Source organism: Chryseobacterium sp. Marseille-Q8038, assembly GCF_965111995.1.
On record NZ_CBCOPN010000002.1, the window covers coordinates 1,785,082 to 2,015,767 of the forward strand.

Here is a 230,686-nt window from a genome sequence, read left to right on the forward strand (position 1 = left end):
GACTATAATTTCCCATTCTGTATAAAAAATTAATTAATAGATATTATCATAAATGGATTGCGCTTTATTACTAAGATGCAATCTATTTTTGCTTGACAGTTTTATAACGTCCCAGTGGATACGGAGGCAGTAGCAGTATATGGAAGAAAGTAAAGAACAGATTTTGGTAAAGCACCTTCTGAAGAAGGAGGAAGCTGCATGGAAAGAGCTTTTTGGAGCTTATTCCAGAAATCTGACCTATGTATGCTCCCGTTATCTGGCAGAAAAAGAAGATGTTCATGATGTACTCCAAAACAGCTTTATCAAAATGTTCCGTTCGATAGAATCTTTTGAGTACAGGGGAAATGGTTCTTTAAAAGCCTGGATGACCCGTATTACAGTCAATGAATCTTTGAAGCACATTAAACAGAAAGGAGATTTTAAATCAGCCATTGAAGTAGATGATCTTCCGGATATGCCTAATGAAGAAGAACCGGATTTTGAAGAGATTCCCCGTGATGATATTATGATGATGATCAGAGCTCTTCCTGAAGGATACAGAACTGTTTTTAACCTGTTTGTATTTGAGAAAAAAAGCCATAAAGAGATTGCCGGAGTATTGGGAATTGCAGAAAATTCTTCTGCATCACAGTTTCACCGTGCAAAAGGACTGCTTGTTCAGAAAATAAAAGAATTTAAAATGTCAAAAAAAGCACAATATGAATAATGAATGGTTAAATAACCTGCGAAGCAGAATGGACGACCATGAAGAGGAAGTGCCGGAAGGATTGTGGAATGACATCAAAGGTGAATTGTTTTCTGAAGAAGAAAATAACAGCATCCCTGGATTTATTCCTGAAGTTCATGAAGGTGGAGCTGACAAGAAAGAAAGAACCATAGGTAAAGGGCAGAAATCCTTATTCTATCGTATTGGAGGTATTGCTGCTGCTATTACATTATTGTTTTTACTGATGAAAATACTGCCTCAGAATGATACAGAAAAACTCTTGTCTCATAAATCTGAAGAGGTAAAAAAAGATGACAAAAATTCTTTACAACCTATAAAAACTGAACAGGTTTCAGGAAGTGAAGTACCATCACAGGCAGATGCTTTTTTAGCAGAAAATATATTGAAGACAGAAGATCCGAAGGAAGGATTGACACAAAGCTATTGGGCTCCCGGAAAGAAAAATGAAATAGGAAATATTCAGGATATTATTAAACTGCCAACGGCTTCAGAAGCTTTTCAGCAGGAAAGTAAAATTGCTCAGAAAGTATCTCCAGTACCAGTAGAAGATACTGTGAAAGAAACAGTTATTGAAAAGAATGCGGATGAGGTTCTTTTTGAACAGGAAAAAATAAAAGAAGTATATGCTGAAAATACAAAGCCTAGTACGACAAAATCCCGAGATAAAAAATCATGGATGCTGGGTCTGCTTACCGGTGATATTGCTTCCAATTCTGCAGAACAGCAGTTTCCCGGATATGCTTCAATTACTGGAAAAGTGATGAATGTGGAGCAGGTATGGACGACTTCTGTATATCATGATGATCCTCTGATGGCCATATTGCTTGCTAATCAAAGCCAGCCGGTAGAAGCGAGGATCAGACACAAAGTACCTGTTACATTCGGGCTTTCTGTTTACTATAATTTAGGAAAAAGATGGGGAATAGGAACAGGGCTGAATTATACCAAACTGTCTACTGAACTCCATTCCGGAAGTGACAACAACTATATTAAAGGAGACCAGTCAGTTCATTATTTAGGAATTCCTGTTCAGGTTAATTATAATGTCATTCAAAAAGGAAGATTTACAGGCTATATAACAGGTGGAGCCCTCGTGGAAAAACCTATAGCAGGAAATATCACCACAACGTACGTTGTTGATGATCAAATAAAGGAATCTTCAAAAGAACGCCTGGAACCAAAACCTTTACAGTTTTCTGTAAACACGGCGGTAGGCTTTCAGCTGAAGCTCATTGATAAAGTAGGAATTTATGCAGAACCGGGAGTAGGATATCATTTTAAAGAAGAAAATGCGCCCAATACCATTTACAAAGAAAAACCCCTTCATTTTAATATGAAATTTGGAATAAGAGTGCTGTTGGATTAATGTTGAGGATTATAAAATAACACCAAACTTAATAATCTTTATATATGAAAACAAAACTAATTTTTTTAGTGTTTTTGCTATTCAGTATTTTGAATATAAAAGCACAATGTACCCCAACAATTACCAGTGCGAGGCTTGGGCAAAAATATCCGGGAACGATCTTATTCTGTAATACGGAAGACGAAATCCTTTCCACAACACAGACGTACGCAAGCTATCAGTGGTATAAACAGGAATGGACCTGGCAGACTCCTAATAACAATCCATGGGTAGCCATTCCGGGAGCTACATCACAACAGTTAACGATTAATGGCAGCGAACAGTTGAATTATTTTAAAGTAGTCGTTTCCGAGGGCGATTGTACCGCAGAAAGTCCAACTGCATTTGCAGACGGCTTTGTATACGGTCTTCCGGCTATGATGAGCACTTATACGCCTGGAACATATCAGGAAAATGCAGGAACAGTGAATGTCTGCAGCGGAGCTTCTGTTCAGTTTGATAATATATTTCCTGTAGTATACGGAAAGCACACCTGGTTCAGATGTGTACCAAGCAGCAATCCTCCGGTGGTAGGAGATCCCTGTATCATTCCTGGTGTCGTAGGAGATACTTACGTGGCAACCAGTTCAGGAAAGTATGGATTTTATGCCTGTACGGAATATTGTCCTGATCAGTGTGAGATGTTAGACCCGTTTGCATTTGTAGAACTGAATTTCGGAGATTGGGAATTCTGTGGCAATTTGGGAACAGGAGAAACAAAAGTTAAAAATAATGATCTGAAAATCTATCCGAATCCTACGGCACAACACCTTTATATCGGGAAAGAGTCAGATAAAGTTTACAAGGAAGTTATCATCATAGATATGTCCGGAAAGCTTGTCCTGAAGAAAGCTGATCACCAGTACAATCAGCCCATTGATGTCAGCCAGCTGGTACCCGGAAATTATATTATTGTTTCTAAAGGAACAGATGGCAGCGAATACAAAAATAGATTTATAAAGAAATAGGATTACATAATCTGAAGATACTAAAATATTGATTGTGGGAAGGAAGAATGGATGTCAGAGGAGGGATGTTCCTTGTATTGAAGAAGAACTAAAGTAATTTATTTTAATACTTTACGCTCATAGATACATTTCATCCTTGTTAATCTAATGACGGTCATAATTACCCCCAAAAGGAGCTCACTCTCTCTGGCATCCGCCTTCCTGACTTACACTTAATTTTTTCAGTAATTCAGATGACATAATCATTTTCGTTAGTTTTTAATAATGGTTGGGGTCGGTACAAATCTCTTTGTACCGATTTTTTTATGCCCCCTTTTTTGGGTGAATGTTCTCTAGCCCTATGTTTTGCTTTTTATATGACTTTTTTCATACAGACAACAATAGAGTACAACCATGGTTTTGTATTTACATCTGAATGTAAGCCTGTTACAATTTTAAAAGGAATTTATACATAAACCAATATTAATTATAATTAGAACAATTAAAAATAAATACCTTTTTCCTTTGGGAGTTTACAGGTGAACCATTAATTTTGCTATTTATAATAATTATAAATAATGAAATTGTATCAGCGTATTTTTATCTTTCTCATTTTTACCCTTACAATTTCCCTCATTAAAGCACAGGATGCTGGTTTTACAGTTCAAGGAGCTGTACAGGATCACTCAATGCAGGGATTAAATGGAGTAACTATTTTTGTTGAAAACACAAAAATAAATACAAAAACCGATCAAAACGGAAATTTCAAGATTAGTTACAAGAAGGGAGAGGCTACCTTAGTATTCAGCCTGGATGGTTACAAAAAACTTAAAAAGAAAATAAACTTCGGCAGTGGAGTATCTCCCGTAAATATTCAGTTAGCTGAGGATCGTGCGGCTGTACAAGAAGTTGTAGTTCACGGCAAAGGTAAAGTAAAAGCACTGCAAGACGGTGCTTTTACTGTTAATGCTATAGATGTTGCTAAATTGGCTAATACCACGGCAGATCTTAATCAGGTTCTGAACAGAACCACAGGGATTAAAGTCCGTCAACAGGGAGGTATAGGTTCCGATTATAATTTCTCTATCAACGGAATGTCTGGTAAAGCTGTGAAATTCTTTATAGATGGCGTACCACTGGAAATGCTTGGAAAAGGAGTGGATCTGAGTACATTACCTGTAAATATGGCAGACCGTGTAGAGATCTATAAAGGGGTAGTTCCTATCCATTTAAGTACGGATGCAATGGGTGGAGCGGTTAATATTATTACGCCGTCAAGCAGCAGAAATTACCTGGATGCAAGTATAAGCCTGGGTTCTTTTAATACACAGCGTATCAATCTGAATGGGCAGTTTAAAGACGATAAAACAGGAATTATCCTGCGTATCAACAGTTTTTATAACCATTCAGATAACAACTACCTGATGAAGGATATGAAAATCTGGAATGCTGCTAAAAACGAATATGAGTTAAAAGACCTGAAACGTTTTAATGACAGATATCAATCTGTTTTTGGGATGGCAGAGGTAGGATTAGAAAACAAAAGCTGGGCAGATTCTTTCTTTGTAGGAATGTCACAATCAGTTTTTGATAAACAGATTCAGACCGGTTCCAATCAGGAAGTAGTATATGGTGGGGTAAAGCAAAACGGACAGGCTCATAATTACTTTATGAAGTATAAAAAAACAGGACTATTCAATGATCATCTGGATGTGAATGTGTATGCCGGTTTCTCAAAAAGCGTTCAGAAAGCGACAGATACCCTTATGCGTAAATACAGTTGGGATAACACTTTTGAACCTTCTGCTACAAGTGAAAAAGGAGGAAGGACTATTATCATGCAGCATGAAGACCGTCTTTACTCACAGCTAGGAGCTTCTTACAAAATAGTTGAACATCACAAGCTTATCTTTAATTATGTCCTTGATTACCTTAAGAATACCACATTCAATCAACTTGAAGAGGAAAAAAAGAATGTACCTCCGGCGAAGATGACCAAACAGATCTTATCTATGGCTTATCAACAGGAGTTTTTCAATAAGCATTGGACTAATATTTTCTTTGCTAAATACTATCAGGTAGGACTTCAGAAAATGGTTTTCGATCCGGTGACCAGAACAGATAATCCGGCAAAGGATAATTTTAGCAGTTGGGGCTACGGCTTTGCTACCACAGTAAAAATTACAAAAGGATTGGGTATAAAAGGATCCTTTGAACGTTCTTATCGTTTGGTAGAACCACAGGAAATTTTCGGAGATGGGGTTGCTGTAACCAGTAATATGAATCTGAAACCTGAAACCAGTAATAATGTAAACGTAGGTTTATACTATGGTCACCATTGGGGGCAGCATGCTTTCCGTATAGAAGGGGCAGGGTATATTCGTGATACAAAGGATTTTATTTATACCGTTCCCAATTTATATAATAGTACTTTCAAATATGAAAACCTGTCTAATATTTTTACCCGCGGACTGGAGGGAGAGATCAGTTACCAATACAAAAGACTCCTGAACGTGTTAATGAATGTGAGCTACAACAAAGCTTATGACAATACAAAATTTGCCAACAACAGTGAAGATGTTGTTTCGGCTACTTACAAAAAAGGTGTTCCCAACCAGCCTTGGTTATTTGGAAATGTAAATGTAAGCGTTGGTAAAGACGACTGGTTTCAGAAAGACAGCAGGATAGAGCTTTACTACGGGCTGCAGATGACAGAATGGTTCTACAAAAACTGGAAATCCTATGGAAATCCACGAAACATTCCGATCATTCCAAGACAAACCCTTCACAACATCGGGATAAGCTATTCCATGAAGAACGGGAGGTATAATCTGGCGTTCGATGTAAGTAACGTTGGGGATGCACTGGCCTATGACAACTTCAAACTTCAGAAGCAGGGACGTGCTTTCTATGTAAAATTCAGATACCTACTTAAGTAAAAAGATTATGACACAATATTTCAAAAACAGTATATTTTTAATACTTGCATGTTTAACCATTTTTAGTTGTGAACGCGAACCTGGTTCCGGCGAATCTGAAAGTGGCGAAAAAGACTATAAATATTTTTTACTTTCCGCTCTCGGAAGCTGGCCCAATACTGTACATTACATGACAGCTACCAATGACCTGACAAAAGGTGAAATGGATATTACCAAAGAAGGAGATGAAATTAACTCCAAAGGAACTTACTCCTATATTGTAAAAAATGGCTTTATCTACAACTATAAAACCGATCAGGGCATCTTCAAAAAATTTAAATATACGCACGATAGGCTGACGACTGTAAAAGAAGTGCCTTATACCTATATCAGTGATATTGCCAGTTATGTTTGGATAGATGATCATACTTTGGTTGTTGTAGGAGATACAGGAGATGGTCAGCATATACGCTATACTGTTTTCAATGCCACAGACCTTAGTATTATCCGCCAGGGTGAGATTGAAGGGTTTCAGCCTTTCCCAAACGCTTATAATTTCTATTCGCTGGGTGCTATGACGTATATGGACGGACAGATCTATCTGCAGTACAGCTTCCGCAATGGTAAATGGATCACTCCTGAATATTACAATTTTGCTGTAATAGATTATAATACCTTCAAAGTGAAAAATTCCATAACAGATAACCGAAGTTCTGGGGTAGCCAATGGTTCTCCTTACTTTAAAACTACTTTTACAAAAGATAAAGAAGCTTTTTATTATACATGTTTTCCAAGGGCAGGAGCAGGAACAAGTGATATTTTCCTTTTCAGGGCTCTCAAAGGGGCAACTTCGCCTGATGCAGGATATCAGATCAATCTTACCAATCTTGTCGGGGGCAAGCCTTTGGAAACAGTTATCGATTATATTGGTAATAATAAAATGGTAGTTCTGTATCGTGATCCCGCATTAGGAGACAGCTACAATGGCCGATATGCTATTATAGATATCGAAACCAAGCAGTTGGTAAGGGTTCTGGATGAATTGCCGGGAGATGAACCGTACGAACAAGGGATGTTTGTTCAGAATAATAAATTATACATTGCTGTAAATACCAGTAAAGGAGGGAATTTTGTCTGGATTTATGATCAGCAAACGGATAAGATAACTAAAGGAATGAAGCTTCCCAATAGTATTTCCGGATTTGCCCGTTTCGATAAATTATATGACTAATTATAGCATATTTATTTGATAAAAAACCGGTTCTCAAAATTTTTGAGAACCGGTTTTTTGTTAAACTATTGTCGATCCTTTGTTTAAAAAAAACCTTGACAAGGCTGTATTAAAATGCCCGGATATAATTGGGTTAAAGTTTATAGTTGAATGAAAGCGTTACCACACGGCTGTCCAGATTGTATTTTTGTCGGATGGTAGAGCTGAAATTATTTCCTGTTACCCGGTAATTATTGGTCTTTAATAAATCCGTTACTGCAAGTTTTACGGTTGCTTTATCCTTTAATAATGTTTTAGAAACCCCTAATGTCAGGTCAAAATAAGCATCACGGATAAACAAGCCAATATTAGATTTCGAAAAATACTGTCCATTAGCCTCTGCTTTCAATCCTTTTGCAATGCTAAAGCTATTTTGTGCATTTAACGTAAATGCCAGTTGAGAACTGTTGACCGAGTAATTCTGATAATTGCCCTTATATTCACTGTTGAATATATTCAGCATAGAAGTAAGTGACCACCATTTAAAAAGCTTTGTAGTGGCTGTAATATTGGCGCCATATACATAAGATTTATTTAGATTATCCTGAGTTTTTACGAGGATTCCTGTGTCTGGCTGATAGTTGTATACTTCTGTCATTACATCATTTGTAACACTAAAATAGGCTGATGCAATAATGTATTTTCCCCAGGTATATCCCAATTCTGTTGCGTGGGTAAATTCCGGATTCAGATTGGGGTTTCCTTGCCAGTAATTGAAAGGATCATCATAAAAGCGGAACGGATTCAAATCGAAGTGACTGGGTCTGTTGATTCTTTTACTGTATGAGGCATAAAATCCATGTTGATCATCCATCTGGTATTTGATTGATGCACTGGGAAAAAGATTTGTATAATCTCTTTTTCGTTGTTCCCCGGAAGTTTTTTGATTGATATCTGTATGGGTTATTTCTGTTCTTAACCCCAGTTGGAATGTCCATTTAGTCAGATTAAGCTTGTAGTTGGCATACAATGCATGTATCTGCTCCTTGTATGCATATTCATTACTTGCTTTATCGTCATTGATCCACTCATTATCCTGCTCTATAAAATACTCAGAAGGATTGTTATTAGACTTTACAGTAGATTTTAATCCTGTTTCCAGATTATGCATTTCGCTAAAAGGCAGGGTAAAATCTACCTTCGCATTGAAAACCTTCAGGCGGGAAGCAATGTTGCCTCTTCTGTTGTTGAATTTCTCTGGTCCCAGATTCACCAATGCATCTGAAATCTGATTCTGACGGGAAGAAAAGCGTGAAGTTTCGTATTCCAGATCCACATCTACCTTATAATCCTTATCATTGAAGATATGCGTACCTTTTAAATTATAGGTATAATCGTACCAGTTTTCTTTGCTTTTATTATCTGAAAGAACATGAGCAAACAGGTTATCTATCGGCTGGAATATTCTGTTTTCCCCTTTCGAAAAATCTTCATATCGTCCTATCTTAGCATCAAATAAAGCACCAATAGTTGTTTTGTCGCTAAAAGCATAATCAGCACCAAACTTAAAGTTATTAGAAGTTAAAGGCTCATTGGTCATTGAATTCTGATCTGTTCTCCGGGTTATTTGTTGAGGTTGCTTTTCATCGAAGAAAATCTGGCTAAAGTTTCGTCTTTCTTCTTCGCCACGAAAAGTATAGCTGTAGTCTCCATGTAGAGAGAGTTTATGATGCGTATAGTTCAGGCTCAATCCTGTATTTACTCTGCTTTTACGGGCTCTTCCTCCGTTCAGATAATAGTTGCCACTCAGTCCTTCTGATGAGCTTTTTTTCAGTACAATATTAATGATGCCGGCATTTCCCGCAGCATCATATTTAGAGGAAGGATTGGCAATTATTTCAATATTTTTTACCAGTGTGGAATTGGTAGAACGCAACAGGTTAGCAAGTTCCTTTGCAGAGAGCGAGCTCAGCTTACCGTTAATCATCACACTTACTCCTTTTTTGCCTCGTAATGAGAGTTCACCTTCTTGCGAAACTACCACACCAGGAGTTTTGCCAAGCAATTCCAAAACAGAAGTGCCATCAGACAACACACTATTCTCTACATTAAAAATCATTTTATCAGCTTTTTGCTGGAAAACGGCTTTACTCCCTTTTACTACGATGCCGCTGATCTCTGAGATTTTATCCGTTTGTATAGAATCGTTCTGGCTTTCAGTTTGTCCGTAGGCATTCAGACTCGCCATTAAAGGGAGCCATATATAGTGTTTCTTCATGATAATAGATTTAGGTTGTTGGTTTTTTTTTATTTTTTCTGCCCCACCAGATCATAAATCCGGTTATGGGCAATGAGGCACAGAATAAACTCATGATAAAGGCCAGAATTTTTCCGGGCATTCCAAAAAAAGCTCCCACGTGTAGATCATACGTAGCATCTGTAGCTCTTTCAGCCATAGGTTTGTCTTCGTGGGGATGGTTAAATAAAAGCTTCCCGGAATGCTCATCGAAAATCATCATCGAAGACTCGGCATAAGTGAATTCCTTATCCTTGATCCATATGCTTAAATTATCGTGTTTGTGATCTGCTTCAGCATGGTCTTCCAGATCAAGTCCAAAAGAATAAGCTTGTGGATAATGAGTTTTTACCTGTTCTATGATACGGTCTATGGTTGTTGCAGTCTCCACAGATTCCGGAGCGGTTGTTTTATATTGACTGTAATCTGGGGTAGCAGTGGAAAAGCCATTGAGTAAAGCATATACCCACACCTGGGTAATCCGAAACGAATACATAATACCAGTAATGGCTACAACAATCGCCAGAAAAGAGGCATAAAACCCAAGGATATTGTGTACGTCGTAATTTTTACGTCGCCAGCCTTTTACCTTCTCCCAACGGAACCATAGACGCTGTTGGCGCATTTTTTTATTCTTCGGCCACCATAGAATAATTCCGGTAATCAACATTATGACAAAGATGATGGTAGATATTCCCACGATAGTACCGCCAATTTTATTGCTTAACAGCAATGAGCGGTGCAGGGTCATACAGATAAAGAAAGGATTATTTTTTACATCATATATTGCGAGTACCTTTCCTGTGTATTGATTGACGTAAACGTTTTTAAAAACAATAAAGGTATTAAAGTGATTCCAACCTTCTTCATTAACTTTAATCAGTCCGAACTGATAAGAGCGGGCGGGATCTATAGGAATCGTTACTTCATCTGTTTTTACAATTTCATTTTTCAGCTGGGCATTCACAATATCTTTTAACTCGCGTATAGGAATTGGCTTCTTATGCTGAATATCTTTTTCTCCATGAAAGGACGTTTCCTTGCGTAATGCAGCGGTAATGTCCTCATTGAAAACAAAAAATGCACCTGATAAAGAAACTACCAATACAATGATACCTGATAACAATCCGAGCCATAAATGAGCTTTCAGAATATATTTTTTGAAGGTCCCTTTGGATTTTTTATGACCGATCTGCTGCATTTTATATCTATTTAGTCTTATTAAAAATAATAAATTGCAAATATAACGTTATTTATACTAATTCTAAACAGCAAGAAGGCTTTATTTCTCCTTTAAAACCTGATTTTTATTAGGATGTATGCTATCTGAGCCACATGAAAATCTTAATAGTTTTGAAGCATCTATCTCAATGCTTTTTTATTGATATCTTTTTAGATATGCTTATTTACATAGAAAATCATTAATGTAACTTGCAGATTTTCAAAATACTATATTGTTTATTTTTACTTCAAAAACACACCATGCTGATCAAAATTTATGGAAGTGCCATTCATGGAGTGGCCGCACAGACCATTACTATTGAAGTAAATGTAGATACCGGAGGAGTAGGATACCATCTTGTAGGTCTCCCGGATAATGCGATTAAAGAAAGCAGCTACAGAATCTCTGCAGCACTGAAAAATGTAGGATTTAAAATTCCCGGAAAGAAAATTACCATTAATATGGCTCCTGCCGATCTCAGAAAAGAAGGTTCAGCATATGATCTGAGTATAGCGATCGGGATTTTAGCTGCTTCAGATCAGATTTTGGCGGAGGAAATTGAGAATTATATTATTATGGGCGAGCTTTCTCTCGATGGAAGCCTGCAGCCTATCAAAGGCGTTTTACCTATTGCTATTCAGGCAAGAGAAGAGGGCTTTCAAGGAATTATTCTCCCTAAACAAAATGCCAGAGAAGCTGCTATTGTCAGTGACCTTGAAGTATATGGGCTAGAAAATATCAGAGAAGTTATTGATTTCTTTAATGAAGGAAAACCACTTGAAAAAATGACATTGGATACCAGAAAAGAGTTTCATGAGAAGATCAACAATTTTCCTTTTGATTTCTCCGAGGTTAAAGGTCAGGAAACCGCCAAAAGAGCAATGGAAGTTGCAGCAGCAGGCGGTCATAATATCATTTTGATCGGTCCGCCCGGAAGTGGAAAAACGATGCTGGCCAAAAGAGTTCCCAGTATTTTACCTCCTCTGACATTGAAAGAAGCGCTGGAAACAACGAAAATTCATTCTGTAGCCGGGAAAATAGGAACTGAAGCATCATTGATGACTGTTCGTCCCTTCAGATCTCCGCATCATACGATTTCAGATGTTGCCCTGGTAGGTGGTGGAAGTTATCCGCAGCCAGGGGAGATTTCCCTTGCTCATAACGGCGTATTATTTCTGGATGAAATGCCTGAATTTAAAAGAACCGTTCTGGAAGTAATGAGACAGCCTTTGGAAGATCGTGAAGTAACTATTTCAAGAGCCCGGTTTACGGTAAACTATCCGGCAAGTTTTATGCTGGTGGCCTCTATGAATCCCAGTCCAAGCGGTTTTTTCCCTGATGATCCTAATAATACGTCATCTGTTTATGAAATGCAGCGGTATATGAATAAACTTTCAGGGCCGCTTCTGGATAGGATTGATATCCATATTGAAGTTCAGAAGGTAGAATTTGAACAGCTTTCTGAAAAAAGAAAAGGGGAAAAGAGTAGTGATATCCGGGAACGTGTGCTGAAAGCAAGAGATATCCAGAATAATCGGTATCAGCATCTTACAATCAGCAGTAATGCCCAGATAGGGCCAAAGGAAATTGAGGCATTTTGTGAATTGGATGAAACCTCTTTCGGTCTTATCAAATTAGCAATGGAGAAACTCAATCTTTCGGCAAGAGCATATGACAGAATTCTGAAAGTAGCCAGAACAATCGCTGACCTTGAAGAATCTGAAAATATTCTGTCTCATCATATTTCTGAAGCCATACAATACAGAAGCCTGGATCGTGAATTCTGGAATGGTTGATTTTTCATTATTGGATTGATTTTTAAATAAATACAAATGGTATTTTCATAAGTTTAATTCTATTCTTTACGATAAACATAGTAATTATGTAACGCATAGGTTGAAATATTATGTTAAGTTTGATTACCAAATTATTAATAATATTATATTATGAAAATCAAATTTTTAAATTCGGAATAAAATATTCACCTGGATTTCTGAAGAATATCTGCCATATATTCTTTCTTCTTTTTGATTCCAATAAATAACGTTTGCGGTTCTTCTCAATGAGTGAACCGCTTAAGACTTTATGTCATTCCGTTTTTTAAACTCTTATGAAACACATTTAGTAAATAAACTGTGGTTATGCCTTATACCCTGTTGTTCCCTTGTTTCATAAAGTCTGAAATCAACTTTAAATAGATTCAAATCCAATAATTACAAATTTTTAAACCAAATCAAATTATTATTATGTCAAACACAATTCCCTCATTAGAAGCCTTATCAATAGGTTCAGCTGTATTACTGTCATCTGAAGACAGAGAAAAATTGTTAAATGGATTCAATAAAACCGGCTGGGATTATCAACACGAAGAAACATTGGAATCTCTTTTCCGGAAACAGGCAATTCTGCATCCCGATAAAACGGCAGCAGTTTATCAGGATCAGGAAATTACCTATAGAGATTTGGATCAGAGAAGTAATCAGGTTGCCGGATTTCTATTAGGGCAGGGTATCAAAGAAGGAAAATATGTTCCTGTCTGGCTCGATCGTTCTTTAGAATGGCTTGTTGCAGTTCTTGGGATTATTAAGACGGGAGCGGCATATGTTCCAATAGACCCTGCTTATCCTGTGAAGAGAGTAGAGTATATTCTTTCAGATACCGCTGCTGATATTATCATTACCAATCAAATTCTCGGAGACCTTTTATCAGAAACAGAAAAGACAAAAGTATTTGATCTGAGTAATATCGGGAATCTTGATGATTTATCTTCAGAATATCCTGGAATTACTATTCATCAGAACAGTTTAGCATACACAATTTATACTTCAGGTTCCACCGGAAAACCCAAAGGAGTGATGGTGAGCCATCAGGCTATACAACATCTGGTAACATGGCATAACCATCATTTTCATGTGGATCACCATTCAAGGCTGACTCTTGTTGCAGGATTGGCTTTTGATATCTCCGTATGGGAAACCTGGTCGGCACTTACTGCCGGAGGTTCTGTTTTTATTGCAGATAACGAAGACAGAACAGATGCTCATGCATTGGTAGATTATTACAGAAGAAATCAGATTACACACGGTTTTGTGCCCTCTGTTTTAGCACCTTCTGTAGTTAATTACTCCAGGAATTATAACGATTTGAAACTGAAATATCTCTTTACAGGAGGTGAAAAACTCAAACCCGTACTTACTTCTGAATTAAGCTACGAATTGGTGGACTATTATGGCCCCACGGAATGTACTGTATTTGCTACATTCAAAAAAGTGAAAGACACCAACGGAAAGTATGTTTCCTCTATAGGAAGGCCCATCGCCAATGCAAAAGCCTACATTTTAAGTGACAATATGGAATTGCTGCCGGTGGGAGCTGTAGGAGAATTATGCATTGGGGGAAGTCTTTTAGCCAATGGATATCTTAATAATAAAGAACTTACAAATACTAAATTCATTACCAATCCCTTCAATGAAAAAGAAAAGCTTTATCGTACCGGAGACTTAGCCAAATGGAACCCGGATGGTGATATAGAATTCTTGGGAAGAATTGATAATCAGGTGAAAATTCGTGGATTCAGGATTGAACTTGGAGAAATAGAACGTTCATTAATCCAGCAGGAAAATAATAAAGAAGCAGTGGTCATTGGTAAAGAGACGGAAGGAAGTACCCAATATCTGATTGCTTTTATTGTATTAAAATCTGATGCGATAAAGGATGTTTCTTTAATCCGAAATGCATTGAAAGAAGAGCTTCCGGGCTATATGATTCCTGCACAGATTATTTTTGTAGATTCAATTCCATTAACAGCAAACGGTAAAACAGATACCCAGGCATTAAAAGATCTGGCTGATAAAGAAGCCAAAGAATTGATTTCATTCGAACCTCCTACCAATGAAACAGAAAGAATTATTGTAGAGGTCTGGTCTTCTGCATTGGAACGCCCCGTTATTAATATTACAGATAATTTTTTTGATATTGGAGGAAACTCACTGCTGGTAGCAACTGTTGCTGTAGCGTTACAAAGAAAACTTGATATAAAGATGTATTTACGGGATATTTATCAGTATCCGGTATTGCAGCAGTTATCAGAAGTTCTCATTGCCAGATCCCGGGAAACACGGGAAGCAATTCCTGTGGAAGATGTAGAACCTTATGTTGAATTACAGAAAGATGTTTATCTGGCTCCCGGAACTGTTTTTGCAGGCGGATTTGATCCTAAGCAGGTGGAAAATCCAACGGCCCTATTTTTAACGGGTGTTACAGGATTTGTGGGAATTCATCTGTTGCAGGAACTTCTGGATACTACCCATGCAGATATTTATTGCCTCGTAAGAGCTCAGGACGAATTTTCTGCAATGGAAAAAATTGACAGATGTTTTAAACAATACCGCATTCCTCAAAAAATAGAACAGAAATCGAGAATTATTCCTGTAATCGGAGATCTGGCTTTGCCGTCTTTAGGATTATCAGAAGAAACATTCACAAAACTGGCAAAACAAACCGATGTGATTTATCACTCCGGAAGCTCAGTAAACTTCATTGAACCTTATTCCTACATGAAAGCTCCGAATGTTGAAGGATTAAGGGAAATCATAAAATTGGCAGGAGCTGAGAGAACAAAATGTCTTGCCTTGTTATCCACCATTTCTGTGTACAGCTGGGGACATGTATTTACCGGAAAAAAAGTAATGCTTGAATCCGATGATATTGAACAAAACCTGATGTCTGTAAGCAAAGATATTGGCTATGTAAGAAGTAAATGGGTCATGGAAGCTGTTGCCGATTTAGCTGCAAAAGAGGGGTTGCCATTGATTACTTATCGCCTGGGATACGCAATGTGCCACAGTGAAACAGGAGCAAGTGCTTCTTATCAGTGGTGGTCCGGATTGGTGAAAAACTGCATAGAATTCAAGTCTTATCCTGCATTGACTGAGCTTAGAGAAGGTCTTATCACAGTAGATTACATGACAAGAGCCATGACTCATATCACAAAAAATAAAGAGGCGATAGGCAAAAAATTCAATCTGATTGCCCGTCCGGAAACCAATCTTACGCTGGAGGATTTCTTTGGATTGATGAAGAAATATTATCCTTTCCCACTCAAAGATCTGCCTTATAAAGAATGGCGAAAACAGTGGGAAAATGACAGTAAAAACCGTTTGTATCCATTAACAAGTCTTTTCAGAGATAATATGCATGAAGGCTTATCTACTGTAGAACTTTACCAGAACACTTACGTATGGGACTGCACCAATGTTATTCAGTATCTGGAAGGTTCAGGCATTCAGGAACCGGTATTTGATAAAAAAATATTGGATTCCTATTTACAATATCTGGGAATTCCGGTTGAATAGTATTTTAATAATTGAAAAAGCCCAGGCAGAATATGTTTGGGCTTTTAGTTTTTAGCGAGCAAATACGTCAAGTTTTGTCGTAGTGGAGAATGACATTTGTATCAGGGCAATGAGAAAGTATTGCTCAGCTTTTAATTAACCGAAAACCAAAGAAAAATAAATGAATAACATTATTGTATTGTCTAAAGATTTTGCAGCCAATGAAAGTGCAGTGGTAGATCTTAGATCCGGGGGATTTACAAGCTCATTGAAAGCTCTTACATTTCACAATAAAACAGGACAGTCTGCAAAATTTCTTTGGCAGGGAGATACAATCTATAACAAAGAAAAAGCCGGATATTTTAAGGAAATAAACAATGATCTGGGGGTGAAGGTAAGCCAATATGAAGGTTTTATAACGGTTACCAATGGAGGAGGAGAACAATATTTAGAAGGGCAGCTAAAGCTATAATCAGGCATAGGTATCTATAAAGAAAAAAGATCAGACAATAAGGTCTGATCTTTTATTTATCTGAGGATTAATTGATTGTTACCTTAATCACATTCTGAACAGCAGGAACAGGATACTGGGTTCCCACTTTGGAAATGATCTTATTTTCACTTTGTGGAGTTCCGCCAAATAATGCCTGATGATTTCCAGCTCCGGGATATTGATCAATACCTGTTCCGGAATCATATAATGAGGTTTTTGAACTAATGTCTCCCTTACTATTGGCATCAATGCTTTGTTCATTAGCATAGAACCAGTCGTTGGAAAAACCAAACATCGTAACATAGGCAATTTTATCACCCGGTTCAGCATTAAAGTTTGTGGCTACCTTACTTCCCGGTGCTACAGGTGCATTTCCGGCAATATATACCCCTTTCACATTGGATAAAGATTTCAAACTGTTTTGAAGTTTGGCTACATTTCCAAACTGGGCAATATCTTTCAGTCCCATTCCGCTATCTGTTTTACCCAATTCATACAATGGATTTTTATCACCACGGTAAACAACTACCAAAGCAGGAGAAAGCCCTGTCATAATTCCGGTATTGGCATTCAGTTTGGTCATCATTTTACTGATGTTTCCCATTTGAGCAATATCTGTAATTTCAGGATTTGATAGCGCATTCGGTGTAAAGAATGGTGCACTGTTCAGCAGCTGAGAACCATTGTAGTTGGATACTGCCCATACTCCGGGAGAAAAAGGAGTTTCGTTGGCAGTTCCGCCAGAAGTATTGGTAATAGTGAGAGTAAATTCCGAAGTTACATCATTATAAGCCAGATTCAGTTTCATAAGCTGTGAAGCATTTACATTAGAAACCTGCATGATGGGCTTACTTTCAACCTGTCCCGTAGCATCATCTTTCGTTCCGTTGTCCCATAGTCGTACGCTTGAAGAAACATCTCCCGTAATCGCATTCCCATTGGTGTCAAACAGTTTGATTCCAGGTTGTTGAGAGGCAAAAAACCAGTCTTTTGAAAGTCCATACATCGTTGTGAACATCAAGGCCTGTGTTTTTCCTGCACTGAATGTAACGGAAACAGATTGTCCCGGCAAAATAATAGGAGTTCCTGTTCCCTGAAAACTTCCGCTTTCTACAAAATCTTTAGGGGTTACTACATTTTCAAAGGTAATTGTTCTTTGAAAAGACATGTCCATCATCATGTCATCATTTGAATCTTTGCATGAAGAAAGGGTAAATGCGGCTAGAGTTGCTGCCGCTAAAACAGATGTTCTGAAAATAAATTTGTTCATAAAAGTAAATTTTTATAGTTATCATTGATATCTGTAACTATAGTCGGCTACTTTTTGAGATCCTGACAAAAAATATTTTCTTAATTCATTTTTTTTCAAAAAGACGATTATACTCCCTTTTTCCCATCCAGAATCATCTGAATCATTTTTATTTTTCTGTTTTCTCTTGTTTCCGGTTTCTTGGCTTCTTCAATCCAGCGGATGTATTCCTTTTTGTGAGTGTAACTCATTTTGTCAAACAGACCTTTTGCATCCGGATTTTCATTAAAAACAGAGGCTATGTCATCGGCAATTTCAACCACTCTTTCTTCTTTATCCTCAATAAGAGAAACAGAAACCTCATCACCGAAAGTTTTATCAAGCTGTTTTCTGACTTCTTGGGTAAGTCCTAAAATATGACAATCCGATTTCATTTTAGCCAGGCTTCCACGGTATTCGATTTTATTATCAAATAAGGCTTTAATTTTTACCTGTCCTTTTTTATTAAACAATTCCTCCGTAGAAAATGGAAATTCTACAAATGCAGCATTCATTTCTCCGTTTTGCTGAATAATGGCTGTAAATTCAATTTTTTTAGGGATCATGATGACGTGTTTTAAGAGTCAAAAATAAAAAAACCGTGAAAGTAAATTCACGGTTTCAAAAAATATATCAAAAAATATTATTTTTTCTTGATTTTCTTAGGTGTTGCAGTAGTACCTGAGTTTTTAGTTTTTGTATCAGCTGGAGTATTTTCACCTCTTACAAGCTTTAATTCATCAACTAATCTTCTAGCACCTGCAAACTTATCGATTGTCCAAAGAACAAAACGAACGTCTACGTTAATTGTTTTCTGCCATTCCTGTTCGAATACAATATCACCGCTTAATGCTTCACTGTTACCGTCGAAAGCAATACCGATAAGGTTTCCGTCTCCATCAATTACCGGAGAACCAGAGTTACCTCCTGTAATATCGTTGTTAGAAAGGAAGTTTACAGGCATATATCCTGCAGCATCAGCATACTGCCCGAAATCTTTAAGGTTGTAAAGATCAATCACTCTTTGAGGAAGATCGAATTCTTCATCACCTTTCTTGTATTTTCCAACAAGACCTGTCATATCTGTATAGTAGTTATCAGTAATACCAAAATAGTTTCTGTCATTTCTGATAGGTAATTTATCTACTGTACCGTAAGTTAATCTCATGGTAGAGTTAGCATCCGGATAGAATTTTTTCTCAGGCATAGCCTTCATTAGACCTGCTAAGAACATACGGTTCTTTTTTGCAAAATTATCGTCTACATTAACATATCTTTCGTTGCTCATTTTTTGATCAGCAACAATTCCGTTAGCAGCTTTCCAAAGTGGATCAGCATCAAGCTTCAATGCATCCGGGTTCAATAAGAAGTTCGTTGCAGAAGTTTTGTTAGCGAAGATTGAAGAATAAGCAAGGTTAGAAATTGTTTTAGCATCTAATCCTAGAATAGTAGCAGAAGCAATTTCTTTATTCGTAACTCTCATCTGGTATAGGTTTACCATAGAAGAAAGCATTTCTCCTTCTAGAGAAGGGTTGAAGTTTTCATAAGCAGCCTTGATAGCAGCTTCAGTTTTAGCTTTCATTGCTAATCTTCCCTGCATATCCTGGGCAGCGTAAGCCTTAAGAACAGAACCTACCTGTAAGGCAAGAGAGATATATTTTGCATTTCTTGAGAATTGTGAAGCATAGTTTCTTTCAACATTTCTCTCAGAAACCTGCTTATAATACATTCCAATATCTTCTAGAATACCATCATAAGCCTCATTTCCAGACGTCATAGACCATTTTCTGAAGATGTCTTCAGTTTTTTGCTTGTCAGCAATTGTTCCGTTTTTCTCTACTGCATCAATAGTTCCCTGTCTGTTTTTCCAGTAGTTAGCTACTGAAGCATATTGAGAAGCATAGTTAAGCTGAGTTGCTTTATCCTTGTCCATGTACTTTTTCATTACATCCATAGCAAGTTTAGAAGCTTCAACCCAAGCCGGGTAATCTTTAGTTACCATTTGCTGAATTCCGTAAGAAGTCAGGTAACGGTTTGTTCTTCCAGGGTATCCTAAGATCATTGAGAAATCACCAGGCTTAATTCCTTTAAGAGAAACCGGAAGGAAGTGCTTAGGTTTTAAAGGAGTATTGCTTGGAGAATATTCAGCAGGGTTTCCTGCAGCATCAGCATACACTCTGAAAACAGTAAAGTCTGCAGTGTGTCTTGGCCATTCCCAGTTATCTGTATCTCCTCCGAATTTTCCTAATGATGAAGGTGGAGCACCTACTAATCTGATATCTTTATAATCCTGATATACGAAATAGTAGAATTCGTTTCCGTTGAAGAAATCTCTTACTACGACAGTATATTTCCCGTTTTCAGAGTTTTCTGTCTGGATTGCTTTAGTTTCAGCATCAATAACAGCTTTTCTCTCTGCTCCGGTCATATTGTTGTTTAGCTTAGAATTGATTCTCTGCGTAGCATCATCCATTCTCACTAAAAATCTTACATAAAGATCCTTTGCATTGAATTCGTCTTTCTGTTTCATTGCCCAGAATCCGTTCTTCAAATAATCTTTTTCTGGTGTAGAAGCAGCAGCAACAGCCCCGTAACCACAGTGGTGGTTGGTAAATATAAGTCCTTTATCAGAAACAATTTCACCTGTACAGAATCCACCGAAACTTACGATAGCATCTTTTAAACTTGAATTGTTTACTGAATAAATTTCTTCAGGCGTAAGATGTAGACCCTCTTTTTGCATATCAACACCGTTAAGTCTTTTGATGAGCATTAGCAGCCACATCCCCTCATCCGCCCTCATCTGAGCAAAGCCCAGTAAGAAAGTGAATAGTAGAAATAGTCTTTTCATTTTATAAAATAATTTTTGTGTCGCTAATTTACTAATTTTTACGAGATTCTGTCCCGGAATGGTATGAAAATGGGATGATAATCCGCATGAAAAAAATACTATTATCACTTTTTGCCGTTTTACTTTTAGGAGTTGTTTTGAATTGTTCCACAGTACCGGCTAAAAATCCTTCCCTTCAAAGGCAGTGGATGCTGATTTCACTGGATGGTTTTTCAAAAGACCAGCTGATAGCTCATCAAGCAGAAATGAATCTGACATCCAATATGGTGAAGGGTAAAATTCAGGGGAGTGCTTACATGGGATGTAACCGGATTTCTTTTGTATCAGAATTTAAAAAAGAAGGAAAAGTAAAGATTTCAAATGGAATCAGTACGATGAAAGCATGTCAGGATATGAATCTTGAAACCTCTTTTCAGAAGAAAATAGAAACCATGACTCATTATTCTATCGAGGGACATTTTCTTACGTTATCCGATGATCAGGGGAATTCAATGAAATTTGTAGCTGCTGACTGGGATTAATAATGGCCTATTACGATATAAAAAGTCCGCATTGCAGCGGACTTCTTTGTTTGAAAAATCTAGTTTGGTTATCAGCTTTTTTGCGGTTATTAGCTTTTGAGAGTCATTAGTTTTTTGGAATCGTTTTTTTTATTTCTTCCAGGGTTGCTGTGTTAGGCAGCCCGGTAACTGTCATTTTTGTGTTCCTAGAATTTATAGTATTGTGATATGCCTGTCTGTTGGGGATTGTTTTTTTAATGTATTCAAGACTTGCTGTATTGGGGAGAAGCTTTCCTGAATTGTCTGCAGCTGCTTTGGGTTTGGAATCCTGTTTTTTTACTTCAAGACCATGATCAGAGACCATACCGGAGTTTACCGTTTTATTTTCGTCTCTTTCTTTTGCTTCCTGCATGAGTTTTGTCTGTTGTTCTTTTGCCTGTTTTACAACCAATGTCTGGTCTTCCTCTACCGGAGCAACTTTTTTATTTTCCTGAGCATAAATAATAGTGCTTAAAAATAATAATGGGATAATATATGCTATTTTCATGACGGTTTATTTTATGTTGACTAATACTTGAATTTTTCCAATCTCTTTTTGGTCATAATCCTGAAGCGCTTTTCCGATTACCTGTCCAATTTTTACCATTTTGATATTGGCTTTCATTGCAACACCAGGTTTGGATGAAGTAACCAGCAGGTCACCTCTTTTTATTTTTCCATTCTCAAGGCATACTTTGGTAGGGATTACCCCAATGACTCCCATTGGAGCTTTATCGGAAATATCAGTGTCAATATGCTCTTCTGTAAGCAGTACGCCCGGTTTAGTGGCATATACACCTGCAACAAGAGTGGAATAGGGAGTTGAAGATTTTTCAACAGTTCTGTCTGCTTTCGTTGAGATGACAAGAATATCACCAGGCTCATATTCAGAAATATGTCCATTGACATCAAATGCCTCAGCAACGTCAGCACCGCTGCTTTGAGTTCCTCCATTAAAGAATCCACGTCCGGTATTGTCAATACGAGCCACATTTACAGCACTAGGATTTCCGGATCTGAATACAGCAATAGAACCGGCACTTCGGGTTTCTGCTGTAAGAGGAGGATTGGTATTGGAGGTGTTATAATTAACGAACCTTGCGGCGCGGCCTGTTCCAAAATTAGGAATCCATGCATAAATAGCACTTCCTGTGCCGTCTGCTGTGGTTTCTACACCATCTCCAGTGTTGGATGCATTAGCGGTTATACCGTTACCATTTCCATCTGCAATAGCAATCAATGCAGGGCCGTTTCCGGCAGGATTACTGGCATGAAATAGACCTGCATATCCTCCTGTACCGGAAGAAATTCCATAAATCCCAGCAGTACCGAAGTTGGCAAACTGTGAATTTACTTCTCCTCTCACTGCGGCTGAAGTTCCTGTGGTTCGGTCTACTTTAAAATTCCCTGCAATACCATTACCCACAGTGGTTACTGTTATAACATCACTGGTATTATTCTCATTGAAGATGTTAAACCTTCCGGCTCTTCCGGTAGCAAAAGTAGGAACCCATGCATAGAGAGCGTTTCCAGCGCCATCAATGTTGGTTTCAATTCCGTTTCCGTCTTTACCTGCATTGGCGGTGATTGCGTTTCCGTTACCATCAGTCAGGGCAATCAATGAAGCTCCGTTTCCTGAAGGGTTTGAGGCATAAAATAAACCTGCACGTCCTCCCGTTCCGGAAGAAATTCCAAAAATTGCGGCGGCACCAAAGTTTCCGAAAATGGTATTTACTTCTCCTCTTACTGCAGCACCAACGCTATTGGTATTGTCAACAAGAAAAGAGGCTGCATTTCCCTGGGTATTGTCCGGAATATTTCCATTTCCATTCGTTTCTACCTCAAAAGTATTCCCTGTAGTATTTGTTTGGTTAAAATTTTCAAATCTTCCGGCACGACCTGTACTGTTATTTAAGCCCACCTGTCCGTAAACACCGATACCGGTTCCGGATGTATTGGTAGCTACAAAACCTCTCACCCCATATCCACCTCCGTCATTACGGCCTACTACTGCTCCGGCAATATCACTGGTTGTTCTACCCACTACCGCTTCACCGCCGCCGTTGTTGTCACCTACAACACCCGCAGATGTCTGTGCAGAAGTTATTCCTTGTACCCCAAATCCTGCTCCGGTAGAACTTCTTACTCCAGCTCCGTTTCCTGAGGTTGTAACATTTACAACGGTACCATTTCCTACGCTGGATGCATTAAGAGCAACATTATTATTCGCATTATTGAAGATTGAAATACTCGCAGGGATTCCGTTATTACTGGTAGCAGTAAGACCGGTTCCTGTATTACTGTTGGCATAAACCCCGGTGCCGTTAGCACTGGCATTACCATATACACCTAACCCATTTGGAGTAACACCGTATACTCCCCATCCACTTCCGGCCTGGCTTCCGTATACACCTACTCCAAGTCCTCCGGTTCCGTTATTAATACCACGAACCGCTGAAGAAAATCCTCCGGGGGCTACATTGGTAACAACCCCTCTTACTGCTGCAATATTAGAGGTTGTTGTATTATTATTACCCTCTAAAGATGTTCCATCACCGTCATTGGTTAATGAAAACAAAGTAGAGGCATTATTGACTGTATTTGTATAGGGAATTGCAAAACTTCCGCCTCCGCCACCTGCTGATTTGGCATACATGGCATAAGGAACACTTAGCAGCTGGCTTGTGCCTACTATGGTATAGCTTGTTCCTCCTGCAGGGTCAGTTTCTGTTTTTAAATAATAGCTTCCTGCAGGCCAGTCGATGGTGGCAAATGTTCCGGTGAGTACAGTTCCTGTTCCTATTTCAAGGCTGATAAGTCCGTTGGCATTGGTGTTTCCGGTGAGTCTTTCAGAATAGACTGCGGCTCCCGCAGGAGATCCCTGTAATATGCTTACTCTCACAGCAATTCCCTGATTGACTAGGAGTTGTCCGGAACCGTTTCTCATGACAGCTTGGTAACTCATTTTTTCCGGAGCCTGAGAAAGTCCCATAAAGAAACCGGTCAGGATCCAAAACAGTGATAATATTTTTTTCATGGCATTTTATTTTTTGATGATTTTAAATGTTTTAATATTTTCTCCGTTTTGAGTGATCCTGATGATATACATCGCTGAAGGAAGTGAGGAGAAATTAAGCTCAGATTTTGATTGTGAGATCTTATCTTTTTTTACCAGCTTACCTTGGGCATCGAATAATTGATACTCTGATCCTTTGAAATTATTTGAAGTAAAATCTAAATACAAATAATCTCTGAAAGGATTAGGGTAGAGCAAAATACCATTGAGTTCAGAAGAAGTTTCAAGGGAAGTAAGGGTGATAATTTCGTAAGGCTGTTGAACGCCTTCGAGAACTTGTCCTGTTCCTTTTTCCAGATAGGTGGTCTGACCTATGCTGTAAGAAACAAAACCATTAGCTGCTGATGCATCCAGTCCGGTTGCCAGAACTGCGGATTGAGCGTGCAGTATGGGGACGGAAAAGACAGACAGAATAATACAATAAATAGATATTCTTTCCATGGATAACAGTTTTGGTGATTAATAGATGTGTTTTTCTGGGGGAATTTGGGAAGACTAAATTACCACCTATCTCAATCAAATGACAGGAAAATAGACCAACGGCAGAAATAATCGACCAATGGCATTTTATGAATTATTATTGGCTTTTTTAAGGATTGAAAAAAGAAAGATTATCCTTGTAGGTTCGGCCGATAGGAAGCTTGATGTGATGAGCGAGCTCTATTTCATGACAGCTTTTTCCTCGGATAAGATGGCGCGGAACCGCGTAGCTTCTGTGTATTCTGACAAAAGAATCAAAAAAGTTTTTTTGCAGGAGGTTTCCCAGAGAGTTTAAAATACAGTGGTTTTTTTCAAGAGTGATAATTCTGGTATAGTCTTTCAGGGCTTCCAGATACAGAATATCTTTCATCTTAATCTGGAAAATATGACCTCCTTCTTTTATCTTGATGCAGTTTTCTCCTATCATGGCATCATAGCATTCACATTTTTCCTTGATTTCAAAAAAATTGAAGAGTCTTTCCATAGAATGATGAAAACGTTCTGCGGTAAGTGGTTTGGTAATGAAATCTAATGTGTTGATTTCAAAAACCCCCGCAGCCAGTTCAGGATGTGAACTTACGAAAATACATGCGGGTATTTTATGAGCCATCTTCCGAAATTCAATACCGCTGATGCCTTTTAAATTGGTTTCAGTAATCAGAAGATCAACAGGAAGGTCAAGATAGGGAACTGCCTTTTCTGCAGAATCAAAAGTGGCAACAATTTCAATGTTTTGATATTGTCTGATATAATGCTGAAGAACCAGCCTGTCCAGTTCATCATCATCAATAATCATACATCTGATATGCGTAATCATGATATTCCGGAGATTAGTTTTTAATTTAAATGTTTAAAAATCAGAATTTTATTACATAAAGTTATTGATTTTTTGTATATCATTCACCAGTAAACTTAAATTTATATTAAAATATGTTATTAAATAAAAATTGATTTTGTTTTTTTTCTGAAAAATATTAACTTGTAAAAATCATAAACATAGACAGAACTTAATGTTAGAAAAGAAAGAACATAACTATGAGAAAGCAGTCTTGGTGGGTGTTATTACTCAAAATCAGGACGAAGAAAAACTGACGGAGTATTTAGATGAACTGGAGTTTTTAGCTTTCACAGCGGGCGCAACCGTACAAAAGCGTTTTACCCAAAAATTAACTCAGCCTGATTCCAAAACCTTTATCGGAAGCGGAAAAGCCATTGAGATAAAAGAATATGTAAAAGAAAATGAGATCGGAACTGTAATTTTCGATGATGAGCTCTCTCCTTCACAGCTTAAAAACCTGGAAAGAGAGATGGAAGTTAAGATTTTGGACCGTACCAATCTTATCCTTGATATTTTTGCCCAAAGAGCACAAACTTCGTATGCAAGAACGCAGGTGGAATTGGCACAATATCAATATCTTTTACCACGATTGACAAGAATGTGGACTCACCTTGAGCGTCAGAAAGGGGGAATTGGGATGAGAGGTCCCGGTGAAACGGAAATTGAAACTGACCGTCGTATTATCCGTGACAGAATTACTTTGCTGAAAGAGAAACTGAAGACCATTGACAAGCAGATGGCAACTCAGCGTAACAACCGTGGAAAAGTGGTTCGTGCAGCTTTGGTAGGATATACCAACGTGGGGAAATCTACTTTAATGAATTCCATTTCGAAATCTGAAGTTTTTGCCGAAAATAAATTATTTGCAACCCTTGATACTACTGTAAGAAAAGTGGTGATTGGAAATTTACCGTTTCTGCTTACAGATACCGTAGGATTTATCAGAAAATTGCCGACTCAGCTGGTAGAATCATTTAAATCTACTTTGGATGAGGTTCGTGAAGCTGATCTTTTGATCCATGTGGTGGATATTTCTCATGAAAGCTTTGAAGATCACATAGAATCTGTAAATCATATTCTGATGGAAATTAATGCTCATCAGAAACCTATGATTATGGTTTTCAATAAGATTGATGGCTTCAGTTATGAGAAGAAAGATGAAGATGATCTTACACCTTCTACCCGTAAAAACGTCTCTCTGGAAGAATGGAAAAAGACATGGATGGCAAAATCTAAGTATCCGACAGTTTTCATTTCTGCACTCACGAAGGAAAACTTCCCGGAAATGAAAAAAATGATCTATGATGAGGTCATGAAGATTCACATTTCCAGATTTCCATACAACGATTTTCTTTTCGAATATTTCGATAACGACGAAGAAGAAGAAAGCAACAATTAATGAAATATCACTTTTTCCTTTTATTCATCATGTTTTCGGTTTTTGGGTTCAGCCAGAAATCAAAAATTGATTTAAAAGCTATTGAGAAAAGTCTCAGAACTTCAGATTCTCCCTACAATTATGAAAAGCTTATTTTCAAATATAAAGGATATCCAAAGTCTCTGGACAGTATAGAATCTCAGTATCTGTACTACGGAAGAAATTTCAGGAACGATAAAGTAAGTACATCAGAAGAAAGTTTTAAAAGTCTTGCAGAGTCCTTTAAAGAAAACAATTTTGCAGAGTGTATCAAACAGGGAAAAGCTTTATATGGTAAAGACCCTACCAACCTGGATATTCTGCTGATTCTTCTTAGGGCTTACGACTCTGTAAAGGATGGAAATAACTTTATACACCATCTGAACCAATTCCGCACCCTTACTGAAGGTATAAGAAGTTCGGGAGACGGAAAATCTGAGAAAACAGCTTATATCGTGAATTCTGTAGGGGATGAATACATTTTGCTCAATATTCTGAATATAGGACAGGATTATAAAAGGAGCTCAAAACCTGCTAAAGAAGGCATGTTTGATATCTGGGAAAAAGACGGGAAGCAGATTTATATCAAAATACTCTATTTGGAACTAACCAATTAATCTTAAAATAAAAAACACTTAGTGGAATTATATTATTCATTTTCAGCATTAATCGTATTAGCATCAATATTTGCCTATCTTAACTATAGGTTTTTAAAACTTCCAAGTACCATCGGAATTATGGTGATCGCCATTGTGGTTTCTATTTTTCTGGTAATGTTTGGAGAAACAGTTCTTCCGAGAACTTTCGGACATCTTCACAACCTGATGAATGGGATCGACTTTACGGAGGTTTTGATGGGCGCTATGCTTAATTTTCTACTCTTTGCAGGAGGAATTCATATTAATATTAATGATCTGAAAGAACAGTTCAGGCCTGTTGTTATATTTTCCACAGTAGGTGTTGTAATTTCTACTTTTGTTGTAGGATTTGGAATGTTTTATCTGCTTCCTTATGTAGGCGTTAAACTTCCTTTTATCTACTGTCTTGTTTTTGGAGCCCTGATTTCGCCTACTGATCCGGTAGCCGTTCTGAGTGTACTGAAGCAAGCGAATGTGTCAAAATCTCTGGAAACAAAAGTAGCCGGAGAATCTCTTTTTAATGACGGTATGGCGGTAGTGGTCTTTACAGTGATCTTACAGCTGGCGGTCGGAAAAGAAGTGGATCTGAGTGTGGAAACCATCGGATTGCTTTTGCTTAAAGAAGCAGGAGGCGGTCTATTGCTGGGAGTTCTGCTGGGTTGGGTTACTTCAAGACTGATGCGTGAAGTGGATGATTATATTATTTCCGTATTAGTAACACTTTCTGTTGTTATGGGAGGATATCTTATTGCCCGTCAAATGCATATTTCAGGGCCGTTGACTATGGTGGCGGCAGGGTTATTTATGGGGAATTTCAACAGAAGTTTCAAAATGAAATCTGTTACACAGGATTATCTGATCAAATTCTGGGAATTGATTGATGAAATTCTGAATGCTGTATTATTCCTGTTCATTGGATTTGAACTTTTGATGATTAAAGATCTTAGACATTTCATGATTCCAGGTCTGGCTGCTATTGTGGTTGTATTGTTTGCAAGATTTATTTCCATCTGGGGACCTACAAAATTTACTTCTCTGAGAAAAAGTTTCAGTCCGCAGACCGTGAAGGTTCTGGTTTGGGGAGGAATCCGGGGTGGGGTTTCCATTGCCTTAGCGATGTCTATTCCTAAAAGTGAATACAGCGAGATTATATTAAGTATTACCTACTGCGTTGTGGTTTTCTCAATCATTGTTCAGGGGCTTACCATTGCCAAAGTGGCCAACCCTAATAAGATTGCCAAAGAAGAGGAAGAGCAGGAAAGTATTGCTGTAGAAGAGAAAGCTTAAATTGTAATATGAGTATTGTTAAAGAAATACAGGAAGCACTTGCTGTTTTATCTATTCCTGAAAAAGCAGAGTTCTTTCCAAGATTTTTCAAAACAGGAAAAGGAGAATATGGTGAAGGAGATTTATTTCTGGGCGTAAAAGTTCCGGATCAGCGTTCTGTTGCCAAAGAATATTATTCAAAAATCAATTTAAAAGAACTCAGTGTATTACTTTCCTCAAAATACCATGAACATAGGCTAACCGCTCTTTTTATACTGATTTCAAAATTTGAAAAAACAAAAGATAAAGCGATAAAAGAAGAAGTGGTTACTTTTTATCTGAACCACCTTCCGTATGTGAATAACTGGGATCTGGTAGATTCTTCCTGTTATAAAATTCTGGGAAGATATACTTTTGAGAATCAGAAAGAAAGCCTTCTGAGAGAACTTTCAGAGTCTGACGAAATGTGGCATAAGAGAATTGCTGTGGTAGGAACAATGCATTATATTAAAAAAGGATCATTTGCTCTTACCAAGGAATTTGTCACCAGAAATCTGAAACATTCTCATGATCTGATGCATAAGGCAAATGGCTGGTTATTAAGGGAAATGGGTAATAAGAATGAAGGAGAACTCATCAGCTATTTGAATCAGCATTACAAAGAAATGCCGAGAACCTGCTTACGATATGCCATTGAAAAACTGGATGAAGATCTTCGCCAGGATTATCTGAAAGGACATGTTTAAAAAATAATATGAAGAAATAGTACCGTATTTTTCCCAGAAAAAGTACCGGAAAACAGCTATTTATGTTCAAAAAATCAAACAGAATAAGGTTTTAAGGTCAAAATTGAGTAATTTCGTGGTTTTAAAACCAATCATGAAAAATTTTCTCAAATTATTTCTTCTTTTTCTTCCTTTGTTATTTCTGACAAGCTGTTTCGATATTCTTGATAAAGTGAATGTAAAAGCTGACGGAACGGGAGAATATACCATAATCCTTAATGCCAGCAAAAGCAAGACAAGGCTGGCATCCATCTCCAAAATGGAAACGATTAACGGGAAAAAAGTTCCGAAAAAGGGTGAAATTGAAAACAAAATCAATGAAGCTGCGAAAATTTTTAAAGCAACTCCCGGAATCAGTAATGTGAAAACATCCATGGATTTTGACAATTATATCATCAAACTGAGCTGTAATTTCAAAAAAATTGAAAATATCAATGCCGGTCTGGAAAAGCTGAAGGCTCAGAATATATTAGGCAAAATGGTTCCCACACAAGTCTACAGCCAGAATCTTGAAAAGAAGACGTTAACCAGAAATAAAGTAAATACTTTCAAGGCGGATTATGACAAGATGAGTAAGGCGGACAAGGAAGTTTTTAATGACGCCCGATATACTTCCATTATGCAGTTCGAAAGTACTGTAAAATCACAAACCAATAACACTTACATACTTTCTCCCAATAAAAAGGCTCTTAAACTGGAAGCTGATATTCTGGATCTGATCCTTCAGAAAAAACAAATACAAAACACAATACTTTTTCAATAAATTTCTAAACTATAGTCATGAAATCTATCTTATTAAAAACGCAAAAAATTTTTTTCGTACTCTTTGGCTTTACCCTGGTTTTCGCCCAAAACAGTATGAAAATCCCGTCTGACGCTGTATTTTATATGGAAGTCAACGGAAAACAGCTTAATAATAAAATCAACTGGAATAAACTGAATCCTTTGCTGCATGAGCTGAGTAAAAAGAGCAAAGAAAATCTTTCATGGACAGATTATTCCAAAACAGGAATCAAATACGATGCTGTTCAATACCACTACGCAAGTTTTAATGATTCTATTAAAGCATACAATACCCATTTTATCATCGATAATAAGGAAAAATTCCAGGAATTCATTAATTCTGTGAAGAAAAAAGGACAGGAGGTTTCCAACAGAAAAAATTATTCTTACGTAGATATCAATGATGATATTTTTGTTGCCTGGAACGGAAGCCGTGCAATGCTTAGCATGATAAGCTATACCAAACCTTATAAAGACCTTTGGGCAGAAGAAGCTGTTGCAGACAGTGCAGCCGTTGCTGTTGTGGACAGTGTTGCCGTAGATGCGATAGATGCTGGTGATAGTGCTTATACTGATGAGCCTGAAAAACCTTTTAATTATAAGGAAGAAATCAAAAATCTTAAAGATGATATTAAATATCTTAAAGAAAGTATTAAGGATAACAATCTTGAAATAGCGAGAATTCAGAAAGATATCAAATATCTGCAGAAACATCACAAATATCCTGAGGAAAAAGAGAATGCTGAGAGCCCTGAGAATGAAGAAGAGATGCCTAATGAATCTTATGAAGAGGAAGATAATGCCTATAAGAAAGAACAGGATTCTATCCGCAGAGAAAACTTCAAAATTGTAAAAAAGAATGCTGAAGACCGTTTTGATCAATACTTCAGTTCAAACCTGGAAATTGAAGTTCCTAAAGAAATGCTCGCGTTCAGAGATGGCAATTCTGATGTGTTTGTGTATACAGACTATGGAAGAATCGTAAATGACGGAATCTATGGGAAGATGACCAAGTTATACAGCTATGGGCAGTTCTTCAAAAACATGTACAACTCCAATTATTCGTACAATCTGTACTTTGATAAGGATAAAGTAAGACTGGTTAATAATTATCAGCACAAAAATCCTGAGATTCAAAAGAATATCTCTGCCATTTATAAAGGAAAGAAAAACAAAAAACTGCTGGAACTGATCAATGAGAAAAGTGTGGGTTACTATGCAATGAATGTAAATGGAGTAAAATGTTTCGACATGATGTACAGTCTTCTTCAAGACTCCGGAGAAAATGAATACAAAAAAGAAATGGAACTCATCATGGAAACCATGAAAATTGTTCTGGATGAAGAAGCCATTACCAAAATTGCACCCGGAAACGGAATATTTGTTTTGAATGAATTGAAATCCAAAACAGTAGAGTACACGGATTACGAATATGATGCTGATTTCAACGAAAAAGAAGTAAAGAAAACCAAAGAAATTGCTGTTCCTAACTTCACTTTCGCTTTTGCAACAGAAAATGAAGGCTACTGGAACCGTATTTTTGATATGCTGACAACTAATAAGAAGCTGTCTAAAAGATTCTCTAAAAAAGGAAATCTTTATACTTTTAAAGAAGAGAAAAGCGGAGGATATATTGATCAGCTGTTCTTTACCGTAAAAGACGGAGTGGTGTATCTGATGAGTTCTGCAGACAACAATGTATCTGTAGGCCAGTCTGATATTTCCAGAAAATGGGCAAAAGATTCAGCCAAATATCCGTTATCAGGAAGGCTGGATATTAAAAAATTCTTAATCGGTTTGGATAAAGAATTCAAAACTCCAAAAGAAAGAAAAGCTCTGGATGCCATCAGAAAAAATGTAGGTGAAATGTACTATAAGACGGAGGTAAAAGGAGAAAGTATCCAGACTGAAATGAATTATAATATTAAAGATTCTTCGGAAAACAGCTTAATGTATTTCTTTGATGTATTCGATCAGGTTTTTAAAACAAAAGAAACAGAAGAGAAACCACAAATTTTATAAATGAAGAAAAAGAAGATTATTGTCCCGTTACTTTTACTGTTTGCTGTGGCAGTCTATTTTGTAGTCTTTCATAAAAATAAGACCCTCAAATATATTCCCGAGAATGCAGATGCCGTAATTTTAATAGATATAAAGAAAGTAACGGGACAGTACCTCTTCAGTTGGGTAGCCCACCCCTCACAATGGTCCGGGAGCAAGACCAAGGGTAAAGGATCTGGTTCTCTGAAAGATTCAGGAATCCAAATTCCGGATTTTCTACAGATTTTCCATGTCAAAAACACTAAGTTTTCCGAGTGGTATAGTGTTGTAGAATTGAAAGATTCACAAAAATTCATTCATTTTCTAAAGGCGCAAAGGTTTGCAGATCAGGGAAATAACCGCTTTCAGAAAGGTCAGGTCTTTCTTATGATCAATGGCAGTCATTGTATTGCAGGAACTTCAGATTCGGCTTTTGAAACGATTCAGAAACAGCTTCTTCAGGCGTCTTCAAATACTGTCCTGGATGCAGATCAGTTTATTCATAACACTGCAGGGAGTATTTCTTTTATTTCAGGAAAAAGAATTCAAAACTTTTCTATTGAGCTAAAGGATGATGAAATTGAAATCAAAAACAATTCAGATTCTGAAATTTTTAATTCAATAATCTCTAAACTTCAGACCGGTAATCACTTTCTGGAGCTTGAATTAGACAAAGAAAATATCAGGCATTTCAGCAAGGGTTTTAACAAAAACATTGCTGACTCTTCGCAGGTCACTAATATTAGAGCTACAGCTGATCTTGAACAGGTTAATGATACGATCATCAGTTATGAATATGACGATAATTTTAATGAAGTTGAAAAGAAAACCTTTCAAAATATTACCCAACCCAACTATACCATTGATCTCAAAAGCAATGATCCCTTAAAAACCTGGGAATTCTTTCAGGCTAAAAAATGGATCAATAGTGAAAATCAATTCACAGAAATTCCTTTTCAACCCAATCAAGCCAGCCAAAATAATAACGGCGTTGTCATACAATCAACCCGAAAACCCATTTCACTGTCACCTCAGCTGAAAGAAAATTACATCTTCATCAGAAACAACAAGCTGCTGTATTCTTCTTTAAAAATGCTGAATGCCAGCGAAAAAAGAATTATCTCGGATATCGATTATATATTCTATGGGAATAAATCAAAGGATTATTGGGTGAAAATAAAAGCAAAAAGTGGAGAATTACCCCTAATTTTACGGTGGTAAAAATAGAAACCTAAAATGATCTATTAATGGCTCCATCAGATATCGCATTGCTCAAAACATGTACTCATTATTTTCTGCATCTTGTTTTTCCGGTCTTTATTGCATTGATTTTTTATCGTAAAAATTGGAAAAAGGCATATTTTATTCTTCTGGCTACGATGCTGGTAGATCTGGACCACCTTTTTGCTCATCCCATTTTTGATCCTTCAAGAGGAAGTATCGGATTTCACTTTTTACATTCATATTATGCCATTGCGGTGTATTTTTTGCTGCTGTTCTTTAAAGGAAATATAAGGATTATAGCAATTGGGCTTCTGTTTCATATGTTCACAGATTATCAGGACTTTAACTTTTGGCCTCATTAAAATATTATTAATATTTTCTTTTGATATTGAAATTTCTATAGATTTTTTGTATTTTGTAGTCACTTTATGAGACCTAAAGAATTTTTACAATACACCTATATTTTTCCTATTCTGGCAGTAGGATACTACTTTTCAGGTTTAATGGGAAGTGGTGTTCTTTATGATATCCTTGCCGGTATTTTATTGATCGGAAGTGTTCTATCAGCAGTACATCATGCTGAAGTAGTCGCTCATAAAGTAGGAGAACCTTTCGGAACAATTATTCTGGCTCTTTGTATCACCATTATTGAAGTTGCGTTGATCATCTCGCTGATGGTAGCCGGCGGAGATCAGGCGATCACGCTGGCCAGAGATACCGTTTTTGCCGCTGTAATGCTTATTCTTAACGGAATTCTGGGAATATGTATTTTAGTAGGCGGCGTTAAATACCATGAGCAGTTTTTCGCAAGAACCTCTGCAACTACTTATCTGGTAAGTATTGTTTCTATTCTGGTACTTACTCTTGTTCTGCCTAATTTTACTTCCAGTGTGAATGGGCCTTTCTATAACGAAGCACAGCTTATTTTTATATCAATAGCATGTCTTGTCATCTACGGTATTTTTCTTATGGTACAGACTGTAAGGCACAGAAGTTATTTTATCGTTCCTGACGAGCATCCGGAAGAACATTATATTCCTTCATTAACAAAGACCCTTGTAAGCTTTGGGTTTTTGGTTGTTTGCCTTGTCATTGTTGTACTGATGGCAAAAGGACTTTCTAATACGATAGAAGGAATGGTACAAAGCCTTGGAGCTCCAAAATCTCTGGTAGGGGTAATTATTGCCGCTGTGGTTCTTCTTCCTGAAGGGGTAGCCGCAATTCGTGCCGCAAGAGCCAACCAGATACAGTCCAGTTTAAATCTGGCATTAGGATCTGCATTAGCAAGTATTGGTCTTACCATTCCCGCAGTTTCAGCAGTGTGTATTATGTATGATATTCCACTGGTACTAGGGTTGGACAAAAAAGACATTATCCTGCTTTCTCTATCCGTTTTTATTGTAATGTTATCTTTAAGTCGCGGTAAAACAAATGTCCTCTATGGAACAGTTTTATTAGTGAATCTGGCGGCCTATATCTTTACGGTAATCGTTCCTTAAGAAGAAAAAGTACAAAATTACAAATCCGTCTATCGGTAAATAAATCCAGAAATCTACTCTCGTGATCTTATACCCCGAATCTCGTATCACTATAATCTTCTTGCCAGCTCCATTTTGAAAGCCATGAGTTTTGCTATATTCTCGGATTTATAAATAGCCATATCTGCGTTTTCTCCAACGAAGTTTTCCTCAATAGTGGTACGCCAAAGCAGCAGCCATTGGTCAAAGTGTTTCTGTTCCATAGCCTGTATCTCATTAATTGGGAAGTGTACACCCATCGGGTTTCCTTTATACGTCATCTGTCCAAAAAGGATAGATTCCCAGAAAGAATACATTTTAGGAAGATGCTGATCCCAGTCTACTTTAGCAATATCATTAAAAAAGAACCCTATAGTCTCATCCTTAACTACTTTGGCATAAAATGAGTTGACAAGATGTTCAATATCTTCTCGTGATTCAAGCTTTTTCATAGCCCAAATTTAGGGTAATTTGTGTAAAGGATTCCAATCGTCAAATTGATAAATTTCATATAAACAGTATTTTACCACTCATCCCGCCAAAACATACAACCGTAAAATGAAAAATTAGGAAACATTAAAATTTGATTAATTCACAAAAAAACGCCTTGAAAGAATATGATTTTTGTAAATTTAATTATTAAACACTAAAAAAATATTAAAATGAATAAAAAAATCAATTCTGTTTTGATTCTTTTATTAGCATTTTCAGTATCATGTTCAAGGGATGAAGTGAGTTCTATGAATGATGATCCGGAAAAAATAAATTATGCTGATACAAAGAGTGCACATTTGACACAGGCAGAGATGCTTCAGAAAGGCTGGAAAGTTGTAGATGAGTTTAAATTGCCAGGCAATAATAATCTGGGGGTAAACTATACTTCTACCCATGAAGAGCGTGAACTTCCTTTCAAACCGAATCACCTGAAAGATATGGGATATGATGTTAGTTTTTCCGGAGAAAGAACGAGATTGAAAAATGTTTTTGCCTACGCTGGTCAGGTTCCGGATGGAATTATATTTAATCCTGATCTTTCTGTAGATGGAGATGTCCGGAATACGGCTCCTAATCCTAATGTTTCCATTGTTTTAGGAACACCTGAGGTAAACATAAAAACAGACGGAGTAGATTTACCGGATAACTCCTATACCACGGAGGCTATTAATAATGGAGATAGAGAAAGTGAAATTACGGTAACCTATTCCTATAAAAAGGGATATTCTACTTCCTGGAAGCGCACTGTCTCAGGCTCATTTGAAGTGGCAGCATCCGTATCTGTTGATATTCCGTTAGTGGCAAAAGCTTCTGCCAGCACAAAAGTTGTTGTAGGAGGAGATACAACGGAAGGCACAGAAACCTCCGAAGAAATTACCGAGACCAGCAGCTATAAGACTATTGTGCCGGCTCACTCTAAAAAAAGTATTTCTATTCTGACGAAATTAAAAGGGTCTTCTGTTGAATACTTTGTACCTATGAAATTGACCGGAAGATTACAGGCCAACTTTCCTTCTCCGGTAGATGGACATTATTATTGGGCTTTTCCTATTGAAAACTTCCCTGATTTTCTTTCCAATGTACACGGAGAGTCGGGGATTGTAAAATCTGTAAGCAATGTAAGTGTTACTGTGATGGAATCACCTGCGCAGAAGATATAAAAACACCTTTAAAGCATATTGTAAAACAGCAGAAATTCTGAATTTCTGCTGTTTTTGTTTGAGTAAAAGTTCCTTAAAGACCCATGGGAAAGCAATCTGTGATGATTCCTGAAAAGCATAGGTATCTTAATAGATTCTATTCTTAACTTTGCTTTTTAAATATCTATATGTTGAAGGGTAGGGCTGAGCAGTAACTGGCTTATTGCTAGAGTAGAATCATAATATAAGATCGTTAAAATGATTAAAAAATGACAGGAGGATTCAGAAAAAAGATCCGTCAGAAAAATGCGGAAAACAGTGGTTTCGGAACTAATGCATCCGGGAGGTTCATCAACAAAGACGGTCTCCCGAATGTTAAGAGAACGGGGGTAAATGTTTTCAACAGATTGAGCTGGTATCATACCATGCTGAATTTGTCTTCATTTCGCTTTATTTCTTATTTGGTTATCGCTTATATCCTCATTAATCTTGTATTTGCCATGATCTATTACCTGATTGGAGTAGAGCATCTTACGGGAATAGACAAGAGTGATCCTTTAAATGAGTTTATCGATGTGTTTTTCTTCAGTTCTCAGACTTTTACCACTGTTGGATATGGGAGAATAGCACCGGTAGGTTTTTTGGCAAGTCTTGTGGCTACTTTTGAAGCTTTTCTGGGATTGCTTACCTTTGCCATTGCAACGGGTCTTTTTTACGGAAGATTTTCAAGACCGCGGGCATACCTTAGATTTTCTGATATTGCAGTAATTGCTCCTTTTCAGGAATCTTCAGCATTAATGTTCAGGCTTGCTCCTTACAAAAACAATGCATTGACGGATGCAGATGTTATTGTATCTGCAGCCATTGAAGTGATAGAAAACGGAATTGCCAAAAGTAATTTTTACAGGCTTAATACACAGATGAGTAAGATTAATACATTAGCACTCAACTGGACTGTGGTCCATAAAATTGATGAAAACTCTCCGTTTTATGGTTTTTCTGAAGAGGATTTTAAAAACACAGATATTGAACTTATTGTACAGGTTCGTGCATTTGATGAAGTATTTTCAAATACCGTGGTTCAGAGATCTTCATATACGACAGGAGAAATTATATATGGAGCGAAATTTGTCCCGATGTATTATCCTGACAAAGAAAATCTCTCAACAGTGCTGGATCTGGATAAAATCAATGAATATAAAAAAGAAAAACTTCCGGACTTAGTGGCAAATAAAGAATAAATGAATTTAGATTTTTATAAAAAACAGGCTATACAAAAGCAGAAAGAACACAAGAAATTTCTGGACGGATTAAAGAAAAAACCGCCCAAAAATCTTGATTATATAGTACAGGAAACCCATGATGAAGTTTTTGAGGAAATAGACTGCTTACAATGTGCCAATTGCTGCAAAACAACCGGCCCTCTTTACACCGAAAAAGATATTGAGAGAATTTCCAAACATCTCCGAATGAAGTCTGCAGATTTTGAAGCCAGGTTTTTAAGAGTAGACGAAGACAATGATAAAGTATTGCAAAATCTTCCCTGTTTTTTCCTGAATAATGATAATACCTGTTCTATCTATGAGGTAAGACCGAAAGCCTGTCGGGAATACCCTCATACAGATCGTAAGAAGATCTATCAGATTAATAATTTGATGCTGAAAAATACAGTGATATGCCCGGCTGCATTTGAATTCGTAGAAAAAATGATGAAGAATATAACGAAGTAGATTTCAAAGATAGAAGCTTTGTTAATAAACTGCCTCAGTTAATATTTTTACTGAAATAAACTTCCAGCCTCCAGCTTCAAGCTTCCCGCCAAATTAACCGGACTTATTTTGCAAATTCCTCTTAAATAATTATAAAGTACGTTAAATAAGATACATACGCATAATTTTATAAATGATGCCTCGTTTAAGTTAAACAATCATTTAAATATTACATTATGAAAAAGTTATTTTTAACGGCAGCGTTTACATTAGTCGGAGTAATCGCAGTATCAGCACAATCAACACCACAAAAGCCAGCCGATACTTCTACTAATAATCCAGCGACAACTCAAACCCAACCGAATACACAGACTACAAGTCCTTCGGATCCAAAGACTCAACAGGAAAAATCGCCTGCAACTACTATGGAGACTGCTCCGGCAACTGATCCATCAGTAAGTACAACCCCTACGGATGCTACTAAGCCAGCCGATGCCCCTAAAGAGGAAAAGAAAGACAAGAAAAAGAAAAAGTAAAAGCACTTTAGCAAACACTAGTCGGAATCCTGAAATTTTATATTTCAGGATTTTTTTTGTTCAATTTCTTCCACTTTGAATTGGACTATTTTACGAACAAGATCCAGCGGAAGGTTTTCATCAATAGGAAGTTGAACTGCTCCTTTAGAAAATTTATATTTTCTTTCCTCAAAATCTTTCTCAAAATTAGAAATACCTTCCGCTCCGGGATAGAACCCAATATGCTTTTTGTACCCTGCAAAATAAACTAAGGGTTTTCCTTTATACCTGAAAGCCGGCATCTGATATCCTATGTATTCTTCCAGATCCGGAACTTGTAAATGAATTGCTTTTCTGAGCTCAAGCAGTTTTTCCTGTACTTCTATCGGGAACAGAAGAATGTACTCATCAATATTCTTAAAGGTGTTTATCATTACATAAAAATATAAAAAAGCGCGGCATATAGCCGCGCTTTCTCCTTTCACTTTTTACTTTTTTCCCATTATCCCGGGAACAGGCTATATCAAAAAAGGTCGGGACTTTTCCCAACCTTTGTTTTTTTGTTACACAACTCCTTGAGCTAACATTGCTTCTGCTACTTTTACGAAGCCGGCAATATTGGCACCTTTTACGTAGTTTACATAACCGTCTTCGTCTTTTCCATAGTCTCTACAAGCTTTGTGAATACCAATCATGATTTCCTTTAATCTTGCATCAACTTCTTCAGAAGTCCAGTTAAGACGGATAGAGTTCTGAGTCATTTCTAATCCTGATGTAGCAACACCTCCAGCGTTGGAAGCCTTACCAGGAGAGAATAATACTTTATTGTCTAAGAAATAGTTGATGGCGTCTAGTGTAGAAGGCATGTTAGCCGCTTCAGTTACACAAACACATCCGTTTTCAACTAATTTTCTTGCGTCATCTAAATCTAATTCGTTTTGAGTTGCAGAAGGGAAGGCAACATCACACTTCACATCCCAAGGACGTTTTCCTGCATGGAACTCAGCAGATGGATATTTTTTAGCATAGTCTTCCGCTCTGTTGTTTCCTGAAGATCTAAGTTCTAATAAATAATCGATCTTTTCTCCGCTGATACCGTCTTTATCATAGATGTATCCGTCAGGACCAGAGATGGTTACTACTTTAGCCCCTAGCTCAGTTGCTTTTTTGATAACTCCCCAAGCTACGTTTCCGAAACCTGATACAGTTACTATTTTATCCTGGAAATTCTGTCCGATAGTTTTAAGCATTTGCTCTGCGAAGTACACTACACCATATCCTGTAGCTTCAGGACGGATTAATGAACCTCCGTAAGCAAGACCTTTTCCTGTAAGAACTCCTGTAAACTCGTTTCTGATTTTCTTGTACTGTCCGAATAAATATCCGATTTCTCTTGCTCCAACACCGATATCTCCTGCAGGTACGTCTGTTTCAGGACCGATGTGCTTGCATAATTCTGTCATGAAAGCCTGGCAGAAACGCATTACTTCCATATCAGATTTTCCTTGTGGATCGAAATCTGAACCTCCTTTACCACCTCCCATTGGAAGAGTTGTCAAAGAGTTTTTAAATACCTGTTCGAAAGCTAAGAACTTAAGAACAGATAAGTTTACTGTAGGATGGAAACGGATTCCTCCTTTGTATGGTCCAATAGCAGAGTTCATTTGGATTCTGAAACCTCTGTTAACCTGAATCTCTCCTTTATCATCAACCCATGGAACTCTGAAAATAATAATTCTTTCAGCTTCAGCCATTCTTTCAAGCAGCTTCATTCCGGTATATTCTTTTTTAGTAGCAATGAATGGAATTACGGTTACGGCAACTTCTTTTACAGCCTGTAAGAATTCCGGTTCGTTAGGATTTTTTGCTTCAATTTTTGCAATAAACTCTTGGATTTTCTGGTCAATATTATATTGTTCCATATATTAAGGTTGAATATTATTGTCAACAAATTTAATTTTTTTTTCAAGATTCACAACACTATATTTTAACATTGTTAAAAATTAAATAATAATGTTTCGTAATATTATTAAATTGATAATTTATGTTTAAAATTTATTAAAAATGAAATGTTATGTGTGAAATAATGCAGTATTAAGAAATCGTTAAATCTTAAATTGCGATAAATTACCTCCCGGAAAATGATTTTACTTTCCCTAAAAGTTCCAATTCCAAAATTATTGGTAAGATTTTGTGAGTAGAGAGATCAATCTTCTGTGAAAGATCATCTAAAGAAATCTGTGGATAGTCTTTAATCGACTGATATATTAAATGCTGATTGTCAGTTAATTGTATGGTAATCTCGTGATGAGGAAATAACTCTTCCATTTTTTCTTTTGGATCATTAAATCCGAGTATATTGATAAGATCTTTGATCGTTGAAATTGCAGTTGCTTTATTATGGAAAATCAGCTGGTTACAACCTTGGCTGCAAGGGTCTGTAATCTTTCCGGGCAGTGCAAAAACATCACGGTTGTAATCATTGGCAAATGCTGCTGTACTTACCGAGCCTCCTCCAAAACCGGTTTCTACTACAATCGTTGCCGGAGATAGTCCTGCTACAATTCGGTTTCTCTGGATGAAGTTTTCACGGTCAGGTTTTCTGCCGGAGCTGAACTCTGTGATTAATGCGCCTCCTTCCTGTAAAATTTTCTCAGATAGTTTTCTGTTTTTTGCGGGATATAAATGCTGGAAACCATGAGCAAGAACAGCTACGGTAGGTTTTTGGTGACGAATAGACTGCTCATGAACTTCTTTATCGATACCCAGAGCCAGACCGCTTACTGATGTATATCCTGAAGATTGTGTTGCTTCGAAGAAATCCTGAATGAACTGCTTTCCATAAGATGTCATATTTCGGGTTCCTACAATACTTACTCTTGGCTGTGTATCATCCATACTTCCTTTTTGGTAAAGAATAGCTGGGGCATCATTACATTCATTAAGTAGGAAAGGTGTTTCTTTAAGATGTTTTAGCCTGATCCGGATATTTTTTTTTTCGCAAAAATCTAATTCTTCTTCTGCGAATTTCAAATGAGATTTATTTCCAATGTCTGAAACTGTTCTTTGTCCTATTCCTTCCAGTTTTTTATACTCATTTCTGGCTCTTTTCCAGGCTTCCTGAGCACTGCCAAAAGTTCGGACCAATTTATGAAAATGAATGTCGCCAATATAGCTGCATTCGCGGAGGGCGATTGCATAGAGATGTTCTTCGGAAATCATGTGTGTTTTTTTCCAAATGTAATGAAATAAGTGTTACCTTTTCCTTAATTCCTCCAAATGATCCCAGATATCATCTTTTTTCTTATAGGGAAGTTCCATAAAATCTTCCGGGTGATTTTCTTTGTATTCCTGCCACAATTTATCATCTTTTTCGTTGTAATAATTGGGGAATTCCCAGATGAATTTTTTCTTCTTTTCTCCAACATTTTTGAAGGCAAAGGCAATGATACTGCCTACTACAGCTCCGGAAAGATGCGCCTGCCATGAGATTTTACTCGGTTCCTGCATATTATAGAACAGTTCTTCGGGAAGCATTCCCCACACCAAACTGCCATAATACAGAACAACAAGCATTGAAATTGTGAGAAGTTTTGTATTCCACTTGAAGACACCGCTAAAGAAGAGGAAGAATGCAAGCACGTACACTACACCACTGGCTCCAATGGTACAGGTATACATATAATCGCCAGTAAGAATGTCAATAGGAGGAAGCAACCATACCAAAAGCCCCGTTGCCAGCCATCCGATAATAAAAACCTTGTTGGCCACTAAAGGATAAAACTGATAAAGTAAAAACATCAGTGCTGCAATAGGGATAGAATTTCCTATGATATGATCTATATTTCCATGTAAAAGAGGAGAGGTTACCACCCCAAGCAAACCCTCAGGCAGCAATGGGATAATGGCTCCAAAACAGCTTTGGAAAAAGCCCTGCGTTTGTAAAAAGTACCCGAACCACATCGCAGATAGCATCAGCAACGGGTATATAATCGCTCTTTTGGAAATTACATTTTTGAACATGTGGATTTTACGTCAAATCAAAAGCCAATGATAAATTTCGGAAAATTTGGCGATGAATCAATTCTTACTCACCTGATTTTAAGACAAAAGGTATCAAATTTTATTTTCAAACTTATTATTTTGGCATTGATTTTATAGAAATATCTTATTGTGATTGATTCAGCTTTGAGGAAATTCGATTCTTTACGGCTGAATTTACCCTGAAAAAAAATTATATTAATACTTTTGTATGGAAAATTATTTAGAGTAATGAAGAAGTTTTTATTGATTCTTTCCTGTTTTATAGGAATATATGCAAGTGCACAAGAAGAATTGAAAAAAGATTCCGTAGTAGTAGACACCGTGAAATACTGGTCAGTATTAGGAAAAAATACTTTAATGATCAACCAGGCGGCCTTTTCAAACTGGGTAGGAGGTGGAGCCAACAACGTAGGATGGCTTGCCGGGATCAATTACAATGTGACCTATGAAAAAGACAAAGACCTTTGGGAGAATATTATTATACTGGGCTATGGACAGAATGATACGAAAGGATTAGGAATAAGAAAGACACAGGATGTGATCAATATTTCTACCAATTATGGGCGAAAATTTTCGAAAAGCTGGTATTTCTCTTTAGGAGCTGGTTTGCAGTCGCAGTTTGCGGCAGGTTACGAAGATGGGAATAATCCTGAAGCAAAGAAAATCTCAAATTTTATGGCACCAGGTTACCTGAACGTCGGGATGGGTATCACGTACAGACCTAATGATGATCTTACGGTAACTTTACGTCCTACCAACGCCAGATGGACTTTTGTATTGGATAAAGATCTCCAGACAGCAGGAAGTTATGGTCTGAAAAGTGACGGAGATACTTCTCTATTACAATTTGGTTTTCTGGGTACGGCAATTTATAAACTTAAAATAATGGAAGATATTTACTTAACCAATACAGCATCTGTCTTCTCGAATTACCTTGACCGCCCGGACAGATTGGTTCTGGCGTATGGAGCTTTACTGAACCTGAAAGTAAACAAATATATTTCATCCAATGTGACAGTAGATTTACTTTACGATCATAATCAGATAGAAAAAACACAGCTGAAGCAAACTCTTGGAATCGGGTTCGCCTATACTTTGGAGAATGGGGTAAAACGTTCCGACCGCAAAGACAGTCAGTGGTGGATTAAAAAATAATAAAGAATACGATATTTCAATAAAAAGCACTTCCGGAATGAAGTGTTTTTTTGTTTTTAAAATACTGTAATTTTAAGTTGACTTAAGTTTGCGGGTTGCTGGTGGGTTGTTTAATATAATGATTTTCATAGTATTACTGTGTTGTTTTTAATGGTGTTAAATTCATTTTAAAGTGAATTTTATGAAGGCCTAGATTATTATTTATACATTTGTAGTAAATCGTCATTATGAAAAAATTTTTATTGATCAGTTCTATCACTTTTGGGGCTGTAGCATTGGCTCAGGAGACTAAAACGGAAGCTCCGGCAGCAGATACTGTTAAAGCCTGGTCTATTCAGGGACAAAATACATTAATGCTTAATCAGGCTGCCTTTTCAAACTGGGTAGGTGGTGGAGCCAACAACGTAGGATGGCTTGCCGGAGTGAATTATAACCTGACTTATGAAAAAGGAAAAAATCTTTGGGAAAACATTGTTATTCTGGGTTATGGGCAAAACAATACTCAGGGAACAGGAGTAAGAAAAACGCAGGATGTTATTAACCTTTCTACAAACTATGGTAGAGAATTTGCCAAGCATTGGTATTTGTCTGCAGGTGCAGGTTTACAAACTCAGTTTGCTCCGGGATATGAAGACGGAAACAATCCCGATGCTAAGAAGATTTCCAATTTTATGGCTCCCGGGTATGTGAGTGTAGGAGCAGGGGTTACTTACCGTCCCAATGATAATTTTACGGTGACTTTACGTCCGGCAAATGCAAGATGGACTTTTGTATTAGATAAAGATCTTCAGAAAGCAGGAACTTATGGTCTTAAAAATGACGGTGATTCTTCTCTTTTCCAGTTCGGTTTCTTAGGAACAGCTATGTATAAGCTGAAAATTATGGAGAACATCAGCCTGTTAAATACAGCGTCTGTATTTTCCAACTATCTTGACCATCCAGACAGACTTGTTTTGGGATATAGCGGTGTTTTAAGCATGAAAATCAATAAATATATTTCTACGAATGTTACTCTTGATCTGCTGTATGATCATAATCAGATATGGAAAACACAGTTGAAACAGACATTAGGCGTAGGTTTGGCTTACAATTTTGATAATGGTAAGAAACGTTCGGAAAATAAGGATAACCAAAGCTGGCTGAAAAAATAAAACAGACATACCATCTGCAGTACAATAAAAAAGCACTTCAAAATGAAGTGCTTTTGTTTATCAATATATATAAGTCTTAGAATTCTATATCAACTCCTAATTTCTCAGCCAATAACTTTGAAATTTTCTCTTTTAGAGGTTCTATATCAATGTTTTGCATTGCATCATTAGCAAAAGCATATAAAAGTAATGCCTGTGCTTCTTTTTTAGAAATTCCTCTCGCTCTCAGGTAGAATAAAGCATCTTCGTTCAACTGGCCTACTGTACAGCCGTGAGAACATTTTACATCATCAGCAAAGATCTCTAACTGAGGTTTAGTATCGATACTTGCCCCTTCACTTAGCAATACGTTGTTGTTTTGCTGATAAGCGTTTGTTTTCTGAGCTATTTTGTCAACAAAAACTTTTCCGTTGAAAACTCCGTGGGCATTGCCATCAAAGATTCCTTTATAATTCTGGTAGCTTTCACAGTTCGGGAAGTTATGGTGAACCGCTGTATGGTGGTCTACCAACTGATCTTTTCCGATGATTGTGATTCCGTTCATGAATGAATTGATATTAGATCCATTATGAATAAAATCAAGGTTGTTTCTTACCAGTTTACCTCCGAAAGAGAATGTATTTACAGTGGTTAAGCTGTCTTTCTCCTGTCTTGCGAAAGTATTATCGATAAAATAGGTTGTATTATTATCATTTTGAAGTTTGTGCCAGTCTGCTTTTGCATTAGGATAGGTAAAGATCTCCGTTACAGAGTTGGTCAATACATACGTGCTGTCAAAATTATGGTGGCTTTCAATCACTTCTACTTTTGCTCCTTCTTCTACAATCAAAAGGTTTCTTGTATTGTAGAATGTGTTCTCCTCCTGATTCTGAGAAATATAAAAAACGTGGATTGGTTTTTCAATCACTACATTTTTAGGAACCTTAAGGAAGAAACCATATTTGCAGTAAGCAAGGTTTAAGTTGGTAAACGCTTGTTCCTTAGAAGCAATGGTATTGAAATATTTTTCAAAAACCTCTTTGTGCTTCTCATCATTCAATGCATAGTTGAATGAAAGAAACTCTACATTTTCAATAGAAACTTTTGAAAGCTCCTTATGAAGCTTACCGTTTACAAAAACAATCCAATCAAAATTTTCCTCTCCAAGGTGCAGTTCATCAAACTGCTCTTTAGTGATATTGTGGCTCTCTTTCGGGAAGAAGTTGTAGCTTTTTTCCGTGATCTCCTTTAGATTGGTATATTTATATTCTTCGTCTTTTTTTGTCGGAAAACCAAGATTTGCAAATCTCTGAAGAGCCTCTTTTCTTTCATCATCCAGAAATCTGTGACGAAGACTCTCCAAAAATTCATTATGGTTCTCTATAATCTGTTCTTTTAATGCCATTACTGGTATATCTGTGGTTTGCACCATTTTTTCTTTTTTTTTGAACTAAAATATTGCTATTCCGAGGAACAGGGAATCCAATTTTTAATAATAGAGATTCTTTATTTACTCCATTTCACGAATGATTGTGAAAATTTTAATCTCTGAAATAATACATTTTCTTCTTAGTTAAGAAGCCAGTCGTAACCCTTTTCTTCAAGTTCTAATGCTAAAGATTTATCACCTGTTTTGATGATTTTTCCATCTGCTAAAACGTGAACGAAGTCAGGCTGAATATAGTTAAGCAATCTCTGATAGTGCGTAATCAAAAGAACTGCATTTCCTTCATTTTTAAAGTGGTTTACTCCATCTGCCACAATTCTTAATGCATCAATATCCAATCCTGAATCTGTTTCATCAAGAATAGCCAATTTAGGATTAAGCATCATCATCTGGAAGATCTCATTTCTTTTCTTTTCACCCCCAGAGAATCCCTCGTTTAATGATCTTGAAAGGAAATCTTTTTTGATCCCTAGTTTTTCAGACTTCTCACGGATTAATGCAAGCATTTCTTTTGCCGGCATTTCTTCCAGTCCGTTTGCTTTTCTTGTTTCATTTAAAGCAGCTTTGATAAAGTTCGTTACAGAAACTCCCGGAATTTCCACTGGATACTGGAAAGAAAGGAAGATTCCTTTGTGAGCTCTATCTTCAGGAGCGTCTTCGCTGATGTCTTCTCCCTGGAAAAGGATCTCTCCACCAGTTACTTCGTAATCTTCTTTTCCTGCGATTACAGAAGAAAGGGTAGACTTACCAGCTCCGTTCGGGCCCATAATAGCGTGAACTTCGCCTGGCTTTATCTCAAGATTAATACCTTTTAATATTTCTGCGCCATCTTCAATTTTGGCGTGAAGGTCTTTAATTTGTAACATTCTTGCTAACTTTTTCTTTTTATAATTGTGTGAGCTTCTCTTCTGTGAATACACATTGTCTTTATATTGAATATTTCCTCAATAGACGGATAGAAGCTTTCTATATTTTATGTTTTGTAATAATCTTCACTGAAGATTACAACTTATATTCCCGAATAACGGTTTTTAATCTGATAAAAACACTGAAAACCTTGCCATTAATCAGTGGATTTTATCTGATAGATTCTTTTTGGAGGATTATCCCACAGAACCTTCTAATGAAATTTCCAGTAATTTCTGAGCTTCAATAGCAAATTCCATCGGAAGTTTATTTAAAACTTCTTTACTGAAACCATTCACGATCAAAGCAATTGCTCTTTCCGTATCAATACCTCTTTGGTTGCAATAGAAAATCTGGTCTTCCCCAATTTTTGAAGTTGTTGCCTCATGCTCTAACTGAGCCGTTGGATCCTTGATTTCGATATAAGGGAAAGTATGAGCTCCACATTCATTACCCATCAATAAAGAGTCACACTGAGAGAAGTTTCTTGCTCCTTTAGCAGAAGGCATTACTTTCACCTGTCCTCTATATGAGTTTTGAGATTTTCCGGCAGAAATACCTTTAGAAATAATCGTTGATTTGGTATTCTTTCCAATGTGGATCATTTTTGTTCCTGTATCTGCATACTGGTGGTTATTGGTTACCGCAATAGAGTAGAATTCTCCGATAGAGTTGTCTCCTTTAAGGATACAAGACGGATATTTCCATGTTACTGCAGAACCTGTTTCTACCTGAGTCCATGAGATTTTTGCATTTTTTTCGCAAAGTCCTCTTTTTGTTACAAAGTTGAATACACCTCCTTTTCCTTCTTCATTACCAGGATACCAGTTCTGTACCGTTGAATATTTAATCTCAGCATTGTCTAAAGCGATAAGCTCTACAACCGCTGCGTGAAGCTGGTTTTCATCTCTGGAGGGTGCTGTACAACCTTCAAGATAAGAAACATAACTTCCTTCATCCGCTACAAGAAGTGTTCTTTCAAACTGTCCTGTTCCTGCCTGATTGATACGGAAATAAGTGGAAAGCTCCATTGGGCATTTTACGCCTTTTGGAATATAACAGAAACTTCCGTCAGAGAATACTGCGGAGTTCAGAGCTGCATAAAAGTTATCTCCTCTTGGAACTACTTTTCCAAGATATTTTCTTACTAGATCAGGATGGTTTTTAATAGCCTCAGAGATGGAACAGAAAATAATTCCTTTTTCTGCCAATGTATCCTGGAAAGTGGTTTTCACAGAAACTGAGTCCATTACGATATCTACGGCAACTCCAGAAAGTCTTTTTTGTTCTTCGATATTGATTCCTAATTTGGCAAAAGTTGCTAATAATTCAGGATCTACCTCGTCAAGACTTGCCAGTTCAGGCTTTACTTTAGGAGCAGCATAGTAACGGATTGCCTGAAAATCTGGTTTTTCATACTTGATATTAGCCCAGTTAGGCTCTACCATTTTCTGCCAGATTTTGAAAGATTCCAAACGCCATTCAGTCATCCATTCCGGCTCTTCTTTTTTAGCAGAGATGGCACGAACGATGTCCTCATTTAAACCGATCGGGAAATCTTCATAATCAATTTTCGTTTCCCAACCGAATTCATATTTTTTATTTTCTAGATCGACTCTTAAATCGTCTTCTGTATATTTACTCATTATAATTTTTTAGATTTCAGATGTTAGATTTCAGAATTCAGAATGGCTCTGAGGTCTGAAATCTAGGATCTAATGTCTTTTCTCTAAAGACTAAATGATTCCCCGCACCCACATGTTCTGGATGCATTCGGGTTGTTGAAAACAAACCCTTTTCCGTTCAATCCTCCTGAATACTCAAGAGTTGTTCCCGCTAAATAAAGGATGGATTTTTTATCTATAATAATTTTGATGTTATTATCTTCAAAAATCTGATCTGTGTCTGTTTTTTGGTTATCAAACTTTAAAACATACTCTAAACCAGAGCATCCGCCGCTTTTCACCCCTACTCTTATATAATCTTCAGCAGGGTTAAAACCATCTTCCGTCATTAACTGGATGGCTTTCTCCTTTGCATAGTCTGATACTTTTATCATTGTATTTATTTAGAATGATTTAATGATGCAAAAATACGAACTAATTTCCGCAATCTCAAATCGAAGATATCTATTTTAATGATTCTGATATTAATAGCGATTTTCAAGGCAACTATTTATGTTAAAAACAGATAAATTTCTTCTCATCATGTGAAGATTTCATTCCGGATTTTAACCTTGAATCGTATTTTCGATCTATAAAGAAAATAGGTAATGAAACAAAAAGTAGCAGCTTTTTTTGTATTGTTTTTCACGATAGTATCTTATGGTCAGACTACAAGATTTGTTTATGAAACGCTTGTAAATCCGGATTCCATCAATCTGGTGAGCATGAAAAGTGAAAGAACTTTTCTGGATATTAAAGGAGATCATTCTTTATTTATCAGCGAAAATAAATTGAAAAGAGATTCTCTTTTTACTGCTGTCAGATCAGAAATGAAAGAATTTCATAAAAAAGAGGAAAAAGATTTTTCAAAAATAGAAGGAAAGAAAAATTTTGAACCTACTTTTTTTGAATATTTTATTACCAAGACTATTCCCGACCAAAAAGTGTATTATTATGAAAAGGCGGCCGGAAGACAAATTTACTATCAGGAAGACAGACCTGTAAAGTGGGACGTAACAAATATTGTTGAAAAACAAAATGGATATTCCGCTCAAAAAGCAGTTGCTGAGTTTGGAGGAAGAGTGTGGACGGCATGGTTTACCAAAGAAATTCCCTTCTCTGACGGGCCTTATAAATTCTCCGGATTACCCGGACTGATTGTAAAACTGGAAGATGATAAAGGAGATTATAAGTTTGATCTTGCTAAAAAGATGATCATTAAAAATGCTTTTGAAGAACAGGTAAGCTCCGATGCCAAACAAAGTACGAGAGCCAACTTCCATGGGGATAAAGCTGCTCTGGAACTGGAGTTTGGTAAAAACAGAAAAGCAATGGCAGGGAATAATGGAGATGGAAATATGAATTTCGGAGGTGGAAGACATGGTGGCGGAATGGGCGGCGGTGGTATGAATGGAGGAGGAATGAGAGGTGGTCATGGCGGTGGCGGAATGCACAGAGGCGGAATGGGAGGCGATAATCAAGGAGATCCAATATCCCAAAGTCCATCTGCAGGAACTTCTTCTACAACTACAGTCCAGAACCCCATTGAATTAAAATAAATAAAAATATAAATGAAAAAATTAGGTATCATCGCATTAACGCTGTTCATACAGAATGTTTCTGCACAGACAAACAGGTTTGTGTATCAGGTGACTATGAAGCCTGATGCCGAAAATAAAACAGATATCAAGACGGAAAATGCGTATCTGGATATTTCTCCGGAAAAATCAGTGTTTTATTCTGAAAACAGGATTAAAAGAGACTCTATCATGCAAAAAGCATTTCAAGGTGGAGGCGGAAGAGGAAGTATCAACAGAGATCAGATGGAAGGTTTGAGAACGAATATCAACTATTCTGTAGAAAAGGATAAGACGAACCAAAAGACGTATTTTAAAGACAGAATAGGACGTGATCTCTATTCTTATGAAGAAGACCGGCCACTGAACTGGAAAATTGAATCGGAAACAAGAAAAATAGGCGAATACAAGGTTCAGAAGGCAGAAACGGATTTTGGAGGGAGAAAATGGACGGCATGGTTTACAACGGATCTTCCTTATCAGGATGGGCCTTATAAATTCGGAGGACTTCCGGGATTGATTGTAAAAGTTGAAGATGATAAAGGCGATTATTCTTTTGATTTAATGAAGAATTATAAAATTGCTGAGTTTCCCACTTTGAACCAGTTTGGCAATACATTAAAAGTGAAAAGAGGAGATTATTTAAAACAGCAGCAAAAGTTTAAAACTGATCCCATGTCATTTATGAATCAAAGTGGCGGAGGAATTACTGCTCCAATGAGAATAGGCGGTGGAAGAGGTCCTGGAGGTGGTAGTGGAAACCAGAATCCCGCTGATATGAGAAAGAGAATGGAAGAAAGGGTGAAGGAAGAAGCGAAGAAAAATTCTAACCCTATCGAATTGCAATAAGTAAAAAATGCGGTCTTACTCTGAGACCGCATTTTTTTATATCATCTTTTGATAAAATTATTTTAATAGCTGGTTGAAAGTATCACCCTGTCTGATATCTCCGGTGTTGTAACCTTTCATAAACCATTCTTTACGCTGAGCAGAAGATCCGTGAGTGAAGCTTTCCTGGTTCACATATCCCTGTGCTCTTTTCTGGATATTATCATCTCCAACAGCTTCTGCAGCATCTATGGCAGATTCAATGTCTCCGGGCTCCAAAATATGTTTGCTGTCATTGGTTCTTTTGGCCCAGACTCCGGCATAAAAATCAGCCTGTAGCTCTGTAGCAACAGACACTCTGTTCATTTGTTCTTCAGAATATCTTCCGCTTCTTCTTAATTGATCTACTTTTTGGGTCGTTCCTAAAAGAGTCTGCACATGGTGTCCTACTTCGTGAGCAAGAACATAGGCTACTGTAAATTCTGTTACTTTAGCCCCAAACTTTTGCTGAAGTTCACCAAAAAAGCTCATATCCATATAGACTTTCTGATCAGCAGGGCAGTAGAAAGGTCCCATGGCAGATTGAGCAGTACCACATGCTGAAGAAGTTGTATTCTCAAAAAGAACCACCTGAGGAGCGCTATAAGTCATTCCGTTTTCCTTAAAAATCTGATCCCAGGTAAGAATATTCCATTTGGCCATCATATCCACCATTTCTCCGATTTGTTTTTCACTGGCTGTAAGCTCTCTTTGTTCTCCGGAATTTCCTGAAGATTGCATACTGCCGGAATTTAAAATACCGGACGGGTCGCCTCCCAAAAAGAACACGATGGCCGCTATAATTAATGTTCCGAGTCCTCCTCCTACAATCATTCCGCCGCCACCGCCTCCTGAACCACGGCGGTCATCAACGTTTCCGCCTCTGTCGTCTGTCCATTTCATACTAATAAATTTATGGGTTAATTTAAATATTTTACACCAGATTATAAGCGAAAATATCTAGATATTTATCTGTTCAGTTGTTTTGTTTTTAGCCAGTAAGAAGTAGACTGATAGGCTGATACAGCATCATCTACCAGTTTCTGCTCTGGATTTTTTAATAATTTTTCGTCGTAATACAGCTTAAATTCAGGTTTCAGATCACTTTTTTCCAGTTCCAAAGAATATTGTTTTACCTTTTTTACCGGAGAAATAATGGTCAAACGATCCCCTTTGATGAATCCAAGGTCTTGATATGTTGCCACATAAGCTTTAGGCTGGAATTCCTGTCTGAAGACATCCTGTCCTAAAAATTTAGACTGATAGCTGAAATTTAATAATCCAAAAAGAGTAGGCATCACATCTATCTGGGACATCAATGCATCGAATTTCTGAGGCTGAATAAATCCTTCTGAGAAAATCATTGCAGGAATTCTGTATTTATCCATCGGGAGTTCTGTTTTCCCTGCACTGGATGCACAGTGGTCTGCAATAATGACAAAAACAGTGTTTTTATACCAGTCTTGCTTTTTCGCCATATCAAAGAACAGCTTTAGAGAATAATCAGTGTATTTTACACCACCTTCGCGGGATTTTGCCGTTCCCGGGATATCAATTCTTCCGTCAGGATAAGTAAATGGTCTGTGATTGGAAACCGTCATCCAATGATTGAAAAAAGGTTTTCCCGACCTGGCTTCAGCATTCATCACCTGAATAGCTTTTCTTGCCATATCTTCATCAGCAACGCCCCAAACATTGGCAAAAGTAATTTCTTCAGGTTTAAAGTTGTTTCTGTCTACAATACCATAGCCGTTTCCACCGAAGAAGTCCTGCATATTATCAAAATAGCTGTATCCACCATATAAAAACTTTACATCATATCCCTTAGATTTGAAAACGCTTCCGGTTGTGAATTTCTTTTTATTATCATCTCTTTTGATGATACTTTCTCCCGCTGTTGGAGGAATACAAAGCGTCAGGGCTTCCAATCCTCGTACAGTTCTGTTTCCTGTAGCATAAAGATTGGTAAACATCAGGGATTTATCTGCAAGGCTGTCCAGGAAAGGAGTAATTTTTTGTGTATTACCATAGTGTTCCATGAAGTCCGCAGAAAGACTTTCGATAGAGATCAGCACTACATTTTTCTTTGCTTCCGGCTGCTCTGCAACAACGGCTCTTGATAATGTATGTTGTGGATACTGGCTTAAGAAATTCTTTTCGGCCTGCTGCTGATTAATCTGTGAATAAAACTGGAAATAATCCAGTTCATTATGGGTAAAAGCCCAGTAAAACTTAGGAATTCCGTTGGCTTCAATTTCATCGGCAAAAACATTATCAGATTTAATTTGCATCAACGAAGGGATTGCCAGTGCACTCAAAGCACAAAGTACCATAAAACTGCCCAGAAGAACCATTTTTTGTTTAAAATCCGGAAGTTCCAGCAGCTCATCTTTTGTTTTCTTATAAATAAACCAGGTGATGGAAAGGGTAACGATCATGATTCCGGAAAACAACGGAATAACAGGATAGCTTTCCATGATATTTCCAATCACCTCATTGGTGTAAATAAGATAATCTACAGCTATAAAATTATAACGAACTCCAAATTCATTATAAAAGAAGTATTCACTGACTCCGTTGAAGATAATGAGAAGAACATATAATAGTAATGTAATGAAATATAGTGTATTGCGGATCTTGGTTCTCTGTGTAGGAAGGAACAGCATCAATCCGAAGAAAAGAGTCTTTATTCCTACAAACACAAGAGCGATTTCCATGATAGAACCTCCATATTGCTTGAAAATGTTATTGGGAACAAGCCATATATAAAGGAAGAATAGAACCAAAGTCCCCAAAATAATATTGCCGTAAGGTTTTTTATATTTTGAATTGGAAAGAAAGAGGAAGTAAAGGGCAAGAATAGAGCTGGCCAGTATGAAAACAAACACATCATTCACAAGACCTATTAACAAAACTTTTACGACTTCGAAAAATCCGAAACTAGCGGTAGTAATGGGATGAAAAAAGAATACTGTTCTTATTATCAAAGAAATAATAAGATAGAAAATTCCTAAATAGAGGAAAGGTTTTATTTTTTTTAAAAACATGTATTGACTGTTTTTATGAGTTTTCACAAAGATAGTTTTTGTGGAGAACTTTTGATGGAAAAAAAGAAAAACATCCTTTTTATTAATAAGATTTATGAATTAATTTTATCCTAATAAAAAAGGACTATCCAAAAATAGTCCCATTATATAGTCAAAGTGAATAAGCGGTTAAGAGTGGCCGAAACCAATATTCCCTTTCTTATCAGATAAATTCTTTTTGAAATCAATCATTCTAAGAGCTGTTACGGCTGCTTCTACACCTTTATTCCCAAGGTCACCGCCGCTTCTTGCAATAGACTGTTCCTTTGTATCATCTGTTAATACACAGAAAATTGTAGGAGTATCCGTCATGATATTACAATCTTTAATTCCCTGTGCTACAGCAGAACATACATAATCAAAATGAGGCGTTTCCCCACGGATCACACATCCTATAGAGATTATTGCGTCATATTTTCTCTCTTTGCAAAGCTGCATACTTGCATAGCTTAATTCAAAAGCTCCGGGAACAGGGAAAAGTTTGATGTTTTCAGGTTTTACCCCTTCTTTTTCAAGAATTTCCAAAGCTGCATCACGAAGATTGTAGGTTACAAAATCATTCCACTCAGAAAAAACAATGCCGATAGAAAAATCTTCGGCATTAGTTATATGAAGTGGCTTGTAATCGGAAAGATTAACTGTTGCCATTTTTTAATAATATTTAGTCATTTCAATATAAGAATCAGACATTCCGTTGTCGTAGTCCTGATATTTCTCGTCAATTGCTGAGAAGTACTTTTTAGCTTCTGTATTTTTCTTTAATCCTAAAGCAACAATACCTGCTTTTCTTGTGAAATAATAGGTTGTATAAGGATCATCAGATGCTGTTGCAGCCTGGTCTAGCAAACCTAAAGCCTCATCATTTTTGTTAAGACCTGATTTAGCATCTGCCATAGCTCCGTACTTCATTGCCATCAAAGTTTTGTTTTTGGAAGAGAATTTATCTAAAAGATCATAAGCTTCCTGGAACTTTCCTTCTTTGAATTTTAATAAACCGGCATTGTAAGAAGAAAGTTTACCGATTTCAGTAGAAGAATATTCATTAGCTGTACCTATAAAACCAGGGTTAGCTGCAGATTTTCCACCTAGAGCATCTTTATCTTTGCCTTCTGCAAGGTTTTTTTGAGCAGCAAGGAAACTTTTTACAGCTTCAGTGTTCTTTGGAGCAACTACGAATTGCTTATAAGCAAAGAATCCTAAAACTCCTAAAATCAATACTCCAAATACCAAACCAAGAGGTTTTGAATATTTTTCAACGAATCTTTCAGTGTTTAAAGCTTCTCTGTCAAGGTCTTTAAAGAACTCAACTGTTTCTTTACCTTCTTGCTCGTTCTGAGCACTCTTTCCCAATTTTGCCATAAGTTTTTAAAAATTGAAATGCAAATTTAATTGTTTCTGAGAGATTTACAAAATACTTTGTGAGTATTATTGATGAAATTTTGTGAATTGTTAATCGTGAGTGACGAATTTATTAAAAAAAGATGCTTCGACTGAGCTTAGCGTGACCCTTCTAATACTACTTGTTCTCATCTCACAGTAAATTATTAGCGTTGTCATGCTGAGCCTGTCGAAGCATGTATATTATATCTTAATATCCTAAAATATGGTAGATTTCAGCACCGAATTTTTTCAGTTTTTCATCACCGTTTAAGCCTTCTAAGCCTATAAGGAAACTAAACTGTGAAACAATTGCTCCCTGCTTTTCTACTAATTTAGCTGCTGCTTCTGTAGTGCCTCCTGTTGCTAAAAGATCATCGTGAATTAAAACTCTTTGTCCAGGTTTTATCTGTCCTTCACGGGTTTCGATAATAGCACTTCCATATTCCAGATCATATTTTTCTGAAATGATGGGAGGAGGAAGTTTTCCGGCTTTTCTGATTAAGATGAATGGAACTTCCAATGCCACAGCGATAGCGATTCCGAAGAGGTAACCACGGCTTTCAATTCCGCATACTGCATCTATTTTTCCTTTACTGAAGGCTGCAAGATCAGCAATAACATCTTCATAAAGTTTTGGGTCTAAAAAGATGGGTGAAATATCCTTAAACTGTATTCCCGGAATAGGAAAATCGGGTATATTTTCAATTGTTTCTTCTAGTTTCTTGATCAGTTCTGCTGAAGCCATTTATTAATTGATTTTATAGCTGGAAATTTTCCAGTCTCCATTTACATTTTTAAGCCCGAAAGTTACTTTTAAAGAAGTCGTCTTACCGCTTTTATCCGTTACGTCATAAGTAGCGTTTACGCTGGCACTGTTTGCATTAGCACCGCTGGTAGTAATATTCTTTACACTTACGTTTTTTACCGATCCAAAACCTGAAGTAGGGTTTGAAAAGGATTCATAACTTCCCCAGCTTGGATTGCTTGCTGTTTCGTATGCTGCTTTTAAATTCTGAGAACTTACACTGTTCAAAAATTTGCTTACGGTATTTTTAGGGTCTGCTGTCGGTTGCTTTGGCGCTGCAGGAGCTGCAGGAGTGGCTGTTGCAGGATCAGTTGTTGCACCAGGAGTAGCTGTTGGATTGTTTGGATCAATTACAGCACTTGGTTGTTCAGGAACAGCGGTTGAATCAGTTTTAGGAACTGTAGGAACTTTTAACGCTGCTGCATTTACATCAAGACCGATTTTAGACATTTTGAAAGTCTTAGCCGTTGTTTTTACAGAAACCGTGATATCAATTTTATTGTCTATTACTTTTGCTGCCGGAATAGAGGAGAATTTTAAATTGAATCCTTTAAAGTTATTATCCTGCATCAGGTTTTTAGCAGTAGCCAGTCTTACCCCGTTACTGAACACTTCAAGAGTGGCTTCCAGACCAGCTCCTGTGAAAGATACAGGATTTCCGGCTGCATCTACAAGTCTTGGAACAATCTGAATTGCCGTAGGCGCTCCGGTTCCGTCATCTCCTGTAGGTCTTGTTACAAGGCTTAATGATCCTGCTTTTACATCATTAGGATCGCTTTCTTTGGCTTTATCATCTCCGAAGATATTCATTTCTCCAAGTGATGGTGGAGCAGTACTTGCCCATTCTATTCCGTTTTTCTGTGCAACTTCGTCAGCCAGAGACATGATTTCAGGAACTTTTTTCCCGTTAATCAGTTTCCCAAGAGCTTTTAATTCATTGATATCACCATCTGCCTCTACTCCAAATGTTTTAAGGATATAAAGAGCTTCATTAAACTTAATCTGCTTAATGGTAGGTAAACTGGAAGTCATATCATTGATACTTGACTGCAGTGTTTTAGTATTCGTAGCATCTACATGATCTTTCTTACATGCTGTAAAAAGCAACAGACTGAAAACAAGTAGAAAAGAAAACTTTTTCATTTTTATTTGGTTTGTTGCAAATTTAATAAAACCTTTATTAATACTGGATTTTATTTTTTACTTTATGTTTTTTGCTGAATTATTATTCTTTTCCGAAAATGTATGCTGTTCTTTTAATTTTAGAATTCAATCGGAATATTTACACCATGGAAAGTAGTGCTGAACAGCGTTTCTATTATTTTTTATTGGTTTGTTCTTTTAGATCACCTTTGAAAAAACTACTAAAAATAGTCTGCATATTGGGAAATGATGAATCCTGCCAGTAAGATGTTTTGTAATTGCTGTTGTCTTTATCAAATTTCACTTTCTCAATATCATTGTCATTGCTAAAATTAAGTTCTGTAGGATAAAAGTTGGTATAAAGTGTTATCTGATTGTAATTGGGTTCACTTTTATGTTTCAGTTTTACAAAAACAAGTTCATTATATTCCAGGAAATCTTTAAGGGTCTTTTCTGATCCTTTTTCAAAAGACATGTTTAAAATTGTTTTTATATCGTAAAACCGATATCCAAAGAATGAAAATTCTTTATCCTGAAGAGCAGCACCCGTCACCTCTATTTGGTCTTTGTATTCACCCTTCACCTCTTTAATGGTATTTCTTTTAGTTTTATATTCTTCCGGATTTCCAACATTTTTTAGTTTGGGCAGCTCCAGAGAATTGCTATAGTCCCATTTTGAAGTTTCTTTTTTCTCATTTTTAGAGTCTGCCAGTCTGAATACTCTGTACTGTTCTACGTTGGTACTTTTCAGTTTTTTTGTTTTATTATCAAAAATGTAGGTTACAATTCCGTCTGCATAGCTATTCAGTTTATTGTTTACCGTTACATAAGCATTAAAGTTTCCTTTGATAAAAATGTATTTGGCGGGCTTATTATTTTTGATCACTACGGTTTCAATTTCCTTTACCTGATCATTGATTTTTATCACAGATTGATCAAAGTCGGAATAGGATAGGGTGGCCACCGGAAAATTATTATAAACAAGCTGAAACTTTTCCTGGGAAGGCGACAGAGATTGTTTGTCGATCTTGCCTTCAATATCCGAATATGCGAGAATAGCTCCATCTTTTCCAAACACAGAAACTCTGGGAAGAGGATTATTACTTTTTTCAGAAACGAACGTGATTGTCTGAGCCTGAATAAAACTATAGAGAAACAGAAAGAAGGAGTAAATGAAAAGTTTTGTTTTCATAATAAGATTTTGTTTTTGGTTGTTGATCTCATTATAGAGACGCATAACGAACAGAATGGTTGCCTGTTGATGGATATGCATAAAAAAAAGACTGATCGTTTTACCAATCAGTCTTTTATATTTTTATTTTGTTACAAGTCCTTAGAAAGGATACTCATAAATTTCAGATTCGTGTAAGAATGGGTTTCCTGTAGGAATCAACTTCAGTTTAGATAAAGCTGAAAGAACAGTAAACATAAATAATCCTGCTACGAATAGAACTGCTCCTAGGATTAACAAGAATACTTCAGGAGTGTTCCAGTATGGTCCTACCGTTCCCGGCATTACCATGTTGAAGTAATCTAAAAGGTGTCCTAAGATCACTACTACTGCCATTGTGGTAACTACTTTGTAGTTTCTCTTGATGCTGCTGCTTACTAATACCAATAGCGGTAATAAGAAGTTAACAATCAGCATTGGTAAAAACGTAGTACCATAGTGCTGGAATCTACCGAAGAAGTAGTTAACCTCTTCCGGAACGTTTGCATACCAGTAAAGCATGAACTGAGCGAACCATGTATATGTCCAAAGCATACTTGTAGCGAAAAGGAAAACTCCTAAATCGTGTAAGTGGTTGTCATTGAACTGTGGTAAGAAACCATTTTTCTTAAGATAAACACTTAATAAGATGATGACAGCAATACCACTTGATAGGCAGCTAACCATTGAATACCAGATATACATTGTAGAGTACCAGTGAGGGTCAATAGACATCAACCAGTCCCAAGCCCAAGCTGCAGAAGCAAATCCGAAGAATGCGATATATCCTACTGCCCATCTGTAAAGAAATTGATATTCTACTTTTGATTTTGTCTCGTCTACTTTTTTAGACTGAGCTTTCAGTTTCCAAGCGAAGAAAGAAGCACCTAGTACATAGATGAACGTTCTGATTGCATAGAAAGGAATATTTAAGAATCTTTTCTTTTCAAATAGGATCACGTCAAAATGAGCAGACTCTGGATTTGTCAATTCAGGGTCCATCCAATGGAATAAATGACCATTATGAGTGATGTTTAAGATCATCAGGATAATCAGGATTGCACCACCGTAAGGAATATAAGAAGCAATAGCCTCCATTACTCTTGTGATGATAATAGGCCATCCTGCGTGAGCTGCGTGCTGAATACAGTAGAAGAACAGTACAGCGCAACTTACTCCAAAGAAAAAGACAGCTACAAAATGCAGCGATGCTAATGGCTGGTTGTGAACCTGAAGCTCAGCATGCTCTAAATGAGCTGCGTGATCCTGTGGTCCCACCATTTCACTTGAGTGTGTAGGAGCATTATGACCAGAAGCATGAACAGCTTCCATCATTTGTTCTATTTTCTCAGTAGAAATTCCTTTGTTCAAAAAGAAACCAATACCGAAAAGAACTAAACCTACAACAAGAAGTATTATAGAAGTTGATTTTAATTTTGGTGAAAAACTATACATTTCTTTTCTTATTTTTTAGTTTCGGTAGTCGTTTCAGTTGTTGCTGGTGCCGCCGCTGTAGCTGCTGCCGGTGCTGCTGCTCCTTTTTTGAAAGCACTCATCACATACAATGCCACTCTCCATCTGTCTCCTGCGTTCAGTTGTCCCGCATAAGATCCCATTGCATTTCTACCGTTTGTTAATACATAATGAACAGATCCTACAGTAATTTCTCTGTCTGCATAGTTGGGTACTCCGGAGAATGCCCCACTTTGTACGATAGGTCCTTGTCCATCACCTCCTGTTCCGTGACATGCCGCACAAGTGTGATCAAACAATATTTTTCCTCTTTCAATATCCTTAGCTGCATTAGCCGGGTTTAGAGGAGATACTGTAAGTTTTTTAGAAGCTTCATACCCAGCGTTGTACTCGTCAACATTTTTAGGTAATAAGCTTTCTTCAAAAACGCCATCTTTATTTTGAGCAACTGATCCTTCTACTGGAGAAAGACCTGTTGCACCACTATTTTTAACAAAAGCAGGAATTTCATTTTCATGATCTGAATAAGCATCCTGAGCTTTCATCAATGGATCATAAGCTACCGGAAAATACATGTCCGGGAAATATACCAGCGGAGTATTCTCCTTTGGTCCGCAAGAGTTAAGTAAAACTGTTGTTAAACCTAAAACTGCTGTAATTTTTAATACATTCTTTTTCATTTTAAGCGTCTTTAACAGTTATTTCTTCAACTCCAGTTTCAATAAGCAACTGTTTTACAGATTCTACATCTTCAGTTACAAATTCCATCATGAATTTATCATCAGTAGTTCTCGGGTCTGGGTTCTGAGCTGGAGCTCCCGGATACATTTTGTTTCTAACCAAGAAAGTTAAAGACATCATGTGAGCAGCACAGAATACCATTAATTCGAACATTGGAACTACGAATGCCGGCATGTTGTGTGCCCAGTCGAAAGCTGGTTTACCACCGATATTCTGCGGCCAGTCATGATTCATCACATACCAAGTTACAGTAGCACCGATAGTAACACCGTAAAGAGCATATAAGAATGCGGCATCAGAAATTCTTGTTTTCTTTAACCCTAAAGCCTTGTCTAGTCCGTGAACCGGAAACGGAGTATATACTTCGTTTATCGCGATTCCTTTATCGTTGAATGCTTTAACGCCGTTCATTAAATCGTCGTCGTCAGCATAAAGTCCGTATACAATTTTAGTGGTGCTCATCTCCTTCTTTTGCTTTATAAGTTTCACCTGAGATTTTCAAAATCGATTTTAATTCAGCCTGTGCAATTACAGGGAATGTTCTTGCGTACAATAAGAATAATACAGAGAAGAATCCGATAGTTCCTAAATATACACCCACATCAATGATCGTTGGCTTAAACATTGTCCATGATCCTGGTAAGTAGTCTCTTGAAAGGTTGATAACGATGATATCAAAACGCTCAAACCACATACCGATGTTGATGATTAATGCAACAATGAATGTCCAGATAATGTTCGTTCTAAGTCTTTTGAACCAGAAAGAAGCAGGAACCACAAGGTTACAGATGATCAATGACCAGAATGCCCACCAGTAAGGTCCTACAGCAGCACCTGGAGAAAGATATGTGAAATCTTCAAATCTAGATCCTGAGTACCATCCGATGAAATATTCAGTAGCATAAGCTACAGTTACCATACCCCCTGTAAGAACGATTACGATGTTCATAATTTCAATATGATACATTGTAATATATTCTTCTAAGTGACACACTTTTCTTGCAATTAACAATAGTGTCTGTACCATTGCAAATCCTGAGAAGATCGCCCCAGCAACGAAGTAAGGAGGATAGATTGTTGAGTGCCATCCTTTAATAACTGAAGTTGCGAAGTCAAAAGATACGGTAGTGTGTACTGAGAATACAAGTGGAGTAGCCAAACCTGCAAGAACCAAAGAAAGTTCTTCGAATCTTTGCCAGTGTTTTGCTTTACCACCCCAACCGAATGCAAGGAATGTATAAATTTTCTTAGTCCAAGGAGTTTTAGCTCTATCTCTGATCATTGCAAAGTCAGGGATTAGTCCCATGAACCAGAATACAGTTGATACTGAGAAATACGTCGAGATCGCAAATACGTCCCAAAGTAGAGGAGAGTTAAAGTTCCCCCAAAGAGAACCGAACTGGTTTGGTAAAGGGAATACCCAGTATCCAACCCAAACTCTACCCATGTGGATTACAGGGAAGATTGCTGCCTGTACAACCGCAAAGATCGTCATCGCCTCTGCAGATCTGTTTACAGACATTCTCCATCTCTGTCTAAATAATAATAATACTGCGGAGATTAGGGTCCCGGCGTGACCGATACCTACCCACCATACGAAGTTGGTAATATCCCAACCCCAGTTAATAGTTCTGTTAAGCCCCCATGCTCCAATACCTGTCCCGATAGTGTAAGCGATACAGCCGAATCCATAGAGGAATAGAACTAGTGCAGCATATAATGAGATCCACCATAATTTACCTGCTCTTTCTTCGATAGGTCGTGCGATATCTTCTGTAATATCGTGATAAGTTTTGTGACCAATAATTAGAGGTTCCCTTATCGGAGCTTCGTAATGTCCTGACATTTTTTACCTATTTATTATTTAAACTTTATTTTTCTACTCTGTTTCTTACTTTAGTGTGATAGAACACGTTTGGTTTTGTTCCGATCTCCTCTAGTAAATAATATCTTCTGTTAGAGGCATATACCTTTCTAATAGAAGAATCTTTATCATTCATGTCTCCAAATGTCATTGCTCCAGTAGAACAAGCTTTAGAACAAGCAGTCTGGAATTCTCCATCCTTCACTCTTCTTCCCTCTTTCTTAGCCTCAAGAATAGTATTCTGAGTCATTTGGATACACATTGAACATTTCTCCATTACCCCTCTAGTTCTTACAACTACGTCTGGGTTAAGTACCATTCTTCCTAAATCATTGTTCATGTTGAAATCGAACTTCTCATTTAGGTTATAAGTAAACCAGTTGAAACGTCTTACTTTGTACGGACAGTTGTTTGCACAATATCTTGTACCGATACATCTGTTGTAAGCCATATGGTTTTGACCTTGCTTACCGTGTGAAGTAGCCGCTACCGGACATACAGTTTCACATGGAGCGTGGTTACAGTGCTGACACATTACAGGTTGGAAGATTACATCCGGATTATCTGCAGGGTGGTTTAATGCACCTCCGTCTCCGAAAGCGGTACCGTACAATTCTGGTACAGCCATTCCTTCTTTCAATCCTTCGTATACTTCTACTTTTTGTCTTGAAGAATAGTAACGGTCAATTCTTAACCAATACATATCTCTAGACATTCTTACCTCTTCTTTACCTACTACAGGAACGTTGTTCTCAGCCTGACAAGCAATAATACATGCTCCACAACCTGTACAAGAGTTCAAGTCAATAGATAAGTTGAAGTGAGGACCATCAGTATCATCAAATGCATCCCAAAGGTCAATTTTTCTTGCTGGAAGAGCTCCACTGATTGTGTGGTATTCCAAAGGCTTGTTCCATCCTTTGTGCTCGTCATCAAATGGTACGTTGATGAATTCAGCTAAAGGAACTTCCTTCGCGATTTCGTAACGACCCATTAATGTATTTTGAAGCTGGATACCTGCGAATTCGTGATCTTCTCCTGTCTTCTCGATTTTAACTCCGGAAAGAACAAGGTTTGAACCATCGAATAAAGGATAAGCATTTACCCCTGTATCAGCAGTTGCTCCTGAGTTTTTCTTACCATAACCAAGCGCAAGACCTACTGATCCTTCTGCTTGACCTGGCTGTACGAATACAGGAACGTCTTTTATTGTAACTCCGTTTACCGTAAGGTTTACGATAGAACCATCTAACTGCATTCTCGCGTTAAGGTCGTTATCGATCGCAAACTTTTCTGCATCTTTTGGAGAAATTGTCAAGTAGTTATCCCAAGACATTCTAGTGATTGGATCAGGTAACTCTTGTAACCAAGGGTTGTTTGCCTGAGTTCCGTCTCCCATTGAAGTCGTAGTGTATAATACTAATTCTAATTCGGAAGCTTTGAAGTTTCCTAATTCAGCAACAGCCTGAGCCGCGTTTCCACCAGCGTAAGATAATGTTGTTGAATTGGTAGAAGCATTGATCCCGTTATATAATGCTTTGTTGAAAGAAGTACCACCTAAAAGTGAAGCAGAGCTTGCCTTTAAATAATCGTAGTAGTTGTTTGCCGCATTATTTTTACCATTTTTCCAAACCAATAGAGATTCTTCAATCTGTCTTGATTTGTAGATCTTCTGGATCGTTGGCTGCATTAATGAATATACTCCTGTCTGTGGTTCGATATCTCCCCAAGACTCTAACCAGTTAGCAACCGGAATTACAGCTTTCGCTGCTTTGTACATTTCATTTTTCTTATCAGCAACAGCAATTACATAAGGAACTTTTGATAAAGACTTTTTGAAGTCTTCTCCTTTTGGATGAGCATAGATAGGATCTACATTGTTGGTAACTAATACACCAACTTGTCCACCATTTACCCAACCTAGGAATTCCTGATATCTTGCACCGTTGAATTCTTTTAGGAAGTTTGCTTTACCAGTGAAAGCTACTGAACCTAATTTTTGGTTTATTAAGTGTGCTAAAACCTGTGCTCCTTTAGAACCGTCAGCAAAAACAACAGCTTTGCTTCCTTTTGCTTTCAATTCGTTTGCAATTTCAGTAGCAGTCTTATCAGAAGTACCACCACCTACGATTGCGTTATAAACTTCAACTAATGTTTTGTTTACTGCACTTGGCTTTAATCTGTATCTTGAGTCAGCGTTAGCACCCGTTAATGACATGTTAGATTCCACTTGAATGTGTCTCAACATGGTTGCACTTGGTTTTCTAGCTGCTGCATAAGAAGACTCTAAGCTGGATGCATTATAATCTCCTAAGAAATCAGCCTGGAAAGAAACTACCAACTCAGAACCGTTAAGGTCATAAACAGGTAATGCTCTTTGTCCGAATACTTCCTGAGCAGCATCTAGTCCTGCAGCATAAGGATATGCATCGAAGGTTACCAGTTCAGCTGTAGGATATTTAGCTTTGAATTCAGCGAATAGCTTTTTGAAAGTTGGCGAAGCAAAAGAGTGTGATAAAACCACAATCTTTTTGCCTGACGCTTTAGCTTCTTCCAAACCTTTGATTACAAAACTGTCTACTTTATCGAAAGTTTCGTCTTTACCGTCTAGTTTAGGCTGTTTTACTTTATCGTTATCATAAAGAGAAAGTACACTTGCCTGAGCTCTTGCATTAGTTTTACCTAAGTCACCACCAGCCGGGTTTGGTTCAATCTTAATGGGTCTACCTTCTCTAGTTTTTACTAAAACACTAGCGAAATCGAAACCATCAAAATATGTTGAAGCGTAATAGTTAGGGATTCCCGGAATAATATCATGCGGCTTTACCACATAAGGAATCGTTTTGATTACCGGAGCTTCGCAGGCAGCTAATGTTACTGCTGCTGTAGAGAATCCTAGTAATTTAAGGAAATCTCTTCTTGAAGTACTTGATCCGTTTGTCTCAGCATCTCCAAGGAAATCTTCTACCGGAATTTCTTCCTGAAACTCTTTCTGAGCCAGCTTATTATTCAAAGCTGGATCTTTAAGTTCATGAATACTTCTGAATTGTATTTTGTTTGAAGCCATTTATACTTCTAATTTTTTAGTTATTAATAATGACATTTACCACACTCAAGACCTCCAATTGCATCTACAGTGATCTTACCTCCATCTTGTGGATATTGTTTTTTCAACTTGTCATGTAGATTTTTGAAGTACTCTTTATTATAACCGTTGTTCATATCAACTTCAGTTGTTCTGTGGCACTCGATACACCATCCCATAGTAAAGTCGTTAGCCATCTGAACAACATTCATTGTGTCAATTTTACCGTGACAAGCTTTACATACAACATCAATTTTGTTGTTAGGATTCTTTTTGTTGAAAGAATTGATGATCGCTTGTTCTCCAGCAATTACGTGCTGAGAGTGGTTGAAGTAAACGAAATCTGGCATGTTGTGGATTCTTGTCCATTCAACCGGCTGTGTTTTTCCTGTGTACTGTTGTTTTGCAGGATCCCAACCTGTTGCAGCGTAGATCTTCTGGATTTCTCCGTCATAGAATGCCTTGTCTTTTCCTGGCTCCATGTAGTGATCTGCGTTGTATTCAGAAATTGTTCTGTGACAGTTCATACAAACGTTCATAGAAGGGATCTCAGATACTTTTCCGTATTTAGCACTAGAGTGACATAACTGACAGTCAATTTTCTGTTCTCCAGCGTGGATTTTGTGAGAGAAGTAGATAGGCTGCTCAGGTTTGTACCCTTTGTAAACCCCGATCCACATTAACCAGTTCCATACTCCGTAAGCGGCTAAAATAGCAAGAATTGCCAATAACCCTTTACCAATGAAGTGGAACTTCTCATACATTTCGCTGAAAGAACGAACTCTTGTTTCATTAAGTCCTGCTAATTCTTCGGATTGACCTAAAGTTACCAATTGTCTTAGTTTAACCAAGATCCAAACCAGTAAACCTGCAATCGCTAAAAGTGAAATGATGACAACGTTTGTTGTAGTTTTGTCTGCAGGTGCTGCCGCAGTAGCGTCAGTTGCAGGAGTTGCTTCCGGCTTTTTCTCCTCCGGAGCGGGAGGATTAGTTGTGAAAGCTAAAATGTCGTCAATATCCTTATCTGTAAGATTTGGAAAGACCTGCATTTCAGTCTTGTTAAACTTTTCAAAAATCTCATTGGCGTATTTATCCCCAGAAGCTCTTAGAGCTTTGTTGTCTTTGATCCACTTGTGAAGCCAATCTTTGTCTACACCACCTTCTGTCTTTACACGTTCTACAACCCCTTTTAATGGTGGTCCTACAACTTGTTTGTCCAGCGCGTGACATGCAGTACAATTCGCTTTGAAAAGTTTCTCTCCGTTTTTAGGATCGCCGTCTTGCCCGTAAAATGAAGCACTGGTTGATAGCAATAAGCCTATTGCGATCAACGTTTTTTTATAATGCTTTCTCCAACTAATCATTTAAATTATCTTATGTTAGTAAATTATTGAACATTCAATCAATTCCGCAAAAATAATATTTTTAACAGGAATTTAACGGTATATCGAAAAGGGAAAATATCATTTACGTTTAATTTGTATTGATTCTAAATAACCAGTTTGGTATAGTTTTTTAATTTGTATAAATTTGCGGAAACAAGTTTAAATGAGAAATCTAATCAAAATATTTTCGATATTATCATTATTTGGATTTTATAATATTGAAGCACAGCAGGTTGTTAAAAAAGATACCCTATCGGGAACGGAGCTTGTCATAACGATGGATTCTAAAATTAACGCTGCTTTGGAAGGAGTTGAAAGTAAATGTGCGAAAGTTGCCCCTACAAATTCCTCTAAAGATTTTAGCAACAATGATAGTGGAATTTCTACGGGAATCAACACAAAACCTCCTAAGATCTTTGTGCCGAGCAGAGAACTTACCAATGCGGAGATTTGTAGAAAAAATCCTAGAATTTTAGGGTTCAAAATTCAGATTACGACAGTGAAAAGCAATGAAGAGGCTAATGAGGTGAAGTCGTATTTCAGAAAAAGATTCCCTAATCTGAAAGTGGAAACGGATGCGTCTTTAAGACCTAATTACAAAATTTTAGCCGGAAGTTATTTCACAAAACAAAGCGCTGCCAGTGATCTTTCCAGAATCAGAGAATACTTTAAATCTGCTGTAGCAGTACAGTACAGAATTTTCTGTGCGGAGGCAAAATAGGAGTAATTTATTTCAAAATAAAAACAGAAAGCTGAGAAATTTTTCTCAGCTTTTTTTATCGGTAATAGTTTTCCATAAACCAGAAAAATTCAGTCATTCTGAATATATTATTAACCAGCAGATAGGTAAATAATATCACCAGCGTGAATGTTAAAAATGCCATGATTTTCGGAGAGGATCTGTAGGCAAAAAAGAGCCATCCTAAAAGAAGAGGGTAGACAAAAACAAAATGTCCTCCATAGATATAGGAAGTGTGAAGTCCAAACCTCATTACACAGTGGATCATGATGTCAACCAGAAACGAAATAGCGATTACCTGAACCCATTTATTCTTAAAATTTTTAATATAACTCCAACTTATCAGTATCAATAATAAGGCTATGAAAAGATACGGAAAAGCTGATGAATAGAGGTTCATATAAAGTCCTTTGAAGTTAAATCCTTTCATATTATGTTTGTCAGACATAATAAATCCCGGGAAAAGAATATTCCCTCCGAAAAAGAATGAAAGAATCATGTCCCATGTCGGCATGGATTCTACATTTGAGAACTTTTCATATTGTTGGTTTGTTTTTGAAAAGATATTTTGGTATTTAAAATCAATTCTGTTCAAATAAAGAAGCACAAAGCAGATCACTGAAACGATTACCCTGAATGCTGCATTTCCGAATTTTTTCCAGCTTCTGAAAAGATCTTTCTCAAAAAGAAGAGGAATGAAAACTTTTACAAAGTTGGTAATCGTAAGTCCTCCGATGGTTATCCCCGCCAGTGATAATGCTGCAGCAGGAGTTTTTTCTTCTTCCCTTAATTTTATAGCTGCATAGTGATTGTATAGTGAGAGTAAAAATAGGGTATAGGTGAAATTCTCTGGAGTAAATGACAAAATAATATTGGTTGAAAAAGCACCAAAGAACAGAATGATTACAATGCTTAGCCATAAAGGAAGGTTAATGATGTTCTTTAAATATTTGAAAACCTGAATAATATTCAATGTGATGATCAGGTTGCTGAGCCATGCCAGGGTGAGCCTGAAATTGGCATCCATTTTTCCTCCGGAAATAAATAATGAAAATTCTCTTACCCAATTAAAAAAATAGTAGGATAATGGGTGTCTTTCAAAGCTTCCTCCTGTCATCAGGATCGATTTATTATCAAAACTGAAATAAGCATCCCACGGAATTCTGCTGTCAAAAATAATCCGGTAATGAAGAGCAATATAAGATCCCAGAATTCCATAACAGATCATAAAAAACAGGAATACTGCCATTTCTGTATAAGTGGAAGGGAAAACTAATTTGAAAAAATTGATGATTTTTGTTTTGATATAAGACACGTGTCAAATTTTTTGCAAAAGTAAAATAAAAAAACCACCAAAATTGGTGGTTCTAAAAGTTTGTATAAAGGTTCTTATTGTTTGATTACTTTTTCTGTTTTGGAAGTTCCATCCGAGAAGTCTACTTTTAACAGATAGATTCCTTTTGGAAGTGAAGAAATATCCAATCTCTCAGAATTGTTGTTAAGCAGAGATTTTCCACTTGCATCAAATACTGTAGCAGATTTGATTTTTTTGTCTGTTTTTATATTGATTTCTCCTCTCGTTGGGTTTGGATAGATATCCGTAATACCTTTTACTTTAGCATTGTTTTCCTGAGTTGCTAATGTAGCACTTGCCAAAACCTGCACATCATCTATTGAAAGACTGTCTGCATCATTGGCTACATAATGAAATCTTACTTTAACATTTGCCTGCCCTGCATATGAAGACAAGCTCACAGTAATTGCCAGAGTTTCATAATCAACAAATAATCCATAGTTTTCTTCCACCCATACCTGAGTCCATGTAGTACCTCCATCTGTGGAAACTTCTACTTTTAGGTCTCCGTTAGGATTAGGATCAACCATGTATTCGTATCCTATTTTAGCGTTGAACTTAAGTACGGGACTTGTTGTTCCTACTAAACTGAAAGAAGGACTTGTTAAATGAGCATCTTGTGCCTGAGCAATCCATCCGATCCCTGCGGATTTTCCTCCTGTGATATTAAATGTTGCTTGTCCGGTTGCATTAAATATGGTTGTGGTAAATCCCCAAGGTCTTGAAGCCACATTTGTTCCGGTTGTCCATCCTGTTGGAGGAAATGTCGTGCCCTGAAAAGTCTCTGTGAGAATCTGTGCATTCCCAAGTATAGAAGAGACTAGAAAAATGAATAGTAATTTTGTTTTCATTTGGTTTACGTTTAAAGTTGTCAGTAAATGTAATAAAAAAATGAAAATAATTACACGTTTTTTGATTTTTTATAAAAAATTATTAATTACGAACTGCATGAAAGAGTGGAACATCCGGCTGTGTCATCATATCCGGCTGGTCTTTTGGCCGAGAACTCGGGGTATATTTCCTGATATGGATTTTCTAGGGCTCTGGTCAGTTTTTCAAGCATTTCTTTTTTGCCGTTACTGATTTCTTCAATACACTCATAAAGAAGATAGTTTCGGAGGATAAATTTGGGGTTAGCTTTTTTCATCATCTCTAAAGAGTCTTCTCCCGAAATTGAGTTTAAAGCGATTCTTGCTTCATAGCTTTTGATAAAACTATTGAGTTTTTCCCGTTTTTCTTCATTCAACATAATATAAGAGACTTCTTTAAAATGTTCTGATATATTGGTGTTCTGGGTTATTTTTTCCAGTTGATTGAAAAATAGGGTGTAATCCAGCTGAAGTTCCTGCATAAGACCTTGCCAGTTAGTGAAAAATTCTTCATCCTCTTTTTGAAGCTGATCAAAACCGAATTTTTTACAAAGCATTTGGTCATGAGCTTTCCAGAAGTAAGTGCCGAAATTATTTAAAGTGTCTTCTAAGAATTTTTCATCTTTGATTAACGGGTGAAGGGCATTCGCAAGCTGCCAAAGATTCCATTGTGCGATCTGTCCCTGTTTTCCGAATGCATATCTTCTTCCCGGAAGATCTGTCGTATTGGGGGTGAAATTCAAATCATATTCATCCATCATAGAATAAGGGCCATAATCAATCGTTAATCCGAGAACTGACATATTATCTGTGTTCATCACTCCATGTACAAAACCTACTCTGAACCATTCAACGATTAAGTTGGCAGTCCGGGTGCAGATATTTTCAAAAAAGTCTCTGTATTTCTTGCTGTCAGTTGCTGTAATTTCCGGGTAATAGTTTTCAATGGTAAAGTCGGCAAGCTCCTGAAGGCTGTTGTACTCTCTTTGAGCAGACATCAGTTCAAAATGTCCGAAACGTAAAAAACTTTCAGCAGTTCTGATAACAACGGCTCCTTTTTCTAACGCTGGATTTCCATTATACATGATATCGCGCATTACCTCTTCTCCGGTAAAAGCCAGACTCAATGCTCTTGTTGTGGGAACACCCAAGTGATACATTGCCTCACTCATAAGGTATTCACGTACAGAAGACCTTAATACGGCTCTTCCGTCGGCATGTCTTGAGTAAGGAGTGGCTCCGGCTCCTTTCCATTGGATTTCTGTCTTTTTTCCTGTCTCACTGATAATCTCACCAGCAAGGATGGCTCTTCCATCTCCCAGCTGCCCGGCCCAGTTTCCAAATTGGTGTCCTGCATAAGCTGTGGCATAGGTTTGAACGTTTTCCGGAAGATTATTTCCAACCAGAAAATCCAGATCTTTATCATTATATTTTCCTAAGCCTATTTCCTCTGATAAAACTTCATTAAAAGCAATCAGTTCTGGTTTGTCAAAGCCGGCAGGTTTAATGGTGGCAAATAAAACCTTAGGGGTATTTCTCTGCATGGAATTGTTGGAAAAATCACCAGGGAAATTTTCAATAAATGGCTGTCTGATACGTTCGATATTCATCCTTCAAAGGTATTAATTATAAAAGAAAAGACCTTTCAATAATTTGAAAGGTCTTATGTATTTCTAAAAGAGAATTTATTTATTGAAATCTACTTCATCATTGGAATGAAGGTTTTCATTGATGTTATCTTCTTTCTTTTCTGTTGTTTTTTTAGTGGTAGGATCTGCAGGCCTTGGGTTTTTAATTTCGTCAATGGTTTGAAGACTTCCGTCATCTCCATATCCTCCACTTAATCCTTTAAGGTTTGAACATCCGTCTTTCCAGTCTGAAGGTTTGACAAACTTATCATCAGGACTAACTTTCAGACTCTTATCTGCCCATACTTTCTTCATGAAAATTGCCCAGATCGGTAATGCCATTTTCGCACCCTGACCTTCACCCGTTCCAAAGAAGTGGGTTGCTCTGTCTTCCCATCCAACCCATGCTCCGGTGGCTAGTTTTGGAGTGATTCCCATAAACCATCCGTCAGAGTTATTCTGAGTGGTTCCTGTTTTAGCAGCAATTTCTACTGCTTTTGAGATTCCTCTTCTTCCTAATTCTCCGGAAGCTGTTCCGTATTGTGCAACACCTTTCATCAATTCAATCATGGTGTAAGCATACATCGGGTTCATGACTTCTTTCGGTTCTACATTTACTTCTTTGATTACTCTACCGTTGGCATCTTCAATTCTCCAGATCATTTCCGGTTTATTGTGGTTACCATAGTTGGCAAAAGTACTGTAGGCACCTAACATTTCATAAATTGTAATGTCTGATGATCCTAAAGCAATTGTATTGTTTCTTGGAATATCTTCTGTTACGCCCAGATCTCTTGCCGTCTGGATTACAGCGTCTACTCCTGTCATTTCAATAAGTCTTGCCGCAACAGGGTTTTGAGAGTGTGCCAATGCATCTTTTAAAGTAAGCATTCCTCCTCTTCCCGGTACATGCCATCCGTTATGATCATAAGTTCCGTTAGAAACGGTTGAACAAGGCGTCATTCCCAGTTTCATAATAGCCGTTGCATATACGAAAGGTTTGAATGTGGATCCTACCTGTCTTTTCCCCTGCTTAATGTGGTCATACTGGAAGTGCTGCCAGTCTATACCTCCAACCCAAGCTTTGATTTCTCCGGTTCCCGGAACCATAGACATCAAACCTGCCTGTGCAATCTGTTTGTGATATCTGATAGAGTCCCAAGGAGACATTTCTATCTCTTCTTCTCCGTTCCATGTGAATCGTGAAGTTTTGATAGGTTTTTTGAATTCCATCATAATAGAGTCGTCAGGCATGCCGTCAGCTTTCAACAGTTTGTATCGGCCGGTTCTTTTCATGGCCTGAACCATCACACTATTGATTTGTTTGTCATTCAGATAATAGAACGGTCTGTTCTTTCTTCCCCTCTGCTCTGCGTCAAATCTTTTCTGAAGATCCGTTAAGTGTTCCTTGATGGCTTCTTCTGCATATTTCTGCATTTTAGAATCAAGGGTAACATATATCTTTAAGCCGTCTTTGTAAAGGTTCAGCTTTTTGCCGGTTTCTTTTTCATGAGTTTCAAGATATTTATCAATTTCTTTTCTCAGATAAAACTTGTAATAAGCCGAATAGTCATCGTTAATACTTTTGATTGGATGATAATCTAATGTAATAGGTGTAGCAGCAGCTTTATCAAACGTAGCCTGATCTATATAGCCTGTTTTTAGCATTTGATCCAAAACAACATCTCTTCTTGCTTTTGCTCTTTCCGGATTTCTCATCGGGTTATTTTTTACCGGATTTTCAAGCATGGCAACAAACATTGTTGCTTCCGGCAGAGTAAGCTCGGATGTTTTCTTGTTAAAGTATATTTTGGAAGCCATTTCAATACCGTTTGCATTGTATAAAAAGTCAAACTTATTGAAATACAATGTTACAATTTCTTCTTTAGTATATCTTTTTTCAAGGCTTACAGCCACTACCCATTCTTTCAGCTTTTGAAAAACAGCTTTAATTTTATTATCTGCTCTTTTCCCTGTAAAAAGTAATTTTGCCAGCTGCTGGGTTATGGTAGATCCTCCACCTCGTCCACCCCCAAAAACTACAGCTCTGGCAACAGACTGAAGATCAATTCCGGAGTGTTCTTTAAAACGTTCATCTTCTTTAGCCTGAAGGGCATAAATAAGGAAAGGAGGAAGATCCTTATAAACGATAGGTTGTGTTTTCTCTTTTTCGAATTTACCTAAGGTTACTCCGTCTGAAGAAATGATTTCAGAAGCAACAAAGATATCCGGGTTTTCAAGTTCTTTCACATCGGGCATTTCCCCAAGGAATCCTTGAGAAACCGAAAAGAAAAGTCCTGAAATTCCAAGAACTACCGCAATGAGTCCGATCCAAATAAAGGAAACCCATTTTCTCCAGGAGGTATCTTTCTTTTTTTTAGGAGGCAGAGGAAATGTTTTCCCCTTATTTCCTGCATTTTTTTTGTTTTCTTCCATTTATGGTTACGGTTTAGCCGTTTCTATTTTTACCCCAATATCCTCAATTCCCGGAAGGTTGTCATTTCTCATGGCCTGAGTAAGACCGATTTCATATTTTCCTTTTCCCGGAAACTGATAATTTAATTTATACTGAAACAAAGTTTCCTTCGTATCACCAAACCCTGTACCAAGCCATTCTCCATTTGGTTTCGCCAATACATAATTTAAGGTATCGGTTTCCTTTTTTTTGTTCTGGAGATTGGTGAAATTCACAATGAACCTTATGTTGCTGTAAGGATAACTGTTGTTGTTTCTTACGACAAATATAATATTTTTAGGATTCTGCGGATCTGAAATTTCAAGATTAAATTTTTGTTCACTTTTCTTATTCCATTTGTTATCAACGGAATTCATGATGACATCTCCTCCTGAGGAAGAGTTACAGCTAAAGAAAAGGATAAGTGAAAGTAATCCTAAAATTTTATGCATTATTATCTTTTTTTGGAGGATATTTCTTTTTGAATTTCTTCTTGTTTGGGTTGTTGCTCTGCGGATTTTTATCAGCATCAGAATTACTCACCGTTTTTTCCACAGGTCCTTTTTGCTGTGGGTGCTGCTTTTGAGGTTTGGGCTGATTCCCGGACTGAGGAGCATTTGGGTTTTCGGTTTTTTCAGATCTTTCCGGTCTTTCTGGTTTCTCCGGTCTGTTTCTTTTTTGCCCTTGCCCTTGTCCTTGTCCTTGCTGTGCCTGTTGGCTGTTACTCTGCTTGTTTGGAGTATTCCTGTTTCTGTTTCCTCTGTTTTTCTTCTCGAAACGATCCACATTGTTTTCCTGGATCAAATCAATAGTATGGGTAGGGGTGTCCGGCTGTTTCAAATCTTCAAGAGGAAGTATTTTTTCTCCTCTTTTGTTTTTTGAAATCAGCTTTTTAACAAGGTCAATGTCGAAATCATACCATGCAATAGAACTGTCCACGTAAGCAAACCACATTTTCTTTTTGAAAACGTCGATTTTGATACAGAATGCTTTTCCTTTCTCCGTTTCCAACGTTGTTGAAGAAGAAGGGAAGTTGCTCAAGGCATCCAGGTAACTGTCAAGTTCGTAGTTAAGGCAGCATTTTAGTTTACCACACTGTCCTGCAAGCTTCTGAGGATTGATGCTCAGCTGCTGATATCTTGCAACGTTGGTGTTTACAGACCTGAAATCTGTAAGCCATGTAGAACAGCAAAGCTCACGTCCGCAAGATCCGATTCCACCTACTTTGGCTGCTTCCTGTCTGAAACCGATTTGTTTCATATCGATTTTAGTACGGAATGCTCCGGCATAGTCTTTAATTAACTGTCTGAAATCCACCCGGTTTTCGGCAGTGTAATAGAAGGTGATTTTTGAAGAGTCACCCTGGTATTCCACATCAGTAACTTTCATTTCAAGGCCTATTCTCTGGGCAATTTTTCTTGCTTCAAGCTTTACACCATCTTCTTTTTTTCTTGCTTCCTGCCATACCTCAAGATCTTTTTGGTTGGCCTGTCTGTATATTTTGAGTGCCGATTCTTCAGAAAACTTTTTCTTTTTCATCTGAATCTTTACTAATTCTCCCGTAAGGCTTACAACGCCTACATCGTGTCCCGGACTTGATTCTACTGTAACTACACTACCAATATGTAAAGGAATATTATTTACATTTTTATAAAACGATTTTCTGTCATTTTTAAATCTAACTTCTACAAAATCACACCTGTTTGGTGCCGGATTGTTGATGTTAGAAAGCCAGTCAAAAACACTTAATCTATAACTATTCCCGCAGGTATTTACATTTTCACAGCCATTTGCGGTTTTTTTAGGGCCGCAAGAATGTGCAGAATCGCCGGATGTTTTACATCCACAACTCATATTTACTATTATTTATAATCTGCAAATTTATGTATTTTTATCTTTATGCGATTCTAAAATACTTAAATAACCTGAATTCGGGAAAAAACATTTTCCCATTTCGGGTAAGAATGATCGTCGCAGGCTGTATAAAGGCTGCTATAAGGAAATAAATGAACATAGATTTTTTTTAATTTAACATTCATTATCATTTTGCTTTCCTATATTGTTTTTTTAGTATGCTGTGGCACAATGTTAAACGTTTGTTTAAAATTAAACAATAAATTAGGTGTTGTTTTTCAATATTCTTAAACCTTTAATAATGATTGTTTTGTCTTTTGTTTCTTTCAAGGTGTTATTTTAAACATAGTTTTCTTTTAGGATAATGTTTAAAATATTGGCAAATATTAACAGACGTATTCAAAATAATTTTATATTTGGCTTATATAATAATAGTCTATGAAAAAAATATTAGTATCAACTGCTTTATTGGCGGGAGTTCTATCTTACGCAGGAGGCTTCAGAGTTTCCCTGCAAGGGGTAAAACAATTGGCAATGGCGCATACTAGTGCTCATGCCGAAGACGCGAGTGTGACATTTTTTAACCCTGCGGGTATGTCATTTATCCCTTCCAAACTGAGTGTAGTGGCAGGAGGATTTGCAGCAAGTAACAAGGTTACTTTTCAAAACTTCAATACTTTACAAAGTACAGAGACAGATAACCCTGTAGGAACTCCTTTCTATGCCGCGATTACTTATAGACCGATAGAAAAGCTTACCGTAGGTCTTAGTGTAACAACTCCTTTTGGAAGTACAATTAAGTGGCCGAATGACTGGGAAGGTAAAGAAATGGTTCAGAAATTAGAACTGAAAAGTTTCTACTTCCAACCAATGGTTTCTGTAAAACTAGCTCCATGGGTATCTTTTGGTGCCAGCTATATTTATGCAAAAGGAGTTGTAGATTGGGATAAAGCAGTAACACAATTTGGAGGGCAGGTAAATATTAATGATAAAAAAGCAAGCGGACACGGATATGGTTTCGGTTTCTACTTCAGACCTGATCCGAAATTAGATGTAAGTATTGCTTACCGTTCAGCAATAGATATGAAAGCTAAGAATGGTACAGCTACTTTCCAGTTCCCTTCTCAATCTATCTATAATCAGTTGAAACTAAATGCTGCCGGACAGGATGGGTTCTCTGCAACACTTCCGTTGGTGGAAGAATATACCATTGGTTTAACTTATAAAGTGACACCGAAATGGCAGGTTTCTGCAGACTTTAACTATCATGGATGGGAGAGATACAGCAAACTTACTTTAGATTTCGAGAATGCTCCTATTGGAAACAATCCATCGGATCCTACTATTCTTACCAATCCTAAGAATTTCAAAAACTCCAAAACTTTCAGATTGGGAACTCAGTATGCATTCACCAATATGATCTATGGACGTTTGGGAGCTTATTATGATGAAGCACCTTATACAACAGATAACTTCATTCCAGAAACACCTTCATATGATACTTATGTGGTTACCGGAGGGATAGGTATCAAGCTGAAACAATTCGGAGTGGATATTGCCGGGGGGTATGCAATGCCTCAATACAGAAATGTAGATAATGCTAACTTAGGTTTCTACGGACAGTCAAAAGCAACAGCATTCTACCTAGGTCTAGGTTTATCTTATAATCCATTTTAATTTTAGAAGACTATGAAAAAAATTATAATATCGACAATTGCAGTTTCTGCACTTCTTTTTACAGTAAGCTGTAATACGGATTTCGATACGGATGTGAAAGATATCCAGGTAACAAAAGGAGATGCTGATTTTTCAAAATATATATCGTTAGGAAACTCTCTTACTTCAGGATATCGTGATGGTGCGCTGTACAGCAGTGGGCAGAATGAATCTTATCCAAGTATGATCGCTGCACAGATGAAACTTGCAGGAGGAGGAGACTTTAAACAACCATTGATGCCTAATGACGTAGGAGGGTTTAACAATCTTCCGGGATTTCCTGGAAAATTGACTCTTCAGGTTGTTAACGGATCTTTGGCTCCTGTACCAAGTGGGGCAGCAGCACCACTAGATGTGTTATCCGGAGGAGGTACTTATAACAATATGGGGGTTCCGGGTGCGAAGTCATTCCACTTAGTTGCTCCTGGATATGGAAGTCAGGCGGGTCTTCTAACCGGTACGGCTAATCCTTATTTTGTAAGGTTTGCTTCTTCTGCAACAACCAGTGTACTGGCGGATGCTATGGCTCAGAAAGCTACGTTTTTCTCTCTGTGGATAGGAAATAATGATGTGTTATCATATGCAACGAACGGAGGAACAAACTCCCAGACTGTAGGAGGGGTTACAACATATACTGCTGCTACGGTTCAGACCGGGAATACAAATCCTACAACTTATAAATCAAATGATATCTCTGATCCTGCGCTTTTGGCCGGATCTATTAAGGCGGTTTTAGATGGTCTTAAAAGTGTAGGAACAACAAAAGGGGTTATTGCTAATATTCCTTCTGTTACTTCAGTTCCTTTCTTTACTACGGTGCCTTATAATCCTTTGACACCAGCTCTTTTAGGTTCAAATCTGACAACGCTTAATACAAGCTTGTATGGTCCTTTAAAGCAGGCTCTTACTGCTTTTGGAGCTGGGGATAGAATTAATTTACTTTCCGCTACAGGTCCAAATCCTGTTTTAATTAAAGATGTTGCTCTGACAGATCTTTCAGCTCAGCTTACCGCTGCACTTACTCCTTCTTTAGGATTGCCTACAGCTACAGCTTTTGGTCAGATCTTTGGTCAGGCAAGACAAGCGACAGCAGATGATTATATCTTGCTTACGACAAGTTCTGTGATTGGAAGTACTGCAGCAGGAGTTCCTGCTCCGGTAAATATTTATGGAATTTCTTATCCATTACAAAACCAACATGTATTAACGAAAACAGAAGCTGGCTACGTAAAAACAGCAACTACTGCATATAATGCTTCCATCAAATCACTTGCTGACTCCTATGGGCTTGCATTTGTAGATGCCAATACTAAAATGGTTGAACTGAATGCACAGTCAGGAATCTTATTTGACGGAGTGAAATATACTGCAAAATTTGTAACGGGAGGAGCTTTCTCTTTAGATGGAGTTCACCTGACAGGACGCGGATACGGTATTGTTGCTAATGAATTTATCAAGTCCATCAATGCTAAATACAAGTCTACACTTCCACAGGTAGATCCGAACAAATATTCAGGAGTTAAATTCCCTTAATAATTGATAAAATAAAAACTTAGAAACCACAGGAGTAAATCTTGTGGTTTTTTTTTAAATTTGCAAAATCTTTTAAAAAGTAAAAATGGCCGATCAGTTAAGTTATCTATTTTGTACAAGAACCAGCAGGGACTTGGCAGAGAAAATTGCCCAGAATTATGGGAAAGAATTAGGAAAAATCAACTTTCAGGAGTTCAGCGACGGGGAATTTGAACCTGTTTTGGACGAATCTGTAAGAGGAGGAAGAGTTTTCCTGATTGGATCTACATTCCCTCCTGCAGACAATCTTTTAGAGCTTCTTCTAATGATTGATGCAGCGAAAAGAGCTTCTGCAAAGAGCATTACCGTAGTAATTCCTTACTTCGGACTTGCCAGACAGGACAGAAAAGACAAACCAAGAGCACCGATCGGTGCGAAGTTAGTTGCCAACCTTCTTACAGCAGCAGGAGCAACAAGAGTAATGACAATGGATCTTCACGCAGATCAGATTCAAGGGTTCTTCGAAATCCCGGTAGATCACCTGTATGCTTCTTCTATTTTCGTAGATTATATCAGATCTCTGAATCTTGATAATCTTACCATTGCTTCTCCGGATATGGGAGGTGCGAAAAGAGCTAAAAACTATGCAGGACACTTAGGTGCTGAAGTAGTAATTGCTTATAAGGAAAGAAAAAAGGCAAACGTTGTGGAAGAAATGTTCCTTATTGGTGATGTAACCGGTAAGAATGTAATTCTTATTGATGATATGATAGACACTGCAGGTACACTTTGTAAAGCAGCAGATATCCTAATTGAAAAAGGAGCGAAAACAGTAAGAGCTATGGCAACGCACGGAGTGCTTTCAGGTAAGGCTTACGATAATATTGAGAACTCAAAACTCTTGGAAGTTATTGTAACTGACTCAATTCCTGTTAAAAATAATTTGTCATCTAAAATAAAAGTGCTATCTTGCGCCCCATTATTTGCAGATGTTATGACCATGGTTCATGAGCATAAATCAATTAGCAGTAAGTTTGTTATTTAATTGATTTTTAGCAATTTGCAAATTAAATAAGAATAATTTTTTAAATTTATTATAAATGAAATCTATTACAATTCAAGGTACAAAAAGAGAAAACGTGGGCAAAAAGTCTACAAAAGCTTTACGTGATGCTGAATTAGTTCCTTGTGTTGTTTATGGAGGTGAAGCTCCTTTAAACTTCTCTGCTGAAGAGAAAGCTTTTAAAGGATTAGTATACACTCCTGAAGCACACACGGTATCTATTGAGGTTGACGGAAAAACAATTCCAGCTGTTCTTCAGGACATTCAGTTTCACCCAATCACTGACAAAATTCTTCACGTAGACTTCTATCAACTATCTGACGATAAGCCAGTAGTTATGGAGGTTCCTGTAAGAATTACTGGACGTTCAAAAGGTGTTGTAGCTGGTGGTGTTTTACGTCAGTCTTTCAGAAAACTAAAAGTAAAAGCTATCCCTGCTAACCTACCTGACGAAATCGTTGTAGATGTTACTCCATTAAGAATTGGTAACAAACTTTACATCGGTGGTATCAAAACAGAAGGATATTCTTTCATGCACCCGGACAATGCAGTAGTAGTTGCTGTTAAGATGTCTAGAAATGCAATGAAAGGAGGTGCAGCAGCAATGGATGATGAAGATGAAGAAGAAGTTGCAACTGAAGAAGGTGCAGCTCCAGCAGAAGAAACTGCAGCAGAATAAGAATTGCTTATTTAAACAATATAAAAACCTGTCAATGTATTGGCAGGTTTTTTTATTTCCATTATTTAAGGAACAAGCGCTCTTCTATAAAGTTTTTTGCTTTATTGACTTTCTTCACCTTTCGCTATCGAATATTTCTATCAGCTGACAAGTATCAGGCTTTAACCCTATGCTTCCTTTCAGAAAAAAAGCCGTAAATTTGAAGAGTTCTAAATAAGAACGTTTTAATTTAAAATATAAATAAATGTTTGACATTCAGGAAATAAGAAGCCAGTTTTCTATATTGGACAGAGAAGTGAACGGTAAGCCTTTGGTTTATCTGGATAATGCAGCTACATCTCAAAAACCAAATTCAGTTTTGGAAGTCTGTCACGCATATTATACAGAACTTAATGCCAATGTTCACAGAGGAATTCATACGCTAAGCCAGTTGGCAACAGAAGAAATGGAACTTTCAAGAAGAAAAATCCAGAAATTCATCAATGCTGAACATGATTTTGAAGTAATCTTTACAAAAGGAACAACAGAAGGGCTGAACCTTATCGCTTATATTTTAACACAGAAATTGCAGAAAGATGATGAAGTCATCATTTCATATCTGGAACACCATTCTAATATTGTTCCATGGCAGATGCTTTGTGAAAGAACCGGAGCTAAACTTCGCGTCATTCCTATTGATGAAAACGGAATTCTTCAGATGGATCATTTTGACCGGTTTTTAAGCGAAAAAACAAAGGTTGTTTCTGTGAATCAGGTTTCCAATGCATTGGGAATTGTGAATCCTGTAGAAGAGATTATTGCAAAAACAAGAAAGAATACAGAAGCTTACATCGTTATTGACGGGGCTCAGTCTGCTCCGCATTTCAATATTGATGTTCAGAAGTTGGATTGTGACTTCTTTGTATTCTCAGGCCATAAAATGTATGCTCCTATGGGAACAGGGATTTTATATGGTAAACGAGAAATATTAGAAGCATTGCCGCCGTTTAACGGAGGAGGAGAGATGATTGCAACATGTTCTTTCGAAGGAACTACGTATGCCGGTCTTCCTTTTAAATATGAAGCGGGAACGCCAAATGTTGGAGGAAATATTGCTTTAGGAGCTGCTGTTGATTTTATGAACAGAGTAGGGCATACTCATATTCAGAATCATGAAAATGCTTTATTGGAATATGCTCAAAGACAGCTTTTAGAAATAGAAGGAATTAAAATCTATGGAGAAAAAGCAAAGAGAACCGGGGTTGTTTCCTTTAATCTGGAAGGAGTGGGTATAGCCTCTGATGTAGGAATGATCCTTGATAAAATGGGAATTGCTGTAAGAACAGGCCACCACTGTACACAACCGATCATGAACTTCTTTAATATTGCCGGAACGGTAAGAGCAAGTTTTGCGGTGTATAATACTTTTGAAGAAATTGATATCCTGGTAGAAGGAGTTAAGAAAGCACAACGAATGTTGAGTTAATCAATACGATATTCTTTATGATATAAATTAAAAAGCAGCTTAATAGCTGCTTTTTTTATTAGTCTATTGGAACACAATAGCATCGGCCGTCAATAATAACCTGGTAATATCCGATGGCGCATTCAAGGCAGATTTCTCCTCCCGCTATAATGCTTTTCATTCTTTCTTTGTTTAGTTTTTTCATAGGATGTGATCTAGAGTTTAAACATAAAGGTATAAATTATAGATAAAATTCTCATTCTTTTTTAAATATATGTAATGTATTTATTTTGTGTATAATTATGTTTTATGAAATATAATTCATTAATTTTATATAAACATCAAATATTTTATTATGAAAAAACTATTTATTCTATTTTTATCCATTTGTGGTTTATGTAATGCGCAGATTTTTTCTGAAAACTTCAACGGGAATACTTTGCCGACCGGGTGGACGGTAGAGAATCCGGATAACTCTTTTAACTGGAACGTGGGTTCACAGAATGGTTTCGCAGGCTTTCCCGATGGGGCAGCTTTTTTTGATGATGATGATGCAGGGCCAACAGGAATTAATACGAATGCCAGACTGATTTCTCCTGTAATTAACCTTACCGGAGTAGTAAATCCAAAGCTGTCATTTAATTATGCCAATATGATTGATAATCTGGATTCTACTTTGAAAGTTGAAGTTTTCAATGGAACTTCCTGGGTTCAGGTTTTTACTTTTTCAGGGGATGCAGGAGTGTGGGATCTTGATTTTAACACCTTTACATTTGTAGTAACAAGTTATGATACTGCTGCAAATATAGATCTTACACCCTATGCTAACGCGGCTTTTAAACTCAGATTTGTTTATGATGATGCCGGAGACTATTCTTACGGTGTTGTCGTAGATAATGTGATAATTACAAGTGGAGTTTTGGCAACTTCAGAGGTTTCATATGCTGATCATATAGAGGTGTATCCAAATCCGGTTAAGGGAAATCTTTATATTAAACAAAACTCTCAAAATAAGGTTGAAAAGATTTCTGTGATTGATCAGTCAGGGAAGCTGGTGAAGACATTTAGTAAAGGATCAGATTCTTATGATGTGTCAGATCTGCCAAAAGGAGTCTATATTATAATGATCATTAATCATGACGGAAAAATTGTTAAGAAGAAAATAATGAAGGAATAATCATTGGAAAAAGGAACAAAAAAACCTTATAGAACATTCTATAAGGTTTTATGTATTTTCAAAAAGAAATAATTTTATAAATTCGGTTTCCAGTCAACCACTGCTCTGATAAATGCTTCTGCATTTTCAACAGGGACATTAGGTAAAATTCCGTGACCTAAGTTGGCAATATATCTGTCTTTTCCAAAACGGTTGATCATTTCGTTCACCATTTTCTTGATCGTTTCCGGTGTTGAGTGAAGTCTGGCAGGATCAAAGTTTCCTTGTAGCGTCATTGTGTGATTGGTCAGTGTTCTTGCGAATTCCGGCTTAATAGTCCAGTCTACCCCAAGAGCAGAAGCTTTAGACATTGTCATGTCTTCCAGTGCAAACCAACATCCTTTTCCAAAGACAACAACGTGAGTAAGCGGACTTAATGCTTCAACAATCTGATTAATATACTGCCATGAGAATTCCTGATAATCTGTAGGAGAAAGCATTCCTCCCCATGAATCGAAAACCTGTACTGCAGAAACTCCTTTTTCTACTTTTCTCTTTAAATAAGCAATGGTAGTATCTGTAATTTTTTGCAATAATAAATGAGCTGCTTCAGGTTGTTGGAAACAGAAAGATTTCGCAATATCAAAAGCTTTACTTCCTTTTCCTTCTACACAATAGCAAAGGATAGTCCATGGAGAACCGGCAAAACCGATCAATGGAATGTCATTGTCCAGTTTCTGTAGCGTCAGTTCAATAGCATCAAAAACGTAGCCTAAAGTATCATTCACGTCCGGAGTTTCAATATTCTGAACCTGTTCCATTGTTCTGATAGGAGTATCCAGCCAAGGACCAACGGATTCTTTCATCTTGAAATCAATTCCCATTGCCTGTGGCACTACCAGGATATCAGAAAACAGAATCGCAGCATCCAAAGGAAATCTGCGGATAGGCTGTAGAGTGATCTCAGCAGCAAGCTCAGGAGTCTGACATCTTGTAAAGAAATCATATTGGTCTCTTAAGGCAATGAATTCCGGCAGATATCTTCCAGCCTGCCTCATCATCCAGACAGGAGGTCTTTCAACGGTTTCTCCGCGAAGTGCTTTTAAATATAGGTCGTTCTTTATCATAATCAATTTTAACTAATATTACCGGCAATATTTCGGTAACAGATATTCTAAATTCTACTTCTGATTTCTTTTCTGATCAATGCAAAGATGGAGGTCAGTGTATTTTCTTCAGAAGTGAAAATTTCTTCCTGCGTATAATTTCTCAGCTCACCGGAAGTGGTTTCGCCAATGGAAAAAAGTTTCATTCCTTCCAGAGAATTTCGCCTTGCAAAACTACGAACTCCGCTCGGACTAAAAAATACTGCAGCATGATATTTTTCATTTATTAAAGGATGGATTTCCTCAGTATTGTATATCGTAACTTTTTTGTACTTAATGTTTTGTAAAGGAAGTTCCTGATCCAGGACATTGATGGCAAGATTGCCACAGAAGTGAAGAAACTGTTCGTGCTGGCATTTCCCGATAATAAATCTGGAAAGAGTCTCGGCATTTTTCAACACCTTAAAGGTTCCGAAGCCATGTTTTCTTAATTCCCTCTTCGTTTTTTCGCCCACACAATAGATCTTGTTGTAGTTTTTTGCCGTAAAATTCTCATTGGGCTTAAACCTGTTTTTGAAAAATGAGATCACTCCATTCACGCTGGTGAAAATCAGAGAATAATTTTTCAGATCAAAAGGACTGATCATAATAGGCTTCGTCTTAATTACCTCAACACAGTCGACCGAAATATCCTCTCCTAATTCTTTGGATATAATTGTTGGGTCTATATTTTTGGTAAATAAGATTTTCATGTCTGTAAAATTAAGAAGATGAAAAGAGCTGCGGAAGGAATTTATAATCTGAAATATCAGATCTGGCTTTTGATTTCTGCCATTAATTCTTTTCCTCCGTTTTCAAGAACCACTTTTGCGAACTTTTCTCCAAAATTTTCTTCCGGAGTATACACGAAGTTTTCATCCACAGCAATGCAGTTTTTCCCGTCTAAAGAGCAAAGTGCTGCTTTGAAACGAATCTGGTCACCGATGATTTCTGCAAATGCTCCGATAGGCGCAGTACAGCCTCCTTCTAAAGTGCTCAGGAAATTTCTTTCAATTTCTACACAGATCTGAGTCTGCTCGTGGTTGATCTGACTTACAATTTCGTTGATCTCCGGTTTGTCAGTATGTCCGGCTACGGAAATTACTCCTTGGGATGGAGCGCAAATCATTAATGGAAGCATTTCATAATCAATTTCCATTTTCATTCTTTTGATACCTGCCAAAGATAGAATGGTAGCATCAAAATCTCCGTCTTCCAGTTTTTGAAGTCTGGTTTGAATATTCCCACGGATATCCGAAAAATCAGTAGTCGGATAATTTCTCAGCCAGAAAGCTCTTCTTCTTAAACTGCTGGTGGCAAGCTTAAGCTCATGGAACTCTTTGTTTCTTGCTGATTCCTTTCTGATCAGAATATCCTGTGGATAATCTCTTTCCAGATAAGCGATCATCTCAATATTCTGAGGCAATTGAGTAGGAACGTCTTTTAAAGAATGTACGGCAATATCAATCTCGTCATTCAATAAGGCAACATCAAGGTCTCTTGTGAAAACCCCGGTAATTCCTAAAGAATAGAGTGGCTGATTAAGGTTCTTATCGCCAGAAGAAACGATAGGAACAATCTCCGTTAAATAATTGTTGTTCTGAAGGTGCCTCGCAACCTCTCTAGCCTGCCAAAGTGCAAGTGCGGAATTTCTCGTTCCGATTCTAATGCTTTTCATTGAATTCGTTGTTTGGTTGTTCAACTAATATTTCGTGCATTAATTTACTAATTTCTTCGGCTTTTAAAGGATTGTCGATGATATATTTTGCAAAACGGTTGGTGATTTTCTGGATCATTTTGTCAGAAAGTTCCATGTCCGTGATGTTTATGTATTTATTCTTTCTGTAAAAATTATGCATTTCGTTGCGTTCCATATTCTTTAGAACCGCTTTGAAGTGATGAATATTGGGTGCCAGTTTTCTCTTTTTCTCCCATTCAATAAAGTCTTTCATCAGTTCCTTAATGATTTTTTCAGCTTTGGGAATTTCTCTTTCCCGCTGTTGAATCGTTTCCTGGATCTGTTTTGAAAGTTCATCCACGTCAATCAGAGTTACATTTTCATTTTCGGTAACATTCTTTTCAACGTTATGAGGGATCGAAAGATCAATCACCAGTGTTTCTTTTCCGTTCGGGAAATGAGACTGGTTGATAATAGGATGTTTGGCTCCTGTTGCTACAATAAGGATATCGGTGTTTTTTAATTCCTTGTCAAAATCAGAATAATCAACGTGAGGAATATTATATTTCTGGGAAATCTTTTCAGCTTTCTCCTGAGTTCTGTTGGCAATTTTAATTTTCGGCTGAAAGACATGCTTTACCAGATTTTCAACGGTATTCTGCCCAATCTCACCTACCCCGAGAAGAAGGATGTTTTTTTCTGCAATCCTTTTCTGGCTGTTTAAAATATAATGAACCGCTGCATAAGAAACAGAAGCCGCTCCATTGGAAATGCCAGTTTCATTTTTTATTCTTTTCGAAATCTGAATGGCTGCATTGATTGCTCTTTCCAGATAAGGATTAGAATTTTGTCTCTCTTTTTTGAAACGGTTGTATGCTTTTTTGATCTGTCCGATGATTTCAAAATCTCCGATAATCTGACTTTCAAGACCCGCAGCTACTCTGAAAAGGTGAATAAGAGCTTCCTCTTTGGTAAGAATATTGGCAAACTGAAGAAAATCTGTAAGATGTACTCCGATGGTTTTACAATACTCTTCAGCCACTAAAAGGTAATTGGGGGAAGTGGTATAGATTTCGGTCCTGTTACAGGTGGAAACCACAAATGCATCACCAAGATCTTCCTGATGGACTCTGGAAACAAAGTTTTTGATGTTCTCATCAAAGAATGCAAACTTTCCTCTCGTTTCTACGTCGGCTTTCTCGTAGCTTATTGAAAGCACGGCAAAATTTGACGTTCGATGAATGTTGGAATACTGTAACATAAGCAGTCGCAAATTTACGATTTTTTTAATTAACCATTCTCTGAAAGTGTATATGATAATTATCGTAAAAAACTATAAAAGCAGAAGGAAAGGAGTTGATGGACGAAATGCTAAACGGTAAAATGGCAAAATTGCCTTGTAAGCAAAGCCCGAATTATTTTTCGTTTGAATTTTTTCGCTTTGATCCCATCAGAATCCTCTGCTTTCTTAGCCTTTTTGCCCTTTTGCGATTTCGCTTTTCAACCCTTTTAACACCCCTTGAATTTTAGTTGAAATCAAACTCTGTAAATGTCTAAATTGAAAGTTAATAAAGAATTATAAATTTTAATAAAATTTTAACCAAATTAAGTTGGTGGGAAATTTCTTTAGTAGTCTTAAATTTATATCTTTGTAAACTTAAAATCAGAAGAAAAATATGAGTTTATTTGATATGTTTACGCAAGAAATTGCGATAGACCTGGGAACGGCTAATACCCTAATTATCCATAATAATAAAATTGTTATAGATCAACCGTCAATTGTTGCAATTGAACGTTCTACGGGTAAACCCATTGCTGTAGGGGAACAGGCTAAGCATATGCAAGGTAAAACTCACGAGGATATCAAGACAATCCGTCCTTTGAAGGATGGAGTTATTGCTGATTTTCACGCTTCTGAACATATGATCAAGGAATTCATCAAGAAAATTCCTGGAATCAAAGGTAAATTCATTCAACCGGCATTACGAATCGTAATCTGTATCCCTTCTGGTATCACTGAAGTTGAAAAAAGAGCAGTAAGAGATTCTGCTCAGAAAGTAAACGCAAAAGAAGTACGATTAATCTATGAACCAATGGCAGCTGCAATAGGAGTTGGGATTGACGTACAAAAGCCTGAAGGAAATATGATCATCGATATAGGTGGTGGTACTACGGAAATTGCTGTAGTAGCTTTAGGAGGAATCGTATGTGATAAATCTGTGAAGATTGCCGGAGACGTATTTACCAACGATATTGCTTATTACTTAAGAACTCACCATAACCTTTATATCGGAGAAAGAACTGCTGAAAGAATCAAAATTGAAGTAGGTTCTGCAGTAGAAGATCTTGATGTAGATATCGAGGACATCCCGGTACAGGGTAGAGACCTTATCACCGGTAAGCCTAAAGAAATTATGGTTGGATACAAAGAGATTGCACGTGCATTAGACAAATCGATCATCAGAATCGAGGATGCCGTAATGGAAACTCTTTCTCTTACTCCACCGGAATTGGCAGCTGATATTTACAAAACAGGTATTTATCTTGCCGGAGGAGGAGCGCTATTAAGAGGTCTTGCGGACAGAATTCACAAAAAAACAGGCCTTCCTGTATTTGTTGCTGAAGATCCGTTGAGAGCTGTAGTTCGCGGAACAGGTATTGCCCTTAAGAATATGGATAAGTTCAATTTCTTAATTAAATAATTTTAACTTTTTACGACTTTATATCTGAATGGGATTTTTGCTGAGATTATTTTCGAAGAATACTCTTTTCGTCTTCTTTATATTCCTGCAAATTATTGCTCTGGTTTTGATATTCTCTAGAAATGCCATGCAGAGATCCTGGATTGCAGGCCAAACGGCTGCTTTCAATTCCTGGGTTTCCGGATATATTGATGAAGGAGTTTCCTATCTGAAGCTAAAACAGATCAATGAAGATCTTGTGGTTCAGAATAAAGCCCTTATGACTGAACTCTATGGAAAAGACGGAGAGAAAAATCCTGTTTTCAAAAGAGTTCATGATACCATTGGTGGAGGGCAGATCTATACTTTTGTTGATGGTGAAATTGTTTTCAACAGTATCAACAGAAGAAATAACTATTTTACCATTAACCGTGGCCGAAGAGACGGTGTCTTCCCTCAAATGGGGGTAATGGCGCCAAGAGGTATTGCGGGAATTGTAATCAATTCTACAGATAGTTATGCATTAGTTCAATCGGTGTTAAGTGTCAACAAGATCAGAATTAATGCAGCACTTAAAAACTCAGGATATTTTGGTACCTTAACGTGGAATGGAGATAACTCAAGAGTCATGCACCTTGCGGATATCCCTAAATATGTTGCCTTAAAAGTAGGGGATACTGTCGTTACAGATGGTAAATCTGCTATTTTTCCTAAAGGCGTAACCATTGGTACTATTGCAGGATATTCTGTAGATAATAAAACCGGCTTCTGGGATATTTCCGTAGAGCTGAGTGAGAAAATGGGAGCATTGAATAAAGTGTATGTAGTGAAGAATCTTAAGAAAGCAGAAGTGCAGAAGATTCAGGACACTATGCAGGCTGTAATAAAAAAAGAAAATGATTAGCAGAACTTTATTTACCGATATATTGATCATGATCTTTCTTGTTGCATTACAAATTTTTGTATTGAACAGGATTACGCTTTTCGGAAAATATACTCCGGTATTATATCCTGTGTTTGTCATGTTTTATCCATTTTTCAGAAATAAATTTCAGTTCCTGGCATTGAGCTTTTTAATAGGACTATCTATTGATGGTTTTCTTAATACATGGGGAATTAATGCGTTTGCAACAACGCTGATTGCCTATTTCAGAACGTTGATCTTTAGAACTTCTACGGATACTTCTACGGATTTTTTCTCTTTTCAGTCCCTTCAATGGGCGCAGTTTTTGCTGTTTTTATTTTCAAGTATTTTCCTGCATCAACTTTTATTACAGTATATTGAGTTCTTTAAGTTTAGCAGGTTTTTTGAAATATTATTTAATGTGTTGGTGACAAGTGTAATTTCATTTATCTTTATAGTCATTTACGCATTAATATTTAAAATCAAACAAAAAGTTTGAACACACGTTATTTAAAAATCTTTTCGATCCTCGTTATCATCGCACTTATTTTTGTGGTGAGGCTTGCGTATTTGCAATTGTTTACAGACCGTTATGCATTGAATGCTGCGAATACATCCATTAAAACAGAATATGTTATTCCACAGCGTGGAGTTATTTTTGATAGAAATGGTAAAATCATGGTAGGCAATCAGCCTGCTTATGAAATTTCATTTACTCAGGCTTTGATGAAACCTGATTTTGATACACTGGCTTTTTGTAGTTTGATGAAAATTACAAAACAGGATTTTATCAATAGAGTCAATATTATCAAAAAGGAGAAATATTATTCGAAGCTGACCCCAATGACTTTCATTAAAGACCTCAGCAGGGAAGATATTGCAAGAGTTCAGGAAATTATTTTTAAATACCCCGCATTCAATATAGTATCAAGACCTCAGCGTCAGTATGAAGTCTCCACATCCGGAAACCTTCTGGGATACACCAGTGAGGTGAACGAAAGAGATATTAAAAAAGATTCTGTCTATTATTTACCAGGAGATTTTATCGGGAAAACAGGAGTTGAAAAATCCTACGAAAAAGAACTTAGAGGAGTAAAAGGGATAAAATATATTCAAAAAGATATCAGGCTCAGAAATATCGGTTCCTATAAAAACGGATCTTTAGATAAAGATGTGATTACAGGTAAAGATATTACCTTAACCATTGATTATGATCTTCAGAGAACAGCTGAGGAAATGATGGTCAACAAACATGGTGCTATTGTAGCTTTAGATCCTAATAATGGGGAAGTACTAGTGGCGGCAACAGGACCGGACATTGATCCTAACCTTTTCACCGGACCTTATAAATCAAAAAATTTATACGCCCTTTCAAAAGATACTCTTTACGAGAATAAACCTACTTTTGACCGTTCTTTACAGGCAGGATATCCTCCGGGATCAACTTTCAAATTGCTGACAGCACTTGCGGCCATGCAAATGGGAGTAATGGATGAAAAAACAATCTTTCCTTGTGGAGGAGGATTCTTCTATAAAGGAAAAAGAATTAAAGGACATGGTGGAGCTGATCCGTTAATTCCTTCTATTCAGGTTTCCAGTAACTGTTTCTTTACCTATGCATTTATTGCCATCATCAAAAAATACCCGGGAAATCCTTCAAAAGGGGTTGATGAATGGAAAAAAATCATGAGTAGTTTTGGGGTGGGTGAGTTTTTAAATAATGATTTTGCTGTTGGAGCAAAAGGAAGAATCCCTTCCGGAGATTTTTACGAAAAAAGATTTAAAGCCATCATGAAGGCAAGTGGCTCCCAGAGAAAGGATTTTACCAACTGGGACGAGATGTCAACCGGTGCTATTTATAATGGAATGGGGCAGGGTGATGTTTTGGTAACGCCTATTCAGTTAGCAAACTACGTAGCTGCTATTGCTAATAAAGGATGGTATTATACCCCTCATATCGTAAAGGCTATTGATGGAAAACCCAATCCTGATCAAAGATTCAAGGTTAAACATAAAACGTTAGTAGATCCAAAGCATTTCGAACCTGTTTTAAAAGGGATGGAAGCTGTGGTTTTGAGAGGAACGGCAAGAGGACTGAAGTCCAATGATTTTACCCAATTGGCTAAAACAGGTACAGCACAGGTTCCGCAAGGAAAGGATAATTCTATCTTTGTATTGATTGCTCCTGCTGATAAACCAAAAATTGTAGTAGTAGCAGTAATGGAACACGCTGGATTTGGTGCTACGTGGGCTGGACCGGCTTGTACAGTGATTGCTGAAAAATATATTACAGGTGATCTGAAAAGAGAAAATCTTTATAAAAAAATGATTACCTCGAGTTTCATGCCTGAATATAAAAGGCAATGGATTGCTGATTTGAAACGTAAAGGATTGTATGTGGATCCTAAACCTGATTCCATTAAACAGAAAAGAATTAAGGATAGTCTGGAGTTGGTAAAGCAACAAAAAGCTAAACTGCAAAAGAAAATAGAAGAGGAAGCTAAAAAAAATAACACTGCTAAAAAACCTGTGAAGCAATGAAATGGACAGAAGGAATAGATAAACTGGGCCTTGGGCTGTATTTCCTGCTTTGCATTTTTGCGATTGCAAACATCTACAGTGTGGACCAGAAACTAGGAGAGAAGCAATTGGTTTTTTTCTGTATTTCTGTATTTGTGGGGCTTATTATATTCGTTGGAAGAAGCAAATTCTTTGAGAATATGGCCGGGATTATTTACATTGGAGGCGTTTTGTTATTGATAGGACTTTTCCCGTTTGGTAAAGAAATTCTGGGACAAAAGAACTGGTATAAGTTTGGAAGTTTCACCATGCAGCCCGTGGAGTTTGCAAAAATTGGAACTGCTTTGATGCTGGCTAATTTTGTTTCAAGCCCGGATTTTAATATTAAAAATAAAAAATCTATCTGGACTGCCCTTGCTATTATAGGTATTCCTGCAGCCGTCGTTCTGGCGATTCCTGATGTGGGTTCTATGCTTGTATTTATAGCGTTTTTTATTGCTTTGTACAGAGAAGGACTGAGTGGTCTTTTATTTGGTATTGGATTTATTTTCGCCGGAGTTTTTCTGATCGCATTAGCGGTTCCTCCAGTTTATGTTGCGATCGCTGTTTTAGTGATTGCTGGTGTTCTGATTGCTATGAATTACCATAGAATGTCATGGGACGTTATTTCTATTTCGGGAATTACCGGTTCCATTCTTTTATTGTGCGGTCTGGCTTTCGGATCTCCTTATATTTTAGAAAAACTTCCTAAACACCAAAGAGAAAGAATTGAGGTTCTTTACAAAGGTGAAAAGGCATTTAGAGATACTTCAGGATACAATCTGTTATATTCCAAAACGGCTATCGGATCCGGTGGTCTTTGGGGAAAAGGATACCGTGAAGGATCTGTTACCCAGGGGAAATTTGTACCTGAGCAGGAAACGGATTATATCTTTTGTACAGTAGGAGAAGAATGGGGCTTTTTAGGAAGTGCGATTCTTATTTTATGCTACATGGTCTATATTGGAAGGATATATTATCTGGCAGAGAAACAGAAATCTACTTTTAACCGTGTATTCGGGTATTGCTTTGCCTCGATTCTGCTGATGCACTTTTCGATCAATTTAGGGATGGTTATGGGGCTTTTCCCAACAGTTGGGATTCCTCTCCCGTATTTCAGTTATGGAGGAAGTTCTTTACTGGCCTTCTCCATGATGACATTTATTTTCTTTAAACTTAATTATTCGGATAAGAATAGCTTGGTGTAATATCTTTGAAGCGAAAATATAAAATCGCAAAAAGGTAATACTTCTTCTTTACACATCTGCAGATTGTGAAGTATATTGTCGTTCTATAAATCGTAAAAAAATGAAAGATGCTTATATCCTGGATCAGGATTTTGATAATATTGATCTTACCCAATTACAAAAAGGAGAATATGAAAACTGTACATTCAGAAACTGTAATTTTGAATATGGAAATCTATCCGGTTTCAGTTTTACAGACTGTGAATTTACAGCCTGTAATCTAAGCATGACAAAGCTTGTCAAAACAGCCTTCCATGAGGTAGTTTTTAAAGAATGTAAAATGTTTGGACTTCAGTTTAATGATTGTAATGCCTTTGGATTATCTTTCTCGTTTGACGGAAGTGCTTTAAATAACTCCGTTTTTTATCAGACCTCCATTAAGAAGACTGTCTTTAAAAATACCAAATTAATAGAAGTGGATTTTACTGAATGTGATTTGTCAAATGCCGTCTTTACTCATTGCGATTTGTCGGGCGCTGTTTTCGATGGTACAAACCTTGAAAAAGCAGATTTCCGCACATCGGTTAACTATTCAATAGATCCGGCTTTAAACAGGCTTAAAAAGGCTAAATTTTCGCTTTCTGAAATCTATGGACTGCTCTATAAACTGGATATTGAAATTGATAAGAATGGCTGATACCGGTAATTGTGGAATAACCAATCTAAAATAAATAGAAATTAATTCAGCAGGAGTGGGCTTTAGCCAAAACTTAATGTAAACAGCACATATAAAAAAGCCATCAGATTTCTGATGGCTTCATTATTTAAATCAATTATTTATAAAATTAAAAATTTGCTGGTGTAGCTGGAGTAGTCGCTGCTAAGTTGTTATAATTTTCTCCTTCTTCATTAATCACTCTCTTAGCAAATCTGAACTTAGGCCCCCAATAAGAATCATTCAGTGAAGAAATCATTACTCCTTTTGATGTTGCTGCGTGGATAAATTTAATCTCACCCTCTTCAGAAACACTTTCTACAATACCTACGTGAGAAATTCTTCTTCCATGAGAGAAGAAAATCAAATCTCCCTTCTGTAATTCTCCTTTTTCTACTCTTTCACCTTCCTGAGCCTGAGATGCTGCTACTCTTGGTAAGCTAAGCCCTGCTGCTGCTCCGAATACAGAAAGTACAAAAGCTGAACAATCGATACCGTTTCTGGTTGTCCCTCCATATCTGTAAGGAGTCCCAAGGTATGTTTCAGCTTCTTCAAGGATACCGTCAATGGTTTTATTATGTTTGATTGCTTTTGCAATCTCAGAATTCTTAACTGCTTTTTTAGCACTAGCGATAGATGCTGCCTTTTCAGCAAGGAAAGAGTCGATAAGTCTTTGCTTATCCTGCTCTATTTTTTTGTTATCTATAGAAGCTAGTTTGGCATCTGTTTTGTATTCTTTTGTGTAAGTTGCTGGTTTTGAAACCACATAATTTGTAGCACACGATTGCAATGATACTGTAGTAACTAAAGCAACTAAATAAAACAAAACTCTTTTCTTCATATATATTTGATTATCCGTGTTAAAAAGGAATATTTATTTTCAAAAGCAATACAAAAGTAGAGATTCCGAGCAAAAGACCCCTGATATGATAATTGTCAGGATCTTATTTTAACACATTTTAACATATTGTTTGCATATGTTAAAGAAAAATAAACCGCAACGGCCTATTTTTGGTAAGTGTGCGGTTTTTTTTATTAAGATTCTTTAACAAACTCTGTCGATTTTCTTCTATATATCAGGTTCTGTGATTTAAAACTCTGATTTTCAGGGCTGTTAATAAAACAAAAAAATTCCCCGGAAAACCGAGGAATTTAAACTAATATGGAACTTTACAGGACGTTATTTTGTAAACAACATTTCTCTGTATTTTGTCATCGGCCAAAGCTCGTCGTCTACCATCATTTCCAATGCATCAGAAGCTTCTCTGATTGGATCAAATAATGGCTTTACTTTATTACAATAGCTTTCTGCCTGTTTTTGGCTGTCTGATGTACTTTTTGCGGTTTCTCTGGCTTTCAGAAGATCTTCAACACCAAGCTTAATTTTAGAAACATTTTCAGAAATGCTTGTAATTAAACTCATTTGTTCTTTTGCTAAAGTTTTGAATTCTTTGTCGCCGAAGATTTCTTTAAGGCCTTTTACGTTTTCAATTAATCTGTTCTGATAGTTTAGTGCAGAAGGAATAATGTGGTTTCTTGCAATATCACCTAAAACTCTTGCCTCAATATCAATAACAGTAGAGTATTTCTCTAATTTGATTTCGTTTCTTGCTTCAACTTCTCTGTGGTTAAAGATTCCCATCTCTTCATATAGATCTAAGAATTTCTTGTCCATTTCCTGCTTTAAAGCTTCAGGAGTTGTTTTAAGGTTATTTAATCCTCTTTTCTTAGCTTCTTTTGCCCAGTCATCAGAATATCCGTCACCTTCAAACATGATGTTTTTACACTGCTTGATGTATTCTCTCAATACATTGAAGATGGCTTCATCTTTCTTAAGACCTGTTTCAATTAAAGCATCCACTTCTTTCTTGAAATCATTTAACTGTTTTGCCGCAATGGTGTTCATTACCGTCATAGACTCTGCACAGTTTGCAGAAGAACCTACTGCTCTGATTTCAAATTTATTTCCTGTAAATGCAAATGGAGAAGTTCTGTTTCTGTCTGTATTATCTAACAGGATTTCAGGAATTTTTCCAACTACATTTAATTTTAATTCTGTTTTCTCTTCCGGAGATAGTTTTCCGTTAGTTACTTTTTCAAGTTCTTCCAACACGCTGAACAACTGACTTCCGATGAATACGGAAATAATTGCCGGCGGAGCTTCATTAGCCCCAAGTCTGTGGTCATTGCTTGCAGAAGCGATACTTGCTCTTAAAAGGTCTGCATATTCATGAACTGCTTTGATTGTGTTAACAAAGAAGGTTAAGAACTGTAAGTTTTTCTTTGGATTTTTTCCTGGGCTTAACAGGTTTTCTCCCGTATCTGTTGCTAAAGACCAGTTGTTGTGTTTTCCACTTCCGTTTACTCCGGCGAATGGTTTTTCGTGGAAAAGGATGTGGAAGTGGTGTTTGTGGGCTACTCTTGCCATGATGTCCATCAACAAAGAGTTGTGGTCTACAGCAACGTTTACTTCTTCAAACATTGGCGCAAGCTCAAACTGGTTAGGGGCTACCTCGTTGTGTCTTGTTGTAGCAGGTATACCTAATTTCATACACTCGATTTCCAGCTCTTTCATGAAGTTCATTACTCTTGTAGGGATAGAACCGAAATAGTGGTCATCCAGCTGCTGTCCTTTTGCCGGAGAATGTCCTAACAATGTCTTACCTGTTAATACAAGATCCGGACGTGATTGGTATAATGCTGAATCAACAAGGAAATATTCCTGCTCCCAACCCAAAGTAGGCGTTACCTTCGTTACATTTTTATCAAAATACTGCATTACGTTCGTTGCAGCTTCATCTACAGCGTTCAAAGCTCTCAAAAGAGGTGCTTTATAATCTAATGTTTCTCCTGTATAAGAAATGAAGATTGAAGGGATACATAATGTAGTTCCCATAATGAATGCCGGAGATGTAGGATCCCAAGCTGTATAACCTCTTGCTTCAAAAGTATTTCTGATACCTCCGTTAGGGAAAGACGATGCGTCAGGCTCCTGTTGGATAAGCATGTTTCCGCTGAATCTTTCAATAGCTCTGCCTCCTTCAATTGGAGTGAAGAAAGAATCGTGCTTTTCTGCAGTAGTACCTGTTAAAGGCTGAAACCAGTGAGTATAGTGGGTTACCCCTTTGCTCATTGCCCAGTCTTTCATTGCTACAGCTACCTGGTCTGCAATATGTCTCTGGATCTTAGTTCCTTTTTTAATCGCATCCATGATAGAACCGAATGCTTCTTTCGTTAAATATTCTCTCATTGTTTCTTCTGAGAAAACATTTTTACAGAATAGCTCTGATAATTTCGCAGGGATCTCTACAGAGTTGTCTTTTCTGAAATCCTTAAATGGAAGGGTTTCTAATGCTTTGAATCTTAAGGTTGACATAATTGGGTTGATTTTTTACAGGGCAAATTTACAAAAAAAATGAATCAAAAGTATTTTAACCCTAAAAATTTTAGGGGTCTTTCGGAAATTTATATAATTTAAACGATTGTTTGGCGTTTTTTAACAGGGTGTTTTGTGTTTCCTGTTCAAAAACAATTGTAAATAAGAATGCCAGTTGCCCAGGCAGTGCAAAAAAGATTGTATTTGCTGCCTTCCTGAATATATATCGAATTAAATTTACGATTATTTACACTAATTCTTGAGATTTTTCCTGAAAATAAATAAAAAGATCGGCAGAAAAATAAAAAATGAATAGAGAAAAGGCTTAAAATAATCCATGTCATAAATATCAAATGCATAGAATAAGATGTGAGTTGCAAAAGTTATCAAGAGATAAGGGAGTATTTTTTTAGAAGAAATAACTGCATTTATAAAAAACATGACCAGCATCTGAAGGAGGATTACAAGAGGGAACTTATCAAATAATCCATATATTCCGGCAAAAGGAGAAATCAGAATTGATTTAACAATTTGAGTAAAATCAGGTGTTTCATCCAGCTGAAACAAAAAAAATAAAGCTCTGATAGGAAAGTATATAAAGATATGACAAATCCATATTTTCCAAAAAAGAGAAATTCTATTTAATTTACTTTTCATAAGGTTTAATAATTTTTACAATTTCATTATTTACAGTTCCATCTGAATGTAATTTGCCTTTAAATCCATACCACTTTGGTTTATGCTTTGATAAATATAGCATTAATAATGGTAAATCTATCCTGAATTGTGAATCTGTTACTTTAGCATTAGGCGTAAAATCATCAAATGCCGGAACAATGTCGTTAAACCAACTAATTGCCTGAGCTCCGGCTCCATGCCATCCGCCGAAAGGGTCTTTGTCTGCCATATTCTGGAATCTGGATATCGTTGATGAACCCGTTTTTCCATAAATGGGCGGGGCTACAACCCCTTGTTCATGTTGGATAAATTCTTTATCCCAGGTATAGGCCGCGTCTCCTTTTAAAGGATTTTTAGCATATTGTCCATACATCAGCTCATGAAATTTGGTTATGGCAAAATCACAAATGCCTAAATTTAATTCATTGAGAATCGTTTCAACATCATTGGCTAAAAAGCTATTCCCTCCTTCCAGTGAGTTCGATAATGCTTTTACCAGTCCTTTAGCTCCTTTGCACCACTTTACTTCATGCCCGAAACGGTTCTTAATATTCCAGTCTACACCCTCGTAAAAATCATAAATTTGTTTAAAAGGAGCAAGTCTTCCAGGTATTTTGTGCTCAATAATATAAGAATAAGCTCTTCTCCAGGTATCATTATTTTCTGCCCTGTCTTTTGTCAGCCATGAACCATCTTGTCCTTTCCAGTCTTGTATTTTTATCGCTTTGTTTCGTAAAGCAAGTTGATAAGTTTCGTAATCAGGAAATTCTCCTCCAATATATTTTTCTACAGAATTTTTGTTGGTTAGGAAATCATACATCAATTGAGGAAAGTTATTGCCAACATAATTTTTTGGAAGAAGTATTTTAATTTTACCTCCATCAATATTAATATATTTTGAATGATGAATAGCGGAATCAAAATATTTTACCTTAGAAGCTCCTTCTACAATTTCTATAAAAAGCGGATTGACATTTTGTTCCACATCTTTTACTCCTGCGTAGTTGAAAAGAATATTGATTACCGGAAATATTTTTCCTACAATAAAGACCCTTTCTTTAGGGAAAATATCTGTGGAATAATCAGATAACTGAATGGGCTTAATATGTTTTCTGTAATAATTTGCATTACGAATCTGAAAAAGAGTTTTTACCGTATTAAGTTCTGTTTTATTGAGAAAAAGAACATCATCTTCTTCCCTGTCTTTTACTGTTAATATTTCTTGTTGTGTAATATCTGAAATACTCATCGATGGATATTGCGTATGTAATCCTAATCTTTTTGGATAGCTCATCTGTATATGTTTAGTGTAATTATGGCAAACTTAGCCTTAGCAGACGCCAAATCTCGACGTATTAAAACAAATATTCATTAGCCTGAAGCATATGTTTTAAACGACTTGTTAAAAGACAGTTAAAATAAAATGGGCAAAGATTTTGTATATTTGTGTGAAATTTATTTTATGACAAATTCTAGAGCAAGAGAAACAACAGAGGCTATTGAAAGACTATACATCTCTATGAGACATTTATTTTATAGAGGATTTTTCAAGCCGGGTGGAGTTTCAGGAGAGAGTATCAGAAGTTTGTTAAAGACCATCAATCCGGAAATTTATGGAACCATGAATATTCCAAGCAAACTGGAGCTTGACGGCTTGATGTATGTACTAGACAGACTTCCGGAAGGAATTGAAGAATGTGCTTTTATTCATCTTACATCTGATGAAGGGTTTGATAAAGGAAGTTTCGAACCCATTGTTCCAAAGAAAAGAAGAAGAAACTGTTATAGAATAGACGAACACCAGATGAATATTGAGGTTCTTTTGGGCCGTTCCGAAATTTATGACATTCTTACCCATCTTACCTTCCTATTTATAGAAGCTGATAAAATCCGTAACCTGGCATTCATTCAGGATGAAAACTGGAAGCCTACACGTGCTTTCAAAATCATTGAAGAAGTAGTAAAAGGAGAAAAGAAATTCAGCAGAAAAGAAAAAGAAGTGGCGCTTATCCATCTTTCTTCTTTAATAGGAAGATCTTTTGATGAGACTTTAAGGGCTTACAATACTTTTGGTGACGATCAAAATCCTGACCGTTTGTTTAAAATCATTTACAACTTAGGAAAAGTAAGTCTTGATGATGCAAAAGGAAGCAGAGAAAGAGAAATTCATTTCAGTTCTATATTAAAAGAAAGAGTAGGGCACCATTATTTTGGAGAAAAATGGGCCAACAAAGTGAAAGAGGTTTTATTTGAAGAGAATCTTCACATGCGTCCGTTACATATTATTTCTGCCAATATGCATTCGGTGAAAAATATGCTGTATGCCAATAATGCCCTTAAAAAGAAGCAGCATCATGAAATTGATTATAAACTGTACGAAGAAATTTCAAACAAAAAAGAACTTCGTGACAAAGTATCAAAATATGCTTTGGATGAAGGGATGATTCATATTGCTGATAAAAGCGGAAGTAATATTGATGTTCAGATTATAGACCTCAGCAAAACAGACCTGAAGAATACACCATTTGCTGATTGCAAGTTCGGTGGAGACGATGTGGTGATGGTTTTTGATTACGCATTCGGTGAACAGGCATTCGAAGTAATGGATGAGTTGCTTAGACCTTTTGAGCATAAAGGTGAAGTGTATATGATGCATGTAAAGTCTGTTTCCATTATGGGGAAAGCAGGTATCCTTACCGGAGAAAAAGGAGATATTATGATTCCTACTTCTCATATTTTTGAAGGAACAGCAGATAACTATCCTTTTGAAAATGCTTTAAAGCTGGAAGATTTCAACGATGATGAACTGAAAGCTTTTGAAGGACCCATGATTACTGTTTTAGGAACTTCTCTTCAGAATAAAGATATCCTTTCTTACTTTATGAATACTTCATGGAAGGCTATTGGGCTTGAAATGGAAGGAGCACATTATCAGAAGGCTATTCAGGTAGCTTCCAAGATCAGACATCATATTTCACCAGATCTTTTTGTATGCTATGCTTACTATGCATCGGATAATCCGCTGGAAACAGGAAGTACGTTGTCTTCAGGAGGCTTAGGTCTTACAGGAGTAAAACCAACCTATCTGATCACTTTAAGAATCCTTGAAAAGATTTTAAGAAGTGGAAAGAAAGAAGCTTCCACTAAAAAATAATTATATTTCATTATAATATCAACCTCAGGTGCATTTGTATCTGAGGTTTTTTTTGTAATTAGTTAAACACGAATATCACAAATTTATTTGCACAAATTGCACTATTTTATTGTGTTTAAAATAGTGGTTTTCATTGGTGAAATTTGTGTTTAAATAAAAACCTATCTTTAGGAAATATAAATAAAATATCCATGAGCTCAACATTGCAACTCGCTAAGAGATTCAGAGAAGTTATTCTTGATGGTCTTTGGATCGCCAATACCAATTTTAAAGATCAGCTTTCAGAGGTAACTTGGGAACAGGCTGTGACAAAGATAGACTCTCTTAATACCATTGCAATGCTCACTTTCCATATAGATTATTATATTGCAGGAATTATGAATGTTTTTGAAGGTGGGAATCTTGAAATTAAAGATCAATTCAGTTTTGATCTTCCTCCCATAGAATCGCAGAAACAATGGGAGGGTTTGTTGGATAAATTTTGGAAAAATTCTGAAAAATTCGCAGCACTCCTGGAACAGATGCCTGATTCCAAACTTGATGAGGTTTTTGCAGATGAAAAGTACGGAACTTACCGTAGGAATATCGATGGAATGATTGAACACAGCTATTATCATCTGGGACAGATTACTTTAATCAAAAAACTATTAAAAAACCTCTGAAAATAAATGAACACCTTTGAAAAGCTGTGGATAGATAATCTTTGTCAGGGTTTTAAACCTTGACAAGGGTTGTTGGAAATAAAGCTCAAAAGATAATTTAACAATTCAGATTAAAATCTATCTAAAACCATATTAAACAGAATAAAATCTCAGAATAACTCCTATTTGAGGCTTTTATTTAAATTACCTACCTTTAGAAAAAAATAAAATTTTAAATGAGAAAATCGCCTGCAATCATTTTTGCGTTTATCATTTCACAATTTCAGGCTCAGCAAGGAGCTTATTATCAGCAGGCTGCGAAGTACAAGATGGATATTGATGTCAATGCTGAAAAATTTACCTATCAGGGAAAACAAACTTTAGAATACACCAACAATTCGCCGGATGAGCTGAATGTGGTTTATTTCCACTTATACTGGAATGCTTTCAAACCTAATTCTATGATGGATCAGAGAGTGGCTTCCCAAGGAAAAAATGGTGACGGAAGACTGCAGAAAGATGGTATTTCAAGACTGGCTTCTATTCCAAAAGATCAGGAAGGTGCTCAGAATATTCACTGGATTAAACAAAATGGAAAAGACCTGAAATTTGAAGTTCAGGAAACCATTATGAAAGTATACCTGGCAGAACCTATCAAACCCAACTCTACCACTACATTTACGATGGACTGGGATTCTGTAATCCCTCAGCAGATCAGAAGAAGCGGAAGAAACAACAGGGAAGGCGTAGACATGACGATGACCCAATGGTACCCGAAAATTGCGGAGTACGATTATGACGGCTGGGCAACTTTTGATTATCTGGGAAGAGAATTCCATGCGCCGTTCTCAGATTTTGATGTTACCATTAAAATCAATAAAGATTATGTAGTGGGAGCAGGAGGAATTCTGGAGAACCCTGCAGAAGTAAAAGGCTACGATGCCAATGCTAAAATAAAAACAGAAAAAGATAAAAAAGCAACCTGGAAATGGACTGCAAATAATATCCTTGACTTTGCATGGAGTGCAGACAGAGATTATTCTGTAGAAAGCTTCAATGTTCCTGAAGGACCAAAAGTATATCTGGTCTATCAGAAAAATGATAAAACAAAAGCATGGGGTGAATCACAACCTTATATCACGAAGTACTTCCAGATCATGAATGCTCACTTTGGAAAATATGTATACCCAACTTATGCATTTATCCAGGGAGGAGATGGCGGAATGGAGTACGGAATGTGTACTATGATTTTAGGGGAAGCTAAAAATGTTAAAGATTTAATGGGCTTAATGGCTCACGAAGGCTCTCATTCATGGTATCAGCAAATGCTCGCTACTAACGAGTCTGTTCGTCCATGGATGGATGAAGGGTTCACAAGCTATGCAGAAGGATATACCATGTATCAGCTGTTCCCTGAAGATCTGCCGAACCCGTTTGCAAAAACGCTTGATGCTTACAGAAAATTTATCAAAAAAGGAATTGAAGAACCTGCTGTTTGGTTGGGAGATCATCATGATAACGGTACGTCTTATACCTATGCATCTTATGTAAAAGGAGAATTATACCTGGTACAGCTTGGATACATTATGGGAGAGCAGAACCTTGCGGAAACATTAAAACAATATTATGATCAATGGAGTATGAAACATCCTTCAGACAGAGATTTCCTTCACATTGCCCAAAAGGTTTCCGGAATGGATCTGAAGTGGTTCCACAACTATTGGATTAATACAACAAAGACAATCGATTACGGAATCAAAGAGGTAAAATATGATGCCAAGTCTACCACGATTACATTGGTTAATAATGGTCAGGTTCCAATGCCTATTGATTTTGGAGTGATGACAGCGGATAAGAAAGTTATTACGTATCAGATTCCATTGAATATGACTCATACATGGAAAGAAAAAGATATCTATGGAGAGCTTAAAACAATGCCTTACTGGCCCTGGACCCAGAAAGAATACACGCTTACCATTCCTTATACCAAATCTCAGTTATCTGTTTTGGGAATTGATTTCAGTCAGAGAATTGCAGATGTGAATATGGAGAATAATTTTGTAGAAGTAAAATAAACTAAAAAAGAGCTATTTCATTTTGAGATAGCTCTTTTTTTATAGTGTACATAATAGATTCTGCTGAATTCTCTGCGGTTTTATCCTAATTTTGAAGTGCTATTTTCAAATTGATTTTCTCTACATTTTTTATTGAATTAGTGACCTTAAAGCCATTTTTATAATCTATAGTATAGCTTTCTATAATAAAATCATAATTCCCATTCAATTTTTCTTTTAAGCTTGAGAGAAGCATTTTGTCAATATCATCACCCAGGTCTGAATAATAGAATCGAATTAAATCTTTATCCCATGGTTTCAATTTGATCGTTAGCTTAATCTTCCTATTTATATTTTCAAAAATGCGGGAATATTGTATTAAATATTTATTTTCTCCGATTTTTTCAACGATAATATCATCAGTTATAAATGTATTTTGAGAGGTAAGTTTTTGAGAAGAAATGAAGTTATAAATATTCTTGTTAGGATCCGTTTTGTGATTGAGCATTATAACTTCATTATTTTCATAATCATATAACTTTGATATATCGTCATTATATTTATACATAATATACTTTGGATTTTCAGAGTTGATCAGGAATTGGGATTTATTTATAGGGCTATGACTGCTTTTTATCAGAAACTTATAATCGAAACTATAATTAGTTTGTGCATTTATACTACAACTCATAATTATAAATAAAAAATAGGCGATAGCTTTTAAATTTTTATCCATTTTTTGTTTTTTAATTCTTGTACAAGGATAATTTTTTTTAATCACTCAGCAATAGGTTTCTATAGTTTTTTTAGCTTTTATGAACCAAATGTATGTTGTAATAATAAAAATACGCCTCATTTTGTTTCCTGCAGCCTGGTTAAGACTTTCCGATATCTCGTAAAAAGAAAAACAACCTTGTTTGTAACCCTCAGAGGAATCGTGCAGGTTTCAAACGTACTTGTTTTGCATTGAAGCGCTTTTTACAGAAGTATTTTTAAGATAAACTTAATTTATAAGAGATTGGGGGCTGGTTTTTTATAAAAATGATTAAATTTAACCCCTCAAAATCGAGCAGGAATTTCAATTATATATAATGAATTTCTTCTGAAAAATATGTCAATGAATTCACAGAAAGAATATATCCTAACTATTCTTATACAAAATCTCAGTTATCTGTTCTGGGGATTGATTTCAGCCAGAGAAATAGCAGATGTAAACATGGAGAAAAATTTTGTTAAGGTGAAATAATCAACATAAACAATATTATAAATGGCACAGAAGTTTGACTTCCGTGCCGTTTAATTTTAGTAGCATATCCTTAATAAATGTTGATTAATTTAAAAAGAATTTTATTTTAAACTATCCTTAGGTATTGGAAATAAATCACAATTCATATAATTAGGATATTTTCTTTTCAGAATTTCGTAATAAATGTAATATGGTTTGGAAGGTTGTAGCTTTGTTTCAATAATACTTTTTGAGATAAGTCTTCCTTTTTTATCATATTTACAATATAAATTTCTTCCTGATTTATAACTAAGGATATTTATAATAATATAGTCTTTTTGTTCCTGTACATTTAAACTATAAAATGTTTCGTCTTTCTTGTACAAAAGCTCCTGCGTCTCCGAAAAAGTATAGTTTGGGGTGTTTTTAATGTCCAGGTTATTTTTCTCTCTATAAAATGTTATTTTTTTAGGGAGTTCACTTTAAATGCTTCAATAGTATTATTTAAAAGTATAGTTTTACTTGTTTTTTCTTTTTGGCACCCGGCTAATAAACTTAATACTAATAACAACATGCTTATAATTTTCATATGTGTACTTATTTTAATTGATTAGTATAATTGCTAGGATTAAGATGAGTGACTTTTGCGGATCAAAAGATTACTTTATTTTCTTGTAAATTTTATACACAAAATAACCTAATACAATTAAGAAAATTAAGGCTAAAATTTGTAGGCAAAATAAACCTAAACTAAACTCGTTTATTGTTTGTTCCATAATTATTATAAATCTATAAATTCAATACTAAAAATATTACCTGTATTAATATTAATTTTTATTCTTATCATAACTCTGTCCTTGTATACAGTTCCCAGTCCTTCTAAAAATATATTATAGTTTTCGAGACCAGTGACTTCTACTGTTAAGACATTTGAATTTGTATTTTGGGAGTAATCTAGTTGTGTAAAAGACCACACACCTAAAGTCATACCATATTCACTAGATGTTACACTGTCAAATGTCCAAATATTATTAACTTTTTTTAATTTAATTCTAACCTCTTCTCCGCTTCCCCAAACTCCAGTTCTTTTTATTCTGGCAGAAACTATTCTTTCAGTGCCATTATCTTGTAAAATAGAACTTTCAGTTGTCAAATTATTGTTTTTTGTCAATAAAGATGATTTAAAGCTTTGAAGATCATTGAAAATAATAGAGTTATTTACATTAATATTGTTATCAAATGATAAGCTGTTTGGATTTAAAAACCAATTTTGAAATTGGGTCCAAGAGGTATTAGGATTTTCTATAAAGAAATTAATAGCCCAATTACTAAATTGTAAATTATTGTTATTTGTGTAATGATCAAGTAAAGGTAAAGCAATATGAAAATTGTTCTTTAGCCAATCCTGTTGATTTAATGTAAAGTTTTTGATAAAATCACTAAGTCTATAATAAATAACATCAGGATTTTGTGTATTGGGATGTGTATAAAAGAAATCAATAATAGCGCTTACCAAATCGTTGGCCAAATAATCATTGTAAAAACAACTTATAACCCCTTGTTGAAGATTGTAAGGTATAGATAGGAATTTTTGATAAGTTTCTGCACTTACATTATTTTTAATGGCATTTTTAACATCTTCCATTGTAATAGGATTACCTGATCCGCCTCCATAATTAATGTCAAATTCTCCTGGTGCAGATTGGTCACAACTATTTACCCAATATGAAACAGCCATAGAATGATGGCATCCTGCACAGCATGCTCCGCCATTTCTTGAACAATCAGGACCATGCCCTGCAGAGCATTGAAACCAATCTATATTTCCAAATTGATATGAAGAATTGCACCCTTTTGATGCTTCATCATCCTGTAACTTATATAATGATGTTTTTTTCCAGCCATATAATTTGTTAGGATTTGGACTATGTTCTACCTTTATGATAAAATATTTCCATTCTCCTAATTTTGTTCTGTAATATAACATATTATAAACAATGTTTTTATTCGTCTCATTTTTTTTCTTCAAAAGCAGTGAAAATTTTGTAATATTGGCTTCTTCTGTTCTTTTTAAGATATAGGAGGTATCAATATCAAATTCATTCAATGAACTATTCTTCCCACTTTTTGAATTGAGTAGATCATCTTCATTGTTTTGTGTGATTTTGAGAAATTCTCTAAAAGTAATTTTGTTGTTTTGACTGTGAAAAGTAGATACTTCATCTGTTTTTTCTTCATTAGCAAGTTCTGTTCTACAGTTAAATAGCAGAAATACAGATGTTAAAAGCATTAGTAGATTAATTTTTTTCATTTTGGGTTGAATTAATATTTTTACAAGTATAGAATTTTTTCGTTGATCAGTAATGTACTTTTTCGGAAAAATTATTACTTTTACGAAAATTATTTTTACTATTATGGAAAAGATTATCAAAAAGATAGCGGAAATCCGCAGTAAAAAAGGTCTCTCTTATGAGAATATGGCTCACGATCTGGATCTCAGTACTTCTGCATATCGGAAAATAGAAACAGGTGAAACAAAATTAACCGTTGAAAGGTTGGTTGATATTTCCAAAATCTTAGAAACTCCATTGAATGAGTTATTAGAAAGTGATTCTCAAAAAAATTTTAATCAAGAAAATAAAGATAATTCTCATGGATTTCAAGGTTTTAATGATAATATTTTTAATGAATATTCAGAGGTTTCCAAAAAGCTTATTGCTAATTACGAACAACAAATCGAAGTTTTAAAAGCAGAAATCGAGCAACTGAAAAGCAAATAAATGAATTCAATCGTAATCAATGTAGGGAACAGCAATATCAGATTTGGTCTTTTCAATGGTGATAATTGTGATGTTTCGTGGGTAATCAATACAAAGCCTTACAGAACGGCAGATGAACTTTATGTACAGATGCTGATGCTTTACCAAACGTATAAAATTGAACCCAAAGAAATCGATAAGGTAATTATCGGATCCGTAGTACCTCAGCTTACCAAAGTAATGAGCTCAGGAATCAAAAAAATTCATGGAACTACTGCTGTTATTGTTGACAGGAATACTCCTTCAGCGGTGCAGGCAAAATCCAAGCAGATGGGTACAGATATCTATGCAAACCTTGTAGCAGCCCATAATCTATATCCTGGTAAGAAAAAGATTGTTATCGATTTCGGAACGGCTCTTACAGCAAGTTGTGTGGCTGAAACCGGAGAGACCTTAGGCGTAATTATTGCTCCGGGAATTGTTACTTCTCTGAATTCACTCATCAACCAGACGGCACAGCTTCCGGATATCGAACTGAAAAAGCCAAAATCTGTTTTGGGATTGGATACCGTAACCTGTATGCAGAGTGGAATGGTGTATGGCTTCTTAGGAATGGTAGAAGGTTTTGTCAACCGTATCAATGAAGAAGTTAATGATGATTGTTTTGTAGTGGCAACGGGAGGAGTTTCCCACGTCTATAAACCTTTGACAGACAAAATTCATGTGATGGACAGGCTTCACACCCTGAAAGGACTTTACTTCCTTGGAAAAGATTTATAAATTAAAAGATTAAGGTTCAGGTTGAATCCGGGTAATGCCTTAGTCTTCACCTCAACCTTAATTTTATTATCATGAAAAAATTTCCGATTATAGAAACTGAAAGGCTTATTCTTTCACAACTGGAGGAGAAGGATATTCCTTTTATTGTTGAATATCTTCAGCACAGAATTTATTCTGATCTTACCTCCAATATTCCTTATCCCTACGTGGAAAACGATGCCAGATCCTGGCTGGAAATGTCAAAAGAAGCTTTTGATAACAATACCGGATATACTTTTGGGATTCGTAACAAAGACGGACATATTATCGGAGCAATCGGCCTTCATGACAGAGATGATGATAAAGCAGAGCTTGGCTATTGGATCGGAATGTCTTATTGGAATAAAGGATATGTGACCGAAGCAGCAAAAGCTGTTGTAGATTTTGGTTTTCATACCTTGAAATTCAATAAAATTTTTGCCACTCATTTCCTTCATAACCCGGCATCCGGAAGAATTATGGAAAAAATAGGAATGGAACAGGAAGCCATTTTAAAACAGGAAATTAAGAAAGACGGAGAATATTTTGATATCGTGAGATATTCTATTTTTAATGAATGATTCGAGAGGAATACAGAATTCTATACGCTATAAAATAAAAGGGATGGATATTGGAAAATATCCGCCCCTTTTTTATGTGATGATTAAAAGACTATCTTTTGCTTTTAAAAAAATCTTTAACAATTGAAGAGCATTCGGCTTCCATGATCCCTGTGATAACTTCTGTTTTCGGATGCAGCGAAAGATGTTTATTGATAAACCCTCTCTGCTCGTCACGGGCTCCAATGACTACTTTAGAGATCTGAGACCAGGAAAGTGCGCCGGAACACATGACACATGGCTCCATGGTTACATAAAGTGTACAGTCTTTTAAGTATTTTCCACCAAGAAAGTTTGCTGCTGAGGTGATCGCCTGCATTTCAGCATGTGCGGTAACATCATTCAGTGTTTCAGTAAGGTTATGGGCTCTTGCAATAATCCTGTTATTGGAAACCACAATACATCCAATAGGAACCTCATCTTTTTCTAAAGCGGCTTCTGCTTCCTGCAGTGCCATTTTCATATAATATTCGTCTGTAAACATTAATCCGTTATGGTTAAGGTTAAAGGAAGTTTAAAATGGTAAATGGCAGGGTTTCCTTTTATCATTGCCGGAGAAAATTTTTCTGCCAGAGAATATAAGGCAATTTCTGCCTGCCTGTTGAAGGTGAAATTATCCCCTTGTGCATGAACATTGCTCACTGTTCCATCTTTCTCAACAATAAAAGCGACATCCGTTTTTATCATTTTTACTTCAGAATATACCCCGTCAACATACAGCAGATTGGCGACTTCCTGTCTCAGAGAATTGATCCCGCCCGGATAATCTGCACTCTTTTCAGCGTTCGAAAACTTTCCAGATGAGGCAAATCCTGGGTTTTTGATAGTCTGAAGATCTTCAAGATTCCTGACTTTTAATAAAGCTCCGATCAGTGCATTATTTTCAATGCTGTCCATTTTTTTCATGAAAAAAAGGAAATCACCCTTTATGGCCGTTTTTTTTACGGTGTTGGATTCTGCATCAAATTTCTTTTTGAACTCTTTATTCAGCATATTTCTGTGCTGGTTATAATAGCTCTTTACGAGTCTGAACTCTTCTTTCTGCTGTGCGAGAAAAAAGGAAGAGATAAAGCAGCTGAGGCCAATGAATAAAGTTTTCAATAAGGGTATATTTATGTAAATATAACAAAAAATATGAAATACATTCTTTGTGCTTAGCTTTCAAGATAGCGGTTCAAAGATTCCTGTAAATGATTGCGAATGTCATCAACTAAACCTTTAGGTTCCAGAACGGTGACCTCTTTTCCGAAAGAAAGAATTTCCTGCATAAAGTCATACGTCGGATGGAGGAAAAACTCGAAATAAATTTCTTCAGGCGTTTCTTTAGTCTCTTTCTGTGATTGGTGAAGAGGGAAGCTTCTGATATACTCTCCCTGATGGCGGCTGCATTTCAGTACAATATTCTGAGGTTTCTGTTCTGCCAGATTCATTACCCCGAATGCATTTTTGAAATGCTCCCTGAAATTGTATTTGTACTTCTCTCTAAACTGATTTTTAGCAACGTCCAGATAGTTGATTCTGTCTAGCCCGAATGATTTTAAAACTTTATCTTTTGTATCGATGGCAATGAGATACCATCGGTCTTTAGATTCTTTTAACGCCAAAGGGTGAACTTTTCTGGAGGTCATCAGTTTGTTTTTGTAATTGTAGTGTTCAAATGTCACCACCCTTTTATTTCGAATTGCAAAGAACAGATCATAAAAGTGTTCTACACCGGTAGGTTTACGGCTTTCAAAAAAGATAAAATCTGAAAAATCCGGGTGAAGATTCAGGGCATTACTTACCTGGAAAGATTCCAGCAGTTTTTGGTTGTATTCATCCACTTCCATAATGGGACGGCTCTCAATATAATATCGGTTGTCTCCCTTTTTTTTGTTGTGAATGGAGAGATTAAAAAGATTGGAAATCTCCCGGATATCTCTCTGCAGGGTACGGATAGAGTAGCTCTTGATTTCAGCGTCCTGGAATTCAAAAGAATTTAAAAGATAGCTCTCCAGCTGGGAATAAGTAGCCGGAGAACTCTCTAATCTTTTAATAATTAAGGCATATCTTGTCAGATAAAAATCTTTCTTCATTTCTCTATTTTTAGGGTGCAGCAGGGCTGCGTTTTCATGGTAAAGTTTTATAAGACAAATATATGCGGTTAATGCGACAAAACGTGTCGTGTTTTATTATTTGTGGAAACTTTATGAAGAATTATTATATTCTGCTGTTATAAAGATCAACAGCATATTTACCCATAGAATAGAATGTATTTACATAGGTTTCTATACTTCTTGTAATAACATTACTGTTAAAGGATGTAGGATCTGTTGGGTTGTAAAAGTCTCCCTGATCTGTTTCCATTATCATTGCTGCTACCTGCTGATTCCCCATCCAGGCCTGAGACATCGGAGAACTGCCGTCAATATCGGAAAATGCAAGGAGATCTTTATCAGCCAGATAACTATATCGTTTCCTTATTTCAGCATCTAATCTGTCACACAATGAATATATTGCATTTTGAACAGTGTTGAATGATGATGCAAACCACGCAGCCCGATAATCAATAGTAACCCCTGAACCAAAATTATGGCAATCAATATATAATACGGTGTCTGTTTTGATCGTATTAAAAGTATCTCTCACCAGTTGTGATTCTTTTTCGCTGAATGGTGCAGTGCCTTTATAAGATTGTGATCCAGCGCCTCCGTCTGCATATTCTGCCCAGCGATAATCAAAATTTCTATTAATATCCACACCATTATGATTCCATCTTACGGATTCCGTACCCCCTACATTTCCAACATTTAATGCATATGGGTTAACCAAAGGAATAAATGTCCAGTCATAATTAGATCGTAAGACGTTTATTATTTCATCTTTATCAGGATTTTCAAGCAAGAGTTTAAAAAATAAATAGGTAGTGTAAACACTTAACTTTTCACCTCCATGCGTACCTCCGCATACAAATATACGTGGCTTTCTACGCCTTTGTGTTGGCGCTGTTTTCCTGTTAAATGAAATATCAATTCGTAAAATATCATAAGGTGTTGGACCTTCTGTTTGACCGATAACTGTTTTTGTGACATTATTAGAGAAAGGGGCTATTACACGATCATACATTGGGTAAAGAACCTCCGAATTTAGAGTTAAAGGATTGAAGGCAGGATAAACCGGAGCATTCCAATATTTAATCCCGAAATTATCGACGGCAAATTTATTCATTTGCCTTGCATCCTTTTGATATATAGAAACTCCGTTTACAGAATAATTTTTGAGACCAGTAACGTAAAAACTAGTGAACGAACCACTATACCGATAGGTAAACAAAATCAAATGATTTAATAAGGGTGCAGCTGTTTGATTTTGAACAATGATTGTATTGTTTGCTTTATTATACAATACAACGCCGGCTGTTATAGCAGAAGGCATATCTATACCCACGGTAGTAGTGGGCAAACTAATTCTCCCTACGGTTGTGTTTCCTGTGTCAATGATTGCTCCCCCGGAAATTATGATCTTACGATTCGCTAAATCAAAATTGATGTCGGAATCATTAGTATTTAGGATGGCAACCTGTTCATTTATGGTATAAATTGTAGATGGAAGAGGCTTGCTTTTTTTACTTTCATTTAATAATTGATCATACTTACTGGCGCTAATATTCTTTAAAATATAGGTGAAATCAAAGCGATCCTGCTCAGTAATAATGTCCGTGGGAGTATTTTTTTCAAAAACTATTCTTACCTGATTAGAGGTTGCATTATCCACTGAAAAGTCATTGGTAGTAACGTTCTGGTTGGCAAATATTCCATCCTTATAGAAAACAACACGGGATATTTTATATCCTGATTTTGGACTTAGCCAATAGTTACCCGTAACTACAGGAATTAAAGCAGTTCGTATTCCTGTATCGGAGGTAGAGTTGAAGCCATTATTCACTGCTATCCTACCTATTTCTGTAGTGATACTTTCTCCTAAATTAATTTCAAAATTATTGTATTCTGATATAACCTTTGCAGATACTTTTGTATTTTCTACGATATCATTAAATGTAATTAACTCAGATGAGTAGCAATTAATTTTGATTGCATTTAATTCTGACTGAGTGACTGTTTGTGTCTTGTCCGTATGATGTAGGGAAACTTTCCATTTTTTTGCTGTTGCAGGAAGGGTTGGAGTAAAAGTTTTTGCATTGATATCCTGTTTTGCAATAAAAACATTTTTATCTGTGTAATAGAAAATAGTTTGCAATAGCATATCACCCAGAAGTTCAATTTGGTTGGCATAGATGATATCTAAAAAGGAATCCGTTCTACCTCTCATCGTTGATCCTGTGGGAAATCCAACAGACCCTGAAATTGCGAGTGCTCCAACTTCCAGAGTGGGATTCATATAATCCTTAAAGCTGCTGCTTTGCTGGATAATTTGATCACTATTTTGAATTTGGTTTAAGGGGATCAGATCATTTTTGTGCCAGTAAGAGTCTAGCCAGGACCAGAAATGCTCTTGTGTGGGTATGTCTCCGGTTTCGAAGTATCGTTTTAAGTCTTCTTTTGTTTTCATAATGAAATTCGGTGATTTTTGTATTAAATAGGTTAAGATTAGAATATCTCTTCAAAGGCTGGGCTTTATTTAAAAAGGTGGATAGTTATATTCCAGATTTCTGGTTTTTAGACATAGTTTTGGCTGTCCAGCATTTTGTGAATGGTGAATTCAAAATTTTTTTAGAATTTTAAGATTATTTTTTGTGTTTTTTATTTGTGTTTCAAAAGTAGGGAGGGAAAACGTCAAAACTTGACGTGTTTTATTTTTTTTATCGATTATATTCTTATTAGAAGGATACCATCAAATTTCCATATTCATCCCATTTTTTATAAGTTCCGTCGTATTCCACGTTATTATGGGCTTTATACTCTGTATAATTTTTAATATTGCCATATTTTTAATTGACTTTTAATATTTTATATGTGATGAATATAGCAAGAATGTGACAGGGCTAAAAAATATAAGCCACAGCATTGCTGTGGCTTATTGATTATTGATCAAAATATTCTTTCCCTTTTCGATCTACCCATCCCTTTTTGCCATCCGGAGTTTCAAACCTGGCAAAAGCTCCAATATAAGGTTCAAGTTTTTTATATCTTGGATCAGTACCTATATTAGGATAGAAGGTAGACAATCCGTCTTTTTCCAGGTATAAATAATTTTGATAAGGAATAATTTTTTTATAATGAAATGGGATAATTTCTTTTTGTTCTTTGAAATCCCAAACACCATATTTTCCATTTGATTTAAGTATAATATAAGTATGTTTTAGAGGTTTGTAAAGAGTTTCTTCAGTATAATCGGGAGATGATGTTTTTTCGAAGTAATCTGAAATATGAGAATTATAAAATGATAAAATCTCTAAGCTTTTCTCGTTGTTGACAAATCTGGCATCTTTTCCGTCTTTAATTATTTTATAATTGAATTCTCTCGGATAGTTTTCCTTTCCAAAATATTCTTTCCGCTCATATTTTACACCATTATTTGTTATTGTGTAGTTTTCCAGAGCTCTGTCACTTTTAACAAATAGATCTTTTTGTGATCCAATCTTCAATTTGGAAACATCAATTTGTTGCCCTTTGTTATTAAACGTTTTTATTTCATTCTTTTTAGTAATTATTTGAAATATATCCATTGGAATAAAATATTCATATGCTTTAATATTCTGATCTAAGAGCGTTAAATTATTATTATACAAATCAAATTCACTACCTTTTTTAGCTATTACTAAAAAATCAGTGGAGACTTCATCGTAAATAGCAGGAATTATATTTTTACCATTCAACCGAATACCATATTTACCATTTTCTTCAAATTTTTCCGGAAAATTTTGAGCATGAATGTTCATAATAGTAAATATAATAGCGAATACTGTTATTCTAATTTTATTTTTCATAATTATTATTCTATTAAACGAAGATAATTATTTTTAATTCCAGTATCAATCATTTTTTTCCATTGCCATTGATAAAAAGATTTATACTCAAATTTATTGTTTCTTGGCGCTGCTTCATTTCCGTCTGCATCACCATACTGAGAATAATCCAAAAAATTCTCTAAAGTTTCAGTTTGAGGAAGAACAATTCCTATTTGTTTTTCTTGACGGGATTTGTTGGCTTGTAAGGCTGTAATTTCGTTTCTGCGGGTTTGAATAATTGAATTAAATGTAAGAGGAGTTTCTCTTTCTATTCTTTCTTGTTTTTCTTGATCAGTTTCAGTTTGGTCATGTAATACAACAACTTTAGCATCAATATTCTCTTCCATATGCAAAATAATACTATTAAAAATATTTTTAACTTTCATATGTTCATAATACCAACATTTATCTTCTATATCTTTGATAAAATAGACTAAAAAGCTGCTTTCAAAGCTTTCAACTGAAAGTTCTTCCTTTTTTTGTGAAAGGATATCGTATAAACCACTATATATCCAATCCAGACGAATATATTTTTCATATTCAGAGCTTTTTTGCTTTAATGTTAAGAAGTTTTGTATTTCTTTTTCTTTAGCATCAATTTCTCCTTGTATTCTTTCTACACTACGTTTAGCAACATCATCCATAGTATGGTTCAGTCCAAAAGCGTGTCCTAATTCATGAATAATTAGGGCTTCTGTTTTATCGTCTTGTTTTCTTTCTTTCTCGGCTCTTTTATTGGCTTCTAAGGCGTGGTTGAAAATATGAACGGTACCAAATCCAGTTGCAGAGAATGCCCGGACATTATCTTTCTCTCCTTTTGGTTCTTGCTGATTCGAGATTATTACTATAAAACAAGTAAGTAATATTATTCTTATCTATAGTATTGTCTCCTTTGTATTTTTTTTTCAGTTCTTTATATTTTTGATAAGCTTTGTTCACCTTATCACTTTTCCATGCATTTGTTGCTCTTTTTTCTTCGTAAAATTTAGCTGCTTTTTTTAAATCTGAAGTTTTTCCAAAATTAAATTTGTCCTTAAACCCTTGAATCATTTCATAAGCAAGAGTCATTAGCTCTTCATTAATGGTTTGTTTTTCTTGTGCATCAGAATTATAGGCTGCAAATCTTGATTCTATTAAATTATTATAGGCAAGTTTCTGACTTCTATCAAGCCTTAGCTTGCCTTCATCTGTAAAAAAAAGCTTTTTGTTCATAAATTCATCTAAAGAAAAGGTAACCGTTTTCGTTGTGGGAGCTAATGTTGCTTGAATGTATGCCTGGTTAAAAGATTTATTATTAAAATATGGTAAAAGTTTGTTCTCAATAAAATCATCATGTTTGGGCAAAGATGTTAATTCTGTGCTTGCTGTTTTACCGAAATTGATTAATACAGGTTGAATAGTCGTTCGATACAATTTGGAGTTTGCTTTTACGATTAACCTTCCAACAATTTGGTTGTTGTATTTAGCAACAATACTTATGTCATTTTCAAAAGTATCTTTACATTCAATATTGATTTTGAAATACCTTATATTATTAAGTGTTTCAGGATCTTTTTTTGTTATATTCAGTTTAGAAGTGGTTTTTGAAAATGTTTGAGCATTTTTGTCCCATTCTTTACATTCATACTCTAGCATTTCTTCACCTCCAGAAGTGTCTTTTGCTTTTACATATAAAGAGATCTCAGTCTTAGGCCAAATACTTAAGTATGGACAAACATATTCGTTTATAGAAATTTCCTTTGCATCTTTTAGTGATTTACCATTTTTATCAAAATAGTAAATAAAGCTTTTTTGTGGTGAAGTAGCTAAACTATATCTGTCATAGCCAAATTTTCCTAAGTATTGTGAATCCTCATTACCTAATTTATTCTCAATACTTGTTTTTGAACGATAAAAAGTAACATCTCCTTCAAGCTTATATTTTGAGTATTTTCTTCTGTCCGTCTTATAAACATCCACATCAGCCACACCAATCTTTGCAAGATTTCTAATATCTATATTTTTCATTTTTTAAAGTTTTTTTGAAATTAAAAATTGTAAAAAAATAGCGGTGATATTTCACACCGCCATTAAGGTTAATACTATCCAACAATTGTTGTAGGTAATGTTGTCGCCCCATCACTATGTGACAACTGAGCATCAGTATCCAGAGAGAAACTTGTTTCAAACTCCAGTTCTGAAGGATTCTCACAATTCTTAGGATCATTTTCCGGGAAAATCGGTAGAGGCTGCTTTACTGGAAGTCCTGTAGACTTATCCTGAAGAATCGTCAGTGTAGTAGGGATTCTGGTAATCCAGTATTTACCCTGAGGTTCTCCTGTTGGCTGTCTCATTTCGTCTACAATACTCATGTACATTGGGTCTCCGATTACCGGTACAGATCCGCCATTCCAGATTAATCCGGTTTCAAGGAAGAACTGAACGGCTGCTTCGAAGCCTGGTTTTACGGTAACGATAATTCTTGCCATACCAGCCTGTAGGAAGCTTCTGAATAAAGGATCGATACTTTCACTGATGTAGAATTCCTGCCAGCTTTTACGGTTAGCCCAATAGTATGGATAGAAGGTATAATCCATGATTTCCCATTCAAATGCCTGTTCCATAAATTTGGCAAGTGCGGTATATCGGTCCAGATTTTCATTCAGGTAGACCTGGAAATTATCCATTTTTGTTTTCTCATCGGCACCATTGGTTGTTTCCTGGCCTAATGTATAAAGGTAATCCTGTAATAAGTAAGCGATACAGTTGTGCTTTAATACATCATGCTCCATATAACGGTAGAACGTATCCTGTCTTTCTTTAAGCTGTGCTTCTTTTTCTTTTTGCTCTGCATCCAGTCTTGCCTGATCTTCCTGGAATTTTGCATCAGCAGCTTCATAGGCTTTAATAATTTCATTGAAGCTTTCAGTTTTCCATTGATTGATAAATGCATCACTTAGTTCACAATTTACAACCACTTTGATGGTGTAGCTTCTAACATTGTGTCCTTTCACCTGGAAAGTTACATTACCTGTGATATTGAAACCAGATGATCCGTCATCAAAATTAAGGTCTCCACCACGTTCAGAACGTCCAATCATATCTCCTTTTAAGTTAGAGAACATTACTTCAGAATAACGTGATCCTGACCATCCGCCACCTCTGTTTCTTGTTGATCTGCAGGCGAAGCTTGCATTTTTTCCGGCATAGTTGTCCGGGATGGTAAATTGTGTATGATCAATTCCAAAATCGTCATTTGTCTGAGGAACACTGGATGCTGTATGAATAACCTGTTTGGTTGCTTCCGGGAAGGCTACTAAATTCACGCCATATTCCTGAGCCCAATGCTGGATCTGTACAATAGTTGCAGATTTTGGATCTGGCATTAACCATGGTTCCGGTGCTTTTCTAGGGTCTACAGGAGCTTTAAGTACCTGCGCTTTTGCAACAGTAAGAGCCAAACGGTGTAATCTTGAAGGTTCAGGAACCATAAATTCAAACATGGTACGCTTACCATAGTTGTAGATCTGGTTCTTCATTTTCTTGTCGATCCATCTGTAAACTCCTGTAATATGTTTAGGTTGTGCAGCATCAGGATTATCAGTATTGGTTACTTTTCCTCTGTTATCATATTCATGAACATTGGTTTCCGTATATTCTTTGATGATTTTCTGTACTCTTTCCTCTGAAATTTTAGTCAGAACTCTTTCCATCGCTCTTTCTGTAATTTCCTGAGATTTCATCACGGCTTGTCTCGTACTGTCGTGCTGTGCTGTGTTATTGGCATAGTCTGCACCGATTTCAAACTTCATGGCACTGTCATTTCCATAGCTGAATCTTGTGTAGGCAGAAATACTTTGTTGCTTCTCAATTTCTTTAGCAACTTCGGTCTGCATATCCGTTCTGGAAGTTTTTGAAGTGTCGGACATCTTCTCTGTTTCCTGAGATTTAGATGTTGTATCTGTAATTTCAGAATATTCTCTGGAAACGGATGATTTATGTCTTAATTCGCTTGCCATAACATTCTCAATATTGGAAACCTCTCCGGGAACGTAGGCATGAACACTTTGTACTACCTTTAAATAATCTGCTACACCCAGTCTTTTTATTCCGAAATTTTTACGTTTCTGAATGGTTACGGGATCCGGTGTCCCCGGGTTTTCAATGGCTGCACGTTTCAGGGTCAGCATTCCGGTAAGGTTCAGGTCTTCTTTTGGATATTGTGTAGCAATCTCTCCGTAGGCTACGCTTCCGTTATCAAAAATGATTTCTATTTTGAAACTAAAGCTGCTTCTGAATCTGTCTACTAAAGCTGCAGGTAAAGAAATTTTATTGTCTACAACAGAAATATTGCTGTAGTTTTCTTCGAAAGTTCCGGCTGCATCCGTTGTAGCAGTGATTCTGGCATTGGCAACGCTCCATGAAACATCTTCAACTTCAAAAGAAAAACTAACAAATCCTCTGCTACCGGAAACCCTGTAAGAACTGTGTGCGTATAAGCTATATGCCATCGGCGTTCTGGCAGTGTTTTGAATAAGGGGAACTGAAGCTCCACCGATATTGGCATACTGCTGTTCCGGAAGAGGACTGTTTTGCAGAGCGGTTTCCATGGAAGATGAAATGCTGTTTTTTACAACAAGTAAAGCATCGGCATAGCTTTCTATCTCATCATCAAGAACAATAGTCTGAGAGCCCATTCTCAAAGTGTCATGTGAAAGGATCTGAAGGCTGTCTGTCTCTTCTGCAAGAGAAACTAATCCCGTTGTGGTTTCACCGAAAAGCTCAACAAAAAGGTCGAAAGATTCTGGTGAAAGCTTTGCCTGCAAATCTTGTAAATTGATTTCATTATTGTACGTAAATACAAACGGAGCAACTTCATATTCCTTTAAGGTGCTGTAAAGGCGTTCTTTTTCTTCTTCAGCCATGTCTGGAGTGATTTTGCTGTCTACTTCAGCCAGTTTCTTGTCATAAAGCTCTAAACGCTCTTTGTTTTCTGCCATATATCTGGAATACTCATCCTCGTATGCCTGATGTCTGGATTTGTGGAATTTTTTCTGAAGTTTTTCAAGCTCAGAGTTCAGGGTGCTTAAAGATTCTTTTCTATGAATTGCTTTGGTGGCAGCCAATGAAGCTCTTGCTTCAGATTCCAGTCTTTGAATGGTTTTTGCACTCAGAGCAGGTTCAGAACCTTCAGCAGCTCTTGCAGAAACTGAAAGCGTTTCAACATCCTCTGAAAATAAGATGGCGGGTAGTATAATTTTTCCATCCATTGCTTTTTCCAATGGTTTTTCACCATTAACCTTGATGATTTCCTGATCGGTAAGATCCTGATTGCTGGCAAAACCAAGCTGAATAGCCATTAGAACGTGGCTGATTGCTTCTTTAATATAGAAATCTCCCTGGGTAACAATTTGATGAATATAATTATTCCAAAGCTGGGAAAATATAGCAATTCCCTCTGCGTTTAGCTGTCTGTTGGTGTTAATAAGACTTTTGTAATAGTCTGTTACCAGAGCCCAGTCAGCACTCTCTAATGTTTCTTTTTTAGAAAGCTTTCTTCCAATCACAAGAAGATCTTTAAATGCACCTTCCTCAATTTTCTTTTCGCTTTCGAATCCCGCATTGTTAAATTCACCTGCAACTCTTTTCATTGCTGCAAATTTTAATGTTTTGGCAGGTCTTCCTGCAACTGCTGTATCAAAAACACCGGTTACCCCTTTAGGTCTGTGGATAAATCCTAAGTTTTTGTCTTTAGTTTCTGTTAATTGCGGGTTCCTCAGACTTACAAATCTGAAAAGTGATTGTGATGCATTATTGGTTGTATTCATAGGGTTTGTTTCTTTATAATTAATAATTCCTTCTCCGACTAAGGATGTTCCGACGGTAAATGCGGACTTTGCTGTTGATGTATTGTTGGTTGACATTTTGTGCTTATTTTTTTGTGTATTCGAGAGTTAGAGTAAACGAGTTGATAAGAGAATAGTCATAATCTGGTACATTCAACAGTTCAATGATAGCCATTTCCCTTTCGATGGTGATGTAGGCTTTTGTTCTCCATTGGTTACCTGCAAATGCGGTTTTCAAGTCATACCACTCCGTAAACATTTCGTTGGAAATAATCGTTTCAAGATCTGGAAATTCAGCTTTCAATTCAATTTGACCTGTTCTTGGAATCTGATCCAGATACAAGGTTTTTTTGTAAACGGGCTTCCCGTTGATCCATTTTCCGCCTGTTAGCTCTTCTTTGGTGCTGTAAGAATGTTGCTTATCCGCATACTGCTTCTGGATGTAATCATTGTCCTGGGCATTGTCTCCAAAATAAGTTTTAGAACTTAATCCTCTGGCATTTGATACCTGATGCTCTACTAAGACAGGTTCGTCAGAATTATTACTTACTACCATTCCTTTTCCTTGGGAATGATTAATAAAATTCATTAAAGAAGCTCCTGCGTTACTTAAACTAAGCTTTGCTCCGTAGGCGGTTGCCAATACACCATAATCTTTGCTGACATCTACACTTGATTGTATAGAATGATCTAAACTGCCTGATGTAATCAGAACTCCGCTTGGGAAGAAACCTACCTGATTTTTAGTATCCTCAGAGATATTGGTTTTATACAGAAGGGATTCAATTTCCGGTGCTTCAGCATTCTCAAATTGGATATGACCAGAAACGGGATTGTTTACTTCTGTTCCTGTGAGAGGAATGTAGTTTTGGAAGTCTGAAAGATTTTTATATCCAAATACATTATTGGCATTTAGAACAGCTACTTTTGTATAGGTGTTATCAGCTAAAGGTGTCCTTTTTGCAGATACTACAGCATCAAAATCTAATGTTCTTGCAGCAAAGTCACCGCCAATTAAAGGGGTTACAAAATCATGACGTCTTGCTACCGGATTGGATTCAATAACCAGCTTGTTGAATGTTGAACCTCCTAATGGAGCATTACAGCCGATCACGACATTATTATCACCCCAAACACCCATAGCGTGAGTAGTGGAGGCTGCATTATATCCAACAAAAGTATTGAAACCCCATGCACCCGATCCTGTTGCTTTACCATGAATGTTTCCGGCAAAAGCACCTAAAAAAGTATTTTGGGTTCCATTCGTTAAGGAATAAGCCGCTCCAAGACCAAGAGCCGTATTATTCGTTCCGGTAATATTTTTGTTTCCTGCTTCATCTCCGATATACGTATTTCCGGTTCCCGTTGTTGTTTCTGTTCCTGATTGTGTTCCGAAAAAAGCATTGAAATTTCCGGTTGTTAGCTTAGTTCCGCTTGAAACTCCCGTTGCTGTATTCCATCTTCCTGTGGTGAGCTCATTTAAAGCATAAGAACCGAGTGCTACGTTATTTGCTCCTGTGGTTAATTTTGATAATGTATTATAGCCAATTCCTAATCCATAGGCTCCGGTATGATCTGTATTTAAATTTCCAAACCAAAAGGAATACGTTGTAGGACTGAAATTTATTTCACCTGCTCTGCCTTGGGCTGGCTGGAAAATAATAGGCTTGGTTGTTCCGTTCCCTCTGTCGATAACATTTTGTAAATTATCATTTCCACTAAAAGTCGGTTTATCAGAAAGGTCGTTATAGCTGCCTGTTACAGCCACTTTTTTCAGGGAGACTTTTTCCTGTCCTTCCTGTGACAAGGTTACGCTTCCGTCGGAATTGGTCGTCGGAATGATACTGAATTCCGAAAGATTGATGTGAAAGGCTGAGCCATCATTTTGGGTAATCGTAATAATATTTTGAGAAGCATCATAGGTGGCGGTCTCAATACTGATATCACGGGTTATCAAACTGCTTAAATCAACAGATTTACTTTGCTGGGTACCATTCTCTCCGGTGTAGAATACCGTTAAGATGTTGCCGTTCAATTGTGGAGTCTGAATGGAGGTTTGAGTTTCAATCTTATCTTTCCAAAGCTGAGCATTCTGCGGACTTAGATTGGAGGCATTGACATCTGCTTTTTGAGAGAGATCATAATCTAATTGATCTGCCGGAATTTTTTCATCTTTGTGCCAGTAAGAATCATGCCACTCCCAGAATTCTTCCTGTACTGGAATATCTCCGTTTTCGAAATATTTTTTTAATTCTTGTTTTGTTTTCATTTGTATAATGTTTAATTGGTAAGTTGTCCGCCGGTTATCTTAACATCAGTATCAAAAGAATACGTATGATACTTTGTGTTTTCACCTAATACAACCTCTGTAAGTTTGTTCCCTGAAAATGCTCCTGCTTCAATATTGAGAACACTATTGGGGATCGTTGCTGAGGTTAGTTGATTACCGTAGAAAGCATCAGATTTAATTTCTGTCACTCCATTTGGAATCTCAATAGACGTTAGTTTATTGGCTGAGAATGCCCCTTGTGAGATAACTGTTATTCCTTTTGGAAGGCTTACTTCAGTCAACTGATTTCCTGTAAATGCTTGAGTGCCAATATAGGTAACGCTTTCAGGGATATGTAAAGATGTTATTCGGTTGCTGAAAAAGGCCCAGCCTTGAATATCCGTTACGCGGGCAGGGATCTCAAGTACTGTTAAGCCGCTTCCTGCAAATGCGTGTTCCTGAATACTTGTTACACTGTCAGGAATTTGTACTTCAGTAACGATCAAACCTCCGGTAAAGCTTTTTGGAATAGTTAACGTTCCTGGTTTTATAACTATTTTTCTTTGTGCAAAGAACGCCAGTGAGGCATTCTTCTCAGCATCCATTTCAGCATAGAGCAGGTTGAATGTGCCATTTTCAAGGCCTGTTACCTTCTGTGTGTCAATTTTTTCGTCTTTATGCCAGTACGAGTCCTGCCATTCCCAAAATTCTTCCTGTTTTGGGATATCTCCATTTTCAAAATAGAGTTTTAATTCTTGTTTTGTTTTCATAAAACGTTGTGTGATCTGTGGGTTAATAAATTGATTGTTTTGTTCTGCCTTTTAGTGGAGCAGGTTCCTTTTGGTCTATATTTTCAGACATAGTTCTGGCTGTTCAGCATTTTGTGAATGGTGAATTCAAAGGTGTTGAGAATGTTTAATGAGACTGCTGTACGTGTATTATAGAGATTTCAAAGGTAATGTTGAACAGCGCCAGAACTTGTCGTGTATTAGTTTTTTATTTAAAAAGTATCTTCTTCAAGTGCTCCTTCTTTAAAATCTTCTCTAAAGAAGTTTTCAATGTCGTTGAGATAGTTTTCATAATCCATCTCAGCATTTTCAATATCGCTCCACTCAATGGTATAGAGATCTTCATCAAAGAGTATATTTGTATTGTGATCTGGTGTTTCCATGTTTTGTGTTATAAGGTGTTGTGAACATATTTCAGGCTGTTCAGCATAAGAGAATGTTGAATTCAATGGCTTTTAAAAGTTTTTATGGATTGTTGTTTTGTGTCTTTTTGATACTCCAAAGGTAGTAGAGGAGAACGACAAAACTTGACGTGTTTAAAAAAGATTTTTTTAATTTTAAATATAATCTTAATAGCTTATAGTAGTTGTTTATAAGGTAAAAAGCTTATATTTTATTTTTGATGAGTTTCTGAACAATTTGGTTCAAAATTTCTCTGTTATCATCAATATAGCTCAATCCGGCCTGGATCAGGTTTTCAATATTGGATCTTCTCACATTATCCATTGCTGGAGAAGCATTTTTTAATGATGGATTCAAACGGTAATAATTTTTTTGATTTCTGAGACCCAGCGTCTGAAACATTTGTTCCAGCTGATAATCTACTGTTTCTGCATTGGCAGACATTAAAATGTCAATAATTGGGCTTACCCAACCAATTTTACCGGCTTTTTCAAGTCTTTTAAAAGGGTAAGGTCTTGCCTCAATTCCTGTTCCGATAGAAATAATAATCATATCATTTACACTTGGATGGTTGGCTTTCTGATGATTTTTCAACACTTCTGCAAAAGGAATTTTTCTTGCCTCAGCATAAGCACAAAGAGCAGGATTATTGGCAAACATTCCGCCATCAATGAGACTGAAAATCTGTCCGTACATGGATTTAATCTGAACTGGACTAAAATAAGTAGGAGCAGCGGAAGTCGCTCTGCAGATATCTCTTACAAAAAAATTATCTGTACTGAGGTTGGCCTTCCATGAGTTGAAAAGCTTTGCTCTTCTGTTCTCTATATCATAACTTGTTATCAAACAGGGTTTTATTAATTCTTTTAATTCTAAATTTCCAAAAAAATCATTTAAGTTTTTTTCAAGCGCTTCCTGGGAAATTCTTTCATTCAATAATCCGAATGGATTGACCAGTTTTTCCCAAAAAGAAACCTGGAAGATGTCGCCGCCCTTTTCAGCATATAATTCCAATCCTTTTTGAATAGAATATTTTGCTTTTCGGGTTTCATCAGGAGAGAGAATAATAGAAGCAATCAGACCTCCGGTGCTGCTGCCTGCTACCAGATCAAAATAATCTCCCAGTTTGGCTGTGGGCTTATCATAATACTGGAGCTGTTCTTCTATGTAACGCAGAATAATACAGGTTATGATTCCCCTTATTCCACCTCCGTCCAAAGAAAGAATGGTTGTCTTTTTCATGTGATATTTTTAATGTTTTGTTAAAAGGACACATGCAATCTTAAATCTGCAGAATCTATTGATTGATCATAAAAACATTCAGATTCCATATTGAGATTTCATTGCTTTTTTCGTTGTTTTCTTATAAAGCAAAGGTAGTGTGGGGAAGCGACAGAACGTGTCGTATTATATTTATTTTCAAATAAATGACACTAAAAAATAACGTAATTCTGCTTGTCTTTTGGCATCTTAAGAAGTGTTCTCCAACTGGTTTTTACAGGGCCTTTTTTAGAAGGAATATTCTTTTTTTCAAAGTGGGGAAGATCTTTAAATGTTTTCCAGTTGCCACCCCAGTCCCAGCCATGGCGGGCAAAAATTTTCACACACTCATACCAGTCTGCAACTTGGTCATTATCCCAGTCTTTTGCAGTGTCCCAGCTTGCTGTTTTTCCGTCAATCATCAGGCAGATATCTACAGCAAATCCATAATTGTGAATGCTTTGTCCTGCCTTTGCATTGGTTACCTTTTTTCCTGACGTAATTCTTCCGATTGCATACAGCTTTTCCTGTTCTTCAAAAGATCTTAATCCCTGGGTGATCCGTATCTTGGCTCTTCCGGTAAGTGCTTCATCGCATTCCTGTACAATTTGCTTCACTTCATCTCTTACTAACGGATGAAGGTTCTGAATTCGTTCTAAGGTTACTTTGTCCATATTTTCTATTTTGTTACAGAACAAAAGTATAGCGCGGAGACGACGAAACTTGACGTGTTTTATTAGAAGTTTGATTAAAATTCTATATCATTCAATCAGAGATGAAAAACATAATCTACAAACAGATGAATTCATCTGTGAACACAAAAAATAAGAAAAATTGCTATTTAATTTTTAAAAATCAAATAGAAGTAGTAAATATGATGGATAAAACACAATATTAATGCATACCATCTTACCTTTTTTATTGGCCATGATTGCGGCCATTGTGCTGCTCAACATGTGGGCTGCAAAATTAAAAATTGCTTACCCGATTTTACTTGTTGTATTCGGATTGCTTGTCAGTTTTGTACCTGGCCTCCCGGTTGTAAAAATTAATCCGGATCTTATCTTTTTTATCTTTTTACCTCCTTTACTATTTGAAGCTGCGTGGTCTATTTCCTTTAAAGAAATGAAACGGTGGTGGCGTATTATTGGAAGCTTTGCATTTTTAGTAGTCTTTTTTACCGCACTGGCCGTAGCAGTGACGGCCAATTACTTTATACCCGGTTTTACGCTTGCCCTCGGATTTTTGCTGGGAGGAATCGTATCTCCTCCTGATGCTATAAGTACAGGAGCCATCATGAAATTTGTAAAAATACCATCCACTACATCTGCTGTTCTGGAAGGAGAAAGTTTGTTGAATGATGCTTCTTCACTTATTATATTCCGTTTTGCTTTAATTGCTGTAGGAACCGGACAGTTTGTATGGCAGGAAGCTTCGCTGGATTTTTTATGGATGCTAATCGGAGGAGTAGGAATGGGTTTATTGCTGGCATGGATTTTTGTGCAGGCTCACAAAAGACTTCCTACAGATGCCTCTTCAGATATTGCATTAACACTTATTGAGCCTTATCTGATGTATTGGATTGCAGAGCAGCTCCATTGTTCCGGAGTTTTAGCCGTAGTTTGCGGAGGTCTGTATATGTCTGCTAAAAGAATGATCTTTTTAAACAGTACCAGCCGTATAAGAGGTTACAGCGTATGGGAAAGCTTCGTCTTTATTCTGAACGGTATTGTATTTTTAATTATCGGACTGGAACTTCCTGAAATTGTTGGCGGACTGCGGTGGGAAGGAATTCCTTTGAGAATAGCTATTCAATATGGGATATTGGTGACCGGTGTTCTGATTGCTGCCAGAATCATAAGCTCTTATGCTGCAATGCTGGCTACACTTATTTTCCGGCCAAGTGTGGCGCCTCGTGCTTCTTCCTCAAGAAGACGTTTGCTGATGCCTTTGATGCTTGGGTGGACAGGGATGAGAGGTGTTGTATCATTAGCCGCTGCATTAGCCATTCCGATTACCCTTGAAAACGGACTTCCTTTTCCCAACAGAAACCTTATCCTGTTCATTACTTTCGTTGTGATTTTACTTACATTGCTTGTTCAGGGACTTACACTCCCATATCTGATAAAATATGGACATATATTTGATGATTTTACAGATGAGGAGAAAGACAAACAATCCAGAGAAGAAATAAAGCACAAACTGAAACAACACGTCTATCACTTTCTTAAAAACAAGCATGAAAATGAACTGAATGGTAACGCCGGATTAGAAAGAATGCTGAAACACTGGGAAGAAAAAATAGAGGCAAATGATGCAGAATGGATGAATGAAAAAACCAAAGATATCTTTTTTGAAATGCTGGAAAGTCAGAGACAGTTTCTCTCAGAGCTTAACAAAGATATTTCCGTGAATGAAGAGATTATCCGTCATCAGCTTTATCAGATTGATCTTGAGGAAGAACGGTTGAGGATGATTTAGTCTTGATCACAATGAATGTTTTTGAAACAAAATTAAACTACCTTGTTTTATTTTTCAGATTGAAAACCTTGTTTTCTAATTCCTTAATATTATTTTTTAGTTCAGAAAACATATCTTTCACATCATAATTTTCAAAGCTAACTGTTTCAAAATCCTCCGGAAATATACCGGAGGCATATTGCCATATTTCTACAATTTCCCCTAACGGAATATCATAAGGTTGATAAAATGAATTGTCAGCAGCAACAGTTATTGATTTCTTATTTTTGGAAGTAAATCTTTTATAAGAAATACCATCATTTAATGTTACAAAAACATAACTTTTATTCGGTTTCAAATCGTCAATATTTTCAACATATTTTCCGATAATATAGGAACCATCTTTAAAAGGAGGCATTGAATCTCCCTGGGCCGGAAAAGCACGGTACTTTCCATGTGTTAAAAACGGAAGTGTGATTCTTTGCAGACTTTCAATGTATCCCGGATCATTATAACCGGATAAATATCCCATTGATGCTTTCTGCGGAACGATCTCAATACTATTGTTTCCCAATTGATCTACAACAACGGGTAAGACAATTCGATTGTCAGGAAGTTTTAAAATATCTTCCAATGGGTACTTTCGGATATCAACAGACACGAGAAGATCAATACTGAGATTGAAAAATTTGGAAATTCTGATTAGTATTTCAATAGGAGGTTCGGATCTGCCATCCTCATAAGAAACGTATCTGGAACGGGTAAGTTTCAAAGTATTCGCTAACTCTTGTTGAGTTTTTTCTTTCTTGCCTCTTAAAAAGCGTATGTTATCTGAAAAAATTGACATTGTTACAAATTATAACAACAAAAATACGAATTTTGTTTAAAAACGTAACTAAATTTGTACCGTGAACCGGGCAATTGTACATATGGACCTTGATACATTCTTTGTATCCTGCGAGAGACGTAATAACTCTCAGCTTCAGGGTATTCCTCTCATCATAGGAGGTGGAGATCGTGGAGTGGTAGCCTCATGTTCCTATGAAGCCAGGAAATTTGGGGTTCGCTCTGCAATGCCAATTCGTATGGCGCTGAGACTTTGCCCTGATGCAAAGGTCATTAAAGGAGATCATGAATTGTATTCCAATTTATCACATACTGTAACCGAAATTATTCAGGAGAAAGTTCCGCTGATGGAGAAAGCAAGTATTGATGAATTTTATCTGGATTTATCAGGAATGGATAAGTTTTTTGGCTGCTACCAGTGGACTAAAGAAATTGCTGAGGTGATAACCAAAGAAACAGGACTTCCGATAAGTTTTGCGCTGTCAACCAATAAAACCGTTTCAAAAATTGGAACCGGGGAAGCCAAACCTGTTGGAAGACTGGAAATTAAAGGACTGGAAGTACAGCCATTTTTAAATCCTTTATCCATCAAAAAAATTCCAATGGTGGGTGACAAGACCTTTCAGTTATTATCAAGGATTGGAATCCGGACGATTCATACCTTATCTGCAATGCCAGTACTTGTTCTGCAGCAAATGATTGGAGTTAACGGAAAAGAACTTTGGAAAAAGGCCAATGGAATTGATGAAAATCCTGTTGTTCCTTATTCCGAAAGAAAGTCTATCTCCACCGAAAGAACTTTTACCAATGATACCATGGATATTATGGAGTTGAAACGCCTGATATCAGGAATGGCAGAGCAGTTGGCTTATCAATTGAGACAGGAAAAATGGCTGACATCAACAGTCGTTATCAAAATAAGGTATGCCAATTTCGATACCGAGACCAAGCAGTGTAAAGTGTCTTATACCTCTGCTGATCATACTTTATCCAGAGTGGCATTGGACCTTTTTAATAAAGCCTATACAAGGAGAATGAGACTCCGTTTGGTAGGGCTGAGATTTACAGGATTAGTGCACGGAAATCATCAGATGAATCTATTTGAAGATACCGAGGAACAAATGAGTTTATATCAAACAATGGATTATATCAAAAACCGTTTCGGGTCTGATGCGGTAGGGCGTGCGTCCGGTTTTGACTTCGGAAAATAATTTTAAATCTTTCAACATGTTTATTAATTGCCATTCCTTCCACAGTCTTCGTTATGGAACATTATCCATACAAGAATTAGTTACACAAGCCAAAGCTTTAGGGATTAAGGAGCTGGTGCTTACTGATATCAATACAGTGACCGGAATTTATGATTTTAAAAAAACATGTGAAGATTTGGGAATAAAACCTATTCCCGGTGTTGAGGTCAGAAAAGATGGAAAACTTCTTTATGTAGGTATAGCCAAAAAGTTCTCAGGAATCGGTGAGATCAACAAAATGATTACAGATCATAATTGTGACGGTAAAGAATTGGCTGAAGCTGCCCCTGAATTCAAAGAAGTATTTATTGTTTATCCCATGAGTAATATTCCTCCGGAATTGAAAGACAATGAATTTATAGGAGTAAGAACAGAAGAATTGAATTTTCTGATACGTCCCGAGTATGAAAAGCATATTGCTAAAATGGTTATTTTTCATCCTATTACCTTTAGTTCTGATGAAGAATACGAATTGCATAAAATTCTGCGGGCTATTGACAACAATACATTACTGTCTAAGCTGACCAAAAGAGAAGTTTGCCGCAGATCTGAATATTTTATTGCTGAACAACAAATTATAAAGGCGTTTGAGAGATATCCCCGGATTATTGAAAATACGAAAAGCATCCTCGGGCAAAGTAGCTTTGAGTTTGATTTTAAAGAAGTTAAGAACAAAAAATTTTATACAAAATCCAAAGAAGATGATTTGAAACTTCTCCGCAGATTAGCTTATTCAGGATTAAAAAAAAGATATGGATTAAACCATGAAATTGCTAAAAACAGAGTAGAGAAAGAACTGAAAGTTATTGATGAGCTTAACTTTTGCTCCTATTTCCTTATTACATGGGATATTGTATGTTATAGTAATGATATGGGGTTTATGCATGTTGGCCGGGGAAGCGGTGCCAATTCCATTGTCAGCTATTGTCTGGGAATTACAGACATTTGCCCTCTGGAGCTTGATCTTTATTTTGAACGGTTTCTCAATCTTAACCGTAAAACACCTCCTGATTTTGATATCGACTGGAGCTGGCAGAACAGAGATATTATATTGGAGTACATCTTCAACAGATATGGAAAAGATCATGTCGCTTTCTGCGGAACGAATGTTGAATTCAAATACAAATCAATTTTCAGGGAAGTAGGAAAGGTATTTGGTCTGCCCAAGGAAGAATTGGATGATCTGGCAGGTAAATCAATGGAAGTTCATGATCGGAATTCGGTAGTGAAACAAGTGCAGAAATATGGTAAGTTATTGGAAAAGTTTCCTAATCAAAGAAGTATGCACGCCTGTGGAATCCTGATTTCGGAAGAGCCTATTACCCATTATACAGCATTAGAAATGCCGCCTAAAGGTTTTCCAATTGTTCAGTTCGATATGAACGTAGCAGAAGATATAGGTTTGGAAAAGTTTGATATTCTTTCCCAAAGAGGGCTCGGAACAATTAATGATACTGTGAATCTCATTAAAAAAACAAGAGGAATTACAGTGGATATCCGGAACACAAAATTATCCAAGGATGAACATAAATCTAATGAATACTTAGCAATAGGAAAAACAATCGGATGTTTTTACATAGAATCTCCGGCTATGAGAGGACTTTTAAGAAGGTTAAAATGTGATAATTACAGAATATTGGTTGCCGCTTCTTCGATCATCAGACCTGGAGTAGCACAAAGCGGTATGATGCGTGAATATATATTCAGGCATAACCATCCTGATAAATTTGAATATTTTCATTCAGTATTTGAGGAACATCTCAAAGAGACTTATGGCATCATGGTCTATCAGGAAGATGTAATCAAGATTGCTCAGTATTTTGGAGGGCTGTCTCTTGCAGATGGCGATATTCTCCGCAGAGCAATGAGTGGAAAAGGAAGATCAATCCAAAAGCTTCAGGAAGTAAAAGCTAATTTTTTTGAAAAATGTGGAGAAAAGGGGCATTCGGAAATACTTACTGCTGAAGCCTACAGACAAATTGAATCTTTTGCCGGATATTCTTTCTGCAAAGCTCACTCCGCTTCTTATGCCGTGGAAAGTTACCAAAGTCTTTATCTGAAAGTATATTATCCGTTGGAGTTTATGGTTTCTGTGATTAACAATCAAGGCGGATTTTATCGTACCGAAGTATATATCCATGAAGCAAAAATGTCCGGAGGAAATGTTCAGACTCCTTGTGTGAATACCAGTGAATATCAGACAACGCTTCAAGGAACAGATATTTACCTGGGATTGATGCTTTTGGAAGGGCTCGAAACCAGAGTCGCACATGGTATTGTTGAAGAACGCGAAAGAAATGGAGCATACAAATCACTGGAAGATTTTATCAGACGGATTCCCATTGGTATTGAACAGGTACAGGTTCTGATCTTTATTGGAGCATTCAGATTTACGGGAAAACCTAAAAATGAGCTATTGGTTGAAGCCCGGATATTATTGGTAAATTTTAAACCTGAACAAAGAGGATTGATGTTGATTGAAGAACCTGTTCAGGAGTTTAAACTTCCGCAGTTAAAAAGAGAACAGTTTGAAGATGCTTTCGACGAAATCGAACTGATTGGTTTTCCGGTTTCATGTACCCCTTTTGATTTACTGCAAACTCAATACAGAGGATCTGTTTTCGTAAAAGATTTGTTACAGTATCATAAAAAACAGGTAAAGATGCTTGCCTATCTTATTTCAAGGAAGCATGTTCCAACCAAAAAAGGGACGATGTATTTCGGAACCTGGATCGATGCAAATGGAGATTATTTTGATACAGCCCATTTTCCGGATAGCCTGAAAAATTATGATTTTCAGGGTGGCGGCTGCTATTTATTATTGGGAACAGTAGAGGTAGATTTTCATTTTCCAACCATAACGATTCATAAGATGGCTAAAATGCCAATGATCCCAGACCCCAGATACGCTTATGATAAAGAAAAACAATATGATATTCACAGACAGATTAAGGAAGATGTGAGTATGACTTTTCGAAAACCTTATCCACAAGCACATGAGATTGGGCTGCCAAGACATAGAATTGTTAAATAGTATCTTTTATATTAACTTTAAATTTCATTGACGTTATTTTAATTCAAAAATTCTGTTTATTTTTCCCTTCATTATTTCTTATTGAATGGAAAATAAAATACCTGAGATCAATAATCTAATACACAAATTTGCACTGGAAGACTTTTCCGGATATGAATTTGTAGATTACTGGGATGCAGATACTACAGCTTTAGGACTGAAGAAGGGGAATATTCTCATTTATATTTCAGCATATGACTATTTTAAAACCAATGGCTATGATGTTATTATTGAGGAACTTGAGACAGGAGCAATATTGAGATCGGAAGATAATAGATCATATGATGAACTTATTAATGACATCCAATCTTTTTTGATATAATCTTTTTCTTCAAAAAATATAAATTCCTTAAAATTTTTCAACAAAATAACATGCCTGTTTTATTTTAAATAGTAAAATTCCGTATTTTGATACTGTGAAATAAAGTGTTATTTGGCTTGTTTTCAGTGGTTTGTGTGTTTTTGGTTTGAATGGTGCTATTGTGTGAAACGTGCTTTTACATTTATCTTTGGCCAAGAATTGTACACGTTTTAAAACCACAAATTAAATGAAAAATCCAAGTATTTTGATAAAGGGAATACTCATTTCCTTGTGCTTTACGATAAGCCAATCGAAAGCACAAGTAGGAATTAATACTTCAAGCCCTCAAACCATTTTCCATGTGGATGGGGCAAAAGATAATCCCTCATCCGGAGTTCCATCTTCTACTCAAATGGCCAATGATGTCACCATCACCTCTACCGGAGAAATAGGAATTGGAACCTTAACTCCTGCTACCAGAGTAGACACCCGATCCGCAACGAATTCAGACAACTCAATTGGAATAGGAGAAACCAGCCAGACCGCAGCCATTGCAGGCAGTGGCGCTGTAAGATATAACCCGCTGAATGGGGGAAAGATGCAGTATTCAGATGGTGTTGTATGGCAGGATCTTATTTCTTCCCCAACCAAAGCAGTAGTGGTAGCCAATCTTCAGGCAGGGAACTTTGCTGTGAAAATTCCCTATCAGGTTTCTACAGGGATTGCAGGATGGACGGAGGTTTCCGACCCAACAGGGAACTTTACTCCCGGAACAGGTGTTTTTACAGCGCCAAGAACCGGCGTATATCTTGTTTCTTTTACCTATGATTTTGTTAGAATTCCCATAGTTTCAGGGTATTTTTCAGAAGCAAGATATGTTGTGAATGGAAGCAGTACGGTGAGAAAATGCGTGAAATCTTACTCAAATATTTCAAAACAGGCACAGGTGGCAGGATCCTGTGTTGCCGGAGTTCAGTTGAATAAAGGTGATACTCTTCAGCCCTATATCTATCAGTCGGTTTATAATGGAAACCTGAGTCTGAGAACAGATACGTCTTCTGCAAGCAATGAATACGGCTTCGTAAATCTTTCTATTTTAGAACAATAACACACTTTGATATGAGAAAAAAATTAGGACTGGCTTTACTCATTTGCTGTGGCATAGGGATGAAAGCTCAGATAGGAATTAATATGTCTTCTCCGGAAGGAATACTACATATAGACGGACAGAAAAACACAAATGTTTCCATACCTTCCAGTTATTATGATGATGTGGTGATTACCTCTTCCGGAAATGTAGGAGCCGGAACAAAATCTCCGAAAGCAAGACTGGATATGAGATCAGGGGAGCGCTTAAATGCTATTGGGATTGGAGGAACTTCACAATCTGCTTCTGCAGCAAAAGCCGGAGCGATGAGGTATAACTCCGGAACTCAGGACCTAAGCTACTCTAACGGAACAGCCTGGGTAGCATTGGCTCATAAGGCTCCCAATGATTTTGTGGATGCCGAAAATGCTTCAGGACAAAGCTTCAGTGATGGAATACAGACAGCAGTTATCGGCTGGACTAAGAAAACAGATGTGAATGGCAGCTTTAATACTGGTACCGGAGCTTTTATAGCGTCCAAAACGGGTGTATACATTGTATCCTTTACCTTTTCACTGGCCTCAGGAAGCATTGCAAATGATTCAAGATATGAAACGCTGATTCAGACTAATTCAACGTCTTCCGCTACCGGTAAAGTGTTTAAATGTGTAGGAAGTTATCCGGGAAACAATACGATCGGAAATCGTGTTGCCGGAAACTGTTCCGGGATTTTTAACCTCAATCAGGGAGATAACATTACGGTAAGCCTGAATCAAAAACTGGGAAGTTCAAAAACACTGGATACTGATTCTACGCTTACTTCTTTAAGTATTTTCGGATTATAAAAAGATAAATGATGAAAAAGAATTGTTTACTGATTTTAATGACTTTAAGTTTCCAATATGCATTTTCACAGATTGGAATCAATAGCCCAAACCCGCAAGGTGTTTTACATATTGACGGGCAAAAAGATAACCCTGCTTCAGGATCCACATTCACTCCAGCTCAGCAGAGCAATGATGTTCTTGTTAACAGTGCCGGGAAAATAGGAGCAGGAACTCTCAGTCCCACGGTAAAAATAGATGCCAGAAATTCCGGCAACGGAGCTATTGGTTTTGGAACTTCCACACTGACCGCAGCTGCGGCAGATGAAGGAGCAATACGCTATAACAATGGAGTGGAATATTCCAATGGAAATGAGTGGCTTCCTTTGCTTACCGCACAGCCTGCCAGTAATAAAGTGATTGTTATTGCAGCCAAAACAACTAATAATGTAAAACTGGTAACTCCGGCTACCCCAACAATAACAGCTGGTTTACAAAACAGAGCCAGTAATTATCTTGTAGACTGGAGCAAAACTTTTGAAAGTAATTCCGGAACCAGTTTCAATGCTGCTACAGGCATCTTTACAGCGCCCAGAAACGGAATTTATGTAGCTACTTTCACAACAGATCTGGCTCCGTTAGCCATTAATTATACTACAGACCCTTTGAATCCTATTCAGATAGAAGCCATCTGGCAACTTTATGATAATACAGCAGGATTGGCCATCACCAATGTTGTAAATACTGTAAAATGTGCCAATACCATGTCCTCAAACAGCATCGTAAATATTGATGCAGGAAGCAATTGTACAGCCTCATTTTACATGACAGCAGGGCAGAGACTGATGCCTTATATCTGGTTTAATTTAAATAATTCAAACGTTGCGAATTTTTCGCTCAACAATACGGGAGGTTACAATAATCTCACTATAGCAGAACAGTAATCAGGAGATTTCATCAAGCGTTTTAATAAAAGCAGACGGATGCAGCCCGGTGATCTTTTTGAACTCAAGGGAAAAAGCACTGTGAGAGGAATATCCTGTGATTTCAGCAAGATGATTGATCTTATATTTTCTATATTGAGGTTCGTTTTTCAACTGGTTAACAATATAATTGATCCTCAGATGATTGATGTACTGATTGAAGTTGAATTTTTTATGTTTCTTGATTACCGTTGAAAGATATTTCGTATTGATATTCAATGTGTTTGCAAGATTATAACGTGAAATATTCTTACTGTTAAACTCAAGATTTTCTTCGAATATTTTTAGTCCGTGTAATATGTTTTCCTCTACTTCAGGCGAAATTTTTATTTCTGTGGGAGTAGAGGTATTTTTTGTTTGAATATCCTCAGATACTTCCTGTGGATCTTCTTCATAAATAACGGGTGAAATACCGTCTCTGTAAATTTTGGCAACAGCTTCTTTATGTTTTTTACGAAGACGGATGGTATTGAAAATAAAAGCTCCTAAGATAATCATCAACGCAAAACAGGCTATGATAAGTCCTTTTGAAGTAGAATGGCTTTCATTGAGCTGCTGATGAAAACTTTCTTCTTTTTTTGATAATGTTTTGTTGACAGCCATTGCTTTGTTGTAGGCGATGCTGTCTTTTAATTTAAGATTTTCAATTTTATATTTTTCCGTATTGGAATCATCGTGAAGCAAAGCATACGCTTCTTCAAGGTTTTTGGTAACCTCAATCTTTTTTTCATTGAAACCATACTGATCTACGATGGCCAGAGATTTCTTATAATAAAGCACCGCACTGTCCGGATTATTTTGTTTTGAAAACGAAAATCCTATATCATTAAGGATATTTGCCCGGAGATAATAATTGCTTTCTCCCACCAAAGAAAGGGCTTTTACAAAATAGGGTTTGGCTTCCTTAAATTTTTTCACCTCAGATAAATTGTATCCCATATTGGTATACGCTGAAATCAAAAGTTCATTCCGTCGGGTTACATTTTTAAGCTTTTGAAATTCCTGAATGGCACTTTTGGAATAGAATGCTTTTTCCTTGTACTGATTCTTATTGAGAAGGATCAAAAAAGAATTAAAGATCATTCCTTTCAGCTCATGTCCTTCCTCTGTATTATTATTTTTTACTTCAGCGATAGCATTTCGGAGGCTTGTGGAAGATTCCTTGAGCAGTCCAAGCTTTGCATATTGAGTTCCCTGCATTCTGTAGGCAAGAGCTTTCCCGATATTGTAGTTGCTCTCGATAGATATTTTAAGAGCTTTATCTGCAAAATCAAGACTTTTCTCAGCATCAGATTTTAAATAACTGTTGAACGATTTTAAATAATACGCCTTTGCCAGAAATTCCGGGAGATTTCTTCTCTGGGCAGAATCTATAATCTTATTCAGAACAATTTCCGAGCTGTCCGGATTTTTGGATGACAACATACGGGCATACTTGTACTGCCCCTCAAAATCAAATGTCTGAGCGAATGTAAAAAATGAAATAATAAGGAAGAAAAAGAGTATAATTTTTTTCTTCATTGTGTGTTTTTTTATTTTTTCTGGTATTTCCAGTTACGGGCTTTACCTTCCGCTATCCATTCCAAAGACTGTTCCAATCTTTTATTTCTGGTAGCTTCTGTTTTGGCTTCTGTAACCCATGCAATATACTCTTTTCTGAAAGATGGTGAAGCTTTTTCAAAAATTTCTTTTGTCTTTGGCCGGGCATCTAAAGCAGACTGAAAATAATCAGGGATTTCCATCTCTATTTTGGATGGAGGAGCTTTCTTCATGGTAACTCCCATATCTGTAAGCTCCATGGCTTCCTGAATTGCTCTTTTGAGCTGAGGTTTAGAAGGAAGGTCTTCAAGACGGGTTACCTTTCCTAAACTGAACATTGAACTTTTTTCAGCACTTGTTTCTATTTCCTGTAAAGTTTTCATTTCCTGATGAAGCCAGAATCCCAGACTGCAATAGTGTTTGAAAGCAGTAATTGAGCATAGGATCTTTCCTTTGTACATGAAAGTAGGGAATTGCCACTTGATGGCTTCTTCCGCATCAGGACAGGCTTCGTGAATGGTTTCACGGAGATATTGTAATATAGGTTTTGCAAAATCCGGAGACTTTTCAATGTATTCATCAACTTTTGCGCTGTGTTTTTCCATAGTGTTTATTGGAATAATTGTACCATTTCATTGACAAGGAATTTTACCTGATCAGGTCTTCCCCTGTCATTTTTAGGGTTGTTGGAATAGCTTCCGGTTTTTACAATAACCATATTGTGCTCCGGAATCATAATGATATATTGCCCCTGTAATCCAAGGAAATAATAATGTTTGATTGGATTGTCATGATTGATCCAAAGCCCCATTCCATAGATCTTTTCGGACTTTTCTGTAGGAGTTCTCATCTTTTCAACGAAGTCTGCGTTGAGGATTTGCTGATCTCCGACTTTTCCATGATCAAGAAATAGCTGCCCCAATTTGGCAAAATCTCTGGCATTGGAATGAATACAGCAATACGTTTTTTCCATACCATGATCGTCTGTACTCCATTTCGCATTCTGCTCCATTCCCAGAGGAATCCAGAATTTTTCTGATAAATAGCTTGCCAATGGCTGATTCAGAGCTTTTCGAAGGGCAAAACCAAGAAGCTGAGTGGAACCGCTTTGATATTCGAATCTTACGCCCGGCTCTTCTTTAAATTTTCTGAGGAATACAGCTTTTACCAGGCTTTTCCCATAATAGGCTTTGGCATTGGGAAGAAACGGGTTGTTGTAATTTTCATCCCAGTCTAGCCCGGCTTCCATTTGGGCTAAGTTTTTAAGGGTAACCTGATTTCCAAATGTTTTATTTTTAAATTCAGGGTAAAAGTCAGAAAGTTTTTCATCAATGGATGGGATAATCCCTTCTTCCAGTGCTTTCCCTAAAAGCATAACAGTCACTGCTTTTGCCATTGAAAAAGAATTGGTCTGTGAAAGCTGATTGTAACCATCCCAATATTGTTCGTGAAGAATTTTACCATGCCTTATCACAACAAAAGCGGCTGTTTTGGAAAGTTTTAAATTTTCGACTAAATTTTTAGGTAACTCCTTTTTGTTATAGTCAGAATCTTCTTCCCAAAGCCTGGGTTCTTCTGTGGCAATAAGATTGCTGGGGAAAAGATCTCCATCATCAATGTATGCACTTGACTTTCCTTTTAGATAGGTTTTGGAAATACCACTAAATAAATAATCGTATCCCAGGAAATAAGCTGCTGCAGCACCTGCTACAGCTCCGCCTATCATATACTTCAGTATTCTCATTGTTTCATGAATGGGTCTCTAACAAATTTAGAATAATTTGGTTATAAAATTTAAAATGAATCAGCAAATAAGTTATTTTTGTTCTTATTGATGAAAACTATGACCAGAAAACTAATTGTATTAGGCTGCTTCCTGCTTTCGATGATGGGGATAGCCCAGATGTATAAACCGATAGATACTGCAGATTATATACAGAGAAAAGCATTTTTAAAGAATTTTGAAGGCAATAATGAAGCAACTGTCAAGAGATTAAAATCCCAATATTCTGGGAAAACAGGCTCTGAACTATCTAAGATTTATAAAGAATTCGGAACTGATTTTGAAAAGCAGGTAAAGAATAAGGATTTTATCTTTAAATCCGAATTTGAGACCAGTATACAATCCATGATTTATCGTCTTAAAAAGAGTAATCCTGCAATTCCTGAGGATCTGAAAATTCTGATTGCAAAAGACAATACACCCAACGCTTATTGCCTTGCTGACGGAACTTTTGTAATCAATATGGGGCTTTACAGCTGGCTGAACAATGAGGAGCAGATTGCTGCGGTGATTTCTCATGAGTTGGGGCACAAAATAGAAGAACATTCTCTGAAAACTTTTTTAAAAATTATCGAACAGGATAAGCTGGATAAAGTGGTGGTGGAGAATATAAAATCAACAACAACACGCAGAAGCCAGAGCCAGAATCAGAAAGCTTTTGACATTTTTAAAAATACTGCGTACAAAAAAGGGGTGGAAAGAAGACAAAGTGAAATGCAGGCAGATTCTTTAGGATATATCATTTTTAAAAACAGTGATTTCAAGAAAGCTGAATTTGTAAATGCACTTCAAAGGCTTCAGGATTTTGATACCATTTCCCCAAGAGAATTGAAGGTGGATACCTATAAGAAACTTTTTAATCTTCCTAAACAGGTTTTCAATGACAAGTGGATGAAGAAGGAAGACTTTTCCCTGTACAATTATAATTTCTACAAAGAAAAGCTGAATAAAGATTCCCTGGCATCGCATCCTGAAGTATCCAGAAGGATTGAAATGCTTAAAAAGACTTTTACAGAACTCAAAACACCTTTTACTCCGGAAAAACCTTCGGATCTGTTTCTCACATTGAAAAAAACAGCCAGGATGGAAATTTTGCCCAATTATTTCCATTCGGAGGATTATGGGCTGGGCATTTACACTGCCATGCAGTTTTTACAGGATGATGAAGAGGAAAAGTATTATAAAAGCTGGCTGGGAAGATGTTTTTCCAAAATATATGAGGCAAGAAAAAATTATAACCTGAACCGGTATCTGGATCGGATAGAGCCTAAAAATCAAAGTGAAAGTTATCAGCAGTTTCTGAACTTTATGTGGAATTTAAGCCTGGATGAAATAAAGAATATTGCAGACTTTTATCAGACAAATGACACCATAGCGAAGGTAAACTGATCATCATTAAATGATCAATAGGAACGGGCTTTAGCCCGTTTAAAATAACAAAAAACTCCACTGGCTTAAGCCAAAACATAAAAGAAAGAACCCTGATGTTTTGTCAGGGTTCTTTTTATATTAGTAATTTAATTTCTCCAAACGGATTTTATTGAATTTTTCTTTTTCGTTATATTCACGAAGCAGGATATAGCCTTCTTTTCCAACGTACGGAGTTACGGCATAGTTGTCTTTTTCAGAAATGGGAATGATTTCCTGTTTGAACTTTCCATCAATAATGGTATTGATAAATAGATTCCATCTTTTCTGCCTGGTTACTTCGTCTTTTTGATAGTCGCGGTAGAAAAATACCACATCTTTTCCTCCGTTGAGGTACTGTGAGAACAGATAGTCACTGTTTACCCATTTTGATTTTTCCTTTTCAAAAACCTGAACATTTTTCACTTTGAAATCTTTATCGGTATAGATATACACAAGATCAGTGGTTTTCGGAGCATTATATTGACCTGCAGGTTTATATTTTTCGGATAAGATACCTACGCTTCCATCGTTCATAAAATACATGTCTTTGGTCTGAAGCATATAACCGCTTTCTACCATTCCATATTTATTGACTTTGGGAAGAAATGTAGAGATATTAGGCTCATAATTAATTGCTTTGGTGTCTACTGTGAAATCAGATTTGTTGAGAATCATTCTTGCAAATCCTACGGATTCTGAATCATCATAATTCCTTCCTAGCAGGACTACTTTATCATCAAAAGTTTTATCATTATCAAGCTTTCTGTAGTTGGAGTAGAAGGATTCAATATTGTCTATCGTATCATCAGATAATCCTGTAACCGGTTTATTGGACGTTTCTTTTCCTGTTTTCATATCAAGAACCATCACACTGAATGTTTTCTGCTTGTCATTAACCTTTTTCATGATGCAGTACATATAATTTTCATCTCTTTCCAGAACGGATAAGGTAGTGTACAGCTTTTTACTTCCGTCTGTGTTATACTTATATCTCCAGACTTCCTTTTTGTTAGCATCAAACTTAATAAGACTATTGCTGTTTTCGTATTTTCCGTAATCTTTATATTCCACAGCAAAGTAACCTCCTTCTTTCAGTTCTCCTACGGCAGAAATGTAGTTGTAGCCTTTATCTTTTTTCTCCTCACGGTTTTCCTTACGCTGTTCTTTCCAGCTTTTCGGTTCGTTGATTTCTTTGAAAGTACCATTTTCCAGATAATCGTAATATATTTTTCTGGTAATAGAGTTGGTTTTAGGATCTATCACCATAGAAACGGGAGTAAATACTTCTCTGGTTTTTACCATGGAATAGTCCATCATGGAAGGTTTTAAAATAATCTGTCCTTTAAAATCTACATATCCTAAATAAGAGGCAGCCGTGATATCTCCTTCAAATTCTTTGTTGGCAACAGGGTTGAGATTTTTATCTAATATAACATACTCAAACTTTTTGGTTTTATCACCGGATTTTCCGTAAGAATAGAGAGAAACGTAACCGTAAAGATTGTCTTTATCATCGAATAGAGCATTCATTCCTACATGATCACCCGCAGCGAGTGTTGTCAGATCCTGAGTTTGGGAAAATGCAAAGGTCTGGATCAGCCCAAACATTATCAGAGTTATTTTTTTCATGGTTAAAATTTGAGGGATAAAAGTAATAAATTAACCTATATGTTGTGAAAAATAAAAAAGCCCTGGAAATATTTCCAAAGCTTATAATCTAAAATGCAAAATGATTATTAATAATACTCGTAAAGCCAGTTATGAGTACTTGTTCCATTACCTGAGATATCATATGTAGTAACGGCTTTGGTAGGATAGTTGTCGCTGTTAAGTGTATACACAGCAGTAATTTTGTTGGTTCCATTGGATGAACCGGAATAGCTCTCTGTTTGATTCAATAGATTATTATACCCTATTTGTCCGTCACTCACATCAAATAAATTGATCTTCACAAAACCTCTTATATTTTTCATAGGATTATTGAAGGTATCATAAGTATTGGTAATAGTATAGGTAACTCCGTTATAGGTGTATTTGGCAGAAGCTACATTTCCGGCATTGGTTAAATTAACATCCACCTGTGCAAATACAAGATCTGAATACGTTCCCGTTGAAGGATTATAAGTTCCGCTTTTATACTCATTAAACTGGACATGGGTATCACTGATATACTGATAGATTTTGGTATAGATAAGCGTTCCTTGTTCCTGATCGGTTATCTTTTCTGTTGAAAGCCTTCCATTGGAATAGGTGAATTCTCTCCTGAGAACCAGGGCACCGCCAATAAATTCTTCAGTTTTAGCAATATAATCACTATTGTATCCGCTATAGGTATAAACCACTCTGTCATCATCTGAAGCATTGTAAGTTTCTATAATCTGATCTCCGTTATACTTAAACTCCACCATGTAGGGCTGACCGCCTGGATTTACGTCAGTTGCTTTTTTCAGGAGATGAAAAGGACCGTTATTATTGTTATGAGAATTATTGCTGTTGTCTCTGTGATCGGCCGGATTATCATTAGACACACAGCCTGAGAGCACTGCCAAAGCCAGTGATGAAAGCATCAGTTTTTTCATGGTTATTATTCGTTTAGTTTTTAGTCTGCTAAAAATAACAATTTTTGTGGCATGTTGATCCGGAATAGTTGAAAAATAAAAAAGCCCTAACTAGAGTGCACCCAAAAGTTTAGACAAAATTAAATAATCTTTTGATAATAAAGAGTTCGATATTCTATCGGGCTCTTTCCTTTTAAATTAAGTCTTATTCTTTCATTATTATAATAGTCAATATATTGATGAATTTCGTCTTTTAATTCTTGTATTGATTTAAACTTTTTCAGATAAAACATTTCGGATTTTAATGTTCCAAAGAAATTCTCTATTATAGCATTATCCAAACAATTCCCTTTTCTAGACATACTTTGGATAATTCCTTTTTGTTTCAAAATATTTTGATATAGCTTCATTTGATATTGCCAACCCTGATCTGAGTGAAGAATTAGGTTCTGTATATTCTTTGTTTTTCTAAAACTCTTTTTCAACATATTAATAATTTGTGCAAAAACAGGTTTTTCTGAAAGCTCATAGCTTATAATCTCTCCGTTAAATAAGTCGATGATAGGAGACAGATATAGCTTGTTTCCAGAAACATTGAACTCTGTAATATCGGTAGCCCATTTTTGGTTAGGATGATCAGTCTTGAAGTTTCTTTTCAGAATATTCGGGGCTATTTTTCCTTGTTCTCCACGGTAAGATCTGTATTTTTTCATCCGAATTAAGCTTTTCAAGCCCAAGTTTTTCATTAATCGCAAAACTGTTTTATGATTGATAATTACACCTTGATTTTTTAGTTCCAGAGTGATTCTTCTATATCCAAATCTTCCTTTATGCTTTTGATAAATTAATTGTATTAAGCCTTTAATATGGCCATATTTATCTCCTATATTAATCCGAGCCAGATGATAATAAAAACTGCTTCTTGCCATACCTGAACAATTCAGCAATATTGCTAAATTATACTTTGGCCTTAACTCTTCGATGGCTTTTGCTTTTTGCTGGCTAGAGCTAAGGCGTCTAACTTTTTTAGATAATCAATCTCTGCTCGAAGCCTTTCATTTTCAAGTAAAAGTTCTTCTTCTCGTGTCAAAACTTTATCAGATTTTCTTTTTTTATCTTTATTATTACTCATTATCTTAGGTCTTCCTCTGGGTTTATTTTCTAACCCTAAAATACCACTTTTCTCATAAGCATGCTGCCAATTTAAAATACTGGATTCTGCTCCTATATTAAACTGTAAGCATGCCTGTTTAATGGAAAGATGACTTTCTGATATGGATTGTAAAACTTTCAGCTTAAACTTGACATCATAAACTCTGTTATGGATGCGAAGAAGACCTCTAGATCCATGTTGATTATAGTATTTAACCCATTGTTTCAATAAAGATTTACTGATCCCTAATTCTTTAGCAACTACGGAAATCGAACGATGTCTTTGTAAAACCTTAACAACACAATCTGTTTTAAATTCTAAACTATACTTTGAATTTCCCATAAAAAATGCCCCTAAAAAGTGTCTAACTTTTTGGGGGCAGTCTAAACCAGGGCTTTTCAATTATATTTTAGAAAGTAAATTTCTGAAGTTTGTTTTCTCATCAATGATTCTTCTCAATTCTGAAACAGGAACTCTTTCCTGCTGCATCGTGTCTCTGTCTCTGATGGTTACGGTGTGATCAACTAAAGAGTCGTGATCTACAGTGATACAGTAAGGAGTACCAATGGCATCCTGTCTTCTGTAACGTTTTCCAATAGCATCTTTCTCTTCGTAGAATAAGTTGAAATCGTATTTCAGATCATTGAAGATATTTTCAGCATATTCTGCAAGACCATCTTTCTTCATTAATGGAAGAATAGCTGCTTTGATTGGTGCTAATGCCGGAGGTAAAGATAAAACTGTTCTTTCTGAACCGTCTTCCAATACTTCGTCTCTCAGGCAGTGTGAAAATATAGAAAGGAATAATCGGTCTAAACCTACGGATGTTTCCACTACATAAGGAACATAGTTTTCGTTTCTCTCAGGATCAAAGAACTGAAGCTTTCTTCCGGAGAATTCCTCGTGAGCTTTTAAGTCGAAATCTGTTCTTGAGTGAATTCCTTCCAGTTCTTTAAATCCGAATGGGAAGTTAAATTCAATATCAGCCGCAGCATTCGCATAGTGAGCAAGCTTTTCGTGATCGTGGAATCTGTAGTTCTCGTCTCCCAAACCTAAAGCTCTGTGCCAGTTCAGACGTTTTTGCTTCCATTGTTCGTAGAAATCAAGTTCTGTTCCCGGAGCAACAAAGAACTGCATTTCCATCTGTTCGAATTCACGCATTCTGAAAATAAACTGTCTTGCCACAATCTCGTTTCTGAATGCTTTACCAATCTGTGCAATACCGAAAGGAAGTTTATGACGTGAAGTCTTTTGTACATTCAGGAAGTTAACGAAGATCCCCTGAGCCGTTTCCGGTCTCAGATAAAGATCCATTGCACTGTCAGCAGAAGCTCCCAGCTTTGTTCCGAACATCAGGTTGAACTGTCTTACTTCTGTCCAGTTTTTAGAACCCGTATCAGGATCTGCAATTTCAAGCTCTTCAATCAACGCTTTTACATCAGCAAGGTCTTCATTTTCCAGAGATTTTGCCAGTCTTGAAAGAATTGCTTCTCTTTTTGCTCTGTATTCCAGAATTTTTGGATTCGTAGCAACAAACTGATCTTTATCGAAAGCCTCACCGAATCTTTTCGCTGCTTTTTCGATTTCTTTATTCTCTTTATCTTCAATTTTAGCACAATAATCTTCCACCAAAACGTCTGCTCTGAAACGTTTCTTAGAATCTTTATTATCAATCAATGGATCGTTGAAAGCGTCTACGTGGCCTGATGCTTTCCATGTTGTTGGATGCATAAGGATTGCTGAATCAATACCGACAATATTTTCGTTAAGCTGTACCATAGCTTTCCACCAATATTGTTTGATATTATTTTTAAGTTCGGCACCGTTCTGTCCATAATCATAAACAGCGGATAAACCATCATAGATCTCACTCGATGGGAAAATAAAACCATATTCTTTAGCGTGAGAAATCACTTTCTTGAAAACATCTTCTTGCTTTGCCATAATTTTTTTAACGTCTGATATGCAAAAATAATGTTTTTTATTGGGAAAATATTAATACCTGTAAGAACCTACATTAGAGATGGTCATCAAAAAGCATCCTCCCACACCAATGATAAATAAAATACCGGCAATAATAAACAGTAATATCTTTGCTATTCTGTATTTTTTTAACGGTACAAAAAGAATTGTAGCGATCGTTATAACAACAGCGATCACGATCAATTTTACGAAAAACCCAAAATAGTCTGTCATTTTTTTAAAATTAAGGGAAAACCTTTTACTAATATAAACCTTTTATTTGAAGTTTGATCAAGGAGCCGGGAACCTGCTTTCGCTACTCGCTTTTTCTGTTTTAGGCGGCGGCGAAGCCGCCGCCTAAAACAGAAAAGAGCTCAAACATACCGCTCAATCAGGGCTAAATCGGCCGGAAATTTCTACTTTTGCACCATGTTAGAAATTCTTTATCGTGACGAGCACATTATTGCCATCAACAAACCCAGCGGACTGTTGGTTCATAAATCTTTCTATGCAGGAGAAGCTGATACCTACGCTATTCAGGAGTTGAAGAAACAGATTGGACAAAAAGTGTATCCTGTACATCGGTTAGACCGAAAAACTTCGGGTGTTCTGCTGTTTACTTTAGATAAAGATACCCTCAGAATCATGAGTGAACAGTTTGCATCACGTGAAGTGGAGAAGAAATATCTGGCCATTCTTCGGGGTTGGGCAAAAGAAGAAGAAACAATTGATTATGATTTAATTAATGAAAATGAAGTCAAGCAAAATGCCGTTACCTACTACCGCCGTTTGCAGACTTCAGAAATAGATTTACCTTTTTTAAAACATCAGACTTCGAGATATTGTTTGGTAGAAGCAATTCCTGAGACGGGAAGATTTCATCAGTTGAGAAAACATTTTAAACATATTCTGCATCCTATTTTAGGTTGCCGAAAACATGGTTGCAATAAACAAAATAAGTTGTGGCTTCAAACATTTGAGATCAGCAAAATGACGCTTCACGCCCATCAATTGATTTTTAATCATCCTGTTTCTAATGAAAGAATTACAGTAAATGCTACTATAGATGATGAGTTCAAAAGAGTTGGAGATATTCTGAACTTTGATCTGAGTTCTTATTCTTAATGTTATTTGTAAATGTTTTTTAACGCAATGTTCACTAAGAATGTATTTAAATGTTTACTTTTCGAGCGCTAGGACACTTCGTTCAAGCAAAGAATGATAACGCGTACTTCGCTTAGTGAAACGCCCTTGCGAACCAAAATGTTTTCATGATGGTCATTTTTCTTTGCAGTCGTAGCGTTAAAAAATCCCACTGATTTGTTGCATATATCGTTGTTTTCCAGCTTATAGATACTATATATCAGCCATTTTGATAAAATATCATAGGTTAATCTAGCATTAATTTTAAAATGAGTATTTTTGTAAAACTTTTTTTCAATGTACAAATCGCTCATTCGTCCCATTCTTTTCAAATTTGATCCCGAGGAAGTTCATCATTTTACATTTTCAATGCTTAAAAATTTTGGATTTCTTACCAAACTATTTTTACCCAAACCTATTGAAGACAAACGTCTGGAAAGAGAAGTTTTCGGATTAAAATTTAAAAATCCTGTTGGATTAGCTGCCGGTTTCGATAAAAATGCAGTTTTGTTCAACGAATTAGGAGATCTTGGGTTCGGATTTGTAGAAATCGGTACGGTAACACCAAGAGCACAGGCCGGAAATCCTAAGAAAAGATTGTTCCGTCTTATTGAAGATGGTGGAATCATCAACAGAATGGGATTCAACAATGATGGTCTTGAAGCGGCTATTGAAAAACTGAAATCCAATAAAGGAAAAATAATCATCGGAGGTAACATCGGAAAAAATACCGATACAAGCCCGGAAAATTATACTCAGGATTATCTGGACTGTTTTGAAGGTCTTCATCCTCATGTGGACTATTTTGTACTGAATGTAAGCTGTCCGAATGTAGGAAGCCACGCCAAACTGGAAGATGTAGAATATCTGAGAGAGCTGATTACAGAAGTAAAGAAAATAAACCAGTCAAAATCTGTACAGAAACCTATCTTACTGAAAATTGCTCCGGATCTTAATAACAATCAATTAGACGAAATCATTGATCTGATTGCAGAAACGAAGATTGATGGTATCGTAGTTTCCAATACCTCTGTCAACAGAGAAGGTCTGAAGACATCATCAGAAGTTTTAGAACAAATAGGAAATGGAGGACTAAGCGGAAAACCTATCCGTGAAAGAAGTACAAAAATGATTAAGTACCTTTCTGATAAAAGCAACAGAGCATTTCCAATCATTGGGGTAGGAGGAATTCATTCTGCAAAAGATGCGATGGAAAAACTAGATGCAGGAGCAAGCTTGATTCAGTTGTACACCGGATTTATTTATGAAGGTCCGGAACTGATTAACGAAATCAATCAGGAACTTTTGAAAAGAGCCAGCAGATTACCAAGATAAAAAATAAAAAGAGAGTTCACAGGACTCTCTTTTTTATTTTGATTTGATGACAGATGCATTTTTTAAATCCACAGAAAGTGTATGAGCCGGCGTTGTCTCGGATTTACCTATCTTATATTGTATAATTTGTTTGTCTTTGGATTTTGTTTTGGTTACATCATAAATATTTTCCCAGCAGCTTCCAATCAGGAATTCTTCATAGTTTTTATAATTCCAGTCTTTCGTAAAATAAAGAACCCGATATCCTTTTTCTCCATCACTTGCCCCACACTGCCCGCAGGCATTAAAGTTTGAAGGCTGCTCAAAATACAGCAGAACCCTGTTTCCATTTTCTCCCGAAGAGTAGGATAGCAGTTCATTTCCTCCAGCTTTATTGATGAAATCATAAGTATTGATCTTTTTATTATTTGGTAAGTACAGATAATTATTGAGGCGGTAGATCATAGCATTTCCTGTAAATAATGTTGCAGGCTGAACCTTTTTGTCAAGATAAAAATGGCCGGGAATTGGATTGTTTTTAAGAGTGGATTGATCAAATATGATAGATTCCTTTGGGAGTAATTTCTGAGCTATTTCATCCGTCTTTTCTACTTTCTGAAGGGAAGTAATCTGCTCTTTCAAAAGCTTAGAATTCTGTTTTTGTTTTGTTCCAAAATTATACAGCGACAGATTTCCATAATAGTCATATATTCCGGTAAGCGGGATTTTCTTTTTGTATTTATCATAATAGTACCATCCATCAACGTAGTGCTGGTACTGATCACAATCTACTACTCCTGTGTAGCTGAGCTGTAGGGTAATAGGAGCTCCTCCAATCTGTCCGGTAAAAGTTTGTGAAGAATCTGTTACCTTTTTTAATTCAATTTTTTGGCTGAGAAAAAACGTGAGGGATAAGAAAAAGAATAATGTAAAATTTTTTTTCATGGTTGAGTGATCGTGGATGTTAGTTTTTAAATGAAGAAGTGAGCAATAGTGTAGATAATCAGGCCGACCAGACCTCCCACCAGTGTTCCGTTGACCCGGATAAACTGTAGATCTTTTCCTACCTCCAGCTCCAGCTTTTCACTGAGCTCTTTTCCCTGCCAGTTACCGACAGTTGTACTGATGAGGTTTCCGAATTGGTGAGTGTTTTTCAGAATGTATTTATAAGCCGTTACCCGAACCCAATGGTCAATTTTGTTCTGAAGATTTTCATCTGTCTTTAAATTTTGTGCGAACTCATTCAGGTTTTTAGTAAGATAATTTTTCAATGAGGAGTTTTCTTCCTGAAGCTCTTTCATCAGCGTTTTTTTGATGGAAACCCAAATGTCATTGGAGTATTCATCCAGTTTATCATTTTTCAGAAGCCCGTTTTTGATGGTTTTAAACTCTTCATCCCATTTCGGATCTTCTTTCAGATCAATAGAAAATTCATGAATTTTCTGGGTAATTAATCCTCTTACTTCGTGTTGAGGATCTTCTTCTATTTCTTTGAAAAAATCAGAAAGCCCGTCAGCAATTTTATCTGCAATTTTAGTATCTACAAAAGAAGGAATGAATGAATAGCTGCCTTTCTTTACCCGTTCCTGAATCATTTCATCGTTTTCAATGATGTATTCCTTGATTTGTTTTGAAAGATTGGTGATGATTCTCTGGTGGTCATTCTTTTCCAGAATATAGCCGATTCCGTTTCCTACTACCTTATTAAGCTTAATATCATCTGTCATTTCCGATACTTTTTTGCTAATAAATTGACTTACCGTAGAGTCATCAAGTTTATTAAGAATATCAAGAACAATATCAGAAAGATTTTTAATCAAAATATCCTGACTCTTTTCTTTACCCAGCCATTCCCCAACAAAGTTGGAAACCTTAAGCTTTTGAATATAAGGACGTATATTCTGAGGAGAAAGGAAATTACCTACTACAAAGCTCCCCAGGTTGTCTCCCAATCTCTGTTTGCTGTTTTCAATAAGATTGGTATGAGGAATAGGAAGACCGAGAGGATGGCGGAATAATGCAGTAACTGCAAACCAATCTGCCAATGCACCTACCATAGCGGCCTCAGCAAAAGCCCGTACATAGCCGATCCAATGAGAGTTATTAGACTTCTGTACAATAGTGGTAACAATGAAAATAATAGCCATCAGAACAAATAATCCTGTGGCAAATGCTTTATATTTTCTGAGTTGTTTTCTTTTTGCTTCGTCATTCATATTCTCAAATTTACTAAATTTGGTTATGAAACCGTTTAATCTTAATAAAAGCTTTTAAACCATAAAGATTGATGTTATTTAAGTCAAAATAATGCCAACCCCATCTTTTGCCGTTAAAGAATGAAATTTACGATGAAATTTTTAGTTTCACTCACCTTATTATTTTTTCTGCAGGCATGTAAGCAGAAATACGAACCTATTAAAAAAACTTCTATGGAAAATACAGAAGCAAAAAACAATCCATATTACTCCAGAACAGATACTACAAAACTTAACGTTTCCAATGATGAATGGAAAAAACTCCTTGCTCCGGATTTGTATGCCATCGCCCGAGAAGCAGCAACAGAAAGAGCTTTTACAGGAAAGTATAACGAATTTGATGAGTTAGGAGAGTATTACTGTGCCGTGTGTGGAAACCACCTGTTCCGTTCTACCTCAAAATTTTCCAGCAGTTGCGGATGGCCGAGTTTTTTTGAAGCTGATAAAGAAGGTGTTTATTATGTAAGAGATCAGTCTTATGGGATGGACAGGGTAGAAGTGCTCTGCAAAAGATGCGATTCCCATTTGGGACACGTTTTTGATGATGGTCCGAAACCTACGGGATTGAGATACTGTATGAATTCTGTGAGCCTTGAATTTGTAGCGGATTCTAAGAATTAAACATCCATGAATGAACCTGAGCTCTTTGAAGAACGGAAGCTTGTATGGCTGGCGCTTGCCGATTTGTATCTCGATACAGAACTTCAGGAGTGGCAATTTCAGTATATAACCGGTATTTTCCTTAAAAGCCCTTTTAACCTTGAAAAGATTAAAAAGATAGATCAGTATGAAGTTTTTCCTGTTCTTTTTTCCAATCTTCTGAATCCGGCGGGTGAATGGGCTGGTTTTGAAGAAAAAAGATTAGTTAAAAATATTATGACCTGGATGGAATTTCGAAGTAAGCTGGATATTCTGGCTATCAAATGTATTTATCCAATATATGAACCCGTAAATGGAGATTATTGGAAAAGACTTGAAGAAATCTATAATCAAACGAGGTTCTGACTTCTTCAATGGAAGAAAATATTGAGTAGTATCAGCCTTTATTTACTTGAATTTTTTTCAAAATAAGTGCTTTAATTCACAAAATCAGGACGTTAAAGTTTCTTAAATAGCGTTAAACTTTTTAGAGTTATAACCCCTTGGTAATTATGTTTTTATACTTTTGCCTCACTAATTTGGATTTATATAGTATTGAATGAAAGGATTTTATAGCGTATTAGGCCTTGTTTACATGGTGACGACTTCATTCTACATTTCCCCAAGAGTGGTGGCGAAAAGTGAGAATGTAAAAACAACGAAAACTGAAAAAGTAGCTGAAACGAAATCTGAGAAGAGCACTACAGCAGTGTCTTCATCAGAAGCATTGTACCAATCTATTGCATTTGACCCTGAACATGAATTGAATTATGAAGTGTTCTCAAAAGCATTAACTGGTTATGAAAATTTAAAAAAAGCAGGATTGCTAACCCAGGACTCGCATTTATTAACAATCTGCGATTTTTCTATGTCTTCTAACACAAAAAGACTTTGGATCATTGACCTGGAAGACAAAAAAGTTCTGTTCAACTCATTGGTAGCACACGGAAAAAATACCGGCGAAGAATTTGCGACGAATTTTTCTAACAAGGAAAGTTCGTTACAGAGCAGCTTAGGATTTTATATCACAGATGCAACCTATCAGGGCGACAACGGATATTCTTTGAAACTATTGGGAATGGATAAAGGCTTTAATGATGCAGCCTACAGAAGAGCAATTGTTTTGCATGGTGCTGATTATGTAAGTGATGCATTCGCGTCTATGCACAAAAGAATCGGAAGAAGCTGGGGATGCCCCGCTGTTCCAAGAGAGCTGACACAATCTATAATCAATACGATTAAAGGGAAAAACTGTCTGTTCATCTATTACCCGGATCAGAACTATCTTTCTTCCTCAGAATGGTTGAAAGCGTAAAGATAAAAAGAGCAGTCAGATTTGACTGCTCTTTTTCTTTTAAAATAAGTTCTGCAATTCGAAAATAACAATTAAATTTATATCAACTTTTTAGCCTTAAAGTATCATAGCATGATAAAAGGACAACATGACCATCATAAGAGTATAAGTGTAGATCCGGAAATTTCTGTCGGATTTATTCCCGCTATAAGACTGATTAATAATCCTGATGGATCATGCACTTTTGAGAAAGGTAAAATGCCCACGCTTAAACCTATCAATGCAAAAGTTTTCTGGATCAGTAATGAAACGGAAGAATGGGAAAAAAGTGAGCATCCAGCGCCCAGAAGGCAATATGTTATTACGATCAGAGGGAATATAAGATTTAAAGTAACAGACGGCACTACATTTATTATTGAACCAGGAATCATTCTTTTGGCTGAAGATCTTAAAGGTTCCGGACACAGCTGGGATATGGTAAAAGGTGAAGAATGGGAGAGACTTTATATCCCGATGTCAGAGAATGAGAGTGATTTTTTCATTCCTGATGCTGATTTTATGTAACAGCTAAAGACAAGATAGAATAAAAAAATCCCTGTATGTTTTCATACAGGGATCCTCAATTATCTTAATTCAAATTAGCTGAATTTCTTGAACACTAAAGTTGCGTTATGCCCTCCGAATCCAAAAGCATTGCTTAAAGCATAGGTAATATCTTTTTCCTTCGCCTCTCCAAATACAATATTGATATCCTGCGGAATGTTCTCATCAATAGAATGAAGATTAATCGTTGGCGGAATAATTCCATTTTGAATCGCTTTAATAGAAATAATTGCTTCAACGGCTCCTGCAGCACCCAATAAGTGGCCTGTCATAGATTTTGTAGCACTGATGTCAAGATTTTTACTTCCTTTAAATAACTTATTAATCCCGTTCAACTCAACCAAATCTCCAAGCGGAGTAGAGGTTGCATGCGGATTAAGATAATCAATATCATCCACGTTGATTCCTGCTTCATTGAGGGCTAGTTGCATTGCTTTGATAGCTCCAACACCATCAGGATGAGGTGCTGTCATGTGATAAGCATCAGCTGTCATTGCAGCCCCTACTAATTCTGCGTAAATTTTTGCCCCTCTTGCTTTGGCGTGCTCATATTCTTCCAGAATCAATGTTCCGGAACCTTCACCCATTACAAAACCATCTCTGTCTGCATCATAAGGACGGCTGGCTGTTGCAAAATCATCATTTCTTGTAGACATGGCTTTCATAATGGAAAATCCACCGATAGAAGCAGGAGAAATTGCTGCCTCAGAACCACCGCTGACGATTACTTTAGCTTTTCCCAGACGAATATAGTTGAAAGCATCCATTAATGCCGTATTTCCGGTTGCACACGCAGAAACAGTTGTATAATTGATTCCCTGCAGACCATATTTCATAGAGATCATTCCCGATGCCATGTTCGCAATGAATTTCGGTACAAAGAAAGGATTGAATCTTGGCGTTCCGTCTCCGGCTGCAAAATTCATGACTTCACTTTCGAAAGTCCACATTCCGCCTTGTCCGGTTCCCCAGATTACTCCAATATCGAAAGGATCCATATTTTCCAGTTCAAGACCAGAATCTTTTAGAGCTTCCGCAGTGGAATACATGGCATATTGTGAAAATAAATCACTTCTTTTGATTTCGTTGTGTGTTAAATGAAGTTTTGGATCAAAGTTCTTAACCTCACATGCGAAATGTACTTTAAATTTTTCTGTATCAAAAAGGGTGATTTTATTAGCTCCACTCACTCCGTTGATACTATTTTGCCAAAATTCTTCGACATTATTTCCCAAAGGCGTCACTGCGCCCAGACCTGTAATGACAACTCTTTTCATAATTAGCTATTGATTTTGAATAAATTAGAGGTTCCTCTTGCGATTAAGCGTGTTTTGTCTGCATTCCATATTTCGCATTGTGCATTGACAAATTGCTTACCTCTTTTAATGATTTTAGTTTCAGCTACAATATTATCATTTTCTTTTGCAGTTGAAAAATAATCAATGACATTATTTATGGTGGTAATGAAAGAATTTTCATTTAAAGAAAACATGGTGGCACCAATGATATCGTCTACTATTGCTGCTGTAACTCCACCATGAAGGTTTCCTATGGGATTCAGCCATTCCGCTCTTACCGTATACTGAAATGCCAGTTGTCCCTCATCTGCAGAAAGAACGATGGGATTAAGCCATTTCATAAAAGGGGATGGTGACTGATCGAATTCTTTTCCAATGAATTGCTGTAATTGTGCTAATCTATCCATACTTTCAATTTTTATTTTTCTAAAATCATGGTTACTCCCTGCCCGCCGGCGGCACAGATGGATATGAATCCTTTTCCGCTGCCTTTTTCATGAAGTAATTTTGCCAGGGTTGCAATGATTCTTCCGCCTGTGGCTGCAAAAGGATGTGCCGCTGCAAGGCTTCCTCCTTTTACATTCAATTTATTTCTGTCTATCTTTCCAAGTGCTTTCTCCAGTCCAAATTTTTTGGCAAGTTCCTCATTTTCCCAGATTTTTATGGTCGCTAAAACCTGTGCTGCAAAAGCTTCATGGATTTCATAGTAATCAAAGTCTGAGAGATTCATATTGGCTTTTTTCAGCATTCTCTCTGCGGCAAAAACAGGAGCAAGAAGAAGATCCTGTTTATTTTCAACATATTCTATTCCTGCCAGTTCAGAAAAACTGATATAAGCTAAAATTGGAAGGTTGTTGGCTTTTGCCCATTCTTCACTGGCCAGCAAAACTGCGGAAGCTCCGTCTGTAAAAGGGGTGGAATTTCCTGCGGTTAACGTTCCGTTCTGTTTATCAAAAGCAGGTTTTAGCTGTGATAATTTTTCAATACTGCTGTCACGTCTTAGATTATTGTCTTTATCTAAGCCAAAAGCAGGAGTAATCATATCATCAAAGAATCCTTCATCATAAGCTTTAGCCATATTCTGATGACTTTTTAAAGCCAGTAAATCCTGTTCTTCTCTGGGAATATTGTAGTATTTGGCAGTGATTTCTGTGTGTTCACCCATTACCAGACCTGTTTTAGGCTCCTGTCCTTTGTAAGGAATAGGCATCCAGTCTTTCAGTTTCGGACTTAAAAGCTGTTTTATTTTTCCAAAAGCAGATTTTTCTTTATTGGCTTTTAAAAGCGCTTTTCTTAATCTTGGTGAAGACTCAAACGGAATATTGCTCATTGCTTCCACACCGCATGCAATCCCTGATTCTATCTGGCCCAATGCAATTTTATTTCCGATATAAATAGCCGCTTCAATACCTGTGTCACATGCCTGCTGAAGATCACAGGCAGGAGTTGCAGGATCAAGAGAAGTATTCATTACGGTTTCTCTGATGAGGTTGCTTTCAGAGATGTGTTTAATAACAGCTCCGCCGGCAACTTCTCCGAGGCGTTTCCCCTGAAGATGATAACGGTCTATTAATCCATTCAGAGAAGCAAGCAGGAGATCCTGATTACCCTGCTCCGAATAAGCGGTATTCATTCTGGCGAAAGGAATTCTGTTGTATCCTACAATAGCCACTTTTTTTGTTTCCATATTGTATAATTTATGATGGAAGAATATTGAGTTCATGATCTATCATGCTGGTGATTTTGTCTAAAGCATTGTTTAGAAAGCTTTGATCACCCATTGTTTTTGAAAGCAGGATTCCGCCTTCAATAAGCATGATGAATAGAGACGCGAATTGTTCTGCATTTACGTTGCTGTTAATTTCCCCTTTCTTTTGCCCTTCCATAATAGCTGATGAAATTTTTGACATCCATTGTTCAAAAGACTTTTTAACCTGATTTTTTAAAGCAGGGAAAGAATCATCCGCTTCCGTTGCTGCATTCATGATGGGGCAGCCTCCGTTTGAGAAAACAAACTTCCAGTTTTTTCGGTAGAAATCTACAAAAGCATGAAGCTTATCCAGAGAAGTTGGGAACTCATCACCAAAAGAACGGCTAAGGGTTTTGCCCAGTAATCCTGCATTGTATTTATAAACCTCAATAGCTACTTCATCTTTGTTCTCAAAATTTCCATAGATACTGCCTTTTGTCAGTCCGGTTGCCTGAGTAATGTCGGATAATGATGTGGAAATATAACCCTTCGTATTAAAAAGAGTAGCTGTTTTCTCGATGATATGCTGTTTTGTTTTTTCTGCCTTCGACATTTAAATGCTTAATTATATGCAAATATACAAAAATATACCATTCGGTATATTTGTTTGAAGATTTACATGATACAGATATTGGCGGATTAAATTTTGGCTGAAGCCAATGGATTTGTTTTTAAAATAAAAAACGGGCTAAAGCCCGTTCCTATTGATGTTGAAATTAAGATTTTTAATTTTCTAAAGTAGCATTCAATGTAATCTCAAAGTTGAATGCTGCACTTACAGGACATCCTTCTTCGGCGATTTTAGCAAATTTCTGGAATTCTTCTTCAGAGATTCCCGGAACTTTAGCAGTCAAAGTCAGTTCAGATTTTGTAATCTTTCCAACATTGGGATCAAGAGTGATGACCGAAGTTGTTTTTAATTCTTCAGGATTGTATCCGGCTTGTGAAAGCTCAGCATCTAATTTCATGGTGAAACATCCTGCATGAGCTGCTGCCAGTAATTCTTCAGGATTCGTACCTACACCATCCGCAAAACGGCTGTTGAAAGAATATTGAGTCTGGTTTAAAGTTGTACTTTGTGTTGTTAAATGTCCTTTTCCTTCTTTGATGGTACCGTTCCAAACGGCTGTTGCGTTACGTCTCATAATGTTTGTTTTTTTGTATTTAGTATTGTTTGATTTTGATGTTACAAAGGTATGTCTGCAATGAGGTATATTCAATAGATAAAAAGACTTAAATATTGTACTTTTTTCCCGAAGAGTAATTTTTTTTAAAATTTGCAGGAGTGCTTCCCGTTTTATTTGTGAAAAGACGGTTAAAATAAGCCGGATCTTCATATCCAAGAGTATAGGCAATTTCTTTAACTGGTTTATCAGTGTAGAATAATAATCTTTTAGCTTCTAACAGGATTCTGTTGATGATGAACTGGTTGGGAGAATCCAGATTTAAACTTTTAAATTTATGGGTTAATGTTTTTGGTGCCATATGAAGCAGGTCTGCATACTCTGCCACATTATGTTTTTCTCTGAAATGAATTTCCAGATGTCTGCTGAAATCTCTGAAAACATCTAGTTCAGTACCCGGAATTCGGACTGCGTTATTGTCTAAATTCTGTTGTTTCCATTTTCTGGTTGCTCGGATGATCATCTGTTTTACATAGGTTCTGATCATTTCCTCGGCAGAAGAATCTTTCCATTCCAGTTCATCCTGGATATTTTGAAACAGTCTTTTTATAAGACTTGTTTCTGAATCATCAAGCTCCACATAAGGAATTTCGAATACATTATGGAAGAGAAGCCCATCACAAGCTACTTCTTTATCATGGATCTGGATACAGTAGAAATCACGGTTGTAGAAAAGAAGAATAGATTCGTCTTTCCCTTTCAGAATGTTCAGATGCTGGTTGGTTAGGAAAAACAGTGAGGGTTTCTTTGTTATGTAATGATTAAAGTCTACCGTAAGCTCATATCCTGAAGGAATAAAAAATACTTTGATATCTGTGCTGAACCGGTTTCCATTGAAATTCTCCAGATTTTCTTCTGAAAATACTTCCAGGCCGAGTCTTTTATAGTGGTCTTCGAAAATAAGCTGTTGCGGCATACTTTAACTTTAGTTTAAAGATACAAAAAAGCATGGGTTTGAACTCTATTAAATTATTGAAACCCAAATTTCTGATGCCTGGCAGAGAGAATTGGGATAAAATAAATGGGAAATATGTTTTTACATTGATATTATTTTATCATTTTTACAAAGATTTGTGCTGCGACCCATATTATTAACCCTTTTTTCACAACTGCCTGTATGAGCGAATTAGAAAATATTCTGAGAGAAATAACTCCACTGTCTCCTGAGGATAGTTTTCTTGTATTTGACAGGATTAAAGCATCATTTGACTTTCCCTATCACTATCATCCGGAAATTGAAATCAATTTTATCTACAAAGGAAAGGGATACCGCAGAATGGTAGGAGATCATACGGGAGAGATAGGAAATATAGAATTGGTATTGGTAGGGCCTAATTTACCGCATTGCTGGGCTAATTACAGATGCAAAAACAGAAAAACCCACGAGATCACGATACAGTTTAATCAGGATTTCTTTCACCAGTCTTTGATGGAGAAAAATATTCTTAAGCCTATCAATAATCTGATGAAAGATTCCATCAGAGGAATTCTTTTTTCAGCTGAAACTGCTGAGAAACTAAAAGATTCGTTTCTCAATCTGTCAAAGATGAACAGTTTTGAATCATTCATAGAAATTATGAAAATTCTCAATGAACTGGCTGTTGCTGAAAATAAAATACTTCTATCATCCTATAGTATTGAACTGGAGACTTTTGCGGATAATGATAAAATGAAGATTATCCACGATTTTGTTCATAAAAATTTTGAAAATAAAATCACGCTTGATAAAGTGGCTTCCATGGTGAATATGAGCAATGTGACTTTCAATAGGTTTATTAAGAAAAGAACCGGAAAGACTTTTATCAATTATCTGAATGAGATAAGAATCAGCTATGCTGCACGCTGGCTGATGGAAAAAAATCTTACGGTCTTTGAAATTGCTTTTGAAGCCGGATTTAATAATATTGCCAACTTCAATAAGGTATTTAAGTCTATTAAAAAGACAACTCCCACTGAATTTAAAGAACAGTTTAAAGGAGTGAAAAAAATTGAATAATATTCTTTTACAACTTACTTTTTCTGTATCATCAGTTCAAAATAAAATACAAAACCGGGTATTCATATCCGATTTTTTTTGGATAAAATGTAAGATAAATCCCCTTTTTTCTACTGATTTTAATGTAGTGTATTTTGTTGATATATAAATGTTTAGTTGCTTTTTAATAAAATTGCTGAAAAAATAATATCGTTTTATGATAAAATAGTATTATATCAGACTGGTTACAAAATTTAGATTTGTGAATGTGAATTAAATCTTAACAAAACTTTAAATTATTTAATACATAAACGATAAAATTTTGCTGAAAAAACAATAATTTTTTTTGTATTGAATAACAAAGCAATGTCATTGATTCTCAATTAAATCTAACGAATCTAAACCTTATGAGAAAAGCAGTTATACCTGTTCTGTTCGTTTTTTCACTTTCTGCGAATGCACAGGAGAAAAAATCGGCCGACACTACGAAGACAAACAGTATTGAGGAGGTCGTAGTCACCTCTTTGGGGATAAAAAGGCAGGCCCGCTCTTTGACGTATTCCAGTCAGCAGATTGGTGGAGATGAGCTTACAGAAGTGAAAACTCCCAATCTATTAAATTCGATCAATGGAAAAGTATCCAACGTACAGATCAACAGAACCAATGGTGTAGGAAGCTCCGTAAGGGTGATCATGAGAGGGAATAAATCTGTAAACAATGCACAGCCATTATATGTAATTGATGGTATTCCCATTATCAACGGAACAGGAAAATCAGCAGATATCGGGCAGTATTCCAATATGCCGGATCCGGGAGATGTACTGAGCTCCATCAATCCGGATGATATTGAAAGCATGAACTTCCTAAAAGGAGCTTCGGCTTCTGCACTGTACGGTTCTGCAGGAGGTAACGGAGCTATTTTGATTACGACTAAAAAAGGGCGTGCAGGAAAAAGTTCAATTACTTACAGTTCCAGCCTTACCGTAGACAGAGCGTATAGCCTTCCAAAACTACAGCACAGCTATTTGTCTTATGATCCATCTGTTGCTGGTCAGCAGCCAGGTCAGGCGGTAGACAGCTGGGGTGCAAAAGGATCTTCAAAGGATTATCTTAAAGATTTTCTGCAAACAGGAACTACATGGGTAAACAGTCTTTCTTTCCAGTCAGGAAATGAAAAATCAACAAACTATTTCTCTATCGGAAATACGACCAATAAAGGAGTGGTTCCAATGTCGTATTTTGATCAGTATAATGTCTCTTTCAGAAATTCAAGTAAGTTTCTGGATGATAAACTGACTTTGGATGCCAATTTCATCGGATCATTACAGGAAAGTAAGAACAGACAGACACCGGGAGCTTCTTTTTCTCCTTTGACAAGTTTGTACTGGTTACCGAGAGGAGTAGATTTTGACCAATACGGAGGCGATAATTATTCTTATTTGGATAAAACGAGATTTTTACCAGCTCAAAACTGGTGGGAAGTAAACCCGGATGGAAGTTTCAAAGGAAATCCTGTGACCCAGAATCCTTACTGGATCTTAAACAGAAACCCGGTTACAGTGAGTAACAAAAATACATACGGTGCCCTTTCATTGTCTTACCAGATTAATCCATGGTTGACTGCAAGAGTGAGAGGAAACTACAGCTGGAATATTTCAGACAGCCAGCGTGATATTGTTGCTTTTTCAGCGCCTAGCTTACTGGCTAATGGTATTAATGGTAGAATGCTTAAAAATACCTATGAAAATTCTTCTACTTATGGTGATGTTTTATTGATCGGTAGCCCTAAAGTAAGTGAATCTATCTCTTTAGATTTTACAGTAGGAGGAAGTATCAATACGACAAGAAATAAAATAGGACAAATTGATAATGCTTATCTGGCAAATCCTAATCTTTTCACCTTGAATAACCTTCAGTGGAATGTAAACAGAGCGCCGGGAGATGGATATCATAATACCTATACGAACATGAAAAAACAGGTACAGTCTGTTTTTGCGAGTGCTTCCGTAGGGTACAAAAATATGTTCTATGTAGACATGACTTTCAGAAATGACTGGGATTCTACTTTAGCATTAACAGGAAGAACCGGATTTGATTATGAATCTGTAGGAGCAAATGCTATATTATCTTCTGTGTTCAAACTTCCGGAAGTTATTAATTTCTGGAAAGTAAGAGGGTCTTATGCAACCGTTGGTTTGGGATTACCTACCAATATCACCAATGCAATGGTTGAATATAATAAAGGATATGTTTATGGAGTAGATGCCGGAACGATTGTATATCCTAAGAGTTCTTTTGCTACAGGTGCAGGTTTTGAGGCATTGCTTCCAAAGCCGGAACTTAATAAAACGTTTGAAGCGGGGACTGAGTTGAGAATGTTGAATAACAAACTGAATTTTGATATTACTTATTACAATTCAAATACCAGTAACCAGTTGTTGGAAACCACAATCCCTTCTTATTTAGGAGGATTGGCTCCGGGATCCTATTATATTAATGCCGGAAAAATCCGAAATACAGGTTTTGAATCTTCATTATCTTATAAAATCTTTGATTCGGAAAAATTCGGATGGACTGCTACATTGAATGCATCGGCCAATAAAAACAAGATCGTTGAATTATTACCAACAAGCATCAATGTTTCTAAAGACCTGACTTTTTCATTAACCGGAGGTGGTGACTATACAAGATTAAAACTGGGAGGTTCTTTTGGAGATCTTTACGGAATCAAATTTAAAAGAGATGACCAGGGCCGTGTTCTTGTGAATGAGAAAGGGGTTCCTTTAGCAGAGAGTACGCCTTCTTATTTGGGTAACCCGAACCCTAAGTTTATTATGGGATTCAATAACTCATTTAATATTGGTAAACTGGGAATATCTTTCCTTATTGATGGGAAATTCGGAGGTAAAGTATTATCACTTACAGAAAAAGCAAATGATTTATATGGAGTAAGTCAGACCACTGCTGATGCTAGAGATGCTGGAGGCGTATCAATCCCAAATGCAGTGTATGCACCGGGAACTCCTAATGCAGGACAGGCTTATACTGGGTTGACTAACGCTAAAGATTATTATAAAGCAGTAGGAACAACCGAAGGATTTGGAAAAGGAGTTGATGAAGCCTATCTGTATAGTGCTACAACAATACGTTTACGTCAGGCATCTGTTTCATATATGTTTGATGTTAACTCAAAATATTTGAAAAATGCAACGGTAAGTTTAGTAGGAACCAATTTATTTTTCTTCTACAAGAAAGCACCGTTTGATCCTGAGCAGGTATCAGGGAATACGCCTGGTGGAGTGGGAGTAGATTCATTCGGTCTGCCAGTTACCAGATCTATCGGTTTATCATTAAAAGCTAACTTCTAACTTTTACAATTACGACAATGAAAATCAATACTATTAAAACATTGGTATTTGGAGCTGCAGTTCTGTTCTCAGCTTCCGGATGTACTAATGACTTTGACCAATATAATCAGGAAAAGCTGGGAGGCCCTGAAAACTTTTACGCTGACTTTATCGCGGTTGTAAACCCTATGAAATCTATCCAGAGAGGGCTGCAGGCAGATTATCAGTTATATCCTAACCTGAGTGCAGATATGTACAGCGGAATGTTCAGTACCGCAACACCATTTAACGGAGGAGTAAATAATCTTACTTATTCTATGATGGATGGATGGAATAACAGAATTATTGCCAGACAGCAGGATATTTTCAATTATTCTATCATTATCGATAATGCTGCCAAAGGAAACTATCCGGGTGTAGATTTTACCGGTACACTTGCTGTGAAAAAAATTCTGAAAGTTATTACAGCGGCAAGAGTTTCAGACAGCCATGGTCCTGTAGTTTACAGTAAGTATGAAAAACCTAACCCTAACGGAGTTACAGATTTTGATTCTCAACAAGAGGCTTACAACTATTTTATTGCAGACCTTACTGCGGCCATTACAGATTTACAGAAAGTAATTGCAATGTCGGCAACACAGAATGTTGAAGATAAGACCTCATTGAAAAGTGCAGACTTAGTGTATGGAGGAAATATGGCTCAATGGGCAAAATTTGCTAATTCACTAAAGCTGAGATTAGCCATGAGAATGAGCTATGCTGATCCTGCAAAATCTAAACAATATGCAGAAGAGGCTTTGGCTTCACCTGCAGGATTAATTACTGACAATGCAGATAATGCTTTGATCAGTGTAGGACAGTCAGAATTGAGTTTCATCATTTACTCATGGGGAGACTGTTTAATAGGTGCACCTTTGATGGCTTATATGAACGGATATAATGACCCGAGACTTTCGGCATATGCAATTCCTGCAAAAGATGCTGATGTTCAGGGTAAATATATAGGAGTGCGCCAGGGAATTGATTTATTAAATGGTAAATCTACTTATGGAGCATTCTCACAACCACAGGCAAAATCTGCCAGCGGAGATTATTTTTCCGGAACAGATGGGAAAATGAAATTATTCACTGCTGCAGAAACATGGTTCCTGAAAGCGGAAGCTGCTTTAAGAGGATATGCAGGAGCGGGAGATATTCAAGCTAACTATACTACCGGAGTTCAACAGTCTTTCGGGGAATGGGGGAAAAGTGCTAATGTCGCTTCTTATCTTGCTGATACTACTTCTACAGAAGCACCTTATGTTGATCCGAAAAATGCAGACAATAATGTTGCTGTAGGAAATCCTCAGCTAAGTACCATTACCATTGCATGGAATAACGGGGATACCAACGAAAGAAAATTAGAAAGAATTATTACCCAAAAATGGCTTTCTCTTTATCCAAACGGACCGGAAGCATGGGCTGAGCAGAGAAGAACAGGCTACCCGATTCTTTTCAAGGTAAGAAAAAATGACAGTGGTGGAGCAATCAGTACGGAAGCAATGATCAGAAGAATTCCTTTCACTATCGATACCAAAACTTCATTATATAACTACCAGCAGGCTGCACAAATGCTGAACGGACCTGATACCGGAGGCACCAAGCTATGGTGGGATAAGAAATAAACAATATTCAGAATCACTCATCAGTAAAGAGACATCTCAATATCAGATTTTTATTTGATCCATTCATTAAGACAGGAGAATAGAGTAGAATCTCCAAAAAAATTATAGTTTCGTTTTTAGTCTGAATGAATTTTTGAGATGTTCTCTTTTATTTAGAATCTTATTTTTAAATATGGGAAAAAACAACTCCGGAACCCGTCGGATCCAGCCAATTCTTTGGATTTCCACATTATACTTTGCAATGGGTGTTCCCTTTGTAACCATTAATGCGGTTTCAGGAATCATGTATAAAGATATGGGTGTTTCGGATTCGCAGATTACATTCTGGACAGCTCTTATCCTATTCTCCTGGACTTTAAAACCACTTTGGAGTCCGTTTTTGGAGATCTATAAAACAAAAAAGTTCTTTGTTATTTCTACTCAGTTTGCTATAGGAATTCTGTTTGCATTAGTCGCTTTAAGTCTTCCAATGCATGACTTTTTCAAATACAGTATTGCGCTTTTTGCCGTAATAGCATTTTGTGGAGCTACCCATGATGTGGTAGCAGATGGAACGTATATTGGTTTTCTTACCAATAAAGAGCAGGCGAAATATATCGGCTGGCAGGGTGCTTTTTACAATCTTGCCAAGATTATCAGCAGTGGTGCATTAGTTTATTTTGCAGGTATTTTAGAAAAAACAAAAGGTGTTACCAATGCCTGGATGATCATTATGGTGATCTATGCATTACTGTTTTTTGTATTAGCGATTTATCACTATTTCATTCTGCCAAAAGAGAATAAAGAAGAACAGAAAGATGAGAAAACGGCCGGAAATGTTCGTAAAGAACTGTTGGAAGTGATTACCTCTTTCTTTACCAAAAAGAAGATTCTGTGGTGTATACTCTTCATCATCCTATATCGTTTTGCAGAAGGATTTGCAATCAAAATTGCTCCATTATTTTTTAAAGCTCCAAGAGCTTCAGGAGGATTGGGGTTATCCACTTCAGACATCGGACTTGTCTATGGAACTTATGGTTCCGGGGCATTCATTTTAGGTTCTGTTCTGGCAGGATATTTTATCTCAGCCCGCGGACTGAAAAAATCTTTGATCTGGTTATGTTGTGCATTTAATATTCCATTTGTGGTATATGCTTTATTAGCGCATTATCAGCCTTCAGATTTATTGCCTGTGGGAATTGCTGTGGTGGTAGAATATTTCGGCTATGGATTTGGTTTTGTAGGATTAATGCTCTACATGATGCAGCAGATTGCACCAGGAAAACACAAAACGGCTCATTATGCTTTTGCAACAGGAATTATGAATCTTGGAGTAATGATTCCCGGAATGTTCAGTGGGATGATCAGTGACTGGATCGGATACAAAATGTTCTTTATCTGGGTCCTGATTGCTACAATTCCTGCATTCTTAGCCACATTATTCGTTCCTTTCCCTTATCCGGAAAATCAGAAAGAACAACAAATCAATTAATAATAATTTAAAAATAAAAAGTAAAAAATACTTTATGACAGCTCAATCAGTAATGATCCCCTGGCAGGATCGCCCGGAAGGTTGCAATGATATCATGTGGAGGTTTTCCGAAAACCCGATCATTAACAGATACGCGATACCAACATCCAACAGTATATTCAACAGCGCAGTAATTCCTTTTGAGGATGGATTTGCAGGAGTATTCCGTTGTGATAACAAGGCAGTACAGATGAATATTTTTGCTGGTTTCAGTAAAGATGGAATCAATTGGGATATTAATCATGACCCTATTGAAATGCAGGCAGGAAATACGGATATGATTGAATCCGATTACAAATATGATCCCCGTGTCACTTTTATAGAAGACCGTTACTGGATTACTTGGTGCAACGGATACAATGGACCTACCATCGGAATTGGATATACTTTTGATTTTAAAGAATTTTTTCAGTGTGAAAATGCCTTTCTTCCCTTCAACAGAAACGGTGTTTTATTCCCTGAAAAAATCAATGGTAAATATGCCATGTTGAGCCGTCCTAGTGATAACGGACATACGCCTTTCGGAGACATTTATATCAGCTATAGCCCTGATATGAAGTACTGGGGTGAACACCGTTGCGTGATGAAAGTAACACCATTTGAAGACAGTGCGTGGCAGTGTACAAAAATAGGAGGAGGACCGGTTCCCATCAAAACAGAAGAAGGATGGTTGCTTTTCTATCATGGAGTGATCAATACCTGCAGAGGATTCAGGTATTCAATGGGAGCAGCTTTGCTTGATCTTGAAGATCCTACAAAAGTATTGTACAGAACGAAGCCTTATCTGTTGGCTCCGGCTGAATTGTATGAACTGACAGGAGATGTACCGAATGTGGTTTTCCCTTGTGCAGCCCTTACAGAAGGTGACAAAGTAACCGTATATTATGGTGCTGCTGATACCGTAGTTGCGATTGCCTTTGGATATATCTCAGAAATCATTGATTTTATGAAAAAGAATTCAATTTAATACAGTAATATAAAGTTTAGGAAAATAGGTTAATCATCTTAATTTTCCCGTTTTCTGGGAATTTTATAATGGTTTTCCTATTTTTAAACAAAAAAATCTCCGATACCTCTCTTATCATGAAAAAAGAACTGATTATCTGCTTTTTTACAACCCTGTTTTCTGTAGCCAGTGCCCAGCAAAATAAAAATGATGTTTTATCCTGGGTAGACCCTTTCATAGGGACAGGAGGACATGGCCATACCTTTCCGGGGGCAACTACGCCTTTCGGGATGATACAGCTGAGTCCGGATCAGAATACAAAAAGTGGCGACTGGGACTGGTGTTCCGGATATCACTACAGCAGTAAAACGATCATGGGATTCAGTCATAACCATCTTAGCGGAACAGGATGGGCAGACCTTGGAGATATTCTGGTAATGCCTACCGTAGGACAGCTAAAAATGGTTCCAGGAACGGAAGAGAATCCTGAAACAGGGTACCGTTCAAAATTCACGCATGATAAAGAAATTGCTTCTCCCGGATATTATTCCGTAATGCTGGACAGCTATGGAATTAAAGCAGAACTTACCGCTTCTCCAAGAGTAGGATTTCATAAATATACTTTCCCGAAGAGTAGTGAAGCCAATATCATTATTGATCCCACTAATAAAATCTTCGGAAATATCTACCATACGTTAGTAAGTGTAGAAGGTAATAATAAAATCAAAGGATACTGTTACAGCAACGGCTGGGGAGGTAAACGATTTGCATACTTCGTAATGGAGTTTTCCAAACCGTTTAAGTCTTATGGCGTGTATGCTGACGGAAAAATCAAAAATGATGAAAAAATTGCCCTTGCTAAGGATGCCAAAGCATTCGTAAGATTTTCAACCGAAGATCAGGAAAGTATTGAAGTAAAAGTATCATTATCTCCGGTGAGTACAGAAAATGCACAGGAAAATTTCGATACTGAAGCAACAAATGTTGATTTTGCAAAAGCGAAGGAAACTGCACAAAAGACATGGAGAGACCTTATTGGCAGATTCCAGGTGACAGGAGGTACAGACAGCCAGAGAAAAATTTTCTACACGGGAGTTTACCATACATTCATTGCCCCTAACCTTTACATGGACGTGAATGGAGATTATGTTGCCGCTCAGGAAAACATGAATACAAAATGGTTCACGAATTACAGTACCTATTCCTACTGGGACGGATTCAGAGCGACTCACCCACTGTTAACCATTATGGATCAGAAACACACAAAAGAATTTGCCAATTCTCTGATCAGCAGATATACAGATCGTAAAGACCATATGCCAATCTGGGAACTTTGCGGATATGATAACTTCTGTATGTTGGGGTATCACAGTGCTTCAGTAATCTGGGATGCCATTTCAAAAGGAGTTCCGGGGATTGATGCGGAAAAAGCATTTGCTGCAATGAAAGATGCTTCTTTGACGGACAAAATGAGCAGCAGTGATGGTGGCGGAGGCCTTAATGACTATATCAAACTAGGCTACACTCCATCAGAAAATGGAGCTTCAGTTTCAGCAACGCTGGAATATGCATATGATGACTGGTGTATCCAGCAGCTTGCTGAAAAATTAGGCAAAAAAGAAGAATCAGAAGTGTATAAAAAACGTTCTATGAACTTCTTGAATACCTTCAATAAAGAAAATAATCACTTCTGGCCAAGACAAAAAGACGGGAAATTCTTAGCGGATTTCACTCTTAATGATTGGAAAAAACTGCAGCCACACTGGGTTTCCGGAAACATCTGGGCTTACGATTTCTTTGTACCTCATCAGATTGATGAAATGATGAATCTGTACGGAGGGAAAAAAGGATTTGAAGAAAAACTGGATAAAACCTTTACAGAAGCGCTTCATATGGAAGGAGAGCAGCATGTGGATATCTCAGGATTCATCGGATCTCTAGGATTTGGTGATGAGCCGGGACATCATGTTCCCTACCTGTACAATTATGCAGGAAGCCCTTACAAGACTCAGAAAATGGTAAAATTTATCCGTGACAATATGTACGCCGCTAAACCTGATGGAATTGTTAATAACGAAGACTGCGGTCAAATGTCAGCATGGTATATTTTCTCTTCATTAGGGTTCTATCCTGTGACACCAGGGAAACCTGTTTATGCTATTGGGGCACCACAGTTCCCGAAAGCTTCTTTACAATTAGAAAATGGAAAAACATTTACCGTAATTGCAGACAAAATATCTGACAAGAATATCTATGTACAGAAAATGTTCCTGAACGGAAAAGAATACAAAAGCTGGGAGCTGAACCACAGCGATATTATGAACGGAGGTGAGCTGAGATTTGTAATGGGAAGTAAACCGGTAAAATAAGACTAATAAAAATAAACGAAACAAAAGTATCAATGGAAAGGAGAAATTTTATTAAAACAAGTGCACTGGCCGGAGCCGGATTGCTGTTCACTCAGAATGTTTTTGCTAAAAATTTAGTATTGGACGATTTTCCTGTTGTCCGTGTTCCTAAAGAAAAAAGACATTTTACCAGCGAATCCGTAGAAAATGCTATTGCAGCGTTTAAAAAGAAAGTGAAAAACAAAGAGCTAAGCTGGCTTTTTGAAAACAGCTTTCCCAATACATTAGATACTACTGTTTTCTATAATGAAACCAACGGAACGCCTGATACGTACGTAATCACGGGAGATATCGATGCCATGTGGCTTCGTGACAGTTCTGCACAGGTTTTCCCTTATCTGCAGTTTTCGAAAAAAGATGAAAAACTGCACAAACTGATCTCAGGAGTAATCCACAAGCAGACTACTTTCATCCTGAAAGATCCTTACGCAAATGCTTTCTACAACGATGATCAGAAGATCAGCAAATGGAAAGAATACGACCATACTGATATGAAGCCGGGAACCCATGAAAGAAAATGGGAAATTGACTCGCTTTGCTATCCTATCCGTCTGGCCTACCACTTCTGGAAAACAACTGGAGATACAAAACCTTTTGATGCCAACTGGCTGAAAGGAATTAAACTTACCCTGCAGACCTTTACAGAACAGCAGAGAAAAAATGATCTGGGACCTTACAAATTTGAGCGTACAACAGCCTGGGCAACAGATGGGGTACCGATGGGAGGATATGGTTATCCGACAAAACCTGTAGGGCTTATCAGTTCTATGTTCCGTCCAAGTGATGATGCTACCATTTATGGATTCCTGATTCCGTCTAACTTATTTGCAGTAGTAAGCTTACGTCAGGCGGCGGAAATGGTTTCTCAGATTAAAAACGAAAAAACACTGGCTCAGCAACTGAACAGCCTTGCTGATGAGGTAGATGCAGCCATCAAAAAATACGGAATTTACAATCATCCTGAATTTGGAAAAATCTATGCTTTTGAAGTAAATGGCTTTGGAAGTTATAACCTGATGGATGATGCGAACTGCCCAAGCTTGCTGGGACTGCCTTATCTGGATGCGGTGAAAGCTGATGACCCTGTGTATTTGAATACAAGAAAATTTGTATGGTCAGAAAACAATCCGTTCTTCTTCAAAGGTAAGCTGGCAGAGGGAATAGGAGGTCCACATATCGGATTGGATATGATCTGGCCAATGAGTATCATCATGAAGGCACTCACTACCAAAGACAAAAGTGAGATCAGATGGTGTATAGATACCTTACAGAAAACGCACGGAGGAACAGGCTTTATGCATGAATCCTTCCATAAAGACGATGCCAAAAAGTTCACCAGAGAATGGTTTGCATGGGCAAATACCTTGTTTGGAGAATTGTTATGGAAAACCTTTAACGAAAACCCTGAGCTACTGACATAGCCCACCCTTTTATATCGCTTATTCATCTGAGATTCCTTCCCGAAAAAGAAGGTGTCAGGGGAATGCTATATAAAATTCAGACACAAAACACCTTAAAAAAATTATACAATGAAAAAAAAATCCATCTTTACCGCACTGATTGCCATGATGCTTCAGTCAGGTTCTCTGATTAACGCACAACAGCTTAGTCCTACAGGAATATGCTATGTGGAAGTGAACAACAACAACATCCTGAATGCAGGATCGTACAAACTGCAGACATCGAACAGCTACCTGTTCAATGTGGTCAATATTTTTGCGGCTAACATTAATTATGATACCAGCCGTGGAAGAGCTTATTTGTATTCCAATAACAACGTTACGAAAGTTCTTACCAATGCAGATACCTACATAAAACCACTCCAGCAAAAAGGAATGAAAGTAGTGTTGACGATTTTGGGAAATCACCAGGGTGCCGGAATCTGTAATTTTCCTACCCGTGAAGCAGCAAAAGACTTTGCATTACAGCTTGCCAATACAGTGAATACTTACGGTCTTGATGGAATTGATTTTGATGATGAATATTCAGAATATGGAAATAACGGAACAGGACAGCCTAATGACAGCTCTTTTGTAATGTTGGTTCAGGAGCTCAGAGCCTTATTACCGAATAAAATTATTTCATTTTATTATTATGGACCTGCGGCTTCAAGACTTTCCTGGAACGGAGCCAGAGTAGGAGACAATGTCAACTACAGCTGGAATGCGATGTACGGAACATTCTCAGCTCCAAATGTACCACCTCTTACCAAAGCTCAGATTTCTCCTGCGGCTGTATGGATGGGAAATACTTCCAATTCTACAACCACCAGCCTGGCTACCCAGACTAAAAATGGAGGCTATGGAGTATTTATGTGGTATGATTTGCACGGAACCAATGAAGCAACACAGCTTTCAGCAGGAACTCAGACATTATACGGAGAACAGACTGTTTTAAGCACTCCTTTACAATCATGGACACAAGGAACCAATTGTGATGCACCTATCGGATTGTATACAAGCAATCTTACGGGAACAAGTGCAAAACTAAACTGGTCAGCCGTAGGAACCAATACTTATGATATTGATTATAAACCAGCATCTTCAACAACTTGGACCAATGCGGTATCAGCAACAAGTTCCACTTCCGTAACCGTTTCCGGATTAACAGCCAATACGGAATATGACTGGAGAATCAGAACCAACTGCAGCGTGAAAAGCGCTTATATGTTTGCTCCAAGATTTACAAGCACTTCAGGAACAACGCCTACAGGTTCTTATGCTCTGTCTCTGGATGGAAGTACGGAATCAGGAGCTGCCGGAAGTATGAATCTAAGCGGTTCTGCATTATCTTTTGAAGGATGGATCAAACCTTCATCATTCAAATCGGCATCTCCATATATCTCTTCTATCATGGGAACAGAAGTTGGTGACAGCAATTCTGCATTCTTAAGATTAGGAGATGCAGGTCTGGCAAATAATAAACTTCAGTTTGTCGTAAGTATTAACAATGTACAGCAAAAATTGGCTTCTGCAACTGCTTTGAATGCCAATACCTGGTATCACGTGGCAGCTACTTATGATGGTAGCAATATGAAATTGTATATCAACGGAGTTCTGAATGCCACTAAAGCACAAACCGGAAGTGTGAATTCAAACGGAGCGTTCAATGTAGGATATTTGTACAATACTTCCAGAAACTTCAATGGAAAAATAGATGAGGTAAGAGTTTGGAAACGGGCTTTGAGCCAGACAGAAATCAGTCAGAATATGTGTAATGTATCCGTTCCGGCAACTTCACTGGCTGCCTACTGGAAGTTTAACGAAGGCAGTGGTTCTACAGTTCAGGATACTTCCGGAAACGGAGTGACTTTAACATTAACAGGCGTTGATGCTTCTAATTGGGGAACAGATCTGCCATGTACAACAGGAAGTTCAGCATTAGCAAGAACTGCAGGCCAAAAGACGATAAATGTGGGAGAAACAAGTATTAAAAATCAGATAAAATTATATCCTAACCCGGTAAACAGATCTTCATCACTTACAATCTCTGTTCCTGATGAATACACCAAAGGAAAATTGACGGTTTATGATTTTAACGGAAGAATTGTAGACACAAAATCCCTGAACTCAGGAGACAATCAATACGAATTAAGCAGAATTTCTGCAGGAAACTATATCCTTCAGTTTGAATCTCACGATGGAAGCTTAAAACAATCCGAAAAACTAATGGTAAAATAATAACCTCAGTCATTGGGCTTCGGCCCAATGATTTTTCTACGATAAAATTGATATACTATGAGAAAAAAATCCTTTTTTATTCCCCTGATGGCCTTAATGCTTCAGTCGGCTCCATTACTCAAAGCACAGCAGCTTGATCCTTTAGGAGTCTGCTATGTGGAAGTAAATAACAATAATCCGCTGAATGCAGGTTCCTATACTTTGCAGAATACGAACAGACAGCTTTTTGATGTGGCTATTATTTTTGCAGCGAATATCAACTATGATGTTTCCAAAAACCGTGCTTATATCTCAAACAATAACAATGTTACCAAAGTCCTTAATGATGTCAATACCTATGTAAAACCTTTACAGCAAAAAGGGATAAAAGTATTGCTTGATCTTTTAGGAAATCACCAGGGAGCAGGAATTTCTAATTTTCCTAACCGTGAAGCAGCAAAAGATTTCGCTTTGCAGGTGGCTCATACCGTTTATACTTACGGACTGGATGGAGTAGACCTTGATGATGAATATGCAGGATACGGAAATAACGGAACGGGACAGCCTAATAACAGTTCTTTTGTCATGCTTCTGCAGGAATTGAAAGCAGCAATGCCGGATAAACTGATTACATTCTACTACTATGGTCCGGCTACAACCAGACAAACTTATAATGGAGATTTAGCAGGAAATTATATTGATTATACATGGAATGCGATGTACAGTACATACAATGCGCCTGTTGTTCCTCCTCTTAATAAATCCAAAATCTCTGCAGCGGCAACATGGATACAAAACTCGAATCCAAGCTCAACTTCTGCCACTACACTGGCAAACTTAGCAACCAGTACAAAGAATGACCAATATGGTGTATTCATGTGGTATGACCTGGGAGGAACCAATGTAGCCAGCTATCTGAGCACAGGTTCCAATATTCTTTATAATGAAAATACACTTTTAAGCGGTCAATTATATTCATGGTCTCAGGGGCAAACCTGTGATCCACCATTAGGACTCGATGTTTCAAACGTGACAGGAACTTCAGCAAAACTGAACTGGACTTCCAATACTTCCCAGTCTTATAATATTGACTACAAACCGGCCAATTCTACAGTATGGACAAACGTAGCCAATAATTACTCAGGAAATAATATTGTCATCAATAACCTTACCCTGAACACCAATTACGATTGGAGAATACAGTCCAATTGCTCACCGACATTAACAAGTACTTATATTTTTGCACCAAGGTTTAACTCCGGAAGTGGCTGCACTACGCCATCAGGATTAACTTCCGGAAGTTTCCTTGGTAATACTGCTCAGCTATCTTGGGATGCAGGAAATGCAACTTCATATACACTGCAGTATAAAACTGCAGCAGCCACAACATGGTCTGAAATTCCGAATATTACAACTAATTCTTACGCCCTTCAAAATCTTACCCCAAATACAAATTATGTATGGAAAGTACAGGCGGGATGTGCCGGAGGAACTACAAGTACGTATTCAGGAGAAGGATCATTCAACAGTGGCTTTGCACCTGTTACAAGTCCCGGAGCAAGATCTCTTTCTTTCAACGGAAGCACGCACTATCTTAATGCAGGACAATTTAACCTGAGTGGAAATGCGATGACATTTGAAGGTTGGGTAAAAGTAAATGCTTTCAAAACAGGATTCCCTTATATTTCATCAGTAATGGGAGTGGAAGTAGGAGATAATAACTCGGCAATGCTTCGTTTCGGAGATGGAAATCTGGCGAATAACAAACTTCAGTTTATCCTGAGCTTCGGTTCATCACAGGTGAAGCTTAATACAAATACCGCATTCAATACCAATACATGGTATCATATAGCAGCCACTTATGATGGGGCAGCAATGAAAATTTATGTCAACGGAAGCCTTGATGCCAGCTTTGCAGTAACGGGTAACTTTACAGCAAACGGAATCCTTTATCTGGGAAGAAATTATGACAATTCCCGTACAATCAACGGTTTCCTGGATGAATTCAGAGTTTGGAAAAAAGCACTAACACCACAGGAAATATTGAGTAACAGCTGTAATGTTCCTGCCAACTCCACAGGTCTTGAAGCGAACTGGAAAATGGATGAAGGAAGTGGAATGGGAGCTTTGGATGCTACAGCAAACACTCATTTTGCCACCCTGATCAATATGACAGATGCCAACTGGAGAACAGATGTTGCCTGTTCTTCATCTCTTGCCGTGAAAGATATTGAATCGATAAAAGAGAGCAGTACAGTCTATCCAAATCCTGTGAAAAGAGGAAATGATATTCACTTTGCCATCAGTGACAACTCTGCAAGTGAAGTGGCATTGTATGATGTTTCAGGAAAATTATTCAAAAAACAGAGCATTAATCAAAATAATAATGCTGTGAATACACAGGATTTAATCAGTGGTACTTATATTTACAAGATTACATCCGCAAACAGTAAAGTAATTTCAACAGGTAAAATTATTGTAAAGTAAGATTCAGATAATGATATAGTTATCAGGATTATAAATATAAAGTCTGAAATACAAAGCAGACAGACAGGATATGTACTCCTGTTTGTCTGTTTTTTCAGTCACAAGGATGTCTTGAATTTAAAAAAAAAAAATAATGCAGAATATTGTAGGAATAGATATCGGAGGGTCGCACATCACATTGGCTCAGGTAGATCCGGAAAAACGTGAAATCATTTCTTCTACCTATGTAAGAGAACATGTAGATGCTTTCGAAAATAAAGAAGTTATTTTTTCAGCATGGGTTTCGGCTATTGAAAAAGTGGCTCACAATCTGTTAAAAGAAGACCTTTTAATTGGTATCGCAATGCCGGGACCTTTCGATTATGAAAACGGAATATCGCTGATGCAGCAGGGGAAATTTATAGATATCTATCAGGTGAATATTAAAGAAGAACTGGCAAAAAGACTTTCCATTTCTCAGGAGCAGATTCATTTTGTAAATGATGCCGCAGCATTCATGGAAGGTGAAGTATTCGGAGGGTGTGCTCAGGGATTCGATAGTGCTTTTGGAGTGACTCTCGGTACAGGATTGGGAACTACTTTCTTCAACGGAGAATTTGCAACGGATGAAGATCTATGGGATTCTCCCTTCAGAAACTCTATCTGTGAAGATTATCTGGCAACACGCTGGTTTGTGAATCATTATAAAGAACTGACAGGAGAGGAAATCTCCGGAACCAAAGATTTGCTGGATAAACCCATAGAAATACAGACCAGAATGTTTGATGAATACGCAGATTCTTTTTCAGAATTTATTATCAGATATGTAGCTCATTACAAACCGGAAGTTTTAGTTATAGGAGGGAATATTGCCAAAGCTTATCCTCATTTCGAGCAAAGATTTATTCAGAATTTAACAAAGAATAATATTAACTTGCAGGTTAAAATTTCTGCTATATTTGAAGATGCAGCCATTCTTGGAGCTGCCAGCTATGCATTAAAAAAGCTTATATAAATTAACAAACGAAACGTACAATGAAGTTTATATTTTCTACTTGCTTACTGTTAGTACAGGCCTGGGCTTTAGGTCAGAATGTATCTCCCGTAGATTATGTGAATCCTCTAATGGGAACACAATCCAAACCCTCTTTATCCAATGGAAATACCTATCCGGCCGTAGGACTTCCATGGGGAATGAATATCTGGACTCCCCAGACCGGTAAGATGGGTGACGGATGGGCATATACCTACGATGCAGATAAAATAAAAGGATTTAAACAAACGCACCAACCCTCTCCATGGATGAATGATTATGGCGCATTTGCCATCATGCCGGGAGTAGGAAAAGTAAAATTTAAAGAAGACGAAAGAGCAAGTTGGTTCAGCCACAAGGCTGAGGTTACTACGCCTTACTTTTATAGTGTTTATCTGGCAGATATCAATGTCACTACAGAATTTACTCCTACGGAAAGAGCCTCTTATTTTAAATTTGATTTTCCAAAAACAGACAGCGCTTACGTAGTGGTTGATGCATTAAACAAAGGATCTTATATCAAGATTTTACCGAAGGAAAGAAAAATCCTGGGCTATACAACGAGGTATTCTACCGGGAAATATGAGAATTTTAAAAACTACTTTGTCATTCAGTTTGATAAAGATTTTGAACTGACGAAAACATGGAAAGATGATAAGCTGGTTAATGATCAGTTGGAAATTACCAGCGATCATACAGGAGCTGTAGTAGGGTTTAAGCTTAAAAATAAAGAAACGGTTTATGCAAAAGTAGCCTCTTCATTCATCAGTTTTGAGCAGGCAGAATTGAATCTTAAAAGAGAAATCGGAACCAGAAATTTTGAACAGGTAAAAACCGATGCTAAAAATATCTGGAACAAAACATTAGGAAAGATTGAGGTAAAAGGAGGAACAGACCAGCAGATGAGAACTTTTTATTCCTCTTTATACAGAACTTTATTCTTCCCGCAAAAATTATATGAAATAGATGCTCAGAACAAAATAAAACACTGGAGCCCTTACAATGGTAAAATTGTTGACGGAAGAATGTTTGCAGGAACCGGATTCTGGGATACTTTCCGGGCTTTGTATCCTTTCCTGAACCTTGTTTATCCAAATATCAATGTAGAAATGCAGGAAGGATTAGCAAATGCTTACAAAGAAGGAGGATTTTTACCAGAATGGAGCAGTCCGGGATATTCTGATATTATGATTGGAAATAATTCCGCATCTGTAGTGGCAGATGCCTACATCAAAGGACTTCGCGGATATGATACGGAAGCTCTTTGGCAGGCTGTAAAACACGGGGCCAATAACGCAGGTCCAATAGAAGCTGTAGGCCGTGCCGGAGTAGAATATTACAATACATTAGGCTACGTTCCTTACGATGTGAAAATCAATGAAAATGCAGCAAGAACTTTAGAGTACGCTTATGATGACTTTTCAATTTATCAGCTAGGAAAAGCACTCGGGAAGCCAGCTTCTGAAATTGATATTTACAAGAAAAGAGCCTACAATTACAAAAATGTATTTGACAAAGAAACCGGCTTGATGCGTGGTAAAAACAAGGATGGAAATTTCCAGAAACCTTTCAATCCTTTCAAATGGGGTGATGCATTTACTGAAGGAAACAGCTGGCATTATACATGGTCTGTTTTCCAGGATATTGATGGTCTGTCTGAATTGATGGGTGGAAAAAAGAAATTTGAAGCCAAATTGGATGAAGTATTCTCATTGCCACCGGTTTTTGATGACAGCTATTATGGAGGCGTAATTCACGAAATCAGAGAAATGCAGATTATGAATATGGGGCAGTATGCGCACGGAAATCAACCTATTCAGCATATGATCTATCTGTACAATTATGCAGGAGCTCCTTATAAAACTCAATATTGGGCAAGACAGGTGATGAATAAATTGTATCATGCCACTCCGGATGGATATTGCGGAGACGAAGACAATGGGCAGACTTCTGCATGGTATATTTTCTCTGCCCTAGGATTTTATCCGGTGACACCGGCTACAGATCAATATGTATTGGGAGCACCATTGTTTAAAGAAGCAACCATTCATCTTGAAAATGGTAAGAAAATTGAAGTAAAAGCTCCGGAAAATAATGCGGAGAATTTATATGTAAAATCTTTGAATGTAAACCAACAGCCTTATTCTAAAAATTGGTTGAGCCATAAAGAATTAATGAAAGGAGCTGTTCTGGATTTTAAAATGGATAGTAAGCCTAACAAAGAAAGAGGTTCACAGGAAAAAGATTTTCCCTATTCAATGTCAAAAGAAGAATCAAATAAATAATTTTTAATTTAGAAATACAAGCTGTATGAGTACAGAAAAAAAAGAAATATTCGATAGAGTAGAAAGTATGCTGCAGACACAAGGATTTAACATCGCAGCAAAAGATGATACAAGACCATGGGGTGGATTCTTTGTAATTGATGAAACACAGGCACAGGATTTTGCGAACCAGTATTTTGACGGGATTGATGTAGACAACCTGAGAATAGGAGGGAAGCTAAGCCCGAAAATCCTTATCGTTGCTCCGGAAGCAAGATTAAGCTGGCAATATCACCACAGAAGAGCTGAGATCTGGCAGGTGGTGGAAGGAACCGTTGGTATCAAAAGAAGCAACACTGATGAAGAAGGGGAATTAGGAGAATATGGTCCGAAAGATCAGGTAAAACTTCAGCAGGGAGAAAGACACAGATTGATTGGTCTTGCAGGCTGGGGAATTGTAGCCGAAATCTGGCAGCATACCGATGCATCCAATCCTTCAGACGAAGATGATATCGTAAGAGTACAGGATGACTTTGGAAGATAAATAAAAAATCCGCTTCATTGAAGCGGATTTTTTATTGTAAGGAAGCTTCATTCTTCCAGCTTCCAGCTTTTAAAACGTCACATCCAATCCCACATAAAAGTTAGCTTTCATAATGGGTGCATATACCATTCCGCCGTCAAAATAATTTCCGAAAGGATTTTTAAAATCAACAATCGCATTTTTCTGATAATAAGAAGTCAGGTTTTCTCCTCCTACGTAAGCTCTGATCTTTTTATTGAAATTTTTTGAGATCTGAGCGTTCAGAACGGCATAAGATTCAGAATATGTTGCTAACTGAAACTCTGCCGGATTACTTGATGTATCAGGAAGTCTCTGTTTTCCAACCCAGTTTAAAGTGGTATCAAAACTCCAGAATCCTCCATTGTTATTTTTATTGGTAGAATACGCTAAATTCACAAAACCTCTGTGTTTTGCCATGAAAGGAACTTCTCTTCTTCCCCCAATATAATCAGCCTGTACATCATAATATTTATAGGCCAGCCTTACTTCAAGATTTTTTATGGGCATAAAATCCCATTGGGTCTGGAATGAATTGGCAAAAGACTTTCCTTCCAGATTATAAAATGTCAACTGTTGAGGAGATTTGTCTAAATCTACCAATACCTGATCCTGAAAATCTGTTCTGAAGAAATCGGCAACAATGCTGGATTTTCTTCCGAATAATTTAAATTCCTGCTGTAAACTTGCCCCATAGTTCCATGCAATTTCAGGTTTTAAGCCGTAAATATTTCCTCCATTAGATAAAATATTGATAGCTCTGTTCGATGCAAAATACTGCTGGCTTTCCGCAAATACATTGGCTGTTCTGAATCCTCTTCCCGCAGAAAGTCTTAAAATAGTCTGAGGAGTGAAATCATATTTAAAATTAAGTCTTGGTGTAAACTGAGTTCCTGCGAGATTATGAAAATCGACTCTTGAACCTGCTACTAAAGTATATTTTAATCCCGTTAAAGTATACTCAGCAAAAATACCCGGTACAATTTCATTTCTTCTCATATCGTCTATCAAATACGTTTCTTTATAACCGTCATACAAGAAGCTTGCTCCTGCTTTATACTTATGATTGGTATTTCCGATGATGCTTTCAAAAATTAAATTGGAGTAATAGGTGTGCTGCTGCCCCGCATAATTTCTTAATCCAAAGAAGCTATCCTGCTGATGATAAACGTACTGGTTCATCCAGCCGATACTTTGGTAAGGTTTTCCTTTAAAAACATATCCGGTTTTATTCCAAACCTGAAACCTTGAGATATCAATTCCTACCCCATAAAAAGGCTGTTTGTCCTGACCAAGCTTTTTATCAAAAGCAACCTGTCCTGCAGTTCTTTCATCTCTGATAAAATTAATTCCGAAATGAGACCCGAATCCTGATTTTTCAAGATCATTATAATTCAGCAAATAAGCGGCGTTGATCTGCGTTCCTTTTGGTCTGTCCAGAAAACCGTCATGATTCATATCCGTATTCCCGAAAGTTCCGTTTCCGTGAAGAAGGAAAGTCTGTGACCATTTATCATTGATAGGAGACACATTGGTAATATTTACTTCTGCTCTTCCGTTGAAATCAGAAAAAAGGTTCAGTGACGTTTCAGGCGTTTTTGCATTCTTTAAAAGTTCAGTATTAATCTGCCCCGTGATACTTTCATAACCGTTGGTTACAGTACTTCCACCTTTAGTAAGCTGGATACTTTCAATCCATCTTCCCGGAATAAAGTTGAGTCCATATGCAGAAGCCAGTCCTCTGATTTCAGGCAACTGTTCCTTCGTTAGGCTGGTGTATTTTTGATCCAGGCCAAGCATTTTCAGCTGTTTTGTTCCTGTAACGGCATTACTGAAAGATACATCCACCGTTGCATTGGTTTCGAAACTTTCAGACAGATTACAGCAAGCAGCCTTTAACAGCTCTTTCTTATCAATATTAAAAACAAGTCCGGCTTCTTTCTTACTTAAAGCTGTTGCTGCTTTAGAACCTGTTACTACCACTCCGTCAATGCTCTTTTCATGCTGGGAATGATCCTCTTTAGCTGAAGAGGCCTCATGATCTTTATGATCTTCATGTTTTGCTTCTTCTTCATAATGTACCTTTGGATTAGGTTCACCAAAAGTAAACTCTCTGTCGTACAGACAGCATCCCGGAAGCCCATTATAAACAGCATCTGAAGCTTTGTATTTTTCATTGTCATGACCCGCATCAGCAATTGCTTTTAAAATTTTATCTGATGAGGTTTTTGACGGGTCAAAATTTAAAGTAACCGTTTGTTTTTCTGCATTCCATTCTGCAGCATTTGCACCGGCATCTTTTGATGCTTTTTCTATTCTGGCTTTACATGAAGCACAGTTTCCCCTTACATAGAATTCGTTTTCTTTTTTATCAGAAACATTAGTATTTGTATGGTGTTCGTGATGGGCTTCCGCTTGTGATGGCTGCAGATCTCTGCTATACAGACAACATCCCGGAAGGCTATTATAAACAGTATCCGGAGCTTTGAACTTCTCATTGTCGTGGCCTGCTTCAGCTACTTTTTTCAGAATATCATCTGTGGATACCTTATCTGTTTCTACAGTTAAGGTTTGAAGATCAACAGAGTAAACTGCTGTTTTTGCACCCGCTTTTTTGGCAGCACTTTCAATTCTTGTTTTACACATCTCACAGTTCCCTTTTACTTTGAACTGATTTTTTGAAAGTGTTTGAGCAGATATAAATTGTGTAAATAGGAATAATGCACCAAGTATAAACCTGGAAATAGGTGATTTCATTTTGTTTAAAAGTTTAAATTAATTAAAAAACAGCTCATTACATAGTATAATGAACTCGTGATATTTTAATTAACCTACCTTAGGCGGTTGCCAGATTTCCTTTAAACGGTCTGAAAGATATGGATCTGAATATTGGAACTGAGGATTCTTATTCGCTTTGTAATAAGACAGTTCCAAACGTAGATTTTTTGAGAAAGGCGTTTCAATAAAAGTATAGCAGGCAACGCATGATGAGCAGCAGTCATCATTACATGATTTTGTTTTATCATGTTGGCTGTCTTTTTTTGAAGAATGATTTTTGCAGCAGTCCATTTTCTTGGAAGATTCTGCTTTACAGCATGTTTCCTGCATTCCTTGTGCATAGAAGTTATCCTTGGGAATCAAAAAGACTCCCAGGCAAAACACTATTGCAAGTAGGTGAAACAGCTTCATATCTGCAAAAATACAAAATTTATGGTAAAGGATCACCAACTTTTAGAGAACAGCTGTGCCAAGGCTCACCATGTGCCGGATTCAGTTTGGGCTTTTCACCCATTGCCAGATTCTGTGCAGCTGGTGCGGGAGCAGGCGCTGGTGTTGTCTGAATTACATTTTGTGCAGCTTGTGGAGCTGGAGCAGGTTTGCTGTTTAAAGGCTGTCCTACCGGAATATCACAGCGGTGTCCCGGTTGCCCGTGAGGAGGATTCATTCCGGGAGCCGTTTTTACCTGTTTTCCGTTGTTATCAAGGGTAATTTTCCCTGGAGATACTGCATTAGGATCAATTTGAATGGTGTTGGCTCCATTCACGTTTACATTCTGTGTGGTAGGAGTAGCTCCGGCAGGTTTACTGTTCAGCGGCTGTCCTACCGGAATATCGCATCGGTGGCCAGGTTGTCCGTGTGGAGGATTCATTCCGGGAGCTGTAGCCATCGGAGCAGGAGCAGGGCTGGATTGGATGCCTGCCTGATCCATCAGGGCTGTTTTTGAGGAGGTATTAAGGGCCACGTTGGGCTGGCCAGCGTTGGCTTCTTCTTTTAAATAAGTAGCTCTTTCATCCTTTTTACAAGAGGCGGCTAATAGTGATACGGCGATCAAACCTATAAATGTATTCTTCATATCCATGGGTATGAAACAAAATTAGCAAAACATTTTCAATTGTTTTGCTAATTTTATACTTATAATTTGATTTTTGGATTAATTTTTTACCAAAAGTCTAAATCCTTCTCCGTGAACGTTGATAATTTCCAATCCTTCGTCGTCTTTTAATAATTTACGAAGCTTCGCAATATATACGTCCATACTTCTTGCTGTAAAGTAATTCTCTTTTTTCCAGATTTTTCTTAACGCAAGATCTCTCGGCATGAAATCATTTCTATGGATGCAAAGAAGTTTTAATAATTCATTTTCTTTAGGAGAAAGTTTGTATTCTTTATCACCTACTTTCAGCTGTCTCAACATAGAGTCGAAGAAAATATTGCTGATTTTGAATTGCTCCTGCTCCTCATTTTCCAGTGTAGAACTTCTCTGAAGAATTGCTTTGATTTTATACAAAAGAAGTTCAGTATCAAATGGTTTTGTGATATAATCATCAGCGCCCAGCTGATATCCTTTCAAAATATCTTCTCTCATATTTCTTGCTGTAAGGAATATGATGGGTGTATTTTTATCAATCTTTTTTACATCTTCAGCTAATGAAAACCCATCTTTTTTAGGCATCATTACGTCAAATATGCAGATATCGAATTCATTTTCTGTAAATTCTTTAAGTCCCTGCTCCCCATCAGTGGCAAGAGTTACTTCAAAATTATTGATTGTCAAATAATCTTTAAGCACCGCCCCGAAACTCTGATCGTCCTCTACTAATAATATTCTGTTGCTCATAACTTTTAATAATTAATAATTAACATTAAGAATGAACTTCCTCACTCTATCTTCTATATTTTGATATTTGGTTTAACCTTTTTTATAATTGATAAATGATTATTGATAATTGATGTTTTTATCACTTATCATTCATCGTTTATTTCCTAACCCATCGGCAGTTTTATCGTAAACATACTTCCTTTTCCTTTATGAGAATCTACGATAATCTGTCCTTTGTGCAGTTCTACAATTTTCTTAACGTAGGAAAGGCCTAATCCCTGTCCTTTTACGTTGTGAATATTTCCGGTTTCTTCTCTGAAGAATTTTTCGAAAATTTTGGTTTTATTCTGGGTGTCCATTCCCATTCCTTTGTCGGAAATTTCAATGATATACCAGTGTCCTTCGTTTCTTGTTTCCACATGTATTTCCGGTGCTTCAGGAGAATATTTATTGGCATTGTCCAGTAAGTTCACCAGCATATTCGAGATATGGAACTCGTCTATTTTAAAATTATAATGAGTGGCATTGAATTTCTGAGTAAGAGAACCGTTTCTTTGCTGTACAATCAGATTGAAAGATTCTGTTGTTCTTTTGATCAATTCCCTTACATTGGTTTCTTTTAAGAATAATTCTACTTCATTCCTTTCAAGCTTAGACATATTGAGTACGTTTTCCACCTGCTTTTTCATCCTTAAGTTCTCCTGCTTGATCAGTTCGGAGTAATATTTTACCTTATCCGGATTGGTGGCTATTTTGTCATTAGCTAATGAATCCGTAGCCACAGAAATGGTTGCCAATGGTGTTTTAAACTCATGGGACATATTGTTGATGAAGTCTGTTTTTACTTCAGCAAGTTTCTTCTGCCTCATCATATAATTGATGGAAATAATGTAAATCCCAAGAATCGTAAGAAGAGATAGGAATGTTCCCAGAAGCATTGGCCAGTTGTTCATCGCAAGGGAATATTCTTTTTTAGGGAATACTAAGGCGAGGCTGTATAACGTATTTTTCTTATCGGCAAAAAGAGGAAAGCTGTAGGTATTACTGTCTTTTTTCTCTTTGTAAGCCTTATTGGCAATGCTTGTAAGCTTATTGTTGCTGTCCAGAACTCCATACCCGAATTTGGCTGTTATACCTCGTATTTTAAGTTCTTTTGCAATAACAGAGTCCAGTGTTTTCGGATCCACTCTTTTAGTAATAGGAAGGTTGTTTCCATATACTTTGACGAATTCTTTCATCGAGTAATCTCCTGTCTCAATCTCCTGATTGATATCTTGCGTCAGAAGTTCGCGATTGGTAGTATCTCTTTTTATTTTATAGGCGGCTTCATCTGTATATAAAGTGGTCAGCTTAATAGAATCTCCTTTCTGGGAAATGGGAAGCTGTGTTTTTTCAATAATATTTTTAGAATAGATAATCTGTCTCTGAGTACCGGAATCCGCCACCTGCTGGATGGTGGTTAAAGATGGCTGTTTGCTGTTGGCAAGAATATTTTTCCTGAAATCTTTATAATCCTGATTCAGGTATTTGTCAGCCTCAATTTCTTCAATACTTTTTGAAGTACTTTCCAAAACTGCATACACTTTATTTGAAAAATCCTGTTCCAGTACGCCGTAATAGCCTTTCAACCAATAAAATTGGAGCGTTACAAAGACAATCAGTGAGATCGTCATAAACACTGAAATTATTGGGATGAATTTGTTATTCATTATTTAATTATATAGGTTTTGGAAAAATGAATGTTAAAATTAATTGTTTTAAGAGTACATAAACAAAAAACGAGCCAAAAAATTGTTTTTTTTCTCTTAAAAGAGTGTTTTTTAACAATTATTTATGAATTATCCTTTAGTTGTCATATGAAAAGTCCCTTTCTATAAATAAAGTGCTAACTTTATTAAAAATAAATATTTATGGAATCTAATATCATTTTCAACAAAGATTTTGATGCAGCAAGTACTTATGTCATGAAGATTTATAAAACTGATGTTTCAACAGTGTGGAACTATTTTACCCAGGCTGAATTACTGGATCAATGGTGGGGTCCCAAACCATGGAAATGCGAGACGATAAGTCAGGATTTCAAGGAAGGAGGAATCTGGATGTATGCAATGGCAGGCCCAAACGGAGAAAAAGGACCTATGTATTCTAAAACTCAATATGGGGAGATAATGGAACACAGAAGCCTTGACTGGCTGAGTGCTTTCGCTGATAAAGAAGGGAATATCAATGAAGATTTTCCAAGGTCAAAATGGCTGATCGGTTTTACCGGAATAGAAGAAGGAACTAAAGTAACCATCAATATTCACTATCATTCTCCTGAAATTATGAAAAAGCTTATGGATATGGGATTTGAAGAAGGATTTAAAATGGGGCTGAATCAATTGGATGAATTGATTGGATGAATTTGAACAGGTTAAAAAATACTTATTTATAAAAAAGAGGATTTTCCAATGGAAAACCCTCTTTTTATTTATCAACAGGATTAACTTCCTGCTTCATTCTTCAAACTTCCAGCCTTTATAAAAGCTCTTCTTCTTGGAAATACTGAATAATTGCCTTTTTCATAAGAAGGGTCTGCTCATTGGGTCTTAATTCCGGAAGTTCTTCCAGACTTTCAAACTGTGGCCATCCGTCTTCATAATGCGTGAATTTATAATATCCAAAAGGCTCAAGCAACCTGCATACTGCAATATGAATCAGATTTACTTTATCCTCTTTCGTATATTTTTGCTGGCCGCTTCCCAGCTCCTGTAGCCCTATCAGAAATAAAAGGGTTTCAATGGGCGGATTCTTCTCAGTCTGAAAATTGTCTTCGAAGAACTGTTCTATCTTTTTCCAATATTCGGATTCGTTGATCATAATTTTATAAATGATAAATAATGATTGATAAATGATAAAGTTACTCCTTTAGCATTTTTCTGTATGAGGAAGTTACTTTCAGTATCTCCTCTGTTTTTGCTTTTATATCTGTTAAAAATTCTTTTTGAACATATTCCAGTTCTTCCAGCATTTCAAGCCAAAATAAAGTTTCATCAGTTTCTTCTATCACTATGGATATTTTTGAAAATCTTTCGGCTTTAGATCTTGCCCTGCACATCGCTCTATAATTAGCAGCCATGGAAGTGGAAGATCGGAATATCTGCTTTCTAATAACTGAAAAAGCTTCGTTATAGGGAAGTCCTGATAATTCTTTAATAATTCTGATAGCCAGAAAATTGTATTGTAATCTTGGCTATTCATCATTGATCATTTATGAATTATCATTTATCTTTAATAGAAAAGCATACTCCAATGCATCTTCTTTCAGAGACTCAAATCTTCCACTTGCTCCTCCGTGTCCTGAGCTCATATCCGTTTTAAAGACTAAAATATTGTCGTCTGTCTTTAATTCTCTTAGTTTTGCTGTCCATTTTGCAGGTTCCCAGTACTGTACCTGAGAGTCATGGAATCCTGTAGTGATGAGCATGTGCGGGTAATCTTTAGCTTCCACATTATCATAAGGAGAGTAGTCTTTCATATAATGATAATATTCCTCATCATTTGGATTTCCCCATTCATCATATTCTCCTGTTGTTAAAGGAATTGTATCATCCAGCATGGTGCTCACAACGTCTACGAAAGGGACTTGTGCTACAATTCCATTGAATAACTGAGGTTCGTAATTAACCACAGCTCCTACCAACAGACCGCCTGCACTTCCTCCCATTGCATACATGTGTCTTGATGAAGTATAATTTTCCTTAATTAAATGCTTTCCTGCATCAATAAAATCGAAGAATGTATTTTTCTTGAACAGCATTTTCCCATCCTCATACCATTCTCTTCCCAGATATTCTCCACCACGGATGTGAACGATTGCGTAAATAAAACCTCTGTCAAGCAAGGATAGTCTTACATTTGAAAAACTGGCATCAACAGTATGTCCATAACTTCCATATCCATATAACAGAAGTGGGGTATCTGCTGATTTTTTGGTGTCTTTATGATATACTAAAGAAATAGGAACTTTTACTTCTCCATCTCTGGAGTCTGCCCAGATTCTTTCTGAAATATAATTTTCAGGGAAAAACTTTCCACCCAGCACTTCCTGTTGTTTCAGAAGCTTCGTGGTTTTGTCCTTCATATTATATTCATAGGTGGAACTCGGCTGTGTAAGAGAGGTGTAGCCATAACGTAGAATCTCTGTATCAAATTCCAGATTGATTCCGATATAAGCTGTATAAGTAGGATCGGAGAAAGGTAAATAATAAGATTCCTGGGTCTTCTCATCAATAATTTTGATCTGAAGTAACCCTCTTTCTCTTTCCTCAAGAACAAGATAATCTTTGAAAATTTCAAAGCCTTCCAGTAGAACTTCTGCACGGTGAGGGATAACATCCACCCAATTTTCCATACTGCAGTTGTCAATCTTCGTTTTTACAATTTTGAAATTGATCGCATCATCAGCATTGGTAATGATGTAAAATTCATCTTCATAATGCTCTACAGAATACTCAAGATCATCTATTCTGGGCTGAATTACCTTCCATTCTTCAAATACATTATCAGAAGGGATAAAGCGGTGCTCATCAGAAATTGTACTTGAACTTGCAATGAAAATATACTGTAAAGATTTTGTTTTAAATACATTCACATCAAAAGTATCATCCTCTTCGTGGAAGATCAATACATCGTCTGCAGAATCTGTTCCCAGCTGGTGCCTGTATACCTGGAATGCACGCAGACTCTTATCTTTTCTAATATAAAAGACATGCTGATTATCATTTGCCCAAACTGCTTTTCCTGTTGTATTCAGAATTGTGTCTGTAAGAATTTCACCTGTCTTTAGGCTCTTGAAGTTAAGAGTATAAATTCTTCTTCCCACATCATCTGAAGAAAAAGAAGCCAGCTCATTATTGGGGCTTACTGCTACGCTTCCTACTTCAAAAAATTCTTTGCCTCCTGCCAGAATATTAACGTCAAGTACAATCTCTTCTTCGTTGTCAAGACTTTTGTGTTTTCTGCAGAAAATAGGATATTCCTTACCTTCTTCATAACGTACAATATACCAGTACTCATTAAAAAAGTAAGGTAGAGATTCATCATCCTTTTTATAACGGGCTTTCATCTCTTCAAAAAGCTCTTCCTGAAGGGCTTCCGTATCTTTCATGATGAATTCTTCGTAGGCATTTTCTTCCTCAATATATTTGATGACTTCAGGGTTTTCCCTTTCATTCAGCCAAAAGTAATTATCGGTTCTTTTATCGCCGTGGGTTTCTAATATTTTTTCTATTTTTTTTGCCTGTGGAGCTTTCATCCTATATTTTTAGTTATTTGCGTCCCGAATATTAAAGGCACGCTATATTCAATGTTAATTCTTGTTCAAATATAAGAAAGGCTATCTACAATTTGATAGCCTTTCTTATTATTATTGTAAGACGGATTACTTTTTTATAGTTTTAATTGTTTTTATGCTTCCATCTTTCATTTTTAGAGAAATAAAATATATTCCGGTATTCAGATCTCCGAGATGAAGTGGAGAAGAAGGGTTTTTAATAGTTCTTATCTGCTTTCCAGAAATATCTGTAATAGAGATGGACCTTACATTTGAAATATCTGAAATAGTTACCAGATCTGTAAATGGATTCGGTGATACCTGAATTTTTTCATTGTCCTTAAAAGCTTGATGAGTGGATAGTACAGAACTATCATATGCTGAGATTTGAAAGTTTCCATTGGCCTCATCTTTTTTGGATTTCCATACGCTGATGTGCAGAATAGCACCAGGGGTTTGGCCGGTTAGATTGATTTTAGAGAAAGCGTTTTGGTCATTGTTATTACACGCAATTTCTGTTAAAGAACCACAACCTCCGCTATAAGCAGCAAGCACCGAGTCCGTAAATGGAGAACCTGTAACTCCTTTGGTTTCTATGGTAAGGGTTCCGCTTGGAGGTACAACGACTGTAAACCAGATATTGTCAGCAGTATCGTACCAGCAGGAAGGATCATTACCATCTGTAGTTGCCCCTGCGTTACTGGTAGTAATTGCTCCGGATGCAAAATCACTTGCAACAGTTAAAGGAGTAGCTCCTGAGCAGTTATCATTGGCGGGTGGAGTAAATTCATAGGCTGAAACTCTAAATTCTCCATAATCCGCATCTACACTATAATTCCAAACATTGATGTATAATGTTGCGCCGGGAGTTTGTCCTGTTAGATACATGAGAGAGAAATAACCTGTTCCTGTATCATCATCACAAGCAATTTCTGTCAATGAGCCACAAGCCCCATTATAAACACTGAGTACAGTGTCATAAACTTCCGAACCTGAAACTGGTCGTGTTTCTATGGCAAGATTTCCACTTGGAGGAATAACAGCCTTGAACCATACGTTGTTACTGGCGCTTGGTCGACAGGGAGGGGCTGTATTGTTTGTGGTTGTTCCTGAGTTGGTGGAAGTGATAACTCCTGAAGCAAAGTTAGTTCCAACGACTAAAGGAGTTGCTCCTGAGCAATTGTCATTAGCTGGAGGTGTATACTCATAAGCTGCAACCTGAAATTTTCCATCATCAGAACTTGATTGAATCTTCCATACACTTATATATAAAGTAGCACCTGGAGTCTGCCCGGTTAGATAGATCAAGGAGAAACCACTTTGTCCACTATACTTATTACAAGCAATTTCGGTTAAAGAACCACAGGTGCCGCTATAAACATTAAGTGTTGAACTATTAAATAAAGAGCCTGGAGCTTGGCGTGTTTCTATAGCCAGATTTCCGCTTGGAGGAACAATAGCCTTAAACCATACATTATTACCGGCCATTGGTCGGCAAGAAGGTGTACTGCTATCTGCAGTTGCTCCTATATTCGTAGAAGTGATAGCGCTTGAAGTGAAGTTGGTTCCAACCGTTAAAGGTGTTGCTCCTGAGCAGTTATCATTTATGACTAGTAATGGGTCAAACGCTGAAATCTGAAATGGCGCATTAATAGCATTTGAAACATATTTCCAGGCACTTATATATAGTTTAGTGCCGGGAGTTTGACCTGTTAAAGTGATTTTAGAGAAAAAGTATAGCCCGCTGCTGCTATCACAAGCAATTTGAGTTAAAGAGCTACAAGTTCCACTGTAAATACTGAGTGTCGTATTATTCAGTTCTGAGCCTGGAGCCTTTTGAGTTTCTATAGTAAGATTTCCACTTGGAGGGACTATAGCTGTAAACCATATATTGTCAATGGCATATGCGTTGCAGGATGGAATAGCTCCATCTGTGGTTGCTCCTAAATTGGTAACAGTGATGGCTCCTGATGCAAAGTTGTTTCCTAGAGTTAAGGGTGTTGCTGCTGAGCAGTTGTCATTGGCAGGCTGTACAGGGTCATACGCTGAAATCTTAAATTGTCCATTGCCCATACTTATATAAGACTTCTTCCATACACTTATATATAATGTGCTGCCAGGAGTTTGGTTGGTAAGTGATATCAATGAATATTCGCTTACGCCTGAGTCATCATCACAGGCAATCTGAGTTAAAGAGCCACACGTTCCGCTATAAACACTTAATACAGGATCATTAAATGAAGAACCTGGAGCTTCCCGGATTTCAATTTTAAGTTTGCCGCTTGCTGGTACAACAGCTTTGAACCAAACATTTTCTACAGCATAAGAATTACAGGATGGAGTAGCTCCATCTGTGGTTGCTCCTACATTGGTAGAAATAATAGCCCCTGAAGCAAAATTTGCTCCAACATTTAGGGTGATTGCTCCTGAACAATCATTGTTTTGTGCATTTACAAGTACAATTGCAAAGAGAAATAAATAAGATAATAATTTTCTCATATTTTTCTGTTGTTTCTGGTTTCTAGTTTTTTTCAAATATACAAAAGTATTGTATGTCATACAATGACAATAGGTTGTAGCTTGTGTTGTGAATTTTTTATTATATAAGTTTGGAGGATATTTAATTCAATATTAATTTTTGTTCAACTTTAGCAAAAAAAAACCATCTTTTCAATAAAGGAAAGATGGTTGATCGTATTTTTATAATTAAAGACTATTTATGAAGTGCTTTAATATACTTTTCAAGGGCCATTGTCATAGAAGGCGTTTCCTTCGTAGGGGCCATTAAATCTACTTTTAATCCTGCTTCTTCTGCGGCTGCCAAAGTCGTGTTTCCGAAAACTCCGATCTTTGTTTCATCCTGCTTGAAGCCAGGGAAGTTTTGTTGTAACGATTTGATACCCTGTGGGCTGAAGAAAATCAGCATGTCATAATCTTTGACATTGATATCTGTAAGGTCGCTGCATACGGTACGGTACATAATTGCTCTTGTCCAGTCTACATTAGATGCATCCATGGTTTTTACAATATCCGGACTTAAAACATCTGAAGAGGGCAGCAGATATTTTTCAGTTGGGAATTTTTTGAAAAGAGGAAGCAGGTCTGAGAAGTTTTTCTCCCCAAAGCTGATTTTTCTTTTTCTGTACACAATATGCTTTTGAAGGTAGTTGGCAATTGCTTCCGACTGACAGATGTATCTCATTGTATCCGGAACAGCGAAACGCAATTCCTCTGCTAGTCTGAAGTAATGGTCAATCGCATTTTTACTGGTAAAAATAATACCGGTATACTGCGTCAGATCTATTTTCTGTGTTCTGAGCTCTTTATTGTCAACCCCTTCGACGTGGATAAATGGACGGAAATCAATCTTTATTTTTTCCTTCTTCGCTATATCCAAATATGGAGAAGACTCACTAGGCGCTGGTTGAGAAACCAATATAGACTTTATTCTCATCATTGACATTTATTAAAAAAATAACAACTTCCAAAGCAATAATAATGGTGCGATTTGGAGGGTGCAAATATACAAAAATTTATAATACCATTTCTCGGGAAGAATCTTGTTCTTGTGAAATAAATAGAAAAAAACTTTGAAAATGAATACAAAAGCGAAGAAGCAGAAATAATATAAAAACATTTTATTTCTGTCTATCGGGAAGTAATAATGGGCTACACAAAGAATTATTAGCAAAAATGAAAGAATGAAATAAAATTTTGTGGAGGTAAAATAAAAAATAGTCCATTTTTTTCCATCCCCTATACTTTGATAAAATAAAAAACCTAATGTTGATTTTATTAAATAAAAAAACAGCACTGCCAGCAAAGTATACCCAAATTTATTAAGCTGATATCCAAAAAGCTGAAGATCCGCAATATATTTCGGGACAATAGGAACGTATTGTGAAATTAAGACGGACAGTGTAAGGGTGGTTACACATGAGGTGATAATCCAGCTGGGAAGGTTATTGCTCGCATCAAAATATTTCTGAAGCAGAAAATCTTTGAGACTGGCATCCCTTTCTATGACGTTCATCATAAAAACATACAAGAATATACAGCCCACGAGGATAAAAATTACCCAGTCATTATTCTCAGGTATTCTTACGTGATTGACAAAGTGTTGTGATGATGGCAAAATTTAAGTTTTTTATTTATTATTTAACTTCATATAACACAATACGGCACAGATTTTCCTGTCACCTGATTCGTGAATTTGCAGTTAAAATATTTGCTCTCACAGATTTTACAGAGTGTTCAGATCTATCGAATAAAAGTTTCTGTTTCATCCGCTTAATCCCTGAGAAATATTTTTGCAAAATTATAGATTATTTTGTATAAAATAAAAAGGTTAAATAAACTATCTTTGCAAACTGAAATGAAAAAACTCGTCATCATCCCAACATACAACGAAAAGGAAAATATTGAAAATATTATTTCCGCAGTTTTTGCATTGGAGGACGACTTTCATATCTTAGTGGTAGATGATTCTTCTCCGGATGGAACTGCAGAGATTGTAAAAGAGTTGCAGAAGAAAAATCCGCATTATCTTCACCTCTCGATAAGACATGTGAAAGATGGCTTGGGAAAGGCATATATTCATGGTTTTAAATGGGCAATTGAAAATAAATATGATTATATTTTCGAGATGGATGCCGATTTCTCACATAACCCGAATGATCTTCCGAAACTTTTTGAAGCCTGTAAAAATGCAGATATGGCCATTGGTTCCCGTTACTCAAAAGGAGTGAATGTGGTGAACTGGCCAATGGGAAGAGTATTATTGTCTTACTTTGCCTCAAAATATGTAAGGTTTGTACTGGGACTTCCTATTCATGATACGACAGCAGGATTTGTTTGTTTTTCAAGAAAAGTATTGGAGGAAATAGGATTGGATAATGTGAAATTAAAAGGCTATGGGTTTCAGATAGAAATGAAATTCAGAGCATTTAAAAAAGGTTTTAGAATTGTAGAAGTTCCTATTATATTTACCAACAGAATTTTAGGAGAAAGCAAAATGAACGGAGGAATTATCCATGAAGCCGTTTTTGGAGTACTGAACTTAAAATGGAAATCAATCATCAACAGATTATGAAACTGATGAAAAAGCTAATCTTTATTTTCGTTTTGCTGGGACTGTTTTCGTGCGGCGATTATATTGATAAGCCTAAAAATCTGATCGATAAAGAAATGATGGCAGAAATTATTGCCGATCTTGCGATCAATGATCAGGCTATCTTTGTATATCCTGATAAAAATATGGAAGCAGGTACAAGAGCTGTGCTGAAGTCTCATAAAGTAAAATCTGATGACTTTGTAGACAGTTTCAAATACTATGTGATTAAAGAAGAAATGGATGGGATTACCAATGATGCACAGGAAATATTGCTGAAAAAAGATCCCAAAGCAGATAAATACATAAAGGATAGATTGAAACAAAATGGTGTTGTAATGCCTGTCGTAAGGTAAAATTACCCGGAAGTTTCTGCCCTACAAGAATCACTGGTAAAACAGTGTTTTAAAAAAGTATAGAGATGAAATTTTTTAATATAGAAAAAACCTCTGAAGGAAAAGCCAGAGCAGGGGAAATTACCACAGATCACGGGAAGATTCAAACTCCTATTTTTATGCCTGTGGGAACTGTAGCAAGTGTGAAAACAGTTCATCAGAGAGAATTAAAAGAAGACATTAAAGCTCAGATTATTCTGGGAAATACTTATCACCTATACCTTCGTCCCGGAATGGAGACGATGCAGGATGCAGGTGGTTTACATAAATTCATGAACTGGGATCTTCCAATCCTTACCGATTCCGGAGGTTTTCAGGTGTTTTCACTGGCGAGCAACAGAAAGATGACAGAAGAAGGTGCGAGATTCAAATCTCACATCGACGGTAGTTACCATATGTTCTCTCCGGAAAGATCAATGGAGATTCAAAGACAGATCGGAGCCGATATTTTTATGGCTTTTGATGAATGTACTCCTTATCCTTGTGATTACAACCAGGCAAAATCATCTATGGAGCTTACACACCGTTGGCTGAAAAGATGTATTGAATGGACGAATGATAACCCTGAATTATACGGGTATAAACAAAGACTTTTCCCAATTGTTCAGGGATCTACCTATTCCGATCTTAGAAAAATTTCTGCAGAAGTAATTTCTGAAGCAGGAGCAGAAGGAAATGCTATTGGAGGACTTTCTGTTGGAGAACCTGAAGAAGAAATGTACAGAATTACAGATGAAGTAACAGACATTCTTCCAAAAGAAAAACCAAGATATCTGATGGGAGTAGGAACTCCATGGAATATTCTTGAATCCATCGGGCTGGGAATTGATATGATGGATTGTGTAATGCCAACAAGAAATGCAAGAAATGCAATGCTTTTCACATGGCAAGGGGTGATGAACCTTAAAAATGAGAAATGGAAGCGCGATTTTTCGCCTTTGGACGAATTCGGAACCAGTTTTGTGGATCGTGAATATTCAAAAGCGTATCTTCGCCACCTGTTTGTATCCAAAGAATATCTGGCAAAACAGATTGCTTCGATTCATAATCTTGCATTCTACCTGGATTTAGTAAAAGTAGCCAGAGAACATATTGTTGCAGGAGATTTTTATGAATGGAAAAACTCTGTAGTACCAATTCTTAGACAAAGACTGTAAGAAAATATGCTTAAAATTGTAGACAGATATATCATTAAAAAATACCTTGGAACTTTTAGTTTCATGTTGGTATTATTGTCTATAGTCGTATTGGTCATTGATGTTCAGCAAAAGATTCCAAGGATAGAAAATGCGAAGGCCATTGATCCGAAACTGGATCTGACCTATTTCCTTATCCATTTTTATCCCTTCTGGATCATCAATCTTGTAGTGACTTTCCTTTCCATTCTGGTATTTATTTCGGTAATTTATTTTACCTCCAGGATGGCAAATAATACTGAAATTGTTGCTATTATCAGTAGTGGAGCCAGTTTTCACAGGTTTTCCAAACCTTATCTGGTTACCTCTATTTTTATTGGATTGATTGCTCTTGTGGTGTATCATATGGTGCTGCCATGGGCCAATATCAAGAAAAATGAACTGGAAGCTTATACCTATAATGCAGCCAATAAAGAAAAGATTTTAGGAACAGCACCCGCTTCTTCACAGCTGAGTAAAACGGAATATATTTTCGTTGATTCATGGAATAAAAGAGAAAAAAGAGGATCGAGTTTTGTCTATCAGAAATATGATAAAGACAGAAAAATGACCTACGAGCTGAAAGCAAGCGAAGTATATTGGGATAAAACAAAAAAACAGTTTGTTCTTAATAATTATCTTGAAAAAACAATCAATAAAGACAATACCGAAAAACTAGGAAACGGAATAGAATTAAGAAAAAATTACGGTCATTCACCGGAAGAACTTTTTCCTAATGAACTTTTGGGGCAAAATAAAACCACACCGGAACTCCTGAAATTTATTGAAAGAGAAAAGGCAAGAGGAAACAGTAACCTGAATTCCTATCTGAATGAGCTTCACCAAAGAACATCGATGCCTGTTTCCATTATTATTCTTACTTTCCTGGCTCTTTCTCTGTCATCACAAAAGAAAAGAGGAGGATTGGGAGTTAACCTGGCAATAGGAATTTCATTGGCCTTTATTTTCGTGTTTTCATTTGAAGCTTTAAAAGTAGTTTCAGAAAATAAAAGTTTGTCTCCGGCTGTAGCGATGTGGCTGCCCAATCTGGTATTCCTTCCGCTTACTCTTTACCTTTATATCAAAAGAGCCAATCAGTAAAGTAATTTTACTTCCTTGTGATAAAAGGAATGCATTCCGTCTTCCAGTTCGATCCAGAGTTCACCCTTCTCGTCTGCATTTCGGATAATGCCATTTTGTCGCTCTTTTTCAATTTCAAAGACAGATACCTGATCTTTTTTGAAAAGATTTTTATTAAACCCATCCAGAATTTCCTGATCAGAAGGAATGTTTTTTAGTTTTTCAGACAGATATTCATGGAGATTTAAAGCCAGTTCTTCAAGGTCAAATTGTATTCCCGTCTGGGTCAGAAGTGATCCCGCATTCGATATTGTATCAAAATCTTCCTGAAGAATATTGATTCCGGCTCCTATGATGAAATAATTATTTTGATTAATTTTTTTCTTTTCTATTAAAATTCCAACGATTTTTTTACCTTTAAGGATGATATCATTCGGCCATTTGATTTTTACCTCAGAGTCAGACAATTTGGCAAGGAAATCCCGGATCACCATTGCGGTATAATAATTGAATATAAAGTCGGAGCACAGGATGTTCTGAGTACTCACTGCCAGCGTATAAGCCAGGTTTTTTCCGGCAGTCTGAGTCCAAACATTTCCATACTGACCACGGCCTTTAGTTTGATTAAAAGTATGAAGCCCAATAAAATTTGAATTTCCGTAAAGTAAAAACTTTGATATTTCGTCATTAGTAGAAGAACATTCTTTCAGATAGAAGAGTTGGCTCATTTAAGAAAAATTTAAGACATTAGGAGGGTAAAAGTAAGGTTAAAGTAAAGAAAAAACAATAAATTTGCAGATTATAGTATTTTTTTAATGAATAAAACAGCAGAAAAACAAGCGTTAATAGATAAAATCGTTGAAGCTATCCAGGATGTAAAAGGAGAAGACATTATGATCTTTGATCTTTCCAACATCGAAAACTCCGTAGCAGAAACGTTCGTGATATGTAGCGGAAACTCAAATACACAGGTAGCTGCATTAGCAGGAAGTGTAGAGAAAAAAGTAAGAAACGAACTGCAGGACAGACCTTGGCACGTAGAAGGTACTGAAAATGCGATGTGGGTATTGGTGGATTACGTTTCAGTGGTGGTTCATATATTCCAAAAACAGGTACGTGAGTACTATGATATAGAAGAGCTTTGGGGTGACGCAGTCATTACCAAAATTGAAAATGAATAATAAAAATTTTAAAAAGTCTAAATGAATAATAAAGGATTCAACTGGTTCTTTCCTATTGCAATCATAGCTCTTTTGCTGTTCTTTGGCTCCAATTTCCTTGGGGGCGATACTGCAAAATCTATTGATGAAGATGGTTTCTTTAGAGAAATGCAGGCGGGCAAAGTCCAGAATATAATTATATACAAAGACATAGAGAAAGCGGATGTTTTCCTAACAAAAGAAGCAAAATCGGCAATGGTGTCCAAAGCCGGAAAAGAAAACAACCCACTTTCCGTCCTGGACATGGCTCCTAAAGCAGATTTTTCTGTAAAATATGGAGACCTTCAACTTTTCCTTCAGAAATTTGAGCAGGTCAAAGCCAGCAATCCGGTTATTAAAACAACTAAAGATTACGGTACTGGAAAAAGCGCATTAATGGATATTTTAATTCCTGCGCTGGTTTGGATTTCTATTTTAGGATTATTCTACTTCCTTCTTTTCAGAAAGATGGGCGGAGGCGGAGGTCCTGGCGGACAAATCTTCTCTATCGGAAAATCTAAAGCAAAACTTTTCGACGAAAAAGAAAGAATTCAGGTAACATTTAAAGATGTTGCAGGATTGGAAGGTGCTAAAGAAGAAGTTCAGGAAGTAGTAGATTTCTTGAAAAACTCTGAAAAATATACAAAACTGGGAGGTAAAATTCCTAAAGGAGTTCTTTTGGTAGGCCCTCCGGGAACAGGTAAAACCTTATTGGCAAAAGCTGTTGCAGGTGAAGCTAAAGTTCCGTTCTTCTCCCTTTCAGGATCAGATTTCGTTGAAATGTTTGTTGGGGTAGGAGCTTCCAGAGTAAGAGATCTTTTTGCTCAGGCTAAAGCAAAATCTCCGGCGATCATCTTCATTGATGAGATTGATGCTATCGGACGTGCAAGAGGAAAGAATAATTTCTCTGGCGGAAACGACGAAAGAGAAAATACATTGAACCAGCTTCTTACCGAAATGGACGGTTTCGGAACAGATGTCAATGTCATTGTAATGGCGGCTACCAACAGAGCGGATATTCTTGATAAAGCATTAATGAGAGCAGGTCGTTTTGACCGTTCTATCTATGTGGATCTTCCGGAACTTCACGAAAGAAGACAGATCTTTGATGTTCACTTGAAAAAGATCAAGCTTGATGATAATGTAGATAGAGATTTCTTAGCAAAACAAACTCCTGGATTCAGTGGGGCAGATATTGCTAATGTTTGTAATGAAGCAGCATTAATCGCAGCAAGATATAACCATACTTCTGTTACAAAACAGGACTTCCTGGATGCGGTAGACAGAATTATCGGTGGACTTGAGAAGAAAAATATGGCCATCAAACCATCTGAAAAGAGAAGAGTTGCTTATCATGAAGCAGGTCACGCTACAATTTCCTGGTTAGTAGAACATGCATCACCACTTCTAAAAGTAACAATTGTTCCAAGAGGACGTTCTTTAGGGGCAGCATGGTATCTTCCGGAAGAAAGACAGCTTACCACTACTGAGCAAATGCTGGACGAAATGTGTGCAACATTGGGAGGTAGAGCTGCAGAGCAGGTGATCTTCAACAATATCTCTACAGGAGCACTTTCTGATCTTGAAACAGTAACGAAGAGAGCTCAGGCTATGGTAACAATCTACGGATTAAGTCCGAATATCGGTAATATTTCTTACTATGACAGTTCAGGACAGTCTGAATACTCATTCGGAAAGCCTTATTCTGAAGAAACAGCTACCAAAATTGATGCAGAGATCAAATTGATTATCGAAAACCAGTACGAAAGAGCAGTAAGAATTCTTGAAGAAAATAAAGATAAACTGGATGCTCTGGCAAATAAATTGTTGGAAAAAGAAGTGATCTTCCGTGAAGACTTAGAAGAAATATTCGGTAAGAGAGCATGGGATCCTGAATTGACAGAGAAACCTGTTACCAATACTATTCCTGAAAAAGATCAGCCAATAGCAGAGGAAACACCTCAGATCAAAGAAAAAGAAGAAGAAAGCGAAATTCAGGCTCCAGAAAGCCCAACACAGCTTTAAGACTCTAAAAAATAGAATTAACAAAAACCTGACAACTGCAAAATTGTCAGGTTTTTTCATATTTGAAGAGATATTTTGGACACTATTGTAATTTATTTTCTATTTTTGTATAAAGTTGACTAAAAATAGATTAAGTTGAATTTATTCAAGAGGATTGTAAGCAAACTTACCAACCAGCCTGAAGAGGAGGACAAACAGAGCCTGGAGAAGCTTGGGGATTCGCTGAAAAATGCGGATCTTGACTATAAGTTTGCGCAATTATTTACGCATTCGGGGGGATTTTTTAATTATTGTGCAGATGAAGCGGAAGCTCTACAAACTTTAAATCAAATTATCAAAATAGAAGGTATTAAAAACCTTTTCTGTTGGGATAAAGAACTTCAGAACTTTTTAAACGTTGTGAAGTCTACTTATACTTCAGAACTGCAGTCTTCTAATGAGGCCGCATTCATTACTTGTGAATACCTGATTGCCTATGATGGCAGAATCATGCTTTCCCATAATAATATCCTTCATTATCATTCGTCAAGGCTTCCTGACAAAATTATTATCATTGCCAATGTTTCTCAGATTGTGAACAACCTGAATGATGCAATGGGGAAAATAAAAAGAAACGGAAATATCAAGAACCTTACTTCCATCAGCGGAAGCCAGTCAAAAATGGACAGTTCTTCCAATGCCAATACAAAACTGTTTTTATTGCTGCTTGAAGATTAAGCAACCACTTCTAAATTTTAAATTTTGGACAAAAACCTCATTCAAAGAACCGTATCAGGGATAGTGTATGTAGCCGTCATTATTCTTTGTTCTACTCCGTTGGGAGCACAGCTGCTGAACAGTATTGTACCTGGTCTCATTAAACAGCAGTATCTTTTTTATGGCTTAATGAGTCTGTTGCTGATTGTGGGAACCTGGGAATGTGTCAAAATCATGAAATTTGGAAACGGATATGAAAAATGGGTGGTATTCCCATTAGTCATGTTTATTTTCTATATTTTTTCCAAAAGATATTTTAGTCACGATTTCTTTTTTGATTTCAGGCTTAGTGAAATACTGGCACTGGCGCTTATTGGGATTGCTGTGGTTACTTTATTCAAATATCCTAACGAATTATACTTTGATAGTGGGAAACTCATTTTTACCGTTATTTATGTAGCTCTGCCGTTTAGTTTTGCATTAGGACTTCCAAAGTTCTCCAGCTATACAGACGGTTTCTCCCTGGAGGTTCTGTTTCTGTTTATCCTGATCTGGAGTAGTGATACCTTTGCGTATCTGGTAGGGAAGTTTTTCGGTAAACATAAAATGGCGCCTAAAATTTCTCCTAAAAAAACATGGGAAGGATATGCCGGAGGTGTAATTCTTACATTGGTTCTGTCTTATTTTATTGAACATTATCAGCCTGAGCTGAGAGGAAACTGGATGATTGTAGGATTTCTGGTTGCTGCCTTTGCTCCTTTGGGAGATTTGGTAGAAAGCCAATTGAAAAGAAATTTCGGTGTAAAAGACAGTGGAAACATCATTCCTGGCCATGGTGGAGTTTTAGACAGACTGGATAGTTTTATTATCTGCGTTCCTGTCGTATATTTGTACTTTATTTTAGAAAAATTTATTTAGTCTCATGAAATTACATAGAGAATCAAAAGGAACGATTACCGTTGCAACCCTGCTTTTTATTATTCTGGGTGCGTTAGCAATTTATTTCCTTGAAATATGGTCACTGGTGATCATTATGCCTTTGTTGGTTATTTACGGTTTAGTTTTCTGGTTCTTCAGAGTTCCGGATCGTAATATCCTTGATCACAAAGAAAACGTAATAGCTCCGGTAGACGGAAAAGTGGTAATGATCAAAGAAGTGGATGAAGATGAATTTATAAAAGGAAAAGCCATCCAGGTTTCTATTTTCATGTCTCCATTGAATGTTCACATCTGCAGGTATCCGGTTTCGGGAGAAGTGATTTATAAAAAATATCACCCGGGAAAATATCTGGTAGCATGGCATGAAAAGTCTTCTACGGAGAATGAAAGAACTACGGTAGCCATACAAACGATGACCAATCATAAAGTAGTCTTCAGACAGATTGCCGGATATGTGGCAAGAAGAATCGTTTTCTACTGTAACGAAGGTGATAAAGCAAAAGCCGGGCATGAGTTCGGGTTTATTAAATTCGGTTCCAGAATGGATGTATTCCTGCCATTGGATACTGAGATCATCTGCAAGATTGGTGATATTACAAAAGGAGGTGAAGATATAATCGCCAAACTGAAAGAAAATTAATAGTATTATCGTATATAAGATCAAAAGAGAGCCTTTATAGCTCTCTTTTTTATTGAATAAACATGAATCTCATTTGAGTGTTTTAAGTTTAAATTACGCATGAGTAATATTGCGTATCAGAAGATAGATGCTTTTTCGTTGAGATCAATAATTTTGCATGCTTAAAAACACAAGCTCATGCTTTTAAGTGATGTGAGGTAAATGCTTATTAATTTCTTGTCAAAAATGGTATTTCATTTGATAATTTTAATAAATTGTAGCTAGAAAACACCTTAATCATATCCTTTTTAATGCTGAAAAAGACGATACATTTCGTGTTGTAGATTTTTTTATTTTGCATGAAAGGTTGTTAATATTGGAAAATTTATGCTTTCAGGAGTACAAATACCAACTTAAGCTTGTGAAAGCATAAAAAAACAACAAGATGATTTATAAGTTTTTCTTTAAGATGATCAACGATGAAACAGAGAAGATGGATGACGATTTTGACAGTAATTATCTGCATCTTATCAATCGGTATCTGCTTTTACTGTTTTTCATATTTCTGTTTTATTCCATTTTTATTATTGCTTTTTTCGGAGATATGTTGATCTCAACATTTCTTACCGTAATTACCTTTTTCTGGCTGTTTCTTATGGCTATAAAAGGAAAGACCAGGCGCTTTAAAAAGGTTTTGAAAACTTCTATTATCGGTACATTCGTTTTACTGACTTTTATTGTCAACTTTTTTAATATTTATACTTACAAGAATGCAGGGGTAGAATATTTCTACTTTTGCCTTCTGTTTGCGGTTCCTTTCTTCCTGAATTATAAAAAAGATTCTTTTTCCATCTTTTTTATTACATTCATGATCAGCATCAATTTTATAGTGTGTCTGTATTTTGATTTTGATTTTCTGCCTAAAAGCCGATTTATAGAAAAAGAAGATTTTAAAACAATAAAACTGTTGAACATTTTATTTTCTATTGCTTCCTTTTTGATGGATATTGTCTTTATTACCCAGAAGGATGCTCTTATCCACGGCTTAATTACGGACAGAAAAGAAAAAGATTCTACCATCAAGGATCTGGTGAAAACAAATACAGAACTTATGAAGCACCAGATGCTTATCAATCATCTTTCAGAAGAAAATATCCAGGAAATTTTAAGTCTGGCTGAAAATAATTCACCTATGTTTTTTGAAAAATTTCAGGTGTTTTTTCCTCATTTTATTCCTGATATTTTAAAAATAAATCCTAACCTTATCCATTCTGAACTGTATTTCTGTGCTTTGATGAAGCTTGATTTTGATACCAAGAAAATAGCACAATGTACCAATAACAGTATTCGTGCGGTAGAAAGTAAAAAATACAGAATCCGGAAAAAACTGAATATTTCCTCAGAGACAAACGTTAATAGTTTTCTTATTAAAATTTAAACAAAATTCCGATTTTTGTTACTTATACGTAGTGTTGAGTAGTATTTGATGGCATTTTTTGTTTTTCTTGTCGATATTTTTACTTAAAAATATTGTGATGAATATTAAGAACATTCATATTGGGAGTCTGATCAGGTCCAAAGTAGAAGAACATCAGATTTCAATGGAAAGAATTTCCCGATTTTTAAACAGAACGGAAGATGAAATAGAAATGATGTATCATGCAGGAAGCATGGATACCGATGTTCTGTTGAAATGGTGTAAGCTTTTAAAATTTGATTTCTTTAGATTTTATACCAGCCACCTGATTTTATATGCTCCTCAGTCAAGAATTGATAATACAGCCATCCAAAAGGGAAAGGTGATGGTTTTCCGGAAAAGTATCTATACCCAGGAAGTAAAAGATTTTATACTTGAAAAAATCGAAAGCAGAACAATGACGGCTAACGATGTTGTGGAACGGTATAAGATTCCTAAAACCACCTTATATAAATGGATGAAAAAAATATAATATGATGCCTGACTATAAGCAGATTTATACTGATATTCTTCAAGAAAAATTCCCTGAAAAATTAATAGACAGCACCATCAGGTTTAAGCTGGAAACACTCCATTCTGCCATTGATATTCTGAAATTTAACCAAATAATTTTTGGTGAACCTGAATATACGGTGGGACGCAACAGCCAAAGACTCCGTTCTTATGACGAAGAATCTATTTTGAATATTCTCAGTTATCAGAAAAGAAATGAGCTTAACAATCTTCAGCTCAGTCATCATTTTAAGATAAGCCGAAATACGATTGCCAAATGGAAAATCATTTTTAAAGTATGAGTAATTGTGTTTCATTTAATCTATTGGTGTTATGGTTTTAAATAAATAATCAATAATGATATTTTTGTTGTTTTTGTTTTCATTTTTGAATTTATGTTTGAGATTTGTTGAATGATTCAACTTTTTCTTAGTGTTTTTTTACGATTGTAAGTTGTTGACTTTTTGTGAGTTTTACTACGCGTGAGTAGTATTGCGTAGTGGGAATTAATTAGTAATGATCTGTGAATGATAATTTTGTGATGGTTAAATGACTGAGCTGCTTAGTTGAAATTTTAATCATTAAACAATTATAATTCATACAATGATGGACACAAAATTTACAATGTTCCCAATCAAAGTCTTGCTGATAGCAATGCTCTTTGCTTTTGGAAAAATTTATTCACAGGCTAATAATGGAGCGGTAGGAATTAATACTACCGTGCCCAATTCAAATTCCGTTTTGGATGTTGTTTCAGGAAATAATAACAAAGGAGTGCTTATTCCGAGGTTAACTGAAACAGAGCGAAATGCAATTGTAATTAATCAATCCAAAGATGATGGCTTGACAATTTACAATACTACAGAAGATTGTTTTAATTACTGGAGCCTTGCTGACAACGAATGGAAAAGTGTCTGCGGACAAATGGGGAAAGCTGTTTTTACCATAGACTGTTCCTCTTCCAAAGCGATGGGAAGCTACGTGAAAGGGAAAGAACTCACCAATTCGAATTACCTGAGCATTGCTGTTAATGTTACAAAACCAGGGAATTATACCATTTCCGGAACGACAACAAACGGATATAACTTCTATGGAACCGGAGTATTCCTTAATGCCGGAGCACAAACCATACAGATTCCGGGACAGGGAGCTCCTCAGAATATTCAGACTGATAATGTAGCCCTTGAAGCCAACGGAACTGCTGTTACCTGTACTCCTGCCATTTCTATTGCGGTACTGAGTCCTTCCGGAACCTATACTATGAGCTGTGGAAGTGCAACGGTAAACGGAGTCTATAAAGTAGGAACAGCTCTTACCGCTTCCAATACGATTGCTTTGCCAGTGAATGCTTCAACACTTGGAAGTTACACCATTACCACCAATACTGTTGATGGAATTTCTTTCAGTGGATCAGGAGTATTTGCTGCTACAGGAAATCAGAATGTTACACTGCAAGGGACAGGAACACCTTCCTCCACCACTGTAAAAACAATGACCATTACTTCTGACAGCCAGGGAGGAGTTTCCACCACATGTACTGTCAATGTGATTGTGGTGGTTCCCAAGAAAAAACTTTTAACCATTGGTACAGCTCCAAATGGTTGTGGATACAATGTATCAGGAACTTCGCCATCAGGTATGGTGACTAAAGCTGCCGCTAATTTTGGAACACTGGCAAACAGTATTGTAAAATACGAAGGATGGGATCAGATCATAGACGGTACAGACAGCCCAAATGCCACACAGCTGACAACCTGGACAACGGGAGCAAATCCTGTAGATATTATTGTTATTGGATATGCATGGGGAATGAATGCTGCAGAAGCTCAGGTATTAAAAAATTATCTGGCAAAAGGAGGGGTAATCGTTGCTTATTCTGAAAGTAATAGCGGAATGCAGAACCTTTTCAGAAATGTTTTTGACGGATCAGTAAATACCGGAAGTGTAAACAGTGCGGGAGCTATCTATAAACTTCCACTTACCAATGACGAAATACTGAATGGCCCTTTTGGTGATATAAGAGGATTACAATGGGGGGAAGATGCTTCTTCCACAACATATGCAACAGGGCTGCCTTCCAGTGAAATTACTGTATATTCAGGAGATACAAATATTTCTACAGCTTCACCCACAGGAAATGTAGGTCGTGTAACAGCTTTTAAGCATAACACCCTAAACTTTATCTGGGTAGGAGATGGAGGATTTAACTCTCAGTGTGGAACTGTTACTTCTCCCAATACTTCAGATACGATATGTCCATTCTATGCAGATACGAACTATAAACCAATTCCTAAACCCAACTATGGAAATGGGGCAGCTGCCTATGAAATGAATGTATATAACTCAATATTCTATGCAAATGCTCTTGCCTGGGCAATTAAAAAGGCAGAATTCAGTGGAATAAACACAAAATGATAAGGTTTTTTAAAGATGGCTCCGGCACGATTATTCGTGCCGGAGTTTTTTATTTTAAAGTTTTCAGGAAAAAGCTGTATCGGTTGAATACTAAGCTTTTATAGAGATATTCAAAGAAGTCAGGTAACGATTTGGTAACGGTGCTTATTGCTTTGCTTTTCAACGTGTTTCCGTTAGCTCATAGCAAATATACAAATTTTTGAGTAATGAGTATATCACTGTTATTGCATAGTATAATACGATTTGTGTTACTTACTACCTTTCTTTACAACAGTCATATAGTGATTCTTTACCGTGATTTTTATGTTGTTTTTGTTTAAATCATTTTTAGGCATAACGAATTTAGGAGCTGTGTTTTCAGCTCTTGTTAATCCATTTTTATTATATTTTATTGCCTTGATTTTCACAATTTCAATGCCTGCTTTATTTTAGATAAAACGTTAGAAGTGGTCAAATTATTGTGGCAATGAGCCGTTTCACGCTGTTCTCTAGCAGTAGAATTATTTACTTTAGTGGTAAGTATACTAATATTTCTTGGGTTTGTCAAATCTACCACTACTTTATATGTATGGTTTCCATTATCTCGCTCCCAATGGTGAAATGTTGAAGTTTGATTAAATCTCCAGTCTAAATTTTCATCTATATCACTTAATTCATTTATTAATTCCAGAACAGTTTGATGTCTATCTGCAATATTTACATTCATAGCTTTATTGACAACTCGTTGCAACTTTAAAGGGATATGAGGAAGATAATCTGCTCTATTTGGAAAAGTCCCCAATTTTACTGCATTTACATATTCATCTTCTGTTTTATATTTTGATAATTGACTATGAAATTGGTTTTCTCCATTAAGCAAACGATATATAGTCAAACCAGCCAAATATATATCAAAATGAATTGTTTTATCCGAACTCGTAAATGTTTCAGGGGGAAGCTGTTTTATATAGAATTGTTCAGGTGAAGCAAAACCGAAGCTATTCATTGCTTTTGTCAATCCAAAATCAGACAAATGAGCTTCATCGCTATCGGAAATCAAAATATTATCAGGTTTAACGTCAAAATGAATTAACCCTTTTGAATGAATATGGTGTAATCCTGATAAGAACTGTATTGAATAACGAATAATTTCTCTAATTGTTAGGTTTTTTGTAGCAATAAGTGATTTAAGCGAGCCATTCTTATAATATGGCATAGCTATATAAATATGGTCAGCATCTGAACAACCATAATTTACTTTTACAACATTACTATGTGAGGATGCATAAAGCTTTTTCGCTTCTTCGTAATACTCCGTGGGATTAACAATTTTACTTTTCTCAATTTTTTTAACGACAATTTCTCCGTCAAGTTGTTTGTCATGTGCTAAAAATACCTGTGAGTTTTTCCCTTCCTGACCTATCTCTTTTGTTGTTTCAAAATTTAGCTCCGTTGTATGTAGTCCTAATGGCATAATTTAAATATTTAAAGCACTAATTGCTGACATTAAACTCTCTCTTTGTTCTAATGAAAAACTTTGCCAGTTTTCTATTCCCATAAAATTATCTTTACCCTCGGCAAATGGTTTGAAAGTGGCTCTTTCTATTCCAAGGTTGGCACTTATACTGGAAATTTGACCAACATAATATTTAACAATAGTTGAACTTGCAAATAATTCTTGAATAACCCCCTCTATATAAATTCTTGTAATATTTATTGATTGGGCATTTGATTCTGTAATTCGAATACAAGCATTGGTAATGCTAAATTCATTAATTATGTCACAAAGTGTATTTCTTAAAAATTTCAATTGTTCTGGAATATTTAGCGCTTTAGGATTGTTTATTTTATCCACCAATGTAATTTCCAATTCTTCATTTTCGTATGTGACAACTGAAAAGTACACAGTAGAAGGCGTTACCCTAATTCCTATTGATTTTCTCATAATTAATTGACTTGATTTTGTTAATTCAGTTTGTACTCAGCACTCTCTTCTAATTCAGCTTCAATTTGTGAAATTACTCCGTCAATGTCAGAGCCTTTTTCAAAGGCTAAAATCAGTTGATTTTCAAGTTGTGATGGTTTGTAAACCTTACCATTTAGCAGTTTAAAATGTTTATAGATGAAATTCTCTTCAATCGGTTTAACTTTATAAAACTGATATTTTTCATTGATAAAAGCTACTAACTTTTCTCTGAATATTTTTTGCGTATCTTTTTTAAAATTGTTTTTCAAAGTTGAATTTCTTGATAGATAGCCCGAAAGCACAAACAAGAAATTGATGTTGTATGATTGAACAAATAACGTATCCCTATCGAAAAGTCGGTTTTCAAAATGAAATTGCATTATTGGTTTTCCTGTCTCATTCAAATACGATTTAGAAAAATCAAAATCTTTATTTACAAAGGCAGAAATGAAAAAATTAGGAGTTATGTTATATCCTTCCGTTTCGTTTTCTCTGTATCTTATTCTCTGGTCTAAATCTCCTTTATTAAATAAATCAATATTGTACTGAATTACATTTCTGGCATAAGTGAATTGTTTTGCCTTTGAATTTTTCCCTACGCTATTTTGAGGTTTATAATATTTACTGTCTCCAACGAAATAGATTTCATCTTCGATTAGAAGTGATTTGTATTTGTAAATATGGTCAACCTGTTTTCCGTCTGCGTGATTTTTTAATTCAGGGAATAATGTGCTATCTCCGATTAAATCATCAATCATATCCTCAAACACGATATTGAAATCCTTGATTAAAAGAATTTCTTCAATTTGTTTCTTAGATTGGGTTCTTTCACTTCGCTCAAAATACGTAAATAGCAAGTTGTATAGACAAATCATTTTATCCGAAAAATATTTGTACTTAATATTTTTCAACAATCTGCACCCTCTTCTTAAAACCGCTTCAAATTGATGCCCTTTAATGAGGTTATAGTTTTGAGGAATTTGAAAATTAAATGCATACTTTTCTTTAATGTGATTTAGCGTTGAATAAAAAAGTATGAGTAACTCTTCGTCATCATTTACTCTTTTTCTTGTTGTTGCTAAATCAACATAAATTGGTTGGTTATTATGAATAATTGGCTGTTTCTTGTTAATAGTTTTGTGCCAATTGATTTTGTTTTGTTGTGAGTGTGCTGTTTTTGCAATGAATGTAAATAAGTCCTGATTTTCCTTATGAAACCTCAATAAACTTAAAATAATGTCAAGCTCAGTGCTTGAATTTTCATCCAAATTGGTTACAATTTGATTGATAAATTGATTCTCTGAAATCGAATTGTAAAAATGTCTTTTATTGAATTGCTGAATTGCCCGATACAACCAAGTTGAAATTTCAAAAATCAGCTTGTCTTTTCCTGTTTCGGTTAATCTTTGTGTTGTTTCAAATGTTGGATTGATTAAAGATTCTGGTGTAAACTCATCAAAAGCTAGATTATGTTCATTGATAAAAACTTTCGGAAATATGATGACAACATCGCCTTTTCCTTCATTTATTTGCGGATTGAAATAATATCCAACAAAGTTAATTTTTGATTCAATACCATTAATAGGGAAATAGTACCTTTCAGTTAAAACTTTTGAAAGGTCTTCCGTTTTGTAATGATATTCTTCAAATAATATTATCATTGTTCAGGTTCTAATCCGTTGAATTTCAAAAATGCTATTACAATATCTGTTGCGTTGTCGTTGTAAAGCTCTCCAAATTGGAAATCTATTGGATTATTTTCTTCAAGTTCATATTTGAAAATTGAACTTTGAGTTCCAAATTCATCCTTGTAAACTTCCGACCATAAATAAAACAAGACTTTAGACCTGAATTGGTCAAACGTTATGTTTCCGTCTTTAGGATTTACAAAGCGGTTTCCAAGTTGTTTATCTTCACTACCTGTCAGTTCTTTAATTTTCGGATTGATGTTCTCAATAAATTTACCCCAGTTAAATATACTATCTCGGACAACGATGTCTAAAGAATTAGCATCCTCGTAATTGATTGGTACAAATTCCCAATCCCAACGTCTTTTGAATGCACTATCCATAGGAAATAAAGATTGGTCAGACGTGTTCATCGTTGCCAAAATGTAAAGATTGTTTGGCAGAATAATTTTGTCAAAATCTTCCGTTTCGATTTTCGCTTTGTAATTTTCTACTACCTCAACATTATCAGAACTTTCAAATACAGATTTTATATAGTTTGCTAAATCTTTATCGCAATTGATTTCATACTTTGAAAAGCCATTATCATCCCTATCTAAACATTGAAATAAGTCTCCAAAAATTTGAGCACAGTTGCCTCTGTTTATTTCTTCAATGATTAGGAAATATGGCTGTTCAGGATTTAGCCAAGCATTACAATATGCTTTTGTAAACGCCTGAGGAACAAAATCGTATTTTATAAGGTCACCATTCATTATAGGTTTATAACTTCCTACAAAAGAATGATAATCTGTTTCAGGGTGGAATGTTGTTCTTGTTCTGTTATAACCGTTTGTTATCCTTTCAACTTCTCGGCTCTTTCCTGTTCCGGGAGAACCATAGAAAATGATTTGATGAGGGATATTGTCTAAATTTTGTGGATTTTCAACATCATCAGCTTGATTATTACCTTCTTCAGTTTGATAAATTACCGTTCTTTTCGGAATTAGATTTAAAGAGGTTTCAACTGTTTTATTATAGTTCTGTAATTCAACCAAATCAGCAGGATTTTTAATGCTAAATCCATTATTTCCATCCTCCTTAATAAATCTGTGTAAACCTGATTTTACAAATGACTTTAAAATTCTGAAAGGACCGACAGGTTCTACATTATCCCTATCGTTTACGGTATTCCCTTTTATAAGTTCATCATAGATTCCTTCTTGCTGAAAATATAGTTCCGTATTATCATCCTTTCTAATCTTGAATTGTGTTTCTTCCGAAAAAATAGTCAAGGTTGTTTGTATCTTTTTGTATAGGTTTACATCTGGAACATAATTGGGTGTTTTTAAAATCCAATTATATAATATTTCCTTTAGTTCAGGAGAAATAGAATTGTCTCTTTCAGATAAAGCATTATCTAATAAAATTAAATTTGTCGAGAACTCAATTTGTTTATCAAATCTTTTACCTCCTGTCCTCTCACGAGTGTTTTCTCCTGGATTATTGATGAATGTTACCTTAGCCAATTTCCAAAATAATTCCAATGTCACTTGAAGTGATTCAATCTGTGATTTAAAAAGAGGATTGTTATTAAGAGCATTCCTGAAAGTCGCATCATCTACTACTAATACACCAAATAAATTCTTAACACTTGTTAAAAGTGCATCTTGAATTTCAATTTGGGTATTTGGTGCATTTACCTCTTTTGAGTATGCTATTAAACAATTTTTATTATCAGACAAGTATAACGTATATACAAGTGCAAATAACTCTTTTATTTCTCCTAAAGAAGATTTGATTCCGTGTCTGAGATTAATCTCATTCCTTTCTTTATAGCTATCTGGATAAGTTTTCATTGTCGTTATCTTTTTTTATTATTTTGGCTATGGAATATGCTAATAAAGGAGGTACAGCATTTCCAACTTGTTTTAATTGAGATGATTTAGTTCCGTGAAAAATAAATCTATCAGGAAAAGATTGCAATCTTGCACCTTCTCTTACTGTAATACATCTGTCCAAAATTGGATGTGTAAACATTCCTGAAGATGGAGTATCAAATCTTGTTGTTATTGTTGGAGCAAATCCTTCTTCTTTAAGTCTCGTCCACGTACCTGAAAAAATAGATTTGGTCAATAATTCTTTAGGTAGAACTTCTTTCCCCATACCCTTCGGAATCATGGATAGCTTTTTCAAAGCCAATTCACTATGTTTTGTTGCCTGATGATTGTAAATTCCTTTAGAACCTTTTCTCATTAATTTCTGATAATCGGAAAGTGGTTCACAAGGATAATTATGAATGTCTTTTCCCTCGCCAGATTTAATTTTCGGCAAATCATATATTGCATCAGCAACAGTTGTTTTCTTACCATTTGTTTTTGGTAACAATAACTTTTCAGTTCCTTTCTTACCTAAAAAAAATGCTCTTTTTCTATTTTGAGGTACTCCAAAATCAGAAGCCGTTAAAATATCTACATCCACCTCATAACCTAAATCATTGAAAGCACAAATAATTTCATTTTTAAAAAAACCATTTGACGTTGTGGTTATATTAGGTACGTTTTCTAATAAAAAATACTTAGGTTTAAAAGCCTTGACAAATTCAATAAAATATCTAAAAAGATAGTTTCGTTCATCGTCCAAACTTAATCTTTTTCCTTTCTGAGAAAAACCTTGGCAAGGAGGGCCTCCGATTACAACGTCTATATTTTTATATTTATTTGTCAAATCTTTCAAATTCAACTTTTCTATATCTGTTGAAAAAACATCCGTTTCAGGGTGATTTAATTTATATGTATTTGCAATTGATTCATCGTGTTCTATTGCAAATACAGTTTCAAAGTTAGCCATTGTGAAACCAAAAGAAAGTCCGCCAACTCCTGCAAATAAGTCAACTACTCTCATTTTATAGTAATATCTTGAATTCTATTTTTAGAAATATTGTAATATTCTTCATTCAGTTCAATTCCAATAAATTGTCTGTTATTTATTTCACAGCTTACTCCAGTAGAACCGCTTCCCATAAATGGGTCACATACTATATCTCCTTCATTTGAAAGAACTTTTGTGAAATGATTTAAGACGTCTATTGGCTTTTGAGTGGGATGCTTACCAAATTTTTTCTCACTTTGAGTAGTCAAGGACGATTCTATAAAATCGTGAAGAACTTTATTATCATTATTAAATGTACCTGTTGTTCCTTCATTGATAAAATAAACCCAAGCTTCGGTTGAGTTTACAAAATGTAAATTCATATTTCTTGGCATTGGATTCGTTTTATGCCAAACCCCCACAGTTTTATAATAGAAATTGTTTTCTTCTGCAAGATTAATGATAGATTCTATTTTCATCAAAGACATAAATAACAACAAACTGCCTTTTTTGCGTAGTATACGATTGCTTTGTTTGAAAAAAGCACTCATTTTCATTAACCATTCATCATATTCTAAATCATCCCAACCTGCGTAGGCGAATTGGTTTTCCCTCATTTTAACAAGGTTTGTGCCTCTTTTGTGCATAAAAGAACCTAAATTAAAAGGGGGGTCGGTAAGAATTAAATCAACGCTCTCACTTTCAATATTTGACATTAGTTCTTCACAATCTCCATTTGCAATTTTTGAATTACCAGTAATTGATTCAAATGGATTATTTACAGAAATATCAAGATTATTTGTAATTACTTTTTGGTTGAATAAATTATGTCGAGGGTTATATATACTACTTGGTTCCTCAAGAAAACCATGCTTTATTGAAGTGTCATTTAAAACATCTATGTTCAGAGTGCTTTTCATCTTTTTAATCATTTTTTCAAATATTTTACACTATCTTCAGCTACCATCATTGCTAATAATGCATTCTTCTCATCTTTTACTACTTCACATATTTGGTCAGCTAACCATAGCGTTACTAATTCATCTGAATTTACATTCAGTATTTTAGCTATTTTCAAAACAGTTTCTTTTTTTGCCTGTCTTTCTCCACGCTCAATTTTGCTTAATTGAGCTGTATCCATCTCTAATAAAGGTGCAAGTTCTCTTAGAAGTAATTTCTGTTTACCTCTAAGACTTCTTATTTTATGTCCAAATTTACTCTTCATTATTAAAATGATGACTTGTCATATATTGGCAAATATATCGAAAATGATATAAGCATCCTATGCTTTCAGTGCGAAATTTTGGAACAAAAGAATAGTGAAAAATGCAAAGCCATATTAACTAGTCTTTTGAACAAATGTGAAATGTTATTTACCTTCTTCTTTTAATATAAGCTTTCTTCTTTTTCTTTATTCGTTCTGCAAATTGTTCTTCGTCGTAATCTTCGCCCTGTGCATCAGGTAGCAGGCTGAACAATCCTAAATCGGAAAAGTGCGATTGTTCCTGTGAGAGAAACTCAAAAAGGTCTTTTGTCGGTAGGTTGTCTATTTCATTTGCTTTAGAAATAGGGTTATCTTGTATCTTCAATTCAGGTTTATTTCCATTGTTCCACCAATCGTTAAACATATTTGCCGATAGGCTTCTGTCTAAAGCCGAGGCATTCCAAACGCTACGACTTTCGTGGTCAATAAAGGTCATACCGTAAATTCGCCCTTCACTATTGCGTCTTACAACTGTATTAATACCCTGCTCTGTCAACTGTTTTTTAAAATCTGTTTCGTTATTTGTGGTATGTATGGCAAGCTCCACCGTATTTTTTAGAACAGACCTTACAGGCGTGGTTTTCATTTTTTCTTTAGACTGCTCAAAGTGTTTTTGAAGCTGTGCCACTCCTGCATCTTTCCCGAAAAGTGATGCTTTGAACGGATTGCTTGTCTTGTTGCCGTTTTCATCTAATGCCACATAAACCAATCCGTTTATGGTTTGACCATTTCGCTCGCCTTTGACTTCTTCCGCTGTGATATTGAAAAGGGAAAGTAACGCATTGAAACTACCCATAGTAGAATAGCTATAATACTTTGGTAGATGCCGTACTACCGAAGCAATCTGACTTTTGATGTCTCCATTTTTATGATTTACAGGCTTAAAAACTTTGTTGACTTGTTTCTGCTCCTGCTTGGTGGCTTTTTTCAGATTATATTTAGTTTCCAAATCCCGACAGATAGCCATTGAGCGTGGGTGGTCGTAATCATCGGGGATTTTCTTGCCGTCAATTCCCACGCAGGTCGAAACGATATGGATATGCGTGCGGTCAATATCCGTATGCTTGAAAACAATATACGGCTGATTGCAGTAGCCCATACGTTCCATATACTCCTGAGCCATATCGGTAAACTGCTCATCGCTGACCTTATCCGCAGGATCTGGGTTCAGCGATATATGCCTTACCGTCTTTTCTGTTTTTATATTAGCAGACAGATACGGCTCAAAACATTTATTTAAATATTGGGTGGTATACTTGCCGTCTATAGTATCAGGTATCTTGTTTAGTAACAGAACTGCTCCGTTTTCCGTTTCCACTTTCTGCTGATTGTACAAAATAGCTCCATACATATTGTTTCCCTTTCCTATTTTTGCAATCATTTTTCTACTCTTTATTTAGATATTTTTTTTCAAATTCTTCGGTAAGTATTAAAACCTTTTGCAATAATTCTTTCATTTCTTTGGTCTCTTTTTCCAATTTAAAGAGGTATGCAGATGCTTTTTTATCTGAAAAGTTGGCGTTCAAAAGCTTTACAATTTGATTGTAATTCGTTGCTATTCCTCGAAATTGACCGAAAAACTTGGTCAAACCTGCGTGGTATTCTATTGCATCCATATCAATTTTAACGGTCTTTATCGTCTTTTGAAAGATGCAAGCTGTAATAAAATGAGCTATTACTTTCATTCCCGATTGGTCAAAGAGAGCTAGGAACTTGGAATTGTCTTCTGCATTCAGGTTAATTGAATATCGATTAACCGCAGGGTCGTTCTTCGGTTTTCTTCCTGTTTTACTAATCTTTTTTCTGTCTTTCTCTTCCATAATAAAAACCATTTTAATTTTAAACAAACGGGCGACTTCGGAGCCGTTTCCAGCCCCCTGCAAGGGCAAATGCTTTTGCGGTGCCGAAATTCATTTCGAGTACCTCAAAAGATAACTTGCTCTGAACAGGGGTTCAGAAAAATCCGTTTTGCAAACGGATTCGGGTTAGCAGGGAAAACCCATCACGTCCATTACAAATTTCGGTAAGACTATTTGAATAACAGTCATTTACAACCACGACAATTCACGCCAAATGACGCCACTGAATGCCACCTTAAGGCAGATTGTGACGGCTTTTATTTCCTTTGTATATGGTTAGCTGGCTGATTAGTTATATCCTTAATGAAGTAACTAAACAGCATAAATCCCGACAGCAAATCTGCGTGATTGAATGCAGACGAATTACAGATTTTTTAGTTAATGAACTACCCAATTAAGGGTATGCAGGTGCTTAGGTAGATAGGTAGTTACATAGATACAACAGTATATACAGCTGATTGCTTAGTTAACCAAACAGCTAATTGGATATAATATTAAAAATGATAGATATGATACACGAAGAAAACAAAAATCAGCAACCCGAAAAAGAGGATTTCTCTATTGAAAATTTCATAACTGATGAAAATAAACAATCTTTCACGGAACAACAGGTAGTAACACATCGGGAAGATTTTGTCAAACCCAAAGTAGATGAGGAAGCTATTATGCGTGTAATGGCAGGCGAAGAACCTTCGGAAACTGAAACGGAAAACACAAAAACACCTGCGAGTAATACAAGAAGGATGATTTACAAGCCAAAGAAGCTGACCAAAGAGGACTACTGCGGACGGTTCTTCAAAATTCCCACGACAACGGCAAGCAGGGGGAAATCAGTGTATGTACGGCAGGAACACCACGAAACAATTAACAGGCTTACAAATATTATGGGCATCGACAAACTGACGATTTATGCGTATCTGGACAACATTATCGAATACCACTTTCAGGAGTTCGGGGAATTGATTAGGGAAATCTATAACGAGAAACACAAACCGTTGTTTTGATAACTATACGTGGTGGGTGGTACGTTTCTACCTCTTAAAATTATTTTCCAAAAGAAAAAAACAGAAAAAAAAGAAAGCCATTTTAACAAGGGGGACAGGCGGAAAAACCAAAAGGAAACGGAATAAGTCCCGAAGGGTGGCAGGGCACACAACAAACTCGGCGAAGCCACCATATTTGCCCTGCCATTATGCCGTAGTCTTTTGGTTGGGTGGTGCGGTGGCTGTCCACCTTATCTTTGCTCCCTTTTTTATTCTTTTTTTATTCTTTTTTTAATCAATTCCAATCAAAGAAAGGGTACAAAAAACACGTAAGGGCTAAGGATAGGGTGTTTTTTGTATGCTTTCCTTTATCCTTACAAAACACTTTAAATGTGTGAGGGCTTTGCGAGGAAAATTTAAAGTGTTTTGAGGATTACTTTCTATTCATGTTGTGCCAACATAAGCCAAATACTGCCACATAATGCCAAATGAAAACAATACATTCCCTTGTGTTCTATATTGGGTGCAAATTTTGAACCTATGGCACAAAAAGTAATACCTGACAAAGAGCAGAAAGAGAAAGAACATAGTCCTTTGATACAGGTTGATAAGCAGAGCGACCCGATTTCCAATTTCATCGCTAATTTAAAACGTCAGTTCAGGGAAGCAAAAGGCTTAATAGATTGGAACAGACTATTCGGGGGAAAACGTACTGAACAACAAAAGCAGACTTCCGAACCTGAAAGCATAATAGGTGCGACAAAAACGCTTATCCGTTCAGACTTCAAAAATGAAGAAAAAAATCAGGCTATACAGACCAATAAAAAGCCTGCTTTAAAAATGGACAATACAATCATAACGCAACAGTCTCGTCCTAAAAGTAAGAAACCAAAGTTAGGATTATAGCCTAGTATTTGGCAACTGTACGCCAAATACCGCCATCGGATGCAACATTAAAATGACCTATGTGAATAGCTTTTATTTTAGAGGTTTAAATGATGCAGATATGGAAATAACAGTTTTAGACATTCAGATTTTGAAAGCATTGCATAGGGAAGTTAAGGAAGTTTCCAATTTGATAGCGGAAATGACTACACCCTACAAAGCACTGCAACAGGCAACTAAATGGCTCGACCAACAGGAAGCCTGTCAATTGCTCAACATCAGCAAAAGAACGTTGCAGACGTATAGGGCAAAAGGCATTCTTGGAGCAACGCAAATTAATCGGAAAACGTATTTCAGATTATCCGAAGTGGAGTTACTTATGCAGGGAGAGCGACCATTAAAAAAGCAAAAGAAATGAAACAGATTGGAAATTCAAACGAAGATATGCTTGCCTTGCTCGAAGCTGTGGTAGGCATCAAAAACGAACTGCTGTATATCAGGGAATATTTCCACCCATTGTTAAAAGGGGAAATATACCTGTCAGGCGAACAGGTTTGTGAGATGCTACATATCAGCAAGCGGACGTTGCAACAATACAGAGATGACGGACTGATACCCTTTATTAAACTCGAACGGAAAATCCTTTTCCGTGAAAGTGATATAATTAAGGTGTTGGAAGACAATTATCAGCGTTAACCGATTAAATGAATGCTTTGAAACTGTAACTCGTATCGGTCAATTAAAGAAACAGCCCACTGCTTAAAGCGGTGGGCTGTGGTGCTTTAACATTTTGCTAAACTGTTATGGGCGGAGCTTCTCTGTCCGCTACTAATTTGTTTCGTATTCAAGTCCTGGAAATTTGTCCGTAAATTTATTTATGAGTTTATGAATATTCCCAATTCCCCAGTTTCTTGCGACATAAAATTCTTCTCCGTTGAAAATTAATTCAGGTGCGTCATTCGTTTTATATTTTCTGTATTTGATTTCTGTTTCGGTAAAATCTTCTTTCTTTTTTAGTAGAAGAAAACTACAACTTTTGTCTTCTTTAAGATAATTGACAATATCGTGATCAATTAAACCATTTGCTTTTAGCAAGTTTATTGTTTGAAGCCCTATATCAGATTTTTTGAAGTTTCGTTTAAATACTACACCATTATATTTTATGTTATATGTGCTTCGGTCTTTGTCAGAAGACAAACTGTCAAGAGCTTCTCTTATGCTATCTCTCGTGTCTTTTTCTTGTTCTGGGTCAGAACTTATTGCATAAAGTGATGCTAAAATTAATTTTTGGTTTTTCTCCCAAAAACTTGATAGTAGTTTTCTTTCTTCGTTTCCAAGTGCCATAATTAATTCTTGTTTATGTCCATCCGCTTCTTCGTCTATTGAAGGCTGGCTTAAAGATTTTAAATATTCAGTTAGTATATTTTGTGTTCGTGTCGAAATGTTTTGATTTAAAGCAGGTTCAATCAAATAATCAACAATTGATTGATAGTTAATTTGAATAAATGCTTTACAGTTGCATTCTGGCTCGGTCAATTCTATAAGTTCAAGTGTTGAAATTGGTGTTAAGTAAACATAGATTACAATGTTGTCGTCATTTTCTGTTGGGTTAAAGAAATTAAAGTAGCTGTTCGTTTGGTCGTTGTTCTCTCTGCTTTCAACTTTATTTTCAATTACTAACTTGATGTTCTTTGTTTTTCCTGCAATTAAAAGTGTCAATTCGATGTAAATATCAAGCCTACCAACATTTTTAATTGCGTATTCAGACTTAATGAATAGTCTTTCGATTAAGTAGTCTTCTGTAACAAATGAATTAAAAAGGTCGCTGTGTTTACTTTTTAACTTGTCATTGCTAAATTTTAAAATGATGTCTAAAAATTTTTTGATTGGGAATTCGCCTAAATTATGGCTTTCTAAATTTCCAAGTAACCAAGCAAGGAAACCGCTATGACTTATTTCTCGCCTACTTACTCCCAAAATTTCTGAAAATGATTTTGAATAATAAAAGTTTTCCAACTTTTGAAAGTCGGGATCATTTTTGAATTTTATTATTTCATCTCTGATTTGGTCTATAGTGAAATTGTCTGTCATTGTTGATGTTGTTGCGTTCTGTTAGCCTAGCCTTTACTTGTTTACAACCTCATAAAATGTCGCTAATACAACTAAATATGGTTGGCTTTGCGCAATTGCCGTGAGTGTCTAGCTATTATAAATAGCTAAATTACAAAAAAAGCCAATGTGATTAATATTGACTTTGTCTGATTGCTTTATTAGGTTTCAGAGTTGTGAAACAAAAGACCGTTCCATACTCTTAAATTTATGCGATACCTTTTGCATATCCTTTCCGACTTTCTCGTTGAGAATTTTTGCATAAATCTGAGTAGTGGCAATGTTTTTATGCCCTAACATTTTGCTCAAACTTTCTAATGGAACACCCTCGCTTAAAAATAGCGTAGCAAAGGTATGACGTGCCAAATGAAAGGTTACCTTCTTTTCTACAAGGCAGTCAATCAGTTGAGATATTCTCTTTAAGCTGTCATTACAAATCGTATTTGATGGTATAGGAAATACCTTTCCGTCCTTTGACAATCCTGCATATTTTTCAATAATCATTTTTGGAATATCTAAGAGCATCACGTTTGATGATGTAGCCGTTTTCTTTCTGCGTACAATAATCCACTGGTTGCCGTCAAAGAAATCTTGAAGATTGCTGTTTTTAAGCCCTTTCATATCTGAATAGGAAAGCCCTGTAAAGCAACTGAAAACAAACAAATCTTTAACCAATTCATCTTTCTTTTTCTCGCAGTTGAACGTTACGAGCTGTTCTAATTCGTTTCGTAAAAGATAGCCACGGTCTTTGTCTTTTTTGGTATTCTTGTACTCGCTGAACGGATTAAAAGCAAGATGCTTTCTGCTCATTGCCAATCGGCAAAGCGTAGTAAATCCAATCATATAAAGCCATATGGTGTTGTGTGTCAAGCTTTGGTCGTCACGCAGGTAGTAATCAAAGTCCTGCACAAAATCAGGTGTAAGGTCATTAAAGGGCACATCGGAATAGCCGTATTTTGTAAGTGCAAAATTTCGAAGATGTTTTAAAAGTATTTTGTATTTACTGCGTGTGCCATTTACCCGAAGTCCGCTATTAACCTTTTTCTCATAGTCGGATAGGAACTGTTCATAGAATTTGAAAAAGGTCAGTTCTCCGCTTTCCATCCCAAGAACGGCATTTTTAAGTTTAGCACTGTTTACAGCCCCCTCGTTCTTCATAATTTTGGAATAGCATTCCTCAATACCTGAACGAATTTTTTCAAGTTTGCTGTTTGTGTCTTGGGCTTCTCGGCTTTTACCTAAAACCCTGCCGTACTTCAAATCCCAATTTGTTGCGGAAATATCCAGCTTTGTACTGAATGCAGACTGTTTGCCGTTTACAGTAATCCTGCACATAACCGTAACTTTTCCGTTTTTCTTTGGGGCGTTCTTTTTAAGGTAGAACAATACCCTAAATGTTGATTTTTTTGTCGTTTCCATACTCACAATTCTTAATGATAAAATTAAACCTATGTGAGCTACGGAACAATATGAAAAACTATGCAAAAAGCTGAAATACAGTACTTTAAAACGATTGTTTCTAATGTTTAAAAGTAACGTTTTAGTAACCTTACTTTTGCCAAACCTCGCTTTTTCCTGCTTTTTACCTCATTACCAAAAAATCACAAAACGGCTGTAAAGCCTTTATTTACAACCGTTTTGCCTGTTATTAATCTTTGATGTATTTTTACTGAAACTTTATTTTATATATCTTTTGACCTCCTGTGTCAGGTTTAATATAAATTCCACAGGGATATCCTCTTCTGTATCGATAAGTAGAATTTTGAACTTCTTTCTGCCATCCTGAATCAGTTCAGGATAATCAAGTCTGTCGCCGTGATAAAAACTCAGATAGTGTTTTTGGTATTTTTTGCTGTAATAGAAGTAGCACAGCATTTTCTTTTTGTATTTAATAAATGGAAGTCCGAAACTGAATGTTTCTGTAATATTTTCCGGATCTGAAGCTAAAATAGTATCGCGCAAAAACAAAAGAGTACTTCTTTCAGGCTCTTCGATTCTGTAGAAATACTCTTGTATGGGGTTCATTTTATTCAGTTAAATGATTAGTCAAAGTTTTGAAGTTCAACCAGTTTGTGGTATACGCCTCTTTTAGCAATCAGATCATGGTGTGTTCCTTGTTCTACAATGTCACCTTTTTCCATGACCACAATCCAGTCTGCTTTCTGAATGGTTGAAAGACGATGGGCAATAACTAAAGAAGTTCTGTTTTCCATCATTTTTTCCAGTGCATCCTGTACAAATCTTTCAGATTCCGTATCCAGTGCAGAGGTGGCTTCATCCAGAATCATAATAGGTGGGTTTTTCAACACTGCTCTGGCAATGGAAACCCTTTGTTTCTGACCTCCGGAAAGCTTTCCGCCATCATCACCGATATTGGTATCATATCCTTCCGGAAGATTGGTGATGAAGGTGTCTGCATTAGCAATTTTAGCGGCCGCAATCACTTCTTCTCTGGTGGCATCAGGTTTACCCATCAGGATATTGTTATAAACAGAATCATTGAATAATACAGATTCCTGTGTTACCATTCCCAGAAGCTTACGATATTCCTGTAATTTTAAATGCTTGATATCTATTCCGTCAATCAGAATTTCTCCTTCCGAAACATCATAGAACCTTGCTAAAAGATTGGCAATAGTTGTTTTACCACTTCCACTTTGCCCGACAAGAGCAACCGTTTTTCCTTTTTGGATGGAAAGTGAGAAGTTTTTAAGAATCGTATGATCTTTATCGTAGTAAAAACCAATATTATTAAACTCGATTGATTTATTTAATGTTGAGATGGAAACAGGGTTCGCTATTTCGTCAATTCTTACATCAGCGTCAAGAATTGCTAACACCCTTTCAAGAGATGCTTCCCCTTTCTGTACATTCGAAATAGACTGAGATAAACTTTTTACTGGAGGTAAAATCTGGAAGAAAATACCCAGAAAAACCAGGAAATCTGCAGGTGAAATGCTTTGTTCTACAATGATTTGCTTTCCACCGTACCAGGCAATAATTAAAAAAGTAACGGAGCCCAAAAATTCGCTCATTGGAGAGGCTAATTCCTTTTTTCTTCCTAATCTTATTGAACTGTTAATCCACTTCTGCATAGACTGCATAAAACGGTTGTCCATTATTTTTTCTGCACTGAAAATCTTAATCACCTTTGTAGACTTTAGTGTTTCGTCTACAATAGAGAAAATATTTCCCATCTCATTTTGAGCCTCGTGAGAATCTTTTTTCAGACTTTTTCCTATTAAAGCAATCATCGTTCCCATTACAGGCAATACTAAAAGCGAGAAAAGTGTCATTTCTGTACTTAAAAAGAAAAGAGTTACTAACGTGCTTATCAACATAAAAGGAGCGTTGATTAATTCAACTAAACTTCCCAAAATATTCCCTTCAACTTCACCCACATCATTTGACATACGAGACATCAGATCTCCTTTTTTGCTTTCTGTAAAAAAAGAAACAGGTAGAGAAAGAATCTTTCTGTACATCGCTCCACGCAGGTCTTTAGTAACACCCACACGATAATTGATCAATAAAAATGAACCTAAATATCTGAAAAGGTTTCTCAGTAAAAACATAAATGCCGTTATCACGCAAAGCCAGGCCAAAACGTTAAGCGCTCCATGCTCGGTTACTAAACTCTGAACATAATAATTGGCATATTCTTTTGCATAAGAGAAAAAATCTAAAATTTCTCCCGAATATACGGGGGCATGGCTGTATTTTTTAGCCTCAATGGTGCCGAAAAGCATTCCCAAAACGGGTAGAATAGTTCCCAAAGAAGCAATTTGAAATACAGAATACAGGAGATTAAAAAATAAACTTCCGTAGATGTATTTTTGGTGGGGTCTTGCGAACTTTAGTATTTTAATATATTGGTTCATTCAATGAAAAAATTGGATAGCAAAATTACGTAAAATTAAAAGATAAGACGTTCTTAATCCTGTTTTACTTTAATGGATAAGTTTCAAAAAATGTCTTTTTGTTACAACTCACAACTATTGAATCTTATTTTTTGAATCAATAAGACTAAAGAACAGGAAGTAAAAGACTAAGGCTGTTTAATGCAAAAACCGCTATCTCAGCGGTTTTCATATAGGGTTTCATTAAAATTTCACCTGGTCATTATATTTCGGAGCAAAGTTTTTAGGATTCAGTTTATCCAGTGTTTTTCCAAAATTATTGATGATGTGGGTCATATTATCAAAATCTACAATATTGATATCATCATTTTCGTGGTGATAATGAGATGCTTTGGTCATATCAACTGTTGAAAATGAATGGGCAATGATTTTCTTTTTTACAAAACTCACATTGTCTGAACGGTAGAAAAGCTGTTGTTTTGCATAAGGATCTGCATTAATTTTTAATCCATTCACAGCATTTTGATTGAAAAGTTCATCAAGATCCGAGAATCCGTCTCCCGTCATATATAATGCGTTTTTTCCCCATTGAGATTCTGTAGCCACCATTTCAAAATTGAAAAGAGCAGTCATCTTATTATAAATAGGATCCAGATTTTTATCTGTTGAAATAGCTCTTGAACCCAGCATTCCTTTTTCTTCCCCATTGAATGCCATGAACACCATAGAGAATTCCGGTTTTTTGTTTTTGAAATAATCGGCAATACCTACCAGGGTGGTAATTCCGCTGGCATCATCATCCGCTCCATTGTAAATATTGTCTCCAGTTTTATCACTGGTTCCGATATGATCAAAATGCCCTGAGAATCCAAGATATTGATCCGTTTTTCCTTTTTTGATTCCACAGACATTATATACCGTTTTTCCATTATAATCAAAAGGAACCAGATAAGATTTTCCGGTACAGTATTCCAGGTTATTTTCTTTGAAAAGCTTTGCAATATAGTTGGCAGCATTTTCATTTTCCTGAGTTCCGATTTCACGGCCTTTCATTTCATCTGAAGCAAGAGTGGAAAGAACTGTTTTTACTCTTTCCTTGGAAACCTCCTGTGCAAAAGTAAGTATGGAGAATAGTGATAATGTAAGATACGTTAGCTTTTTCATTGTCTTTTATTAAAAGTTATATGATCTGTCGTATTTCTGATCAAAAAGTTGCAATGAAATTACATAAATTAAATAAGAATTTGAGGTAAATAAAAAACAGCTCCTTAAAAGAAGCTGTTCTCACTCAAAAAATCGTTGTAAGGCTATCGAAGTCTGTCTACAGATTTTACGAGCCTCTCATCTTTGCGGGTGTAAATGTTTGCAATAAGCAGACAGATCACCGCAAGCAATGGGAAAATCGGCTCAATACCCTTCTCAGGAAAATGAATTCCTCCGGATAAGTTTAGTAACCAGTACGCCAATACACCAATCAACAAAACGTTTATAATGATGCTGATGGTATTCAGCAAAATTTGTCTTTTTCTGTTTTTGAAACTAAAAATACTTAATGCTCCTGTAATAACAAGCACGATACAGCTTATATTAAGCAAGGGAATACTGTCAGAAATGACAACATCCTGTCCTGTTATGAAAAGGAACACTGCAGCTAAAACTGCTAATAAAGTCCATATAGTTTGTATTCTCTGTAGCATTGAATATTAAATTCTTGGCAAAAATAACATAAATTTTGCACAATTCAAAAATAAGTGTAGATTTGCATTATACAATGTACTTGAAAACCAAAGTCACCGGACTTACTTTTCTTACTCACAATTAATTACATTTTTACATAAATATGTTTAACATAGAAACGTTAAGGTCAAAATCCGTAACGGAACTGACTAAAATCTTAAAAGATTTGGGCGTTAAAGTTGCAAGAACCAGCAATGAAAATGACAAGATCTTTGCTATTCTTGACTTTCAGGCTTCTAACCCTAAAGTTGCAAAAGATTATTTCAACGCCACAGAAACCGCCAGTGTAAATACTGAAGAGGCCTCAGCAGAAAAACCTGCTAAAGCCCCGGCAAGAAAAGCTGCCCCCAAAAAACCGGCAGCCCCCAAGCCAAAAGCAAATACAAAAGCTCCGGTAGAACCTAAAGAAGAGGAAAAAATAGAAGAAAAGGTTCCTGCTGCTGAAGAAATAAAACAGGAAGAGCCCAAAGCTGAAGCCGCTGCAATCGTAACAGAAGATACATCAGCCGCTGCTCAAGCTAAAAAGAAAAGAAAAAGAGTTTCTACCAATACAGGTAATACTGAAGTATCTCAGGAAAAACCAGAAGCTCCAAAAAACACAGAATCTCAAGAGCCTGCCCAGGCCGAAGAAAAGCCTAACAATCCTCCTCAACAACAGGCTAACAGACCTCAAAAAGGACATAACCATCCACAGAACGGTGGAAACCAACATAAAAATCAAAACCAGAACCAACATCAGCATCAAAACCAAAATCAGAATCAAAATCAAAACAGACATTCTGAAAAGGCAGAGGAGCAGCATGACCATAAAAAAGAATTTAATTTCGATGGATTGGTAAGCATTGAAGGGGTGTTGGAAATCTTACCCGATAACTACGGATTTTTACGTTCCTCAGATTTTAGCTATATCTCTTCTCCGGATGACGTGTATGTATCTACAGCACAGATCAGGAATTATGGGTTGAAAACCGGAGATACAGTTAAAGGAATTGTAAGACTTCCGAAAGAAGGGGAGAAATATTTTTCATTATTGAAACCTACAGAAGTTAACGGGCGTGACCTTGCATTCATCAAGGACCGTGTAGCTTTTGAATATTTGACTCCGCTTTTCCCGGAAGAAAAATTCAATTTGGCAGGAAGTAACTCCACGATTTCGACAAGAATTGTAGATTTATTTGCACCTATTGGAAAAGGACAAAGAGCAATGATTGTGGCACAGCCTAAAACAGGTAAAACAATGTTGCTTAAAGATATCGCCAATTCTATTGCTGCCAACCACCCGGAAGTTTATATGATGGTTCTTCTGATCGATGAACGTCCGGAAGAAGTTACAGATATGGAAAGAAGTGTAAATGCAGAAGTAATTGCATCTACATTTGATGAAGCGGCAGAAAAACATGTGAAAGTAGCTAACCTTGTTCTTGCAAAAGCACAAAGAATGGTAGAATGTGGACATGATGTGGTGATTTTACTGGACTCTATTACAAGATTGGCAAGAGCATACAATACGGTTACTCCGGCATCAGGTAAAGTTCTTTCCGGTGGGGTAGACGCTAATGCGCTTCACAAGCCAAAAAGATTCTTTGGAGCTGCAAGAAAAATTGAAGGTGGAGGATCTTTAACAATTATTGCAACAGCATTGATTGACACAGGATCTAAAATGGATGAAGTAATCTTTGAAGAATTTAAAGGTACAGGGAATATGGAGCTTCAGTTAGACAGAAAAATTGCTAACAGAAGAATCTATCCGGCTATCGACTTAATTTCTTCCAGTACTCGTAGAGATGACCTTCTTTTAGATGAAGTGACTTCTCAGAGAATGTGGATCTTTAGAAAATATCTTTCTGAAATGAATCCTGTAGAAGCTATGGAATTTGTTAATAAGAACATCAAAGGAACTCTGAATAATGAAGAATTCCTGATGTCTATGAATAAATAAATTTAATTTAATATTGTTAAATAAAAAGCACGGATCATTAGGTTCGTGCTTTTTGTTAGTATTCAATAAAAAAAATAAAACTTAATTCAGTCTAAATCAATATATCAATGTTAAAGATTTATTAAAGTAATCCACAATCCTTGATAATCCCTTAAATATTGGCTAATTTTGAATTATAACATTAAAAATAAAGATTATGTCATTTGAATTACCAAAACTAGGATATGCATACGATGCATTA

Annotated in this window: 198 protein-coding genes (2 of these 198 running past the window's edge); 93 read left to right on the top strand and 105 right to left on the bottom strand. The window is 36.5% G+C overall.

The features are described from left to right. The 6 genes from ACWPWS_RS22125 to ACWPWS_RS22150 all read left to right on the top strand — a co-directional run. Positions 1–33, top strand: the final stretch of a protein-coding gene (locus ACWPWS_RS22125) for a DUF4840 domain-containing protein (protein ID WP_454047936.1). The gene continues 546 nt to the left of window position 1, outside the view; only the last 33 of its 579 coding nucleotides appear in the window; its start codon lies beyond the left edge, outside the window; its stop codon occupies positions 31–33. A gap of 106 nt (positions 34–139) precedes the next feature. Beyond that, complete coding sequence (locus tag ACWPWS_RS22130; RefSeq protein WP_454047937.1) at positions 140–706, top strand: RNA polymerase sigma factor; 567 nt, start codon at positions 140–142, stop codon at positions 704–706. Next, positions 699–2,093 carry a porin family protein gene (locus tag ACWPWS_RS22135; RefSeq protein ID WP_454047938.1) on the top strand — a complete coding sequence of 465 codons (1,395 nt, stop codon included), beginning with the start codon at positions 699–701 and terminating at the stop codon, positions 2,091–2,093. Before ACWPWS_RS22130 ends, ACWPWS_RS22135 begins: the two co-directional genes overlap by 8 nt. A 44-nt stretch (positions 2,094–2,137) precedes the next feature. Next, the gene (locus ACWPWS_RS22140) at positions 2,138–3,100 is read left to right on the top strand and encodes a T9SS type A sorting domain-containing protein (RefSeq protein ID WP_454047939.1); all 963 of its coding nucleotides are present in this window, start codon (positions 2,138–2,140) and stop codon (positions 3,098–3,100) included. Between the two features lie 557 nt (positions 3,101–3,657). Further along, entirely contained in the window at positions 3,658–6,018 is a 2,361-nt protein-coding gene (locus ACWPWS_RS22145; protein WP_454047940.1) for a TonB-dependent receptor, read from the top strand. Between the two features lie 7 nt (positions 6,019–6,025). Next, positions 6,026–7,228, top strand: coding sequence for a hypothetical protein (locus ACWPWS_RS22150; protein ID WP_454047941.1), 1,203 nt, complete (start codon positions 6,026–6,028; stop codon positions 7,226–7,228). A gap of 133 nt (positions 7,229–7,361) precedes the next feature. On the opposite strand, the gene ACWPWS_RS22155 is transcribed toward ACWPWS_RS22150, so the two are convergent. Together ACWPWS_RS22155 and ACWPWS_RS22160 are read right to left on the bottom strand one after the other, a co-directional pair. After that, on the bottom strand, positions 7,362–9,485 hold the full coding sequence (locus ACWPWS_RS22155; protein ID WP_454047942.1) for a TonB-dependent receptor domain-containing protein: 2,124 nt from the start codon (positions 9,483–9,485) through the stop codon (positions 7,362–7,364). A 10-nt stretch (positions 9,486–9,495) separates the two neighbouring features. Further along, positions 9,496–10,704, bottom strand: coding sequence for a PepSY-associated TM helix domain-containing protein (locus tag ACWPWS_RS22160; protein WP_454047943.1), 1,209 nt, complete (start codon positions 10,702–10,704; stop codon positions 9,496–9,498). A 281-nt stretch (positions 10,705–10,985) separates the two neighbouring features. Here ACWPWS_RS22160 and ACWPWS_RS22165 point away from each other — a divergent pair, with 281 nt between their 5' ends. The 3 genes from ACWPWS_RS22165 to ACWPWS_RS22175 all read left to right on the top strand — a co-directional run bounded on the left by ACWPWS_RS22165 (position 10,986) and on the right by ACWPWS_RS22175 (position 16,530). Continuing rightward, positions 10,986–12,521 carry a YifB family Mg chelatase-like AAA ATPase gene (locus ACWPWS_RS22165; protein ID WP_454047944.1) on the top strand — a complete coding sequence of 512 codons (1,536 nt, stop codon included), beginning with the start codon at positions 10,986–10,988 and terminating at the stop codon, positions 12,519–12,521. Positions 12,522–12,971: 450 nt separating this feature from the next. Then, complete coding sequence (locus ACWPWS_RS22170) at positions 12,972–16,079, top strand: amino acid adenylation domain-containing protein (RefSeq protein ID WP_454047945.1); 3,108 nt, start codon at positions 12,972–12,974, stop codon at positions 16,077–16,079. 160 nt (positions 16,080–16,239) lie between these two features. Continuing rightward, a complete protein-coding gene (locus ACWPWS_RS22175) occupies positions 16,240–16,530 on the top strand; it encodes a hypothetical protein (RefSeq protein ID WP_454047946.1) in 291 nt (96 codons plus the stop codon). A gap of 67 nt (positions 16,531–16,597) precedes the next feature. On the opposite strand, the gene ACWPWS_RS22180 is transcribed toward ACWPWS_RS22175, so the two are convergent. From ACWPWS_RS22180 to ACWPWS_RS22190, 3 genes are all read right to left on the bottom strand, one after another. Then, positions 16,598–17,821, bottom strand: coding sequence for a spondin domain-containing protein (locus ACWPWS_RS22180; protein ID WP_454047947.1), 1,224 nt, complete (start codon positions 17,819–17,821; stop codon positions 16,598–16,600). Positions 17,822–17,928: 107 nt separating this feature from the next. Next, positions 17,929–18,405, bottom strand: coding sequence for a DUF1905 domain-containing protein (locus ACWPWS_RS22185; protein WP_454047948.1), 477 nt, complete (start codon positions 18,403–18,405; stop codon positions 17,929–17,931). 77 nt (positions 18,406–18,482) lie between these two features. Further along, positions 18,483–20,690, bottom strand: a complete 2,208-nt coding sequence (locus ACWPWS_RS22190) for a S46 family peptidase (RefSeq protein ID WP_454047949.1) — start codon at positions 20,688–20,690, stop codon at positions 18,483–18,485. A gap of 86 nt (positions 20,691–20,776) precedes the next feature. Between ACWPWS_RS22190 and ACWPWS_RS22195 the strand changes: the two genes are divergently transcribed. Continuing rightward, entirely contained in the window at positions 20,777–21,211 is a 435-nt protein-coding gene (locus ACWPWS_RS22195; RefSeq protein WP_454047950.1) for an META domain-containing protein, read from the top strand. A 106-nt stretch (positions 21,212–21,317) separates the two neighbouring features. Here the strand turns inward: ACWPWS_RS22195 and ACWPWS_RS22200 are convergent, their stop codons facing one another. The 4 genes from ACWPWS_RS22200 to ACWPWS_RS22215 all read right to left on the bottom strand — a co-directional run bounded on the left by ACWPWS_RS22200 (position 21,318) and on the right by ACWPWS_RS22215 (position 25,602). Beyond that, positions 21,318–21,737, bottom strand: a complete 420-nt coding sequence (locus ACWPWS_RS22200) for a hypothetical protein (protein WP_454047951.1) — start codon at positions 21,735–21,737, stop codon at positions 21,318–21,320. Between the two features lie 6 nt (positions 21,738–21,743). Next, positions 21,744–24,266 (bottom strand): beta strand repeat-containing protein, encoded by a 2,523-nt coding sequence (locus ACWPWS_RS22205; protein ID WP_454047952.1) that lies wholly within the window; start codon positions 24,264–24,266, stop codon positions 21,744–21,746. 6 nt (positions 24,267–24,272) lie between these two features. Beyond that, positions 24,273–24,746, bottom strand: a complete 474-nt coding sequence (locus tag ACWPWS_RS22210) for a T9SS type A sorting domain-containing protein (protein ID WP_209786402.1) — start codon at positions 24,744–24,746, stop codon at positions 24,273–24,275. Between the two features lie 148 nt (positions 24,747–24,894). Beyond that, positions 24,895–25,602 (bottom strand): LytR/AlgR family response regulator transcription factor, encoded by a 708-nt coding sequence (locus ACWPWS_RS22215; RefSeq protein ID WP_454047953.1) that lies wholly within the window; start codon positions 25,600–25,602, stop codon positions 24,895–24,897. Between the two features lie 193 nt (positions 25,603–25,795). Between ACWPWS_RS22215 and hflX the strand changes: the two genes are divergently transcribed. The 9 genes from hflX to ACWPWS_RS22260 all read left to right on the top strand — a co-directional run bounded on the left by hflX (position 25,796) and on the right by ACWPWS_RS22260 (position 35,275). Beyond that, positions 25,796–27,022, top strand: a complete 1,227-nt coding sequence (gene hflX, locus ACWPWS_RS22220) for a GTPase HflX (RefSeq protein ID WP_454047954.1) — start codon at positions 25,796–25,798, stop codon at positions 27,020–27,022. Beyond that, positions 27,022–27,657 (top strand): DUF4919 domain-containing protein, encoded by a 636-nt coding sequence (locus ACWPWS_RS22225; protein WP_454047955.1) that lies wholly within the window; start codon positions 27,022–27,024, stop codon positions 27,655–27,657. The genes hflX and ACWPWS_RS22225 overlap by 1 nt, the downstream gene beginning before the upstream one ends. Before the next feature lie 21 nt (positions 27,658–27,678). Next, positions 27,679–28,965: a cation:proton antiporter gene (locus ACWPWS_RS22230; RefSeq protein WP_309511787.1), complete on the top strand. Its 1,287-nt coding sequence runs from the start codon at positions 27,679–27,681 to the stop codon at positions 28,963–28,965. An 8-nt stretch (positions 28,966–28,973) separates the two neighbouring features. Continuing rightward, positions 28,974–29,690: a DNA alkylation repair protein gene (locus ACWPWS_RS22235; protein ID WP_454047956.1), complete on the top strand. Its 717-nt coding sequence runs from the start codon at positions 28,974–28,976 to the stop codon at positions 29,688–29,690. A gap of 133 nt (positions 29,691–29,823) precedes the next feature. Further along, positions 29,824–30,492 (top strand): hypothetical protein, encoded by a 669-nt coding sequence (locus ACWPWS_RS22240; protein WP_209786398.1) that lies wholly within the window; start codon positions 29,824–29,826, stop codon positions 30,490–30,492. 95 nt (positions 30,493–30,587) lie between these two features. Then, positions 30,588–32,534, top strand: a complete 1,947-nt coding sequence (locus tag ACWPWS_RS22245; protein WP_454047957.1) for a hypothetical protein — start codon at positions 30,588–30,590, stop codon at positions 32,532–32,534. Then, a complete protein-coding gene (locus tag ACWPWS_RS22250) occupies positions 32,535–33,773 on the top strand; it encodes a hypothetical protein (protein WP_454047958.1) in 1,239 nt (412 codons plus the stop codon). A gap of 26 nt (positions 33,774–33,799) precedes the next feature. Continuing rightward, positions 33,800–34,138, top strand: coding sequence for a DUF6122 family protein (locus ACWPWS_RS22255; RefSeq protein WP_209786395.1), 339 nt, complete (start codon positions 33,800–33,802; stop codon positions 34,136–34,138). A 66-nt stretch (positions 34,139–34,204) separates the two neighbouring features. Next, positions 34,205–35,275, top strand: coding sequence for a calcium:proton antiporter (locus tag ACWPWS_RS22260; RefSeq protein ID WP_454047959.1), 1,071 nt, complete (start codon positions 34,205–34,207; stop codon positions 35,273–35,275). A gap of 89 nt (positions 35,276–35,364) precedes the next feature. Here ACWPWS_RS22260 and ACWPWS_RS22265 read toward each other — a convergent pair whose 3' ends face one another. Further along, positions 35,365–35,745 carry a group III truncated hemoglobin gene (locus ACWPWS_RS22265; protein ID WP_105683073.1) on the bottom strand — a complete coding sequence of 127 codons (381 nt, stop codon included), beginning with the start codon at positions 35,743–35,745 and terminating at the stop codon, positions 35,365–35,367. A 210-nt stretch (positions 35,746–35,955) separates the two neighbouring features. On the opposite strand from ACWPWS_RS22265, the gene ACWPWS_RS22270 reads away from it, so the two are divergent. The 4 genes from ACWPWS_RS22270 to ACWPWS_RS22285 all read left to right on the top strand — a co-directional run bounded on the left by ACWPWS_RS22270 (position 35,956) and on the right by ACWPWS_RS22285 (position 39,172). Continuing rightward, positions 35,956–36,948 carry a hypothetical protein gene (locus tag ACWPWS_RS22270; protein WP_454047960.1) on the top strand — a complete coding sequence of 331 codons (993 nt, stop codon included), beginning with the start codon at positions 35,956–35,958 and terminating at the stop codon, positions 36,946–36,948. A gap of 248 nt (positions 36,949–37,196) precedes the next feature. Then, positions 37,197–38,168 carry an ion channel gene (locus ACWPWS_RS22275; RefSeq protein WP_454047961.1) on the top strand — a complete coding sequence of 324 codons (972 nt, stop codon included), beginning with the start codon at positions 37,197–37,199 and terminating at the stop codon, positions 38,166–38,168. Then, positions 38,169–38,657, top strand: a complete 489-nt coding sequence (locus ACWPWS_RS22280) for a YkgJ family cysteine cluster protein (protein WP_209786390.1) — start codon at positions 38,169–38,171, stop codon at positions 38,655–38,657. 215 nt (positions 38,658–38,872) lie between these two features. After that, positions 38,873–39,172, top strand: a complete 300-nt coding sequence (locus ACWPWS_RS22285; RefSeq protein WP_209786389.1) for a hypothetical protein — start codon at positions 38,873–38,875, stop codon at positions 39,170–39,172. Between the two features lie 44 nt (positions 39,173–39,216). Here ACWPWS_RS22285 and ACWPWS_RS22290 read toward each other — a convergent pair whose 3' ends face one another. The 4 genes from ACWPWS_RS22290 to ACWPWS_RS22305 form a co-directional block, all read right to left on the bottom strand. Beyond that, the gene (locus ACWPWS_RS22290; RefSeq protein ID WP_454047962.1) at positions 39,217–39,585 is read right to left on the bottom strand and encodes an iron chaperone; all 369 of its coding nucleotides are present in this window, start codon (positions 39,583–39,585) and stop codon (positions 39,217–39,219) included. 129 nt (positions 39,586–39,714) lie between these two features. Beyond that, entirely contained in the window at positions 39,715–41,073 is a 1,359-nt protein-coding gene (gdhA, locus tag ACWPWS_RS22295; RefSeq protein WP_079243812.1) for an NADP-specific glutamate dehydrogenase, read from the bottom strand. Positions 41,074–41,278: 205 nt separating this feature from the next. Then, entirely contained in the window at positions 41,279–42,373 is a 1,095-nt protein-coding gene (dprA, locus tag ACWPWS_RS22300) for a DNA-processing protein DprA (protein WP_454047963.1), read from the bottom strand. A gap of 33 nt (positions 42,374–42,406) precedes the next feature. Next, positions 42,407–43,174 carry a rhomboid family intramembrane serine protease gene (locus tag ACWPWS_RS22305; protein ID WP_105683080.1) on the bottom strand — a complete coding sequence of 256 codons (768 nt, stop codon included), beginning with the start codon at positions 43,172–43,174 and terminating at the stop codon, positions 42,407–42,409. Between the two features lie 249 nt (positions 43,175–43,423). On the opposite strand from ACWPWS_RS22305, the gene ACWPWS_RS22310 reads away from it, so the two are divergent. Continuing rightward, positions 43,424–44,350, top strand: a complete 927-nt coding sequence (locus ACWPWS_RS22310; protein WP_209786386.1) for a DUF3078 domain-containing protein — start codon at positions 43,424–43,426, stop codon at positions 44,348–44,350. A 227-nt stretch (positions 44,351–44,577) separates the two neighbouring features. Then, positions 44,578–45,501: a DUF3078 domain-containing protein gene (locus ACWPWS_RS22315; protein WP_454047964.1), complete on the top strand. Its 924-nt coding sequence runs from the start codon at positions 44,578–44,580 to the stop codon at positions 45,499–45,501. A gap of 76 nt (positions 45,502–45,577) precedes the next feature. Here ACWPWS_RS22315 and sufD read toward each other — a convergent pair whose 3' ends face one another. From sufD to ACWPWS_RS22335, 4 genes are all read right to left on the bottom strand, one after another. Further along, a complete protein-coding gene (gene sufD, locus ACWPWS_RS22320) occupies positions 45,578–46,885 on the bottom strand; it encodes a Fe-S cluster assembly protein SufD (RefSeq protein WP_454048206.1) in 1,308 nt (435 codons plus the stop codon). 164 nt (positions 46,886–47,049) lie between these two features. Then, complete coding sequence (gene sufC, locus ACWPWS_RS22325) at positions 47,050–47,793, bottom strand: Fe-S cluster assembly ATPase SufC (protein ID WP_105683083.1); 744 nt, start codon at positions 47,791–47,793, stop codon at positions 47,050–47,052. 237 nt (positions 47,794–48,030) lie between these two features. Further along, positions 48,031–49,479, bottom strand: coding sequence for a Fe-S cluster assembly protein SufB (gene sufB / locus ACWPWS_RS22330; protein ID WP_454047965.1), 1,449 nt, complete (start codon positions 49,477–49,479; stop codon positions 48,031–48,033). A gap of 83 nt (positions 49,480–49,562) precedes the next feature. Beyond that, positions 49,563–49,892 carry a HesB/IscA family protein gene (locus ACWPWS_RS22335; RefSeq protein WP_027372006.1) on the bottom strand — a complete coding sequence of 110 codons (330 nt, stop codon included), beginning with the start codon at positions 49,890–49,892 and terminating at the stop codon, positions 49,563–49,565. A gap of 213 nt (positions 49,893–50,105) precedes the next feature. Here ACWPWS_RS22335 and ACWPWS_RS22340 point away from each other — a divergent pair, with 213 nt between their 5' ends. Together ACWPWS_RS22340 and ACWPWS_RS22345 are read left to right on the top strand one after the other, a co-directional pair. Further along, positions 50,106–51,056 (top strand): GLPGLI family protein, encoded by a 951-nt coding sequence (locus ACWPWS_RS22340; protein WP_454047966.1) that lies wholly within the window; start codon positions 50,106–50,108, stop codon positions 51,054–51,056. A 12-nt stretch (positions 51,057–51,068) separates the two neighbouring features. Continuing rightward, positions 51,069–51,923, top strand: a complete 855-nt coding sequence (locus ACWPWS_RS22345) for a GLPGLI family protein (protein WP_454047967.1) — start codon at positions 51,069–51,071, stop codon at positions 51,921–51,923. A 57-nt stretch (positions 51,924–51,980) separates the two neighbouring features. Here ACWPWS_RS22345 and ypfJ read toward each other — a convergent pair whose 3' ends face one another. The 13 genes from ypfJ to ACWPWS_RS22410 form a co-directional block, all read right to left on the bottom strand. Next, on the bottom strand, positions 51,981–52,844 hold the full coding sequence (gene ypfJ / locus ACWPWS_RS22350) for a KPN_02809 family neutral zinc metallopeptidase (protein WP_105683087.1): 864 nt from the start codon (positions 52,842–52,844) through the stop codon (positions 51,981–51,983). A 65-nt stretch (positions 52,845–52,909) separates the two neighbouring features. Beyond that, on the bottom strand, positions 52,910–54,988 hold the full coding sequence (locus tag ACWPWS_RS22355; RefSeq protein ID WP_454047968.1) for an LTA synthase family protein: 2,079 nt from the start codon (positions 54,986–54,988) through the stop codon (positions 52,910–52,912). Positions 54,989–55,156: 168 nt separating this feature from the next. Then, on the bottom strand, positions 55,157–55,675 hold the full coding sequence (ribH, locus tag ACWPWS_RS22360) for a 6,7-dimethyl-8-ribityllumazine synthase (RefSeq protein ID WP_105683089.1): 519 nt from the start codon (positions 55,673–55,675) through the stop codon (positions 55,157–55,159). Between the two features lie 3 nt (positions 55,676–55,678). Next, positions 55,679–56,386 carry a YfgM family protein gene (locus tag ACWPWS_RS22365; protein WP_209786380.1) on the bottom strand — a complete coding sequence of 236 codons (708 nt, stop codon included), beginning with the start codon at positions 56,384–56,386 and terminating at the stop codon, positions 55,679–55,681. A gap of 229 nt (positions 56,387–56,615) precedes the next feature. Next, positions 56,616–57,152: an adenine phosphoribosyltransferase gene (locus ACWPWS_RS22370; RefSeq protein ID WP_105683091.1), complete on the bottom strand. Its 537-nt coding sequence runs from the start codon at positions 57,150–57,152 to the stop codon at positions 56,616–56,618. Between the two features lie 3 nt (positions 57,153–57,155). Beyond that, entirely contained in the window at positions 57,156–58,355 is a 1,200-nt protein-coding gene (locus tag ACWPWS_RS22375; protein WP_105683092.1) for a hypothetical protein, read from the bottom strand. A gap of 175 nt (positions 58,356–58,530) precedes the next feature. Further along, complete coding sequence (locus ACWPWS_RS22380; protein ID WP_454047969.1) at positions 58,531–59,547, bottom strand: hypothetical protein; 1,017 nt, start codon at positions 59,545–59,547, stop codon at positions 58,531–58,533. A gap of 141 nt (positions 59,548–59,688) precedes the next feature. Beyond that, the gene (locus tag ACWPWS_RS22385; RefSeq protein ID WP_105683093.1) at positions 59,689–61,020 is read right to left on the bottom strand and encodes a quinol:cytochrome C oxidoreductase; all 1,332 of its coding nucleotides are present in this window, start codon (positions 61,018–61,020) and stop codon (positions 59,689–59,691) included. A gap of 8 nt (positions 61,021–61,028) precedes the next feature. Next, positions 61,029–61,718: a c-type cytochrome gene (locus ACWPWS_RS22390; RefSeq protein ID WP_105683094.1), complete on the bottom strand. Its 690-nt coding sequence runs from the start codon at positions 61,716–61,718 to the stop codon at positions 61,029–61,031. A gap of 1 nt (position 61,719) precedes the next feature. Then, a complete protein-coding gene (locus tag ACWPWS_RS22395) occupies positions 61,720–62,241 on the bottom strand; it encodes a DUF3341 domain-containing protein (protein WP_047376185.1) in 522 nt (173 codons plus the stop codon). Further along, a complete protein-coding gene (gene nrfD / locus ACWPWS_RS22400) occupies positions 62,228–63,625 on the bottom strand; it encodes an NrfD/PsrC family molybdoenzyme membrane anchor subunit (RefSeq protein WP_047380200.1) in 1,398 nt (465 codons plus the stop codon). Before nrfD ends, ACWPWS_RS22395 begins: the two co-directional genes overlap by 14 nt. A gap of 25 nt (positions 63,626–63,650) precedes the next feature. Then, positions 63,651–66,710: a TAT-variant-translocated molybdopterin oxidoreductase gene (locus ACWPWS_RS22405; RefSeq protein ID WP_309511773.1), complete on the bottom strand. Its 3,060-nt coding sequence runs from the start codon at positions 66,708–66,710 to the stop codon at positions 63,651–63,653. A 23-nt stretch (positions 66,711–66,733) separates the two neighbouring features. After that, complete coding sequence (locus ACWPWS_RS22410; protein WP_105683096.1) at positions 66,734–68,092, bottom strand: c-type cytochrome; 1,359 nt, start codon at positions 68,090–68,092, stop codon at positions 66,734–66,736. Positions 68,093–68,276: 184 nt separating this feature from the next. Between ACWPWS_RS22410 and ACWPWS_RS22415 the strand changes: the two genes are divergently transcribed. Beyond that, positions 68,277–68,834, top strand: coding sequence for an SPOR domain-containing protein (locus ACWPWS_RS22415; RefSeq protein ID WP_454047970.1), 558 nt, complete (start codon positions 68,277–68,279; stop codon positions 68,832–68,834). Positions 68,835–68,889: 55 nt separating this feature from the next. Here ACWPWS_RS22415 and ACWPWS_RS22420 read toward each other — a convergent pair whose 3' ends face one another. The 6 genes from ACWPWS_RS22420 to ACWPWS_RS22445 all read right to left on the bottom strand — a co-directional run bounded on the left by ACWPWS_RS22420 (position 68,890) and on the right by ACWPWS_RS22445 (position 77,012). Next, positions 68,890–70,167, bottom strand: coding sequence for a DUF6080 domain-containing protein (locus tag ACWPWS_RS22420; RefSeq protein ID WP_454047971.1), 1,278 nt, complete (start codon positions 70,165–70,167; stop codon positions 68,890–68,892). Between the two features lie 74 nt (positions 70,168–70,241). After that, entirely contained in the window at positions 70,242–71,057 is an 816-nt protein-coding gene (locus tag ACWPWS_RS22425; protein WP_454047972.1) for a T9SS type A sorting domain-containing protein, read from the bottom strand. Positions 71,058–71,143: 86 nt separating this feature from the next. Continuing rightward, entirely contained in the window at positions 71,144–72,685 is a 1,542-nt protein-coding gene (locus ACWPWS_RS22430; RefSeq protein WP_454047973.1) for a protein adenylyltransferase SelO, read from the bottom strand. 75 nt (positions 72,686–72,760) lie between these two features. Next, positions 72,761–75,139: a transglycosylase domain-containing protein gene (locus ACWPWS_RS22435; RefSeq protein ID WP_454047974.1), complete on the bottom strand. Its 2,379-nt coding sequence runs from the start codon at positions 75,137–75,139 to the stop codon at positions 72,761–72,763. A 6-nt stretch (positions 75,140–75,145) separates the two neighbouring features. Next, positions 75,146–75,610 (bottom strand): gliding motility lipoprotein GldH, encoded by a 465-nt coding sequence (locus ACWPWS_RS22440; protein WP_209786371.1) that lies wholly within the window; start codon positions 75,608–75,610, stop codon positions 75,146–75,148. Continuing rightward, the gene (locus ACWPWS_RS22445; RefSeq protein WP_454047975.1) at positions 75,603–77,012 is read right to left on the bottom strand and encodes a PSP1 domain-containing protein; all 1,410 of its coding nucleotides are present in this window, start codon (positions 77,010–77,012) and stop codon (positions 75,603–75,605) included. The genes ACWPWS_RS22440 and ACWPWS_RS22445 overlap by 8 nt, the downstream gene beginning before the upstream one ends. Positions 77,013–77,450: 438 nt before the next feature. Here ACWPWS_RS22445 and ACWPWS_RS22450 point away from each other — a divergent pair, with 438 nt between their 5' ends. The 5 genes from ACWPWS_RS22450 (at position 77,451) to ACWPWS_RS22470 (ending at position 83,447) form a co-directional block, all read left to right on the top strand. After that, complete coding sequence (locus tag ACWPWS_RS22450) at positions 77,451–78,689, top strand: OmpP1/FadL family transporter (RefSeq protein ID WP_105683103.1); 1,239 nt, start codon at positions 77,451–77,453, stop codon at positions 78,687–78,689. 12 nt (positions 78,690–78,701) lie between these two features. After that, on the top strand, positions 78,702–80,261 hold the full coding sequence (locus ACWPWS_RS22455) for a G-D-S-L family lipolytic protein (protein ID WP_454047976.1): 1,560 nt from the start codon (positions 78,702–78,704) through the stop codon (positions 80,259–80,261). A gap of 85 nt (positions 80,262–80,346) precedes the next feature. Further along, positions 80,347–81,285 carry a ribose-phosphate pyrophosphokinase gene (locus ACWPWS_RS22460; RefSeq protein ID WP_047380211.1) on the top strand — a complete coding sequence of 313 codons (939 nt, stop codon included), beginning with the start codon at positions 80,347–80,349 and terminating at the stop codon, positions 81,283–81,285. Between the two features lie 55 nt (positions 81,286–81,340). Next, the gene (locus ACWPWS_RS22465; RefSeq protein ID WP_047380212.1) at positions 81,341–81,982 is read left to right on the top strand and encodes a 50S ribosomal protein L25/general stress protein Ctc; all 642 of its coding nucleotides are present in this window, start codon (positions 81,341–81,343) and stop codon (positions 81,980–81,982) included. Positions 81,983–82,226: 244 nt separating this feature from the next. Next, the gene (locus ACWPWS_RS22470; RefSeq protein WP_454047977.1) at positions 82,227–83,447 is read left to right on the top strand and encodes a cysteine desulfurase; all 1,221 of its coding nucleotides are present in this window, start codon (positions 82,227–82,229) and stop codon (positions 83,445–83,447) included. Between the two features lie 58 nt (positions 83,448–83,505). Here ACWPWS_RS22470 and ACWPWS_RS22475 read toward each other — a convergent pair whose 3' ends face one another. Next, on the bottom strand, positions 83,506–83,631 hold the full coding sequence (locus ACWPWS_RS22475) for a GNAT family acetyltransferase (protein ID WP_105683107.1): 126 nt from the start codon (positions 83,629–83,631) through the stop codon (positions 83,506–83,508). A gap of 150 nt (positions 83,632–83,781) precedes the next feature. On the opposite strand from ACWPWS_RS22475, the gene ACWPWS_RS22480 reads away from it, so the two are divergent. Beyond that, positions 83,782–84,603 (top strand): T9SS type A sorting domain-containing protein, encoded by an 822-nt coding sequence (locus ACWPWS_RS22480; protein ID WP_454047978.1) that lies wholly within the window; start codon positions 83,782–83,784, stop codon positions 84,601–84,603. 74 nt (positions 84,604–84,677) lie between these two features. Here the strand turns inward: ACWPWS_RS22480 and hemE are convergent, their stop codons facing one another. Genes hemE through hemA form a run of 4 tightly spaced genes read right to left on the bottom strand, consistent with a single transcriptional unit; the run spans position 84,678 to position 88,666 of the window. After that, the gene (hemE, locus tag ACWPWS_RS22485) at positions 84,678–85,709 is read right to left on the bottom strand and encodes a uroporphyrinogen decarboxylase (protein WP_047376227.1); all 1,032 of its coding nucleotides are present in this window, start codon (positions 85,707–85,709) and stop codon (positions 84,678–84,680) included. 47 nt (positions 85,710–85,756) lie between these two features. Then, positions 85,757–86,440 carry a uroporphyrinogen-III synthase gene (locus tag ACWPWS_RS22490; protein ID WP_454047979.1) on the bottom strand — a complete coding sequence of 228 codons (684 nt, stop codon included), beginning with the start codon at positions 86,438–86,440 and terminating at the stop codon, positions 85,757–85,759. 56 nt (positions 86,441–86,496) lie between these two features. Continuing rightward, a complete protein-coding gene (hemC, locus tag ACWPWS_RS22495) occupies positions 86,497–87,405 on the bottom strand; it encodes a hydroxymethylbilane synthase (RefSeq protein ID WP_209786365.1) in 909 nt (302 codons plus the stop codon). Further along, positions 87,392–88,666: a glutamyl-tRNA reductase gene (gene hemA / locus ACWPWS_RS22500; protein ID WP_105683111.1), complete on the bottom strand. Its 1,275-nt coding sequence runs from the start codon at positions 88,664–88,666 to the stop codon at positions 87,392–87,394. Before hemA ends, hemC begins: the two co-directional genes overlap by 14 nt. A gap of 415 nt (positions 88,667–89,081) precedes the next feature. Between hemA and ACWPWS_RS22505 the strand changes: the two genes are divergently transcribed. From ACWPWS_RS22505 to ACWPWS_RS22530, 6 genes are all read left to right on the top strand, one after another. Continuing rightward, positions 89,082–90,107, top strand: a complete 1,026-nt coding sequence (locus ACWPWS_RS22505; protein ID WP_045491741.1) for a rod shape-determining protein — start codon at positions 89,082–89,084, stop codon at positions 90,105–90,107. A gap of 28 nt (positions 90,108–90,135) precedes the next feature. Next, positions 90,136–90,990: a rod shape-determining protein MreC gene (gene mreC / locus ACWPWS_RS22510; protein ID WP_062673151.1), complete on the top strand. Its 855-nt coding sequence runs from the start codon at positions 90,136–90,138 to the stop codon at positions 90,988–90,990. Beyond that, a complete protein-coding gene (locus ACWPWS_RS22515; RefSeq protein ID WP_105683113.1) occupies positions 90,983–91,489 on the top strand; it encodes a rod shape-determining protein MreD in 507 nt (168 codons plus the stop codon). The genes mreC and ACWPWS_RS22515 overlap by 8 nt, the downstream gene beginning before the upstream one ends. Further along, on the top strand, positions 91,486–93,531 hold the full coding sequence (locus tag ACWPWS_RS22520; protein WP_454047980.1) for a penicillin-binding transpeptidase domain-containing protein: 2,046 nt from the start codon (positions 91,486–91,488) through the stop codon (positions 93,529–93,531). The genes ACWPWS_RS22515 and ACWPWS_RS22520 overlap by 4 nt, the downstream gene beginning before the upstream one ends. Further along, positions 93,528–94,757 (top strand): rod shape-determining protein RodA, encoded by a 1,230-nt coding sequence (rodA, locus tag ACWPWS_RS22525; RefSeq protein ID WP_209786363.1) that lies wholly within the window; start codon positions 93,528–93,530, stop codon positions 94,755–94,757. Before ACWPWS_RS22520 ends, rodA begins: the two co-directional genes overlap by 4 nt. A gap of 100 nt (positions 94,758–94,857) precedes the next feature. Beyond that, positions 94,858–95,433, top strand: coding sequence for a pentapeptide repeat-containing protein (locus tag ACWPWS_RS22530; RefSeq protein WP_454047981.1), 576 nt, complete (start codon positions 94,858–94,860; stop codon positions 95,431–95,433). Positions 95,434–95,581: 148 nt separating this feature from the next. Here ACWPWS_RS22530 and ACWPWS_RS22535 read toward each other — a convergent pair whose 3' ends face one another. From ACWPWS_RS22535 to ACWPWS_RS22545, 3 genes are all read right to left on the bottom strand, one after another. Continuing rightward, positions 95,582–96,292, bottom strand: a complete 711-nt coding sequence (locus ACWPWS_RS22535; protein WP_105683117.1) for a C40 family peptidase — start codon at positions 96,290–96,292, stop codon at positions 95,582–95,584. 339 nt (positions 96,293–96,631) lie between these two features. Beyond that, the gene (locus tag ACWPWS_RS22540; protein WP_209786361.1) at positions 96,632–98,827 is read right to left on the bottom strand and encodes a glutamine synthetase III family protein; all 2,196 of its coding nucleotides are present in this window, start codon (positions 98,825–98,827) and stop codon (positions 96,632–96,634) included. Between the two features lie 646 nt (positions 98,828–99,473). Next, positions 99,474–100,799 carry a hypothetical protein gene (locus ACWPWS_RS22545; RefSeq protein ID WP_454047982.1) on the bottom strand — a complete coding sequence of 442 codons (1,326 nt, stop codon included), beginning with the start codon at positions 100,797–100,799 and terminating at the stop codon, positions 99,474–99,476. 168 nt (positions 100,800–100,967) lie between these two features. On the opposite strand from ACWPWS_RS22545, the gene ACWPWS_RS22550 reads away from it, so the two are divergent. The 3 genes from ACWPWS_RS22550 (at position 100,968) to ACWPWS_RS22560 (ending at position 105,375) form a co-directional block, all read left to right on the top strand. Next, a complete protein-coding gene (locus ACWPWS_RS22550) occupies positions 100,968–102,659 on the top strand; it encodes a DUF6909 family protein (protein ID WP_454047983.1) in 1,692 nt (563 codons plus the stop codon). Positions 102,660–102,850: 191 nt separating this feature from the next. Further along, the gene (locus ACWPWS_RS22555; RefSeq protein WP_454047984.1) at positions 102,851–103,321 is read left to right on the top strand and encodes a DUF1572 domain-containing protein; all 471 of its coding nucleotides are present in this window, start codon (positions 102,851–102,853) and stop codon (positions 103,319–103,321) included. A gap of 215 nt (positions 103,322–103,536) precedes the next feature. After that, positions 103,537–105,375: a M1 family metallopeptidase gene (locus ACWPWS_RS22560; protein ID WP_454047985.1), complete on the top strand. Its 1,839-nt coding sequence runs from the start codon at positions 103,537–103,539 to the stop codon at positions 105,373–105,375. Positions 105,376–105,460: 85 nt separating this feature from the next. On the opposite strand, the gene ACWPWS_RS22565 is transcribed toward ACWPWS_RS22560, so the two are convergent. Further along, positions 105,461–106,090, bottom strand: a complete 630-nt coding sequence (locus ACWPWS_RS22565; protein ID WP_454047986.1) for a hypothetical protein — start codon at positions 106,088–106,090, stop codon at positions 105,461–105,463. Between the two features lie 381 nt (positions 106,091–106,471). On the opposite strand from ACWPWS_RS22565, the gene ACWPWS_RS22570 reads away from it, so the two are divergent. Then, positions 106,472–106,600 (top strand): hypothetical protein, encoded by a 129-nt coding sequence (locus ACWPWS_RS22570; protein WP_454047987.1) that lies wholly within the window; start codon positions 106,472–106,474, stop codon positions 106,598–106,600. A gap of 760 nt (positions 106,601–107,360) precedes the next feature. Here ACWPWS_RS22570 and ACWPWS_RS22575 read toward each other — a convergent pair. Further along, positions 107,361–108,890 (bottom strand): hypothetical protein, encoded by a 1,530-nt coding sequence (locus ACWPWS_RS22575; RefSeq protein WP_454047988.1) that lies wholly within the window; start codon positions 108,888–108,890, stop codon positions 107,361–107,363. Between the two features lie 103 nt (positions 108,891–108,993). Here ACWPWS_RS22575 and ACWPWS_RS22580 point away from each other — a divergent pair, with 103 nt between their 5' ends. The 3 genes from ACWPWS_RS22580 (at position 108,994) to ACWPWS_RS22590 (ending at position 110,717) form a co-directional block, all read left to right on the top strand. Next, positions 108,994–109,359, top strand: coding sequence for a helix-turn-helix domain-containing protein (locus tag ACWPWS_RS22580; protein WP_454047989.1), 366 nt, complete (start codon positions 108,994–108,996; stop codon positions 109,357–109,359). Then, positions 109,360–110,118, top strand: coding sequence for a type III pantothenate kinase (locus ACWPWS_RS22585; protein WP_105683410.1), 759 nt, complete (start codon positions 109,360–109,362; stop codon positions 110,116–110,118). It begins immediately after the preceding gene. A gap of 71 nt (positions 110,119–110,189) precedes the next feature. Next, entirely contained in the window at positions 110,190–110,717 is a 528-nt protein-coding gene (locus tag ACWPWS_RS22590) for a GNAT family N-acetyltransferase (protein WP_454047990.1), read from the top strand. Positions 110,718–110,808: 91 nt separating this feature from the next. On the opposite strand, the gene ACWPWS_RS22595 is transcribed toward ACWPWS_RS22590, so the two are convergent. From ACWPWS_RS22595 to ACWPWS_RS22655, 13 genes are all read right to left on the bottom strand, one after another. After that, the gene (locus ACWPWS_RS22595; RefSeq protein ID WP_209786353.1) at positions 110,809–111,240 is read right to left on the bottom strand and encodes a nucleoside deaminase; all 432 of its coding nucleotides are present in this window, start codon (positions 111,238–111,240) and stop codon (positions 110,809–110,811) included. After that, positions 111,240–111,857: a hypothetical protein gene (locus tag ACWPWS_RS22600; RefSeq protein ID WP_454047991.1), complete on the bottom strand. Its 618-nt coding sequence runs from the start codon at positions 111,855–111,857 to the stop codon at positions 111,240–111,242. The genes ACWPWS_RS22595 and ACWPWS_RS22600 overlap by 1 nt, the downstream gene beginning before the upstream one ends. A 53-nt stretch (positions 111,858–111,910) precedes the next feature. Beyond that, complete coding sequence (locus ACWPWS_RS22605) at positions 111,911–112,831, bottom strand: helix-turn-helix transcriptional regulator (RefSeq protein WP_105683126.1); 921 nt, start codon at positions 112,829–112,831, stop codon at positions 111,911–111,913. 124 nt (positions 112,832–112,955) lie between these two features. Continuing rightward, positions 112,956–115,304 (bottom strand): M14 family metallopeptidase, encoded by a 2,349-nt coding sequence (locus ACWPWS_RS22610; RefSeq protein WP_454047992.1) that lies wholly within the window; start codon positions 115,302–115,304, stop codon positions 112,956–112,958. Positions 115,305–115,776: 472 nt separating this feature from the next. After that, positions 115,777–116,682, bottom strand: a complete 906-nt coding sequence (locus tag ACWPWS_RS22615) for a hypothetical protein (RefSeq protein ID WP_454047993.1) — start codon at positions 116,680–116,682, stop codon at positions 115,777–115,779. 5 nt (positions 116,683–116,687) lie between these two features. Beyond that, a complete protein-coding gene (locus ACWPWS_RS22620) occupies positions 116,688–117,347 on the bottom strand; it encodes a hypothetical protein (protein ID WP_454047994.1) in 660 nt (219 codons plus the stop codon). A 157-nt stretch (positions 117,348–117,504) separates the two neighbouring features. Then, a complete protein-coding gene (locus tag ACWPWS_RS22625; RefSeq protein ID WP_454047995.1) occupies positions 117,505–118,710 on the bottom strand; it encodes a hypothetical protein in 1,206 nt (401 codons plus the stop codon). Positions 118,711–118,784: 74 nt separating this feature from the next. Beyond that, on the bottom strand, positions 118,785–122,606 hold the full coding sequence (locus ACWPWS_RS22630) for a hypothetical protein (protein ID WP_454047996.1): 3,822 nt from the start codon (positions 122,604–122,606) through the stop codon (positions 118,785–118,787). Between the two features lie 7 nt (positions 122,607–122,613). Then, a complete protein-coding gene (locus ACWPWS_RS22635; RefSeq protein ID WP_454047997.1) occupies positions 122,614–124,797 on the bottom strand; it encodes a hypothetical protein in 2,184 nt (727 codons plus the stop codon). An 11-nt stretch (positions 124,798–124,808) separates the two neighbouring features. Beyond that, entirely contained in the window at positions 124,809–125,567 is a 759-nt protein-coding gene (locus ACWPWS_RS22640; RefSeq protein WP_454047998.1) for a leucine-rich repeat domain-containing protein, read from the bottom strand. 230 nt (positions 125,568–125,797) lie between these two features. After that, positions 125,798–125,968 (bottom strand): hypothetical protein, encoded by a 171-nt coding sequence (locus tag ACWPWS_RS22645; protein ID WP_209786346.1) that lies wholly within the window; start codon positions 125,966–125,968, stop codon positions 125,798–125,800. A gap of 223 nt (positions 125,969–126,191) precedes the next feature. After that, the gene (locus ACWPWS_RS22650; protein WP_105683133.1) at positions 126,192–127,229 is read right to left on the bottom strand and encodes a patatin-like phospholipase family protein; all 1,038 of its coding nucleotides are present in this window, start codon (positions 127,227–127,229) and stop codon (positions 126,192–126,194) included. A 191-nt stretch (positions 127,230–127,420) separates the two neighbouring features. Further along, positions 127,421–127,921, bottom strand: a complete 501-nt coding sequence (locus ACWPWS_RS22655; protein WP_454047999.1) for a M15 family metallopeptidase — start codon at positions 127,919–127,921, stop codon at positions 127,421–127,423. A gap of 223 nt (positions 127,922–128,144) precedes the next feature. On the opposite strand from ACWPWS_RS22655, the gene ACWPWS_RS22660 reads away from it, so the two are divergent. After that, positions 128,145–129,728, top strand: a complete 1,584-nt coding sequence (locus ACWPWS_RS22660) for a Na+/H+ antiporter (protein ID WP_454048000.1) — start codon at positions 128,145–128,147, stop codon at positions 129,726–129,728. Positions 129,729–129,765: 37 nt separating this feature from the next. Here ACWPWS_RS22660 and ACWPWS_RS22665 read toward each other — a convergent pair whose 3' ends face one another. Beyond that, the gene (locus ACWPWS_RS22665; RefSeq protein ID WP_454048001.1) at positions 129,766–130,554 is read right to left on the bottom strand and encodes a helix-turn-helix domain-containing protein; all 789 of its coding nucleotides are present in this window, start codon (positions 130,552–130,554) and stop codon (positions 129,766–129,768) included. Positions 130,555–130,615: 61 nt separating this feature from the next. Between ACWPWS_RS22665 and dinB the strand changes: the two genes are divergently transcribed. The 6 genes from dinB (at position 130,616) to ACWPWS_RS22695 (ending at position 138,032) form a co-directional block, all read left to right on the top strand. Continuing rightward, positions 130,616–131,764: a DNA polymerase IV gene (gene dinB, locus ACWPWS_RS22670; RefSeq protein ID WP_454048002.1), complete on the top strand. Its 1,149-nt coding sequence runs from the start codon at positions 130,616–130,618 to the stop codon at positions 131,762–131,764. A gap of 16 nt (positions 131,765–131,780) precedes the next feature. Continuing rightward, positions 131,781–134,837 carry a DNA polymerase III subunit alpha gene (locus ACWPWS_RS22675; RefSeq protein WP_454048003.1) on the top strand — a complete coding sequence of 1,019 codons (3,057 nt, stop codon included), beginning with the start codon at positions 131,781–131,783 and terminating at the stop codon, positions 134,835–134,837. Between the two features lie 85 nt (positions 134,838–134,922). Continuing rightward, on the top strand, positions 134,923–135,198 hold the full coding sequence (locus ACWPWS_RS22680; RefSeq protein WP_454048004.1) for a hypothetical protein: 276 nt from the start codon (positions 134,923–134,925) through the stop codon (positions 135,196–135,198). A 226-nt stretch (positions 135,199–135,424) separates the two neighbouring features. Further along, complete coding sequence (locus ACWPWS_RS22685; RefSeq protein WP_454048005.1) at positions 135,425–136,285, top strand: hypothetical protein; 861 nt, start codon at positions 135,425–135,427, stop codon at positions 136,283–136,285. Positions 136,286–136,296: 11 nt separating this feature from the next. Beyond that, positions 136,297–137,109: a hypothetical protein gene (locus ACWPWS_RS22690; RefSeq protein WP_454048006.1), complete on the top strand. Its 813-nt coding sequence runs from the start codon at positions 136,297–136,299 to the stop codon at positions 137,107–137,109. Positions 137,110–137,117: 8 nt separating this feature from the next. Then, the gene (locus ACWPWS_RS22695; RefSeq protein WP_454048007.1) at positions 137,118–138,032 is read left to right on the top strand and encodes a hypothetical protein; all 915 of its coding nucleotides are present in this window, start codon (positions 137,118–137,120) and stop codon (positions 138,030–138,032) included. Here ACWPWS_RS22695 and ACWPWS_RS22700 read toward each other — a convergent pair whose 3' ends face one another. From ACWPWS_RS22700 to ACWPWS_RS22710, 3 genes are read right to left on the bottom strand one after another with little or no spacing between them, the layout of a single operon-like run. Continuing rightward, entirely contained in the window at positions 138,033–139,592 is a 1,560-nt protein-coding gene (locus tag ACWPWS_RS22700; protein WP_454048008.1) for a helix-turn-helix domain-containing protein, read from the bottom strand. Positions 139,593–139,603: 11 nt separating this feature from the next. Beyond that, a complete protein-coding gene (locus tag ACWPWS_RS22705; protein ID WP_454048009.1) occupies positions 139,604–140,215 on the bottom strand; it encodes a YdeI/OmpD-associated family protein in 612 nt (203 codons plus the stop codon). A gap of 5 nt (positions 140,216–140,220) precedes the next feature. Further along, the gene (locus ACWPWS_RS22710; RefSeq protein ID WP_454048010.1) at positions 140,221–141,354 is read right to left on the bottom strand and encodes a serine hydrolase domain-containing protein; all 1,134 of its coding nucleotides are present in this window, start codon (positions 141,352–141,354) and stop codon (positions 140,221–140,223) included. 99 nt (positions 141,355–141,453) lie between these two features. Between ACWPWS_RS22710 and ACWPWS_RS22715 the strand changes: the two genes are divergently transcribed. Beyond that, on the top strand, positions 141,454–142,782 hold the full coding sequence (locus ACWPWS_RS22715) for a M48 family metalloprotease (RefSeq protein WP_454048011.1): 1,329 nt from the start codon (positions 141,454–141,456) through the stop codon (positions 142,780–142,782). 120 nt (positions 142,783–142,902) lie between these two features. On the opposite strand, the gene ACWPWS_RS22720 is transcribed toward ACWPWS_RS22715, so the two are convergent. From ACWPWS_RS22720 to ACWPWS_RS22745, 6 genes are all read right to left on the bottom strand, one after another. Next, positions 142,903–144,432 (bottom strand): hypothetical protein, encoded by a 1,530-nt coding sequence (locus ACWPWS_RS22720; protein WP_454048012.1) that lies wholly within the window; start codon positions 144,430–144,432, stop codon positions 142,903–142,905. A gap of 107 nt (positions 144,433–144,539) precedes the next feature. Beyond that, positions 144,540–145,382: a hypothetical protein gene (locus tag ACWPWS_RS22725; protein ID WP_209786333.1), complete on the bottom strand. Its 843-nt coding sequence runs from the start codon at positions 145,380–145,382 to the stop codon at positions 144,540–144,542. A 119-nt stretch (positions 145,383–145,501) separates the two neighbouring features. After that, complete coding sequence (locus tag ACWPWS_RS22730; protein WP_454048207.1) at positions 145,502–146,344, bottom strand: IS3 family transposase; 843 nt, start codon at positions 146,342–146,344, stop codon at positions 145,502–145,504. Further along, the gene (locus ACWPWS_RS22735) at positions 146,332–146,916 is read right to left on the bottom strand and encodes a transposase (RefSeq protein WP_454048013.1); all 585 of its coding nucleotides are present in this window, start codon (positions 146,914–146,916) and stop codon (positions 146,332–146,334) included. The genes ACWPWS_RS22730 and ACWPWS_RS22735 overlap by 13 nt, the downstream gene beginning before the upstream one ends. Beyond that, positions 146,917–148,458 carry a glycine--tRNA ligase gene (locus ACWPWS_RS22740; protein ID WP_105683146.1) on the bottom strand — a complete coding sequence of 514 codons (1,542 nt, stop codon included), beginning with the start codon at positions 148,456–148,458 and terminating at the stop codon, positions 146,917–146,919. Between the two features lie 51 nt (positions 148,459–148,509). Further along, the gene (locus ACWPWS_RS22745) at positions 148,510–148,710 is read right to left on the bottom strand and encodes a hypothetical protein (protein ID WP_103231134.1); all 201 of its coding nucleotides are present in this window, start codon (positions 148,708–148,710) and stop codon (positions 148,510–148,512) included. Between the two features lie 195 nt (positions 148,711–148,905). On the opposite strand from ACWPWS_RS22745, the gene ACWPWS_RS22750 reads away from it, so the two are divergent. Next, complete coding sequence (locus ACWPWS_RS22750) at positions 148,906–149,601, top strand: pseudouridine synthase (RefSeq protein ID WP_454048014.1); 696 nt, start codon at positions 148,906–148,908, stop codon at positions 149,599–149,601. 315 nt (positions 149,602–149,916) lie between these two features. Further along, entirely contained in the window at positions 149,917–150,954 is a 1,038-nt protein-coding gene (locus tag ACWPWS_RS22755; RefSeq protein WP_454048015.1) for a quinone-dependent dihydroorotate dehydrogenase, read from the top strand. A 33-nt stretch (positions 150,955–150,987) separates the two neighbouring features. On the opposite strand, the gene ACWPWS_RS22760 is transcribed toward ACWPWS_RS22755, so the two are convergent. Together ACWPWS_RS22760 and ACWPWS_RS22765 are read right to left on the bottom strand one after the other, a co-directional pair. Next, positions 150,988–151,878, bottom strand: a complete 891-nt coding sequence (locus tag ACWPWS_RS22760; protein ID WP_454048016.1) for a hypothetical protein — start codon at positions 151,876–151,878, stop codon at positions 150,988–150,990. A 26-nt stretch (positions 151,879–151,904) separates the two neighbouring features. Next, positions 151,905–153,149 (bottom strand): DUF445 domain-containing protein, encoded by a 1,245-nt coding sequence (locus ACWPWS_RS22765; protein WP_454048017.1) that lies wholly within the window; start codon positions 153,147–153,149, stop codon positions 151,905–151,907. Positions 153,150–153,362: 213 nt separating this feature from the next. On the opposite strand from ACWPWS_RS22765, the gene msrB reads away from it, so the two are divergent. The 4 genes from msrB to ACWPWS_RS22785 all read left to right on the top strand — a co-directional run bounded on the left by msrB (position 153,363) and on the right by ACWPWS_RS22785 (position 155,685). Beyond that, positions 153,363–153,809: a peptide-methionine (R)-S-oxide reductase MsrB gene (gene msrB / locus ACWPWS_RS22770; protein WP_228421731.1), complete on the top strand. Its 447-nt coding sequence runs from the start codon at positions 153,363–153,365 to the stop codon at positions 153,807–153,809. Between the two features lie 6 nt (positions 153,810–153,815). Continuing rightward, positions 153,816–154,193: a DUF7079 family protein gene (locus tag ACWPWS_RS22775; RefSeq protein WP_454048018.1), complete on the top strand. Its 378-nt coding sequence runs from the start codon at positions 153,816–153,818 to the stop codon at positions 154,191–154,193. A gap of 193 nt (positions 154,194–154,386) precedes the next feature. After that, positions 154,387–155,142 carry a murein L,D-transpeptidase catalytic domain family protein gene (locus ACWPWS_RS22780; protein WP_105683153.1) on the top strand — a complete coding sequence of 252 codons (756 nt, stop codon included), beginning with the start codon at positions 154,387–154,389 and terminating at the stop codon, positions 155,140–155,142. A 111-nt stretch (positions 155,143–155,253) separates the two neighbouring features. Then, a complete protein-coding gene (locus ACWPWS_RS22785; protein ID WP_454048019.1) occupies positions 155,254–155,685 on the top strand; it encodes a hypothetical protein in 432 nt (143 codons plus the stop codon). A gap of 74 nt (positions 155,686–155,759) precedes the next feature. Here the strand turns inward: ACWPWS_RS22785 and fabF are convergent, their stop codons facing one another. The 6 genes from fabF to ACWPWS_RS22815 all read right to left on the bottom strand — a co-directional run bounded on the left by fabF (position 155,760) and on the right by ACWPWS_RS22815 (position 160,872). Next, a complete protein-coding gene (gene fabF, locus ACWPWS_RS22790) occupies positions 155,760–157,001 on the bottom strand; it encodes a beta-ketoacyl-ACP synthase II (protein WP_454048020.1) in 1,242 nt (413 codons plus the stop codon). 2 nt (positions 157,002–157,003) lie between these two features. Further along, positions 157,004–157,429, bottom strand: coding sequence for a PaaI family thioesterase (locus ACWPWS_RS22795; protein ID WP_105683156.1), 426 nt, complete (start codon positions 157,427–157,429; stop codon positions 157,004–157,006). An 11-nt stretch (positions 157,430–157,440) separates the two neighbouring features. Beyond that, positions 157,441–158,709 carry an acetyl-CoA C-acetyltransferase gene (locus ACWPWS_RS22800; RefSeq protein WP_454048021.1) on the bottom strand — a complete coding sequence of 423 codons (1,269 nt, stop codon included), beginning with the start codon at positions 158,707–158,709 and terminating at the stop codon, positions 157,441–157,443. A gap of 10 nt (positions 158,710–158,719) precedes the next feature. Further along, positions 158,720–159,325, bottom strand: a complete 606-nt coding sequence (locus ACWPWS_RS22805; protein WP_209786320.1) for a TetR/AcrR family transcriptional regulator — start codon at positions 159,323–159,325, stop codon at positions 158,720–158,722. Between the two features lie 172 nt (positions 159,326–159,497). Beyond that, positions 159,498–159,917 carry an OsmC family protein gene (locus tag ACWPWS_RS22810; protein ID WP_454048022.1) on the bottom strand — a complete coding sequence of 140 codons (420 nt, stop codon included), beginning with the start codon at positions 159,915–159,917 and terminating at the stop codon, positions 159,498–159,500. A gap of 88 nt (positions 159,918–160,005) precedes the next feature. Beyond that, positions 160,006–160,872 (bottom strand): helix-turn-helix domain-containing protein, encoded by an 867-nt coding sequence (locus ACWPWS_RS22815; RefSeq protein ID WP_454048023.1) that lies wholly within the window; start codon positions 160,870–160,872, stop codon positions 160,006–160,008. 201 nt (positions 160,873–161,073) lie between these two features. Between ACWPWS_RS22815 and ACWPWS_RS22820 the strand changes: the two genes are divergently transcribed. The 12 genes from ACWPWS_RS22820 to ACWPWS_RS22875 all read left to right on the top strand — a co-directional run bounded on the left by ACWPWS_RS22820 (position 161,074) and on the right by ACWPWS_RS22875 (position 181,772). Then, positions 161,074–161,952, top strand: coding sequence for an AraC family transcriptional regulator (locus tag ACWPWS_RS22820; RefSeq protein WP_105683159.1), 879 nt, complete (start codon positions 161,074–161,076; stop codon positions 161,950–161,952). A 386-nt stretch (positions 161,953–162,338) separates the two neighbouring features. Further along, entirely contained in the window at positions 162,339–165,299 is a 2,961-nt protein-coding gene (locus ACWPWS_RS22825) for a SusC/RagA family TonB-linked outer membrane protein (RefSeq protein ID WP_454048024.1), read from the top strand. Between the two features lie 17 nt (positions 165,300–165,316). Beyond that, positions 165,317–166,942, top strand: coding sequence for a SusD/RagB family nutrient-binding outer membrane lipoprotein (locus ACWPWS_RS22830; RefSeq protein ID WP_454048025.1), 1,626 nt, complete (start codon positions 165,317–165,319; stop codon positions 166,940–166,942). Between the two features lie 172 nt (positions 166,943–167,114). After that, the gene (locus ACWPWS_RS22835) at positions 167,115–168,413 is read left to right on the top strand and encodes an MFS transporter (protein ID WP_454048026.1); all 1,299 of its coding nucleotides are present in this window, start codon (positions 167,115–167,117) and stop codon (positions 168,411–168,413) included. A 34-nt stretch (positions 168,414–168,447) separates the two neighbouring features. Next, positions 168,448–169,419, top strand: a complete 972-nt coding sequence (locus tag ACWPWS_RS22840; RefSeq protein WP_047376309.1) for a glycoside hydrolase family 130 protein — start codon at positions 168,448–168,450, stop codon at positions 169,417–169,419. A gap of 116 nt (positions 169,420–169,535) precedes the next feature. After that, positions 169,536–171,767: a GH92 family glycosyl hydrolase gene (locus ACWPWS_RS22845; RefSeq protein WP_454048027.1), complete on the top strand. Its 2,232-nt coding sequence runs from the start codon at positions 169,536–169,538 to the stop codon at positions 171,765–171,767. Positions 171,768–171,799: 32 nt separating this feature from the next. Then, a complete protein-coding gene (locus tag ACWPWS_RS22850; protein WP_454048028.1) occupies positions 171,800–173,227 on the top strand; it encodes a glycoside hydrolase family 125 protein in 1,428 nt (475 codons plus the stop codon). Positions 173,228–173,335: 108 nt separating this feature from the next. After that, positions 173,336–175,486 carry an endo-beta-N-acetylglucosaminidase H gene (locus tag ACWPWS_RS22855; protein ID WP_454048029.1) on the top strand — a complete coding sequence of 717 codons (2,151 nt, stop codon included), beginning with the start codon at positions 173,336–173,338 and terminating at the stop codon, positions 175,484–175,486. 57 nt (positions 175,487–175,543) lie between these two features. After that, on the top strand, positions 175,544–177,952 hold the full coding sequence (locus ACWPWS_RS22860) for an endo-beta-N-acetylglucosaminidase H (RefSeq protein WP_454048030.1): 2,409 nt from the start codon (positions 175,544–175,546) through the stop codon (positions 177,950–177,952). Between the two features lie 133 nt (positions 177,953–178,085). Continuing rightward, positions 178,086–178,946: an ROK family protein gene (locus ACWPWS_RS22865; protein WP_454048031.1), complete on the top strand. Its 861-nt coding sequence runs from the start codon at positions 178,086–178,088 to the stop codon at positions 178,944–178,946. A gap of 20 nt (positions 178,947–178,966) precedes the next feature. Continuing rightward, on the top strand, positions 178,967–181,249 hold the full coding sequence (locus ACWPWS_RS22870; protein WP_454048032.1) for a GH92 family glycosyl hydrolase: 2,283 nt from the start codon (positions 178,967–178,969) through the stop codon (positions 181,247–181,249). Between the two features lie 25 nt (positions 181,250–181,274). Then, positions 181,275–181,772 carry a cupin domain-containing protein gene (locus tag ACWPWS_RS22875; RefSeq protein WP_047380263.1) on the top strand — a complete coding sequence of 166 codons (498 nt, stop codon included), beginning with the start codon at positions 181,275–181,277 and terminating at the stop codon, positions 181,770–181,772. A gap of 69 nt (positions 181,773–181,841) precedes the next feature. Here ACWPWS_RS22875 and ACWPWS_RS22880 read toward each other — a convergent pair whose 3' ends face one another. The 5 genes from ACWPWS_RS22880 to ACWPWS_RS22900 all read right to left on the bottom strand — a co-directional run bounded on the left by ACWPWS_RS22880 (position 181,842) and on the right by ACWPWS_RS22900 (position 188,099). After that, positions 181,842–184,547, bottom strand: a complete 2,706-nt coding sequence (locus ACWPWS_RS22880; protein WP_454048033.1) for a TonB-dependent receptor domain-containing protein — start codon at positions 184,545–184,547, stop codon at positions 181,842–181,844. 69 nt (positions 184,548–184,616) lie between these two features. After that, positions 184,617–184,979, bottom strand: coding sequence for a hypothetical protein (locus ACWPWS_RS22885; RefSeq protein WP_209786307.1), 363 nt, complete (start codon positions 184,977–184,979; stop codon positions 184,617–184,619). Between the two features lie 19 nt (positions 184,980–184,998). Beyond that, positions 184,999–185,643: a hypothetical protein gene (locus tag ACWPWS_RS22890; protein ID WP_245169796.1), complete on the bottom strand. Its 645-nt coding sequence runs from the start codon at positions 185,641–185,643 to the stop codon at positions 184,999–185,001. Positions 185,644–185,721: 78 nt separating this feature from the next. After that, positions 185,722–186,408 (bottom strand): response regulator transcription factor, encoded by a 687-nt coding sequence (locus ACWPWS_RS22895; RefSeq protein WP_002982671.1) that lies wholly within the window; start codon positions 186,406–186,408, stop codon positions 185,722–185,724. Between the two features lie 146 nt (positions 186,409–186,554). After that, on the bottom strand, positions 186,555–188,099 hold the full coding sequence (locus ACWPWS_RS22900; protein ID WP_454048034.1) for a sensor histidine kinase: 1,545 nt from the start codon (positions 188,097–188,099) through the stop codon (positions 186,555–186,557). Positions 188,100–188,300: 201 nt separating this feature from the next. Here ACWPWS_RS22900 and ACWPWS_RS22905 point away from each other — a divergent pair, with 201 nt between their 5' ends. Continuing rightward, entirely contained in the window at positions 188,301–188,792 is a 492-nt protein-coding gene (locus ACWPWS_RS22905; RefSeq protein ID WP_454048035.1) for an SRPBCC family protein, read from the top strand. Between the two features lie 115 nt (positions 188,793–188,907). Here the strand turns inward: ACWPWS_RS22905 and ACWPWS_RS22910 are convergent, their stop codons facing one another. The 6 genes from ACWPWS_RS22910 to ACWPWS_RS22935 all read right to left on the bottom strand — a co-directional run bounded on the left by ACWPWS_RS22910 (position 188,908) and on the right by ACWPWS_RS22935 (position 195,839). Beyond that, a complete protein-coding gene (locus tag ACWPWS_RS22910; RefSeq protein ID WP_454048036.1) occupies positions 188,908–189,249 on the bottom strand; it encodes a hypothetical protein in 342 nt (113 codons plus the stop codon). Between the two features lie 40 nt (positions 189,250–189,289). Then, positions 189,290–189,601 carry a four helix bundle protein gene (locus tag ACWPWS_RS22915; protein ID WP_454048208.1) on the bottom strand — a complete coding sequence of 104 codons (312 nt, stop codon included), beginning with the start codon at positions 189,599–189,601 and terminating at the stop codon, positions 189,290–189,292. Between the two features lie 39 nt (positions 189,602–189,640). After that, a complete protein-coding gene (locus tag ACWPWS_RS22920; protein WP_454048037.1) occupies positions 189,641–191,686 on the bottom strand; it encodes a S9 family peptidase in 2,046 nt (681 codons plus the stop codon). Between the two features lie 126 nt (positions 191,687–191,812). Next, positions 191,813–194,203 (bottom strand): T9SS type A sorting domain-containing protein, encoded by a 2,391-nt coding sequence (locus tag ACWPWS_RS22925; protein WP_454048038.1) that lies wholly within the window; start codon positions 194,201–194,203, stop codon positions 191,813–191,815. 214 nt (positions 194,204–194,417) lie between these two features. Next, positions 194,418–195,158, bottom strand: coding sequence for a uroporphyrinogen-III synthase (locus ACWPWS_RS22930; protein ID WP_105683416.1), 741 nt, complete (start codon positions 195,156–195,158; stop codon positions 194,418–194,420). 12 nt (positions 195,159–195,170) lie between these two features. Beyond that, on the bottom strand, positions 195,171–195,839 hold the full coding sequence (locus ACWPWS_RS22935; RefSeq protein WP_454048039.1) for a DUF4271 domain-containing protein: 669 nt from the start codon (positions 195,837–195,839) through the stop codon (positions 195,171–195,173). A gap of 240 nt (positions 195,840–196,079) precedes the next feature. Here ACWPWS_RS22935 and ACWPWS_RS22940 point away from each other — a divergent pair, with 240 nt between their 5' ends. The 4 genes from ACWPWS_RS22940 (at position 196,080) to ACWPWS_RS22955 (ending at position 199,485) form a co-directional block, all read left to right on the top strand. Beyond that, the gene (locus ACWPWS_RS22940; RefSeq protein ID WP_105683176.1) at positions 196,080–196,796 is read left to right on the top strand and encodes a polyprenol monophosphomannose synthase; all 717 of its coding nucleotides are present in this window, start codon (positions 196,080–196,082) and stop codon (positions 196,794–196,796) included. A 5-nt stretch (positions 196,797–196,801) separates the two neighbouring features. Then, positions 196,802–197,170 carry a DUF4296 domain-containing protein gene (locus ACWPWS_RS22945; RefSeq protein WP_454048040.1) on the top strand — a complete coding sequence of 123 codons (369 nt, stop codon included), beginning with the start codon at positions 196,802–196,804 and terminating at the stop codon, positions 197,168–197,170. Positions 197,171–197,235: 65 nt separating this feature from the next. After that, positions 197,236–198,366, top strand: coding sequence for a tRNA guanosine(34) transglycosylase Tgt (tgt, locus tag ACWPWS_RS22950; RefSeq protein WP_454048041.1), 1,131 nt, complete (start codon positions 197,236–197,238; stop codon positions 198,364–198,366). A 6-nt stretch (positions 198,367–198,372) separates the two neighbouring features. Further along, the gene (locus ACWPWS_RS22955; protein WP_209786299.1) at positions 198,373–199,485 is read left to right on the top strand and encodes an LptF/LptG family permease; all 1,113 of its coding nucleotides are present in this window, start codon (positions 198,373–198,375) and stop codon (positions 199,483–199,485) included. Here ACWPWS_RS22955 and ACWPWS_RS22960 read toward each other — a convergent pair. After that, entirely contained in the window at positions 199,479–200,192 is a 714-nt protein-coding gene (locus ACWPWS_RS22960) for a biotin--[acetyl-CoA-carboxylase] ligase (RefSeq protein ID WP_454048042.1), read from the bottom strand. The genes ACWPWS_RS22955 and ACWPWS_RS22960 overlap by 7 nt on opposite strands. Before the next feature lie 87 nt (positions 200,193–200,279). On the opposite strand from ACWPWS_RS22960, the gene rsfS reads away from it, so the two are divergent. The 9 genes from rsfS (at position 200,280) to ACWPWS_RS23005 (ending at position 209,326) form a co-directional block, all read left to right on the top strand. Beyond that, entirely contained in the window at positions 200,280–200,645 is a 366-nt protein-coding gene (gene rsfS / locus ACWPWS_RS22965; RefSeq protein WP_047376360.1) for a ribosome silencing factor, read from the top strand. A 21-nt stretch (positions 200,646–200,666) separates the two neighbouring features. After that, complete coding sequence (ftsH, locus tag ACWPWS_RS22970) at positions 200,667–202,688, top strand: ATP-dependent zinc metalloprotease FtsH (RefSeq protein ID WP_209786297.1); 2,022 nt, start codon at positions 200,667–200,669, stop codon at positions 202,686–202,688. A 135-nt stretch (positions 202,689–202,823) separates the two neighbouring features. Then, complete coding sequence (locus ACWPWS_RS22975; protein WP_454048043.1) at positions 202,824–203,405, top strand: LUD domain-containing protein; 582 nt, start codon at positions 202,824–202,826, stop codon at positions 203,403–203,405. Positions 203,406–203,429: 24 nt separating this feature from the next. Then, on the top strand, positions 203,430–204,302 hold the full coding sequence (locus ACWPWS_RS22980) for a phosphatidate cytidylyltransferase (RefSeq protein WP_454048044.1): 873 nt from the start codon (positions 203,430–203,432) through the stop codon (positions 204,300–204,302). 4 nt (positions 204,303–204,306) lie between these two features. After that, positions 204,307–204,963: a phosphatidylserine decarboxylase family protein gene (locus ACWPWS_RS22985; protein WP_209786295.1), complete on the top strand. Its 657-nt coding sequence runs from the start codon at positions 204,307–204,309 to the stop codon at positions 204,961–204,963. 424 nt (positions 204,964–205,387) lie between these two features. After that, on the top strand, positions 205,388–206,380 hold the full coding sequence (locus ACWPWS_RS22990; RefSeq protein ID WP_454048045.1) for a helix-turn-helix transcriptional regulator: 993 nt from the start codon (positions 205,388–205,390) through the stop codon (positions 206,378–206,380). A 97-nt stretch (positions 206,381–206,477) separates the two neighbouring features. Next, entirely contained in the window at positions 206,478–206,891 is a 414-nt protein-coding gene (locus ACWPWS_RS22995; protein WP_454048046.1) for a transposase, read from the top strand. A 1-nt stretch (position 206,892) separates the two neighbouring features. Continuing rightward, positions 206,893–207,213, top strand: coding sequence for a helix-turn-helix domain-containing protein (locus tag ACWPWS_RS23000; protein WP_454048047.1), 321 nt, complete (start codon positions 206,893–206,895; stop codon positions 207,211–207,213). A gap of 301 nt (positions 207,214–207,514) precedes the next feature. Beyond that, a complete protein-coding gene (locus ACWPWS_RS23005; protein WP_454048048.1) occupies positions 207,515–209,326 on the top strand; it encodes a hypothetical protein in 1,812 nt (603 codons plus the stop codon). A gap of 403 nt (positions 209,327–209,729) precedes the next feature. On the opposite strand, the gene ACWPWS_RS23010 is transcribed toward ACWPWS_RS23005, so the two are convergent. The 9 genes from ACWPWS_RS23010 to mobA all read right to left on the bottom strand — a co-directional run bounded on the left by ACWPWS_RS23010 (position 209,730) and on the right by mobA (position 218,893). Continuing rightward, positions 209,730–210,779 (bottom strand): serine/threonine-protein kinase, encoded by a 1,050-nt coding sequence (locus ACWPWS_RS23010; protein WP_078679693.1) that lies wholly within the window; start codon positions 210,777–210,779, stop codon positions 209,730–209,732. Between the two features lie 3 nt (positions 210,780–210,782). Then, complete coding sequence (locus ACWPWS_RS23015; protein ID WP_078679694.1) at positions 210,783–211,250, bottom strand: hypothetical protein; 468 nt, start codon at positions 211,248–211,250, stop codon at positions 210,783–210,785. A gap of 20 nt (positions 211,251–211,270) precedes the next feature. Continuing rightward, on the bottom strand, positions 211,271–212,932 hold the full coding sequence (locus ACWPWS_RS23020; protein ID WP_078679695.1) for an LlaJI family restriction endonuclease: 1,662 nt from the start codon (positions 212,930–212,932) through the stop codon (positions 211,271–211,273). Next, the gene (locus ACWPWS_RS23025) at positions 212,929–214,797 is read right to left on the bottom strand and encodes an McrB family protein (protein WP_260265273.1); all 1,869 of its coding nucleotides are present in this window, start codon (positions 214,795–214,797) and stop codon (positions 212,929–212,931) included. The genes ACWPWS_RS23020 and ACWPWS_RS23025 overlap by 4 nt, the downstream gene beginning before the upstream one ends. Beyond that, positions 214,778–215,842 carry a DNA cytosine methyltransferase gene (locus ACWPWS_RS23030; RefSeq protein ID WP_078679696.1) on the bottom strand — a complete coding sequence of 355 codons (1,065 nt, stop codon included), beginning with the start codon at positions 215,840–215,842 and terminating at the stop codon, positions 214,778–214,780. The genes ACWPWS_RS23025 and ACWPWS_RS23030 overlap by 20 nt, the downstream gene beginning before the upstream one ends. Then, complete coding sequence (locus ACWPWS_RS23035) at positions 215,839–216,729, bottom strand: DNA-methyltransferase (RefSeq protein WP_221407468.1); 891 nt, start codon at positions 216,727–216,729, stop codon at positions 215,839–215,841. Before ACWPWS_RS23035 ends, ACWPWS_RS23030 begins: the two co-directional genes overlap by 4 nt. Positions 216,730–216,737: 8 nt before the next feature. Then, complete coding sequence (locus ACWPWS_RS23040) at positions 216,738–217,034, bottom strand: helix-turn-helix domain-containing protein (protein ID WP_078679697.1); 297 nt, start codon at positions 217,032–217,034, stop codon at positions 216,738–216,740. Positions 217,035–217,182: 148 nt separating this feature from the next. Next, the gene (mobB, locus tag ACWPWS_RS23045; protein WP_078679698.1) at positions 217,183–218,454 is read right to left on the bottom strand and encodes a conjugal transfer protein MobB; all 1,272 of its coding nucleotides are present in this window, start codon (positions 218,452–218,454) and stop codon (positions 217,183–217,185) included. Between the two features lie 4 nt (positions 218,455–218,458). Continuing rightward, positions 218,459–218,893 carry a conjugal transfer protein MobA gene (mobA, locus tag ACWPWS_RS23050; RefSeq protein ID WP_078679755.1) on the bottom strand — a complete coding sequence of 145 codons (435 nt, stop codon included), beginning with the start codon at positions 218,891–218,893 and terminating at the stop codon, positions 218,459–218,461. 548 nt (positions 218,894–219,441) lie between these two features. On the opposite strand from mobA, the gene ACWPWS_RS23055 reads away from it, so the two are divergent. The 4 genes from ACWPWS_RS23055 to ACWPWS_RS23070 all read left to right on the top strand — a co-directional run bounded on the left by ACWPWS_RS23055 (position 219,442) and on the right by ACWPWS_RS23070 (position 221,496). Next, positions 219,442–219,936: a DUF3408 domain-containing protein gene (locus tag ACWPWS_RS23055; RefSeq protein ID WP_078679756.1), complete on the top strand. Its 495-nt coding sequence runs from the start codon at positions 219,442–219,444 to the stop codon at positions 219,934–219,936. A gap of 519 nt (positions 219,937–220,455) precedes the next feature. After that, positions 220,456–220,821 (top strand): hypothetical protein, encoded by a 366-nt coding sequence (locus ACWPWS_RS23060; RefSeq protein WP_078679699.1) that lies wholly within the window; start codon positions 220,456–220,458, stop codon positions 220,819–220,821. 52 nt (positions 220,822–220,873) lie between these two features. After that, the gene (locus tag ACWPWS_RS23065) at positions 220,874–221,218 is read left to right on the top strand and encodes a helix-turn-helix domain-containing protein (RefSeq protein WP_246163252.1); all 345 of its coding nucleotides are present in this window, start codon (positions 220,874–220,876) and stop codon (positions 221,216–221,218) included. Then, positions 221,215–221,496 (top strand): helix-turn-helix domain-containing protein, encoded by a 282-nt coding sequence (locus tag ACWPWS_RS23070; protein ID WP_034979496.1) that lies wholly within the window; start codon positions 221,215–221,217, stop codon positions 221,494–221,496. The genes ACWPWS_RS23065 and ACWPWS_RS23070 overlap by 4 nt, the downstream gene beginning before the upstream one ends. Positions 221,497–221,628: 132 nt before the next feature. On the opposite strand, the gene ACWPWS_RS23075 is transcribed toward ACWPWS_RS23070, so the two are convergent. From ACWPWS_RS23075 to ACWPWS_RS23100, 6 genes are all read right to left on the bottom strand, one after another. Beyond that, entirely contained in the window at positions 221,629–222,891 is a 1,263-nt protein-coding gene (locus ACWPWS_RS23075) for a PDDEXK-like family protein (protein WP_078679700.1), read from the bottom strand. A gap of 186 nt (positions 222,892–223,077) precedes the next feature. Then, complete coding sequence (locus tag ACWPWS_RS23080) at positions 223,078–224,328, bottom strand: site-specific integrase (RefSeq protein WP_078679701.1); 1,251 nt, start codon at positions 224,326–224,328, stop codon at positions 223,078–223,080. A 258-nt stretch (positions 224,329–224,586) separates the two neighbouring features. After that, positions 224,587–224,934, bottom strand: a complete 348-nt coding sequence (locus tag ACWPWS_RS23085; RefSeq protein ID WP_454048049.1) for a DUF1801 domain-containing protein — start codon at positions 224,932–224,934, stop codon at positions 224,587–224,589. Between the two features lie 17 nt (positions 224,935–224,951). Beyond that, positions 224,952–226,790 carry an ABC transporter ATP-binding protein gene (locus ACWPWS_RS23090; RefSeq protein ID WP_454048050.1) on the bottom strand — a complete coding sequence of 613 codons (1,839 nt, stop codon included), beginning with the start codon at positions 226,788–226,790 and terminating at the stop codon, positions 224,952–224,954. 222 nt (positions 226,791–227,012) lie between these two features. Next, positions 227,013–227,933, bottom strand: coding sequence for a M28 family peptidase (locus ACWPWS_RS23095; RefSeq protein WP_454048051.1), 921 nt, complete (start codon positions 227,931–227,933; stop codon positions 227,013–227,015). Between the two features lie 143 nt (positions 227,934–228,076). After that, positions 228,077–228,466, bottom strand: coding sequence for a DUF4293 family protein (locus ACWPWS_RS23100; protein ID WP_209786287.1), 390 nt, complete (start codon positions 228,464–228,466; stop codon positions 228,077–228,079). A 143-nt stretch (positions 228,467–228,609) separates the two neighbouring features. Here ACWPWS_RS23100 and rho point away from each other — a divergent pair, with 143 nt between their 5' ends. Continuing rightward, entirely contained in the window at positions 228,610–230,445 is a 1,836-nt protein-coding gene (gene rho, locus ACWPWS_RS23105) for a transcription termination factor Rho (RefSeq protein WP_454048052.1), read from the top strand. Positions 230,446–230,641: 196 nt separating this feature from the next. Next, positions 230,642–230,686, top strand: partial view of a superoxide dismutase gene (locus ACWPWS_RS23110; protein ID WP_034691558.1) — the beginning only. Its footprint extends 552 nt past the window's final position; the window shows 45 of its 597 coding nt (coding positions 1–45); its start codon is at positions 230,642–230,644; its stop codon lies off the right edge, out of view.

Coding starts and splice junctions, on each gene's coding strand:
- ACWPWS_RS22130 (WP_454047937.1), top strand. CDS start 140: ATGGAAGAAAGTAAAGAACAGATTTTGGTAAAGCACCTTCTGAAGAAG.
- ACWPWS_RS22135 (WP_454047938.1), top strand. CDS start 699: ATGAATAATGAATGGTTAAATAACCTGCGAAGCAGAATGGACGACCAT.
- ACWPWS_RS22140 (WP_454047939.1), top strand. CDS start 2,138: ATGAAAACAAAACTAATTTTTTTAGTGTTTTTGCTATTCAGTATTTTG.
- ACWPWS_RS22145 (WP_454047940.1), top strand. CDS start 3,658: ATGAAATTGTATCAGCGTATTTTTATCTTTCTCATTTTTACCCTTACA.
- ACWPWS_RS22150 (WP_454047941.1), top strand. CDS start 6,026: ATGACACAATATTTCAAAAACAGTATATTTTTAATACTTGCATGTTTA.
- ACWPWS_RS22155 (WP_454047942.1), bottom strand. CDS start 9,485: ATGAAGAAACACTATATATGGCTCCCTTTAATGGCGAGTCTGAATGCC.
- ACWPWS_RS22160 (WP_454047943.1), bottom strand. CDS start 10,704: ATGCAGCAGATCGGTCATAAAAAATCCAAAGGGACCTTCAAAAAATAT.
- ACWPWS_RS22165 (WP_454047944.1), top strand. CDS start 10,986: ATGCTGATCAAAATTTATGGAAGTGCCATTCATGGAGTGGCCGCACAG.
- ACWPWS_RS22170 (WP_454047945.1), top strand. CDS start 12,972: ATGTCAAACACAATTCCCTCATTAGAAGCCTTATCAATAGGTTCAGCT.
- ACWPWS_RS22175 (WP_454047946.1), top strand. CDS start 16,240: ATGAATAACATTATTGTATTGTCTAAAGATTTTGCAGCCAATGAAAGT.
- ACWPWS_RS22180 (WP_454047947.1), bottom strand. CDS start 17,821: ATGAACAAATTTATTTTCAGAACATCTGTTTTAGCGGCAGCAACTCTA.
- ACWPWS_RS22185 (WP_454047948.1), bottom strand. CDS start 18,405: ATGATCCCTAAAAAAATTGAATTTACAGCCATTATTCAGCAAAACGGA.
- ACWPWS_RS22190 (WP_454047949.1), bottom strand. CDS start 20,690: ATGAAAAGACTATTTCTACTATTCACTTTCTTACTGGGCTTTGCTCAG.
- ACWPWS_RS22195 (WP_454047950.1), top strand. CDS start 20,777: ATGAAAAAAATACTATTATCACTTTTTGCCGTTTTACTTTTAGGAGTT.
- ACWPWS_RS22200 (WP_454047951.1), bottom strand. CDS start 21,737: ATGAAAATAGCATATATTATCCCATTATTATTTTTAAGCACTATTATT.
- ACWPWS_RS22205 (WP_454047952.1), bottom strand. CDS start 24,266: ATGAAAAAAATATTATCACTGTTTTGGATCCTGACCGGTTTCTTTATG.
- ACWPWS_RS22210 (WP_209786402.1), bottom strand. CDS start 24,746: ATGGAAAGAATATCTATTTATTGTATTATTCTGTCTGTCTTTTCCGTC.
- ACWPWS_RS22215 (WP_454047953.1), bottom strand. CDS start 25,602: ATGATTACGCATATCAGATGTATGATTATTGATGATGATGAACTGGAC.
- hflX (WP_454047954.1), top strand. CDS start 25,796: ATGTTAGAAAAGAAAGAACATAACTATGAGAAAGCAGTCTTGGTGGGT.
- ACWPWS_RS22225 (WP_454047955.1), top strand. CDS start 27,022: ATGAAATATCACTTTTTCCTTTTATTCATCATGTTTTCGGTTTTTGGG.
- ACWPWS_RS22235 (WP_454047956.1), top strand. CDS start 28,974: ATGAGTATTGTTAAAGAAATACAGGAAGCACTTGCTGTTTTATCTATT.
- ACWPWS_RS22240 (WP_209786398.1), top strand. CDS start 29,824: ATGAAAAATTTTCTCAAATTATTTCTTCTTTTTCTTCCTTTGTTATTT.
- ACWPWS_RS22245 (WP_454047957.1), top strand. CDS start 30,588: ATGAAAATCCCGTCTGACGCTGTATTTTATATGGAAGTCAACGGAAAA.
- ACWPWS_RS22250 (WP_454047958.1), top strand. CDS start 32,535: ATGAAGAAAAAGAAGATTATTGTCCCGTTACTTTTACTGTTTGCTGTG.
- ACWPWS_RS22255 (WP_209786395.1), top strand. CDS start 33,800: ATGGCTCCATCAGATATCGCATTGCTCAAAACATGTACTCATTATTTT.
- ACWPWS_RS22260 (WP_454047959.1), top strand. CDS start 34,205: ATGAGACCTAAAGAATTTTTACAATACACCTATATTTTTCCTATTCTG.
- ACWPWS_RS22265 (WP_105683073.1), bottom strand. CDS start 35,745: ATGAAAAAGCTTGAATCACGAGAAGATATTGAACATCTTGTCAACTCA.
- ACWPWS_RS22270 (WP_454047960.1), top strand. CDS start 35,956: ATGAATAAAAAAATCAATTCTGTTTTGATTCTTTTATTAGCATTTTCA.
- ACWPWS_RS22275 (WP_454047961.1), top strand. CDS start 37,197: ATGACAGGAGGATTCAGAAAAAAGATCCGTCAGAAAAATGCGGAAAAC.
- ACWPWS_RS22280 (WP_209786390.1), top strand. CDS start 38,169: ATGAATTTAGATTTTTATAAAAAACAGGCTATACAAAAGCAGAAAGAA.
- ACWPWS_RS22285 (WP_209786389.1), top strand. CDS start 38,873: ATGAAAAAGTTATTTTTAACGGCAGCGTTTACATTAGTCGGAGTAATC.
- ACWPWS_RS22290 (WP_454047962.1), bottom strand. CDS start 39,585: ATGATAAACACCTTTAAGAATATTGATGAGTACATTCTTCTGTTCCCG.
- gdhA (WP_079243812.1), bottom strand. CDS start 41,073: ATGGAACAATATAATATTGACCAGAAAATCCAAGAGTTTATTGCAAAA.
- dprA (WP_454047963.1), bottom strand. CDS start 42,373: ATGATTTCCGAAGAACATCTCTATGCAATCGCCCTCCGCGAATGCAGC.
- ACWPWS_RS22305 (WP_105683080.1), bottom strand. CDS start 43,174: ATGTTCAAAAATGTAATTTCCAAAAGAGCGATTATATACCCGTTGCTG.
- ACWPWS_RS22310 (WP_209786386.1), top strand. CDS start 43,424: ATGAAGAAGTTTTTATTGATTCTTTCCTGTTTTATAGGAATATATGCA.
- ACWPWS_RS22315 (WP_454047964.1), top strand. CDS start 44,578: ATGAAAAAATTTTTATTGATCAGTTCTATCACTTTTGGGGCTGTAGCA.
- sufD (WP_454048206.1), bottom strand. CDS start 46,885: ATGGCATTAAAAGAACAGATTATAGAGAACCATAATGAATTTTTGGAG.
- sufC (WP_105683083.1), bottom strand. CDS start 47,793: ATGTTACAAATTAAAGACCTTCACGCCAAAATTGAAGATGGCGCAGAA.
- sufB (WP_454047965.1), bottom strand. CDS start 49,479: ATGAGTAAATATACAGAAGACGATTTAAGAGTCGATCTAGAAAATAAA.
- ACWPWS_RS22335 (WP_027372006.1), bottom strand. CDS start 49,892: ATGATAAAAGTATCAGACTATGCAAAGGAGAAAGCCATCCAGTTAATG.
- ACWPWS_RS22340 (WP_454047966.1), top strand. CDS start 50,106: ATGAAACAAAAAGTAGCAGCTTTTTTTGTATTGTTTTTCACGATAGTA.
- ACWPWS_RS22345 (WP_454047967.1), top strand. CDS start 51,069: ATGAAAAAATTAGGTATCATCGCATTAACGCTGTTCATACAGAATGTT.
- ypfJ (WP_105683087.1), bottom strand. CDS start 52,844: ATGAAATGGACAGACGACAGAGGCGGAAACGTTGATGACCGCCGTGGT.
- ACWPWS_RS22355 (WP_454047968.1), bottom strand. CDS start 54,988: ATGTTTTTAAAAAAAATAAAACCTTTCCTCTATTTAGGAATTTTCTAT.
- ribH (WP_105683089.1), bottom strand. CDS start 55,675: ATGGCAACAGTTAATCTTTCCGATTACAAGCCACTTCATATAACTAAT.
- ACWPWS_RS22365 (WP_209786380.1), bottom strand. CDS start 56,386: ATGGCAAAATTGGGAAAGAGTGCTCAGAACGAGCAAGAAGGTAAAGAA.
- ACWPWS_RS22370 (WP_105683091.1), bottom strand. CDS start 57,152: ATGGCTTCAGCAGAACTGATCAAGAAACTAGAAGAAACAATTGAAAAT.
- ACWPWS_RS22375 (WP_105683092.1), bottom strand. CDS start 58,355: ATGAAAAAGTTTTCTTTTCTACTTGTTTTCAGTCTGTTGCTTTTTACA.
- ACWPWS_RS22380 (WP_454047969.1), bottom strand. CDS start 59,547: ATGAAAACAAAACTTTTCATTTACTCCTTCTTTCTGTTTCTCTATAGT.
- ACWPWS_RS22385 (WP_105683093.1), bottom strand. CDS start 61,020: ATGTATAGTTTTTCACCAAAATTAAAATCAACTTCTATAATACTTCTT.
- ACWPWS_RS22390 (WP_105683094.1), bottom strand. CDS start 61,718: ATGAAAAAGAATGTATTAAAAATTACAGCAGTTTTAGGTTTAACAACA.
- ACWPWS_RS22395 (WP_047376185.1), bottom strand. CDS start 62,241: ATGAGCACCACTAAAATTGTATACGGACTTTATGCTGACGACGACGAT.
- nrfD (WP_047380200.1), bottom strand. CDS start 63,625: ATGTCAGGACATTACGAAGCTCCGATAAGGGAACCTCTAATTATTGGT.
- ACWPWS_RS22405 (WP_309511773.1), bottom strand. CDS start 66,710: ATGGCTTCAAACAAAATACAATTCAGAAGTATTCATGAACTTAAAGAT.
- ACWPWS_RS22410 (WP_105683096.1), bottom strand. CDS start 68,092: ATGATTAGTTGGAGAAAGCATTATAAAAAAACGTTGATCGCAATAGGC.
- ACWPWS_RS22415 (WP_454047970.1), top strand. CDS start 68,277: ATGAGAAATCTAATCAAAATATTTTCGATATTATCATTATTTGGATTT.
- ACWPWS_RS22425 (WP_454047972.1), bottom strand. CDS start 71,057: ATGAAAACAAAATTACTATTCATTTTTCTAGTCTCTTCTATACTTGGG.
- ACWPWS_RS22430 (WP_454047973.1), bottom strand. CDS start 72,685: ATGAATATCGAACGTATCAGACAGCCATTTATTGAAAATTTCCCTGGT.
- ACWPWS_RS22435 (WP_454047974.1), bottom strand. CDS start 75,139: ATGGAAGAAAACAAAAAAAATGCAGGAAATAAGGGGAAAACATTTCCT.
- ACWPWS_RS22440 (WP_209786371.1), bottom strand. CDS start 75,610: ATGCATAAAATTTTAGGATTACTTTCACTTATCCTTTTCTTTAGCTGT.
- ACWPWS_RS22445 (WP_454047975.1), bottom strand. CDS start 77,012: ATGAGTTGTGGATGTAAAACATCCGGCGATTCTGCACATTCTTGCGGC.
- ACWPWS_RS22450 (WP_105683103.1), top strand. CDS start 77,451: ATGAAAAAAATATTAGTATCAACTGCTTTATTGGCGGGAGTTCTATCT.
- ACWPWS_RS22455 (WP_454047976.1), top strand. CDS start 78,702: ATGAAAAAAATTATAATATCGACAATTGCAGTTTCTGCACTTCTTTTT.
- ACWPWS_RS22460 (WP_047380211.1), top strand. CDS start 80,347: ATGGCCGATCAGTTAAGTTATCTATTTTGTACAAGAACCAGCAGGGAC.
- ACWPWS_RS22465 (WP_047380212.1), top strand. CDS start 81,341: ATGAAATCTATTACAATTCAAGGTACAAAAAGAGAAAACGTGGGCAAA.
- ACWPWS_RS22470 (WP_454047977.1), top strand. CDS start 82,227: ATGTTTGACATTCAGGAAATAAGAAGCCAGTTTTCTATATTGGACAGA.
- ACWPWS_RS22475 (WP_105683107.1), bottom strand. CDS start 83,631: ATGAAAAAACTAAACAAAGAAAGAATGAAAAGCATTATAGCGGGAGGA.
- ACWPWS_RS22480 (WP_454047978.1), top strand. CDS start 83,782: ATGAAAAAACTATTTATTCTATTTTTATCCATTTGTGGTTTATGTAAT.
- hemE (WP_047376227.1), bottom strand. CDS start 85,709: ATGATAAAGAACGACCTATATTTAAAAGCACTTCGCGGAGAAACCGTT.
- ACWPWS_RS22490 (WP_454047979.1), bottom strand. CDS start 86,440: ATGAAAATCTTATTTACCAAAAATATAGACCCAACAATTATATCCAAA.
- hemC (WP_209786365.1), bottom strand. CDS start 87,405: ATGAAAAGCATTAGAATCGGAACGAGAAATTCCGCACTTGCACTTTGG.
- hemA (WP_105683111.1), bottom strand. CDS start 88,666: ATGTTACAGTATTCCAACATTCATCGAACGTCAAATTTTGCCGTGCTT.
- ACWPWS_RS22505 (WP_045491741.1), top strand. CDS start 89,082: ATGAGTTTATTTGATATGTTTACGCAAGAAATTGCGATAGACCTGGGA.
- mreC (WP_062673151.1), top strand. CDS start 90,136: ATGGGATTTTTGCTGAGATTATTTTCGAAGAATACTCTTTTCGTCTTC.
- ACWPWS_RS22515 (WP_105683113.1), top strand. CDS start 90,983: ATGATTAGCAGAACTTTATTTACCGATATATTGATCATGATCTTTCTT.
- rodA (WP_209786363.1), top strand. CDS start 93,528: ATGAAATGGACAGAAGGAATAGATAAACTGGGCCTTGGGCTGTATTTC.
- ACWPWS_RS22530 (WP_454047981.1), top strand. CDS start 94,858: ATGAAAGATGCTTATATCCTGGATCAGGATTTTGATAATATTGATCTT.
- ACWPWS_RS22535 (WP_105683117.1), bottom strand. CDS start 96,292: ATGAAGAAAAGAGTTTTGTTTTATTTAGTTGCTTTAGTTACTACAGTA.
- ACWPWS_RS22540 (WP_209786361.1), bottom strand. CDS start 98,827: ATGTCAACCTTAAGATTCAAAGCATTAGAAACCCTTCCATTTAAGGAT.
- ACWPWS_RS22545 (WP_454047982.1), bottom strand. CDS start 100,799: ATGAGCTATCCAAAAAGATTAGGATTACATACGCAATATCCATCGATG.
- ACWPWS_RS22550 (WP_454047983.1), top strand. CDS start 100,968: ATGACAAATTCTAGAGCAAGAGAAACAACAGAGGCTATTGAAAGACTA.
- ACWPWS_RS22555 (WP_454047984.1), top strand. CDS start 102,851: ATGAGCTCAACATTGCAACTCGCTAAGAGATTCAGAGAAGTTATTCTT.
- ACWPWS_RS22560 (WP_454047985.1), top strand. CDS start 103,537: ATGAGAAAATCGCCTGCAATCATTTTTGCGTTTATCATTTCACAATTT.
- ACWPWS_RS22565 (WP_454047986.1), bottom strand. CDS start 106,090: ATGGATAAAAATTTAAAAGCTATCGCCTATTTTTTATTTATAATTATG.
- ACWPWS_RS22570 (WP_454047987.1), top strand. CDS start 106,472: ATGAATTCACAGAAAGAATATATCCTAACTATTCTTATACAAAATCTC.
- ACWPWS_RS22575 (WP_454047988.1), bottom strand. CDS start 108,890: ATGAAAAAAATTAATCTACTAATGCTTTTAACATCTGTATTTCTGCTA.
- ACWPWS_RS22580 (WP_454047989.1), top strand. CDS start 108,994: ATGGAAAAGATTATCAAAAAGATAGCGGAAATCCGCAGTAAAAAAGGT.
- ACWPWS_RS22585 (WP_105683410.1), top strand. CDS start 109,360: ATGAATTCAATCGTAATCAATGTAGGGAACAGCAATATCAGATTTGGT.
- ACWPWS_RS22590 (WP_454047990.1), top strand. CDS start 110,190: ATGAAAAAATTTCCGATTATAGAAACTGAAAGGCTTATTCTTTCACAA.
- ACWPWS_RS22595 (WP_209786353.1), bottom strand. CDS start 111,240: ATGTTTACAGACGAATATTATATGAAAATGGCACTGCAGGAAGCAGAA.
- ACWPWS_RS22605 (WP_105683126.1), bottom strand. CDS start 112,831: ATGAAGAAAGATTTTTATCTGACAAGATATGCCTTAATTATTAAAAGA.
- ACWPWS_RS22610 (WP_454047992.1), bottom strand. CDS start 115,304: ATGAAAACAAAAGAAGACTTAAAACGATACTTCGAAACCGGAGACATA.
- ACWPWS_RS22615 (WP_454047993.1), bottom strand. CDS start 116,682: ATGAAAAATAAAATTAGAATAACAGTATTCGCTATTATATTTACTATT.
- ACWPWS_RS22620 (WP_454047994.1), bottom strand. CDS start 117,347: ATGGATGATGTTGCTAAACGTAGTGTAGAAAGAATACAAGGAGAAATT.
- ACWPWS_RS22625 (WP_454047995.1), bottom strand. CDS start 118,710: ATGAAAAATATAGATATTAGAAATCTTGCAAAGATTGGTGTGGCTGAT.
- ACWPWS_RS22630 (WP_454047996.1), bottom strand. CDS start 122,606: ATGTCAACCAACAATACATCAACAGCAAAGTCCGCATTTACCGTCGGA.
- ACWPWS_RS22635 (WP_454047997.1), bottom strand. CDS start 124,797: ATGAAAACAAAACAAGAATTAAAAAAATATTTCGAAAACGGAGATATT.
- ACWPWS_RS22640 (WP_454047998.1), bottom strand. CDS start 125,567: ATGAAAACAAAACAAGAATTAAAACTCTATTTTGAAAATGGAGATATC.
- ACWPWS_RS22645 (WP_209786346.1), bottom strand. CDS start 125,968: ATGGAAACACCAGATCACAATACAAATATACTCTTTGATGAAGATCTC.
- ACWPWS_RS22650 (WP_105683133.1), bottom strand. CDS start 127,229: ATGAAAAAGACAACCATTCTTTCTTTGGACGGAGGTGGAATAAGGGGA.
- ACWPWS_RS22655 (WP_454047999.1), bottom strand. CDS start 127,921: ATGGACAAAGTAACCTTAGAACGAATTCAGAACCTTCATCCGTTAGTA.
- ACWPWS_RS22660 (WP_454048000.1), top strand. CDS start 128,145: ATGCATACCATCTTACCTTTTTTATTGGCCATGATTGCGGCCATTGTG.
- ACWPWS_RS22665 (WP_454048001.1), bottom strand. CDS start 130,554: ATGTCAATTTTTTCAGATAACATACGCTTTTTAAGAGGCAAGAAAGAA.
- ACWPWS_RS22675 (WP_454048003.1), top strand. CDS start 131,781: ATGTTTATTAATTGCCATTCCTTCCACAGTCTTCGTTATGGAACATTA.
- ACWPWS_RS22680 (WP_454048004.1), top strand. CDS start 134,923: ATGGAAAATAAAATACCTGAGATCAATAATCTAATACACAAATTTGCA.
- ACWPWS_RS22685 (WP_454048005.1), top strand. CDS start 135,425: ATGAAAAATCCAAGTATTTTGATAAAGGGAATACTCATTTCCTTGTGC.
- ACWPWS_RS22690 (WP_454048006.1), top strand. CDS start 136,297: ATGAGAAAAAAATTAGGACTGGCTTTACTCATTTGCTGTGGCATAGGG.
- ACWPWS_RS22695 (WP_454048007.1), top strand. CDS start 137,118: ATGATGAAAAAGAATTGTTTACTGATTTTAATGACTTTAAGTTTCCAA.
- ACWPWS_RS22700 (WP_454048008.1), bottom strand. CDS start 139,592: ATGAAGAAAAAAATTATACTCTTTTTCTTCCTTATTATTTCATTTTTT.
- ACWPWS_RS22705 (WP_454048009.1), bottom strand. CDS start 140,215: ATGGAAAAACACAGCGCAAAAGTTGATGAATACATTGAAAAGTCTCCG.
- ACWPWS_RS22710 (WP_454048010.1), bottom strand. CDS start 141,354: ATGAGAATACTGAAGTATATGATAGGCGGAGCTGTAGCAGGTGCTGCA.
- ACWPWS_RS22715 (WP_454048011.1), top strand. CDS start 141,454: ATGACCAGAAAACTAATTGTATTAGGCTGCTTCCTGCTTTCGATGATG.
- ACWPWS_RS22720 (WP_454048012.1), bottom strand. CDS start 144,432: ATGAAAAAAATAACTCTGATAATGTTTGGGCTGATCCAGACCTTTGCA.
- ACWPWS_RS22725 (WP_209786333.1), bottom strand. CDS start 145,382: ATGAAAAAACTGATGCTTTCATCACTGGCTTTGGCAGTGCTCTCAGGC.
- ACWPWS_RS22740 (WP_105683146.1), bottom strand. CDS start 148,458: ATGGCAAAGCAAGAAGATGTTTTCAAGAAAGTGATTTCTCACGCTAAA.
- ACWPWS_RS22745 (WP_103231134.1), bottom strand. CDS start 148,710: ATGACAGACTATTTTGGGTTTTTCGTAAAATTGATCGTGATCGCTGTT.
- ACWPWS_RS22750 (WP_454048014.1), top strand. CDS start 148,906: ATGTTAGAAATTCTTTATCGTGACGAGCACATTATTGCCATCAACAAA.
- ACWPWS_RS22755 (WP_454048015.1), top strand. CDS start 149,917: ATGTACAAATCGCTCATTCGTCCCATTCTTTTCAAATTTGATCCCGAG.
- ACWPWS_RS22760 (WP_454048016.1), bottom strand. CDS start 151,878: ATGAAAAAAAATTTTACATTATTCTTTTTCTTATCCCTCACGTTTTTT.
- ACWPWS_RS22765 (WP_454048017.1), bottom strand. CDS start 153,149: ATGAATGACGAAGCAAAAAGAAAACAACTCAGAAAATATAAAGCATTT.
- msrB (WP_228421731.1), top strand. CDS start 153,363: ATGGAAAATACAGAAGCAAAAAACAATCCATATTACTCCAGAACAGAT.
- ACWPWS_RS22775 (WP_454048018.1), top strand. CDS start 153,816: ATGAATGAACCTGAGCTCTTTGAAGAACGGAAGCTTGTATGGCTGGCG.
- ACWPWS_RS22780 (WP_105683153.1), top strand. CDS start 154,387: ATGAAAGGATTTTATAGCGTATTAGGCCTTGTTTACATGGTGACGACT.
- ACWPWS_RS22785 (WP_454048019.1), top strand. CDS start 155,254: ATGATAAAAGGACAACATGACCATCATAAGAGTATAAGTGTAGATCCG.
- fabF (WP_454048020.1), bottom strand. CDS start 157,001: ATGAAAAGAGTTGTCATTACAGGTCTGGGCGCAGTGACGCCTTTGGGA.
- ACWPWS_RS22795 (WP_105683156.1), bottom strand. CDS start 157,429: ATGGATAGATTAGCACAATTACAGCAATTCATTGGAAAAGAATTCGAT.
- ACWPWS_RS22800 (WP_454048021.1), bottom strand. CDS start 158,709: ATGGAAACAAAAAAAGTGGCTATTGTAGGATACAACAGAATTCCTTTC.
- ACWPWS_RS22805 (WP_209786320.1), bottom strand. CDS start 159,325: ATGTCGAAGGCAGAAAAAACAAAACAGCATATCATCGAGAAAACAGCT.
- ACWPWS_RS22810 (WP_454048022.1), bottom strand. CDS start 159,917: ATGAGACGTAACGCAACAGCCGTTTGGAACGGTACCATCAAAGAAGGA.
- ACWPWS_RS22815 (WP_454048023.1), bottom strand. CDS start 160,872: ATGCCGCAACAGCTTATTTTCGAAGACCACTATAAAAGACTCGGCCTG.
- ACWPWS_RS22820 (WP_105683159.1), top strand. CDS start 161,074: ATGAGCGAATTAGAAAATATTCTGAGAGAAATAACTCCACTGTCTCCT.
- ACWPWS_RS22825 (WP_454048024.1), top strand. CDS start 162,339: ATGAGAAAAGCAGTTATACCTGTTCTGTTCGTTTTTTCACTTTCTGCG.
- ACWPWS_RS22830 (WP_454048025.1), top strand. CDS start 165,317: ATGAAAATCAATACTATTAAAACATTGGTATTTGGAGCTGCAGTTCTG.
- ACWPWS_RS22835 (WP_454048026.1), top strand. CDS start 167,115: ATGGGAAAAAACAACTCCGGAACCCGTCGGATCCAGCCAATTCTTTGG.
- ACWPWS_RS22840 (WP_047376309.1), top strand. CDS start 168,448: ATGACAGCTCAATCAGTAATGATCCCCTGGCAGGATCGCCCGGAAGGT.
- ACWPWS_RS22845 (WP_454048027.1), top strand. CDS start 169,536: ATGAAAAAAGAACTGATTATCTGCTTTTTTACAACCCTGTTTTCTGTA.
- ACWPWS_RS22850 (WP_454048028.1), top strand. CDS start 171,800: ATGGAAAGGAGAAATTTTATTAAAACAAGTGCACTGGCCGGAGCCGGA.
- ACWPWS_RS22855 (WP_454048029.1), top strand. CDS start 173,336: ATGAAAAAAAAATCCATCTTTACCGCACTGATTGCCATGATGCTTCAG.
- ACWPWS_RS22860 (WP_454048030.1), top strand. CDS start 175,544: ATGAGAAAAAAATCCTTTTTTATTCCCCTGATGGCCTTAATGCTTCAG.
- ACWPWS_RS22865 (WP_454048031.1), top strand. CDS start 178,086: ATGCAGAATATTGTAGGAATAGATATCGGAGGGTCGCACATCACATTG.
- ACWPWS_RS22870 (WP_454048032.1), top strand. CDS start 178,967: ATGAAGTTTATATTTTCTACTTGCTTACTGTTAGTACAGGCCTGGGCT.
- ACWPWS_RS22875 (WP_047380263.1), top strand. CDS start 181,275: ATGAGTACAGAAAAAAAAGAAATATTCGATAGAGTAGAAAGTATGCTG.
- ACWPWS_RS22880 (WP_454048033.1), bottom strand. CDS start 184,547: ATGAAATCACCTATTTCCAGGTTTATACTTGGTGCATTATTCCTATTT.
- ACWPWS_RS22885 (WP_209786307.1), bottom strand. CDS start 184,979: ATGAAGCTGTTTCACCTACTTGCAATAGTGTTTTGCCTGGGAGTCTTT.
- ACWPWS_RS22890 (WP_245169796.1), bottom strand. CDS start 185,643: ATGAAGAATACATTTATAGGTTTGATCGCCGTATCACTATTAGCCGCC.
- ACWPWS_RS22895 (WP_002982671.1), bottom strand. CDS start 186,408: ATGAGCAACAGAATATTATTAGTAGAGGACGATCAGAGTTTCGGGGCG.
- ACWPWS_RS22900 (WP_454048034.1), bottom strand. CDS start 188,099: ATGAATAACAAATTCATCCCAATAATTTCAGTGTTTATGACGATCTCA.
- ACWPWS_RS22905 (WP_454048035.1), top strand. CDS start 188,301: ATGGAATCTAATATCATTTTCAACAAAGATTTTGATGCAGCAAGTACT.
- ACWPWS_RS22910 (WP_454048036.1), bottom strand. CDS start 189,249: ATGATCAACGAATCCGAATATTGGAAAAAGATAGAACAGTTCTTCGAA.
- ACWPWS_RS22920 (WP_454048037.1), bottom strand. CDS start 191,686: ATGAAAGCTCCACAGGCAAAAAAAATAGAAAAAATATTAGAAACCCAC.
- ACWPWS_RS22925 (WP_454048038.1), bottom strand. CDS start 194,203: ATGAGAAAATTATTATCTTATTTATTTCTCTTTGCAATTGTACTTGTA.
- ACWPWS_RS22930 (WP_105683416.1), bottom strand. CDS start 195,158: ATGAGAATAAAGTCTATATTGGTTTCTCAACCAGCGCCTAGTGAGTCT.
- ACWPWS_RS22940 (WP_105683176.1), top strand. CDS start 196,080: ATGAAAAAACTCGTCATCATCCCAACATACAACGAAAAGGAAAATATT.
- ACWPWS_RS22945 (WP_454048040.1), top strand. CDS start 196,802: ATGAAAAAGCTAATCTTTATTTTCGTTTTGCTGGGACTGTTTTCGTGC.
- tgt (WP_454048041.1), top strand. CDS start 197,236: ATGAAATTTTTTAATATAGAAAAAACCTCTGAAGGAAAAGCCAGAGCA.
- ACWPWS_RS22955 (WP_209786299.1), top strand. CDS start 198,373: ATGCTTAAAATTGTAGACAGATATATCATTAAAAAATACCTTGGAACT.
- ACWPWS_RS22960 (WP_454048042.1), bottom strand. CDS start 200,192: ATGAGCCAACTCTTCTATCTGAAAGAATGTTCTTCTACTAATGACGAA.
- rsfS (WP_047376360.1), top strand. CDS start 200,280: ATGAATAAAACAGCAGAAAAACAAGCGTTAATAGATAAAATCGTTGAA.
- ftsH (WP_209786297.1), top strand. CDS start 200,667: ATGAATAATAAAGGATTCAACTGGTTCTTTCCTATTGCAATCATAGCT.
- ACWPWS_RS22985 (WP_209786295.1), top strand. CDS start 204,307: ATGAAATTACATAGAGAATCAAAAGGAACGATTACCGTTGCAACCCTG.
- ACWPWS_RS22990 (WP_454048045.1), top strand. CDS start 205,388: ATGATTTATAAGTTTTTCTTTAAGATGATCAACGATGAAACAGAGAAG.
- ACWPWS_RS22995 (WP_454048046.1), top strand. CDS start 206,478: ATGAATATTAAGAACATTCATATTGGGAGTCTGATCAGGTCCAAAGTA.
- ACWPWS_RS23000 (WP_454048047.1), top strand. CDS start 206,893: ATGATGCCTGACTATAAGCAGATTTATACTGATATTCTTCAAGAAAAA.
- ACWPWS_RS23005 (WP_454048048.1), top strand. CDS start 207,515: ATGATGGACACAAAATTTACAATGTTCCCAATCAAAGTCTTGCTGATA.
- ACWPWS_RS23010 (WP_078679693.1), bottom strand. CDS start 210,779: ATGCCATTAGGACTACATACAACGGAGCTAAATTTTGAAACAACAAAA.
- ACWPWS_RS23015 (WP_078679694.1), bottom strand. CDS start 211,250: ATGAGAAAATCAATAGGAATTAGGGTAACGCCTTCTACTGTGTACTTT.
- ACWPWS_RS23020 (WP_078679695.1), bottom strand. CDS start 212,932: ATGATAATATTATTTGAAGAATATCATTACAAAACGGAAGACCTTTCA.
- ACWPWS_RS23025 (WP_260265273.1), bottom strand. CDS start 214,797: ATGAAAACTTATCCAGATAGCTATAAAGAAAGGAATGAGATTAATCTC.
- ACWPWS_RS23030 (WP_078679696.1), bottom strand. CDS start 215,842: ATGAGAGTAGTTGACTTATTTGCAGGAGTTGGCGGACTTTCTTTTGGT.
- ACWPWS_RS23035 (WP_221407468.1), bottom strand. CDS start 216,729: ATGAAAAGCACTCTGAACATAGATGTTTTAAATGACACTTCAATAAAG.
- ACWPWS_RS23040 (WP_078679697.1), bottom strand. CDS start 217,034: ATGAAGAGTAAATTTGGACATAAAATAAGAAGTCTTAGAGGTAAACAG.
- mobB (WP_078679698.1), bottom strand. CDS start 218,454: ATGATTGCAAAAATAGGAAAGGGAAACAATATGTATGGAGCTATTTTG.
- mobA (WP_078679755.1), bottom strand. CDS start 218,893: ATGGAAGAGAAAGACAGAAAAAAGATTAGTAAAACAGGAAGAAAACCG.
- ACWPWS_RS23055 (WP_078679756.1), top strand. CDS start 219,442: ATGATACACGAAGAAAACAAAAATCAGCAACCCGAAAAAGAGGATTTC.
- ACWPWS_RS23060 (WP_078679699.1), top strand. CDS start 220,456: ATGGCACAAAAAGTAATACCTGACAAAGAGCAGAAAGAGAAAGAACAT.
- ACWPWS_RS23065 (WP_246163252.1), top strand. CDS start 220,874: ATGACCTATGTGAATAGCTTTTATTTTAGAGGTTTAAATGATGCAGAT.
- ACWPWS_RS23070 (WP_034979496.1), top strand. CDS start 221,215: ATGAAACAGATTGGAAATTCAAACGAAGATATGCTTGCCTTGCTCGAA.
- ACWPWS_RS23075 (WP_078679700.1), bottom strand. CDS start 222,891: ATGACAGACAATTTCACTATAGACCAAATCAGAGATGAAATAATAAAA.
- ACWPWS_RS23080 (WP_078679701.1), bottom strand. CDS start 224,328: ATGGAAACGACAAAAAAATCAACATTTAGGGTATTGTTCTACCTTAAA.
- ACWPWS_RS23085 (WP_454048049.1), bottom strand. CDS start 224,934: ATGAACCCCATACAAGAGTATTTCTACAGAATCGAAGAGCCTGAAAGA.
- ACWPWS_RS23090 (WP_454048050.1), bottom strand. CDS start 226,790: ATGAACCAATATATTAAAATACTAAAGTTCGCAAGACCCCACCAAAAA.
- ACWPWS_RS23095 (WP_454048051.1), bottom strand. CDS start 227,933: ATGAAAAAGCTAACGTATCTTACATTATCACTATTCTCCATACTTACT.
- ACWPWS_RS23100 (WP_209786287.1), bottom strand. CDS start 228,466: ATGCTACAGAGAATACAAACTATATGGACTTTATTAGCAGTTTTAGCT.
- rho (WP_454048052.1), top strand. CDS start 228,610: ATGTTTAACATAGAAACGTTAAGGTCAAAATCCGTAACGGAACTGACT.